The organism is Leptolyngbya sp. NIES-2104 (assembly GCF_001485215.1).
In the GTDB taxonomy this organism is placed as follows: Bacteria; Cyanobacteriota; Cyanobacteriia; order Leptolyngbyales; family Leptolyngbyaceae; genus Leptolyngbya.
On record NZ_BBWW01000002.1, the window covers coordinates 57,672 to 288,357 of the forward strand.

General features: G+C 47.0%; 215 protein-coding genes and 4 pseudogenes (2 of these 219 only partly in view). 94 read left to right on the forward strand and 125 right to left on the reverse strand.

All coding sequences use genetic code 11. From position 1 onward, the window contains the following. Nucleotides 1-201, forward strand: the end of a protein-coding gene (locus NIES2104_RS32520; protein ID WP_192843669.1) for a LuxR C-terminal-related transcriptional regulator. Its footprint begins 2,466 nt before the window's first position; the window shows 201 of its 2,667 coding nt (coding positions 2,467-2,667); the start codon falls outside the window, past its left edge; the stop codon is at nucleotides 199-201. A gap of 14 nt (nucleotides 202-215) precedes the next feature. On the opposite strand, the gene NIES2104_RS27605 is transcribed toward NIES2104_RS32520, so the two are convergent. Beyond that, nucleotides 216-833 (reverse strand): class I SAM-dependent methyltransferase, encoded by a 618-nt coding sequence (locus tag NIES2104_RS27605; protein WP_059002145.1) that lies wholly within the window; start codon nucleotides 831-833, stop codon nucleotides 216-218. Between the two features lie 158 nt (nucleotides 834-991). Between NIES2104_RS27605 and NIES2104_RS27610 the strand changes: the two genes are divergently transcribed. Both NIES2104_RS27610 and NIES2104_RS27615 read left to right on the forward strand, forming a co-directional pair. Continuing rightward, complete coding sequence (locus NIES2104_RS27610; protein ID WP_059002146.1) at nucleotides 992-1,501, forward strand: DUF1772 domain-containing protein; 510 nt, start codon at nucleotides 992-994, stop codon at nucleotides 1,499-1,501. 124 nt (nucleotides 1,502-1,625) lie between these two features. After that, nucleotides 1,626-2,309 carry a class I SAM-dependent methyltransferase gene (locus NIES2104_RS27615; RefSeq protein ID WP_059002147.1) on the forward strand — a complete coding sequence of 228 codons (684 nt, stop codon included), beginning with the start codon at nucleotides 1,626-1,628 and terminating at the stop codon, nucleotides 2,307-2,309. A 141-nt stretch (nucleotides 2,310-2,450) separates the two neighbouring features. On the opposite strand, the gene NIES2104_RS27620 is transcribed toward NIES2104_RS27615, so the two are convergent. Beyond that, nucleotides 2,451-3,131: a phosphatase PAP2 family protein gene (locus NIES2104_RS27620; protein WP_059002148.1), complete on the reverse strand. Its 681-nt coding sequence runs from the start codon at nucleotides 3,129-3,131 to the stop codon at nucleotides 2,451-2,453. Between the two features lie 358 nt (nucleotides 3,132-3,489). On the opposite strand from NIES2104_RS27620, the gene NIES2104_RS27625 reads away from it, so the two are divergent. After that, complete coding sequence (locus NIES2104_RS27625) at nucleotides 3,490-4,053, forward strand: PepSY domain-containing protein (protein WP_059002149.1); 564 nt, start codon at nucleotides 3,490-3,492, stop codon at nucleotides 4,051-4,053. A gap of 256 nt (nucleotides 4,054-4,309) precedes the next feature. Then, nucleotides 4,310-5,113, forward strand: a complete 804-nt coding sequence (locus NIES2104_RS27630) for a hypothetical protein (RefSeq protein ID WP_059002150.1) — start codon at nucleotides 4,310-4,312, stop codon at nucleotides 5,111-5,113. A gap of 245 nt (nucleotides 5,114-5,358) precedes the next feature. Here the strand turns inward: NIES2104_RS27630 and NIES2104_RS27635 are convergent, their stop codons facing one another. The 12 genes from NIES2104_RS27635 to NIES2104_RS27690 all read right to left on the reverse strand — a co-directional run bounded on the left by NIES2104_RS27635 (nucleotide 5,359) and on the right by NIES2104_RS27690 (nucleotide 18,697). Further along, on the reverse strand, nucleotides 5,359-6,768 hold the full coding sequence (locus NIES2104_RS27635; protein ID WP_059002151.1) for an aspartate aminotransferase family protein: 1,410 nt from the start codon (nucleotides 6,766-6,768) through the stop codon (nucleotides 5,359-5,361). 12 nt (nucleotides 6,769-6,780) lie between these two features. Next, a complete protein-coding gene (locus NIES2104_RS27640) occupies nucleotides 6,781-8,460 on the reverse strand; it encodes a GH3 auxin-responsive promoter family protein (protein WP_059002152.1) in 1,680 nt (559 codons plus the stop codon). A gap of 8 nt (nucleotides 8,461-8,468) precedes the next feature. Beyond that, nucleotides 8,469-9,047 (reverse strand): DedA family protein, encoded by a 579-nt coding sequence (locus tag NIES2104_RS27645; protein WP_059002153.1) that lies wholly within the window; start codon nucleotides 9,045-9,047, stop codon nucleotides 8,469-8,471. Between the two features lie 21 nt (nucleotides 9,048-9,068). Beyond that, complete coding sequence (locus NIES2104_RS27650; RefSeq protein WP_059002154.1) at nucleotides 9,069-10,334, reverse strand: cysteate synthase; 1,266 nt, start codon at nucleotides 10,332-10,334, stop codon at nucleotides 9,069-9,071. A gap of 65 nt (nucleotides 10,335-10,399) precedes the next feature. Then, nucleotides 10,400-11,176 carry a glycosyltransferase gene (locus NIES2104_RS27655; protein ID WP_082690155.1) on the reverse strand — a complete coding sequence of 259 codons (777 nt, stop codon included), beginning with the start codon at nucleotides 11,174-11,176 and terminating at the stop codon, nucleotides 10,400-10,402. Between the two features lie 8 nt (nucleotides 11,177-11,184). Continuing rightward, nucleotides 11,185-12,429 (reverse strand): bacteriohopanetetrol glucosamine biosynthesis glycosyltransferase HpnI, encoded by a 1,245-nt coding sequence (gene hpnI / locus NIES2104_RS27660; RefSeq protein ID WP_082690156.1) that lies wholly within the window; start codon nucleotides 12,427-12,429, stop codon nucleotides 11,185-11,187. Nucleotides 12,430-12,793: 364 nt separating this feature from the next. After that, on the reverse strand, nucleotides 12,794-13,165 hold the full coding sequence (locus NIES2104_RS27665; protein WP_059002156.1) for a peptidoglycan-binding protein: 372 nt from the start codon (nucleotides 13,163-13,165) through the stop codon (nucleotides 12,794-12,796). A gap of 88 nt (nucleotides 13,166-13,253) precedes the next feature. Beyond that, nucleotides 13,254-14,438 (reverse strand): LptF/LptG family permease, encoded by a 1,185-nt coding sequence (locus tag NIES2104_RS27670; protein ID WP_082690157.1) that lies wholly within the window; start codon nucleotides 14,436-14,438, stop codon nucleotides 13,254-13,256. A 369-nt stretch (nucleotides 14,439-14,807) separates the two neighbouring features. Then, nucleotides 14,808-15,614: an IS5 family transposase gene (locus NIES2104_RS27675; RefSeq protein WP_059002157.1), complete on the reverse strand. Its 807-nt coding sequence runs from the start codon at nucleotides 15,612-15,614 to the stop codon at nucleotides 14,808-14,810. Nucleotides 15,615-15,657: 43 nt separating this feature from the next. Continuing rightward, entirely contained in the window at nucleotides 15,658-16,836 is a 1,179-nt protein-coding gene (locus NIES2104_RS27680) for an NAD(P)/FAD-dependent oxidoreductase (RefSeq protein ID WP_072218258.1), read from the reverse strand. Beyond that, a complete protein-coding gene (locus NIES2104_RS27685; protein ID WP_225895332.1) occupies nucleotides 16,833-17,579 on the reverse strand; it encodes a methyltransferase domain-containing protein in 747 nt (248 codons plus the stop codon). The genes NIES2104_RS27680 and NIES2104_RS27685 overlap by 4 nt, the downstream gene beginning before the upstream one ends. Beyond that, nucleotides 17,576-18,697, reverse strand: a complete 1,122-nt coding sequence (locus NIES2104_RS27690; RefSeq protein ID WP_059002158.1) for a type III polyketide synthase — start codon at nucleotides 18,695-18,697, stop codon at nucleotides 17,576-17,578. Before NIES2104_RS27690 ends, NIES2104_RS27685 begins: the two co-directional genes overlap by 4 nt. Before the next feature lie 792 nt (nucleotides 18,698-19,489). Here NIES2104_RS27690 and NIES2104_RS27695 point away from each other — a divergent pair. Continuing rightward, complete coding sequence (locus NIES2104_RS27695; RefSeq protein ID WP_059002159.1) at nucleotides 19,490-20,623, forward strand: VIT1/CCC1 transporter family protein; 1,134 nt, start codon at nucleotides 19,490-19,492, stop codon at nucleotides 20,621-20,623. 57 nt (nucleotides 20,624-20,680) lie between these two features. Here NIES2104_RS27695 and NIES2104_RS27700 read toward each other — a convergent pair whose 3' ends face one another. Then, a complete protein-coding gene (locus NIES2104_RS27700) occupies nucleotides 20,681-21,574 on the reverse strand; it encodes an NAD(P)-dependent oxidoreductase (RefSeq protein WP_059002160.1) in 894 nt (297 codons plus the stop codon). Nucleotides 21,575-22,156: 582 nt separating this feature from the next. Between NIES2104_RS27700 and cax the strand changes: the two genes are divergently transcribed. Together cax and NIES2104_RS27710 are read left to right on the forward strand one after the other, a co-directional pair. Next, complete coding sequence (gene cax / locus NIES2104_RS27705; RefSeq protein ID WP_059002161.1) at nucleotides 22,157-23,290, forward strand: calcium/proton exchanger; 1,134 nt, start codon at nucleotides 22,157-22,159, stop codon at nucleotides 23,288-23,290. 603 nt (nucleotides 23,291-23,893) lie between these two features. Next, nucleotides 23,894-28,159: an NACHT domain-containing NTPase gene (locus NIES2104_RS27710; protein ID WP_156427119.1), complete on the forward strand. Its 4,266-nt coding sequence runs from the start codon at nucleotides 23,894-23,896 to the stop codon at nucleotides 28,157-28,159. A gap of 225 nt (nucleotides 28,160-28,384) precedes the next feature. On the opposite strand, the gene NIES2104_RS27715 is transcribed toward NIES2104_RS27710, so the two are convergent. The 4 genes from NIES2104_RS27715 to NIES2104_RS27730 all read right to left on the reverse strand — a co-directional run bounded on the left by NIES2104_RS27715 (nucleotide 28,385) and on the right by NIES2104_RS27730 (nucleotide 33,556). Continuing rightward, entirely contained in the window at nucleotides 28,385-31,855 is a 3,471-nt protein-coding gene (locus tag NIES2104_RS27715; protein WP_059002163.1) for a hypothetical protein, read from the reverse strand. Nucleotides 31,856-31,954: 99 nt separating this feature from the next. Beyond that, nucleotides 31,955-32,407, reverse strand: a complete 453-nt coding sequence (locus tag NIES2104_RS27720) for a hypothetical protein (RefSeq protein WP_059002164.1) — start codon at nucleotides 32,405-32,407, stop codon at nucleotides 31,955-31,957. A 248-nt stretch (nucleotides 32,408-32,655) separates the two neighbouring features. After that, nucleotides 32,656-33,000, reverse strand: a complete 345-nt coding sequence (locus tag NIES2104_RS27725; RefSeq protein ID WP_059002165.1) for a DUF6788 family protein — start codon at nucleotides 32,998-33,000, stop codon at nucleotides 32,656-32,658. Nucleotides 33,001-33,265: 265 nt separating this feature from the next. Then, on the reverse strand, nucleotides 33,266-33,556 hold the full coding sequence (locus NIES2104_RS27730; protein ID WP_059002166.1) for a hypothetical protein: 291 nt from the start codon (nucleotides 33,554-33,556) through the stop codon (nucleotides 33,266-33,268). Nucleotides 33,557-33,680: 124 nt separating this feature from the next. On the opposite strand from NIES2104_RS27730, the gene NIES2104_RS27735 reads away from it, so the two are divergent. After that, a complete protein-coding gene (locus NIES2104_RS27735) occupies nucleotides 33,681-34,385 on the forward strand; it encodes a hypothetical protein (RefSeq protein ID WP_059002167.1) in 705 nt (234 codons plus the stop codon). Between the two features lie 312 nt (nucleotides 34,386-34,697). On the opposite strand, the gene NIES2104_RS27740 is transcribed toward NIES2104_RS27735, so the two are convergent. Next, complete coding sequence (locus NIES2104_RS27740; protein ID WP_059002168.1) at nucleotides 34,698-35,762, reverse strand: YhcG family protein; 1,065 nt, start codon at nucleotides 35,760-35,762, stop codon at nucleotides 34,698-34,700. Nucleotides 35,763-36,020: 258 nt separating this feature from the next. Between NIES2104_RS27740 and NIES2104_RS27745 the strand changes: the two genes are divergently transcribed. Together NIES2104_RS27745 and NIES2104_RS27750 are read left to right on the forward strand one after the other, a co-directional pair. After that, entirely contained in the window at nucleotides 36,021-38,108 is a 2,088-nt protein-coding gene (locus NIES2104_RS27745) for a helix-turn-helix transcriptional regulator (protein ID WP_059002169.1), read from the forward strand. A 1,048-nt stretch (nucleotides 38,109-39,156) separates the two neighbouring features. Beyond that, nucleotides 39,157-40,863: a hypothetical protein gene (locus NIES2104_RS27750; protein WP_059002170.1), complete on the forward strand. Its 1,707-nt coding sequence runs from the start codon at nucleotides 39,157-39,159 to the stop codon at nucleotides 40,861-40,863. A 59-nt stretch (nucleotides 40,864-40,922) separates the two neighbouring features. On the opposite strand, the gene NIES2104_RS27755 is transcribed toward NIES2104_RS27750, so the two are convergent. From NIES2104_RS27755 to NIES2104_RS33630, 9 genes are all read right to left on the reverse strand, one after another. Next, a complete protein-coding gene (locus tag NIES2104_RS27755) occupies nucleotides 40,923-41,771 on the reverse strand; it encodes a catalase family protein (RefSeq protein ID WP_202815229.1) in 849 nt (282 codons plus the stop codon). Beyond that, on the reverse strand, nucleotides 41,771-41,932 hold the full coding sequence (locus NIES2104_RS33610) for a hypothetical protein (RefSeq protein WP_202815230.1): 162 nt from the start codon (nucleotides 41,930-41,932) through the stop codon (nucleotides 41,771-41,773). The genes NIES2104_RS27755 and NIES2104_RS33610 overlap by 1 nt, the downstream gene beginning before the upstream one ends. Before the next feature lie 189 nt (nucleotides 41,933-42,121). After that, nucleotides 42,122-42,385 carry a hypothetical protein gene (locus NIES2104_RS27760; RefSeq protein WP_059002171.1) on the reverse strand — a complete coding sequence of 88 codons (264 nt, stop codon included), beginning with the start codon at nucleotides 42,383-42,385 and terminating at the stop codon, nucleotides 42,122-42,124. A 358-nt stretch (nucleotides 42,386-42,743) separates the two neighbouring features. Continuing rightward, on the reverse strand, nucleotides 42,744-44,003 hold the full coding sequence (locus NIES2104_RS27765) for a hypothetical protein (protein WP_156427120.1): 1,260 nt from the start codon (nucleotides 44,001-44,003) through the stop codon (nucleotides 42,744-42,746). Nucleotides 44,004-44,015: 12 nt separating this feature from the next. Beyond that, complete coding sequence (locus NIES2104_RS27770; RefSeq protein ID WP_059002173.1) at nucleotides 44,016-44,861, reverse strand: ParA family protein; 846 nt, start codon at nucleotides 44,859-44,861, stop codon at nucleotides 44,016-44,018. Nucleotides 44,862-45,439: 578 nt separating this feature from the next. After that, nucleotides 45,440-45,598, reverse strand: coding sequence for a hypothetical protein (locus NIES2104_RS33615; RefSeq protein WP_263971066.1), 159 nt, complete (start codon nucleotides 45,596-45,598; stop codon nucleotides 45,440-45,442). 90 nt (nucleotides 45,599-45,688) lie between these two features. Beyond that, a complete protein-coding gene (locus tag NIES2104_RS33620; protein ID WP_263971067.1) occupies nucleotides 45,689-45,913 on the reverse strand; it encodes a Uma2 family endonuclease in 225 nt (74 codons plus the stop codon). 27 nt (nucleotides 45,914-45,940) lie between these two features. Then, nucleotides 45,941-46,135: a hypothetical protein gene (locus tag NIES2104_RS33625; RefSeq protein WP_263971068.1), complete on the reverse strand. Its 195-nt coding sequence runs from the start codon at nucleotides 46,133-46,135 to the stop codon at nucleotides 45,941-45,943. Beyond that, nucleotides 46,132-46,260 carry a hypothetical protein gene (locus NIES2104_RS33630; protein WP_263971069.1) on the reverse strand — a complete coding sequence of 43 codons (129 nt, stop codon included), beginning with the start codon at nucleotides 46,258-46,260 and terminating at the stop codon, nucleotides 46,132-46,134. The genes NIES2104_RS33625 and NIES2104_RS33630 overlap by 4 nt, the downstream gene beginning before the upstream one ends. Before the next feature lie 728 nt (nucleotides 46,261-46,988). Between NIES2104_RS33630 and NIES2104_RS27780 the strand changes: the two genes are divergently transcribed. The 5 genes from NIES2104_RS27780 to NIES2104_RS27800 all read left to right on the forward strand — a co-directional run bounded on the left by NIES2104_RS27780 (nucleotide 46,989) and on the right by NIES2104_RS27800 (nucleotide 51,551). Then, the gene (locus NIES2104_RS27780) at nucleotides 46,989-47,618 is read left to right on the forward strand and encodes a hypothetical protein (RefSeq protein WP_059002174.1); all 630 of its coding nucleotides are present in this window, start codon (nucleotides 46,989-46,991) and stop codon (nucleotides 47,616-47,618) included. Nucleotides 47,619-47,636: 18 nt separating this feature from the next. After that, the gene (locus NIES2104_RS27785; protein ID WP_059002175.1) at nucleotides 47,637-48,359 is read left to right on the forward strand and encodes a hypothetical protein; all 723 of its coding nucleotides are present in this window, start codon (nucleotides 47,637-47,639) and stop codon (nucleotides 48,357-48,359) included. 46 nt (nucleotides 48,360-48,405) lie between these two features. Then, nucleotides 48,406-49,650, forward strand: coding sequence for a tyrosine-type recombinase/integrase (locus tag NIES2104_RS27790; RefSeq protein ID WP_059002176.1), 1,245 nt, complete (start codon nucleotides 48,406-48,408; stop codon nucleotides 49,648-49,650). 275 nt (nucleotides 49,651-49,925) lie between these two features. Beyond that, the gene (locus tag NIES2104_RS27795; protein ID WP_059002177.1) at nucleotides 49,926-50,999 is read left to right on the forward strand and encodes a DUF362 domain-containing protein; all 1,074 of its coding nucleotides are present in this window, start codon (nucleotides 49,926-49,928) and stop codon (nucleotides 50,997-50,999) included. Between the two features lie 96 nt (nucleotides 51,000-51,095). Then, the gene (locus tag NIES2104_RS27800; RefSeq protein WP_192843670.1) at nucleotides 51,096-51,551 is read left to right on the forward strand and encodes a barstar family protein; all 456 of its coding nucleotides are present in this window, start codon (nucleotides 51,096-51,098) and stop codon (nucleotides 51,549-51,551) included. On the opposite strand, the gene NIES2104_RS27805 is transcribed toward NIES2104_RS27800, so the two are convergent. From NIES2104_RS27805 to NIES2104_RS27820, 4 genes are all read right to left on the reverse strand, one after another. Further along, nucleotides 51,548-52,045: a hypothetical protein gene (locus NIES2104_RS27805; protein WP_059002179.1), complete on the reverse strand. Its 498-nt coding sequence runs from the start codon at nucleotides 52,043-52,045 to the stop codon at nucleotides 51,548-51,550. The two genes, NIES2104_RS27800 and NIES2104_RS27805, sit on opposite strands and share 4 nt — an antisense overlap. A gap of 104 nt (nucleotides 52,046-52,149) precedes the next feature. Further along, a complete protein-coding gene (locus tag NIES2104_RS27810; RefSeq protein ID WP_082690159.1) occupies nucleotides 52,150-52,905 on the reverse strand; it encodes a Uma2 family endonuclease in 756 nt (251 codons plus the stop codon). Nucleotides 52,906-53,083: 178 nt separating this feature from the next. After that, entirely contained in the window at nucleotides 53,084-53,263 is a 180-nt protein-coding gene (locus tag NIES2104_RS27815; RefSeq protein ID WP_059002181.1) for a hypothetical protein, read from the reverse strand. A 170-nt stretch (nucleotides 53,264-53,433) separates the two neighbouring features. Continuing rightward, nucleotides 53,434-54,789, reverse strand: coding sequence for a hypothetical protein (locus NIES2104_RS27820; protein ID WP_059002182.1), 1,356 nt, complete (start codon nucleotides 54,787-54,789; stop codon nucleotides 53,434-53,436). 378 nt (nucleotides 54,790-55,167) lie between these two features. On the opposite strand from NIES2104_RS27820, the gene NIES2104_RS27825 reads away from it, so the two are divergent. The 3 genes from NIES2104_RS27825 to NIES2104_RS27835 all read left to right on the forward strand — a co-directional run bounded on the left by NIES2104_RS27825 (nucleotide 55,168) and on the right by NIES2104_RS27835 (nucleotide 59,086). Further along, on the forward strand, nucleotides 55,168-56,550 hold the full coding sequence (locus tag NIES2104_RS27825; protein ID WP_059002183.1) for an NB-ARC domain-containing protein: 1,383 nt from the start codon (nucleotides 55,168-55,170) through the stop codon (nucleotides 56,548-56,550). A 42-nt stretch (nucleotides 56,551-56,592) separates the two neighbouring features. After that, the gene (locus NIES2104_RS27830; RefSeq protein ID WP_059002184.1) at nucleotides 56,593-58,278 is read left to right on the forward strand and encodes a protein kinase; all 1,686 of its coding nucleotides are present in this window, start codon (nucleotides 56,593-56,595) and stop codon (nucleotides 58,276-58,278) included. Nucleotides 58,279-58,423: 145 nt separating this feature from the next. Continuing rightward, nucleotides 58,424-59,086 carry a fibronectin type III domain-containing protein gene (locus tag NIES2104_RS27835; RefSeq protein WP_059002185.1) on the forward strand — a complete coding sequence of 221 codons (663 nt, stop codon included), beginning with the start codon at nucleotides 58,424-58,426 and terminating at the stop codon, nucleotides 59,084-59,086. On the opposite strand, the gene NIES2104_RS27840 is transcribed toward NIES2104_RS27835, so the two are convergent. The 3 genes from NIES2104_RS27840 to NIES2104_RS27850 form a co-directional block, all read right to left on the reverse strand. Next, entirely contained in the window at nucleotides 59,047-61,551 is a 2,505-nt protein-coding gene (locus tag NIES2104_RS27840) for a CHAT domain-containing protein (protein ID WP_156427121.1), read from the reverse strand. The two genes, NIES2104_RS27835 and NIES2104_RS27840, sit on opposite strands and share 40 nt — an antisense overlap. 26 nt (nucleotides 61,552-61,577) lie before the next feature. Then, entirely contained in the window at nucleotides 61,578-63,245 is a 1,668-nt protein-coding gene (locus NIES2104_RS27845; RefSeq protein ID WP_059002187.1) for a ShlB/FhaC/HecB family hemolysin secretion/activation protein, read from the reverse strand. A 66-nt stretch (nucleotides 63,246-63,311) separates the two neighbouring features. Beyond that, nucleotides 63,312-65,891 carry a filamentous hemagglutinin N-terminal domain-containing protein gene (locus NIES2104_RS27850; protein WP_082690160.1) on the reverse strand — a complete coding sequence of 860 codons (2,580 nt, stop codon included), beginning with the start codon at nucleotides 65,889-65,891 and terminating at the stop codon, nucleotides 63,312-63,314. 42 nt (nucleotides 65,892-65,933) lie between these two features. Between NIES2104_RS27850 and NIES2104_RS27855 the strand changes: the two genes are divergently transcribed. Both NIES2104_RS27855 and NIES2104_RS27860 read left to right on the forward strand, forming a co-directional pair. After that, complete coding sequence (locus NIES2104_RS27855) at nucleotides 65,934-67,265, forward strand: cytochrome P450 (protein ID WP_059002189.1); 1,332 nt, start codon at nucleotides 65,934-65,936, stop codon at nucleotides 67,263-67,265. Between the two features lie 213 nt (nucleotides 67,266-67,478). Then, complete coding sequence (locus NIES2104_RS27860; RefSeq protein ID WP_059002190.1) at nucleotides 67,479-68,954, forward strand: PAS domain S-box protein; 1,476 nt, start codon at nucleotides 67,479-67,481, stop codon at nucleotides 68,952-68,954. Here the strand turns inward: NIES2104_RS27860 and NIES2104_RS31080 are convergent. The 5 genes from NIES2104_RS31080 to NIES2104_RS27880 all read right to left on the reverse strand — a co-directional run bounded on the left by NIES2104_RS31080 (nucleotide 68,855) and on the right by NIES2104_RS27880 (nucleotide 75,829). Further along, on the reverse strand, nucleotides 68,855-69,232 hold the full coding sequence (locus NIES2104_RS31080; protein WP_072218259.1) for a hypothetical protein: 378 nt from the start codon (nucleotides 69,230-69,232) through the stop codon (nucleotides 68,855-68,857). The two genes, NIES2104_RS27860 and NIES2104_RS31080, sit on opposite strands and share 100 nt — an antisense overlap. After that, nucleotides 69,229-69,792: a DUF6036 family nucleotidyltransferase gene (locus tag NIES2104_RS27865; RefSeq protein ID WP_263971070.1), complete on the reverse strand. Its 564-nt coding sequence runs from the start codon at nucleotides 69,790-69,792 to the stop codon at nucleotides 69,229-69,231. The genes NIES2104_RS31080 and NIES2104_RS27865 overlap by 4 nt, the downstream gene beginning before the upstream one ends. Before the next feature lie 60 nt (nucleotides 69,793-69,852). Then, nucleotides 69,853-71,535 (reverse strand): ATP-dependent endonuclease, encoded by a 1,683-nt coding sequence (locus NIES2104_RS27870; RefSeq protein ID WP_059002192.1) that lies wholly within the window; start codon nucleotides 71,533-71,535, stop codon nucleotides 69,853-69,855. 141 nt (nucleotides 71,536-71,676) lie between these two features. Next, complete coding sequence (locus NIES2104_RS27875) at nucleotides 71,677-73,008, reverse strand: hypothetical protein (protein ID WP_156427122.1); 1,332 nt, start codon at nucleotides 73,006-73,008, stop codon at nucleotides 71,677-71,679. Nucleotides 73,009-73,048: 40 nt separating this feature from the next. Continuing rightward, nucleotides 73,049-75,829: a hypothetical protein gene (locus NIES2104_RS27880; RefSeq protein WP_059002194.1), complete on the reverse strand. Its 2,781-nt coding sequence runs from the start codon at nucleotides 75,827-75,829 to the stop codon at nucleotides 73,049-73,051. 442 nt (nucleotides 75,830-76,271) lie between these two features. On the opposite strand from NIES2104_RS27880, the gene NIES2104_RS27885 reads away from it, so the two are divergent. The 5 genes from NIES2104_RS27885 to NIES2104_RS27905 all read left to right on the forward strand — a co-directional run bounded on the left by NIES2104_RS27885 (nucleotide 76,272) and on the right by NIES2104_RS27905 (nucleotide 83,083). After that, nucleotides 76,272-77,027, forward strand: a complete 756-nt coding sequence (locus NIES2104_RS27885; RefSeq protein WP_059002195.1) for a hypothetical protein — start codon at nucleotides 76,272-76,274, stop codon at nucleotides 77,025-77,027. A gap of 38 nt (nucleotides 77,028-77,065) precedes the next feature. Continuing rightward, the gene (locus NIES2104_RS27890) at nucleotides 77,066-77,920 is read left to right on the forward strand and encodes a CHRD domain-containing protein (protein ID WP_059002196.1); all 855 of its coding nucleotides are present in this window, start codon (nucleotides 77,066-77,068) and stop codon (nucleotides 77,918-77,920) included. A 63-nt stretch (nucleotides 77,921-77,983) separates the two neighbouring features. Then, nucleotides 77,984-79,825 carry a serine/threonine-protein kinase gene (locus tag NIES2104_RS27895; protein ID WP_059002197.1) on the forward strand — a complete coding sequence of 614 codons (1,842 nt, stop codon included), beginning with the start codon at nucleotides 77,984-77,986 and terminating at the stop codon, nucleotides 79,823-79,825. A gap of 2 nt (nucleotides 79,826-79,827) precedes the next feature. Continuing rightward, nucleotides 79,828-81,570, forward strand: a complete 1,743-nt coding sequence (locus tag NIES2104_RS27900; protein WP_059002198.1) for a hypothetical protein — start codon at nucleotides 79,828-79,830, stop codon at nucleotides 81,568-81,570. Between the two features lie 7 nt (nucleotides 81,571-81,577). Beyond that, on the forward strand, nucleotides 81,578-83,083 hold the full coding sequence (locus tag NIES2104_RS27905; protein ID WP_059002199.1) for an FHA domain-containing protein: 1,506 nt from the start codon (nucleotides 81,578-81,580) through the stop codon (nucleotides 83,081-83,083). Here the strand turns inward: NIES2104_RS27905 and NIES2104_RS27910 are convergent. From NIES2104_RS27910 to NIES2104_RS27930, 5 genes are all read right to left on the reverse strand, one after another. Beyond that, a complete protein-coding gene (locus tag NIES2104_RS27910; RefSeq protein WP_192843671.1) occupies nucleotides 83,080-83,622 on the reverse strand; it encodes a DUF1822 family protein in 543 nt (180 codons plus the stop codon). The genes NIES2104_RS27905 and NIES2104_RS27910 overlap by 4 nt on opposite strands. A 99-nt stretch (nucleotides 83,623-83,721) precedes the next feature. Next, nucleotides 83,722-85,140, reverse strand: a complete 1,419-nt coding sequence (locus NIES2104_RS27915; protein ID WP_059002201.1) for a calcium-binding protein — start codon at nucleotides 85,138-85,140, stop codon at nucleotides 83,722-83,724. Between the two features lie 235 nt (nucleotides 85,141-85,375). Beyond that, nucleotides 85,376-86,857: an HlyD family type I secretion periplasmic adaptor subunit gene (locus NIES2104_RS27920; protein ID WP_059002202.1), complete on the reverse strand. Its 1,482-nt coding sequence runs from the start codon at nucleotides 86,855-86,857 to the stop codon at nucleotides 85,376-85,378. Nucleotides 86,858-86,861: 4 nt separating this feature from the next. Beyond that, nucleotides 86,862-89,867, reverse strand: a complete 3,006-nt coding sequence (locus tag NIES2104_RS27925; RefSeq protein ID WP_059002203.1) for a peptidase domain-containing ABC transporter — start codon at nucleotides 89,865-89,867, stop codon at nucleotides 86,862-86,864. After that, the gene (locus NIES2104_RS27930; protein ID WP_059002204.1) at nucleotides 89,864-90,640 is read right to left on the reverse strand and encodes a peptidylprolyl isomerase; all 777 of its coding nucleotides are present in this window, start codon (nucleotides 90,638-90,640) and stop codon (nucleotides 89,864-89,866) included. The genes NIES2104_RS27925 and NIES2104_RS27930 overlap by 4 nt, the downstream gene beginning before the upstream one ends. A 479-nt stretch (nucleotides 90,641-91,119) precedes the next feature. On the opposite strand from NIES2104_RS27930, the gene NIES2104_RS27935 reads away from it, so the two are divergent. From NIES2104_RS27935 to NIES2104_RS27950, 4 genes are all read left to right on the forward strand, one after another. Next, a complete protein-coding gene (locus NIES2104_RS27935; RefSeq protein WP_059002205.1) occupies nucleotides 91,120-92,535 on the forward strand; it encodes a hypothetical protein in 1,416 nt (471 codons plus the stop codon). Then, nucleotides 92,516-93,157, forward strand: coding sequence for a hypothetical protein (locus NIES2104_RS27940; protein ID WP_059002206.1), 642 nt, complete (start codon nucleotides 92,516-92,518; stop codon nucleotides 93,155-93,157). The genes NIES2104_RS27935 and NIES2104_RS27940 overlap by 20 nt, the downstream gene beginning before the upstream one ends. 143 nt (nucleotides 93,158-93,300) lie before the next feature. Further along, nucleotides 93,301-93,744: an element excision factor XisH family protein gene (locus tag NIES2104_RS27945; RefSeq protein ID WP_225895333.1), complete on the forward strand. Its 444-nt coding sequence runs from the start codon at nucleotides 93,301-93,303 to the stop codon at nucleotides 93,742-93,744. Further along, complete coding sequence (locus NIES2104_RS27950; protein WP_059002207.1) at nucleotides 93,732-94,067, forward strand: XisI protein; 336 nt, start codon at nucleotides 93,732-93,734, stop codon at nucleotides 94,065-94,067. The genes NIES2104_RS27945 and NIES2104_RS27950 overlap by 13 nt, the downstream gene beginning before the upstream one ends. A 3-nt stretch (nucleotides 94,068-94,070) precedes the next feature. On the opposite strand, the gene NIES2104_RS31390 is transcribed toward NIES2104_RS27950, so the two are convergent. The 7 genes from NIES2104_RS31390 to NIES2104_RS27980 form a co-directional block, all read right to left on the reverse strand. Then, nucleotides 94,071-97,283, reverse strand: a complete 3,213-nt coding sequence (locus NIES2104_RS31390; RefSeq protein ID WP_059002208.1) for a hypothetical protein — start codon at nucleotides 97,281-97,283, stop codon at nucleotides 94,071-94,073. After that, nucleotides 97,280-97,402 carry a hypothetical protein gene (locus tag NIES2104_RS33635; protein WP_263971071.1) on the reverse strand — a complete coding sequence of 41 codons (123 nt, stop codon included), beginning with the start codon at nucleotides 97,400-97,402 and terminating at the stop codon, nucleotides 97,280-97,282. Before NIES2104_RS33635 ends, NIES2104_RS31390 begins: the two co-directional genes overlap by 4 nt. Before the next feature lie 439 nt (nucleotides 97,403-97,841). After that, the gene (locus NIES2104_RS27960) at nucleotides 97,842-98,429 is read right to left on the reverse strand and encodes a helix-turn-helix transcriptional regulator (protein WP_082690161.1); all 588 of its coding nucleotides are present in this window, start codon (nucleotides 98,427-98,429) and stop codon (nucleotides 97,842-97,844) included. 332 nt (nucleotides 98,430-98,761) lie between these two features. After that, nucleotides 98,762-100,129, reverse strand: coding sequence for a hypothetical protein (locus NIES2104_RS27965; protein WP_156427123.1), 1,368 nt, complete (start codon nucleotides 100,127-100,129; stop codon nucleotides 98,762-98,764). A 160-nt stretch (nucleotides 100,130-100,289) separates the two neighbouring features. Beyond that, on the reverse strand, nucleotides 100,290-101,030 hold the full coding sequence (locus tag NIES2104_RS27970) for a peptidase E (protein WP_225895334.1): 741 nt from the start codon (nucleotides 101,028-101,030) through the stop codon (nucleotides 100,290-100,292). 65 nt (nucleotides 101,031-101,095) lie between these two features. Continuing rightward, on the reverse strand, nucleotides 101,096-101,281 hold the full coding sequence (locus tag NIES2104_RS27975) for a hypothetical protein (RefSeq protein ID WP_059002212.1): 186 nt from the start codon (nucleotides 101,279-101,281) through the stop codon (nucleotides 101,096-101,098). 107 nt (nucleotides 101,282-101,388) lie between these two features. Further along, nucleotides 101,389-102,261 (reverse strand): hypothetical protein, encoded by an 873-nt coding sequence (locus NIES2104_RS27980; RefSeq protein ID WP_059002213.1) that lies wholly within the window; start codon nucleotides 102,259-102,261, stop codon nucleotides 101,389-101,391. A 382-nt stretch (nucleotides 102,262-102,643) separates the two neighbouring features. Here NIES2104_RS27980 and NIES2104_RS27985 point away from each other — a divergent pair, with 382 nt between their 5' ends. Genes NIES2104_RS27985 through NIES2104_RS28050 form a run of 14 tightly spaced genes read left to right on the forward strand, consistent with a single transcriptional unit; the run spans nucleotide 102,644 to nucleotide 118,988 of the window. After that, the gene (locus NIES2104_RS27985) at nucleotides 102,644-103,285 is read left to right on the forward strand and encodes a hypothetical protein (protein WP_059002214.1); all 642 of its coding nucleotides are present in this window, start codon (nucleotides 102,644-102,646) and stop codon (nucleotides 103,283-103,285) included. Next, nucleotides 103,286-106,399, forward strand: a complete 3,114-nt coding sequence (locus tag NIES2104_RS27990) for a hypothetical protein (protein ID WP_059002215.1) — start codon at nucleotides 103,286-103,288, stop codon at nucleotides 106,397-106,399. 13 nt (nucleotides 106,400-106,412) lie between these two features. Further along, nucleotides 106,413-107,276, forward strand: a complete 864-nt coding sequence (locus NIES2104_RS27995; RefSeq protein ID WP_059002216.1) for a hypothetical protein — start codon at nucleotides 106,413-106,415, stop codon at nucleotides 107,274-107,276. Further along, a complete protein-coding gene (locus NIES2104_RS28000) occupies nucleotides 107,260-108,522 on the forward strand; it encodes a hypothetical protein (RefSeq protein WP_156427125.1) in 1,263 nt (420 codons plus the stop codon). Before NIES2104_RS27995 ends, NIES2104_RS28000 begins: the two co-directional genes overlap by 17 nt. A 48-nt stretch (nucleotides 108,523-108,570) precedes the next feature. Continuing rightward, nucleotides 108,571-109,242: a hypothetical protein gene (locus NIES2104_RS28005; RefSeq protein WP_059002218.1), complete on the forward strand. Its 672-nt coding sequence runs from the start codon at nucleotides 108,571-108,573 to the stop codon at nucleotides 109,240-109,242. A 31-nt stretch (nucleotides 109,243-109,273) separates the two neighbouring features. Next, the gene (locus NIES2104_RS28010; RefSeq protein ID WP_059002219.1) at nucleotides 109,274-110,650 is read left to right on the forward strand and encodes a TrbI/VirB10 family protein; all 1,377 of its coding nucleotides are present in this window, start codon (nucleotides 109,274-109,276) and stop codon (nucleotides 110,648-110,650) included. A gap of 16 nt (nucleotides 110,651-110,666) precedes the next feature. Next, the gene (locus NIES2104_RS28015) at nucleotides 110,667-111,548 is read left to right on the forward strand and encodes a hypothetical protein (protein WP_059002220.1); all 882 of its coding nucleotides are present in this window, start codon (nucleotides 110,667-110,669) and stop codon (nucleotides 111,546-111,548) included. 56 nt (nucleotides 111,549-111,604) lie between these two features. Then, nucleotides 111,605-113,920: a glycoside hydrolase family 19 protein gene (locus NIES2104_RS28020; protein ID WP_059002221.1), complete on the forward strand. Its 2,316-nt coding sequence runs from the start codon at nucleotides 111,605-111,607 to the stop codon at nucleotides 113,918-113,920. Then, nucleotides 113,898-114,350, forward strand: coding sequence for a hypothetical protein (locus tag NIES2104_RS28025; protein ID WP_059002222.1), 453 nt, complete (start codon nucleotides 113,898-113,900; stop codon nucleotides 114,348-114,350). The genes NIES2104_RS28020 and NIES2104_RS28025 overlap by 23 nt, the downstream gene beginning before the upstream one ends. A gap of 12 nt (nucleotides 114,351-114,362) precedes the next feature. Continuing rightward, the gene (locus tag NIES2104_RS28030; RefSeq protein WP_059002223.1) at nucleotides 114,363-114,989 is read left to right on the forward strand and encodes a hypothetical protein; all 627 of its coding nucleotides are present in this window, start codon (nucleotides 114,363-114,365) and stop codon (nucleotides 114,987-114,989) included. A 4-nt stretch (nucleotides 114,990-114,993) separates the two neighbouring features. Continuing rightward, the gene (locus tag NIES2104_RS28035) at nucleotides 114,994-116,805 is read left to right on the forward strand and encodes a type IV secretory system conjugative DNA transfer family protein (protein WP_059002224.1); all 1,812 of its coding nucleotides are present in this window, start codon (nucleotides 114,994-114,996) and stop codon (nucleotides 116,803-116,805) included. Nucleotides 116,806-116,827: 22 nt separating this feature from the next. Further along, nucleotides 116,828-117,295 (forward strand): hypothetical protein, encoded by a 468-nt coding sequence (locus tag NIES2104_RS28040; protein ID WP_059002225.1) that lies wholly within the window; start codon nucleotides 116,828-116,830, stop codon nucleotides 117,293-117,295. 6 nt (nucleotides 117,296-117,301) lie between these two features. Next, the gene (locus NIES2104_RS28045; RefSeq protein ID WP_059002226.1) at nucleotides 117,302-117,715 is read left to right on the forward strand and encodes a hypothetical protein; all 414 of its coding nucleotides are present in this window, start codon (nucleotides 117,302-117,304) and stop codon (nucleotides 117,713-117,715) included. Further along, nucleotides 117,672-118,988 (forward strand): hypothetical protein, encoded by a 1,317-nt coding sequence (locus tag NIES2104_RS28050; RefSeq protein ID WP_156427126.1) that lies wholly within the window; start codon nucleotides 117,672-117,674, stop codon nucleotides 118,986-118,988. The genes NIES2104_RS28045 and NIES2104_RS28050 overlap by 44 nt, the downstream gene beginning before the upstream one ends. Before the next feature lie 21 nt (nucleotides 118,989-119,009). On the opposite strand, the gene NIES2104_RS28055 is transcribed toward NIES2104_RS28050, so the two are convergent. The 7 genes from NIES2104_RS28055 to NIES2104_RS28085 form a co-directional block, all read right to left on the reverse strand. Then, nucleotides 119,010-119,504 (reverse strand): DUF3368 domain-containing protein, encoded by a 495-nt coding sequence (locus NIES2104_RS28055; RefSeq protein ID WP_059002228.1) that lies wholly within the window; start codon nucleotides 119,502-119,504, stop codon nucleotides 119,010-119,012. After that, a complete protein-coding gene (locus tag NIES2104_RS28060) occupies nucleotides 119,501-119,740 on the reverse strand; it encodes a UPF0175 family protein (RefSeq protein ID WP_059002229.1) in 240 nt (79 codons plus the stop codon). The genes NIES2104_RS28055 and NIES2104_RS28060 overlap by 4 nt, the downstream gene beginning before the upstream one ends. Nucleotides 119,741-119,771: 31 nt before the next feature. Continuing rightward, complete coding sequence (locus tag NIES2104_RS28065) at nucleotides 119,772-120,374, reverse strand: toll/interleukin-1 receptor domain-containing protein (protein ID WP_059002230.1); 603 nt, start codon at nucleotides 120,372-120,374, stop codon at nucleotides 119,772-119,774. Between the two features lie 92 nt (nucleotides 120,375-120,466). Beyond that, nucleotides 120,467-120,718, reverse strand: coding sequence for a UPF0175 family protein (locus tag NIES2104_RS28070; protein ID WP_059002231.1), 252 nt, complete (start codon nucleotides 120,716-120,718; stop codon nucleotides 120,467-120,469). Nucleotides 120,719-120,798: 80 nt separating this feature from the next. After that, nucleotides 120,799-121,215 carry a type II toxin-antitoxin system VapC family toxin gene (locus NIES2104_RS28075; RefSeq protein WP_059002232.1) on the reverse strand — a complete coding sequence of 139 codons (417 nt, stop codon included), beginning with the start codon at nucleotides 121,213-121,215 and terminating at the stop codon, nucleotides 120,799-120,801. After that, entirely contained in the window at nucleotides 121,205-121,459 is a 255-nt protein-coding gene (locus NIES2104_RS28080; RefSeq protein WP_059002233.1) for a hypothetical protein, read from the reverse strand. Before NIES2104_RS28080 ends, NIES2104_RS28075 begins: the two co-directional genes overlap by 11 nt. 12 nt (nucleotides 121,460-121,471) lie before the next feature. After that, nucleotides 121,472-124,729 carry a HEAT repeat domain-containing protein gene (locus NIES2104_RS28085; RefSeq protein WP_059002234.1) on the reverse strand — a complete coding sequence of 1,086 codons (3,258 nt, stop codon included), beginning with the start codon at nucleotides 124,727-124,729 and terminating at the stop codon, nucleotides 121,472-121,474. Between the two features lie 241 nt (nucleotides 124,730-124,970). On the opposite strand from NIES2104_RS28085, the gene NIES2104_RS28090 reads away from it, so the two are divergent. Beyond that, nucleotides 124,971-125,405, forward strand: coding sequence for a XisH family protein (locus NIES2104_RS28090; RefSeq protein WP_059002235.1), 435 nt, complete (start codon nucleotides 124,971-124,973; stop codon nucleotides 125,403-125,405). Continuing rightward, a complete protein-coding gene (locus NIES2104_RS28095) occupies nucleotides 125,375-125,734 on the forward strand; it encodes a XisI protein (protein ID WP_059002236.1) in 360 nt (119 codons plus the stop codon). Before NIES2104_RS28090 ends, NIES2104_RS28095 begins: the two co-directional genes overlap by 31 nt. A gap of 35 nt (nucleotides 125,735-125,769) precedes the next feature. Here NIES2104_RS28095 and mobF read toward each other — a convergent pair whose 3' ends face one another. Then, nucleotides 125,770-130,068, reverse strand: coding sequence for a MobF family relaxase (mobF, locus tag NIES2104_RS28100; RefSeq protein ID WP_059002237.1), 4,299 nt, complete (start codon nucleotides 130,066-130,068; stop codon nucleotides 125,770-125,772). Nucleotides 130,069-130,639: 571 nt separating this feature from the next. Here mobF and NIES2104_RS28105 point away from each other — a divergent pair. The 3 genes from NIES2104_RS28105 to NIES2104_RS28115 are packed head-to-tail and all read left to right on the forward strand — an operon-like array spanning nucleotide 130,640 to nucleotide 132,590. Beyond that, a complete protein-coding gene (locus NIES2104_RS28105) occupies nucleotides 130,640-131,737 on the forward strand; it encodes a ParM/StbA family protein (protein ID WP_059002238.1) in 1,098 nt (365 codons plus the stop codon). Nucleotides 131,738-131,753: 16 nt separating this feature from the next. Next, nucleotides 131,754-132,194, forward strand: a complete 441-nt coding sequence (locus tag NIES2104_RS28110; RefSeq protein ID WP_059002239.1) for a hypothetical protein — start codon at nucleotides 131,754-131,756, stop codon at nucleotides 132,192-132,194. A gap of 27 nt (nucleotides 132,195-132,221) precedes the next feature. Further along, nucleotides 132,222-132,590, forward strand: a complete 369-nt coding sequence (locus NIES2104_RS28115; protein ID WP_059002240.1) for a hypothetical protein — start codon at nucleotides 132,222-132,224, stop codon at nucleotides 132,588-132,590. A gap of 38 nt (nucleotides 132,591-132,628) precedes the next feature. Here the strand turns inward: NIES2104_RS28115 and NIES2104_RS28120 are convergent, their stop codons facing one another. From NIES2104_RS28120 to NIES2104_RS28135, 4 genes are all read right to left on the reverse strand, one after another. Continuing rightward, nucleotides 132,629-133,345 carry an alpha/beta hydrolase gene (locus tag NIES2104_RS28120; RefSeq protein ID WP_202815231.1) on the reverse strand — a complete coding sequence of 239 codons (717 nt, stop codon included), beginning with the start codon at nucleotides 133,343-133,345 and terminating at the stop codon, nucleotides 132,629-132,631. Between the two features lie 87 nt (nucleotides 133,346-133,432). Continuing rightward, a complete protein-coding gene (clpP, locus tag NIES2104_RS28125) occupies nucleotides 133,433-134,065 on the reverse strand; it encodes an ATP-dependent Clp endopeptidase proteolytic subunit ClpP (protein ID WP_059002369.1) in 633 nt (210 codons plus the stop codon). A gap of 54 nt (nucleotides 134,066-134,119) precedes the next feature. After that, nucleotides 134,120-134,542, reverse strand: coding sequence for an SRPBCC domain-containing protein (locus NIES2104_RS28130; RefSeq protein WP_059002241.1), 423 nt, complete (start codon nucleotides 134,540-134,542; stop codon nucleotides 134,120-134,122). Beyond that, nucleotides 134,535-134,864: a helix-turn-helix transcriptional regulator gene (locus NIES2104_RS28135; protein ID WP_059002242.1), complete on the reverse strand. Its 330-nt coding sequence runs from the start codon at nucleotides 134,862-134,864 to the stop codon at nucleotides 134,535-134,537. Before NIES2104_RS28135 ends, NIES2104_RS28130 begins: the two co-directional genes overlap by 8 nt. A 205-nt stretch (nucleotides 134,865-135,069) precedes the next feature. Between NIES2104_RS28135 and NIES2104_RS28140 the strand changes: the two genes are divergently transcribed. Further along, complete coding sequence (locus NIES2104_RS28140; protein WP_059002243.1) at nucleotides 135,070-135,492, forward strand: antibiotic biosynthesis monooxygenase; 423 nt, start codon at nucleotides 135,070-135,072, stop codon at nucleotides 135,490-135,492. A gap of 30 nt (nucleotides 135,493-135,522) precedes the next feature. Beyond that, the gene (gene aac(6'), locus NIES2104_RS28145) at nucleotides 135,523-135,996 is read left to right on the forward strand and encodes an aminoglycoside 6'-N-acetyltransferase (protein WP_059002244.1); all 474 of its coding nucleotides are present in this window, start codon (nucleotides 135,523-135,525) and stop codon (nucleotides 135,994-135,996) included. A gap of 2 nt (nucleotides 135,997-135,998) precedes the next feature. Here the strand turns inward: aac(6') and NIES2104_RS28150 are convergent, their stop codons facing one another. The 3 genes from NIES2104_RS28150 to NIES2104_RS28160 all read right to left on the reverse strand — a co-directional run bounded on the left by NIES2104_RS28150 (nucleotide 135,999) and on the right by NIES2104_RS28160 (nucleotide 138,764). Then, nucleotides 135,999-136,691: a hypothetical protein gene (locus NIES2104_RS28150; RefSeq protein ID WP_059002245.1), complete on the reverse strand. Its 693-nt coding sequence runs from the start codon at nucleotides 136,689-136,691 to the stop codon at nucleotides 135,999-136,001. A 238-nt stretch (nucleotides 136,692-136,929) separates the two neighbouring features. Beyond that, a complete protein-coding gene (locus NIES2104_RS28155; protein WP_059002246.1) occupies nucleotides 136,930-137,412 on the reverse strand; it encodes a DUF1772 domain-containing protein in 483 nt (160 codons plus the stop codon). Nucleotides 137,413-137,414: 2 nt separating this feature from the next. Further along, nucleotides 137,415-138,764: an RNA polymerase sigma factor gene (locus NIES2104_RS28160; RefSeq protein WP_082690163.1), complete on the reverse strand. Its 1,350-nt coding sequence runs from the start codon at nucleotides 138,762-138,764 to the stop codon at nucleotides 137,415-137,417. Between the two features lie 165 nt (nucleotides 138,765-138,929). On the opposite strand from NIES2104_RS28160, the gene NIES2104_RS28165 reads away from it, so the two are divergent. The 4 genes from NIES2104_RS28165 (at nucleotide 138,930) to NIES2104_RS28180 (ending at nucleotide 140,898) form a co-directional block, all read left to right on the forward strand. Continuing rightward, nucleotides 138,930-139,283: a YciI family protein gene (locus tag NIES2104_RS28165; protein ID WP_059002247.1), complete on the forward strand. Its 354-nt coding sequence runs from the start codon at nucleotides 138,930-138,932 to the stop codon at nucleotides 139,281-139,283. 14 nt (nucleotides 139,284-139,297) lie between these two features. Next, nucleotides 139,298-139,795 carry a VOC family protein gene (locus NIES2104_RS28170; RefSeq protein WP_059002248.1) on the forward strand — a complete coding sequence of 166 codons (498 nt, stop codon included), beginning with the start codon at nucleotides 139,298-139,300 and terminating at the stop codon, nucleotides 139,793-139,795. A 55-nt stretch (nucleotides 139,796-139,850) separates the two neighbouring features. Beyond that, on the forward strand, nucleotides 139,851-140,321 hold the full coding sequence (locus NIES2104_RS33140; RefSeq protein ID WP_082690164.1) for a YciI family protein: 471 nt from the start codon (nucleotides 139,851-139,853) through the stop codon (nucleotides 140,319-140,321). A 61-nt stretch (nucleotides 140,322-140,382) separates the two neighbouring features. Beyond that, nucleotides 140,383-140,898, forward strand: a complete 516-nt coding sequence (locus NIES2104_RS28180) for a DUF1579 domain-containing protein (RefSeq protein ID WP_059002249.1) — start codon at nucleotides 140,383-140,385, stop codon at nucleotides 140,896-140,898. Nucleotides 140,899-141,025: 127 nt separating this feature from the next. Here the strand turns inward: NIES2104_RS28180 and NIES2104_RS28185 are convergent, their stop codons facing one another. Continuing rightward, a complete protein-coding gene (locus NIES2104_RS28185) occupies nucleotides 141,026-141,280 on the reverse strand; it encodes a hypothetical protein (RefSeq protein WP_156427127.1) in 255 nt (84 codons plus the stop codon). A 102-nt stretch (nucleotides 141,281-141,382) separates the two neighbouring features. Here NIES2104_RS28185 and NIES2104_RS28190 point away from each other — a divergent pair, with 102 nt between their 5' ends. After that, the gene (locus NIES2104_RS28190) at nucleotides 141,383-141,628 is read left to right on the forward strand and encodes a hypothetical protein (RefSeq protein WP_059002251.1); all 246 of its coding nucleotides are present in this window, start codon (nucleotides 141,383-141,385) and stop codon (nucleotides 141,626-141,628) included. Here NIES2104_RS28190 and NIES2104_RS28195 read toward each other — a convergent pair. The 3 genes from NIES2104_RS28195 to NIES2104_RS28205 all read right to left on the reverse strand — a co-directional run bounded on the left by NIES2104_RS28195 (nucleotide 141,623) and on the right by NIES2104_RS28205 (nucleotide 143,094). Beyond that, complete coding sequence (locus NIES2104_RS28195) at nucleotides 141,623-141,994, reverse strand: HEPN domain-containing protein (protein ID WP_059002252.1); 372 nt, start codon at nucleotides 141,992-141,994, stop codon at nucleotides 141,623-141,625. The two genes, NIES2104_RS28190 and NIES2104_RS28195, sit on opposite strands and share 6 nt — an antisense overlap. Further along, on the reverse strand, nucleotides 141,991-142,314 hold the full coding sequence (locus tag NIES2104_RS28200) for a nucleotidyltransferase domain-containing protein (protein ID WP_059002253.1): 324 nt from the start codon (nucleotides 142,312-142,314) through the stop codon (nucleotides 141,991-141,993). The genes NIES2104_RS28195 and NIES2104_RS28200 overlap by 4 nt, the downstream gene beginning before the upstream one ends. A gap of 90 nt (nucleotides 142,315-142,404) precedes the next feature. Continuing rightward, nucleotides 142,405-143,094: a hypothetical protein gene (locus tag NIES2104_RS28205; RefSeq protein WP_059002254.1), complete on the reverse strand. Its 690-nt coding sequence runs from the start codon at nucleotides 143,092-143,094 to the stop codon at nucleotides 142,405-142,407. 251 nt (nucleotides 143,095-143,345) lie between these two features. Here NIES2104_RS28205 and NIES2104_RS28210 point away from each other — a divergent pair, with 251 nt between their 5' ends. The 5 genes from NIES2104_RS28210 to NIES2104_RS28230 are packed head-to-tail and all read left to right on the forward strand — an operon-like array spanning nucleotide 143,346 to nucleotide 146,163. After that, entirely contained in the window at nucleotides 143,346-143,990 is a 645-nt protein-coding gene (locus NIES2104_RS28210) for a serine hydrolase (protein WP_059002255.1), read from the forward strand. A gap of 32 nt (nucleotides 143,991-144,022) precedes the next feature. Continuing rightward, nucleotides 144,023-144,814 (forward strand): IS5 family transposase, encoded by a 792-nt coding sequence (locus tag NIES2104_RS28215; protein ID WP_058997871.1) that lies wholly within the window; start codon nucleotides 144,023-144,025, stop codon nucleotides 144,812-144,814. A gap of 49 nt (nucleotides 144,815-144,863) precedes the next feature. Beyond that, nucleotides 144,864-145,319: a serine hydrolase gene (locus tag NIES2104_RS28220; protein WP_156427128.1), complete on the forward strand. Its 456-nt coding sequence runs from the start codon at nucleotides 144,864-144,866 to the stop codon at nucleotides 145,317-145,319. Beyond that, nucleotides 145,306-145,596: a hypothetical protein gene (locus NIES2104_RS28225; protein ID WP_059002257.1), complete on the forward strand. Its 291-nt coding sequence runs from the start codon at nucleotides 145,306-145,308 to the stop codon at nucleotides 145,594-145,596. Before NIES2104_RS28220 ends, NIES2104_RS28225 begins: the two co-directional genes overlap by 14 nt. A 15-nt stretch (nucleotides 145,597-145,611) precedes the next feature. Continuing rightward, nucleotides 145,612-146,163 (forward strand): hypothetical protein, encoded by a 552-nt coding sequence (locus tag NIES2104_RS28230; RefSeq protein ID WP_156427129.1) that lies wholly within the window; start codon nucleotides 145,612-145,614, stop codon nucleotides 146,161-146,163. A gap of 13 nt (nucleotides 146,164-146,176) precedes the next feature. Here the strand turns inward: NIES2104_RS28230 and NIES2104_RS28235 are convergent, their stop codons facing one another. From NIES2104_RS28235 to NIES2104_RS28245, 3 genes are read right to left on the reverse strand one after another with little or no spacing between them, the layout of a single operon-like run. Next, nucleotides 146,177-146,848: a pyridoxamine 5'-phosphate oxidase family protein gene (locus NIES2104_RS28235; protein WP_059002259.1), complete on the reverse strand. Its 672-nt coding sequence runs from the start codon at nucleotides 146,846-146,848 to the stop codon at nucleotides 146,177-146,179. Next, nucleotides 146,845-147,453, reverse strand: coding sequence for a transglutaminase family protein (locus NIES2104_RS28240; RefSeq protein WP_225895335.1), 609 nt, complete (start codon nucleotides 147,451-147,453; stop codon nucleotides 146,845-146,847). The genes NIES2104_RS28235 and NIES2104_RS28240 overlap by 4 nt, the downstream gene beginning before the upstream one ends. A gap of 5 nt (nucleotides 147,454-147,458) precedes the next feature. After that, complete coding sequence (locus NIES2104_RS28245) at nucleotides 147,459-147,863, reverse strand: GNAT family N-acetyltransferase (protein WP_082690165.1); 405 nt, start codon at nucleotides 147,861-147,863, stop codon at nucleotides 147,459-147,461. A 350-nt stretch (nucleotides 147,864-148,213) separates the two neighbouring features. On the opposite strand from NIES2104_RS28245, the gene NIES2104_RS28250 reads away from it, so the two are divergent. Further along, nucleotides 148,214-149,674 (forward strand): PLP-dependent aminotransferase family protein, encoded by a 1,461-nt coding sequence (locus NIES2104_RS28250; protein WP_059002261.1) that lies wholly within the window; start codon nucleotides 148,214-148,216, stop codon nucleotides 149,672-149,674. A 244-nt stretch (nucleotides 149,675-149,918) separates the two neighbouring features. Here NIES2104_RS28250 and NIES2104_RS28255 read toward each other — a convergent pair. The 6 genes and pseudogenes from NIES2104_RS28255 to NIES2104_RS28275 form a co-directional block, all read right to left on the reverse strand. Next, a pseudogene (locus NIES2104_RS28255) lies at nucleotides 149,919-150,761 on the reverse strand (aldo/keto reductase). Nucleotides 150,762-150,903: 142 nt separating this feature from the next. Beyond that, on the reverse strand, nucleotides 150,904-151,302 hold the full coding sequence (locus NIES2104_RS28260) for a hypothetical protein (RefSeq protein WP_059002262.1): 399 nt from the start codon (nucleotides 151,300-151,302) through the stop codon (nucleotides 150,904-150,906). Nucleotides 151,303-151,367: 65 nt separating this feature from the next. Next, nucleotides 151,368-151,952: a hypothetical protein gene (locus NIES2104_RS28265; RefSeq protein WP_192843672.1), complete on the reverse strand. Its 585-nt coding sequence runs from the start codon at nucleotides 151,950-151,952 to the stop codon at nucleotides 151,368-151,370. After that, a complete protein-coding gene (locus NIES2104_RS28270) occupies nucleotides 151,949-152,221 on the reverse strand; it encodes a hypothetical protein (protein WP_059002264.1) in 273 nt (90 codons plus the stop codon). Before NIES2104_RS28270 ends, NIES2104_RS28265 begins: the two co-directional genes overlap by 4 nt. A gap of 148 nt (nucleotides 152,222-152,369) precedes the next feature. Next, nucleotides 152,370-152,507 carry a hypothetical protein gene (locus NIES2104_RS32035; RefSeq protein WP_156427130.1) on the reverse strand — a complete coding sequence of 46 codons (138 nt, stop codon included), beginning with the start codon at nucleotides 152,505-152,507 and terminating at the stop codon, nucleotides 152,370-152,372. 35 nt (nucleotides 152,508-152,542) lie between these two features. Next, nucleotides 152,543-153,082, reverse strand: coding sequence for a hypothetical protein (locus NIES2104_RS28275; protein ID WP_059002265.1), 540 nt, complete (start codon nucleotides 153,080-153,082; stop codon nucleotides 152,543-152,545). A 307-nt stretch (nucleotides 153,083-153,389) separates the two neighbouring features. On the opposite strand from NIES2104_RS28275, the gene NIES2104_RS28280 reads away from it, so the two are divergent. After that, entirely contained in the window at nucleotides 153,390-153,773 is a 384-nt protein-coding gene (locus NIES2104_RS28280; protein WP_059002266.1) for a hypothetical protein, read from the forward strand. 62 nt (nucleotides 153,774-153,835) lie between these two features. On the opposite strand, the gene NIES2104_RS28285 is transcribed toward NIES2104_RS28280, so the two are convergent. From NIES2104_RS28285 to NIES2104_RS28310, 6 genes are all read right to left on the reverse strand, one after another. Beyond that, a complete protein-coding gene (locus NIES2104_RS28285) occupies nucleotides 153,836-154,585 on the reverse strand; it encodes a DUF4058 family protein (RefSeq protein ID WP_059002372.1) in 750 nt (249 codons plus the stop codon). A 95-nt stretch (nucleotides 154,586-154,680) separates the two neighbouring features. Next, complete coding sequence (locus NIES2104_RS28290) at nucleotides 154,681-155,913, reverse strand: hypothetical protein (protein ID WP_059002267.1); 1,233 nt, start codon at nucleotides 155,911-155,913, stop codon at nucleotides 154,681-154,683. A 12-nt stretch (nucleotides 155,914-155,925) separates the two neighbouring features. After that, entirely contained in the window at nucleotides 155,926-156,453 is a 528-nt protein-coding gene (locus NIES2104_RS28295) for a hypothetical protein (RefSeq protein ID WP_059002268.1), read from the reverse strand. Between the two features lie 9 nt (nucleotides 156,454-156,462). Further along, nucleotides 156,463-158,910 carry a dynamin family protein gene (locus NIES2104_RS28300; RefSeq protein ID WP_059002269.1) on the reverse strand — a complete coding sequence of 816 codons (2,448 nt, stop codon included), beginning with the start codon at nucleotides 158,908-158,910 and terminating at the stop codon, nucleotides 156,463-156,465. A gap of 193 nt (nucleotides 158,911-159,103) precedes the next feature. Continuing rightward, nucleotides 159,104-159,367 (reverse strand): hypothetical protein, encoded by a 264-nt coding sequence (locus NIES2104_RS28305; RefSeq protein WP_059002270.1) that lies wholly within the window; start codon nucleotides 159,365-159,367, stop codon nucleotides 159,104-159,106. A 127-nt stretch (nucleotides 159,368-159,494) separates the two neighbouring features. Next, complete coding sequence (locus NIES2104_RS28310; RefSeq protein ID WP_156427131.1) at nucleotides 159,495-159,761, reverse strand: hypothetical protein; 267 nt, start codon at nucleotides 159,759-159,761, stop codon at nucleotides 159,495-159,497. Nucleotides 159,762-160,073: 312 nt separating this feature from the next. Between NIES2104_RS28310 and NIES2104_RS28315 the strand changes: the two genes are divergently transcribed. From NIES2104_RS28315 to NIES2104_RS28330, 4 genes are all read left to right on the forward strand, one after another. Then, on the forward strand, nucleotides 160,074-160,295 hold the full coding sequence (locus NIES2104_RS28315; protein WP_192843673.1) for a hypothetical protein: 222 nt from the start codon (nucleotides 160,074-160,076) through the stop codon (nucleotides 160,293-160,295). 91 nt (nucleotides 160,296-160,386) lie between these two features. Beyond that, nucleotides 160,387-165,666, forward strand: coding sequence for a hypothetical protein (locus NIES2104_RS32525; protein WP_059002273.1), 5,280 nt, complete (start codon nucleotides 160,387-160,389; stop codon nucleotides 165,664-165,666). A 464-nt stretch (nucleotides 165,667-166,130) separates the two neighbouring features. Next, nucleotides 166,131-169,352 carry an ATP-binding protein gene (locus NIES2104_RS28325; protein ID WP_059002274.1) on the forward strand — a complete coding sequence of 1,074 codons (3,222 nt, stop codon included), beginning with the start codon at nucleotides 166,131-166,133 and terminating at the stop codon, nucleotides 169,350-169,352. Nucleotides 169,353-169,378: 26 nt separating this feature from the next. Further along, a complete protein-coding gene (locus tag NIES2104_RS28330) occupies nucleotides 169,379-169,807 on the forward strand; it encodes a hypothetical protein (protein ID WP_059002275.1) in 429 nt (142 codons plus the stop codon). Between the two features lie 236 nt (nucleotides 169,808-170,043). On the opposite strand, the gene NIES2104_RS28335 is transcribed toward NIES2104_RS28330, so the two are convergent. Then, a complete protein-coding gene (locus NIES2104_RS28335; RefSeq protein WP_202815232.1) occupies nucleotides 170,044-170,628 on the reverse strand; it encodes a hypothetical protein in 585 nt (194 codons plus the stop codon). A gap of 370 nt (nucleotides 170,629-170,998) precedes the next feature. After that, on the reverse strand, nucleotides 170,999-173,170 hold the full coding sequence (locus NIES2104_RS28340) for a S8 family peptidase (RefSeq protein WP_059002277.1): 2,172 nt from the start codon (nucleotides 173,168-173,170) through the stop codon (nucleotides 170,999-171,001). Here NIES2104_RS28340 and NIES2104_RS33145 point away from each other — a divergent pair. Beyond that, nucleotides 173,169-173,537 (forward strand): annotated as a pseudogene (locus tag NIES2104_RS33145) (transposase); the annotation flags it as partial. The gene NIES2104_RS28340 and the pseudogene NIES2104_RS33145 overlap by 2 nt on opposite strands. Next, the gene (locus NIES2104_RS30625) at nucleotides 173,512-174,189 is read left to right on the forward strand and encodes an IS630 family transposase (protein WP_225895336.1); all 678 of its coding nucleotides are present in this window, start codon (nucleotides 173,512-173,514) and stop codon (nucleotides 174,187-174,189) included. The pseudogene NIES2104_RS33145 and the gene NIES2104_RS30625, both read left to right, overlap by 26 nt. A 14-nt stretch (nucleotides 174,190-174,203) precedes the next feature. Here the strand turns inward: NIES2104_RS30625 and NIES2104_RS28355 are convergent, their stop codons facing one another. From NIES2104_RS28355 to NIES2104_RS28380, 6 genes are all read right to left on the reverse strand, one after another. Continuing rightward, nucleotides 174,204-174,605 carry a hypothetical protein gene (locus tag NIES2104_RS28355; protein WP_059002279.1) on the reverse strand — a complete coding sequence of 134 codons (402 nt, stop codon included), beginning with the start codon at nucleotides 174,603-174,605 and terminating at the stop codon, nucleotides 174,204-174,206. Nucleotides 174,606-174,610: 5 nt separating this feature from the next. Then, a complete protein-coding gene (locus NIES2104_RS28360; RefSeq protein WP_059002280.1) occupies nucleotides 174,611-175,642 on the reverse strand; it encodes an AAA family ATPase in 1,032 nt (343 codons plus the stop codon). Between the two features lie 275 nt (nucleotides 175,643-175,917). Continuing rightward, nucleotides 175,918-176,184 carry a DUF433 domain-containing protein gene (locus NIES2104_RS28365; protein WP_059002281.1) on the reverse strand — a complete coding sequence of 89 codons (267 nt, stop codon included), beginning with the start codon at nucleotides 176,182-176,184 and terminating at the stop codon, nucleotides 175,918-175,920. Beyond that, nucleotides 176,181-176,459, reverse strand: a complete 279-nt coding sequence (locus NIES2104_RS28370; protein WP_059002282.1) for a hypothetical protein — start codon at nucleotides 176,457-176,459, stop codon at nucleotides 176,181-176,183. The genes NIES2104_RS28365 and NIES2104_RS28370 overlap by 4 nt, the downstream gene beginning before the upstream one ends. A gap of 41 nt (nucleotides 176,460-176,500) precedes the next feature. Continuing rightward, nucleotides 176,501-176,842 (reverse strand): DUF5615 family PIN-like protein, encoded by a 342-nt coding sequence (locus NIES2104_RS28375; RefSeq protein WP_059002283.1) that lies wholly within the window; start codon nucleotides 176,840-176,842, stop codon nucleotides 176,501-176,503. 3 nt (nucleotides 176,843-176,845) lie between these two features. Continuing rightward, nucleotides 176,846-177,172 carry a DUF433 domain-containing protein gene (locus tag NIES2104_RS28380; RefSeq protein ID WP_059002284.1) on the reverse strand — a complete coding sequence of 109 codons (327 nt, stop codon included), beginning with the start codon at nucleotides 177,170-177,172 and terminating at the stop codon, nucleotides 176,846-176,848. Between the two features lie 93 nt (nucleotides 177,173-177,265). Between NIES2104_RS28380 and NIES2104_RS28385 the strand changes: the two genes are divergently transcribed. Genes NIES2104_RS28385 through NIES2104_RS28400 form a run of 4 tightly spaced genes read left to right on the forward strand, consistent with a single transcriptional unit; the run spans nucleotide 177,266 to nucleotide 183,892 of the window. Continuing rightward, on the forward strand, nucleotides 177,266-180,106 hold the full coding sequence (locus tag NIES2104_RS28385) for a DUF1156 domain-containing protein (RefSeq protein WP_059002285.1): 2,841 nt from the start codon (nucleotides 177,266-177,268) through the stop codon (nucleotides 180,104-180,106). 7 nt (nucleotides 180,107-180,113) lie between these two features. Next, complete coding sequence (locus NIES2104_RS28390; protein WP_263971072.1) at nucleotides 180,114-180,377, forward strand: hypothetical protein; 264 nt, start codon at nucleotides 180,114-180,116, stop codon at nucleotides 180,375-180,377. A 9-nt stretch (nucleotides 180,378-180,386) separates the two neighbouring features. Next, on the forward strand, nucleotides 180,387-180,782 hold the full coding sequence (locus tag NIES2104_RS28395) for a type II toxin-antitoxin system VapC family toxin (RefSeq protein WP_059002286.1): 396 nt from the start codon (nucleotides 180,387-180,389) through the stop codon (nucleotides 180,780-180,782). 2 nt (nucleotides 180,783-180,784) lie between these two features. Further along, nucleotides 180,785-183,892, forward strand: a complete 3,108-nt coding sequence (locus NIES2104_RS28400; RefSeq protein ID WP_059002287.1) for a helicase-related protein — start codon at nucleotides 180,785-180,787, stop codon at nucleotides 183,890-183,892. A 282-nt stretch (nucleotides 183,893-184,174) separates the two neighbouring features. Here NIES2104_RS28400 and NIES2104_RS28405 read toward each other — a convergent pair whose 3' ends face one another. Further along, on the reverse strand, nucleotides 184,175-184,468 hold the full coding sequence (locus NIES2104_RS28405) for a hypothetical protein (RefSeq protein WP_225895337.1): 294 nt from the start codon (nucleotides 184,466-184,468) through the stop codon (nucleotides 184,175-184,177). 128 nt (nucleotides 184,469-184,596) lie between these two features. On the opposite strand from NIES2104_RS28405, the gene NIES2104_RS28410 reads away from it, so the two are divergent. Next, complete coding sequence (locus NIES2104_RS28410; RefSeq protein ID WP_059002289.1) at nucleotides 184,597-185,178, forward strand: hypothetical protein; 582 nt, start codon at nucleotides 184,597-184,599, stop codon at nucleotides 185,176-185,178. A gap of 23 nt (nucleotides 185,179-185,201) precedes the next feature. Here the strand turns inward: NIES2104_RS28410 and NIES2104_RS28415 are convergent, their stop codons facing one another. Beyond that, on the reverse strand, nucleotides 185,202-185,414 hold the full coding sequence (locus tag NIES2104_RS28415) for a hypothetical protein (protein WP_059002290.1): 213 nt from the start codon (nucleotides 185,412-185,414) through the stop codon (nucleotides 185,202-185,204). Nucleotides 185,415-185,510: 96 nt separating this feature from the next. On the opposite strand from NIES2104_RS28415, the gene NIES2104_RS33640 reads away from it, so the two are divergent. From NIES2104_RS33640 to NIES2104_RS28435, 8 genes and pseudogenes are all read left to right on the forward strand, one after another. Continuing rightward, nucleotides 185,511-185,690: a class I SAM-dependent methyltransferase gene (locus NIES2104_RS33640; protein WP_263971073.1), complete on the forward strand. Its 180-nt coding sequence runs from the start codon at nucleotides 185,511-185,513 to the stop codon at nucleotides 185,688-185,690. Further along, nucleotides 185,665-185,880: a hypothetical protein gene (locus NIES2104_RS33645; RefSeq protein ID WP_263971074.1), complete on the forward strand. Its 216-nt coding sequence runs from the start codon at nucleotides 185,665-185,667 to the stop codon at nucleotides 185,878-185,880. The genes NIES2104_RS33640 and NIES2104_RS33645 overlap by 26 nt, the downstream gene beginning before the upstream one ends. Then, nucleotides 185,877-186,683: an SDR family oxidoreductase gene (locus NIES2104_RS28425; protein ID WP_192843674.1), complete on the forward strand. Its 807-nt coding sequence runs from the start codon at nucleotides 185,877-185,879 to the stop codon at nucleotides 186,681-186,683. The genes NIES2104_RS33645 and NIES2104_RS28425 overlap by 4 nt, the downstream gene beginning before the upstream one ends. Nucleotides 186,684-186,980: 297 nt before the next feature. Beyond that, nucleotides 186,981-187,028, forward strand: a pseudogene (locus NIES2104_RS33850) (hypothetical protein); the annotation flags it as partial. A gap of 64 nt (nucleotides 187,029-187,092) precedes the next feature. After that, nucleotides 187,093-187,380, forward strand: coding sequence for a DUF1016 N-terminal domain-containing protein (locus NIES2104_RS33855; protein ID WP_339375263.1), 288 nt, complete (start codon nucleotides 187,093-187,095; stop codon nucleotides 187,378-187,380). A 46-nt stretch (nucleotides 187,381-187,426) separates the two neighbouring features. Next, the gene (locus tag NIES2104_RS33860) at nucleotides 187,427-187,810 is read left to right on the forward strand and encodes a PDDEXK nuclease domain-containing protein (protein ID WP_339375264.1); all 384 of its coding nucleotides are present in this window, start codon (nucleotides 187,427-187,429) and stop codon (nucleotides 187,808-187,810) included. A gap of 39 nt (nucleotides 187,811-187,849) precedes the next feature. After that, on the forward strand, nucleotides 187,850-187,999 hold the full coding sequence (locus tag NIES2104_RS33865) for a hypothetical protein (RefSeq protein WP_339375265.1): 150 nt from the start codon (nucleotides 187,850-187,852) through the stop codon (nucleotides 187,997-187,999). A gap of 181 nt (nucleotides 188,000-188,180) precedes the next feature. Next, nucleotides 188,181-188,618, forward strand: coding sequence for a hypothetical protein (locus NIES2104_RS28435; RefSeq protein WP_156427133.1), 438 nt, complete (start codon nucleotides 188,181-188,183; stop codon nucleotides 188,616-188,618). Between the two features lie 122 nt (nucleotides 188,619-188,740). On the opposite strand, the gene NIES2104_RS28440 is transcribed toward NIES2104_RS28435, so the two are convergent. The 3 genes from NIES2104_RS28440 to NIES2104_RS28450 all read right to left on the reverse strand — a co-directional run bounded on the left by NIES2104_RS28440 (nucleotide 188,741) and on the right by NIES2104_RS28450 (nucleotide 192,251). Then, complete coding sequence (locus NIES2104_RS28440; RefSeq protein ID WP_072218261.1) at nucleotides 188,741-191,494, reverse strand: tetratricopeptide repeat protein; 2,754 nt, start codon at nucleotides 191,492-191,494, stop codon at nucleotides 188,741-188,743. 106 nt (nucleotides 191,495-191,600) lie between these two features. Further along, nucleotides 191,601-191,786, reverse strand: coding sequence for a hypothetical protein (locus tag NIES2104_RS32755; RefSeq protein WP_202815234.1), 186 nt, complete (start codon nucleotides 191,784-191,786; stop codon nucleotides 191,601-191,603). Nucleotides 191,787-192,014: 228 nt separating this feature from the next. Further along, nucleotides 192,015-192,251, reverse strand: coding sequence for a hypothetical protein (locus tag NIES2104_RS28450; protein ID WP_156427134.1), 237 nt, complete (start codon nucleotides 192,249-192,251; stop codon nucleotides 192,015-192,017). 164 nt (nucleotides 192,252-192,415) lie between these two features. On the opposite strand from NIES2104_RS28450, the gene NIES2104_RS32760 reads away from it, so the two are divergent. Next, nucleotides 192,416-193,801, forward strand: a complete 1,386-nt coding sequence (locus NIES2104_RS32760) for a TIR domain-containing protein (protein WP_059002295.1) — start codon at nucleotides 192,416-192,418, stop codon at nucleotides 193,799-193,801. A gap of 83 nt (nucleotides 193,802-193,884) precedes the next feature. Continuing rightward, on the forward strand, nucleotides 193,885-195,909 hold the full coding sequence (locus NIES2104_RS28460; RefSeq protein ID WP_059002296.1) for an NACHT domain-containing NTPase: 2,025 nt from the start codon (nucleotides 193,885-193,887) through the stop codon (nucleotides 195,907-195,909). Here NIES2104_RS28460 and NIES2104_RS32045 read toward each other — a convergent pair. Next, on the reverse strand, nucleotides 195,903-196,052 hold the full coding sequence (locus NIES2104_RS32045) for a hypothetical protein (RefSeq protein ID WP_202815235.1): 150 nt from the start codon (nucleotides 196,050-196,052) through the stop codon (nucleotides 195,903-195,905). The two genes, NIES2104_RS28460 and NIES2104_RS32045, sit on opposite strands and share 7 nt — an antisense overlap. 137 nt (nucleotides 196,053-196,189) lie before the next feature. Here NIES2104_RS32045 and NIES2104_RS28465 point away from each other — a divergent pair, with 137 nt between their 5' ends. Together NIES2104_RS28465 and NIES2104_RS28470 are read left to right on the forward strand one after the other, a co-directional pair. Then, complete coding sequence (locus NIES2104_RS28465; RefSeq protein ID WP_059002297.1) at nucleotides 196,190-196,552, forward strand: calcium-binding protein; 363 nt, start codon at nucleotides 196,190-196,192, stop codon at nucleotides 196,550-196,552. A 245-nt stretch (nucleotides 196,553-196,797) separates the two neighbouring features. Then, complete coding sequence (locus tag NIES2104_RS28470; protein WP_059002298.1) at nucleotides 196,798-197,082, forward strand: hypothetical protein; 285 nt, start codon at nucleotides 196,798-196,800, stop codon at nucleotides 197,080-197,082. Nucleotides 197,083-197,190: 108 nt separating this feature from the next. Here the strand turns inward: NIES2104_RS28470 and NIES2104_RS28475 are convergent. From NIES2104_RS28475 to NIES2104_RS28485, 3 genes and pseudogenes are all read right to left on the reverse strand, one after another. Then, nucleotides 197,191-197,688 (reverse strand): annotated as a pseudogene (locus tag NIES2104_RS28475) (PDDEXK nuclease domain-containing protein); the annotation flags it as partial. 96 nt (nucleotides 197,689-197,784) lie between these two features. After that, nucleotides 197,785-199,587, reverse strand: coding sequence for a reverse transcriptase/maturase family protein (locus tag NIES2104_RS28480; protein ID WP_059002300.1), 1,803 nt, complete (start codon nucleotides 199,585-199,587; stop codon nucleotides 197,785-197,787). 486 nt (nucleotides 199,588-200,073) lie between these two features. Further along, the gene (locus tag NIES2104_RS28485) at nucleotides 200,074-200,766 is read right to left on the reverse strand and encodes a DUF1016 N-terminal domain-containing protein (protein ID WP_059002301.1); all 693 of its coding nucleotides are present in this window, start codon (nucleotides 200,764-200,766) and stop codon (nucleotides 200,074-200,076) included. Between the two features lie 589 nt (nucleotides 200,767-201,355). Between NIES2104_RS28485 and NIES2104_RS31095 the strand changes: the two genes are divergently transcribed. Further along, nucleotides 201,356-201,574, forward strand: coding sequence for a helix-turn-helix transcriptional regulator (locus NIES2104_RS31095; protein ID WP_072218262.1), 219 nt, complete (start codon nucleotides 201,356-201,358; stop codon nucleotides 201,572-201,574). A 9-nt stretch (nucleotides 201,575-201,583) separates the two neighbouring features. Here the strand turns inward: NIES2104_RS31095 and NIES2104_RS28495 are convergent, their stop codons facing one another. Genes NIES2104_RS28495 through NIES2104_RS28520 form a run of 6 tightly spaced genes read right to left on the reverse strand, consistent with a single transcriptional unit; the run spans nucleotide 201,584 to nucleotide 206,270 of the window. Next, nucleotides 201,584-202,387: a WGR domain-containing protein gene (locus NIES2104_RS28495; RefSeq protein WP_059002303.1), complete on the reverse strand. Its 804-nt coding sequence runs from the start codon at nucleotides 202,385-202,387 to the stop codon at nucleotides 201,584-201,586. An 11-nt stretch (nucleotides 202,388-202,398) separates the two neighbouring features. Further along, entirely contained in the window at nucleotides 202,399-202,608 is a 210-nt protein-coding gene (locus NIES2104_RS28500) for a Ycf34 family protein (RefSeq protein WP_059002304.1), read from the reverse strand. Between the two features lie 9 nt (nucleotides 202,609-202,617). Continuing rightward, on the reverse strand, nucleotides 202,618-204,309 hold the full coding sequence (locus NIES2104_RS28505) for an AAA family ATPase (protein WP_059002305.1): 1,692 nt from the start codon (nucleotides 204,307-204,309) through the stop codon (nucleotides 202,618-202,620). A gap of 3 nt (nucleotides 204,310-204,312) precedes the next feature. Continuing rightward, nucleotides 204,313-204,504, reverse strand: a complete 192-nt coding sequence (locus NIES2104_RS32530; protein WP_059002306.1) for a DUF2997 domain-containing protein — start codon at nucleotides 204,502-204,504, stop codon at nucleotides 204,313-204,315. Nucleotides 204,505-204,523: 19 nt separating this feature from the next. After that, nucleotides 204,524-205,045: a DUF1257 domain-containing protein gene (locus NIES2104_RS28515; RefSeq protein WP_156427136.1), complete on the reverse strand. Its 522-nt coding sequence runs from the start codon at nucleotides 205,043-205,045 to the stop codon at nucleotides 204,524-204,526. A gap of 19 nt (nucleotides 205,046-205,064) precedes the next feature. Beyond that, entirely contained in the window at nucleotides 205,065-206,270 is a 1,206-nt protein-coding gene (locus NIES2104_RS28520; RefSeq protein WP_059002308.1) for a hypothetical protein, read from the reverse strand. Nucleotides 206,271-206,444: 174 nt separating this feature from the next. Between NIES2104_RS28520 and NIES2104_RS28525 the strand changes: the two genes are divergently transcribed. Together NIES2104_RS28525 and NIES2104_RS28530 are read left to right on the forward strand one after the other, a co-directional pair. Continuing rightward, nucleotides 206,445-206,984 carry an O-acetyl-ADP-ribose deacetylase gene (locus NIES2104_RS28525; protein ID WP_059002375.1) on the forward strand — a complete coding sequence of 180 codons (540 nt, stop codon included), beginning with the start codon at nucleotides 206,445-206,447 and terminating at the stop codon, nucleotides 206,982-206,984. Nucleotides 206,985-207,077: 93 nt separating this feature from the next. Continuing rightward, complete coding sequence (locus tag NIES2104_RS28530; protein WP_059002309.1) at nucleotides 207,078-208,313, forward strand: hypothetical protein; 1,236 nt, start codon at nucleotides 207,078-207,080, stop codon at nucleotides 208,311-208,313. Nucleotides 208,314-208,362: 49 nt separating this feature from the next. Here NIES2104_RS28530 and NIES2104_RS28535 read toward each other — a convergent pair whose 3' ends face one another. The 13 genes from NIES2104_RS28535 to NIES2104_RS28595 form a co-directional block, all read right to left on the reverse strand. Next, nucleotides 208,363-208,962, reverse strand: coding sequence for a hypothetical protein (locus NIES2104_RS28535; protein WP_059002310.1), 600 nt, complete (start codon nucleotides 208,960-208,962; stop codon nucleotides 208,363-208,365). Nucleotides 208,963-209,070: 108 nt separating this feature from the next. Next, nucleotides 209,071-210,045 (reverse strand): DNA polymerase III subunit delta, encoded by a 975-nt coding sequence (holA, locus tag NIES2104_RS28540; RefSeq protein WP_059002311.1) that lies wholly within the window; start codon nucleotides 210,043-210,045, stop codon nucleotides 209,071-209,073. A gap of 8 nt (nucleotides 210,046-210,053) precedes the next feature. After that, nucleotides 210,054-210,881: a ThiF family adenylyltransferase gene (locus NIES2104_RS28545; RefSeq protein ID WP_059002312.1), complete on the reverse strand. Its 828-nt coding sequence runs from the start codon at nucleotides 210,879-210,881 to the stop codon at nucleotides 210,054-210,056. Further along, complete coding sequence (locus NIES2104_RS28550) at nucleotides 210,868-211,476, reverse strand: hypothetical protein (protein ID WP_059002313.1); 609 nt, start codon at nucleotides 211,474-211,476, stop codon at nucleotides 210,868-210,870. The genes NIES2104_RS28545 and NIES2104_RS28550 overlap by 14 nt, the downstream gene beginning before the upstream one ends. A gap of 2 nt (nucleotides 211,477-211,478) precedes the next feature. Continuing rightward, complete coding sequence (locus tag NIES2104_RS28555) at nucleotides 211,479-212,216, reverse strand: hypothetical protein (RefSeq protein ID WP_059002314.1); 738 nt, start codon at nucleotides 212,214-212,216, stop codon at nucleotides 211,479-211,481. 17 nt (nucleotides 212,217-212,233) lie between these two features. Continuing rightward, nucleotides 212,234-213,088 (reverse strand): hypothetical protein, encoded by an 855-nt coding sequence (locus NIES2104_RS28560; RefSeq protein ID WP_059002315.1) that lies wholly within the window; start codon nucleotides 213,086-213,088, stop codon nucleotides 212,234-212,236. Between the two features lie 3 nt (nucleotides 213,089-213,091). Further along, a complete protein-coding gene (locus tag NIES2104_RS28565; protein ID WP_059002316.1) occupies nucleotides 213,092-213,559 on the reverse strand; it encodes a hypothetical protein in 468 nt (155 codons plus the stop codon). Nucleotides 213,560-213,576: 17 nt separating this feature from the next. Then, nucleotides 213,577-214,053 carry a hypothetical protein gene (locus NIES2104_RS28570; protein WP_059002317.1) on the reverse strand — a complete coding sequence of 159 codons (477 nt, stop codon included), beginning with the start codon at nucleotides 214,051-214,053 and terminating at the stop codon, nucleotides 213,577-213,579. A 15-nt stretch (nucleotides 214,054-214,068) separates the two neighbouring features. Beyond that, nucleotides 214,069-215,034 (reverse strand): sigma-70 family RNA polymerase sigma factor, encoded by a 966-nt coding sequence (locus tag NIES2104_RS28575; protein WP_059002318.1) that lies wholly within the window; start codon nucleotides 215,032-215,034, stop codon nucleotides 214,069-214,071. 20 nt (nucleotides 215,035-215,054) lie between these two features. Then, on the reverse strand, nucleotides 215,055-216,341 hold the full coding sequence (locus NIES2104_RS28580; RefSeq protein WP_059002319.1) for a hypothetical protein: 1,287 nt from the start codon (nucleotides 216,339-216,341) through the stop codon (nucleotides 215,055-215,057). Beyond that, nucleotides 216,338-217,435, reverse strand: coding sequence for a hypothetical protein (locus NIES2104_RS28585; protein WP_059002320.1), 1,098 nt, complete (start codon nucleotides 217,433-217,435; stop codon nucleotides 216,338-216,340). Before NIES2104_RS28585 ends, NIES2104_RS28580 begins: the two co-directional genes overlap by 4 nt. Nucleotides 217,436-217,450: 15 nt before the next feature. Then, nucleotides 217,451-222,373 (reverse strand): DEAD/DEAH box helicase, encoded by a 4,923-nt coding sequence (locus tag NIES2104_RS28590; protein WP_059002321.1) that lies wholly within the window; start codon nucleotides 222,371-222,373, stop codon nucleotides 217,451-217,453. A gap of 97 nt (nucleotides 222,374-222,470) precedes the next feature. Then, on the reverse strand, nucleotides 222,471-223,310 hold the full coding sequence (locus NIES2104_RS28595) for a hypothetical protein (RefSeq protein ID WP_059002322.1): 840 nt from the start codon (nucleotides 223,308-223,310) through the stop codon (nucleotides 222,471-222,473). 206 nt (nucleotides 223,311-223,516) lie between these two features. Here NIES2104_RS28595 and NIES2104_RS28600 point away from each other — a divergent pair, with 206 nt between their 5' ends. The 5 genes from NIES2104_RS28600 (at nucleotide 223,517) to NIES2104_RS28620 (ending at nucleotide 229,006) form a co-directional block, all read left to right on the forward strand. After that, nucleotides 223,517-225,343, forward strand: a complete 1,827-nt coding sequence (locus NIES2104_RS28600; RefSeq protein ID WP_059002323.1) for a hypothetical protein — start codon at nucleotides 223,517-223,519, stop codon at nucleotides 225,341-225,343. 1 nt (nucleotide 225,344) lies between these two features. After that, nucleotides 225,345-225,629 (forward strand): hypothetical protein, encoded by a 285-nt coding sequence (locus tag NIES2104_RS28605; protein WP_059002324.1) that lies wholly within the window; start codon nucleotides 225,345-225,347, stop codon nucleotides 225,627-225,629. 2 nt (nucleotides 225,630-225,631) lie between these two features. Further along, on the forward strand, nucleotides 225,632-226,807 hold the full coding sequence (locus NIES2104_RS28610) for a hypothetical protein (RefSeq protein WP_059002325.1): 1,176 nt from the start codon (nucleotides 225,632-225,634) through the stop codon (nucleotides 226,805-226,807). A gap of 58 nt (nucleotides 226,808-226,865) precedes the next feature. Beyond that, nucleotides 226,866-227,798: a DUF4351 domain-containing protein gene (locus tag NIES2104_RS28615; protein ID WP_059002326.1), complete on the forward strand. Its 933-nt coding sequence runs from the start codon at nucleotides 226,866-226,868 to the stop codon at nucleotides 227,796-227,798. A 584-nt stretch (nucleotides 227,799-228,382) separates the two neighbouring features. Beyond that, a complete protein-coding gene (locus tag NIES2104_RS28620; RefSeq protein WP_059002327.1) occupies nucleotides 228,383-229,006 on the forward strand; it encodes a hypothetical protein in 624 nt (207 codons plus the stop codon). Between the two features lie 443 nt (nucleotides 229,007-229,449). On the opposite strand, the gene NIES2104_RS28625 is transcribed toward NIES2104_RS28620, so the two are convergent. Both NIES2104_RS28625 and NIES2104_RS32535 read right to left on the reverse strand, forming a co-directional pair. Then, on the reverse strand, nucleotides 229,450-230,544 hold the full coding sequence (locus NIES2104_RS28625; protein WP_072218263.1) for a DNA sulfur modification protein DndB: 1,095 nt from the start codon (nucleotides 230,542-230,544) through the stop codon (nucleotides 229,450-229,452). Further along, a protein-coding gene (locus NIES2104_RS32535; RefSeq protein WP_059002329.1) for a hypothetical protein crosses the window boundary here: on the reverse strand, nucleotides 230,477-230,686 show its end. It continues 1,476 nt past the right edge of the window; the window shows 210 of its 1,686 coding nt (coding positions 1,477-1,686); the start codon falls outside the window, past its right edge; its stop codon occupies nucleotides 230,477-230,479. Before NIES2104_RS32535 ends, NIES2104_RS28625 begins: the two co-directional genes overlap by 68 nt.

A 230,686-nucleotide genomic window follows, 5' to 3' on the forward strand; every position in this document is an offset into this window, starting at 1 on the left:
CTGATTGAGCCACTGAGCGATCGTGAACTTGAAGTTTTGAGTTATCTCGCGCAAGGGTTATCCGATCAAGCGATCGCGGATCGGCTCTACCTCAGTTTAGCGGCGGTGAAATGGCACGATCGTAATCTCTACGGCAAGCTGAATGTGAATAATCGAACTCAAGCGGTCGCGAGAGCCAGAGATCTAGGAATTCTGAAATAGCGAAGTGCAACGAATTAACCAACTTTGGTTGCAATTCCTTTGTACAAGTATGCGGGAACCTTGGGTGAATTTTCTAAGTACGACTCCTCGATCATGACCTGTTCAAACTGGTTTTCGATCAATTGCCGAATGTTGCGATTGAAGTGGCAACCCCCCGCCACTCGTTTTTGAATCGGTGTAAGTCGATTTTGCCAAACCTGAACATTCGGTTCAGGACTTAACCCATGCTCAATGAAAAAGAAACGTCCGTCTGGCTTTAAGACTCTGTGGATTTCTGCCAGCGCTTGTTCCACATCAGGAATACTACAGAGCGTGAAAGTACTCACGACACTATCAAAAGAACAACTTGACATCGGCAGCTTTTCGCCGCTGAGGGTGCAATGGTTCACCGTAATGGGAGAAGCACCGATGCGTTTTTGGGCGATCGCAGAACTTCCAGGATTCGGATCAACGGTTGCAATCTGGTGAATTTGTTCCGGGTAGTACGGCAAATTCAAGCCCGTTCCGAATCCGATTTCTAAAACCTCTCCGGTCACTCCCGCCAGTATTTCTCGACGCAGTTTTGCAATATTGGAATTAGAAAGAGATAAATCAGTCAGGTAGGGCAGAATCTTTCTTTCGTAAAAGTTCATCTGTTCCTCCGGTTGCCGAACAACGCTTGCGTTGCTTGATTAAGTTTAGCGCGATCGCTTTTTTCAATCCAGCGCTGCTCAAAGCGAAAACTATTCTTTCGGATAGTGACTCCTCTCATTAAAAGCGTCAGATTGCAAGTAGAGAACTGGAAACAATTATGGTTTTGAAACTCGTTCGATTTGTTAACCTCATCTGTGCTGCCTTAATCGCTGGGATTGCCTTTTGCCATGCTTTAGAACTTCCCAACAAAATGACCTTACCCGCTGAAACCTGGTTAACGGTGCAGCAAATTTTATACCGAGGATTTGGGGCGAAAGCAGGACCGATTGAAGTGGGGGCTTTGGCTTCATCACTCATGTTACTTTTCTTAGTCCGCAAACGTCGTTCTGCTTTCGTTTGGTCGCTGGTTGCTTCAGTCTGTTTCGTTGCAGGTCTTGTACTTTGGTTTCAAGTGATCAATCCAATGAATCTTTTAATAGATTCTTGGACACTGACAACGCTACCTGCGAATTGGACAGAGGCACGAGATCAATGGGAATATGGTCACGTCGCCCATGCTACTCTCTTTATTCTCGGACTCATTGCTTCAATGATTGCTGTACTAGCTGACACGACGAGCAGCGATCGAAGAGAAAAACTATCAACAAGCGGCATCAGTGAAAGCTAACATTCCTGAGCGGTTTGACATTGAACGATCACGATGCTTCCTACTATCCTTCTGAACAGTGATCAATCGCCAAGATAGCGCGATCGTGAAATGAGTCGCGCATCACAGGTAGGAACGTGAATCAATGGAATGGAACGTCGGATACTGGCAAATTTCAATCCAACGGGTTTATCCAACTTCAGCACAACTCAGCCAAATGTATAATACAGCCGCCCCTGCTTGGAATCGTCTTGTGCATTATTTAGGAATAAATCGTGCTTATGTTGAGTTATTCCGATCGCTTCAGAAAGATCACCTTCTTGACAACGTTAAAGACGATTCAACAGTATGCGATTGTGGAATTGGTACAGCCGCGTTTAGTCTAGCTTTGGTTAAAGCAATCAATCCAAGAATAAACATTGTTGGTGCAGACATTTCTCAAGAGATGCTAAATCAAGCACAACAATCTCTGAATCAAGCGAATATATCACAGCAACTTTATCAAGCGGATGTCAACGATTTACCATTCGACGACAACACGTTTGATTTGAGCATCAGTGCCCATATGCTAGAGCATCTACCACACCCAATTCAAGGGCTGCAAGAGATGATGAGGGTACTACGACCAGGCGCACCCCTGATCTTGGCTGTTACCCGTCCAGGCTTGCTCGGTTGGTGGATTCAGTGGCACTGGGGAAACGATTGCTTGAGTGAGGCTGAGGTGACAGCGATGATGACCAAAATAGAGTTACGTCAGATTCGGAGCTACCCACTGACAACTGGACTCTCTCGCTGGGCAAGTACAGCCTATGTCGGATTCAAACCGTGATTTCCGCTCAAAACTTCTCTCGACCTAAGCGCTTCAAATCAAAGCCTTACCATCTTTTTCCAAACATCTTAACCTTTCAACTCAACCAGTGAATTTCAAACTACTGCCCCAACCTGAAGTTCGGTTGGCATGACAACGAACTCAAGCACGTCGCATTTGTAGCTTTAGCATCGTGATGCAGACAATCAACCAGAGTAGCCCCACTGCATAGCCCGCAGCAATATCGGTAAACCAGTGAACACCCAAGTACAAGCGACTGATACCGATCGCGCTTACTAAAGCAAACGTGAGACTATAGATCCAGCGAGAGCGCTTTGGATATTGAATCGCTAAGAGATAAGCAAGAAATCCATATAGTACGAGTGCCCCCAACGCATGACCACTTGGAAAGCTAAACGATTTCTCAACAATTAATGGTGTCCAAAGTGCTGGGCGAGGCTTGGCAAAAAAGAGCTTTAAGCCCTGATTGAGAATCAGTGCCCCTAAACAAGCGATCGCAAAGATTCTCGCTTCTGTTCGTTGCCGTCGCCATAATAGCAGCCCTAAAGTTACAACAACGATAACAACGACAAATTCGGGATCACCAAGACGGGTCAAGCTCAACATGATTTGATCTAGTACTGGATTCGCCCATTGATGAATGCTCAGTAAAACAGTTGTGTCAAATCCGAATGCTTCTTTCTCTAAAACCTCCTGAAAGAGCCAACTCAAACCTAGTAAAATCACTAAGCAAATGAATAACCCGATCGTGCCAACAGCAGCAATCAGTGTTGCAAGGTGCGGACTAATTCGGTGAACCCAAAAGCGAATCAAACTCTGCATCTTTTGAAAGAAAAACTGAAGAATGCCCGTAATTTACCGAACAAACGTCAAGAAGTTGAAAAGAAACTGGAAGTTCAAATCATCTTTCCTACTTCTTGACTTTTTCGCTGTACATTGCATGTAAGAGACAGTTTTTCACACCTTGAATTTGAGTGCTAATCATTCATTGCACTCAAATTACAGCATCTCAAGGTGCGATCGCTCCTCTCACCTGAACGATTCCTAGCTAAGGCTAGAAATTTTTTGTATCCAAGGTCTATTCACGCCCTACTTCTCAGCTTTTTTCTAATCTTTTCAAGTTCTTGACTTTCAGTTCCTACAGTGAAATGACAAACCAACATTAGGTGGATTTGATTCAATGAAAACTTCAACGAAACTCTTGCTGACGGCTGCCGCGATCGGAACATTAGGGCTGGGAGGTCTCGCTAAGCTGGTGAATGCTGCTCAGACTCAATCGCCAGTTGCAGTCTTACCTGCTGCTCAAATCACTGAAAAGAGTGATGGAGATGGTGAAGCGAACCCTGCGACCGAAGCACCAGAAAACACTTCCAATGCTCAACTTCAAGCTAATAACCAGAAGGGTGAAGCCAATGATGGCGAAACCAATGACGGCGCGAGTGAGCAGCAAGAGTCTCAGAAACTGCAATCGCTAGCTAAAATTACCCCTCAGCAGGCACAGCAAGCCGCTGAAGCTTCTGTAAAAGGTACGGCGAGCCGCGTGACGCTAGAGAATGAGAACGGCAACTTGGTTTATGCGGTTGCGATCGCTCAGAACGAAGTGATCGTGGATGCAGGCAATGGGAAGATTCTCGGTACGAATACGCCAAACAACGAGAGCAGCGAGAAGACTCAAGTTCGCAGCAGCATTCAGGTCGCTCAACCCGGTGGTGATGGCGATGGTGAAACCAATGATGATGGTTGATTAACTTAAACTCACAGTGTCTCTACTACGTTCTGACTTGGAGAGACTGTGTAGCGAGTCGTCCCCTCAATTTCCTGATCAAAGATTGAGGGGACTTTTTACAGCTACGACTGTAATTCGTCCGTCTTTCCGAGTTCTTGACTTTTTCTTTCTAGGATAAAGCCGTAAGTTCAGTCAGTACGCGATCGCAATTAGAAGCAAATCTGCTGTTGCACAGACGATCAAAATTTTCCAACATTAAGCTAGGGAGATCACGATGACAGCATTTAGACCAGCAAGCGAGGATCGCCGAGCTAACTTGATCAGCAAGGTTCCTCAAGTCACGCTTGCGTTTTGGGTCATTAAGATTTTTGCAACGACATTAGGTGAAACGGGCGGCGATGCAGTAACGATGACGTTGCAACTTGGCTATGCTGTGGGCAGCCTAATTTTTCTTGCATTCTTTGCCGTTACACTGGCGGCTCAAGTTGCATCCAAGCGCTATCATCCGTTTACTTATTGGGCAGTCGTTGTCGCGACTACAACGGTTGGCACAACGATGTCTGATTATTTCGATCGTACCCTTGGATTGGGGTATGTGAAGTCCTCGATCGTTCTATTTTGCGGCGTTCTCGCGATTCTTGTGATGTGGTATCGCACTGCGGGACGAATTGAATTCGAGCATATTTCTAGCCGGAGAGACGAAGTTTTTTACTGGATGACAATTTTGGTATCAAACACGCTGGGTACAGCGTTGGGAGATTTCGTTGCGACCGATGCAGGTCTCGGATTTGAAGGCGGTGCGCTTGTATTTAGTGGACTAATTGCGCTGGTAGCAGTGGCACACTTTTACACGAACATTTCGTCTAGCCTTCTGTTTTGGGCGGCGTACATTCTGACACGACCTCTCGGAGCAACACTCGGCGACACGCTTACGAAATCGCAAGCTGAGGGTGGCTTTAATTTAAGCCGGATCACTGCTTCGCTTGTTATTGCAGTACTAATGGTTGTTGGAATTACCCTGACCTCTAGAAGGGCGAAGCAAATTTCTTCGTCCTCAAACGAATCTAGACATCGTTAGAACTGACAGGATTGACAGATGCCATACTGCTCAATGTCGTGTTTGTAGGGACTGTCATGTTTAGCTGTTGTTGATCGAAGCTTTCCCTCTTTGTGGTGTAGAATTAAGCGATTCTTCAAAAACAAGCTCGTCCAATGCTTCAACAGCAGTTTCAATGTCAAGCATCAATTAAACAGTGCTTGCTGAAAATCAAGCGATTTCACGATGCGGATGAGGTGTAGATCACTAAGCGATTCCCCAGCAGTCTAAGTGAAGCTTTTGGGTTCTCGTCCGACCTCTAGAATGTTCTCAAAGAATTGATCTAGGTCTGTTGGAGCAATTTCAGGGTTTGCCAGAATCAGCCGGAGCGCAATTTTGCCATTGATCAAGGCATAGTTCACCAGGCTTTTGCCGCTCTTAACTAATCGATCGCGCAACTCAAGATTGAATTGGTCGAGATCTGGCGCATCGGTTGAAACATATCGAAAACAAACGTTCAGAAACTGAACTGGAGCAACTAACTCTAGTTCTAAGCATTCATCGACTTTCTTAGTTGCATATCGCGTCATCTCCAACAGATGATTGATTCTCTGTTCATAGCCGCGCTTCCCGTAGTATTGCCAAGCTAACCAAAGCTTCAGCGCATCGGCTTTTCTGCCGCACTGCAAAGACATAATGCCTAGATCATACGCAGCATCCGCGTGGTCGTGAAATAGGTAGTCTGTATCTGCATTCGAGACGGTTTGAGTCAGCATTCCAGGCTGTCTCAGCAGAAGTGCAGAACAGACGAAAGGGACTCCCATCAGTTTGTGAGCATCCCAAGTAAAAGAGTCGGCGAGTTCGCTTCCGGATAACAGATGCCGAACACGATCGCTTAAAATCGCGGCTCCACCCCAAGCTCCATCGATATGAAACCAAAGATTGTATTTTTGGGCGATTTGAGCCATTTCGATCAAGGGATCAAAAGCGCCTAGCACTGTGGTTCCAGCCGTCGCAGCGACAAAGAAGGGAATTTCGCCCGATGCGTAGCTTTTCGCGATCGCATTCTCAAGCGCCTGCGGAATAATTCTGCCTTGATCATCCGTTTCGACTTTGATGACGCGGTTCAACCCAATCCCCAAAACATTTGCGGCTTTGAGAAATGAGTAATGGGCTTGATCCGAAACGAATACGGTGAGTGGATTGGACTGAATGCCCTGGTGTTTTGCTTCGGGAAGCATCTTGTTTCTGGCACACATCATCGCGACGAGATTCGCATTGCTTCCTCCGGTGACAAAGGTGCCTTCGCCTTGAGTAAAACCGATAAGCGAATTGAGTGTGTGAATCAGTTCTTGCTCGATCAGCGTTGCGATCGGAGCAATTTCATACGTTGCTATTGATGTATTTGTTAAGCTGATCAACAGTTCGCCGATCAGTCCGGGTAGATTGAAGCCAGCAAATAGCTGATTGAAGAATTGTTTGTGTCCAGTTCTAACGCTATAGGTTAAGTAGGTTTCAATCAGCGCGAGAAAGCGATCGACTGTCACTCCCTGTTCAGGAATCGATAAATCAATCTTTGCTTTCAACGCTTCGGGCGGGTGACACTGAACGACTCGTGTGTTTGAATCAGAATTTTCTACGAGATACCGATTCACCCTCTCTAGCACTTTGGATAACAGTTCATGCGGTTCTGACATTTTGCTTCTCGATTAAGTCGTTTCCTCAAGCTGAATTTTTTGCAGTATCGTTAAACCTGCCAAGAAGTTTCTATCTTCGCTTAAATGCGGGAACTTGAGTTGAGAATCGGGAATGCCTTTTTGGAGTTGACGCTGGCGCAGAATGGCAAAGCTGCCGGGTGCGAGAATTTGCAGTCTTGGGGGTGGAATTTGATTGTGACGATTCACCGCATAGGCGTTATTCGACTTCCGAAGCCGTCGTTCAAAGCTCGACAACAAGGCTTGAGGATTGTCGATCGTACTTCCTGGAGCCAGTTCAATGTTTACGAGGTAATGGGCTGGAAACTCATGTTCAGATAAGGTAATACAGAAATCTTCTAAAGCAATGTCAAACTCTTGCTGTAATCCCTGCATCACTTGCGTTGCATGAAATTCTGTCGTTTTCTCGAACGTTGAGGACAGCAATCCACCTGCGCGATAGCGAAAGACAATCAGCGGGGCTTGCTCATAAAAGCCCACCACTTCCACAACATCGCCAATGTCATAGCGGTAGAATCCGCTGTAGTTGGTCATGAGAATTCGGTAGTATTCTCCAGCTTTTACTTCAGTTGCTAGCAATGGTTTTGGATGCTCAGTTTCCCATTGATCTTGCGGTACAAACTCAAAGAAGCCGCTCTCGATCGCTAAAACACTGCCATCCATGTCTACATCTGGATAAACCCCAATATTGCCTTCTGCTGAAGCGTAAGCGGCTCCGAATCCTGGAATCGTTCCAAAATAATCCGAAAATCGTTCAAAGTAGAAATCCGAAGTGCCACCACGGGCTGTGACGATCGCAGATAAATTTCGCCAAGCGTGTTGAGGGGTGAGGCGATTGTGCGATCGCAGGACTGCATTTAGTTCATTCGCTCGATTTGAATTCGCAGACCATTGTTTTTCTAAGCTGGCTCGGATCTCTGGTTCTAGGTCTAACCAGGGCGCGATCGTCCCTGTCTTAATGTCATGAATAAAATTCTCAGCATACTGCTCAAGATACATACAAATCCGTAGAATCAGCATCGGATAGTTTGCAGCAATCGATCGAGTCGCTGGATCATTCAGTGCAAATAGCAAACAGATATAATGCCGAGCTAAACTATCTGCGATCAGCGGAGTTTGAGACGGATGAGCAAAAATCTGACTGTATAGCAATCGACTCATGCGAAAGACACCCGCTGCCGCCGGACCGTAATCAATTCCGCCAGTCGTCTGACCGAGCAGTAGAGCCGTATTCGTAATTAATGTTTTACCAAATTGGCGCTTTCTCGATTGCAACGCATCGTTCAAAAAGCCAATGCTGGCTAAGTTTGATCGACGCAGTGAGTTTTGAAATCGATACGTCACCGGAATCATTTTCTTAGTTCCCGTTGAACCACTGGTTAAGCTGAAATACACGACTGGATCAGCAGTGAGAACATTCTTTTCACCGTTTGCAATACGATCAATATAAGGTTCATAGCTACTGTAAGGAAGCACTGGAATCTGTGCTTGAAATCGCTCGATCGTTCTAATCTCGCTTAAGCCATAGTTTCGACCGTATTCGGTGTGTTGATGCGTTGTGAGCAGCGATCGTAAGAATCGCTCTTGTGTCGCTAAAGTGTGACGAGTTTTACGCACAAAATTAACTTTCGTCGCTCTTGCAATCGTGACCAGCAGGGGCAATAAGTTTGCCATAAATCAATCTAACCTCTACGCTTCACAAACCAAACGATCGCGAACCCAATCAGCACCAACACCCCGACCCGAATAGAATTCGCATACTGATTGACTTGTCCATATTGACCACCGAGCAGATACCCCGCATACGCTAACAATCCTTGCCATATGATCGCGCTCACAATCAAACACAGCAAGAACAATCCCAAATTCATGCGGCTGATTCCCGCAGGAACCGCGATCAAGGTTCGCACGATCGGAATAAATTGACTCAACAAGATGGCTCTGCTGCCAGACGCATCAAACCATTTCTGCGCTTTCCGGACATCGCGAATCGATAGCTTGATCCAACGGCGATCGCGCTCTGCCCATCGCAGCAGTCGCGCTTCTCCAAAATAGCGTCCTGCCCAGTACCAAGGCAGCGCCCCAACCGTACTGCCGACGACTCCAGCAGCGACTGCACCGATAAAATTGAGTTTACCTTGGGCGGCTAGAAATCCAGCTAATGGTAAAACAATCTCTTGCGGGGCTGGAAGTAAAAAGATCAGCAAAAAGATTCCCAAATAGCTCAAAGAGCTTACAATATCCGTCGGATGTGCCAGCATTCTGTTCTAATATGAATGGATCTAGGACAGTCCCGCCAGCTTTTCTAAAACGGTTTCTGTCGAGAATCCAGGGTTAACAAGCTGAAGTGTCGGTTCTATTGTATAGCGTGAGCGACGATCGTATTCTCGACATCGACCCCCAGTAATATGTAGTAGCACGATCGCGTCAGGATCAATTTGATCATCTTTGACTGCCTTGATCAAACTCGCAAACGCAACACCTGCTGCTGGCTCGATTTCGACCCCTTCCACCGCTTGAAACAGTTGCATCGCTTCAGCAGTCTCTGAATTGTCAGAAAATAGCATATCGCCTTGACTCTCAACTAAGGCATCATAAACTCCACCTTTAACCACATAAGGCGGACGCTGATTTGAAAGTACCGTTGCTAAAATCTGCTTCACTTGCTCTTTTCCCTCCGGTTGCGGAAACTGTCGAGTGTGAGACTTCCAGGCGTGATAAATCGGCATAAACGGAGAATTCTGGCTTAACATCAATTGCGGGAGCTTCCGCCCAAACTGCCCTTGATCGACTAATCGCTTTGCGGCTTCATGCACGGCAATCGCGCCTGCTCCACTGCCGATCGCCTGGAAATAATAGTCGGGCAACTGTCCGATTGTCTCGATCGCATTTAATAAAGTTGTCCCAATGCCATCCCGCCGCCCGATGTTTCTCACACCGCCTTCGAGAAAAAATGATTCGTGTTGAGCCAGGTTCTGTGCAAGCTGAATGGCATCATCATAGTCCGCATCCACCAAGGAAATGACGCGAACACACGGATTCAGCGGAGCCGCCAACTTAAGCTTCGCGAGTGCTTGACTGGGCACAATGAGCAAACAGGAAACTTGATTCTGTGAGCAAACATGAGCGAAGGCAGCAGCAGTATTGCCCGCAGAGGAAACAACTAGAGTTCCTTGATGCTGCTGGGGTAAACGCGATAACACCGTATAAGCTTCAAGCTCTTTAAATGTGGTCGTTTCTAGCATTGCTTCTTTGTCTAGCCAATACCCGTTAAAGGCAATCCACAGATTTGGCAAGCTTAGGCGATCGCACAGTTTCTGGCTCTGATAAGTTACAGTCTTGCTCGATTGACGCAGCGAGTGACAAATTGGCAGCCATTTATGATATCGGAAGATTCCTTCACGACTTGATTCTGGCTCAAATCTTCGAGCCGAGTAGTGAGTGAGTAAAAGCGCTGCTTCGTGCTTGACTGGACATTCCAGAATGAAACCATCATCTTCTAGAACTGCGCCGCAGAGTTGGCATTTGACGGTGTAGTGCTGAGGCATCTGTGATCGATTCCAGGTAAAACGTCTTCAGTTTGCTGCGAATGTTTCAAGTTTGCATCAGGCTATCAGTCGTATTTTCCACGTCGATCGTTGAATCGAATTGTTAGAAGGTCGAACAGCATCGCCAAGGAATCTGACAACAAATTCACCTGAGAGCGTTTTCGCTGATGCTCATTCGATACGATCGCAGGAATCTCTGTGATCGAGTAGCCAAATTTTCTTGCAATGTAAATAAGTTCAACATCGAACGAAAACCCGTTCATGGTCTGCTTTAAGAACAGTGCCTTCGCTGAGTGTCGCCGAAATCCTTTGAGTCCAGCTTGCATATCTCGATAAGGCAAATCGAGCAATCCTCTCGATAGTAGATTGAAAACTCTTCCTGCAATCCTACGACTAAAGCTGAGTCTCTTCTCGCCAACCCTACGACGACAGCCGATGACGATATCAAACTGTTGTAACTCTACAATCAGTAATTCTAAGTGATCAAGCGAATAGGCTAAATCACTATCGACATAGCAAACATAATCCCCATAAGTGTGTACGAGTCCGCGCTTGATCGCATACCCTTTTCCAGCATGGAAGTCATAAGAGAGCAGTTGAATTTCTTTCCTCCCGGCTGCGTTGATCTTTGACTGCAAAAATGGCTTTGTCCAATCACTTGAACCATCATTCACAAACAGAAAATGATAGGTGGGATGCGATCGCGAATATTCTAAAACTGCATCAAATGTCTTTTCAATGCAAGTCTGCTCATTGTAGACGGGCAGAATTACTGAAACTTCGGTGATCACACGACTTGCTTCGGTTGAAGCTTGATCGATCATACTCAGATTGCTTTTCATTCAATGTTTCAATAGTTGGAAGATTCAAATGTAGAGACTGAAAGCGCGGAATCCCTAGAGGTGAGTGAAATGAGTTTGCCATCTTCTATCAGCTTGAAGCGATGACCACGCCACTCAACAGTATTACTGGTGAAGCTATAACACCAAAGCAGAAAACTGAGAATGTCACGCAGCGGAACAAGCCATATTAGTTTTTTAGCGATCGGATCAGCAAAATACTTGACTCCGACGCACCACGCCATAATGAATCGAGTTGTCCATACAAGGCTTACTACAATCCATCCAAGTTTTGAGAATTCAGTTAAATACAAGAATAAGCAACTGCTGACAGTGCCATAGGTGAAAATCAGACCCATGTAGCTCCAAGGTCGAGAGAAACGAATGCCCCGCATCCAACGAGTTTGACGGTGAAGTACATCTGATAAAGTATTTGACGTAACGACATGACTCACGATATGGCTTGAAAGCACTACTTTGTAGCTCAACTGAGCAGGCAGATATCCCAGTTGAAAATCGTCTGCAAGGTAATCAGCGATCGCATAAAATCCTCCGATTGCTTCAAGAACATGCCGTCGAATCAGAATGGTTGAACCCATTGCAAATTGCATCCCTTCTAGCTGATTGCTGGTTAGGACTCCAGGCTGAAACTCTGTTGCAATATTCAAGGTTTCAAGCTTTGCAATCCAGCCTTGAGCAATCGAGCGGTAAGGACAAGTCACAACCCCAACAGAAGTATCCTTGAAGGGTTGAACAACATGACGTAAATAGCTTGATTCAACTCGAATATCACTATCAGCCAGCAGTAGAATGTTATGTTTCGCCTGAGTTACTGCATTTGCTAAATTATTCACTTTGAGATTTGTACCGGTACTGCGATCACTAACCACAATTTCAATGTCAACTTCAGGAAAGTCTTGCACAAGTTGTTGAACAATCCTAAGACTTGGATCAGTACTATCTCTTATACCAAAGATAATTTGATACTCTGGATAGTCTTGCTGGCAAAATGATGCCAAATTTTGGTAGGTTGCGTGATCACAGCCGCAGATTGGTTTAAGAATACTAATTGCTGGATGAAACGTTTTGTCGATCGTCGTTGGTTTGAAAAACAACTTTACTGCTGCATAAGTGGCATAGCAATAAAACCAAACTGCTGCAATACACAAAATGAAGAGGAACGAGAGCAACCAAAACTCAATGCTAGACCAGAGAAGATGACTTGGAGCGATCAAGGATCGAGATAGATCAGTCATATCAATGTTGGTAAAAGAACTGATTCGCTAAATCTCGATCATCAAATACTGCAACTGATGAAGCTTCTAATGAAAGAGACGGAAATACTGTAAGTAAAGAAAGTTAAGAACTCGGAAAGATTACTCTGTTTTTGCTCAGGGTAGAGCAGTAAGAACAATTGCAGTAAAAGCTAAAGCTGCGCTGATCCATCGGATTATCGAAGTCTGTCCGCTCGGAAAATAGCGACTTCCCCACAAGCCGAGTAGAAACCAAAGTCATCGCCGTTGATCACGATAAATCGCTGATAAACTGAATGACTTGGTTTCTTTAAAGATATCTTGGAAGACTTGCTAAAAGGAATGAGAGCGGTTTCAAGCAGCTAATTTAGATTGATAAAGCCGATCGAGTTTGTGTACCCACGACTCCATCCACCGCCAGCTTTCTAGATTGCTGAAATTTGACGACAGCAGCTTGAGTTTGACGACCAAAAATGCCATCGATCGCACCCGAATAAAAACCATCCTTTTTAAGTGCGGTCTGAAGCTTGTCCACAGCCGTTCCTCTGCTGCCGATTCTGAGAGGCTGATTCTGGCTTGGAATCTGCTGCGATGCGGCTGTAGGAGATGCCTTAGAAATGGCGTTCGATTTTGCCATTGACGCTTGAGCCGCACTGGTCAATATCATTGAAGTAGACACTACAGTTGCTGCAAGACCAAGCACTAGGAAATTGGCTTTCGCTTTGTTTGAAATGATCATGGCTTAAAATTCCTTTGCTATCTTTGTTTGGATTAGCGCTTCTACATTAGATCAGAAAAGTCAAGAACTCGGAAAGAACCTGTCTGAATTACTTTCCTGACCGCCATAGTAAAAATGTTCCTGCTAGTAATCCAGCGATCGTTGGCAACCAAGCACCACTAATTGGAGATAGAATCTCAAGCTGTCCAAACGAATCACACACAAAAGACAGTAAATAATAAACAAAAATAATCACAATACTAATCGCAAAACTCGTACCTTTGCCGCCGCGTCGGGGACGAGTTCCCAGTGTTGCGCCTGTTAGCCCAAATACTAAGCAGATAAAGGGAAACGCTATTTTTTGCTGAATCCGCAGTCGTAACTTTGTCGCAAGCTTCTCGTCTCCGCTTTGCAGAACCAGTTTGAGATAGTCTTGAATCTGTTGAATATTCATCTCACCCTCATCGGGTTGACGGCTTGCCAGATCCAAAGGCGTTCGAGAAAGCTGAATTTGTTGCTGCTCGAACTTGAGGATATTGCGGTAAGAGCCATCGGCTGCAACAACGTAAATTGTGCCATTGAAGAAGTCCCAAGCGTTGGAATTTGCGTTCCATGTGGCGCGATTCGCAGTCACAATCTGATTGACTCCATCTTGAGAGAAATCTAAGACCGTCAAGTTTCTCATTTGTTTGCCATCGAATTGTTTAGCATAGAAAATCCGTTCTAGTGCTTGTGTTCTAGAACCGTCAGATTGCTTTGCATCTCGATACTGTTGATAAACGATATTGTTCTGCTGAAACGTAGGCTTATCCTGTTTCAGGGCACTATCAAGTGTAAGAGAGGCTTGATATTTAGCCGCAGGAACGATCGATTCGTTAAAACCAAATGTTAGTGCCGATACAAACAAGCTCAGCACGATCGCAGGCGCAATTAATCGGTAAACGCTGATTCCTGCACTTCGTAGCGCAATGAGTTCGCTGTCTGTCGAAAGGCGGCTGTATACCATCAGCGTAGAAAGTAAAGTTGCCATTGGAAATGACAGACTGATGAACTCTGGGACTTGAAAGAAAAAAACTTTGAATGCAATCGATAACGGCAGTCCCGCATCGGTCATCTTACGAATCAAGTCAAAGAGTGCGCCAACTGATACCAAGATTGAGGAAAATGCGGCAACACCAAACAGAAAGGGACTTGCTAACTGAGATGCAATATAGCGATCGAGTACCGATAAATGAAACGGCAATCTGGACTTGAGCCGAAATGAGGGTTGAGAAAAATTGAACCCAGAAGGCATAGAAATTAAGAATAAAGTAATTTGGTGAAGCTTTCCATGATTAATCGACAGACAAGCGCACCCACCATACCTGGAAAAAGTCAAGAACTCGGAAAGATTAGGTAGAATCGGCTAACTGCTTTCTCCTAACCTATAAAGCAGTTAGATCAACACTAAGACTTTTGAATTTCAGACCATCTTTCCGAGTTCTTGACTTTTATCATCTAGATTGCTGTTGCGACTTTCTAATTCGCCCCAACGCATCAAACAGTTTGCATATCGCAAATAGGTGAAGGAAAAGGATGGAGAAATACAATTGGTTCAAACTAGGGATACAAGTGACAATAATTAGCCTAGCAACACTATTTTTCGCAGCCATGCTAGAGGGTGTTATGCACTTTGAAACCGGATTTCAACAAAGCGTTTGACCATCAATGCTGCAAAGGCAATCAGGTGAAAGCCTGCTAACGTCTCTGGTAAGCGCTCGTAATCTCGCGCCAATCGACGAAAGCGCGACATCCAGCCAAAACTGCGCTCTACCACCCAGCGACGCGGCAGAAGAACAAATCCTCTGCGAGCTTCGGGCAGTTTGACGACTTCCAATCGAATGCCCTGAGCTTGAGCATCCTCGGCAGGTTGTTCTCCGGTGTAGCCTTGGTCTACAAACGCCACTTCGACCGATTCCCCAGTCACTTCCTGTACCTGTTGTGCCAAGGCTTCGACCTGGTGGCGGTCTTGTTCATTGGCAGGAGTGACGACCAAGGTGAGCAGATAGCCCAAGGTATCGACTGCCAAATGCACTTTGCTGCCTTTTTTACGCTTGCCGCCGTCGTAACCCGCTCGCTCTCCGCTTTCCACGGTCGATTGCAAGGTGCGACTGTCGAGAATCATGGCGCTCGGTTGAGCATTGCGCCCACTCAACAATCGCAGCAACTCACGTAAGTCATGGACAATCTCCTCAAACACCCCAGCTTTAATCCAGCGCTGGGTTTGCTGATAGACCGTGTGCCACGGTGGTAAGTCGTGCGGCATCAGTCGCCAACTACTTCCCGCTCGAACCATCCAGCGCAGTCCATTGAACACTTCTCTCAAGCTATGGTCGCGTTGCGGTGCATCCTCGATCATCAGGGTCAAATACGGCGCGACAAATGCCCACTCATCGTCGCTAACATCGGTTGGATATGCTTTTCTCGTCATGCTCTCAGTCTAGCAAAAGTGCATAACACCCTCTAGGGGTGAATCAGTTGAAGGTTCCACCAAACGTCGTTTCCATCATCACGGGTAAGTTAGGAGCCGTCAATCGATTGGGCAACTCACCGCGAGTTGCTTGGATAAATTTCTTGCCTAGAGCAGGAAAAGTACGACATAGATTTACACTCAAGCTTGCCAAGCTGGGATGAATAAAACTCTCGTGCAGCAAGCGACCCAGCCGTAGGCGGGTATAGAATTCTTGATTCCAGGTTGCTTCGTACTGGCGCTTGAAATCGATTTCACTGAGATTCTGTTGCAGAAATTTGATGACTAAAGGGATAGCAAGCTCTGCCGATCGCAGCGCCATTGCCATTCCATCTCCACACAGCGGCGTGATCATTCCGGCTGAATCCCCAACCATGCAAACATCTCCATCAAACTTTCCCTTCAAATCAAAAGAAATCTGGCTTAGTCGATGCTGCGATCGCCTGACACATTGCATTGACTCAAACCGTTCTGCAAGGACAGAGTTCTGTAAGAGAGCATCAGGAACAGTCCGATTTTTTGAGCTTAGAATCCGCTCGTGAGCAATCCAGCAGACATTAATTTCTCCCGTTTCAATCTGCGAAAGTCCGCAGTAGCCACCTGGAAAGGCATGAAGTTCAATTACACCAGGGAGTTCCAGTCCTGTGTAATGTGCTTTGAAGGCAACAAAAGGGCTATGTTTCTGAGTGAAAGGGCGACTTCGATCGAGGGCTGAACGCTTTCCATAACATCCCAGTACCAAAGAGCTTGTAAAACTGCCCTGATTTGTATTGACGACAAACCCCTGCTGCAAATCGCCAGAAACTGATCGCACTACTGTACCATCTAGACAATGTGCGCCTAATTCCTGCGATCGCTGAAATAGCATCAAGTCGAGTTGATAACGGCTCAATCCAAGTGCGACTCCAGGTAGTTCACTCTCGAAGCTTGCTCCAGTAGAAGTGGTTAGATAGGTTCGTCGAATCGGATGCGCTCCAGCTTGGCGAACTGCTTCAAGGATGCCAAGCCGCTCGAATGCTGCAATCACTTCGATCGATAAAAACTCGCCACATAGCTTATGCACTGGATATCGCTGCTGTTCCAACAATAGGACTCGATACCCGTGTTCTGCGAGTTGGATTGCTGAACTACATCCTGCTAGTCCTGCACCGATTACGATGATGTCGTAATGTCCGTTGTTCATGCTGTCACCGTGGTCAATAGCCAGCGAAAAGGAAAGTAACTGCGTAGCGAGAAATTCTGCAATCCAGCGGCTTCTGCGATCGCGGTTAGTTCCGACTTTTGAAAACCGCGCAGCACCGATAAGGGTCCATCGTTCTGCATCATCGGTGATGCAGGTAAAAGATGAGTCAGTGCATAGATTCCATAGTAAGCAAGCGGATGACGATGAAGATCGTTGATCACGATGCCATGACAAGATACGCGCTGCATTGCCTGTACAATTGCGATCGCGTTTACCTCAGCAAAGTGATGCAGAAACATCGCACCCATTGCAATATCAAATGAATCATCTGCATAGGGAAGCGCTAGAGCATCTGCAACTTCGACCTGGATCTTTGCAGCCGCAGCTTCGGGAAGTCGCTGTTTTAAAGCAGTACGGGCATAGTCTACGGTGACGGGGTTTGCATCCACAGCAACAATTTCTACATCCAGTGTTGGGAACTGCGCTCCTGCCCACTGCACAATGTACTCTGGAAAGTCTGCGATCCCCGTGCCTAAGTCTAAAATCCGGGTGGTTTGTCCAACGCGCGATCGCAAGAAAGGCGCGATCGCCGCCATCGTCGTGCTGTATCCACCCAGCCATCGATTGACCAGTCTCAGTTGCTCTAAAGCGCTCGTTAATCGAGTATCCGTAATGGAAAAATCATCCATTAACTCATCTTCGTTCGTGCGAATCTGAAAGGAAGGCATGGGTGGATAGTTCATGATGAGGATTCTAAAACTTGTTGAAAAAGACAGCCTTCGATCGACAATCCCGGACCAAATGCCAGCGCGATCCCATTCTGGTAGCCTAATCCAGCCTGATGCTTCTCTAGCAACCGTTTGAGGATAAACAAAATCGTGGCAGAACTCATATTGCCGTACTGCCGCAACACCTCGTAAGAATCGCAGACTAAGCCACTGCTTAACCCCAGCCCCGACTGAATCTGATCCACGATTTGTCGCCCGCCAGGATGGATTGCCCAAAAATCTAGCGTTTCTTGATCTAAGTTGTGTCGATCGAGCAAGGCTTTGAGATAGCTAGGTAGATGCTTGGCAATGACTTTCGGCACGTCGGATGAGAGTCCCATCAAAAAACCTGTATTCCCGATCGTCCAACTCATCAAATCGAGCGTATCTTCGACCAAAACACTACTTCCATCCACGTAAGCAAGCTGACCTTGCGCTTCTTGAAGAGAACGAGCAGAGAAAATTGCAGCACCAGCACCATCAGCGAATAGGGCATTAATTACCATGCTTTCGATCGAGTCTTCGATCTGAAAGTGCAGAGTACAGAGTTCTACACAAATGATTAGGACTCGCGCTTGGGGATGACTCTGACAAATAGAATGCGCCATCTTGAACCCGTTGAAAGCTGCATTGCAGCCCATAAAACCAATCAGAGTTCTATTAATCTCAGGCGACAATCTGAGATGCTTGATCAAATGAATATCGAGTCCCGGTGCGGAAAAGCCTGTGCAGCTTACAACAATTAAGTGAGTCAGGTCTGCGGCTTGAAGTTTGGATTGTGCGATCGCATCTTGAGCCGCACGTTCTGCAATTTCCAGAGCAGCGTGCCGATAGTACTGATTGCGCTTAGCGGTTGTCGGAGTCGGCTGAAGCGACCAATTCTGAGGATAAAACTGAAATTGTCCAGGTTCACTTTCATAGTCCGAGAGGCAACTATGCCGATAGTCAATCCCCGACCGAGCATAAATTCCCGCCATTCGACTGCGAACGGCGGGAGATACGCCTTCTACCCGCCTCATAAAGTGCGATAAGTCAGATTGAGAAACTTTGAAGGGCGGGTTGGCAGTGCCAATCGATTCTAAAACTGTGTACATAAAGTCAAAAATTAAAGGGCTATTAATGCAGTGAAAACCCGCAATGGAGTGAGCCGATAGCCATTCTCACAACTAGCACAAGATACGCCCTTAGCGTGTGAAGAATGCTCCCACGCACATCATCACAAATGCCTCAAACACTGGGCTAGAAGGAAGCGTCGTCGCCCAAATTGGTTAGTGTATCGATCGTTGGGTAATGTGTTTGAAAAATTCGTATTTAGTCATCGTTTCACGGGTAAACTCCTTTGAGTAGGCTCCGATTTGGAAAGTAATGAGTTCACCGCGATCATCGAACTACACTTATAAATAGGGATAACACACAGAAGTAAAGAAGTCGGAAAGAGCTAATTGTGGCGTAATCATTGAGCCGCATTGCTGATTGCCGAGTTTGAGCGTTCCACGATCTTCAAAGTGGCGGGATGAGTCTAAGACTGTTGGAGTCGGGAGCAGTTTTCAAATTTGGCTCCTTGATCGCAGAATTTAGTTTTGAGAAAATTAGCTTCTTTCCGAATTCTTTACTTACATCTACTAGGATAAAGTAGCTTATTTGCATCATCTTCTAAAGCGTTTAGCCTATGACGATCGAATATGACTGCTATCGAGCTTTTCAAGCCTTTTCTCCCAATCTCCATTATTGTTCGCTGTTCGCAAAATTAGCAGCATCAAAACTCGCTGACCTGCTTTGATCTAATGAGTGCAACTTATCTTCCAGAAGAAGGAGATCAACTCATGAGCATCTCAGCCATATTTGATGATCTATAACCTCTAAGGCAACCTTTAATTGATTCAACAATGACAACTCCACCCCAAATTCGGCGATATCTCGAAAACTGGCAAGACGAGATCGAAAGTGCTTACCTTTATCGCGCGCTTGCTAAAGCGGAACCTCAACCATCCCTCGCAGAAGTTTACCGTCGCTTGGCGCAAACCGAGGAAGATCATGCTCGCGTTTGGGAAGACCGATTGATTGAAGCTGGGCAGCGTGTTCCGCGTCGAGAGATTGGCTGGCGCACTCGACTTCTAGCGCTCTTTGCGAAACAGTTCGGTGCTCAATTTGTTTTGCCGACCGTAAATGCGATGGAGCAGGTCGATAGCCATACCTACGATCAACAGCCCGAAGCACGGAATACACCTTTGGCGCGTGAAGAGCGATCGCACGCACGACTATTACAAACGATTACCAGTAGTTCAACCACCGGACTAGAAGGCAGCGTTGTTGCCCAAATGGAAGGACGACATCGCAGTAGTACAGGAGGAAATACATTACGTGCAGCAGTTTTAGGTGCAAACGATGGACTACTCTCGAATCTCAGCTTGATTATGGGAGTTGCTGGAGCAAATATCTCTGAGCGCTCAATTCTGCTCACAGGCTTCGCGGGATTGTTAGCGGGAGCTTGTTCGATGGCGTTGGGAGAATGGTTATCGGTGCAGAGTGCGCGAGAATTATATGAACGCCAAATTAGGATCGAGCGGCAAGAACTCGAAGATGCCCCCGAAGCCGAAGCTGAGGAGTTGGCGCTAATCTACGAATCAAAGGGATTGTCTGCTGAGCAAGCAAGAACCCTTGCAGACCGCATCATTCGCAATCCCAAAACTGCCCTTGATACCCTAGCGCGAGAAGAATTAGGGATCGATCCAGAAGAGTTAGGTGGCTCAGCTTGGATGGCTGCGATTACATCATTCTGCTTATTTGCGATCGGAGCAATTATCCCCGTGATTCCGTTTCTATTTTTACGCGGGTGGAATGCTGTGGTTGGAAGCTTGTGCTTTAGCGCGATCGCGCTCTTCATCATTGGGGCAGGTATCACACTGCTTACCGGACGGAGCGTCTTGTATTCTGGGACTCGACAGATTCTATTTGGATTTGGAGCCGCAGCAATTACTTATGGAGTGGGACGGTTGATCGGAGTCTCGATCGCTGGCTAAAAGGTTTTCGGAACCCAGCGAGATCATTAACCCAGGCTCATGAACCGCATCACAACACTAAGGCGAAGGTGCGATCGTTATACCTGCTTCAAGTTCTAACATCTTGATAAAAGCAGACGCATTTTCTTCGCCCCAACCTTGATTCACAGCGGCTTTGATCGTTTCTCGCACCGCGACCGCCGCTGGAGTTGGAGCATTCAAGTCTTGGGCGAATTTTGCGATCAAGTTAGCATCCTTGAGCATGTGCTTGAGGGCAAAGCTTGGTGTAAAGTCGAGATCGATCAACGTCTTGCCCATACCATCAAAAATTGGAGAGCGAAAATCAACAACGTGCAGTACATCTAAAACATCTTTCGGATTGAGTCCTGCTTTGGAGGCAAGAACTAATGCTTCTCCGAGTGCTTCGATTTGAGTTGCAACAATCGAATTTTCGATCAGCTTCATCGATGTACCCTTGCCAGTTTCTCCCATGTAGTGAAGCGTTTCACTCATTGATTTTAGAACTGGCTGTACGCGCTCGAACACCTCACGCTTCCCTCCCACAACAATCCACAAACCACCCGCAGCCGACTCGTTCTTGCTCCCAAACACAGGCGCGTCTAGAAACTCGACTTGTTTCTCAGCATAAGCAGCAGCTTGGCGCTGGGAAGTGTGGGGATGAACCGTGCTTTGATCGATCGCAATTTGTCTCGATCGCGCATTTGACAGAATCCCATCTTGTCCAAACACGACCTCTTCAACAACTTGATCATTCGCTAAACAATACAAAATGATTTCTGCATCTTGTACCGCTTGAGCAGGTGTTTCTGCTTGAATTGCCCCTTGCTCTACTAGTGATTTTCCAGCTTCGGGACTACGGTTCCAAACGGTGAGCGGATGACCTGATTTGAGCAAGTTGGCAGCCATGCCACTGCCCATGATGCCAAGTCCTAGATAAGCGATACGTTCCATAGCAATATTTTGAATTGAATAATGAAGTAGATTGCAGCGCTATTTTGATTGAATCTACCACCGCTTATAGTTGTCTATAAGTTGTACTGAGTGGATCGCGTCGAGTCATTGATCTTCAGCTATATCAAGCACACCCCACTCCTGCAAGCGATCGCAACTCAATGCTAAGTGCAGCCTTTGCGCCAGTCCAAGAAGCAATTGGCGAATACTCTAGACCAAAGTAATACATGGTGAACGGCACTTTTCAGTTTAGATTGAAAAAATTTAGGTATCCTACCGCTTCTGATAGATCTATTTTTCTACGCTAGCAGTATATGAAGCTGCCACAACGCTATTAGTATCATTAGGAGGATTTAAGCCCAATCTTCATACGGTGTTCACGATCATGACAGGGGTTTCGATTGTCGCGATCGTGGGAGGACTCTTAAGACGGCTACGCGCTCATCATCTACTGCCGTGAATTGAGATCGCTCTTTAGAGAAACCTCCTCAAAATCACTCTCCTGCTAGGGATTTATGAATATCCAATCAATTAGGATCTAAACCTTTCAACCACAAACTCAGTGTTGAGTGATCCTATCCAATGTTGACAAAAGAAACCGTTTTCACCGCCCTGTTAGTTTTTGTGCCGCTCTCGATCGCGGCTCATTTTCTCGGCTGGGGTGCGCTCACAATCTTTATCACTTCAGGAATTGCGATCATTCCGCTGGCAGCTTGGATGGGAACAGCGACCGAGGAACTATCGGCAAGTCTTGGATCAGCGATCGGGGGACTTCTGAACGCGACCTTTGGCAATGCGACAGAACTGATCATTGCGCTGATTGCGCTGAGAGCCGGATTAGTTGATGTGGTGCAAGCGACGATTACTGGCTCGATTATTGGAAATTTACTGCTCGTGCTAGGGTTTTCGATGCTGCTGGGGGGACTGCGCTATCCTGAGCAATCGTTTCAGCAAACGGCGGCGCGGGTGAATGCGTCATCGCTCAATCTCGCAGTGATCGCCATTTTGCTGCCGACTGCGGCAAGTCTGCTGTCTGGGGGCATCCCCGAACCGACGATGCAGCGATTGTCGAGTGCGGTCGCGATCGTTCTAATTCTGGTCTACGGGCTGATGCTCTTGTTTTCGATGCGAACGCATACCCATTTGTATAACTTGGAGTTGGCGGCGATTAACGCAACGCTTTACGACGAGGGAAATGAGCCGATCGATACGATCGATACGATCGAGGCGACTCCAGCCGCTCCTCATGAGTCACGAGGACGATGGTTTTGGGTGGGGTTACTGCTTGGAATTACGCTGCTTGTGGCGATCGAATCGGAGTTGCTCGTTGGTGCACTCGAAACAGCGACGGCTCAGCTAAGGTTAACTCCGCTCTTTACTGGAGTCGTTCTGCTGCCGATTATTGGCAATGCAGCAGAACACGCTACGGCAGTCACCGTCGCGATGAAGAATAAAATGGAGCTATCAATGGCAGTAGCAGTGGGATCAAGTTTGCAAATTGCCTTGTTTGTCGCTCCGGTTTTGGTGCTGGCAGGACTAGTGTTGGGTCAACCGATGGATTTGAGCTTCAACCCATTTGAATTGGTGGCAGTCGGAGTTGCGGTGCTGCTCAGTAATTCCACGATTTCAGATGGAAAATCGAACTGGCTAGAAGGCGCGTTGCTCTTGGCAACTTATCTCGTTTTGGCAATTACGTTTTACTTTTATCCAGTTTAATTGAATCGCTCAGCGGCAGTAGACGATCAATGAGAAACAGAGATACTTGAATGTATCTCTCATTGGGTACGATTTGCCTGTCCATCTGAGCGGCTGAGATAGTGCATTTCTGAAGTGGTAATTTGCACCCTGCGGATTGATCTGGGACACAATTTAATGTAGTTGTTGCTCGAATTGCTTAATTTGCTCTTGCGCTTTCTGAGTAGCTTTGCCGTGAATCGCTGCAACCGCATCGACTTTACGCGCTGCGATCACAAACGACGATCGCAGTTAATTAAACTCATCCTGGAATCACAGCATTACTGTCATAGAAGCCGCCTAATTGATTGAGATTAAACCTACTGAACCCAACTTAACCAAACAGCGACGAATGTGCGTTCGACTCCTTCATAATTCAGAACGATCCAGTCTTCCTTTAGCTTCTTAGTTCGTTGTCGCCTCGTCGCAGGCTTCGCTAAAAGTCTCCATGTTAAATAGATGGGACTGATTCTGTTTAAAGTACTAGCATTGGCATAAATTTGTTTCTATACAAACGATGTCGTCACAATGCTCGAAGGCGTTATCCTACAGAAGGAGTTAGGCGATTCAAGAAATTTTGATTTTATGGTAGGGCAAATCTACGGCTGGAAACGGTTTTGGTGCTCGCGTTCAAGTCAGTTCGATCTGAGCGATCGCGGGTATCTCACCGATCCCGACTCTGACTGGGGTAGGTACTGTAATTCAACGCTGATCAGTCTTGACGCGATGGCTGAGATGCGCTGCTTGGTTTTACTCGGTGAACCTGGAATGGGTAAATCGAAGGAATTAGAAAACCTGAGAACTCACACTCGATCAATTGCGAATCCATGCGACCAGCTTTTACCGATCGATCTTCGAGCCTACAGCAGCGAAGATCGACTAATCCGAGGTCTATTTGAATCAAGGGTCTTTCTAGAATGGTTAAACGGCACACATCAACTGCATCTCTTTCTCGATAGCCTTGATGAAGGTTTATTGAAAATTGAGGCGCTCTCAATTCTGTTAATCGAAGAACTCAGTCGAGAAGAGTATTGTAAGCATCTCGATCGTCTCCATTTTCGGATTGCTTGCCGCACTGCTGTTTTTCCAAAGGGCTTAGAAGAAGGGCTAGAGCGACTCTGGGAAAAAGATGTGCAAGTTTATGAGTTAGTTCCGCTTCGGCGAATCGATGTCGGAGTAGCCGCCGCCGCTCGTAACCTAGATAGCAGCAGTTTTTTAGCAGCAGTCGAGCAAAAGGGAGTTGTCCCATTTGCGATTAAGCCAGTAACACTAGCATTTTTGATTCGCATTTTCCAGAAAAACAATGAACAATTTCCCCAAGAATTAACCGATCTCTACCTTCAGGGTTGCAGAATTCTGTGTGAAGAGCAAAGAGATCAAGACTATCATCCAGGGACAAGAACAAATCGTACTGATGTTGAGTCACGATTGATCGTAGCGGCTCGTATTGCTGCTGTAACTGTCTTCGCTAGAAAATCCAGTATCTGGACCGGGAATTTGAGCGAGGCTGATGATGAAGATATTTTGCTAGAGCAGTTGTGTTTAGGAAGCGAGACAGTCAACCAGAAGACGATCGCGGTTACAAATCTCATTGTTCGTGAAGTGCTTGATACTGGGCTGTTTTCTTCTCGCGGTGAGAGCCGAATCGGATGGGCACATCAGTCTTATGCTGAATTTTTAGCGGCGTGGTATTTAGCTCAACATGGTTTATCTCTCGATCAGATGCTGAGTCTGATGACTCTCTCAGATAAAAGAGTCATTCCCCAACTGCATGAGACATCGGGTTGGCTTGCTAGTTTAGATCCACAAGTCTTTCAAAGCTTGATTGAAACTGATCCTGATGTTTTAGTGCAAAGCGAAATCACTGTAGAAAATCCATCCACGAAACGGGACGTTCTTGAGTCTCTGCTAACTCTGTACAATCGAGATAAGCTGGCGTATCGTCCCTATTTGCCTAAGTTTTCACCCTACAAACGATGGAACTACGCTGGCTTAGCTTTGCTGCTGAGAGCCTATATCGAAGATTCAAGCAAAAGTGAACTATCGCGAGTTGTTGCAATTGAAATCGCAGAAGCGTGCGAGGTGCAAGCAGTTCAAGATTGCCTTGCAAATGTTGCCCTTGATTCTCAACAATCTTATCGAGTCAGAACAGAAGCTCTACAGGCACTGGAATCATTAGCTGACGATTCGACGAAAGCGCGACTGATTCCACTTGCGATCGCTCGATCGCCTGATGACCTTGACGATGAATTGAAAGGACGATCGCTACGGATGGTTTACCCAAATCATTTAACCGCGATCGGAGTTTTAGAGAGTCTAACCCAACCTCAGTCAAACATTATTGGCGGAGTCTATCAAGACTTCTTAGCGAAAGAGTTTGCAGAATCCCTCCAAACAACCGATTTACTAGCTGCACTAACCTGGTTAGGAGAGCAACCTGCTTTATGCGATGCGAAATATCCATTCAATCGATTGTCAGATCGAATCTTGTTTAACGCTTGGCAACGTCTTGAAGATCAAGCCATTCTAGAGGGCTTCGCCAAAATCGTCTTACTGCGGATTCAAGAATACAAACAGGTTATCGATAATATCACTGGAATTGAATTCATCGAATTATTAGCAGCAGATGATACGAAGCGCCGTCGTTTGCTCGAAGCAATTATTGCTCTGATTCCTAATTCAGAGGAACCTCCAAGATTCCTAGCTGGAACGAGCATTTATAGTCGTGTGACTCCTCTGAAACAGGATTTCGACTGGTTAATTGAGAAGATCCAAAATTCAGAGCTTGAACGGGTACAAAAAATCTACGCATGGTTAGTGCGCTTAAAGCTAGACTGGAGCAATACAGCGCAAATCAGCGAAGTGATCCGTGCAAGTGAAACCCTTCCTGCTTTGAGGGCAGAGTTCTCATTCTTTCTGGCGGCAGTGGAACTTAACTCATTAGAGGCTGAGGCTGCAAAGGCAGAATATTTGCGTGAGCAAAGTGCAACTTGTGCTGAAAAATCCGCAATATTTACACTGGAGCCATCACCTCAAGAGCGGGTTTTGATTCAATTAGCAGAATTTGAACGTGGTCAGATAGAGGCATGGTGGCGCTTGTGTCGCGAAATGACTCTCACACCTACAAGCCAACATTATGGCAATGAATGGGCATCGGATATTACGTCACTTCCAGGTTGGAAAGAAGCAGACGACTCAACTCAACAAAGAATCGTCGCGGCAGCAAAACAGTATATTATTGGTGTAGACCCTGAAACTGATACTTGGTTTGGCACAAATTCCTTCCAATCCTTAGTGCTTGCTGGATACAAGGCATTACGCCTAATTCTCGAAAAAGAGCCTGACCATATTCAACACATTTCTGCTGAAGTTTGGAGAAAATGGACAGGAATCATTCTTGACTATCCCAATGCTAGCGATAGTAGAAATAAGGAACACCGGGAGCCTTTACTATCTTTCGCCTACCAAAATGCACCAGATGAATTTATTAATCGCCTCCTAATACTGTTGGATCAGGAGAATGTGCAGCACGGTGACATCTATATCGTTAATCAAGTAGCGTATATTCGGGATGATCAACTCCAAAGTGTTCTGGTTCACAAGCTACAAGACGATCGACTTACCGCTAAGAGTGTCAAGACACTCCTGAAACTGCTTTTAGCTAAAAAAGTTGAAGCAGCGAAAGCTTTTGCAAAAGCGCAAATTTCTACTCCACCTCCAACAGTGGGAAAAGCGCGAGAAATAGCGATCGTTGCAGCCGCAGTATTGATGCTGTATGGCAATAATGAAAGCTGGTCACTTGTATGGCAAGCAATTCAAAGTGATACTGAATATGCCAAAGCCGTTTTGGAATCAGTGACGTTCGCGAACGCATTTCAAGGCAACATTGAGAGTCGACTCCGCGAGGATTATATTGCTGACTTATATCTCTACTTAGTTGAGCATTATCCAGATCCTCAACCGCAAGCAACTACTGAAGATACAGAACTTGAAGGACTAGAAGCCTACTCGATCGAAGCTGAAGACAGCATCAGAATGTGGAAAAATTATATTCCTGCGCGACTGCAACAACGGGGAACGCCCGAAGCGTGTGAAGCCCTCCGCAGAATCATGCGTGAACTTCCAGCGCAGAAAGATCTGCTTAAATGGCGCTTACTTGAAGCTGAAATTACTGCTCGTCGTAAGAGTTGGAATCCGCCTCAACCAGAAGAGATTCTTCAGCTCGTTGCAGATCACGATCGCCGCCTTGTCCAGAATGGTCAGCAATTGCTCAAGGTCTTGATTGAGTCACTCCAGCGTCTTGAATTGGAACTCCAAGGTGAAACGCCTGCGGCTAGAGATTTATGGGACAAAACTCAAGCTCGTGCCCAAGTTTTCAAGCCGATTGATGAAAATGCGTTCTCGGATTACGTAAAACGGTTTTTTGACCGCGATTTGAAATCAAGAGGTATTATTGTCAACCGAGAGGTAGAACTCAGACGAAATTACGGAAGCAATATTGGAGAGAGAACGGATATTCACGTCGATGCTGTTCTCAAACGACCCAATGGCGAGATCTATGACTCAATCACAGTAATCATTGAAGTCAAAGGATGCTGGCATCGCGACATTCAAACTGCAATGCAGAATCAGCTCGCCGAACGATATCTTGCGGATAATGCTTGCTCGCATGGTCTGTATCTAATAGGTTGGTTTAGCTGCAAACAATGGGACGATCGAGACACGCGGAAAAAGCACGCTCCTAAGATCTCCTTGGAGATTGCAAAGGAACAGTTCAAAGCTCAAGCTGAGAACTTATCTTCATCAAACAAATCAGTCTGTGCTTACGTTCTGAATACAGCATTACGATGAGATAATGAAATTGCAAGCCTTGAATGTAGTCTTGTTTCTAATTAACGATCGTATCCCTTCAACCTTCGATGACTAGCACACTATTTGAGTCAAGCCTTTGCATAAACAGAAATAGCTTAAAAATCTAATTTGACAAGCAGCAGAGACAGTTCTCTATAATCTATAACTTCCATACCCCTTATGCCTCAGTCTTCTCAAAATACGAATCTGCCTCAAACCTTGTTCTCATCGCCAGAAGTCTTGAGTTAGCTCTGCCTGTCGATCTTCACGAGCAGCATCCTGAGTATACCCTTCCGCAATGCCTCGAAGCACGGTCGCTGTGCGTGGATATTGATCGACAACTTGTTTTGCATAATTCTGATATTTTTCCACGAGTATACGTTCTTGCTCACCACCCGCCGTCGTCTGTCGCACTGTTTCTGAACTTTCTAGTTCTTCAATTAGCTCACGCACAGATTGATGAGGCCAAGCTCCATCAGGATCAATCGGAGAAAAAGCAAGTGCATGTCCAATGTACAGGTCTGCCACTTTGCCTCGATTGCACTGATTAGCTAAATTCCTTGCCTGCATGACCCAATCTCGGAGCGCTTCGGCATCTACTGAGCTATCTGCTTGAACTCCCGGCATTTGTTGCCATGACTCCAAAAACTCCCAAGCTAAATTGGCAAGAGCTTTGGCATTATCAGAGAGTTCAGTTGGCAGATCGTTCTCCGCGCGAAAGATATACTGAATTGCTTCAATGAAAAGAGCCGGACTGCTAGACAATTCTGCGTACAGCGTATTCGGGCGACGATAATGCTCATGAACGCGGAGGTACAACCACTCTAGTTGAACGAGACGATCGTGCGGTAGATCTGTTTTTTCAAGATAGTTCAACAGTTCAGCAGAATCGTAAGCGAAAGCAGAAGGATCGAAAGTCGAATCCGGAGGGGTCTGAATCGCTAGTTCAAGAACTTCAGCAATCCGCTCTGGTGAGACGGCTTCAGGTGACTGCTCAACAGTCCATTCAATGGCGCGAACTGCGAAATGAGGTCTTTCAAATTTGAGAAGCTGCGTCAGCATCCGCTCGAATTGAATTGGATCGAGCAGACAGACAACTTGTGTACGACACCAAAAATAGCGTTGAACCACTTCATCTGAATCATCAAGCTGATCCATTACAGCAACGTTAAAGGGTAAATAAAGTAGAAACTCTCCGCATTGTTCAGATGTCCAAGATTTTCGTCCAGTCTCTACACAATTTTCAATCCATTGCGGTTTATATTTGTAAGCACTAATTGCGACAAAACTTCGCACCATCTGGCTACGCCATGAGTCAATCGAAAGATTCTGCTTGAGAAACAGGTGTAGGTCGATTGGCAGTAAATCAAATTTTGCTAGGACTTCACCAATGAAGGATGGTTCTTGCGCTTGCTCTGATAATCGTAAAACTCCATCCCATCCTTGTCCCTCAAGAATTTCTTGTACTGCTTCCACTCGCAAGTTCAAGATTGCTGCTTCTCGCTTTTCCCAAGAAGTATCAAGCATTCTGGGTATTTCTACGCCCCGTTTGAATCGCCAAAGATGGAGATCGATTAAATCAACAGGTTCAAACCGAGCGTAAATATTTTCTAATTGTTCAACCCGATCAGGCGCGATCGACCAGTCAGCATCAGGAAAATTTCGATGTCGAATTGCTTCATGCCGCAGACAATCACACAACTCAGCCCGTGCTTCCGGGGAGAATTGTTGAGGTTCAAGTAATTCCAGGTGGCGTAGCAAAGACATCTGCTGTTCGTCAGTCATTGTCGCGATCGCGTTGATTAAGCAGCACCAGCGAGTACTATCAGTTCCAGCATCAGAAAGCAGGCAATCCAGCACTGCATTCGTTGCCGCAATATACTCTTGATCTGAAACGCGCGATCGTTTGTCAGGAACCCAATCACGCCAGAGTGTTCCATGAGTCGGAGAGGCTGAGTCGTGCCGCTTGGGTAGAAGTTTAACTAAAAGGCTCCAAGCGACATCTGGTTCTCGTCTCCGAATAGTATCAAGCACACGAATGCGACTTTCGAGGGATGCAGTCGTGTGAGGACTCCAGCAGATAAAAATTTCTCGAAGGCTTTGAGCAGGTCGATTCGCAAGCCGACCCCCCGGATCTAGCCTCACTAAACGCGCCAGATTCAATGCTGCTGAGCTAAGATACTCAGGATGCCAAGCGAGCGTCTCCAGTGCCCAGAGTAACCCTGTATGGGGTGAAGAAGTCATCCAGGCAGCATCTGAGGCTTTGTCTTGAAATAGCTCAACCAAAGCTGAAGTTTTGATTGTTAAATCGGCATCAATCGCTTTTGAGAAAATACCAGGGGCTGCTTCTGCTAAAAGCGGAAGTTGATGCGCGATCGATGCCCACAGTCTTCCATTTCCTTTTGCTCTTTCCGTTAATTGCCAAACAACAGTTCGTGCGACCTCCTCACCCAACCTACTTGCAGTGAAAGAGATCTCAGGACTGAGAGATGCCATCAGCGCGAGTGTTCCTGTAATACTTTCTCGAAGATGTCCAGAGTGGGTATGAACTTTGCCATAGATACTTGCCGCATAGCGTTGTTCAGGTGGAAGTTCATATGCGGGATCAAGTTCGCTTAAAATCTCGATCACAACCGTCTCGAAACGCTGTAAATCGTCATTGGTTAGATACCGGGCAATCAGCCGCCAAGCATCCTCTTGAGCAGCAATCATCCAAATCTCTCCGACCCGTCGAACAGGTGGATCAGGTTCGTTTGACCAATGAACAAGAATTGATTGAAGTTGCTCATACGGCATTCCCGATAGCTGTGACAGCGCTTGACGATCGCCCTCCTTTGCCTCACTCCATGCCCCTGCCAGTAATGGTGCAAGCAATTCACATGCAGTGTTTCCTCGTGCCCATGCTGGCTGCTGAATATTTTGAGTGATCGCTAATTTACGGCGAAGTGCTGACAAGCTTCTTCGAGCTAGCGTTGCGAGATTAATGGCTCGATCTCGGCTCAAACCCATTTCTCGCAACGCTAGCTCTGCTGCATCGCGTACAATTCTTGGTAGCGAATTGCCATTCGAGCCAAACTGCCCTAACGGAACAAAGACATGGTGACCGTTCTGGATAGCGTGTCCAATCCCTTCTGGCTGCTCTAGATGTGCGATCAAGATTAGAGGTTCAGTTGCAGTAATCAGTTGTTGCCAGGAGGCTGTTCCGCTCACAACAATTCCACGCGACAAGGCTTCTGCCCGTTCTGCGCTGTCTAAGCTTTGAATCACAGCAGTTAAGAACGCGATCGCTTCTTCTGGAGTATCTCCATGCAATGTTTGTGCTGCTGGCTGTCCTCTTAACCATTCGATAAGTTGAGTGCGGGGTCGCTCACGTCCGCCGATAATCAAGCTTGAGCTAAATGGCGGGTCTGTCTCTTGCGACCAGTTTGCCCAGAAAGCTTCGAGTGTCAGAGTCTCTTGAGGCGGCGCGTGAAAATTTTGGACAAGTCGATCAATGTGAGCGATCGCAATCCCACCTGACATTCGTGCAATCATTTGATTGTGTTGACCGTGTGTGGTCTGCTGAATCTGTGTTTGAGTGCGGGGTTGCTTCTGCTGCTGTCCACTTTTTCGCAACCAACGCTTTAATCGGTAAAGTCGTCTTACAAACCAGGATTTCAGTCGTCGTAGCCAGGAACTCGATCGTCTTCTCGTCATATTTTAGCTAACAACAGGGGCGACAGATTTTCATAGAGCAATTGTGTAGTCGTCTTTTAGCTTCAATCGAAGCACAAGCAATTTAGCGCTCGACGAATTCTACAGATTCACGTCGCCCGTGACGTTTCCAAGCAACTTACCACCCGTCATCTGTCCAATCATCTGATTCTGGTTGCCAACGACAGTTTGAACAATTTGTACTCCAGATGTACCATCAGGAGCCTTCTCTTCCAGAATTTGAAAGACTACTTCTGCCAACGCTGCATCAGCCTCTAAAATCTTCTTGAGCTGCACTCGCAGTACACTCTGAAAATCAGGATCATCAGGATTATTTGCTACATCTTGCACTGCTTCTTGAGCAGATGCCTTTACCGCCACTTTGGGAAATAACTTCTCCCAAAGTGCTTTGGCTTTGTTGAAAGCATTCTCAGTTAGTTTTGTGCCTGCTGTTTCTCCAACCTTTGTAGCTGCACCTGCTGCTGTTTTAGTCCCTAGATCTAGCAGTTGTGGCAGAAAAGGGCTAAGGAATGCAGTTAGCGTCGCGAAATCCATACACTCACTCCTAGATAATTACAGAGATCGAGAAGGTCAAAAGCGAAACATGAAGGCTCGGTAAACCTGAAGTTTAACGCAAATATCGACAGCACCAAGCTCAAACAGCAGAATTCAGAATTTCTTAATGCTCAATGTAGTTCTGGACTGACAGAATCTCTGCTAGGCAAAAGATTTATTTTCTTCACCTGAATTTCTTATGTACAGATAAAAGATGTCTGCGTACATAAGAAACTGAGAAGTCGAACTTAACTGGACGTACTAGGAAGTTTCTTACCGACATAACGACTCTTAAGCTTTCCATCTTCGCGCCAGTAAGCATACCAGTAGGGTCCGTGTAGTTCTCCCTCCACGCCTGCACACTTGCACTTTGCTTTTCCACAACGCACTTGTTCTAGCTGGTAAAGGCGATCGTCTATCCGCTGCACCTCAATAACTTCTCGCCCCTTGCGAGGATCTGGCGCGATTGTCTCTGGTTGCTCCTCTAATTCCTGGATCACCTTCTCTAATTCACGGCGTAATTCTTTTGCCTGCTTCAAGGTAAGCTTGCGGAAAGCTGCACGAATCTGAGAAAGGGATGGCTGTTTCGACATGATTCTTATGTACAGAAGCCGACTTCTTATGTATAGATAACACCGCCTTTCGATTCGTTTTACATAAGAATCTCAAGAACGTACATAAGAAACTTTTGCTTATTGTAGGACGATTGCAGTCCCCAATTGCACCCAATCGATTAAATCTTATCTTATGTATAAACCGTAGTATCAGCTTTGTACATAAGAAATTTGCAGAAATTGAATCTGCGTCATCTCCAGGGAGCTAAATTCTTATAGCTTCAAACAAAGTCAGGCGACGCAATCAGTTCTGATCAGCCGCTTCGATCGATTCTTTCCAGAAGAACGCATTCGTACTCTCGTAGTCGTCGGTATAGCCGCGTCTGCGAAACCAATCGAAGGCTTTCATTCGTTCGTCTGATCCACCATTGCGCCATGAACAGCACAAATCGCCGATGAAAGCTTCAATCAGGTCTGCTGGAGAAATGTCAGCTTGCTGCTCGATAAAGCGCAACATCTCCATTTCTCTAAGCGTGACGTGAATCAGAACGGCTTGATCCGCTTCCTCTTGCTGGTACATCTCTGGTCGAAACATGCTCTGATCTCCATTAATCCTTTAGAACCAAAATACTATCAAAATCATTGATATTGGGCAAAGTTCTAGCAGAATTAATTAATGTATATGCTAGAACTATTGAGAGCAATTTGAGCGATCGCTTATGCCAAAGAAAGTTTGCGGTTTCGGGTTCAACTGCGCTTCGATGCTGCTCCAGCCAGGTTTGGAGCCAGGAGACTGTCCTAACTACGCCACTTGCGGTCGAGCCACTCGCCTTACACCTGATGAGGAAATCGAATTAGTTCGCGTTCGGCAAATCGAACAAGAGAGGGCACAACGGCGATCGCAGCGACTCCAGCAAGAGCAAGCGCGTCAACGTGAGATTTGGCGGACGACTCGGCGGCAGATTGCACTCGAAATGTTGATGCAGCGTGGTTGTCCTCAAACCCCTGCAAACTATATTCCTGATGCCACGTTCGAGCAATTGACTGACGCGATCGCGCAACTTCAAACCCAGATCGCTCAATTTGAAGGAACATACATTCCTCCAGAAGGGACGTTTGCTCACCGCTACTGGGTGCATCGTGGGTATGGAAGCTACCCGTACAACAAGCTAATGGCGGAGCGTGCTATGTTCGCTCCTGCTCAGGAAGACCACGAGGTGCGAATGATTCACCTGAGTCGCGATGATGACCCACGTAATCATGAAGCTCGAAAAGGCATCGCGCGAATGAATCGTTTGATTGCCATTCGGGAGCAGCTACAGCTTGCACAAGCAGCATTAGCTGAGGCGCTTTCTCTGGCAAGCGCAGATATTGAGACATTTGGGCTAGAAGTCCATAACAACTCAATGAGTTCTAGCGAGTAAATTACACAATTTTGCTAGAACTTTTCGGCAGAGCTTTCTTTCTTATGTACGCAAGTTTATTACAGATAGCGTTTCACTTTGTCTACTTAGATGCAGCACACTCCACATCCGGAGGGGTGATCAACATTTTCCAGATGCTGTTTGGAAAATTCCTTCCGCCTTGGTTTCATATGCGATCGAAACACGAGACGGAGGCGAGCTAGTCTGCCCATCGGCTTATGAGCCAGAAGTTTCTTATGTACAGTTTGAGAAATGGAGTTGTACATAAGAAAAAATTTGAGTTCCAGCTTCACTCAAATCCAAGAACCGCATCTACTTTAGGTCAAGCTCGGTTTGCTGGGCACTCTCTTGAATATCTGAAATCAGCGCCTCTAGCTTCATTTCTAGCTGTTCAACTGAAGGTAAGCTTTCTTGTAGCTGTTGTGGCAGTCGATGGGTCGAAACCGCGATCGGGGTATTGAGATTACGCAGCGCATACTCTGCTTTGGTTTTGCTCTTAGATTTACATAAGATAATGCCAATCGTCGGCTGATCATGAGTGTGGCGTAGTAGATCATCAACCGCAGATACATAGAAGTTCATCTTGCCCGAAAACTCCGGCTGAAACTCGACCATCTTCAAGTCAATGACGATAAAGCAGCGAAGTTTCAAATGGTAAAAAAGCAAGTCAAGGTAATAATCATCCCCGTCTACTTCCAGGTGATATTGGCTGCCGACAAACGAAAATCCAACTCCTAGTTCTAGTAAAAAGTCCCGAATATGCGTCACCAAACCTTGCTCTAGTTCGCGTTCTTGGGGGTTTTCGCCTAGTGATAAAAAATTTAAGTGGTAAGGGTCTTTGATTAACTGCTGTGCAAAATCAGACTGTGGTTTCGGTAAAGTTCGTTCAAAATTCGTGATTGCACCGCCTTGTCGCTCGAACAGTTTGCTTTCGATCTGATAAACCAAAACATCGCGACTCCAACCATTCTCGATCGCCTTTTCACCGTACCAAAGGCGCATATCCAGCGATTTCAGCTTCTCCAACAGGGCGATGTTGTGTCGCCACGGTAATTGTCCAACGCAGCGTTGGACGATTTCCTCACCCTCATATGCCTCGGCAAATGCCCGCATGTACATCAGATTCGATCGAGAGAAGCCCTTGATTTCAGGAAACTCCTGCTGTAGGTCTTTAGAGATTTTCTCAATGACTTTGGCTCCCCATCCATCCCGCTGCTGACGCTCTCGAATCTGTTGACCAATCTGCCAATAAAGTAAGACTAGCTCACGATTGACCGCCAGCGCTGCTCTGACTTGGGCAGATCGAATCCGCTCTTTCAAATTGTGCAAGAAGTCGTCATAACCGTTTGGCAATAAAGAAGAGCGTTGTTTAGGCACGAGTATTAAGTAAGTAAATGTTTATTTTATTGACGTAGCCAATATTATCGAGAAGATGATCGTAATTCACAGCTTTTTTTTGAGAAAAGACTTCACTCAATTGTAAATCTATCAGGTCTGGTATTTTCTTATGTACAATATCACTGTACATAAGAAAAATTAGCGATCGCAGTGCGCCAAGCAACAAAAGCCAACGGGAAATACCATCTATTCGGATCGGTAGTATGATGACGGAAAAATATCTGCGATCGCTGATCTATGACAAAATCATCCGGTTCAGACATTCCTAGCATTTACGATTTTGACCCTGGACGCTTGCCGGATCAGGGTGAGCGCTACATTACTCTAGAAGCTAATGGTTCCGAAGAATCTGTAATTTCCTCCACACAAGAGGTTGAGCCTGCCGTTTCTCAGATTCTTAACCAGGCAAATCAAGGATGCGATTGGGGTTCATTAGCTAGTGAGATTTTGACAGCCGACTATCTCGCTAGACTGATCGCAGCTCTGCGTGATAATTCTGCGCTGCCAGAATTGGTGACGACGCTCCTCTTTCAACATTTAGTCAAAGTTTATCGATACAAAGTTGAAACGACGCTGCAAAGTGATGGGATAGATGCGATCGACACAACCCTACCTCACTTCAAATTGAATCGGAGTCGCAAGCAACAGACCAAAAAGCTAGAGCTTGCTTTCGACGATGAGCGAATCAAGGCTTACCTGAAAAACTCGTTGTCAGAATTCTTTAACCACGTTGGTTTTTGGGAAGAGTTTGCCAAAGCGATCGGGGCTAACTTGGTGGTCTGGGCGATTGAACATTTGGAAGAGAAACTGAGTTCAAAAACTCTGAATGCATTCTCTCAAAATCAACTGATCGAAGAAATCAGCCAGTTATTGACTGCTCTCGATTCCAAGGTACTGCAAGAAAAAATTGGCTTTTTCGGGCAGGTTTATTCCCAAGATATTGCTAAGAAAATCGTTCAAGAATTCAACCTGCCAAACTGTTCGCTACAAGAAATGGATAAACTGCTCGGACTGAGGCAGCGTCCTCCTTTTAGCAGTAGCCGCTCTCTGGAATTCGATCCAATTACAGTGATTCCAACCTCGATTCCGATCGCTAGCAGCATTCGTGCCCAGCTTCGTCCGGATCTCTGGCAGCAAAGCTCTGATGATTTAGCTGTTTTTCAGTATCGTAGCCGCTCGAATCCCAATAACTACATCGAACACTTCATCACAAACCCTGGCGATATCGAGATGATGCCCTGGGAAGCGGCTGAACAAATCATCAATAAATTCGGTTTTGATACCGTCAAGCTACAGCTTATTTTTGCAGCACGAACCATGCAAGAAGATGAGCCGTGGAACAGCACATTTACGCTGAAAGCAACAGATATTGTTCAACTACTGGGCTGGGATCGAAATCACAATACAACCCTAGCCGAGAAACGCAATGCAGTTGCCAGTACCGCTTATGCTTTGTCTTGTATGCTTGTAAAATCAGTCTGGGTCGAAGGTAGAGGCAAGAAGAAGGTAGATGCAAGCACCCCAATCGGTAGAATGTGGGATGTGCTGCTCGACATTCATGGACAGATGGATTGGATGAGTAGCAAGATCGAGAAGCCGGAGGAGGTTTACATTACGGTTAGTCCTGGTCTATGGACAAAGCATTTCCTCAACCGCGCTGGAAGCCGTGCTAAAGAAGCATTGCATCAATTTGGATATCTCGCTCAAGATATCCTGAGAATTGACCCGTACCACAATGAAATGGCGCTTCGATTAGCGATTCAACTAACGCTTGATTCTCGCATTCGAGTGAGAAACCAGAATCCTTATGATTATCAGGTGGTTGGCTTACTAGAAGAAGTGCTACCTCAACCTGAAATTGAGAAAGCCTTACAAGACAAGCACAAGGCGCGGGATCTGAAGAATCGCTGGAACAAAGCGTTAGAACTGCTATTAAGTTTAGGGTGGCAAATCGAGTTTGACCCTAAAACTTATCCAGATTGGTTACAACCGGGCAGTACTGCCCCCAAGCCCAATGATTGGCGAAAGGTTCGGGTCATCGATCGCTTACTGCAAGCCAAGCTCACTATCAAGCCGCCGCATCCCATTCCTCATCTCCTGGCTGGAATCAAAGATGCGAAGAAGCCAAAAGCAATCATCCCTACCCCAGCGCAAGAACTGACTGGAGAAGAGATCCGCAAAGCGCGTGAGGAACAGAAATGGAGCCGCAAAGAGTTAGGCGGATTCTTGGATCTCAGTGCAGACTATGTTGGCAAATTAGAGCGAGGCGATCGCGTGGTTACACCAGAGCTTGAAGCAAGACTCCGAAAACTATTACGTCTCTAACCTATCGAATTAACGTGAGACAAATGATTGTCTTGCTCTAAGTTCTTCGTCTGCTCAAATCACCTATGTTTCAAGGATTCCAGCGCTTTTGTCTTGAGACAAGCATCTCCGTATGCTCTCACCTAGCTTACAAAGCACATTTCATTTAGCACAATAGTACATTAGCTCTTGCACAACGATCACGATCGACATGAGACAAGGATTCCCGCAGCTTATCACTCGATTCTGAAGCAAGACCGTTTTACTCTGTCTCATTCTGTATCAAGATTCCTTAAATAACGGGACTTTGAAAGCACATTAGATAAGACAAGCCGCTCCGCATCGACTCACTTTACCCACTAGGTTGCACTAAATTTTGCTGTATGAGTTTGAGACAGACTGCTCCGTATTCACTCACCTACTTTTTTGAGGAAGTTCCGTTTGTGAAACGCTTGATTTAAGACCAGTTCGCTCCGTATCTCATCACCACAGGAAGCTTAGGAACTCCCATAACTCCCATCGTGCAGGCTTTTAAGCAAAATCTGAACTGAGACAACATCATTTGACTCGATCAACTAGGTGAGACAAGTTTCTCCATATCGTATCACTGGCAGTTCACTCGATTTTGAAGAGATTACAGCAATTTGAGAAGCTGAAATGATTACTAGACAAGGCTTTAATGATCCTGCTGTTTTGGAACGATCGAGACAAATTAAGCGATCGCTCCCTGGAATTTACTCTTGTCTCACCTAAAGTTTCTGCGAAAAATTATCCTAAACCAAGACAAGACGGGCATTTCGCAGTGAGACAAATTCTTCCGCATTCGGTCACTAAGATCACCCGATCACATCACTAACCGCTCCGTGTTGTATCACTAACTGTTTTGAGAAGGCTTACTACGTAATGCTTTGAGCAACTTGAGACAAGCAATCAGTCTGATCAGACTGATCCTCCAGCCAAGGCAAAAAATCAAAATCTGGCAAGATCAGCGCGATCGATTTCAGCCAAAGCGATTTTGGGCAGGAGGTGTCATATCGTTATCTCAATTTCAGCCAAATCATTTAGCTCTGTGAATGAGTGGGATAATCAATTCCTGTCTCTATTTCCGCATCGCTACGACTACATTTGGGCAGAGCATCCTCACTCCGGCGCAAAGGTGAATTGGCAAACTGAGACTCGCCATCCTTTGAGCGATCGCTTAATTCAACAAGGTGCATATCTCTATGGCGTTCGCTTCGGCGCAGAAACTCAGTACTGTTTGCTTGATATTGACGTTAGAAGCCCCTATCACCCCAATCGTGACCCATTTGCTATCAAACGCATTGCAGAGGCATTAGAGCCATTGGGACTGGTCGAATACATCATTTGTACCTCCAGCTACAGCGGCGGGCTGCATCTCTATTTTCCATTCTCGAAGGCGCAGAGTAGTTGGCAGTTCGCGATCGCAGTTGCAACCCTGCTCGAAAACTCCGGCTTCAAACTCATTCCTGGACAACTTGAGACGTTCCCTAACCCAAAACCTTACATTGCAGGCGGAACTCCTAGCTTATTTAATTCTCATCGTCTGCCGATGCAAACGGGGTCTTACCTTCTCAATCAAGAGTTTCAACCGATTTGGAGTACTCAGCAGACGTTTATTCAGCGATGGCAGTTCGCTCAAAACCGCAATGACTTAGATACCAAAACGCTGAAGCAAATTCTCAAGCAAGCAAAACGGCGAGTGTTTCAGGTATCTGGGAAAGCAGAAAAGTTTATCAATGATTTGAATGCAGAAATCGAACTCGGTTGGACAGGCTACGGGCAAACCAATCGTTTGTTAGGGCGCATTGCGATGCGATCGTACATCTTTCATCACGTCCTATCTGGTGGGCAACCGTTGGAAGGAGAAGCACTGATTAAAGCGATCGTCGAAACCGCAAAAGCTCTTCCTGGCTATCAGGAATGGTGTCGGCATCAGCATGAGATTGAACATCGTGCAGAAGAGTGGGCAAATTGTATTCAATCCAGCCACTACTTTCACTATGGAGAGCCGCAAGGCAAATTCAAAGCAAAATCAGAAGTGTTAGAAAGTGCGAACACTGCGTGGCGCGAAGCGTGCGATCAAGCTCCTTCTTGGAATCAACAACAGTTGGAATCAGCGCGCGATCGGATTAGAAGTGCGATCGTGGATCTGCTCGAAAAAGGAACTCTACCAATAAATGCAACTGCAAGATTCAAAGTATTAGTTCAATACAAAATTGGTGGCGGTTCACTTTATCGTCATCGAGATTTGTGGCATCCAAGCTTTCTCACAGATGCTTCATTCGGCTTCTCTGAGCTAGATCTTGATCAAAAACAACAATACAATCAGAACTCAAACCCTACTTTGGAGGTCGAGAATACTGCAAGCTTATTACCTAGCAATGGCGGTAATAGTAATCCTAGCAATGCTCCTAACGCTCTAATTCTCCATCATTCTGATTCTATCGGTCGTAATACGTTGTGGAATCAGCCTTGCAAGGAGATCGCTCAAGACTCTCAGAATCTATCGATTGAGCCGCAAACTGTACCAGAACAACAAGCATGGCAAGAAGCGCATCAAGCAGCAATGCAAATCGCTCAACAGCAGCACTCGACTGAGCGAGAACCATCAGAGAGTCAATTGGTGCAAATGCAACAGTATTTTGATTCCGGCGATCCGATTTTGCAAGCAGAAGCTTTGGCATGGTCGCGATTCCATCCAGGATGGTTAAGACTTGATTCGCTGCACTGCGATCGTGAATCTATCTCCGATTAGATGAAATTCGCGATTGCAAAGCTCAAAGGATCGAGTGTGCCCAGTTTTGAGAAGACTTCCTAATCAGGCATTTCTTCAATACTGAGTGGCTCTCTCTTTGGCTGTTGGTTCATCTCGTGGCGGTAATGACTAGAAGCTTCATAGACCTCCCGGCGAAGACGCTGAATTGCACCAAGCGGTTGATGCGCTGCGAGCGTATGCCACGGGCTGAAAGACAGCACCTCATCCACGTAAACCTGACGGGCTGGACTATATGCCTCCTGAATCCCAATTGAGATTTTAGCGATCGCTTGATAAGGACTCTCTTGCTCTGACCAACGAACCGAAGCATCTTCGATCGGCATGGTTTCCAGATTGGTGCAGAGTTGGACACGCAATTCATACTCAGCCGACTGCTCTCGAAAGAACTCCACAATCAAATCACGCAGAGTGGAAGAATTTTGTATTTCAATTCTCTTACCAATTAGCGGTTGAAAACTTGCAGAGAGGGGAACTGCGCTGAACTTCGCAACGTAGTCTCCATAACGCAGGGCAGCAGAGCTATAGTAAGTTTCTCCTAAAATATGAGTTTCAGGTTGCGTAATGCCCAATGAAGTCGGATAAAGGTCAATACCCACTTTTTGAGTCAGAGCATTCACCGTGCGGGCAGTGAGTCCTAACAGTTGTTGTGCTTCCTCTGGGGCGCTAACGACCACCTTTTCTTGAAGTAATTGTTCAGGCAGAAAGCGAGCGAGATTCCCCGATGGAAACACTGGACTGTTAATCATTAGAAAATCTTGAGTTACAGCATCAGGTTTGGTAACTAGCAGTTTCGGTCCTGCTACGCCAATCACTTTAATTCCGATGCCACGAAAGGTCGAGAGACTATCGGGCAAAATGTCACCCGGAACACTGGAGAAGCGGATCATTACAGGGTATGTTCGGGGTTCGCGAAATAATCCTTGAGCCAGATGAGCCGGTGGTTGTCGTAAATTTGCAGCTCACCCTTCAGTCCGCCATGACCTTTGGCATGAGCGCCGCGCATGGCATGACGATGTTTGTCAAACACCTTTTGTCCTTGCCGAGCCACGGAGTCTAGAATTTCGCGGATCAGTCAATCTTCATTCGGTTGCTTGGCTTCTACATCTTGAGAATAGCGGATGTACTGATTTGAGTTAAGCATTCAGTGTATAGCCTGGGGGTAAGTTCAAAGGATCGTGGGTTAATCATTCAGAACTGAGTTCGCCTTCTTGATCCCCCTTGCGCCAGAAGTCTATATCTAGCGAACGACCAGCCACCCGTAAGTCAAAACGCCTAATCCCAAAACGCCCACGATCGCCTCTCGCTGCTCCTCCCATAAACGACGAACCCCACTGAAGAAATCGCTGAAGGCTGCGCGTCGTGATCGCCCCAACTCTGCCATCAATGCTTCGACTCTGGCATCGACTTCTTCAAGTGTGACTTCTCCGCGTTGGTAAGCGGCTTCGAGTTCATTCAATTTATGCCAGTACTCATGTGTTGCTTCTAGCAAGTTCGGATTCATAGAATAGGGAACATTAAGATAAATTTTTGTAAAGCTTAACGTATCTGATTCAGCAGCTTGGTCTGTAGTTGGGCAGAACTGTTGTTATCGATCGATAGAGTTGAGTTTGAAGATCGTTAACGGTTCTAGTCTTTCAGCAAGATGGGGCGAATACAGACACGCTTCAGGCAACATGCCTGTGGGAAGCTTCTACAATTTGAGAACTAGAGAGGTTGTTGTCATTTGTTTTGACATTTGATCAACGATCGTTTTGCGTTAATGAATTTGAGAGCGCTTAAATCGAGAAGCAAACTCGAATGCCTTTCTTCATTAATCTTCGCAAAGGCATACCCGCATGACTCTTGAGCAGCAACGATTCTTAATTGAGTAATTGTTTAACCTCTTTTAGCCTGCGGTTGAGGATCTGCTGACACTCTCGAAGTTGAGCAGAAGATAGCGCAGAAAAATCTGTGTTTTCCAATGCCGTAATTTCTCTCGGTAATTTAGGTTGCTCTGCTTCAGCGGCTGGATTGTGTTGAGCCAGAAGGGTCTTCACTTGCTCGTTGATGGTTTGGGTACTCCAGTTGTTTGCGATCGCATTTTGAGTTACACCTATCCGAACTTCTTTCGCTGCTGCGTCATCCAAATCCAGTGCTTCTGCGTTCAATTGATTCAGAATCCGAAGTTTTGCAGGTTCCAGTCCTTCGTCCCAGACTGCCTGTTTCAGATCATCTGGCAACTTCAATAGTGGAAGGACGTAACGAGAAATTGTAGATGGATTCTGCTGATAGCTCAGAATGATATCCAAAATCGCTTGGGCGACTTCCTCTAGCCCTGAGTTCTCGATCCACTCTTTCTGAACCGCGCGATCGGCAGCTAAGATGTCCGCTAAATCGGCAGATTGATCCCCTCGTCTGAGTCTCCGTTTTAACTGCGTCAGTGCAGTGTTGAGTGCGCGAGGAAGCTCGATGTCTAATGGTTCTGTAAGTACATCTTTTAGGTATGGGTAGCGATGGTTGCACTGGCAAATGAGAACTTGCGCCAACTCCAAATCGTGCAGTTTCTTCTGATGAATGGTGGTCGAAACGGCTTTGGACTGAATTTCTAAAAGGTCGATCGCACCTTTAGCAGGCAGAATGACCGAGTTGAGATTGGATAATCCGGCGAGCCGACCTGAGCGTAATCTTCGTTCCCCATCAAACATCAGGAATGGAAGATTGATGTCGTATAGCGGCTGAGCGGCGATAAAGAGTCCCTGCTGTTCATACTCGATTAACTGCGATCGCACTTCTTCGCTCATCTCGATTAGCAGCACCGGAGCCAGTTGACCCTCTTCTTTTAAGACATGAGCAAAGGCTTGCTGTTGGGCATGGGTAAAAATAATCCGTGGTTGCAGTGGGTTGCGGCTGATGTCTTTGAAGTCAATTTGTTTGACTCCTTGCGTTTGGGACAGTTCTTCTACCAAAAATTGAATTTTGGACTCAAGCTCGATCTTCTCATTCGAGCTAACTCCACTTGACTTCAATTCGGCAATTTCTGCTTCTAGTTCTTCGACCTGACCTTTGAGTCGGGAGATCTGTTGGCTTTGGTTAGCATCGGCAAACATTACGGAGGGTTTAATCGCTTGGGGTTTTGGCATCAGAGTGTCCTTTTATTTTGTTTTCAGGATTTTGACAATTTCTTTGATGATTGGATCGAAAGACTTCGTGATTTTGTCATCGGGGCGGTAGAGATGAACTGGAAGTCCTGTCCCGCTGGCACTGAGGAAAAAACCAGATTCTTTGATATGTGGGAAGCAAGGGATTTCTAGCTGTTCTAGCTGATAGGGGATCGTATCAACGGGATCAATTTTTTCATTCACACTGCCATCTGCTTTAAGTCCCAACAGGTTACGATGAACCGCTTTCTGGAGATCAACACGCGATGGAACAAACCCTAAAATCTTGGGACGAGGACGTAGACGCAACGAATCTACTTTCTCGTAAAACCAGTTCAGCATATCGCTTGAACTCCAAGAGTCTTTGAACTCTGGCTTAATAGCAGCAATGAAGTGAGTTGCTGCTGCCAATGCAATCAGTCCCATTGGCTCAACCGACGCTGGCGTATCGATAATGATGACATCGGCATCGATCGGGTAGTCTTCCAGTCGATCTTTGAGTACCTCGTAAGGTCGTTCATGCAGATGCAATCCTCGAATCGCAGTATGTAGAGGAGAGCCACCTCGAATCACCTGAACCAATTTCGTGCTGGACTCCCAAACCGGAACGAGCGGATAATTGCCTTTAAATTGACGCTCAAAAATGCACGCGATCGAATCTTCTACTTCATCGGGTCGTAACTTCGGTAATCCGGTAAATAAGGCGAGTGAACCGTTGGGATCAAGCTCGATTAAAACGACTCGTAGTTTCTTACTTGCCAGTGCATAAGCAAGATGGCTGGCTAATGTCGTTTTTCCAGAACCGCCTGTATTGCTTTCGATCGTAAGTCTAACCTGCATAAATTCAGTGTCCGTATTCTACTGCTGGGTCACAATCAACCGATGAAAATGCCTTAATTTTTGCTAAGTTCTGGATGGTTGAATCTTTTGAATCGGCTGCTCTACGTCATATTCACACGATATAAATGCAATTTTTAGAGGTGTACTGCAACGCTGCGGTACAAATTCTTCGATCAACCTCTGAACGTTGATTTCATATAGTACTAGATTTATCTGAATTTCTAACAAAATTCTGCAACCTGTTTCTGAGCTTACAGGTGTGATCTCATGTGAGAGTTTGGGGCTAATCGTGTTGAAATGGGCACAGTTGCACTCAACCATTTTCAATTCTCATGTTTGGGTTTGTACTGCAACGTTGCGGTACAAACCCATTGAATTAGAGCTTGAAATCATTACGAGTCTTTATGTAGCCCCTGTAAGAAACCGCACGATTACGCTCAACCATCAAGCAGTTCCCAGCTTGTAACCCATACATAGAGTGGATTTTCGCCATTCTAAAAACGCCGAATTTTTTATACTATTGTCATAAAATATTAGTGCTGACGAGTAAAGACGAAGAATCGAGAAATTGTGTAGGTCTAATTTTCCGACAATTCTTCTGGTTTAATCCCTCTAGCTCGAAGCTGCTCGATTAGCCTTGCATTTTCTTGTTCTGCTCGATCAGCTCTCGCTCGTTCTGCCTCTTTCTCGGTTCTCTCCACCTCTTTCTGAATTCGTTCTGCTTCGTCTGGCAGCAAAATGAGATTTCCATCGGAGCTATAAAATCGTAGCCAATCACAGGTTCCATTGGCAGGTTCACGATCGATTACCCCTTGCCAAGTTCCTAACTAAAGTTCTAACGCTTCACACCACAGCCAGTTTTGTGCATTCGGTTGCAGCGGTTGGTAGCCGCGCCGCCCAGTTTGTAAGTGCCAACCTTGCAAGGACGTGGGGTCGAATGGGTCGAAAATAAAATAATCTTGAGTTTTGAAGATTCGTTCGTACAGTTGCTTCTTGTCCTCGCGGGCGCGGAGCGTGCCGGAGGCTGCGACTTTTTCGGTACTCGGTGACAAGAACTCCACAATTACATCTGGGAAACGTCACTCTTCTTCCCAAGTCACCCACACTTTCCGTTCTCGGCTACTATCAACATCCAGCGTGACAAAGAAATCCGGTCCGCGAAAATCTTGATTCATCGCTTGAGTGCGGCTGTAATAGACAAACATATTGCCGCCTGCGAAGAAATCAGACCGATCGTGGAGCGCAGACTGCACAGAGCGAATTAAAAGATTCATCGCAATGCGTGGCGAGGACTTTCCAAGGGTTCTCCATCGTCAAAAACTAAATCAGTCGGGGGCATCGGAATGTCTTGGATTTGGACTTCCGCATCGGTTGAGGTCTGTTCGGTGGGCATTTCCATAAACCCCTCGACCTAGAATCGGTCGGTCAGCGCAATTGCCTCCTTATTCTACGTTTACCCAGCAGTGCTGTCACTGTAATCATAATGTGAGCCATTCTGAAAGCATAATGTGAGCCAAAAAACTCCTAAACTGCTGATTCTGCTGTTCCTTCTTCTAATTTTTCTTCACTGCTTTGAAACCGTAATTTGAGCAGAAGTTCAAGGCTGAAATCATAATCTGAGCGATCGCCCAACGCTAAGACTGGTACGTAGTAGGGATACTGCTAGAATTGCACTCCAAATCTAGTCGAGCGGAAACCGCATTGGCACATTGAACTGCCACAATTACTAGACAACTTCCTCAGAATTGAAAATTTATTCCCTTGTCTGTAAAAGTACAGGTTTGGATCGCAGCGCAATGTTTAGAAAGCAAAGCTGGCGAGGGTTATGGGACGTATATAGTAGGTGTTCTGTCCTAAATTCATGTCTTAAATCGCGATCGCTCCTCAGTTTTGAAAGCATAAGTTGAGAAACTGGCTCACATTATGCTTTCAGTCACAAGTGCGGATCAGCTTAGATTTTTGATATAAGATAATAATCAATTATCTTGACTCTAGCGAAACTCTAACGATGTTCGATATAAGTACAAATTTACTAATTAAATTTACGTAATTTTGTACTAGCAAATTTGCATGAACTCTTAATGAAAAGCAGATTTGGGCGACTAAGGGTTAATAAAAGGAGAAGCCGTGCCACAGAATCCTGATCCAAAATGCAAAATTTGTTCTGCCCTCAGTGATGTCGAGGCAAAACAGCTTCATGATGCTGCCCAAGGTGGGGATGGCTGTTGGGCAGGAGATCCTTGTCATAAGCTTCGTTATTATTATGCCAACCAAGAAACAATTAATGCTCAACGTCGAGAAAAATACAAACGCAAAAAACTTGCCAAACAGCAAGCTGCGAGCAGGCAAGCCTGTGCTGGAGGCATCGAACATTTAAAAGTGCAGAGCAGCGATATCTCGACTTCGGATTTGCTTAGAACTTGGACACCCCAAGCGGCTCCTGTCCTGCCTCCAGAGCGTGTCTATGTTCAATTGCTGTGGTATCGTGAAACGCCAAAGGATCGATTACACGCGATCGGGGCTTTGCTGCTTTTAGGAGATCAGACGATCGCATTTTCTGGACCTTATCACTGCCGAGGACTCGCACCAAAAGACGTAACAGAGCAACTGATTCCCAGTATGGTGAGGGCACTCAACCAAGTTCTAAACGAAAACTTTCCGGAATACGAGACCTACCGCATCGGGCGATTGCATGATGAAGGTGACGAACGACATCCGGCACTTTGTCCGCTCTGTACTGGTCGCTCAATCCGATGAACTGATTAGAAAGTATTTATGGATAGTCAGCAACTCGAACTTGATTTATGGCGATCGCTAGAAATAGCGACCGAATTTCTTGACGAGAAAGATGTGCTGGCGACTGTATTGCAAACCTATGACCAGTGGGTTGCAACGATCGCGACTCAATCTGCTTCTGCACAGCTTGAATTGGCTGGGGAGATTTTGCAACGCATGGCAGAACTTGTCTGCTTAAGATCCGATATCTTGATCGAGGAGTGGAAGCAGCGGCACAATCCGGTTGAGCCGATTGTCGATATTTCCGGTCGGGTTGATTTGGTAATGCAGACGCAGGAGTTTGATTTATCGTGGTTGATCGAACATGACCTTCCAGCGCCCTACCCAGAGTACCGCAAATCCCCAACTAAAATAGAACCCATCGAATCTGCGGCAGGGCTGGTAGATACTGCCCAACTGGTCACCGTGATGGGTGATCAGTTACAACAACAAGCGAAATTGACGGATGCTGAAGCCGCTGAAGCATTTAAAGCCGCAATGGAGACTGCCCATGATGAAGATGTCGCTCAGTGGACACAAACGATCATTACTTTTTGGGAGACGGCTCAGATTGGTGCAATTTCATTTGTGGAGCTATGTCAGCAGCTAAACCGACCGTGGATCGAAGTTTGGCTGGCGTTATTATTAGGAGGATTCTTGCTGGAACTGCGGGGTGATTGGTACGAAGGTGAAATCTGGATTGTTGGATATACTCAACGCTGAAATTTTTTAAGTCTTGTCATTTCTAGATTGCTGGTGAATTAAAAGTATGGTTGCTCGATCATTCCCACAAGTTGAAGCCCATTTGATGCCGCTACCTCTCGACGATCGCACCGTGGCTCCGAGGCGAAGAGGGAAGACAGCGACAATCCAGCTACCCCTGACTGATATTCGCAGTGTGAAAGTGCGAGAGTTTCTAAATGCAAGCGGCTTTGAACGGAATACTCGTAGAAACTACGAACGTGAACTCTACCGATTCTTGTCTTGGTCGGAGTTGCTGTGGAGTGAGATCAAACCGCATCATCTCAATGCTCACTATCTGTGGTACTTGACTGAGGAGGTGCGAACTAGCCAAGGGAACCTGCTTTCAACTAGCAGTCGAAATCTAGCAGTGATGGCGTTGCGGAGCTTTTTTGCTTGGCTGCACAAAACGTATCCTGATTTAGTCTTCACAAATCCAGCGATCGGGCTAAAAGGAAAGGCAATTCCCCTGCCTGAAGCGCAGAGTTTAACCGAGGAACAGCAGGCATCAGTTTGGAACGCGGTTGCCCAACGGGGAGAAACGCAATTACGCGATCGCGCTCTCGTTCACATTCTCAGCCACGGCTTACGAGCAGGTGAGGTGGTTGATTTGAATATGGGGGCGATTGGCAATCATACGACCGATGGGGTCAGCGGCAAAGTTCTTTTCATCGCAAATACAAAGACCGATCGCCCCCGAATTGTTCCACTTGACCCCGCTTCTTGGGCAGAAATTGAATCCTATCTGAACTGGCGTAGAAGTCAGGGAGAGGAACTCAGTTGCGATCGCCCATTGCTACTCTCGCATCATGTGACTCGTCGTGGGGAGCGACTGACGTATCATGGAATTTACTTTGCGATTGAAAAAATTGGAGAATTAGCTGAAATCCAACATCTGCACCCTCACTTATTTCGACATACCTACCTGACAGAATTGTTATTAGATGACATTGATCCAGCTCATGCCCGTCGATTAGGGGGAATTGAGAGCGAGTCTGTATTTCGTCGTTATACCCTTCGCGCTGAACAAGAAGCTGCCATTAATGCTTTCTTTAGAAACTGTCAGAAACGTCTGCGAAGTCTAGGCACATCCGGCTCAAACAATGCTCTTTCCTTTCCGCCATCTCAACTAGAGAATCAAGTACAGACAGAGAGGCTAGAAATTGCCCGTAAGCTCCTGAGAGAAGGAGTTACATTGGAAGTTGTTGCGCGATCGCTTGATCTGTCATTTCAAATTCTTCAAGACCTGCAACACGCTGAAGATCTCGTATAACTTTCAGAATTGAGCCTAGAAATATAAAAAACCTTCTGTACTGCAACGTTGCAGTACAGAAAATCGAGCGTTTTCTAAACTTGAATCGAGGCGAGTGGGCGCTAGAAGATCAAAATGCCCGAAAGTCGGAATCAATTTCCAAGCAGAACTTTTCGTAAGCGGCGACCATGCCGCTATTGCAGCACGACGAGACGTTTGATCAAGAATATTTTTATCGCCAAACCGCCTCCAGATTTGCTACACCGAAATGGTAGGCATCTTGTAGGAAAGCAATCATGGCAGCATCAGATGAATCCGCATTGCATATCACTCGACGCAAAATTCTTCAATTTGCTGGATTAGCAGCAGGAGCCGCTACGTTTCCCACCGCTTGTAAAGCAATGACGACTTCGACTGAAATTGATCATGCTGCTGAAGCAGCAAATTCTACCAGCGTCTCTAAGGGGCAAATGAGTCGGGTTGTCCTGATCAAAACTGAGGATCGAGTCACAGGCACTCGTAAAGCGATCGATCTTCTACAACCGGATGCGATCGCAGGCAAAACCGTCTTTCTCAAGCCGAACTACAATACCGCTGACCCCGCCCCTGCCGCCACAGACACTCGGTTACTTGAAGCCTTAATCCAAGAATTACAGAATGCTAAAGCTGGACAAATTACGATCGGCGATCGCAGTGGTATGGCGAACACCCGCGAGGCAATGACGAGCAAGGGCGTGTTTCAACTTGCCGATCGATTTGGCGTGAATGCGATCGTCCTCGACGAATTGAAGGCGGACGATTGGCAACTCTTTCCCGCTCAAGGGACACATTGGAGTCGGGGGTTTGCTTTTGCTCGTCCAATTTTGAACGCAGGCGCGATCGTCAATACCTGCTGTCTGAAAACGCATCGCTTTGGTGGGCACTTCACACTCTCACTTAAAAATAGTGTCGGCATGGTGGCGAAATATGTTCCAGGCAACGATTACAACTACATGAGCGAATTGCATTCCTCGCCGCACCAACGATTAATGGTTGCAGAAATTAATAAAGCCTACCAGCCTGCACTCGTGTTACTGGATGGCGTAGAAGCACTGGTCAATGGAGGACCGGAAGCTGGAAAGCAAGTGAAATCAAATGTCATCTTGGCAGGAACGGATCGTGTGGCGGTTGATGTCGTTGCGATTGGGATTCTGCGATCGCTTGGCACAACCGAAGCAGTCTCCCGTGGCTCGATTTGGCAACTCGAACAAATTCGCCGTGCTGTAGAGTTAGGGCTAGGAGCGACCCAAGCAGAGCAGATAGAAATTATCACAGCAGATAAAGCAAGCCGAGCGATGGCAGATCAAATTCGTAAATTGCTCATCGTTTGAACTCCCAATCGTGAGGTCTAAATATGGAGCTGCATGTTTAACGGTATGGCAGGAGCGACCGCGTTCAGATCTACTGTTTTGGAGAGGAGGGTGAGGGTGAGAAATGTTTCGATTGAAAAGGCTTCATTCTGCATTGCTAGGAATTTTGTGAAACCCGAATACATCCTGGATGGTCGTCGTACCACAACTCTGAAAGCGTTTTATGCCGAGATTGGTCAGGTTTTATTAGCAGGACAACCGTGGGGTGAGAGCCTCGAAGCGCTTGACCAAGTTTTACGAGGAGACTATGGACTCTTGCCTGAAACGTTTCGACTAATTTGGATGAATGCAGCGATCGCTCGATCCGCATTGAGCTATCCCGAAACTGTAGAGCAACTGCTGCAACAATTGCGAGAGTGCCACCCCACTGTTTTGATTAAGACTGCTTGGGCATTACGAGCAGCCCTGCGAGAACAGGGTCCGACGGTATTCGATTGGCTAGTGGAACGAATGGATCATCATTCGAGTGTAGAACTCGTTCTGGTCGAGATTGAAGGTGTAGATGATGCTTAATGAGTATTCGGGTATTCATCCAACTTCTGAGCTAAGAGTGCGACAGCCGCTTCGTAATCTTTGCCCACGAGGTAGGAAAAATGATAGTAGCTAGCAAGATAGAAATCGCAGCCAAACTTCTGGTAGCGATCGGCGATCGCCAAAAATCCATAACGAGCATCAGTAGGCTCTGTGAACCAATCGCGATGGTAAGCATCTTGAAGAAATAATGTGACTGTCTGTTGATCGGCGCTGGAAATTAATCGAATGGGAGTAATACTGGCGTGATGAGATCGTGGGACAGGCAGCAACAGCGGATACCCTTCAAGGGTGAGAAACTCTGCCAAACTATCTTCGCTGCGGGGGAAGTAAGATTCCTCTGGTAACTTAAGAAAATGATGCCACGCCATCCAAAATTCGTGTTTGCTGTCAAATCCTGGATCGATATCTAAGCGCCATTGTTGGTCTTGGCACAGATCATCGAGAACAGCTTGAGGTAAATCCACGAGTTTCATGACTGCTTTGCCTACAATTCTTTTGTGCAGATAGTACAAATTATTCTAAATAAGAAGTGTTTAGCTTTTTGAGCGGCTTGATCTTTGCCATTCTACGAATAGCGCTATTGATCGAGTAATTCATCGACATCAATTCCTCTCGCTCGAAGCTGCTCAATCAGGCGTGCATTCTCTTGTTCCGCTTGTTCCGCTCTGGCTCGTTCTGCTTCTTCAGATAGCGGGACTAGCCGCCCATCAGCATCATAAAATCGCAACCATTGACAAGTTCCAGTAGCAGGCTCCCGATCGATCACGCCGTCCCAGGTTCCTACCCATAGCTGCAAACTTTCACACCAGAGCCAGCCTTGTGCATTTGGCTGTAATGGTTGGTAGCCCTGACCCAACTGAAGCCGCCAGCCTTGCAAGGAAGCAGGATCAAAGGGGTTGAAAATGAAATAATCGGGAGTCTTAAATACTCGCTCGTAGAGGCGCTTTTTATCCTCACGATCGACTCGTTCTGTACTCGGAGATAAAAGCTCGACAATGACATCTGGATAGCGCCCATCTTCTTCCCATAGAATCCACGATTTTCGCTCTCGGCTGCCATCGACATCAAGTGACACAAAGAAATCGGGTCCACGAAAATCCCGATTCATCGCTTGATTACGGCTGTAATAGACGAACATATTGCCGCCTGCAAAGAAATCAGTCCGGTCTTTAAGGGCAGATTGAACAGAGCGGATTAGGAGATTCATCGCGATGCGATGGCGGGCGCTTTCCAAGGGGACTCCATCATCGAAAGGTAAGTCAGTCGGCGGGGTCGGCATTTCCCATTCAGGAGAAACCGGACTGGTCGAAGATTGAGCGATCGACATTTCCATAGACACCGCATTGGAATGGGAATAGCTCTCATTCTACCGCGATCGCTGAATTCGCTGTTTTGCCAGTCGTGTCACTCACTTCACAGATGATTAATTTCTTATGTAAGAGTGCTAATCTCGATCTGTACATAAGAAAAATTTGAAATTCAGCCAGATCCTCATGACTCAACTTCGTTCTTTAAGGATCTGGCAGGGCGATCGCGCTATCTGTCGGCTTGCGTGGATCGTGAGCAGCTTGACGAGTAGATGGATCAAACCCGACAGATTCCGCCGCTCCCCAAGCTCCAAAGGGAACGACATAAGATCTCATCTGCCAAAACTGCTGGACAACGGCATCAGCCAGCGCAAAGGTTTCCATTAACACAACATTCGGTTGCTCTGAAGTGAGAGGAACCGCAACTGCTATTTGTGAAAATTATTTATATTCGAGCAGATTCAGAATAAGGTAGCAGTCATCAGGTAATGTTCCAGACCTATGTATTTCATGCGAAAACTAAGCAATGGGATCTATGCCTTTATTTAATCCAATTAAGAGCTTTGCTGCTTACGACGAGCGATCGCAGCCGCGATTTGCTCAAGTTGCTCCTCTAGGACTTGCAGCGTCTCATCTGGAAGTGCTTCGATCTGCTGAAGCCAATAGTCCAGTTCAAGCTGAATGGGTATTGCTGCTGAATCTTGCTTCTCGCTAAAATCAGAACTTTGAGTTCGTGAGTCTGATCGCAAACCGGGTGGGATTACAGCCACCTTCGTACAAGGGCGCTGTGGAATAGGGAGAGTTGAAGTTTCAACCGGAAGTTCTACGCGGGCAGGTGGAAGGGGATCAGCATTGCTTTCGTGTCGATATTGATTACAACGCAGAGGCATCTCCTGAATGCGATCAAGACTTAGTGTATCTTTGTAAAATCCACACCAGACCCCGTACTGATTCCCTTCATGTTCAGGATCATGCCAACGACAATCTCGACAAGCTGCTTTTTCGAGATCTAATTTAGTCAGCAATTCTGTGGAGGTTGCTGCGATCGTTCGAGGATTATTTGCAAGAAGTCGCTGTGTTTTTACTCTGCCTTCTTGATCCCACCACCGCATCAAGGACGCTGGAGAAGCGATCGTAAACTGCTTGTTCACCCCCGGAATTTGACTCTCAACGACGACCCGTTCTGGCTGTTTTCGGGCTGGAGCAAGCTTAATTGACCAATATGGCGTGAGTAACTCGACCGCTTGATCAAATTGTGATTTAAGTCGTTGAGCTTTCCACTGTGCATATTGCTTACTGATGTCGCTGTAGTTCCGAAACCAGTGCGCTACGCCATCACGATCAACTAAGAAAAATGGATACTCCTCTTCTGGATCTTCTAATCGTTTCAACTCACCCCAGGGCTCAATCAAATTTCGTTGAGCTATAAATTTTTCATCCGCTTCATCCGCGATCGCTCTTCGATGTTTTACGATGATTTCGCTGACTGCTTCTTGGGCGAGTGTTTCCCCATTAAGAACTCGCATGACAAATTCTTCACGAGCAGGTTTTGGTGTGTGAGTCGAGGAGATCTGATTAAGGATACGAACATCAATTGTTTCAAAAAAAATCTTTGAGTCTGTGGTTTCAAATGGCTGAAATGCTTTTGCAGTGGCAACTGCTGCATACAGTGTTGTTCTTTTTAGCCCTGTCTCATTTACTGCCCACTCAATGCAGTCTTTCGTATTACCACGTCCGCCAAAAATTTCACGCGCCGCAATCAGTTCTTTTCCAGTCTCGTAAATGTCGATTAGCATTCGCCCAACACGATGACGAATCCTGACCGCAATTTCAGCAAGCTGTTTCTGTTCAGGTGTCGCCAGAGCATCAGGCGTAGAAGGCTCTAGAAGTGTCGTGATTCCATCTGACATAAGTTTTATGCTTGACTGCTTAGAGTTTGGTTAGCAGTCGAATAACTCAATTTCAAGTCCGGAGGGTAGAAGATTGATCAGCCTTATTTGAAAAGTCAGGTGACTTTTTAGTAATCATACCAAGTTCAGGAAATTTGGAAATCTGAATTTGAATAAAATGTAGAACTTTACAGAGATCGTCGCTAGAATGAGCGCTAGGAGCAAAACATCTCCTAGCAAATTTATTAAAAAGTCCAACCTGTTGGATTTTTTAATAAATGCCTCTGAATAGGGTCATCCTAATTTTTTACTTCTGCTGTTTTTGCAAGAGTCTATGATTGGCTTGAATTACTGAGTGGAGCGGTTCACCCCAAATCAGCGTAGAGGTAAGCGATCACAATGGTGCATCAGCAGGTCAGCATAAATCGATACACTGAACAAGACATTAAGTTCTTGATAGCAGTGATAGAAGTCGCATTGGCACGGAAGTTTGAAGATGCTGAATTTGCTCTGATTGATGCACTGTTACATGATTTTAGTATAAGATACGAGGAGATTTCTCAGACTCGTGGTTACAGTAAAAACTACTTGCGGGGGCAGGTTGGTCCTCGGCTGTGGCAAGACTTATCGAGCGTTTTTCAAAATATCTTTCGTCAACCTATCAATAAATCTAGCTTTGAGCGGTTTGTGAAGCATCTCGCTGAACAATTCAATCTATCTGATGACATTGATGCGAATCAGATTAGATCGCAGCTTAACCTTGAACTATCGAATGAGATTGCAGTTCAGCACACAGACACTCTCGCACAGCTTTATGGACGCAATATCGAACTTTCAGAGTTATCAGATTTACTTTCAAATTACCAATGTGTCTCTCTAGTTGGAGCGATTGGAGTCGGAAAAACGTCTCTTGCGTCCCATTGGGTGCAATCATTTGGACAAAATCAGTTTGATGTAGTGATTTGGCGATCGCTTATCCACGCACCAACCCCAGAGTTACTTGTAGATGATCTCATTCGTGCATTTCGCCAAACTTCACCAAAATCGTTCACTTTATTTTCTGAAAAGCTGAACTTCTTGATGACGTTACTTCAGCAACAGCGATGCTTAATCGTGCTAGATAGCGCTGAATCTATTATTCAAACGACCGCAATCTCAGCCCTTAATACTTACGGTGATTTGCGAGATTACAATCAATTGATTCGCTACATGACTGAGCAAAAGCATCAGAGTTCTTTACTATTGCTTAGTCGGCAACGATTTAACCAGATCGTTCGATTGCATCACTCTAAGCGATCTGCACAAGAGATGATGCTCTCAGGACTGGCTCTTGAAGCGGCTCAAAAGATTCTAGCGACTCATCAACTAAAAGATCAGTCAAGCTGGAATGCATTGATTGAAATGTATCAGGGCAATCCTGGACTACTAATGCAAATTAGTCGATACATTGAGACCTGTTTTGGAGGGCGGGTTCGTCATTTCTTACGATGTGGGACGATCGTTGTCCCAGATGAAGCATCTAAATTGTATTTGGAGCAGATCCATCAGTTGAGTGAAAGCGATCGCATTGTATTGCTTGATCTCGCAACTCAAAATGCGCCTGTTCAACTCTCGGAACTATACGGTGTTGTGAAGTCACGATCAACCCTAATTAAATCTCTCACTCGTCTAGTCGAACTGTGTTTAGTGGAACGACGAGTGATTGAATCTGATAGTGAACCTGAGCTTGTTTTTGATTTGGCTCCAGTTGTTAAAAAGATTATCTTGGCGCATCCACCCTAAATCAGCTAGTATCACATCAGCGATTCTATTGCCTTATTTTGTGTGTACTGTATCAACCCTGCTTGTCCGGAGCGCCAACAGTCTGGAGCGATCAGAGATTACTGTCCAGCCTGTGGAACATTACTAATTCTCGAATCAAAATACGAAGTCATTCAACAAATTGCCCAAACATCTCAAACTGAAGTATTTGAAGTCAATGTACTTGATCAAGATGAGCGAAAAATTCTAAAAGTTCTTGAATCAGCAGACGCAAAACGGCTAGAACTTTTTGAACGAGAATATGCTGTCCTTTCTTGGCTAGATCATCCAAATATTCCTAAAGTGGGCATCAATGATTACTTTGTCGTCAATACACCTGTTGGGAGATCTCTGTATTGCCTAGTGCTAGAAAAGATAGAGGGTGAAACACTAGAGCAGTGGCTTGCCCAAAATGGAAAGACTTCTGAAGCGGTTGCACTGAGATGGATGCAGCAGTTATGCGCTCCTGAAAATTCGCAAAATCTTTCAGGCATCTTGACCTACTTACATTCCCACAACCTGATTCACCGTGATATTAAGCCTTCAAACCTGATCCTACAGCCCAATGGTGATTTAGCTTTGATCGATTTTGGTGGAGTGCGAGAACTTGGGCAGACAGATGCAATCATATCCAATTATCCGACTATCATCACTTCGCTAGGTTATTCGCCTCCAGAGCAGGTGAATGGACAAGCAACGGTGACTTCCGACTTTTATGCTTTGGGGCGAAGTTGGGTAAGTTTACTCACGGGTCGAAATCCTATCGATCTGATCGATTCACAGACAAACCAATTGCGCTGGCGACATCATGCTCCTCAAGTTTCAAAACCTTTTGCTGCTTGGTTAAACACACTAATGTCAGCATCACCCTACCAACGACCACAGACGACAATTGAAATCTATACTCACCTCACTGAGAAGTTACCTCAACAGATTCGAGCGAGTCAGAGGGTTAATTCTTGGTGGTTCAAAGTGTCGATCGCTAGTATTTCCGCCTCGCTGATCTTAGGAATCGGTTGGGGAGTCAGCCTTTGGGTATCGAATGACTATCTCCGCAAAGGAGCCGAAAATCTCCGAATAGAACAGTATCAATCTGCTCGCACTGATTTTGAAACTGCGCTGAAATGGAACGATCGTTCAGCAATCGCCCACAATAATTTGGCATTGTCTTGCTATTACTTGGGAGATGATGACTGCGCGATTGCACATTACACTCGTGCGATCGCGCTATCCCCGGACTATTGGGAGGCTTACTACAATTTGGGGGCAATTTACGATCGACAAGAACGTTACGATTTAGCATCAGTCCAATACTTGAAAGCCGCAAACGGTTCACCAGAAACTAAAGCTCAGGCAATCAACAACCTCGCAAGATTAAAGAATCGACAACAGCAATATACAGAAGCAGCTTCGCTCGTGCAATCTGTTGTTCAACTGACCCAAGCAGAACCAACTTTAGCCTCCCTGCACAAAAATCTAGGCTGGGCATTATTTGGCTTAGATCGTTTTGAAGAAGCACAGATAGCGCTAGAGCGTGCTTTATCGCTGGATGGTTCACGAATTGATACTTATTGTTTACTGGCATTCGTCAAACAAGCTAGAAAGCTTGAGTCAGATGCTGAACTCAAAACATGCCTGTTTTCAGCCACAAAATCCCCGCTTCCGGAAGTTAAAGAGTGGCGAATTCAGCTTGCGAAACGAGGGTTCTAACTTTGTGCGGTGATATCTTTATTCATTTTTACGCTTCAGAATCAGGAGTATTGATTACTATAGGTTTAATCATGTTCGTATTGCGGTACGGTTCTCGAAAGCATCTGCCACTACTCAGGTTGAAGTCGTTGAATGAAAAAATATCGTGATTCGTTTTGTCAATCTAAAGATTCTGCTGGCAGGTTACTTGGTCAGTAACGCGATCTCTGGTTTCTTCTCTGCTGCCTATTCTGCGCCTCGGCAATGTATTCCGATCGCTTATGTCCTCACAGAGAGCGATAAACGTTTCAAGCCAGGTGACATTCTCTGCGTGGGAGACAAGATCGAACTGCGAGAGGCGCGATCGTTTCGCGTTTTCTGCCTTGCAACAGGGAAAGTTGTAGAGCTATCGAATGGGCAAATTGCGCCAACTGGGTGTGGCATTTCTCAAGAAGACAAACCTCAAGCTTGTGGAAACAATTTAACGTTCTGTGTTCGCTCGCGTGGAAGCATTGCGGCTCGATTAAAAATTACTGAACCTGATGGCAGCAATATTGTTAATCTTCGTCCTCAATTGAGTTGGCAGGAGATTCCAGGAGCAACGAGTTACCGAGTCCGGATACTTGGGAACATCGCGTGGGGTAAAGCAACAACACAGCCGCGACTGAGCTACCCGGCAAATCAGCCATCGCTCAAACCTGGTAGCGCCTATCGCGTAATTGTTAGTGCCTATCGAGGGAATCAAATGATTCTGAGCGGGGAGCAAACCTTGAACGTGATTTCTTCTGATCAGATTGCTCCAATTAGTACAAAAGCTGACCAGAAATAAGGATTTGAGTAGGCTGAAATTTGACGGAGTTTCATCTGAGCTTGCTGAAGTGCGACTTTGGCAGTTTGTCCTGCTTTCAGATTTTCATAAAAATGTTGAATGAGTATCGCGGTTGCCGTGTCATCGATCAGCCAGAGACTTGCAAGCGTCGTTTTCGCTCCTGATTGGGCTGCAATTCCAGCCAATCCCAAGGGAGAGCGTTTATCTCCCTGCGCGGTTTGACAAGCACTGAGAACCAGAAGATCAAAACCTGCATTCGGCTGAAACCTCGATTTGAGCAAACTACTAAATTGTGGGGCAGTGATTAACTGATCCCATGCTATTAGAAATGTTTCATCAGGAGATGAGCTAAACTGCCCGTGAGTCGCGATGTGAACGATATTGTAGGACGATCTGCTGAGATCGGACTGAAATTTCGCTAAAGTAAAACGCTCGTTTAATAGCTTTGTTACTGGCAACACAGCTTGGATTGCTTGCACTTCGGATTCAATATCAGACAGAGGCAGTTTTAGCGATCGCACTCGCGGATCTTGAAAACTAGGGCTAGATTGACTGAGTGCAGCAACCAAGGCAGTCAACTTGTTTTCTTTCTGAGGTGTAGCTCGAAGTTGAGAGCCGATCGACAAAGACATCGGATGATGGGCAATCAGATAATCAGTTCCATCATGCAGTAATCCGAGCGGAATCCCTTGAAAAGTAGCGTCCATGATAAAAACTAGCGAAGTCTCCTCATTGATCAATTTTGCTTGTTGAGCAGGTGCAATTAATTGACGATAGAGAGGCTCACTGTAGCTTCTGAGAACTGATTCACTGGGCAGTTTGAGTTCAGTATCTTGTACCGCATTTTGTAGATTGAAGATCAGTCCATCTACGCTATTTCTAACGGTTTCCGCGTTTGCGGTATAGTACTTCGTCTGATTCTCAGTTTGAACAATCACACCAACGGTTTGATCGAGATCGAGAATATAAAACAACGTTGATTTTGATGTTGGAGATTTTTGAGAAAGCGGCGTAAGTTCAAGTCTGCCACACTGTAAGAAATTTTCAAGTTCTGCTAACTTCAAGCGCTCATAGGTTTGAATGACGCGCCGTAGGTTTGGATTGGGTTGGCTAACCAACAACGCCATGAAATCACGATAAATCGGTTCCACCTGATCTTGAAAGGAAAATTGTAGATCTGGAGTAATCGATAGTAAATTTCCCCAGACTTGATCTAGGCTGTTGATCGCAGCACCATAGTATTGCAGTGCAGATTGAATATTGCCTTGCTGCTTGGCAATTAGAGCCAACTCTCTCTGCCATTGATAGGCTGCATCCCAGGCTGAAATTGATTGCGCGATCGTCATTGCTTCTGTCAGTTGAGCTTGTGCAGTACTGAGTTTTTGAGTCTGAGCTGATATCCGTCCTAAAGCACCAAGGCTAAAAGATTTTGCGCGTTGATTTTGTAGGCGTTCGGACGATTGAAGGGCTGCGGTAGCTTCGCTCCACATCGTGTTCGCAAGGGGTTGTGCAGTTTTCTCCTCTGAAAGTTCAAGCAAGCTATTGACCAAATTTAGTTGAGCATAAATACGATCGATGTCCGAAAGCTGTGCGAAGTTAGATTGTAATACGATCGACAAAAGTACCTTACGCCGCTCTGTAACTGTTTGAGCAAGTTTCTGCAATTCTGGTAAATCGTTGCTTTGTTGAGTTTGAAGCCATTTTGTTAGGTTGGCAAGAAAGCTTAATTCGTTCAGTTGCGCCATCTCGCGAGTTGAACTAGAACGAACAGCCAGTTGGTAGTACTGAAGCGCTTTTTCTGCATGATTGCAAAGTTGAATTACGATCGTGTCGAATTCATTAGAGACGGCAGAGCGACCTAATTTATCGCGAAGTTGAAGAAAAGAAGCACGTTCAAGATTTCCAAAGCTAAGATTGATTTCTTGAATCGATGGTTGCTCTGAAGGTCGTCGGAGTAAAGCTTCCAGCGCGATCTTTGCATTGGGTAAGTCACCGATGAGTCGGAGCATTTCACTCAGATGATAAAGTGCTAACCGACTGATTGGAGGTAGCTGGAGTTGCGTAATTGCGGTGGTAAATTCTTGTGCTGAGGTATTGGAGCGATAAAGTTGCTTGAAGCAGAGCGAATCAGACAATTTCAGCACATCTCTTGCGAGAACTTGACAGGCTTGTGGAAACTGACCAAGCGATCTCATTGCCAAACTCTGATTCACCAAGCTTCCAAGCTGCCCCTCTTGAGAACCTCGCTGACGATACAGTTCGGCGGCTCGCTTCCAGGTTTTCAATGCCGTAGTAGCATCTCCAGCATTGAATTGAGCAAATCCTTCATTTGTCAGCACAGATAGATCAATCGGTTGAATGGCTTGAGCGCGACCAAGACTACCAATCTGAGGCAACAGTGGAAGCGCAACGACTAAGCATAGCCCCATGAGAAGAGAAATCAGAATACGATAAATCCGGCTCACAGTGAAGAACTCCTGAAATAGTAGCGTTAGAAAGAGAAATTGTATTGAACTGAGAAATCAAATTGATTCGCTTGAGAGTTTTGATTGTCGAGAGTCGTTAATGGAAAGGCGTAGTTTGCTCGAACTTGTAGACCGTTCTGAATCCACTGCAATCCCAACCCTAGAGATGCAAGCGTATTGGGATCATTTCCATTACTGTTCCATGCTCTACCCGCATCAACAAAAGGAATCAGTAGCAGGCTTGTCGAATCGTTGAGAAGTAATCCGATTCTAAATTCAGCTGATCCGAAGATTCCGTTATCATTTAGAGCCGCATTCTGAGCATAACCCCGCACAGTAGATGAACCACCTAAGCTAAATTGCTCTGTGGGAACTAAGACACGATCGCTAAATTGCAACTGCGATCGCAATAAAATATCAAGTCGAGAATTAACCCGTTGTAGCCACAAAGCCTGTCCTCGCCAACTAAGAAATTGGCTATCTGGCGCATCACGATTAATCGTTGAGTTCAAGGCATTAATTCCGAAACTGAACTGCGATCGCGCGGCTAATACAGAGCGATCGCTGCGTTGTGTCCACTCCTGAAAAAGCCGAATTGCTGAGATCCGAGTCCGTCCCTGATCGTCTGCACCCGGAGATAATGGAAAGGAAACGCCTAAGATTGAGGAACGGCTTTCACTATGAGAAGCTGTAATGCCAAGCGCAAGTTCTTGGATTGATTCTTCTGTCGCTCGTTGAACAATTGGCTGCCGGAATGTTAGATCGTAAAATGCCGAGCTTGAACGGATATCTGACTCATCAAACGGTTCTTCAATAATTCGACTATTCAGCCACGTTGCACTGAGTTGCACCGTGCCGTTCTGAACATTAACAGGAATCGTATAGGTTGTGCCCACTGTATTGCTTCCATCAGTGTTGGCGTAGAAGAGGCTGAGATCATCGCCAAATTCTAGTAAATTGGCTTGTTTTAGGTCGATTCGTCTTTCTAATCTTCCAACAAGCTGCGATCGCTGATTATTCAACTCTACAGAGCCGTTGAATGTCTGATTCGTTGCAATTTGCACTTCTAAAACTCGTGTATTGGGTTCAGTACCAGGATTGAGAACGGCTGAAATTGTTCGGATGCGTGGGTCAGCCTGTAGAAGTCGAAGTGCTTCAATTAAACGCTGCTCCTGCAAAATTGGGCGGGTTGCTCGTTCGAGGCGGGAGCGAACATATCTAGCGAAGCGATCATCACCAGTGACTCTGATTTGCTCAACCGTACCTTCGACAACTTGAATCGTTACGATCGCAGCCTGCGGAGCAAGTGCCTCGTTTGCTGCCTCTGGAATGAATGCGCCTACAACAAGATAGCCACGGTCTGTATAGAATCTCCGGATTGCAGCACTCGTTTGAAGTAGTTCGGCAATGCTGATGTCACGCCCAATAAAATTAGCAACAACTTCACCCAGTTGTTGTTGCGTGAAAACCGTATTCCCCTGAAACCTAAACTCTTTGACTCGGATTGACCGGGGGGAAGAAGTTTGCGACTCCGGCTGAGAACTAGGAGAATTGATAATCTCAGGAGGGCTGACGCGGGGCAAAAGTGGGGGTGGAGTCGCTGGAGTCGCTGGAGGTAGATTTAAGTTAGGAATCGGTTGGGGTGGAAGAGATTGAGCTTCTATCACAATTAGCAACACAGTATCTTCAAACAATTAGAAGTGATCTTGAAGTGGTGATGCCCCAGTTCTAGCTTAAGTCCGTAGTTCAGGATGTGCAAGTTAGCAAGGCGAAGTGCTTGCTGCATGTGGAGTGCCGCGTCCTACAACCACTAGCCTTACTGTTTTTCGATCGGGATTAAGTACCCAATCTTGAATTTCAGTTGGAGGATTCGACCGAGGAGGTGATTGCGATCGTGTTGTAGAAGCTGGCGCTTTTGGCAGCCATCCTCGGCGGCTACTGAGTGAATCAGTTGGATTGCTTGGAATCCCACCCGTTCCGTTATCAATCAGAGTACTAGCACGAGGATCAGCCTGTGATGGGCAAATTGTCACAATTTTAGAACCTTCGGGCGTAGGTAAAACTCTCAAGCTCGATCGCTGAAGTTGGGACTCAAGCGCATTAATCTGAACCGTTCCATCGAATTCAGGTCCACGATCAGAGGTTGCGCTAATTAAGCTGCTGCGGTCAGTAAACACGCCTTGAGCGGTGATTTGAACATTTCCACCTCGCCCGCGCTCTGCATTAGCACTAATACGACTATTGTTTAATACAGCTAAAACCCCCGAAGTTAGCCCAATACTGCCTCCGTTGCCGCCTGCACCTGCATTCGTCGTAATCTCACTTTCATCTCTTATCCATAACTGATCTGCATTCACGACAATGTTTCCGCCATTCCCACTGAAAGTAGAAGCTGCGATCGCGCCTCCTCGATTGAGTTGAATTTGATTCGCATTTAGCGTCAGTTCACCAGCATCCCCGATTCCTGCATTTTGAACAGTGATTCGAGCATCATCGACCCGAACTTTGGGACTATTAATCGTTACACTTCCAGCCCGACTAATTGGGGTTAGAAAAAAATTAGTAACTTGCTCAGTAAATAAATTTCTTAGCCCACCACCTGAGCCAATAATGCTTGGAACAGGGCGATCGACTGTAACACTAGAGGGATCAATTTGAAGTTGAAGCAGTCCTTGTCGCGCTTCAGGTGTCAAGCGTTGATCTAAATCGAACTGAGTAGGACGAGCAGTACCCGCTACAGTCACAGATTCAGAAGCATTAATGGTTACTGTCCCTGCTTGTCCAGAGACTAATGATACAGTGCCAAATTGAGCGCCATTCGTAACCCTAAGTTGTTGAGTCTGGACGAAGACATTCCCACTATTGGCTGAACTGACTGAATTCGATCCTAAATTTGTGGGGATGAACGTTAATGCAGTTCCTAGAGATGAACTCGCGCCAAAAGCAATGCGTAAGTTGCCACCGTCTAGTAATAAATTTTGAGAGTTGATGGAAATATTACCCGCTTTACCCAAGTTATAGGTCGTTGTGTAAATCAATCCACTTCTAGAAACTTCAATCTGACCCGCATTAATATCAATGCTGCCGCCCCGCCCAATGCCGTAGGTTGAAGTTGTAATGTTACTTGCGATCGCTGCCGCTTCAGTCTCCGCAATTCCCTGAATATCAAGGCGATTTGCCTGAACTTGAATGTTGCCAGCGTTGCCATTTCCTAATGTAAGCGCAGAAATGTAAGCAGAATCAGTTAAGCGGATATTAGGGCTGCTTAGTAAAATATTTGCGCCAGTGCCAGAAGTTGTGAGGCTGGTAATTGATCGAGAAATCTTCTGGATGAGTGGCAATTGATCTTGGCGATTGAAGGGAGTTAACCCAATGAAATTAATTTGCTGATCGGCTTGTAGCTCAATGTTGCCAACCGTTCCACTCCCAGTATTCTCGATGACGAGCAATGAAGCATCGTTGAGATTGATTGTGTTGCCTCGAAGCCGGATATTGCTGAATCGATCGCCTGTAGTGTCGATCGCGGATTGTTTCAACAAAGAAATATCCCCAAGTTGAGCGCTCTGAGGATAGTCAAACCTGAATCCAGAGGCAGTGCTACTCAGTCCAACAATTCCAGTTTTCACACTTCCAATTTCAACTTGCCCCGCAGGTGCAGTCAATAGACCGCCATTTAGCACTATATCTCCACCAATTAGCGCAAGCGTTTGATTGGGTTGAACTCTCAGCCCAGATGTTGCCTGTCCTTGCCCGGTGAAAGCAAGACGACTCGCAAAGCCACCTTGTAAGGAAGTGACAAGCTGCCGATGTCCTGCGCCATCGACCTGGATTGGAGCAGGGTTCGTAAAGCTTAAGCCAACAGGAGCGCGGTTTGAAAAGAGAGGTGTCGGAGATTTGGCGCTGAATTGAGTACGATCGTCAAACTGTAATGCATCTGCTGTCGTTGCAAGAAAGGAGCCTCCGATATTCAACTGAGCGTTCGCTCCAAACTGAATCCCATTGGGATTAATCAAAAATAGATTGGCAGTTCCATTGGCTCTCAAAATGCCATTAATGACTGAAGGCTGGTTGCCAGTGACACGAGAGAAAATATTCTGAACATCTAGCCCGTTATTGAATAGAACTTGTCCGCCCGTTGGAATTGAGAATTCTTGGAAACTATGAAATAGATTGCTACCTTGCTGAAGACCCCCATTGATAATGCAGTTTGTACAACTTGGAGTAACTTCAGAGGGTGTTGGAAGAGTTTTGTCCGGAGTAACTTGGCTGATTCCAGCATTTGCTGAACCTAGCCCCATTACGAAGCTTAAAATGAAGGCAGAACTGAGATTCCGCAGCATAATTGTTGAAAGATTATTTGTTCAGGAACAAGGAGATGGTTGATGCCTGATTTACCGATCGGACCCGAAGTGCCTACCCTGTTTTGGCAGCTTCAAGGCATCCTCGATCCTCTCTCAATGCTTCGAGAAGCTCACGATCGCTATGGTGATGTATTTCGGTTGCCTTACAAAGAATTTACTGCAATTTGTGTCAGCAGTCCAACGGGATTGCAATCAATCTTCTCAGCATCTTCAGAAGTTTTGTCCTCTCATCAACGCGGCGGAATTTTCGATCTAATTTTGGGACAAAATGCTTTGGTATTCCTTGAAGGGCGTGAACATCAGCGTCATCGTCGATTGATTGTGCCGCCTTTTCATGGTGAAGCACTGAATCAGTGGGGGCGAGACATCTGTACAACAACAAAGTATGTATTAGATCAACCTCAGTATCGGACAGTACTACCGCTTCGGCAACCTTTGAAAGAAATTGCTCTGCGCTTGATTTTACAGGTCTTGTTTGGAGGGCTAAGAACTCCACTCCTTCGAGAGCTACATCATCTTTTGTATCGTTTCTTTCAAGATGTAGAATCGCCCCTGAGTGCTGTCGGAATGTTATTTCCAGCACTTCGAGTTGATCTAGGAAGTTGGAGTCCTTGGGGACGATTTCTTCAACAAAAGCACCAGATCAATCAATTGATTCAACAACAGATCGATCGTCAAAGAGCTTCGACTTTGCTAGCAACACATCCAAGCGTGTTAGAAATGTTGCTCCAAGTTCGAGATGAATTCGATCAGCCGCTTAGCGATGATGAGATTCGAGATGAGCTATTGATGCTCGTTTTAGCAGGGTATGAAACGACAACTTCCGCGATCGCTTGGGCGTTGTACTGGATACATCATGATTTAACCGTGCAAGAGAAGCTAAGGCAGGAACTAGAGGGGATTGATGATCCAATGGAAATTGCTCGATTGCCTTATTTGAGCGCGGTTTGTCATGAAGCTCTGAGAATCTATCCGGTTGCGATCGGATGTTTTGCACGTCAGGTCTTGCAGCCTTTCTCGATCGATGGCTACGAACTACCAGTCGGGACAGTGATTTCTCCCTCGATCTATCTTGCTCATCATCGTGAAGCAGTCTATCCAGATTCCGACACATTTTGCCCAGAACGCTTTCTATCTCAACAGTTCTCGGCTTACGAGTACTTACCTTTTGGTGGAGGATCAAGACGATGTGTAGGTGGAGAATTTACTAGATTTGAGATCAAATTGATCGTGGCAACCGCATTGAAGCAGATGCGACTTCAGGTATTTGATTCAAAACCTGTCCTTCCTGTCCGATACGGCATTACAATGGCTCCCCCAGTCGATCTGAAACTTAAAGTTCTGCCCCGTTAACTCATTGAATCAATGTGGCAGAACATAGGTGAAAAATTTTGATTGCAGAAGTAGACTACTTTCGTTAGAATCCCGATTAAAGTCAGGTGACTTTATCGCGCTACTAGAATTACTTTGATAAATCAGGCAAATCTACCTTCTACCCCAAAGCGTACAACCTGAGTTTTGGTGTTGAGAACGCAACGACAAAGAACAAGTTTTGTAAGATTTTCAATGATTATCAGTATTGTTGAGGCAAGCGATGGCACGTTTGTCTATGTTCAGGCTGAATTTACTTGTTTGTTTGGATTCTCGCTAGATAGCATTAATGAGCTAGGTGGATTTGAAGCACTGTTTTGCAATTCAACAGTTGCGGAGGAAATTCGATTGATTGTGATGAATGGATATCCGTGGACGGGGGTTGCTGATCTACAGGCAGCGGATGGAGCCTCGATCGAGGCTTCGTTGCAGCTTACACCGATTACTGAAGAAGTCAGTGACCAAGTGGTTGGATTTGTTCTATTCTGTATGCCTTCAATGGCAGGAAAGACCTTCAGCAGTGATCGAACCCTATCGATCGAACACGAAATCATTCAAGTGCTACAAGCTTCACAAATGAGTTTATGGCGGCTCAATGTGCAAAATCAGACAAGTTGGGCGATCAATCTTGAGTCAGTTTTAGGTGAAGCGCAGTTGCCGAAGTATTCTGAATTTCTCAATTCTGTTCATCCAGACGATCGCGCTCAGTTCAAGGAGATTTTAGCGCGATCTCAAATGATGACCTCCTACGAATTCACGTTTCGCTATTTTCGCCGGAGTGGTCAACTGGTATGGCTTCAAAGTCGAGGAGAAGTCGTATTTGACGAAGATGGGCAGCCGCTTTATTTATCAGGAACGCTCACCGATATCACTTGGCGCAAACATGCTCAACAGCTTCGACAGATCAATCATCGAAGAACGAATGCGCTATTGAAGTCGTTGCCAGAGCATATCGTTTGTGTGGGCAGGGATGGAATCTATCGCCGGATTATTTCGAGCAATCCTGAATTCGCGATCGTATTTCCCAAGGAGCAAGTCGGGGTCAATATCTACGACGTTTTAAGGTCAGAACTTGCTGATCGACGCATGGTTTATCTTCAGCGATCGTTTGTCTTACATCGACCTCAAACCTATGAATATCAGACCGTGAGCGCGGATGGACAACTTTACTACCTTGAAGAAAGCGTGGTCGCAATTGACGCAAAGCCGAATGGAGCCGCGACAGCAGAAGATGAGGCGCTGATTCTGGTGCGGGACATTACTCAGCACAAGCAATTAGAAGCGGCGCTTTTGGTGAGTCAGCTTCAGGAAAAATGGGATGTCGATCGCTCACCCAAGAACATCGACTCAGAGTTTCGATACGCAACGTTTCTCAAGCGAATTGAAGGGGATTACATTAGCTGTAATCAGGCGTTTGCTCGATTGGTAGGGCGGTCAATTCAAGAAATCTGTGGCAAATCTGACTTCGATCTTTTCTCGCCTAAAATTGCTGAAATACTAATGCAGCATGATTTAGCGGTTTTGAATTCGGGGAAGATGCTTGATTTTGATGAAGTCTTTGAACGGGATGGTCAGCCTCGCTGGTGCTTGGTCAATCGCGCTCCTTTATATGACGAAGCGGGGCAATTGTTTGGAATTTGTGGAACGGCGGTTGAGATGCGATCGTTCTGATAATAAAGTTCGATTGCATTGCAAAAGCTATTGAGGCGATGCAGCAAAGCATTGTAGTAGAGGTAGGCATCCTCTCGTTCATCTTGAAGATGGGCATACAGCGTGAGTTCTGGCTCTATGGCTAGACGATCTTTCGGAATATCCAAGCCCGCTTCGGCGAGGCGAGTTGCAGCGATCGCGACGAGTAATGAGCCAACAGTATTGGGCTTCCCATTCTGCAAATCATCCAGTCCAGGTAAAATTAGCTCCGCGCCTGGTAACTCATTCAAACTGATCATTGTTCCTCCGCTGGGTTTCCTTCAAACCGCTCGATAAAGTTCTCAACTCTGCTTCTCAGCACATCAGGATTTAGAGCGGGGAATCGGATTAATTCGGGTGCAATTGCTTCAAAGCTAGCACGTAGTTCTTCTAAGGAAAATAATTTCTGTTCATACATGGCTTGAACATCGTTCAGGTCACGGTCGAATCCTCTAGAGAGTTTGGAGAGTGCTTGAGCAGTGAAGTCGTAGTGATAAAACGAGATTTGACCGTGTTTGCCGATGAAGATGCTACGATCGCGCCAGCCTGGAAGCGGGGGTAAGAAGTCCTGCGGAGAAGCCAGTTCGATATTGATGTTTAATTCTTGCTTGATTTTGGCAATCGCTTGAAAGATGCCTGGGGGTTCAGGATCGAGACGGATATCGATATCAACTGTGGAACTGCGCCAGCCGATCAGCAAAGCACTCGCACCGCCCGTAAAATAAATGCAGCCTGACCCCTGAGCTTCTCTGCCCAAGACTTGCATCAGTCGTTCTATCTTCTGAGGGTCAACATTCGGACGCATATTCTGCACAAGCATTCCCTAGGAATCAAAAGGTTAAAGAAGACCCAAGCGTAAAAGATTAATTACTGCTAAGACCTAGAAAGATTTTCGCGCGAATAATTGAAGTAGTTCTATTGACAGATACTCGGAACTCTTTGTGTCAATAAGATTGCATTTATATTTTTCTCGGAAGATGGCTCTAAGCCCTCGTAGCATTATCTTGCCGTGATAAAGCTGCGAGCCATTCTTTGCAATTTCTGCTGGAGCTTTCGCAGCAAGCCTGCCATAATCAATCTGTCTTCCGTTTCCTTGCTGACGCTCAATCTCAATGCGCCCATTTACATAGGCGCTAATAAGCTCTTCATGATGTGTTTGTGCTACCTCATTAATCATTAACTTAAAGTCTTCTTCAGATACGTTACTGTTGAGATGTTTGAGATGGTTCACGTTTATTAAGCAAGATTCAACATTTGTTCCAGATGTTAAAAACGGTTCTACTTGTAGCTGTCTTACCTGTTGCTGCCAGCTTGCACTCTCAGAGTCACTGAGATAATCTCTATCTCGATGAAGCAGGATTTTAGCTCCTTCATTTGATGATCTAACGATATTAACAAGTGGTCTCAAATTCTTTATTGCTGTAACGCCGTAGTAAGGAAGGATAAGAGTGTAATTCATATCAAAGCCGGAAGATTCAAGAATGGCTTCAAGAATGCGTATGTTTTCATCTTCAGTCAACACCACAGCTTTTGCATTTCTATCATGTGAGATTCTTTCTCGAATATCCAACGCACCAATATCTAGAAGAACACCAAGCTCATCGTCTTGAGCAGCCGTCTCAACAGTTGCATTACGCACCCAGAGGAATTGCACTGATGAACCAAGAGCGTCTACAACATGACGTGAATGTGTTGTAAGAAGAACTTGTGTGTCCCTTTCTTCGGCAATCGTCCGAAGTAGCTTACATAAGAGTCGCTGATTATTTGGATGAAGATGTGAGTCAGGTTCGTCAAGAACAATTAGACGAGGAGAAAATCTGTGAATGTAGGAAAGAATCTGAGCCGCTTGCAGAACTCCCGTTCCTGCAAGTTCAATAGGAACTTCTCCCGATTCGGTTGAAAGCATAACTTGAATGTGCTCATCCGTCTCTGGAAGAAAATTAACCTTTATGCTGGTTCCGGGGAAAACTTCATGCAAGTCTTGTATGAAATTATTCCACTCAGGTTTATCTGCAAGTCTAAGCAAGATGTTTCTCAGGACAAGATTTGCATCACCTCGCGCCAACGTTCTAAGTAAAACACCGTCAGATACATAAGTTTCACTCTTGGCAATACCAGCTAAACCTGGTGAGAAGATACTGAATGGAGTTTTAAGATCGGAAATTTTCCTTGCTGTTTCTACAGAATCAACAGCTACAGAGATATTCCTATTTTTTCCCTTCCGAATCTTGACTTCGCAAGATTCGCCGTTTGTAAGTCTGAAGTTAACAGCAATTGCCTGTGCTTCATCTGTCCGTAATTCTCCTCCATTTCCTAAACAATAGACGGACTCCGATGGCGAGTATATAAGCTGTGTAGGACTCAGCGTTGACGCATCTCTTTTAATGTCACCATTCACTAGCTTGAGAGATTGAAGAACACCAATAGCGAAATGCAAGCCTTGAATAATACTGCTTTTGCCAGAATTATTAGCACCAACAAGGACATTAATGCCATTAAGGTCAAAGAGTGCGTCGTTAATTTTCTTAAATCTTTGTACTCTAACTGATTGAAGTGAACTCATGCAGTACTTTGACCGGAAGCGAGTATTTGACCTATTTATGGTAATCTTTGCAACCTAAATAAGTCATTCGACACCGTAAAATTTCCTGAATGAAATGCAATATTTTGTCATGACAGTTAGATTTTAATGTAAAAACCTCATTTACGGAGTTTTAGAACCTCTCTGCTTACAGTATCGAACTGCCTCTTCAAGTTGCAAGAGTTGAGCAGATGTTAAGTGACGAACATTACTAAGCATGGTGACAAACTCTCGATCGCTGATCCCCATTTCTCCAACCTCATCAACCTGCGCCGCGATCGTAACCCCCTCTCGCTTCTGCTCAAGCGCAACTGATTGAGCGCTTGCCTTCCCATTGTGTAGGCGGGGAATGCGCTGAAACGGATAAGCATCAGCGTCAGCCGCATACCATTTTCGACACTGATCGGGCAAAATCTCGGCTTTGTCCCGACTCACTGGATCTCGATAAAAGCCGCACCAAAGCTCATGCGGCTGCAATTCGTGATAATTCGGGTCATTCCATCCACAGGTCAGGCAGCTTACCGATCCGATCGACTCCACGATCCCCACTTCTTGAGCAATTTCGGCAGTCTGAATCGATGAATTCGGTCGATCGATCCCCGCTGCTTGTCGCTGCAAAAATCGATCGGTCACAGTTTGCCCCTGTTTGTGCCACCAGTCATACGTCGATCGCGGATTCTTCGCTGTCAACAACTGATGCGTATTGGGGATCAAGCACTCTAGCTCCAGGCGATACGGCTCTTTTTGGCTCGGACGATGCCGCACTTTCCAATGAGGAGTCATCAGGTTTTTCAGGTCATTCAGCGAAGCCTCAAACGCCTCAGCCTGCCAAGTCTTGAACGATTTTTTCAGATCTCGATAATTCTGAAAGGTGTAGTTCGTTCCATGTTGGTCAATCAACTGAAGTGGCGCATCCTCGCTTGGCGGCAAGAGCGTTCCCCAAGCCTGCACCAGCGCTTGATGCTCCTGAAATCGATCGGGCTGATATTTCTCGATCAGTTCTTTCGCCAACGTATAGCTGATCGAATTTCCTTGCTGAATCAGCGCGATCGCGTCGGTTCGAGCTGCCTCCGGCACACTTGCCGCCGCCAGCATAATCAACGCACTCGAATCAATTTGTACCGATTCCGAACAGGCTTGCAGCACCTCCCCAAACACCTTGAACGCATTCAAATACCCATACACTGCCGATTTTTCCAGCCCCGTTTCCTGCTTCGCCCAATCCAAAAACGCCTGATTTTGCCCACGCGGAAACATCTCCTTGGCTTCCATCAGACAAGTCCCAATCCGATAAATGTCCTCAGCAAACTTGTGCAGCCGTCGTCGAATCTCGATCGCAAGCTCACCCAATCGAGTTTCTGCCCCAGGCTGAAGCGACGAGTTTAAGGGTTCCAACGCAACTGGGTCAGAATGTGAGTTGGGCAGCAGTGGTTGCTCAGATACCGTCAATGTCACGGTAACGACTCCAAAGATTTGCAAAAGTTTGATTCAAAACTCAGTTCAGCCGCGCCGCGTGTTGCCAGATTTGCGGGTATCGAACGCTAGACGGTTCTAATTCAACCCAAGCAGTTTCCGGCAGCAGGGGATGTAGATTCACCTGAAATACGGTTCCGGTATGAAGCCGACGTAATGTTTTCAGAACACCAACCGAGCGATGGCAAAGTAACCCGATCGTTTCCCCATCAATTTTGGCGTACCAAAGCAATTTAGACGGATTCTGCTCAGACGGTTGCGACACAATCTCCAGCGAAATCAAAGATTCAGGCTTAGGAAATTGGGCAGCATGAGAGCGAATGCGGAGAGGAATGCCATCCGTCGTGGTTGCGACTGCGATCGAGTTTGGTAATGGATGAATCGTTGCGATCGCAGTTGTCCCAATCGGCAATCGTGGAGATTGAGCGGTCAATCGTCCGAGCAATTCATTCTCAACCAGAATGACAGGTTTGCCGAAGTCTGGACTGTTCGCGATGCTGTTTCGGCTGAGTGCGATCGCAACCGATTGCGATCCCCAGTTTCGACCCAAATGCTTATTCGTAAAGTACTGTAGTCCAGTCACTTTCAATCGAGTGAATTGCAGCGCCTTTAGTTGATTCAGAATGTGTTGCGGAAAGCTCAGGAAAATCAGTTTTGCTAATTCCATCTCTTCCGCATCAAGTTGTAAAGTCAGATCGGAGCGTTTTCGCCTGTGGAACCACTGCCAGAGGTGCGCTGCCATCAATGATGGTTCTGACCATAGCTCCGAAAGCGTTTCCACCGCAATCCCTAATTCAGTTTGATAAGCTTCGATCGCAGGGTTTGTCAGCGAAGCACTCCGAAGATCATACAGCGCTCTCGCAATTTGCTCATAGTTAGAGAAATGCGTTGAGAGTGTAGAATCTCCCGAAGGCTCAGGCAGAAATAGCGGATTAAATTGGATGAGGGGACGCATTCGTAAAGGTGGAGCGGTTGCCCAAATTCCATTAGTTTGCTGGATTAAAGCATCGATAGCACCCAAATCTCCGCTCGGCATTGGACGACTCAAATAGAGATCTGTTGGTAAAATATCCAGCCAAGCAACGGGCTTATAGCTGCTTACAGCACAGCAAAAATCAATCTCAGACTGACTTAGACCCATTTCTCCTTTCTCTACAACACGCAAGAATGAAGCAAGGTAACCGATCACAACTTTTAGAATTTGCCTCAACTGATTGAAAAGCGGCTGCATCAAAGCTGGCTGTAAAGTTACGTCTGTTACATCAAGCAGATCGAATTCGGAACACAGCGATCGCACTTGAGTTTGAATCGCAACGATCTCAGGATCAAGCGGTTCAAGCGGTTGATCAAGCTGCTGAAAGTAACCAATCACATCCTGAAGGTAAGAAAATCGCTGTTCGGGTGTTAGCCGTTGCATTTCTGTTAATAGCGCGATCGCGTACTGCACTTGTCGGCGCACCGTCTCGATTAACGTTGGCTGATAGGCTGAAACAAACTGCTCAAAACGATTCACAGTTCTACTTTGATCAAATGCAGGATAACGGTTGTGGGGATATTGAAGATCAGCGATTTCAGCCGCAAAAGTCGGATGCTCGATCGCTGGAAGAAAAGCTAACCGCTCCCCACCAAAACCGATTTGAAGAGCAGCAGCCGTATCGGGATGAAGGTAGACGCAATTTCTGATGGTTCGCCCTGGTAACTGATGATTTCGCATGACCCAAGCATCATTGGACGTGATAAAGGGCAGCTTCAGAACAATGACCTCTGCACCATCGGGCAGTTCTGAAACTGAGACTTGATCAGGCTGGAGATTAAGATCAGGTTGCACGATCGCGGTTTGAGCTTTGAGCGTTTTACCCGTTGAGATCGCACTCCAATACAACTGACTAAACTCAATCAATCGAGCCGCAATATACGGATGCTCAAGCAATTGAAAATGATGGTCAAGATCGGTTTGCAGGAACTGATCGAACCAGTTGGATTCTTCGATCGTCAAAGACGGCAAGCAACCCTCAGCGCTTAATTGGCGCTGATATAGATACTGTTGAGCAAAATGCCGAGGATCATGCTGAAGCTGAGCCAGCTTCTCTGCCTGCACCCGAAGCCTTGGCAAAAACTCGGTTTCAACGGTGATCGGGTAGTTCACTAAAACAGTTGTGCCCAGCGAATAATCTTGCACTACCGCGAGTTCAAAGACCCCGAAGCCGATCGTCAACTCGTAATCGCCCACTGCTAGAGCTTCACCTCGAAAGCAGGAGCGCGGCAAAATTAGATCATAGGGAGCAATATCGGAATTTGGTGTCACGGTTGCGATCGCAAATCGATATTCAGCATGACCGTTCTGTGGCTTAACGCCAAAACCGACTTGAAAAGCAATCGAACTAGACCGAGTAAGAGCTTGAGCGAGTGAGGCACTGATTTTACCGCAGGATACTCCAATGAATATAGAATGGTCAGCCATCTGAACTGCTCCCTCCTCCACAACTTTCAGTCGAACCGTGTGTTCTTGAACGACAGTTTGACAGGAGCGAAACAAGGAGTTTGAGGCTAGGAAATCTGCTCCTGTATTCAAGTGGAGCCGCTCTCGAATGGGTTCATCCGAATAATAACCGCGATCGCCGTCTAAGCACTGTAAATTCATCGACTGAATTGGTGAGGAATCATAGCTAAGAGATGGATCAAACCAGCCGATCGCAAAACGAGCATCGGGGAAAAGATACTCGACGAGTGTGTTCTCTAGAGAAAAACGGTAAGGCAAAGGCTGTTTCAAGGGAACAACAAACTGCTCTAGCAGCAGAGTCATAATTCAAAAGCAAAAATTTAGGTTGGAGAAAAGTGAGCTTTCGGCTTTCACCAAAGTTATAGCGAATCTGAGAAAGATATTCAATTTATGGTGAAAATTAAATTTAAGTTTTTCACCAAAGTTAGAAAACGCGCACAAAAGGGCTTGAAAAAACCAATTAGAATCGCTAGAACAGAAACATCGAGCAAGGATAACTCAGCGCAAGATCTGATTGCTGTGATCTAGATCCTCCTTTAGGATGGATGTTCACTGCTTTAGAGTCGAATACGCTGGTAGTAGACCAAATTCTTTCTTGTACCTACTTCAACCCCTGCACGTCATGTCGAAGCCTTTAGTAAACGGCTAGACGGTGCGATGCGTCGAGTAAAGTTACTCGATCGTAGTTTCTTGTTCGATCAAAATTTAGCTAAATCCTACTGATAGAGCTTTCTTGAGGAACACAATGGACGCTTCTGAACATTCCATCAGCAAAGACCAAAACTCCCATCACAACGATGATTCCGGTGCAGCAATTAACCTAACTACCCAGTCAAACCATACAACTTCAGGTTCACAAGGAACTTCAATTGAGAGCGATCGCATTGAAGCTTCTCTCAATCAGGCAGTATCCACAAACGATTCGAGTTCACACAGCACTTCTAGCAGTCACTCTTCAGACAGCGAGACATTCAACCATATCTCTCCTGACCAGTTGAAGGACACTAAAACAGTCAACTCAAGCGGAACTGAAACAGCAAAAAGCTTGAGTGAGCGATTGGGGCGAAACGGCGATTTTCTCGATCCAGGTGGCGGAACGAACACAGTGATTGCGAGCCAGGGCAATGACATCATTCTCGGCAATGGAGGTGGCTTCAATACGATCACAACAGGCAATGGACAGGATTTGATTGTGTTAGGTCGAGAGACGACAAATCGGGTTTTTGATTTTAACCCCGATCGAGATCAATTTGGAGTCGCTGATGCACTGAGGCAAGACCTTCTCATTGGTCAAGGACAGAACCCGACTAAAGGAGGGATCGATCAGCCTTTAGATAGTGAAAACAATGCTGTGATTGTCGATCGCTCAACCGAGCACATTCTGGCATCCCTTACTTTTACTGATGCAGGAGACATTAGCGATCGCAACTTTGTTCGCGTGGAAGACGAAGTTCTACAAACCTTCCAAAACAACTCCACCTCATCCAGCAAAACTGCTTAATTTTAAGCCCTGAAGCAAATCGTTAAGGAACAGTATCTATGGCAACTGACGCAACGCACTCACTCGATCATCATTCTGAGCAGCACTCTAGCGGAGCCGCAATTTCAGTCACATCCACCTCGAACACTTCCTCGAATTCAGGCTCGACCGGATCATCGATTCAGAACGACGATATCAATCAAGCCTTGAATCAAGTTACTGGCACGACCGATGATCACAACCATGCTAGACCTACTAGCGCACCCAATTTACAGCAGACTGATAACGGTGATTTTGAGCAGCACGATGGAACCGAGGGAAGCGAGCGCATCACAGGCAGCGATCGCAATGACTTCTTGATGGCAGGTAACTCGTTGATTCAGGGAGCAGCCAGCGGAGATGGACCCAGTGAATTTCCGTTTCCAAACGATAGTCCAGCCATCACGAATGTGAATTTTGAGCTAGAAAACGGTCGCCTCAGAATTGATGGGGTTGCTAATAATCTCGACGGTGCGCCTCTTTTCTCTCAGGGCGAAACGGAGATCGATCCAACTGCCACTATTCTGAATGGCTCAGATCCACAGGCACTAATCGATGGATTTCTCGAAGTGCCGGAAGACAGTGAAGGAAATACCTTGACTGGAACTCATCTCCATTTCAGCCCGACTGGAGATTCACGCGGCAACTTTGCGGATGCTACCGTGATCAGATACGTCGAGGACACACCAACGAGCGATAAGTCAGCAAAACTGACGGGCGAATTTAATCTCAATCCAGAGGAACAAGCTGCTTTTGCGGCTGGAAATTTGTATCTCAACCTCCATACCAACGTTGATGTAGATCAAGACGGTAGAGCCGGATTTCCAACCGGGGAAAACCGTGTGAACTTCAATCAGAACGTGGTGCAACCCTAGCCTGCACATTCCAGTAATTGGATTCCATCGCCTTGAGCAAGATCGCAATGCTGTTGATTCACCATGATTGGAAAACTTTTAATTGGGCGCTATCTAGTGCTTGAGCAGTTAGATGCTGGAAGCTTCAGCAAAACTTTTCTAACGCTCGACAAATATCTTCCTCAATCGCCGCTCTGTGTCGTCAAAGCCTCTGAAATTGAGGAGGGACAAGATGCTGAACAGGTGCGATCGCTGTTTGGACGAGAAGCTCTTGTCCTTCAGCAACTAGAGCGCAAGAGCGATCAGTTTCCGCGACTGTTAGCCTATGTTGAAGAAGAAGCACAGGTCTATCTCGTTGAAGACTTCATCGACGGAATCGCGATCGATCAACAACTGATTGAGAAGCAAACGTTTTCGACTCGCGAAGTGATTGCCTTTCTGTACGAAGTGTTAGAAATTTTTCAGGTCATTCACGCTCAAGGGTTAATTTATCAAGATCTCAAACTCAACCACTTGATTCGCCGTGCAGACGGCAAACTTGCCCTCGTTGATTTCGGCACTGCGATTCGAGCAGAAGATCCTGATCGCGAAAATCTCGCGTTTGGCACTCCAGGCTATAGCCCGATCGAGCAACAAACCGGACAGCCAACATTTAGTAGTGATTTATATGCTCTAGGAGTTTGTGCAATCCAATTACTCACGGGAATTCCACCTGATCACTTACAGTCTGACTCTGGAGCGATCCTATGGCATTCTCATTTAGATTCGATTGATGCAGATTTTGCTGCAATCATCGATCGATTCGTCGCCCGTGAAGTGCGCGATCGCTACCAGTCCACAACCGAAGCGCTAGCAGCATTGCGGCATATCAAAACTGGAATCGCTTGGAGAAATCTCAGAGGCAGTGCGCGTCGATTTTCGCCTTCAAAACTCGCCAGCTTTCAAAAAGTGCTACGTCCTAGCTGGGGAGTTGCTGCTCTGCTTGTGCTGGGAATCGGTTTCTTAGGAAGACAGTGGCTAATCGAGTCACGATCGACAGGGGAAGCGATCGCGGCTCAACTGACCGCGCTTAAACAGGGTAATTTACTCATTCCTGTGTTAGAGCGATCGCTACCGACTCCAATACAGCAACTTGCGATGACTGCCAATCAAACGGTTTTGGTCGGAGCGCGATCGCTGGATTTGTGGGACACTCATTCTGGAAAAATTGTTCAATCTTTTCAATCTTCCAATCCAGTGACATCCTTTGTCATGGAGGACGGCGGGAAGTGGTTGGTGGGTCGAGACAACGAGCAGGTGTGGATCTGGAGTGCTGCAACTGGGCAATTGGCTCAAACGCTGACCATCCGCCCTTCAATCTCAAAAATGATCTTGAGTTCTGATGGAAAGATTCTCATTACTGCCACTGCGAATCAAATTCAGAGGTGGAATTTATCTACCGGAAAGCGAGTCCAGACAATTGACACAGCAGAGGCAAAAACGCCGCTACTACAAACCAATGCCAATGATCTGATTTGTGAAACGTCGCAGCATCGTCTACAGGTAATTGACGTTCAAACAGGCGAGATCAAGCGAGTCCTGGCAGGGCATACAGGTTCCATTCAGCAAATTTTATTCAGTCCAGATCAACGGCTTTTGTACAGTTTCGGCAGCGATCGCACCTTGGTCTGGAACTACACAACCGGAGAACTGGTAAAAGCATTCCCGGTGCAGTCTGCCCAAGCCATTGATGCTGCGATTCGTGGAGATCGACTGGTGACGTTACATTCAAATGGAACACTACGAATTTGGGATCGCGCATCAGGGAAACTTCAGCAGACGACTCAATCTCTCGATGGTCAAACTGCCCTTAGCTCGGATGGGCAGTATGTTGTGAATCACGGGCGAGATCAGCAGCTTAGAGTCATGCAAATTGCACTTGATTAATTATGTTCAATCACATTTCAGAAAAGACGTTCCACCGAATTCGCTGGATGCTGACGATCGGCTGGTTAGTGTTAATCGCATCATTGTTTTATGACCCGATCACGATTCAGTGGACACAACCCCAGTCATCGCCCTCACAGGGAATTGCGAGCCCATTCCGGCTCAATCCAGCACAATATTTAAACCCGCAGTCTTGCGTCAAAATCCGCTCGACCTGCATTCCAGAGCAGCCGTTTGCCCTTGGAACACTGATTTGGTGGTCGATGATTGTGCCAAGTTCGATTTTCGTTTTGCTAGTATTTGGACACGAATTTTGGAGGCGGATTTGCCCGCTATCATTTATGTCGCAGTTGCCTCGCGCATTGGGTATTCAGCGGCAGCGTACTGTAGTTGATCCAACAAGTGGTGCTTCTCGCCAGGAAGTGGTCAGAATCGACGAGGACTCTTGGCTAGGACGAAATCATCTTTATGTACAATTTGGCTTATTTGTTTTGGGGTTAGCAGCGCGTCTGTTACTGGTGAACGGCGATCGCATTGCATTGGGCATTTTTCTACTGGCGACGATCGCTTGCGCCATCCTCGTCGGCTACCTATACAGCGGGAAGAGCTGGTGTCACTACTTCTGTCCCATGAGTCCTGTTCAAACAGTTTATACGGGACCGCGATCGCTGCTTGGCTCTCAGGCGCATCAATCGCGACCGGGTGAACTGACTCAATCCACCTGCCGCACCATCGATTCCCAAACTCAACAAGAGCAGAGTGCCTGTGTTGCCTGTAAAAGTCCGTGTTTTGACATTGATGCAGAAAACACCTACTGGAAAGAACTGAAGAAACCAGGGCGACGGCTTGCCCACTATGGCTATTTGGGAATGGTGATCGCTTTTTACCTTTATTTCTTTCTCTATTCAGGCAATTGGGATTATTACTTCACTGGAGCCTGGGCACATGAGGAGGATGTTCTCTACAAAGTTGCTGACATCGGTTTTTACCTGTTCGATACTGCAATTCCAATTCCTAAATGGATTGCCGTATTTTTGACGTTCGCCGTGTTTATTTCTACTTTTGTTTTTCTCGGCTCTTGGCTAGAGAAACAATATCGATCGTACCAAACGCGACGCGGGCAAAAAGTCTCAGCAGAGCAAGCGCAACATATCATTTTTACTGTTTTTACGCTCGCATCCTTTTGGATCTTTTTCTCCTACGGGGCACGTCCATCGTTGAATCGATTACCATCGTTCCTAGTGCTTGCCATTAATGCCTTGATTGTTTTAGTCGGAACGCTTTGGGTGGTTCGCACGCTGCGGCGCTCAAAGGTGCGGTATGAACGTGAGAAAGTGTCGCTCAGTTTACGCCAGCAGTTGCAGCAAGTTGAAATTCCAAGCGAGGTTTTGGCAGGACGAGCGTTGGATAACCTGAGCGTGGACGAGGTTTACACATTAGCGAAAACATTACCAAACTGGTCGCAGGAGTCGCGCCTCAAGGCTTACACAGACATTCTTGCGGATATCACCGCACACCATGAGGTCAGAATTGAGGAGAGTTGTGATTTTCTCAGTCCGCTCAGACAAACCCTGCAACTCACAGACTCGGATCACTTTGATGCAATCCAATTTCTAGCTGAGCATCAGTCAGGTCCATTCGATCCTGATACTCGCAGTGCGAACGATCGCCACGTCGCGCCCACGATCGCGTTCTCTCGCCGTACTGCTAGAACAATGCCCTACCGCTCCAACCCTCCTCGATAATCGCCTCATGATTAAACTGCAAACCGTTAATCTCAATCAGCAAGAACATGGACAACATACCCTTGCTCAAAATGACCCCGATCAAACCGAATGGCTGATTGGGAGAGCAAAGCTCTGCGATTTAGTGCTGGAGGAGCAGGATATTAGTCGCGTTCACGCCAAAATCAAATTCTCAGATGGCATTTACTATTTCCTGGATGCTGGCAGTTTGATTGGTTCCTTTGTGAATGGCGAAAAGATTGCTCAACCCCATCGCTTGCAGGTGGGCGATCGCATTCAGCTTGGCGAAACTTTTTTGTACGTTGAAGAGTTGATGTCTCAATCCCCAATCGCGCAGATCAATGCGAACACGGATGCTGCACGATACTGGACGAGTGAAGATCTAACCGTTTTTTGCTTTCGCATTGTTGACGAAACACTGGATACAAAAACCTTTTGGTTTACCAGCAATCCAGCTGAATCGACTGTGCTGTTCTACTATCAGCCAGGACAGTTTGTACTCATCGAGGTCGAAATCGAGGGTCAACCCGTTTTGCGTCCCTACTCCATTTCCTCAACACCCTCTCGCCCCTATGCGATCGCGCTCACGGTGAAGCGAGTCCCCAGTCCACCCAACTCGTCTGATTTGCCCCCTGGAACCGTTTCAAACTGGCTACACGACCATCTGAGCGTGGGTGACTCGATCAAGCTGCACGGTGGGGCGCAAGGGCAATTTACCTTCCTTCCCAATTTGCCGCCTAAACTGCTGCTGATTTCTGCGGGCAGTGGGATTACGCCCATGATGTCAATGAGTCGTTGGCTATACGATACGGCATCTGATGCTGATGTGGTGTTCTTGCATTCGGCTCGTACACCGACTGAAATTATCTTCTGCCATGAACTCGCGCTCATGGCGACGCAGATGTCAAATTTTCATCTCAAGATAACGGTGACTCAACAAGTGTCAGGCGTTGCGTGGATGGGACTCACAGGGCGCATTTCTCGATCGATGCTGGAGCTTCCCGATCTATGCGATCGCACCGTCTTTGTCTGCGGTGCGGATGGCTTTAGGCAGAGCGTTCGGACTCTACTTGAAGAATTGCAGTTTCCAATGGAGCAGTTTCACGAAGAGAGCTTTGGTCAACGTTCAGACGCGAGTCCGAAAGAACCAGTAAGTTCTAAACCTGTCGAAGATGCGAGTGAAACGAATGGTGCTTCAGAAACAGCGTTGCCCAAAACTAGCAAGCAATCAGACTCAAACGGCTCCTCACCTACGATCCATTTTTCACAATCGCAGCAAGATGCGATCGCTGCCCCTAATACAACGGTTTTAGAAGTCGCTCAACAAGCAGGCGTAACTACTATCAACTCCTCTTGTCGAGCCGGGGTTTGCGGCGCTTGTAAAGTCAAAGTGGCAGCAGGAGAAGTGAATTATCAGCATTCTCCAAGTGCGTTAACTGATGAAGAACAAACAACTGGGTATATTCTGGCGTGCGTAGCCTGTCCTGTCACTCGCGTCACGGTTGAGGCTTAATTTGTTTCTACAAACCGGGTTGGCTCATTTGGGCACAAGCGTTGCACGACCTGAAAAACGGTGCTATCTAAAATCAAGGCTTCTGACGGCAAGCAGTAACAGCGATCGCAGGCATCATACTCTCCGATCGCTTTAAGCTGATGATGAGTGGCGTATCCCCAAATCTGTATCCAGGCATCATCAGGATCAACTTGAATCGCAAAATAATAATCGCCAGCATGGTTCTCATCGTCGATCCAAAATTGCGGCACTCGAATTTCGCTTCGATCGATGCTGAGATCAGGAACCAGAATCAGTTGCTTTTGACCCAGTGAGATGGCGCTACCATTGATGTGTTCCCAATCTTGAAACGATAAGGCTGCTTGAGAATTGATTTCCGTTTGTAGCCAGGGAAGCACGCTCTGTAGGCAAATTCGATTGATGTAACCGTTCCACTGCGCCCATTGAGTCGAATGAGTTCGGCTACAAGTCCAGGCTTGCTCTTGAAGTTGAGGCGCGATCGCAAACGAAGGCTGTTGAATCGAAAAGTGTGCAAGCATTTTTACTAGACCTTTGACAACATCGAGCGCGTTCATGTTTAACCTGGTGAATCGAGAAAATCTCCCAATCCACCAGGAACATTCGGTACATCGAGAACCCTATGCCTGTGTCACAAAATCATTTGAAGATAGCTGTGGATTCCCGATCAAAGTCGCAAACTGATTCCCGTCACCGAAGCCACCTTCTGCGCCATTTGGGTTATAAAACAACTTTCCAGAGCTTCCACTGTAAACAATGAATGCGTCACTCTGAGCCGCAGCCGCATCATCGTTCACCGTTGCAAAAATTTCAGGACTCACGCCACTCGCTGAAGGATTTGCCAACGCAGTAAAAGTAGTTGAGTCCAGCACGATTTTATCGGTTCCTGGCTTGAAGCCGATTAGTGTGTCCGCGCCAAGACTCTCAGTGCTAAAGGGCTGCTCGGATTCAAACACAAACTGATTATTGCCAACGCCCGCAACTAGGCGATCGTCTCCGGTTCCACCATTAAACCGATTCTCGCCACTGCCCCCAATCAAGAAATCATTCCCTTGATCGCCATTCGCTTGTAAAGCGTGATCCGTCCCGGAGCCGATCAGAATATCGTCGCCTTCACCACCGGAGAACTTGAGCAGTTCCACATCGGTTTCTGATAAGTCGCTCAGAGCGAGAATATCATTCCCAGCGGCTCCGTTGAGTTCAACGCCTTCAGTCGAAGTAATATTCATCTCAAATGGCGTTTGGCTGAGCCGCTCTAGAATCGCTGAGCTTCCGTTTTGAGTCAGCGTAAGAATCTCAGCATCCTGACTGCCATTGATGATCGAGGTATCTGTCCCAGCATTGCCTCGAATTACATCTGTCCCATCGCCTGGATTCCAAGTAAATCGATCGTCTCCGAGTCCACCGATCAAAGTATCTTTACCTGCACCACCCACGATCGCATCATTGCCCAATCCGCCCGCTACCGTATCATCACTCTTACCCGTCGTGAGTTGATCGTCTCCCTCATCACCTCTAGCAAGAATGGGAATCGCAACTTGGCTAGCATCAAGCACATCATTTCCCGTACCTGCTAGAAATGAGGCTCGTTCAAGAGAGGTTCCTGATAAATCGGCAATGCTTAAGCGATCGTCGCCTGCTGCCCCATTGATTTGAAATTGATTCGTTGTGCTAATTGGTTGAGTTGCTGGATTAGGATCAACTCGGCTAAAGACTGCTTGAGTTCCTTCCGGTGCGATCGTGAACGTTTCCGAATCGCTACCTCCTTGGAAAGTAGAATTGTTAATCGCTGCATTTTGTTCTGATACAAGGGCATCAAGATTTCTAGCAATGCCCGGATCAAGGCTCAAACTATCGATTATGTCTTCAATCGAAGTGGAGCTAAATTCGCTGCCAACTTGATCGCCAGAAATAAGCAGGTCATCGCCACTGTCCCCGATTAAGCGATCGCTGCCGTCGTTACCGATGATAATGTTGTCACTGTTTGAGCCTCGAAGAATATCGTTACCAACAGTGCCGACTTGCACTTGAGTCGTCATGATTTAATCCTCTAGTAGGTAATGATTGATTGTCAGACCAGATGTACCCTACCGTTTTGGCAAAATAAGGTGATTGTTCAACAAACGAAGAATCTAACTCTGTGATGAGATCTTACTAAACAAGCTTTTATAGCAAGTAATGCCTTGGCGAACAGATCCCATTCACTGCGTTTATTCTAATGAAGAACTATCAACAGTACAATACTCAATTTTGTACTGTTGAGTTTTCAATCTTTCATCGTACCGATCGCATCGCGTCAAAGGCTTTGATGATCGGTTCAGCAACATAGCTAATGGGAGCGCGAGACTGCGTTTTCATGTTTACTGATAGAGTCATTCCAGGCGAAATGGTAAGTCGTTTTCCTTGCCGCTCTAAAAAAGGCTGATCGAGTCGAATTTCAACCGGAAAGACCGTTTGACCATTGCGCTGATTCGGATCAGCAGGAACCGCTTCACTGCTGATTTTCGTAACCACGCCAGAAATTGAGCCATTTTCAGTAAACGGATAAGCATCCAGACGAACTTCAACCGGAATGCCAACGCTGAGACTCGCTGCATCAGCATTCGCAACCTGTACCCGTGCGATTAGGGCTTCGTTCGGAGACACTTTGACTAGCACTTGTCCAGGCTGTGCAAACAGTCCAGGAATTCTCGTGGCTAGGTCAAATACAACACCGTTCGTTGGGGCTTTGACTTCTTGAGCTTGCAAATCGAGTTTGAGTTGTTTGAGTTGGGCATCGAATTGAGTCAGTTGGCTTTGGTTCGTTTGCAGCGTGTTATCGATCTGAGCATCGAGTTGACTGAGTTCAGCTTGAACCGTTCTTAGCTGATCTGCGATCGTTTTCTGTCCATCGATTTGAGTCTGGACTCGGTTCACATCCAGTAAACGGCGCTGGACTTGATTCTGATTAAATTGATTTTGTAGGGTGTTTAGCTCGGTTACTCGTCGCAGATAATCAGTACGTGAAATGCCGCCGGATTGTCGCAGTGCGGTGAGTTCAGCGAGTTGCTGTTGCTCTGAACGCAGTCTTGCTTGATTTTCTACGAGTTGGGCATCTGCTCCGGTTGCCTGAGTTTCGAGCGCACTGGCTTGAAGTTGACTGAGCGATCGAATATCGTTCAATCCCTGCACAAATAAGTTGTACTGCTGCAATTGTTCAGCAGTAAGATTTTGTGAATTTCCAGTCAGTTTCGCAAGTAGAAGGTTTCGGCGCTGAACCTGGCTCAGTAATTCTTGTGGAATCTTTAGATCAGGAGCTGCTGCGTTTATAGTTCGTCCTTGTCGAGCTAGCCTAAGTAGCGTGACTTGTTTTGCGATCGGTTCACGCTGTCGTAGCAAAGCTTCCAATCGATTCAGCAGTTCAGCTTTGTCTAGCTGCATCAAAATCTGACCTTGCTTTACCGTCTGTCCATCTTGCACCAGTACCGCAGTCACGACTCCACCCGCACGAGATTGAACAGACTGAGAAGAAGATAAAGGTTCAAGCTTGCCACGAGCGGTGACAACCACATCAATTCGGGCAAAAATTGACCAGCCTAGAACACCGACTCCCAGCCCTAGAATGACTAGCTGCGATCGGCGCACCCAGACTTCAGCACGAGGCAGATCGAATTCAGAATGATCAAGCTGCACATCAACTTTGTCTACTGCCCTTTGCATTTGTTGACGTAGGTTATGAGCAACTCGAAAAAGTAAATGAGGTTTTTGTGGAGTCATGGCATTAAACCGATTCTTGAACTTGTCGTCTGTAAAGGCAGTAATATCGCTGCCGTTGTGCCATTAATTCAGCATGAGTGCCTTGCTCGATCAACACGCCCGATTGAAGGTACAGAATGAGATCTGCATTGCGTAAATTAGCAAGGCGATGCGTGATAAATAGAACTGTTGTGTTGCGAAATCGAGTCATCAAATTCTCAACCACGCGCCGTTCTGTTTCATAGTCAAGGGCACTGGTCGCTTCATCGAGAATCACTAATCGGGGATTATTCAGAACCATTCGTGCGATCGTTATACGCTGTCGCTGTCCACCAGAAAGAGATGCCCCACGTTCTTCAACTCGCGTATTGTAGCCATCTGGCAGTTCCATAATGAAATCATGCGCTTCTGCCACCTTTGCCGCTTCGACAATGGCGCGATCGTCAGCATCCGCAAACAGCGTAATATTGTCGCGAATCGTGCCTTCAAACAATCCTGGCTCTTGCGGAACGGTTCCAATCTGTCGCCGCAGCGAAGCAAGACTCACTTTACTAATATCGATTCCATCAATGTAAATTGAGCCTTGAGACGGAGAATAGAGACGCGGCAACAGTTTTACTAGGGTACTTTTGCCCGATCCACTCTGCCCAACAATGCCAACAAATGAACCCGGCACGATATCGAAATTGATGTTGATTAATTGCTGTTGCTGACGATTGAAGCCAAAATTTACGGCTTGATACTGCACTCGTCCAATCATTTCAGGCAGTGCCACTTTCGCAGTATCTTCAGCCGAAAACTCCATCGGCGTATTTTTGATATCAGACAATAGCTCGATCGATAAATTCGCTTCTTGAATTCGTTGCCCCAGATGCGATAGCCGGATTAAAGGACCTGTGACATACCCGCTGATAATCCGAAAAGCAATCAGTCCCCCCAGCGTCAACTCCCCATTCAGAACCAAGTTTCCCCCGACCCACAGCACGACCAAACTGCTGAGATTGTTGATAAATGTATTCATCGCTTGGAATATTGATCCCGCGATCGTGGTTCGCAAGCTGCTACCCAAATATTGAAGATAGCGATCGCGCCAGTTCGCCTGCGCTATTGCCTCCATGTGTTGTGCTTTCACGGTAAAAATACTATTGAGAACTTCGATCAAATACGACTGCATTCGAGCGTGTTGATCCGATCGCTTCCGAATCAGCTTGTCGAGAATCGGAGAGGCAAATAAAGTAAGTACGGCAATCAGTGGGACAAACCCTAGAACGCAGAGCGTGAGAAAAGGGCTGTAGAGCCACATGACTCCTACATATAGCAGCGAAAATACGACATCTAACGCAACGGTGATGGAAGTCCCTGCAAGGAATTGCCGAATCGTTTCCAGTTCTGAAATCCGTGCGGCTAATTCTCCAACCGGGCGTTTCTGAAAAAATGGCAGTGGCAAATTCAGCAGATGTCGAACAATTTCTGTGCCAACCACTAAATCCACTCGATTTGTCGTGCTGTTGAGTAAATATGTCCGAAACACAGTTAAGACTGATTCTGCTGCGGTTACGACAACGAGCAATCCGCCAAATACAGGCAATGCTCCAGCATTCGCATTAATGATCACCTTATCAATAATCTGCTGAGTCATCAGTGGATTGGCAAGTCCTAGAAGCTGCACGACCATCGAAGCAAATAAAACTTGAAGCAGGATACCTTGATGTGGCTTGAAGTACGGCAAAAACCAGCGCCAGCCGAATTGCTGCGTCGGGCTATCGGCATGACGACGAACAATCAACGCATGACTCAGTTGAACACCAGAGCTAACTTCTGCGATCGCGAGTTGTTCAGCTACTTTCTCTGGCTCTAAATGCAGCAAACCATCGATCGGAGATGCGATCGTAATTGTCGTCGGAGTTGCTTCATACAAGACGCATGGAATTCCGTGCAATACAAGTACTGCTGGTGTTTGCAGCCGTAGCAGCCCTTTCGGCGTAGGAGAAAACCGAGTAATCTGGGCTTGCAGTCCAAATGCCTCAGCGATGCGAATATAGCGCAGCATCCGTTGATCACTGAGCTTTTCGAGTCGGGCATACCAACGCCTGAGAATATCGGGTCGATAAGGAATTTGCAGGCAGTCGCAGAGATTCCAGAAGGTCATGACCCAGTATTCAGACAGTTCTGGAGACTGCGATCGATGAGCAGGATAAGATTTGCGCTCTACAAGACGCGGGATCGAGATTTGCTCAGGAGGATTGAGGAGCCGTTCTAGACGATCCACGACTGCTTCTGAAGTAGCTAAGGCTTGGTTTGGTATGGGCAGAAAATCTGTTTCTAAAATTGAATTGAAAAAGGCGCGATTAATTCCAACTAAGCGCACCGGAGATGAAGCTTTTTGAGCAAGGACAGAACCTTCGATCGACTGAACCAGCGTTCCGATCGGTTGTGAAGCTCCACTGCTAATGAACCATAGGCAATCTGAGAAGGCAAGATTCTGGTTTGAGAACACGTTTCCGTGTAATGAAGCGATCGCAAGATTTTGCTCAATGATTGTTTGAATGATGTGGTTCAAATCAAGGCGCTCAACTTGAATCGGCAGTGAGGTAAAGAAGCGCGACAAAATGTCGTAAAGCTCGGTGGCGCTGACGCACTCACTGATGATTGGTAAAAGTTCTGTACTCAGAAGTTGCTCGAACTCATCCGCAGGAACCGATAGCGTCAGTGTTTCATCCAGCCCCGCCGATCGCACTGAACCAACGCTAACTCGTCGCAGTAGCCCTTCCCATCCAAACGTCTGCCCTGGTTCTAGTCGAGCAATGGTCAACGGCTGGGGCTGAGATGAAGTAACGATGCGAACGTGCCCTTGGACAATGCAATGCACCGCGATCGGAAGCTCCCCTTCTGCAAAGATAATCTGTCCGGGTTGAAAATCATTGAGCGTGACCTTCGAGGCAATGTGCCGACAAGCTTGAGCCGATAATCGATTGAACGGAAACGTGCTGAAGAAAATGGGTAGAAACGATCGTACTTCTAAATTTGTCATACGATCGCCTCCGCAACTTCTTCTGATTGGCTGTTTACAATCTGGATCTGTCCAGGTTCACTGAGCTTAGATTGCAGCGTAGAGCGCAGCCAACAGCTTAGTTGCTGATTACGGAGGTCAGCACGTACCCATTCGGTTAATCGAGCCTCAAAGAACTGTTCAATCCGAATAATCCAGGCTTGATCATTGAGAAAAACAGGCCCGTAAACCTGCCCAACTTTTCCTTGATAAACCAGTTGAATTACGGGTGGAGGCAGATTAGACAGACGCACCAAACCTAACCACCCCTGAGTATGGCGTTCTGCCCCTTCCGAGTACTGTGCAGCGAGTGAACCAAACGACACCTGATCATCACGAAGCTGAAATAATAGTTCTTCGGCAAGCTGTTGATTTGAGGTTCGGATCAGCGATAACACGACTTGATCAAACTCTGGTTTGCGTTTTAGGAACTCCGCATCAATTTGTCGATCGAAGTGTGCCTGTTTGAGTTTCTGGATGCGTAACTGTCGAACTGCCTTTTCGAGATCCGTTCGCGATCGCTGCCGTTGACTTGCCCAGTCTTCGAGAAATGCCTTAAAGTTATCGGGCTTTAAGCTGCAATCTTGTCCTGTCAAATGCTCAAACACATCATCTTCACTGATCGAAACCGAGGTGAGTATCGAATCTAGCAAAATCTGCTCTAGAAGCGATTCTAGAAGTTGATAGCGAACTAAAGCAGCTACCACTTGTTCGCCAGTTAGCTTTAAATTTCCAAACTTTAAACAAATTGTCATTTGCTCGTGAGTTGAACAATCATCTCAAATCAAAGTGGGCTGAACTCGTCGATCGCGAATTCAACCTAGTAGAGGGTTCAGCGAAGTAAATTCCTCACAGTCAGCAACCGCAACAGTACCAAGCATTAAGATGGTTGGCTCACTCAAACGGTTTCGGTGTTGCAAGGTAGATCAATCAGAGTAACGCAGCGAATCCTGCTACGACTACACAAGAGTTATCATGCGCTGAACTGTAATACCTATTCCCATAGAGAGATTTGGCAACACAAGAATTAGCTGATTGGACACTCTCTCGATCGAGAGAGGACAGCAGAATTTAGGGCGCGATAGCATTGCGGCAATATCTACCTGATATGTACAAAAGCTTTTCACACGGGTTCATCACCAAACCACACGGTTTACTCTAAGCTATGCTGAACGATTGGAGTAAACCATCTTGCCTTGAAACATCTAAACCCTAAATTTGAGGAAAAACTGCTATGAGTCGTTGGCTCTTAGGTGGCGGACTCTCTGTGTCTGTCGTATCGCTTGCAGTCTACGCGATGACTGTGGGAATGCCAGTTCAGAAAAGTGAAATTCCGAGCGAAATGGAAACTATCTACGCCAGTATGCTCAAGCAAGCAGAGTCGCTAGCAGCCCGCGATCGCTTTGCTCAAGCGCTTCAGGAAGTTCAAGGCATTCCTCGTAACAGTCGCAGTTTTCAGCAAGCCCAGGAGTTCCAGGAAAGCTGGTCAAAAGAGGTTTTACAACAAGCTTTGGAGCAGTACCGTCAAGGCAACCTCGATCAAGCATTAGTCGCACTCAGACCGATTCCATTTGGTGTAAGTGTGCGATCGCAAGCTCAAGCATTCCAGAAAGCTTGGACACAAGAAGCTAAATTTCTCAATCAGGCTCTATCTGCTGCGACAAATCGAGACTGGTCAAGTACGCTGCGATCGCTCGAAGCCCTGCGCGGAACTGGAACTTACACCACTCCGCGAGTTCAAACGCTGCTCGAACAAGCGATCGCAAATGCCTTTGATCCATCAATTACAACGATTCGCCTTGCAACTGCGCCGCCAGTTCAATCGAGTCCATTCACCCAGCCGATTGCGCCTCTCACTCAATTCACTCCACCCAGATTAACGCCATTAGCAGTCGATACTGAAAGCGCGATCGCGCAATCTGAACCTCGAACAGCAGAAACAACCGTTGCCTCGAATCCGCCTGCTCCATCCACTCGATCGGCTCCTGTTCCAGTCACGCCTATTCTTCCCGTGCCCTCTCTTCCCCCAGCTCCGATAGCTTCCTCAGAGTTGCCTTCTGCACCAGTCGCACGCACTGAATCAACTCAAACTCCGCCAGCCACAACTCTACAAGAAAACAGAACTCCTCAAACGATCGAGACTTCACCCCAAACTCAGCCATCCTCTACCGCATTACCGTCGCCAGCAACAAGCAGCGATCGCAACTCTGAAGAAATCGCTCAAAGTGAAGCAGGACAGAGAGAGCAGACCGTAGCACCTCAAGCAGTTCAGCCATCCAGTAAACTCACAGCACCTTCTCAACCACAACCAATCCCCTCATCAACAGAAAATACTTCATCTACGACAGCTCGCGACGAAGTTCAACCTTCTCAGCAACTTCCTCAAGCAGAGGTCACTCCACCCTTACCCGTCCCAGCAAAAGTGCCCTCTCCATCAACAATTGATAATCAGCCATCACAAATCGAAGCTCTTCCTTCTGAACCCTCGAATCCAGATTTAATTGCCGAACTTCCTCCAGCCGAACGAGCATTAATGCTGAAGCCACTTGACACTCAAACCCTGCAAAAAGTAACCAATGTTTTGCAAGCCAATACAGGCACAGATCAATCTTCTCAGCCAGCACAAAGTAATGCTGTTTCGGCTAGATAACTTAAACTGTGCGATCGCGAATCTTGGCGCAAGCGTCGCATCATCCAACTTTGAATCAAGAGCAAAATTCGTGAGTGAGTGCTTTCAAGCCCGTTATGTTCAGCCGATTCTAGCTGTTCTAGCTTGTTTTGGAATATTGAATTGCGCGATCGCAAGTTTCACATATAGAGCAGAGGCTCATCCAGTCAGTAGAACACAAGTTCAGCCGATTTCTTATCCCAACCCTGCTACCCACTCTGTGCCCAGTGTTCAGCCAATTCAATACGGCAGTGTGATTCCTGGAGTGTTAGCACCAGGCGGATTTCAGTTTCAGGGGCGATTCTTTGATGCTTACCGATTTCGCGGACTTCAAGGCGATTACATTCGATTGAGTGTCGTTGGATCAGATTCTCGCTCAATGAATTCGCTCAAACTCAAACCTGCTTTTGTCCTACTGGATGCAAATAACAATGTGATTGGTGAAGGGAAACAATCGCCAGAAGCCATTAATATTCGACTTCAAACCAAGTTGTCAGCGACTGGGATTTATACGATCGTAGTCACAAGCCGTCAATCTGGGGATTTAGGACGCTATAGCTTGGCACTTCAGCGAGTTTATAAGAATACCTACCAACGAAAATAGCCTAAATACTAAGACGTTATTTTGGTGAAATACAAATTGCAAGGTTTCACCAAAGTTTTGAATAGATTCGCTGATTCTCCAGATGTGAAATTAGATTTTTCGACTAACAAAACGAAAAGGCTAGAATATACTTGTTAAACAAGTTGAACCTGCTGACTGGCAGAACATTAGTGAGTGCGAAAGATTTATTTCATGAGGCTGTTAAGCAGGCTCTTATTCGAGATGGGTGGAGCATTACAGACAACCCTTTAGTCGTGCGCTACGGTCCAACGAACCTCAAAGTAGACTTGGGCGCAGAGCGCATGATTGCTGCACAGCGAGACGCTGAAACAATCGCAGTAGAAATTAAGAGCTTTCTCGATCCGAGTGCCGTCAATGATTTTCATACGGCTGTAGGGCAATATCTTCATTACCAGCTTGCATTTAGGTATAACCAGTGGAGTCGCAAGCTGTATTTAGCCGTCCCAAAAGAAATCTATGAGACTCAATTTGAGAAGCCGCTTTTTCAAGATAGCATTCAGACATATGGAACTAAAATCTTAGTGTATGGCGCTGAAAATCAGGAGATTGTGGCATGGATCGAGTAGAGCAATATCGAAATATTGTTAGGCAAGTTCTCCAACATTACTACACTCTGTATCAGCGAATGCAAGATGCAGATACAGCAATGTTGTGCGATCGCACCTCGGATCAGTATCAAGTCATCCAAACCGGATGGGATGCTCAACAGCGAAGAATTTACACCACCCTGCACCTATCCATCAAGAACGGAAGAGTTTACATCCACAGTGATCCGACTGAAGAAGGTGTAGCAAATTCGCTCATTGAAGCAGGAATTCCGAAGACCGATATCGTTTTGGAGTACCAGGCTCCAACACTTAGAAAGTATTCAGAGTTTGCTCAGGCTTGAAGCTCATCCAGACGCGATCGTAAAACTCAGTTCCTCTGAGGGCAGCATGAGCAGCAGGGCAGAAAGCGCTTTGATTTGAACTAAGGGCGCGAGTTGCTGCCACGCAATTGCCCAATTCTCATCTTGCAGCCAATCAAGGAACACTTCGTGCAGCGTTACGAGAACTTGGACGGGGGTTCGACTTTCAGCCAAAGCTTGCTCTACGACTGGAACTAGCAAATCTAACGGCGCTTCGTCATCGGTTGAATCTGTATGATGAGTGCGATCGATCGGATCTAATAGCGTTTGTAATAATTCGCGGAATTGCCGACTGATATAGCTTTGACTGACACCGACCTGCTGGGCGATCGCGGCTTGAGTCGGTTGCTGGTCGGTTGATTGCAGGTATTCAATAGCTTGCTTGATCGCTATGGTGAGCCGTTCGGTTCCAGTCGCCGCTTCTAGTGTGACTTCCGAAGCTTTCAGGGGTTCAACCGTGAGATCAATTGGAAAATCTGTGATCAGAATGACCTGCAATTGTTCGGTTGGTCGTCGTTGCGATCGCAGTCGCCCAATTTCTTGGATCAATTCAGCCTGAATGATTTGGTGTAGCCAGGTTTGGAATTCAGGACTCGTTTCTACCGCAACCTTGCCCGTCAAAACAGAATACTCTGCCAGCATTTCAGTCAAATTCGGGCATGGTGCGCCAACAATGATCAACGTTTTGGTTTCCAAGAAGGTATTGACTCCACGACTGTCCCGCCAGTGAGCACCATCCGCAGCAAATTTCTTGAAGTCAATTACTTTTGTCGTGGGATCAATCGATCGATAGTGATTGATCAACGCATTTAAACGACGTTCCTGCTGTTTGCCGCGCTGCATTCCCATTCGTCCTAGATCACTGATGTGAAATAATTTCAAATTATTGGAAATTTTTGCTTTTTCACAACAGACGAAAATCTTCTCTACCGAGCAGTTCAGCTTGCGGGCAAGTTCATTGGGTGTGAGCGTGGCATCGAGAAACAGCGTTGCTTTTGCAGTTGTCACGATCGAGCGATGACGGAGATCAGGAAGTGTCATCGTTAGAGTCTGACGATGAAAGGAAAAACAGCCGCCGGGGGTTTTATCTTGCAAAATTAGCAGGAATTCTTCAAACCATTGTTTCAAAATGTGCTGTTGAGCTTGTTCAGCTTTAGTGCGATCGCTCTCCAAAAATTGCTTGCGTAAATTTCTGGGCAGATCCTGTAAGTCCACTCCATACTCAGCCGTCGTATTGAGAAAACCGAGCGTGGGCTGAAGGACTTGACCGAGCGTGATCGGATCAAGCTCTGGTAGTCGGGGTAACTGAGAAATAACTTCTTCGTGCTTCAATCCAAATTTACGATGTGATTTGCTAGAGAACAACTCCAACAGCGCAATGAGGATCGGAGATAAAACTGCCAGAAGCTGGGAATAATTTTTGAGCAAATGTCCGAGCAGAGCTTCAACATCGCTGATTGTGACCTGAATCTTTTGTGAAACTCTAAAGCTCTGCCCAGGTTCGTCCCAAATGAGAAGAATGTTGCTGTAGTCGTAATCGATCGCGGGTGCAAGACTATCTGGATGCGATCGCACTTTTGGAGATGCCAAAGCAGTGCGGCGCTGATTGAGAAATCCATAGCCAGTCCCTTGAGCATGAGTGCAGCTTTCTTTTAGGGGGCAAGTTCCACAAATCAAGGCGGCTGTGTCTGCGCCGTGAACATTCTTCGATCTCAGTACATTGATCAATTGAGTGCGGTTACAGTTGGGCGCGATCGTGTAAGCAGTTCCAGGAGAAGCACGTTGCAGCCGTTCACTTCCATCCGGTTGTGGCTTCGAGATAAGTCCTCCATGCCGCGCTTCTAGGTCAATCCAACCATTCTCAGATTGAAGCGTTTCAGTTGTAGGATTGCGATGATCATTCGATACATAGAAAAGCTGCCGCACCCCGAAGGTTTCGGGCGTGAGTTGTCCTGCGGTGTAGGATTTCCCACTTCCTGTTCCGCTCTGGTCAAGAATATATTGATAGCCTTGATCAATTGCTCGCTGCCAAACTTGTTGGCGATCGCACGAATCATACTCCACGATCATAGATGGTTGTGGGATTGGCGTTCTCTGAAAACCACGAGCAGGATTTGGTTTTCGAGACAGGCGACGGAGCAGATGCCGAAGTTCTTGAACGAGGAGATTTTCCTGTTGAGCCGCGATCGCTTCAAAGGCTTCAATGCTAATTAACTGTGCTGTACTAAATGCCGTGAAATCAAGTTCATCGATATCGCAAGCAGCTTTCGTAATCTGCTTCCACCAACGAACCTGAACCGAGTAGCCCCAGCTTTGAATCAAGTTCCAAGTTTCCCGGTACTCACGCAGGACATCACGATTTTGAACTGCGCCTGCGTCTGCATTTAGCACTACTTTTTGAGTCTTGAGTTCAACAGCAGCTTGATCAAGAAACTGCCTGAGCAACTGAGGGCTTCTCGCCCACTGTCCACCCGTTGCACCAATCATTAATAATCCAAACCGCTGTGATGCAATCAAGGGCTTGAGAAATCCTTCTGCCAAGTTAATTTCAGTAGTTTGAATCGTTTCTTGGGGTCGGTAAACGCCGATCGGCACTTCTCCAGTCGGCAAATGAATGCCTGCCCCTTCAATTGTTTCTGAACTGACCCAGAAATATTTGCCATTGTCGGGCTTGATTTGTGCGCCGAGAATTTTGCCGTTGATGTCGGGAACTGCGATCGCGAATCCTCGATATCCCCGCAAATACCCACGAGGAGTTACACCCGGTAAATCAGCCGTGACTCCTGGAATTTGAGCGTGAGCCGCCCAACTCCACAACAATCCTTGATCATGTGCCCATTCAATTTGATTTGAAGTCAAGCCTCGATCAATTAAGCTCTGTCGATGTCGAGTCGCAGGGTATCCAGTCGATCGACAAATCCTGCGAAACTGGCGATCGCGTTCTTCAACACTCAGCGTTTGCCTCGGCTGTGATGGCTCAATCCTGTGTGGTATGAGATCAATTGGTGTAGAACTCTGAGAATCCGCAATCCACATCGAAAAGCCGATCGCATCTTCTCCAAGAAATCGGAATCCAACCGGAGTAGCATTGAGATCTCGACAGTGAATGATTTGTGATGCTGTATTCTCACGGCAATCTTTGCGATCGCCCTGGCAGATTGGGCAATCACCTTTGAGAGAACGAAACGATCGACTCATGGCATCCGCCCTCCTGTGAAGGTTGAACACCATTGCTCGATCGACAAAACTGCGATCGACAGCTTGCCTGCGAAAAGCTTACTCGGTCGATTAACCGAGGTCATAGAATTAAATTGCATCAGTTGCCTCTACTTTGTAGGCGCAAAGTAGGGAGTCAGCAGTGGCAACTTGCCCGCAAACTTGATACGATAATCGCAAATGGCGGATTTACAGCATCTCGCCATCCAGTTCGGGGTAAGGCGTGGGACACAGACGAGATAGACCTAGCGACCAAACTTGACCTATCTAGAAGTGTTGCTCCTCTACTCCGGCGCTATGAACACACACGAACCCAAAGCTAAATTGAATGCCTCGTCATTGCAGGCATTCAGTCGTGCAAACTGCTTGTGCCTAAGCTTGGCACAACAGAACCTGCTGGTGAGCGTTAGCTTCGCTTACAGGTACACGATCGCAGTTTAGATTTTGGAAACCGCAATCATAGAACGGATCAGTCAGAAACATTGCTTGTGAGGTAATTCTTTGCAGAGGATTGCCCCGCTTGATTTTTGCAGTCAATCGTTAGGCAGTTTTGAGAGCGTTGGTTTGCATTAGGGAATTAGGGCGCTTCTCCTCTGGATGAAAGCGCGACCAAATTGTTTTCGCTTTGCGGCGACCGCGTGTAGGAACTACCTTTAGGGTTAGTAGGCGATCGATAGTCGGCAAGTTGAGTGATCGACAGATTTTCTCGATCGAACTGAGTTCAAATCGATTCATCGAATCAAAGTCATTGACCCAACTTGAAATGGTGTTCGCGTGCATTCGCGTGTCCATCTCTAATCGATACTGACTTCTACCTTGCTGCTTTAGAATTTCTGGTAGATGACCCATGAGAAACACCGAATCCGGTTGCATCTCTAAGAATTCATCTGGAGCTTCTGGAGCAGTATCCAAGTCAATCAGTTGACTGACTCGCTTGATTCCGAACAGGCGACAGCAATCGAGAAGCGTTTCTCGGCTCAGTCGTTTCGTATGTCCATAGTACAGTTTGATGAGTTGATCTCGATTTAACGAGGACTCTGATAGGTCTTGCTTAATCATGCTATGGAGAACATCAGGATTGTTGAGTCCGTAATGCTCCATGATTTTTGGTAGCTTACTGACTAGCATTTTGGTGTGCTTTGACAGATAGTTTGACTTTAAGGCTACAACTCGAACATAGTACTGTCAATGCCTAGATGCTTTGATTTCGGTGGTTTGTAGGGATTTTTGTAAAAAGAAGCTAGAGGCGAGCTATTGCTTATCTAGGGATCATCTGCTTGATCGGTTATAGCTATAGCTGGCAGGGAAATAGAGGGCTGAAGAGTAGTGAGATTGACACATCGACTCAACAATCTGAAATTTTCCAAAATTTGGAAAGTACGAAAACTCACTCTCTTTGAATTTTCCAAAGTTTGGAAAATTCAACACATTTGATCAACAACTCAGCGTCTCAAAGCCGTCTATTCCGATCGCAAGCTTCTCCCTTCCACATGAGATCGATCGTCAAACGCGATCCTACGTCGCTTGCTCGGTGTTCCCAGCAAATAATTAAGGAGTTCATCAGGCTTCTGATGCTTCGCGCCTTGCAATCGGACTTTCAAACGAGTTGCCATCTGTTTTTGCTCGTCTGTTGCAGCAGAGTGCCGAAAGGTTGTTTTGACAAACCTTTCGAGTAGCTGAAGGAATTCAATGCTGGTATATGAAGACTGCAACTGTTGAGTCGTTGGGTCAAAGATGACGATCGCCTGGTTCTGTGAATCAGACAAAGTGACTCGCGTAGGTGTTTCGACCAGTTGAAGCGGCGTTTCGGTAAGCTGGCTGATTAGGGTTAGACCTCTCAGCGTTGGGGTAGGATCGATCGTTTTAGCAGCACGGGATGAATTCGATTCAGCAGACGCAGCACTCGTCGATTGTTGCTTTGAAGAGTTAGAAGCTGCTGCTGATTTTGATGGCTTCGGATGTCGATCGCTGTCTACCGATTTTGCAGCAGTGTTTTGAGGAGAGGACTTCGATCGAGAACGATCGGCGTGATTCGGGGGAGCTGGTGTGGCAGCTTCAATGTTTTCTGTTTCCTGCTCTGGTTGAGTCGAGGAATTTAGAAGAGATTGCGCTTGTTCTGTCTTAATTGCCAAAACTTCGGATTCCGATAAAGTCTCCATCTGCCACTCATCTTCGGAGAGTTCAGCTTGAAAACAATGCGGATAGCTGAAGATAAAAGATTGCAGTGTGGGAAGTAACTGCTTGAGACGAAGCTCGATTCCTAGCTCTGGAACTTCTGAAGCGTACTCTGGTAGAGGCTGTTTGTTCTTTCTGGCTTCATTGCGCGATCGACGTTTTTGAGCTTCCTCTTGTCGATATTGTTTAATGGCAGGAACCAGTTCAAACAAAGAGCGATCGGTGTACAACCCCTCGCATAGAACAACCCGAACTTTCCCAGTCGTGCGGTGGGTCAGGCGAATCGTTTGATCACGCTTAAACGGAATCGTCCCAATATACTGCCGATGTAGTTTTTCTCGATCCCACCAGTAGAGCTTGACCGAGTAATTCGGACTGTTTGCGTAAGGTGTGCCGTACTCAAAGCAATCGTTGCGAAATCGGCTTCCGTCTTGAGGATTATCTTCAAACTCAGCATTAAAATTATGCTCAGTGAAGGCACGAATGACTCGCTTGCGTCCTTCTACACCAAGTCGCTCAGATAATCTAAGGATACTTTTTACCAAGGTATCGAGCGAGAGTTGCCGACCTAGCTCTACGAACTGCCGTTCTTCTGATCCCAGCAGGGTAAGCAGATCATCTGGTGTAGAATTACTCGGTCGCTTCAACGCCATAGTTTTAACGGTATAAATAAGACTTCTGAACTGTTCAACAGTAGCGCAATGCTCAATCGGATTCATCGCTCTAAGGGAATTTCGACGATCGCAAAGCTAATTGAGTCCAGCACCCTACCGCACCACCATTCAGAAGATAAGCTCAATTTTTCTCATGCTATCAGAAATTCCGATTTCCGCGATCGCCAAGATAAGTTGGTTCTAGAAGCGTTTCCTTTGCGCGATCTCCTTCTCGTTCTAACCGATAGGCTTTTGCAGTCGATCGAGAACTAACAATATTGGCCAAGGTTCCGTTCACAAAATGCAATCCAACGCCATCATCCGCAGCATATCCGTCTGCTAATTCTCCTGACGCGATCATCTGATGATAGACAGGTCTACGATCTCGCTCCCCATCGTAGTGTGGGCAATGACTGCCCTTCAAGAAGCCAAGGCACTTCAGCGACTTGTAAACTCCATTCCCTGTGTAATCGCTCAAGCCTTCCTCAAACCAGCACATTGATCCTGCGCTCAAGCCACAGAGAATAATTCCCTGTTCCCAAGCTTCTTTCAAAATCTGATCAATTCCCCAATCGCGCCAAAGTGCGACTAAGTTCTTCGTATTGCCTCCACCAACATAGATAATGTCTTGCTCTAGCAGAAAGCTGCGGAGTTCCAATGTGGGAGGATTGAACAATGAAAGATGGCAAGGCTGGCAAGAGAACTTTAGAAAGGCTGAATAAAATCGAACAATGTAGCGATCGCTATCTCCACTGGCGGTCGGGAGAAAACAGATTTTGGGCTGGGGCTGAGGGCTGAGTCCCAAAATGTACTGGTCGAGTAAGGGATTCTCTGGCTCCATCGAGAAACCACCTCCACCGATCGCGATGATATGCGTATCTGAAGTAGAACGAATGCTCACTTTTAAGTGCTGATTTGTAATTTGTGCTGATAGTCTGTGATTGTGAAATGCTGATGGTCAGCGCCCTACTCGTTCGGCAAATTGGCGCGGAGTTGTTCTACTTCTACGATCGGCAACTCAGACACTCGCGCAATCACCTCGATTGGAACACCCTCACGCAGTAACTTAAGCGCCATCTCTTGTCTAGCTTCCTGTCTTCCTGCTTGTTTTGACTCTTCGATTCGCTTCAAATAAGCCTCAGACAACTTCATAATCAGTTTCTCCTCTTCAGGTGTGAGATTGCCACGAGTCCCCAAAATCGTGCAATAGTCCGCTAATAAATCTCCAATGTGATCGTGAAATGCTGATGGTCAGCGTCCTACTCGTTCGATAGATTAGCGCGGAGTTGCTCTACTTCTGCGATCGACAGCTTGGTCACCCGTACAACCACCTCCGGTGTAATGCCTTCTTGCAACATATTGAGTGCCATCTCAGAGACTGTCTCTTGTCTGCCTTCCTGTCTGCCTTCTTGTCTACCTTCTTGTTTGCCCTCGCGCTTCCACTCTTCTACTCGTTTAAGATAAGCCGCAGATAGCTTCATGATTAATTCCTCCTCTTCAGATGTGAGCTTGCCACCAGTCTCTAAAATGGTACGATAATCAGCTAATAAATCTCCGATACTATTATATAGCGGAAGTTCGGCAGGTATCTGGGCGAACTCCTCAATCGCTCGTTCTTGCTCATTTTCGCGACCGAGTAACCGCAACCATAATGTCTCCTCAGTCTTCTCTAGCTGATGCACCACGATCAATTTGATCCGCTGTAGACTCGGAAACTCATACACCCCTGCTGCCTCAGTCTCCACAACTGAAAATCCCTGGCGAATCTCAGCCGAAGCCGTAGGCATTAGTAACCACAGATACGGTAATTCCGTCTCAGTGAGACGCTGATTCCGACGTTTTGCCTTTCGGAGTGATTCTCCTTCGGCAGAAATCAACTTTCCTTGGCAGGCGCGGATCTCGATCGCGGTTGCCGCATTCCGAAACACCTCGATTAGCCCATTGCGAGTGAGCAATCGTCCTAGTAATCCCAACTGCGATCGCTGTGCTTCCAATCGAGGATTGAGTTCAAACCACAAATCAGCCGCGCGACTCTCAGCTTTGAGGGGACGATTGGGTACTGCTTTGCCGATCGTGTTTAGTAACTCGGCTAGATAAGCTTTTGCAAAATCATCATGCGGGAATTTAGACATTTGCCGGATTTCGAGCAGAATTCGTTCAATTGTACTATTGAATAACGCTTTTCAGAAATTGAATTCAGGCGATTTCTCTCTTAGCTCAAATCAATCAAGCTTTTTAACGTTTCAGCGTTTTCGATTTTAGTTTTGAGGAACTTAGAGTATTGTTATTCATACAGATAGATGTCGATCGCGATTACAAGAGCCGTGACTGCCTTGAGTGATCGATGAGCTAAGTCGCAAGAGCCGTGATTGCCTTGCCAGCAAATTGAGTTTTTGAATCTCGGTTAATTCAAGCACAGCATTGATAACGAAATGCTACGTGATTTGAGTTCCGTGATTCTGAGCATTTGATCATTTGCGCTGTGGGGAAAGCCTCACATTTGGAGTTTTAGCAATGACTCGTATCGTGCAGTCAAAGCCCCGATTGGGCTTGAAACATCGATTTGTGCAATTTTTTCGGTTTGATGAGCGATCGTTTATTCGGGAACATTGGGATCTCTTTTTACCAGTTGGTTTAGGACTAACGTTGTTTCTAGAAGACCGAATTCTAAAAGATTCAACGGTGACAGCATTTCTGATTCTGTTTGGATTGACCTTTCTATTTTCATTGATTCCGCAACTCACAAGCCGAATGCAGCGCGTTTCTAAACCGATGCAGTATGCGTTAGCAGGTGTTTGTGTGAGTGGAGTTGTTGTAATCGCGGCTCCATTAGTTCTAGCTCAAGCCGCCCCGACTGCTGCTCAATGTGGAGGTGGATTGTTTGGACCACTCGCACAGTTCTTCAGCACTGCTCTGGGTGCGGCTGGTGGGGGCGGAGGTGATATCTGTACACTGTTCGGGTTGATTCAAGCGGCGCTGGTCGTTGTGTTTGTGATTGCAATTGGTGTTGCGGTTTACCAAGTTGGTCAAGGAGCCGAGTTTCGGACGGCATTTACTCCGATTGCTCTGGCATTGGTCGTCGTCGTGGCAGCAGGTATCATCATCCGATTGTTTATGGGTACTGGAACAACAGCGGCTCCAACCACAGGGACTTAAATGATGCAATCCCCTAAACCTCGCGCTGTGAATCGATTGGTGGGGAAACAGCCGAGCATTGGATACCTACCCGCAAATCAATTGCCATTCTGGGTTGGCTTCATCCTCGTGGCAACCTTACTATGGCAACTATTCAACCTAACCCTGGCGCAATTCTTACTGCTTGCTTTTTTGCCTTGCATTGTGTTCTGGTCGTTGACTGGACAGAAAGAATGGAAATTCTTAGAGAAGTTTCACGCGCCCAGGCAGTGGGGAATTGCAAAAGTGCGCTGTCAGTGGCGACAACATTCCCCTTTGCCACAGCGTCCGAAGCTTGGAAAACGTCGAGTGAAGCATTCTGGCAAAACACAGTTGTTTCATCCGCTCGAAGATGCACTGCATCTAGTTTGCTATGGGCAAATGAATGTACAAAATCTTCAAGTTGGATTCGAGCTATTAGAGCAGCGCAAAGGCAAGCAAGGCAGCCGTCAAGAGTTGCGATTTGTGTTTGGCTTTCGGACAACGGGCATTCACGCAACGCTCTCTGAAGCACAAGCAGAAGCAATTCTACAGCGCCTCGAAGCTGCGCTTAAAGAATTGCCGCCTGGTGAACGGTTAACGTTTGAATACTGTTCATTTGCTGAAGATCGCGATCGCCAAATCGAGCTTGACTCTCTGCTAAATACCCAGAGCAATCATTTAGCTGAACTATTAGTCTTTAGTCAGAAAGTGCGATCGCGTGAGCTATATCAACGAGGTCTACGTCAAATTAAGCGCATTCGCATTCTGGGAACCTACACCGTGAAAACCACTCAGCAGGCTCAGAGCGATCGCGATCTAACCACCAAACTGCTGAGATCATTCGCTAACTTCACCGAATGGTTTGCAGGCGAAAAAGAGCAAGCAGACGCAGCCCGACTGCAAAAAATGGTGCATCTCGCATTCACAGAAGGATTCTTGCGCTTAGAGTCGATTCTGACAACCCTGATGGGACTCACTGTGGAGCCTCTAACGGCTGCGGAACTCTGGACAGCCGATTACGCTGAGTTACATACTCAAACGGCTCCTCCAATTCCACAACTGCTGATTCTGGATGAAAAAGGCTTGCGATGTGAGGTCACGAGCGAAGTTCATGCGACCAGCATCCTGTTAAGAGGAGAAAAGGGAGAAAGTGCGGTTCCAATCGCTGCACGAGAATGGATTTACATTCCCCGTAAGCGCAAGTACGCGGGATTCATGCAACTCGGCAAACCATCTGCTTTTCCGTCTGCGCGGGGACAGGTACGCTATCTTTGGGAGCCGATCGCCCGCAATCGACTGCGCGATCTCAAAGTTGTCACTGAACTCTCAACCTCGAATCGCGGACTGCAAAAGTTTAATTTGGAGCGATTAACACGCAACTCCAAAGAACTCTCGATGCGAGCGCTGGGAGGCAAAACAGTCGATGTGGCTTCTGATATGAAAGTGAATGAAGCGATTTCCGCACGACAGGCACTAGAACGCGGCTCAACTGTTGTTACAGTTGCTTCAGGCATTTGGCTTTATCGCAATAATCCAGCCGCTCTAGAGCAGGATTTTAGCTATCTCACTGACTGTTTATCGACCTCCGATTCCGAACGAGCTTACGAAATCACGGAAAATCTCTGGCTACAATCGTTGCCGTATGTTTGGGATGCCTTGCTCACGAAGCCTTACGATCGTCAAGACTACTATCTCAGTCACGAAGCTTCTGGGTTATTGCCTTTAGTTGCGCCGCAGATTGGTGATCCGGGTGGGCTTGAGTTTCTGACGCTTGAAGGCGGAACTCCCGTTCACATTGATCCATTCACGATGCTGATGCACCTCGCGTTTTACGCCACCACTCGCGGTGGAAAAAGCATACTGCTTGCTGAATTGATGATGGGATTCTATTTACGCGGCATCCCAGTGGTTGGATTTGATTTTCCACGTCCAACCGACGGAACCAGTTCATTTTCTGACTTGACCGCAGTTTTGCAGCAATTAGGAGCTAGAGTCGCCTACAACGATACGGGAACCTGTGCCAATAATTTGATTGAAATGCCCGACTTGCGGGAGGTGCCAAATGCGAAAGAGCGTCGAGACGCGATCGTAGATTTTCAAATCGATGCGATCGTCATCATCGTCATGGGTGACACCGATGATTCTTTTATGGAAAAGTCTGTGAGAACCTTGGTCGCTCAATCACTGCAAGATTTCCATACCATTCCTGAAATCAAAACGCGGTACGATAACGCGATCGCAGCAGGGTTCGGAACCACCGCTTGGAAAGAAACCCCTACACTCTGGGACTATCTCGACTTCGCTAACGATTGGCTCAAAGCTCATTTACAGCAGAATGAATTGACTGTTTCTACTGTGATTCGAGAAGCGGCAGGGCAAATTCTAGAGCAGTTACGTGGCTGTTTGAAAAGCGGCTTAGGTCGAGCGATCGCCCGTCCAAGTTCTTTTCGCTCTGATGTTTCGCTACTCATTTTCGCACTTCGAGGTTTACGCAGTCGGCAAGATGCAGCAGTGTTGGCATTGTCTGGATATTCTGCTTTGCTCAGACGCGCTCTCGAAAGTCCAGCTTCAGCGTTCATCATTGATGAGAGTCCGATTCTGTTTGAGTTTCCTGCGATCGCTCGAATCGTCGGACAACTCTGCGCCAATGGTTTGAAGTGGGGTGTTCGCACGATTATTTCTGCTCAAACCGTTTCAACGATCTACCAGTCGGCAGCAGGGAAGCAGATTGTTGAAACGATTACGACAACGTTAATTGGTTACATCAAACCCAGTGCTGTCGATTCGTTCGTGGACTTGTTGGGCTATGACCGTGAGGTAATTGCTCAGTGCGCGACTTCCAGCTTTGAACCCTCATCGCGAGAACTGCGATCGCACTGGATTATCTGCAAAGACGGTATGTATACCGAAGTTGGCTTCTACCCCAGCGCGGTATTGCTTGCACTGACCGCAAACAACATGGAAGAGCAAGAAGCGCGATCGCGGGTGATGGAATCTTACAGTGACCTCTGTGATGGCGTTGCAGCATTCTCGCAACTTTACACGGCAGCAAGACGCAAAGGCTTACCCATGAGCGAAATTCAGCCGCAATTACTTTTAACTGGAACCGATTAACAGGAGTACTTTGATGATTCAACTAAGACAATCTCAACAGCGTCCGATGCGGGCATGGAAGCGATTCCGCCGAGTCTTAATGATTGGCGTAGGAGGAAGTTTAGGAATTACCATCGTCGCGGGATCAGTGATCGCACTCGATTTGAGAGGCATCCAGAACACCGTGAATCAAGTCGGCGGAACCTTGGGAACAGCAGGCGTTCCAGTGCAAGGAACCGTCAATCAAATCAATGGAACACTGTCAGAAATCAATCAGTATCTTCAGCAGCTACAGAGTTTGTACAGTTTGATTGCTTCTGGTAACTTGCGAGGATTGCTCGGAAGTCTAGATGGTGTTATCGGAGAATTGGGTCTACCTGATCCGGAAGCAACCCAAGACGCTGTTTGGTCTGAGCAGATTGGTAACACGCCGAATGATGCGGCTTCCAGAGGTAGTGCAACTTCAGCAGGCTCGATTCTCAACCGCAGCAACATTAACCAATCTGTGAATCGAGGAATTGCTCAAGGAATTACGGCATCGGTTTTGAGCAAAGCTGGACAGGAGAAGCTGATGAATCAGCAAACTGCGATCGCGCAATACATTCAGCGCAGTGGGCAAGTGGCAACCGAGGCGCAAAGCAAAACTGTGACTCAAGATGTTCTCAAAAATGTCTCACAGCAGCAAGCCATCACCGCTCAAATTCAGGGGCATCTCTCGACTCAACTGACTCAGCTTGAAATCGGTCAGGCTGCAACGAATTTACAACTTAGCAGCATTGATTCAGGCGTTGGGCAACTGAATCAAACTCAGCAAAGTGAGCAAACTAGACAGGCAGCAGTGCTAGGTCAAGCTGGCTCAATGATTTACATTCCCGGACTTTATGCAACCACTCCGTAGTATGGCATTCAGTTGGACAATCTCAGTTCCTTACCTTGCGGCTCAAGGCGGCGTTGACAAGCTTCAGGGCAGCCTCAATCAGCTTCAGAACACGGCTCAGTACTGGCAGACCGTTTGGCAGAGTACATTTTCTCAAACAAATCCGACAAGCTCGTATTACCAAATTAGCTACATTGCAACAATTATTGCTGTGATTGCTTCAGTATTTTGGCTCACGCGATGGGCGCACGAAATGTCTGGAAGTGGAACTGCGTTAGGAGCCTTGCCAAAATTTCTGTGGCTGATTGCTGTACTGATTTTCTTGAGCAATCACGGTCAGCGATTAGCTGAGTTCAGTCTGGGCATTCATCATCTGCTGCATTCTTGGGAAAGCGGCATTATGCAGGTTCAAATTGCTGGAGTACAAGCGCAAACAGTACTCAACGATCGTTTAGCAACCGATCAAGCCAAAGATGAGGTAAAAGCACTCCTCGCTCAGTGCGATAATCTACCCGCTCCCGATGTCGCAATTCCTTCGATTGATCCCCCGGCAGATCTCAGTCAACTCTCACAAGATCAAAAGCAAGTCTATGCCAAGCTGAATTGTTACCGAACCGTTCAACAACAACTCCCTGCGATTCAACAAAAGTATGAATCTGCTTACTGTGGTGGTAGCTGTGCAGGACTCGCAAGGCTATTTTCAACGGCTGGAGGAGCCTTTGAACGAGCATTTAATAGTCTTGGCAAAGAAGTTAATCAAAACGGCATCAATGCAGACTTTACTTCGTTCATCAATAATCTGGTTGACTTCGGGGTAGGAACGGTTGTCAATGATAACCTCAAATACATTCTCTATGCGATGCAGTGGGTGTTCAGCAATCTGATGGAAGCTGGAGAATGGCTGAATGCCCTGGTCGGTCCAATTATGTTATCGACCTCGGTTCTACCGATCGAGCGTCTTAAACCGATCTGGGTTTGGCTGATCACGTTTTTCTCGATCGGGCTAATGAAAATCTACTATGCCCTCCTCTTAGGCGTAATGGCAGCCGTGATTGCAGGGGCGCAACTAACCAGTTTCAGTGATTTGAGTTTTGCTTTCCTGCTGGGATTTTTTGCACCTGTGATCGCATTTTCACTGGCAACAGGTGGAGCATTAGCCGCAATTCGGGGAATGTCCAGCACTGGCGCACAACTCGCACAGGCAGGCATTCAAATTGGAAGCTCGATCGCGTCGTCGTTTGTGAGTTTAATCGGTCGTTTTTTATAAGCTATGCAGTTACCTTTTCACAAAGCTAGATTTCATTCCTCAGCGATCATGCCCTTGTTCGTATTAGTGACACTGGGGCTGCATCTGCTGTTAACGTTGCTGGTGTTCTACGGCGGATTTCAGGTGGCTCGGCTTGCCAATCGTCCAATCCCTACGGCTGTTCAGCTTGACGGGGGACGGATGATTCAGCAAACAGCAATGCCGCATGATTTTCGCAGTGCAGATGTAATCGAAACAGTCGTCAAAAGTTGGGCGATCGCAACTTTGAGTTGGCGATCGAAATCAGAACAAGGTGCGCTTGATGCTGGCAGGGATATTGGCAATGGGCGAAAAGTTCCATCGATTACTTGGAAATCATCGTTCTTACTCTCAGAGCAGGACAATTTCCGACTGAAATTCCTGCAAATGCTATCTCAACTGATTCCTTTCTCAGTGCTAAACGGGCAAGCAACTACAACGGCTGAAATTATCAATTTATCCAAACCACAATCGGCTGGAACAGGTCGCTGGGCTGTGGATTTAGTCAGCAACGTTCTGCTTTTCGAGAGTCCAACTGCTCCGGGGCGATTGCTGTTTACTTTCAACAAGCGAGTTTTCATTAAAGCAGTTCCACCCGCAATTAATCCACTGCCTGAGCAAGCAACGGATGTGCAAAAGATGATTTTCGATCTGCGCCTTGCGGGGTTGGAGATTGATGAAATGCAGGATTTACCAAGCTAACTGAAGCGATCGCGCTTAGAGGATTTGAACTATGGATCGTCAGGAAATTGCAAAAGCAGCAGGTTGGGAGTCAGATCCCGTAGAAACACAAGTGATTGCATCGGAAGTGACTTCAAAGCATGATGGCGGATTACTCGACGCAGAGGATCACATTGCGCCTCAATTTGTAGAGCAAGATCGCCCGTTTTGGTCGCGTCCGTTGCCTCGGATTGTAGCAGTGTCGATTCCTGCAACATTAGGGCTTTGGGGTTTAGTTAGCATGGTTGGAGGCAACCGTCCACAGCCGATCGCACAAAACCCAACTCCGTCTCCCTCGATCACACCCACTCCGGCTGCTCCAACCGAGGATACTGGGAACTTGCGGACTCGTCTAGCACTTCAGTCTCAAGCGAATCAGGTTCGTCAGCAGCAAGCGAAGAAACCTGCTCAACCCAATCCCACGCCGCAGGTTGCGCCCGTTGTCCGTGCTGCTCCGCCCGTGGTTGCTCAACCCGTCGTTCGTGCTGCTGCAACTGCTCCGCAAGCATCCACAGCAATCCCGCCTCGTTCAACTCCTACACCGCAGGTCGTCCGTGTTGCTTCACCGAAGGCAGCCTCAACGCGAGATCCAGTACAGGCATGGTTAAGCGCCGCAGGAATCGGAAATTATGGTTCAGTGGCGATAAAGAGCAGCACCCCAAACGCTGATGTTGCCAGCGTCAATGATGTTTCTGGAGGAATAGGAGTCCCGCCACCTAATTCGACACCACCCATCACAGCGACCTTTGAACCAACTCCAACCGCACAAGTCGCGATCGGAACCCGCGCACAGGGAATTCTCGAAACGCCGATCGCGTGGACAGAAGCAATCAATAATCCTGTTCAAAATTTTTTAGTGCGATTGCAAGAGCCGCTTAAGTCATCTGATGGAACGATCGTGCTGCCGAGCGGGGCTGCATTAGTGGTAAAGGTGACAAACGCCACGAATTCGGGGCTGGCACAACTCGAAGCCACTTCAGCTCTTGTCTCTGAAAACGGGCGCAATGTTGAACGATCGCTTCCCGAACACGCTGTTTTAATTTTGGGCAGTGGAGGAAAGCCGTTACAGGCAGCGCGCGATCGCCCTAGTCGTCTGGGATCAGATTTAGGAGCAGCATTGCTTTCGGGTGCATCACGAGCGGCGGGGCTGATTAATCAACCTCAAAGTCAAATTTTGACAAGCGGGACGAGTGGGATTCAGTCCACCACAACTAATAACAGACCAAATTTAGCGGCTGGAGTCCTTGAAGGTATTACTCAGTCATTGCTGCAAAGTCAATTGAATCGCGCTCAACAGTCTCAACAAGCAGCAAACAATCAACCTTCAATTTTTGTTCTGGGTCAAGGAACCTCGGTTCAAGTGTTTGTAAATCAGTCAATCAGTCTTTAAGCAGTGAGAGGATAGTATGCAACCCATTCAAAAGACGTTGAGCAACGCATTCTCACTTTGCGTTCCCACTCTATTCTTAGTTCAAATTGCGAATGCAACTGTTGTTCGGAATGTCTCAAGCGATCAAGCGCAAGGGATTACTGGAGAAGCAATTAGCGTTGATGTTGCGCCCGGAGTTGGACTCAACATTAGTTTTATTCAGACAGGCGAATTCGTGAAAAAAGCCTGGATTGATGATCCTTCTCGCATTACCTTGAGCTTTGACGGAACGCTGTGCCAAACGATTTCTCAAGGACAAGAATGCAGCAGTGATCAAGGCGCAACCGTTGTTCACCTGCGACAGATTCGCCCGATCGATTTTCCCGATTTACCTCGTAGCAGCACCAATGGCACACTGCTCACACTGATTACAGAAGGGACTGAGGGACGAAAACTTTACCAGTTTCGAGTGCGCCCAGTCGCACGAGAACCCAAGTACACCACGATCGCAGTAAGTCCGATTGTGAATCGATCGACTACAATGGCAATCAGCCCAGAACCTCAACTCGCTCAGTTACCTGAAGCTTCTGTAGCGACTGCTGTGGGTGTTGAGCCTATGATAAAAGCTCCAGTTCCGGTAATAGTAGCTCCTCCTCAAATGTCATCCGTAAAAACTCAATCTTCTGAGTTAGCGACAAATCAAGAGCTACCTCAATTCAATTCTTCGCAATCAGAGCTTCCTGATTTAGCAATCCCACAAGCCACTTGGCGCAATCGCATCGTGCCTGTCATCATTTCACCTCCAGCTAACCAATCTCTAGAAGCATTAACGACATCGGCACCAGAGCAATCATCAACGATGCAGGAATGGGCACAGAACCTTTCCTCAAGCAATTATTTCCAGCAGCTACAGCAATAAAGCTGAGATTTTCGCTGATATCTGAATTCACTGCGCTTATTGATGCGTCTAGAGTCATGGCACTGCGTACACTCTACCGATTTTTAGTTGCTTTACTATTTATCATCAGTTTCGTACTGATAACGCTGAGTTCGATTCCGTGGGCATCACGTAAATCTGTGCAAGCGTTTGAAACTTCTCCGCCAGTGTCTACCCTGTCCTACACAATGGGAACTCAGACCGCACAGACACCGGATTGGAATCGCATTCAGTTTAAGACACTGCCTGCGATTCAAGAACCAGGGTGGATTAAACTTCCTGCCAATCTAATCAAGCAGTTAGGCTATGATCCATCACGTACTTGGGCAGCAGGTCAAACTCCAGATCAGTTTGTCATGTTGGGAGATGTTCAGGATGCGTTTCATCTTGAGCAATTCAATTTACAGCAGATTTCTCAACTGAGTCGGAGCGCGATCGACACGCTAAACCTGAACGATTTTGGCATGAGCCAATGGCAAACTCCAAAGTCACTTGTTGAAGCGATTCCTGCGATCGCGGATCTTCCACTCAACCAGGTCAAACCATTACAAGATCTGTGGGCAAAACAAGGAGGAGGAACATTCGGAGGAAATACTTTAGCACAACTGGTCGAGCGCGTCCCTACCTTTGCTGCAATGCCATTAGGTAAAAATCTTGATCTTGCTCAGTACTCGATCAATTCAATTCCAAAGCTCGCGCTCACGCCGTTATCACAGTTCAAAGGTTGGCAGCGTAGCTTTGTCGAACAAGTACCGGGGCTAAATCAAGTTCCGTTTAGTCAGTTTCCTCAATCGCCTGCGAACGGCGTTGGAATTGCAGCGATCGCAGATGTCGTTTGGAGTGCTGCCGAGCATGGTGATCCGAAAGTCAAAGCAGATTCATTCGTTACTGGAAGTGCCTTAAAGACTGGGGCAACGGCTCCGGTCGCCTGTGAAGCGGGGAAGCCTTGCTCCTACATGGAATTGAGTGATTTAACCGGACAAGCTGGCGCGATGCACGGAAAACGCTGGGCATCGGGGGCAACTCAGCGCGTCAAAGGTGGCTATGGATTTTTAGCAAAAGTGAATGGAGGATGGGAACCGACTGGGCGACTTGTGTACGGTCCCGCTTTCAAAGTGGTGATGACCAAGGCAAATGAAGCGAAAGGGCAAGCAGATTTTGGCTTGTATTTGCGGGCTTGTGTGCATGGAATCGTAGATTTAGGCTGTACGCCTTACTTTATTGGTCCAGTTCCCTGGATTCCAGTACGGGAAAAGGGATTAGTAATTGTTGCTGGCAAGAATGCCCCACCTGTCAAAGTTCCATCAGAGTTTCAGAATCAGATTAGCGCGATCGAGGGGCAGTACAACGCGATCGCGAATCCAGGCGGCGCAATCGATGATTGTGGAGGTGGTACAGTCAGTGGCGAAGCGGTAAATCGGGCGATCGCAGCAGCTCCATCGGGCGATCGTCCCTACGCTCAAAAAGTGATTCCATTAGTGCTTGCAGATGCCAAACGCTACGGCGTAACTGACCCAGCGCAAGTCGCTTATATTTTGGCGACTGCACAAGCAGAAGTAAACTTCAATCCGCGCGATGAAGATGACGATTACTCTCGCTCTGGAGCCTGCGGAAACTATTGTGGACGTGGACTGGTGCAACTCACTCATATTGAGAACTATGAGCGTGCTGGAAAAGCGATCGGAGTAGATTTAGTGAATCAGCCTCAACTTGCCAACCGTCCTGATATTGCCTCGAAAATTATGGTGATGGGAATGCGCGATGGCTGGTTTACAGGCGCTGGATTAGGTAGCTATATTCGCGGTGGTTCGGCAAACTTTGGTGGAGCGCGGCAGATTGTCAATGATGGCGATCGCTCTGGTGAAATTGCTCAATATGCTCAACGCTACTACGAGGCAATTCGTGGGACTAACATTTCAACATTGTCAGAGAAACCGGGTCAGGAGTGTTCAATCAAAGCGAAAGGTGCGACCGCTCAGAAGATCGCTCAGGCTGTAAGTCGATCGGTTGGAGAAAGTACAGCCGCTGGACCTGGCGGCGGCAATGTCGCCTGTGCGTGGGAAGTCAATCGCGTTTTGGCAAAAGCGGGAATTCCCTCGATCGATGGGGACTCTGTGCCCAATATGGTCGCAGTTTTAGAGTCTGGACGAGGGCAACGAATTAATCCGGCACAAGCAGGTCCCGGTGACATTGTGATTGCTCACGACATGGAGCATGTTGGGATTTGCATCGATCAAGGCTGTAATCGAGTCATGTCGAATTCAAGTAGTCGAAAACAGTTTAGCTGGCAGTCCGATCGCGATTTTGATGGATTTTATGGAGGAGCGAGTCATGGCATTTATCGAGTCAAATAGACTGCGATTTTACACACAGATCAAAGCCTTATTGCTTTCAAGCAGCAGCCTCTTTTTGATCGGTCTCATTGGCTGGAACAGCCTCGTTACGCCTGTCTTTGCTCAACCTGTGATCTCACCAACGGTACAAGCAGTTCAGCAAGCCTTACAGAAGGATATGGACTATCCGAGTAAAGCTCGATCTCAATTTGGAGTCGGGCAGGTGACAAAAGTAGCGGTGCTTCCACCTCATGCGATGGCGACTTGGACTTGGGGACCGACAGGCGGTTGGGCAATTTTGATTCAGCGGAATAACAAATGGCAAGTCATTACGCGCCGCGACGACTGGATCGGATTACGATCTGTCGTCAAGTTAGGAATTCCACAGCCCGTTGCAATTCAATTACTCGATCAGATTATTCCAGATTGGCGATCGCTACCGTCTGAGTAGGAAAACATAACGATGAGAACTATCTACTGTTATCAACGAATCAAAAATCAGATTTGGAAATGGGGATGCTGTGCGATCGTCATGTTTCTCCTATGGGCAGCAACACCTCCGATCGCTGGAGCAACTCTGCTTCAAGTTCCAGTTGAGATCGCGCAACTACAATCTACTACATCTATTTTTGAGTCGATTCTAGAACCCTTGCGTCGAACCAAAATCCCACTGCGCTTACCTACTCAAATTTCGCTCAAACTTCCAATTCACGCAGTTCTATGGAATGCCTCTAGTCAGAGCTATCAAATTGCACTCACGACCCGTCCTGATTGTCGATCGAACTATTGTCGCAATGGATTGATCAGCGCCGAAAAACTGCTGTCGAATACGCCTTCCATCAAGTCAGAATACGCATTCTTGAACGATCCAGCCTTTCGTCCAATTGAGCGATCGCCTGATCCTTTTGGATCGATCTCATTAGCAAGCGGAATTCAAGGCTTTTTTGTCCCTTGGGTGCTGGGTGCAAATTACAGCGATGCCAAAGTAATTTGGGAGCAATCCGGCTACCGCTACACGGTTAGTCTCAAAAAGGGCGATCGCCAAACTTTGATCGACATGGCGAACTCTGCCATCAACTCATCACCTTGACCTTATGCCGACTCAGCCAAGCCCCAAAATCAATCATTCAATGCCTTCACAAGCCACTACAGTACAGCCGCGATCGCTGTCTCAAGATGCTTTAAGCGGACTAGCTCCCCTGCTTCGCTGGGACAGTGGAGGATTGTTGTTGGGATGCCTTGTTTTGGCGCTTCTGATGGCGATCGGCGGGCGGAAAAAGCACCTTGTCTTTGGACGCAAAGCAGGGGTGTGGGAAAAACTATCTGCTACACGCCGCGCAGAACAACAAATGCGGAAGCGCCAGCACAATCGCGTCACGCTCTACGTTGGCACGCCCCGCAATCGTGGACTTACAGCACAACTGACAACCCTAATGGGGCAACCTCCCACGCTGTATGTTCCCAATGCGAATGAAGGGATTACCGTTTGCGGTGGACCCGGAAAAGGAAAAAGTTATGCGTCGATCGATCCCTTGATCCGATCATCCTTGGATCAAGGCTTTCCCACGATGATCTATGACTACAAAGGTGAGCAGCTCCGACGGCACGTTGCTTATGCTGTGAGCAAAGGCTATGAAGTCGCAGTCTTCGCCCCTGGATTTGACTATAGCTCGGTTTGCAACCCGCTCGATTTTCTCGAAGATGAAGCAGATTCTACGATGGCAAAACAGTTCGCGATCACGATGAATCGCAACTCAAAAGCGGGGGAAGCTTCTGGCAAGCAGGATGAATATTTTAAGCAGGCTGGAGACTTATTGGTGCAAGCAGTATTAATGCTGGCAAAAGGAACGCCCTATCAAGACTTGACAATGGTCTGGGCAATTCTAAGCTGTCCAGATTTAGCTCGACGAATGTTAGATGCTCAGGCTCATGGCGAACTGGATGTCTGGGCATCAATTAGCGCAACTGCATTAACTTCGGTCGCTCATGCGGAACAAACAGGCGGAGGCATTATTAGTACAGCCGTCGCGACTTTTGCACCGCTGATTGATAAAAAATTTCTCACCTGTCTTTGTGGTAAAACTACGCTACCGATCGATTTAGTCGGTAAGCGCCTGGTTGTCTTCCAGTTAGATCAGCGGACTCGTGATGTCGTTGCTCCGATCGTCGCAACCATCCTCAATCTGCTAGTCGTTCGCAATCTCTCTGAACGCCGCAAAGAGCCACTGGTTCTTGCAATGGATGAATTTCCGACTTTGTATCTGCAAGCGATCGTGCAATGGGCAAATGAATACCGCGAAAATGGACTAGCTTTAATCTTGGGCTATCAGAACTACGCACAGCTAGAAAATAAATACGGCAAAGAAATGACTCAAAGCATTCTTGCTGCTTGTGCAACTCAATTTATCTTTAATCCGCAGCATGAGGAAAGCGCTCAACGCTACTCGAAATACTTTGGTGAGGAAGAGGTAATTATTCGTGCTAGAAGTCGCAATCACGGTAAAAGCTCAGGAACCTCTCAATCCGAGCAGTATCACAAACGTCCTTTGTTCGATGCAAGGTTTTTACTAACTTTGCCACGCGGAAAATGTGTGTTCGTTAATCCAGCTTATCAAGGTTCCGGTGAAGCCGCGATTCCTTTTTGTCTTGAAGTCAAGATTCCCCAATTCGACGATGCGGCTCAACAGTGGAGTGAAGAAAAATGGGATACGAAAGTACGGAGGCGCCTTGTCGATCGCGCCATTCGTACCCAAACAAATTGGACACCTGATGCAATGAAATCACAATTGAAAGAGCGGTTTGAGTTTGTCGATCAAATCTTACTTCCAATGTTAGAAAGTAGTTCATCGATCGATTCCGTTGAAAAGTACGAAAGCACGACGTTTGAAGAGCTTGCAAATTGGTAAATGCTTTTGGAGAGGTTAAATTATGCCGCTATCATCCGATGATTTATCTTCAGTTCATAGTGACGCTCAAGGCGTTGGCGTAGAAATGGCACAAGCAGGAACGCAGCTTTTACGCGATGGAGTCGAAGCATATGCACGATTGCGAAACCAACCCCACTCGCTGAAAGTAGAGACGATTCCGCCCGATCACACTGTTGCCCTACCGTATGAGTACTATCAACGCGGACTCCAAGGCTCTCGTCTGCAAATCGATTTAGGCACTTCACAACGCGCTTTGAATCATCACCCGCCCGCACTCGTTGGGCAAATGCTCACCAACTCTCCGCAAGTTCAAGCGATCGCAAAAAACCAAGGTTCAGCAGCGGCTCAAACCTATATATCGCTTGTGATTCAACGGGCTGAGGCAAATCATCACCGTCAGGCTTCAGGACTGTCACCTGCTGAACGATCAATGCAGCGGCAGCCCTCTCAAAGACCCCCACAGAGATAGACAATTATGGTTCACTCCCTGACTCCAGCTCAACACCAATTTATCGAGCAAACGCTGCCACCAGAAATTGCGTCACTTCGCGATCTCTATCCCAACACTATCTACGAAGTTGCTTCAGTTTGGCACTATCCTGCATTTCCGGTGGGGTATCAACCCAATCTTATCGAAGTGTACTACACCGATAATGACGGCACAGACTCACCGGATCTGGTCATCGAGCAAGGTTATCTCAGTGGAATGCGGCTACAAATCGAAGAGTCTCCCTGCAACGTGATTCAGCTTGAAATCGATGGGCAGTGGGCATTTATTCAAATTGGCTCTCAAATTGTTCTCGATCGCATATCGGGACGAATGATTTTGCCAGAGGTGCTAGTCGATGCGGCACAGTTGGCAGCTTCTTTTATTCACGCGATCGCATAGTTCTGGAAAAATCATCATGTCTGGAAACTCAAATTCTGCCACGCCGACTACAGTTCTTGAACATCCAGTTCAACCCATTCCCACAACCGAAGTTGCCCGCCTTACGCCTGACCAGCAGACAAATTTCACCCAACTATTGCAACGAATTCGACAACAGGCAGTGCTTGCTGGCTATCTTGATACTTACGCCCCGATCGTCATTCGACATGGGAACCAGCGTCTTTTTGAGGCAGTAGCCGGAGAAGCACCTCGCGTCGATCGCATGGAGCCAGAACACCTCGCGCTCTTGCAGGCAGCATTAGAACGTCCAGAGAGCATTCGAGGAACCGTCAAGATTTTAATTGGCGATCGCGAAGTGTACCGCGTTCAAGAGGGGGAAGTAAAAACAGACTTGTTGGGATTAGCAGCCCAAGCACAATCCGCTCCGCTCAATCCTCATGCTGCTTCCCCTTCAGCAGAGCCTCAACAATCGTCCAATTCATTGCCAAATTCACAAACACAGCAGTCAAATGGGCACCATTCTGGGTCGTCCTCAGAAAATTCTGAGCTAACTCAGCAAAGCTTGATGAACGGAAAAAGTCAGGCTCAGCAAAGCACGAAAGAGATCGAACCGTCTGCCAATTCTGCTCCTGATCTTGAACGATTGAGATCGCAAATCGAGCAGCTAGAAAACCGTATTCAACAGTTGAACCATCAATTGCAGTCGGTTCAATCGGCCCCGGCGCGATGGGTTGCCACAACAGAACAGAACTTGCAGTCCTGGGCGCGATCGGTGAAACGAGCGATCGCAGAACCGATGGTTCGATCGATGGAAGTTGGGTTACGTCAGATGGTGAAGCTGTTCGGCGAGACGCGAGCAGATGGCTCAATTTCTTATGACTCAAAGCGAGATCAACGTTACGTGATCGATGGAAATCACATTGCTGTGTCAGGTCGGGAAACTGGGCAGAATTCAACTCAAACGGCGGCTGTCAATCAAACTCCTGCGGATCTTTGGAATCAATACACGCAAGGAAGTCAGGGATCGCCCAGTCAAGTTACGATGCAGGTGGCGCGGCAGGCATTGAGCGATCGCATTTCAGCAAAGGACGTGATGCAAATGTTGCGCTCTGACCCTCAGTACCAAAAGATTGAATCACAGCAGGGATCTCAAGCAGCACACCGATACGTGGAACTGGTGGTTGGTCGCGCAAGTTATCAAGTTCTTCAGAATCTTGCAAAAGAAAATTCACAAACCTCACAGCAACCTCGATCAATTCCTCGGCAACTGTAACTCTTTATGTCCCTGCTGCTTTCAGGGTTGAGCTTCCCTTGCTTGCAGTAGGATTTGTGTGTAGAGTGCTGAACTGACTCTAAAGGCGGCTTGCTGCATCAGAGCATCCAAGATGGGTTGAACTTGTGGAATCAGTTGGCGTTGCTTTGCAACCAGTAGAACGCCGAGAATTCCGATAATTGGGATGCCTAGTTTTGCCGCTTCTTGTCTGCCTCTGCGCTCATCAATTAGAAGTTCATCGGCTTGTTGTTCTAATGCCAGCACGATTGCATGGGATTCGCCTGGATCAAGTTTTTGATCTTGCTGTAGGGTGTTTGCCATTGCGAGATTGACGATCGCTTTTGTTTCAATCCAATCGAGTGACAAAACTGCTTGAATTTCAGGACGTGAGGCATTGCTGAGTTCTTGTGCAACGACATCGGGAATCAGAACTTTGCCATAAATGCTCTGAAGTAGCCAAAGATGATTGACGATCGCTAAGTTGCCAATTGCGGAGGTGTCACTGACGATGATCATAGCCAGCCGCGTTCTTGTAGGTGTTGCACGTCCTGTTGAAATTCTTCGACATCGTAATGAATACAGATGCCGCGATCGCTAATCAGCTTTTGGAAGTCCATGACGTGCATTGCTGCGATTTTGCTGGCACTGCCAAGAGTAACGCGATCTTGCTGGAAAAGCGCGATCGCGAGTTCGGTGCGAAGGTCGGCTTCGGTGAATTGAAGAGAGTCGGGAAGGTCGATCGTGATTTGCATGGGTCGAATAGTGAGAAGGGATGATTTGATTTTAGCTTGAGGCTCTCTTTGGGCGTATTTCTGTTGCCGCTTTGCGGATGCCTGTAGCGATTGCACTAAATGCCTCATCCTGATTGCTCCAAGTCGTAACCGCTTTTGCGCCTTCGCCATGCGCGATCGGAAGCGCCTGAAGCTTGCCAAAGGGGGCAGATGTCCAGTCGCAGGGGCGTAGAATAATAGGAATGATGAGAGCTTCTTGCCTGTTGTGACGCTCGATCGCTCGGTTCATCTCTTTTTCGTAGCAATAGTCAGAAGCGAGGAAGTCGGCGCTAATCAAGAGTAGGATGATGTCGGCGGTGTTGAGGTGGGTATAGATCGCTTCTGCCCACTCGGTTCCGGCTGTGATATTGCGATCGTACCAAGAATCGATGATGCCTTGGCGCTGAAGCAGGGTGAGGTGGGTGTTGAGTTGGTCGCGGAGGATTTCGTCTTTGTGAGAATAGGAGTAGAAGAGGGTGAGCGGGGAGTTTTGAAAGCTAGTCGCCGTTTTATTTTCGGAGGTTGGGGAGTGGTTGTTTTCGATGTATGTACCGACTTGCTCGAAAATTTGGACTTTCTGAGCATTTGGGAAATTGTATTTGGAAGTTTCACTCATCGTCTCTTCTCTCGTCAATCATTTTTTCTTAGAGGGCTTCGTCTACATCCTGCAAGAAATGCTGTTAATGGGATAGGTGTAGCTAATGAGGATTACCGCCAGTGATTGCTGCGTAGGCTTTCAATATCTGCTCGATAGTCATCAATGTTGTAATGAGAATTGATGCCGCGATCGTAGAGTAATCCTTGAAACTCTAGCTGTTGCATTCCGGCGATGTGGCTGGCAGTGCCAAGGGTGACAAGTTCTTGGCGAAACAGTGCGATCGCGACCTCTCGTAGCCAGTCTGCTTGAGAGAGAGTCTTGTTTTGAGCAATTTCATCAGGGATGTCGATCGTAATTTGCATAATTCAGGCTCCTTAGTCGGGGTTTCACTCAGTTTGTCGAGGTAGGTAATCGCTGCTTTTGACCAGATGCTTTCTTCAGATTATTTCAAAAGTCGAGTGAAGCCTGCTTGTTCAAAATGGTGGTCGGTAGTGAGGGCTGATTGGATGTTGTGTTGTTGCATGATAATGAAGGAACTACAATCGACGAGCGACCAGGGCTTACCGGGGCGATTTTGGCAGAGTTCCCAGGCAGCTTGATCGACCGTGGGATCAATGTGGATACGGGTAATATAGGAATTTTGGCGAACGATATTGATGTGGTTGAAGATGCGATCTCGTGGGAGTCGATGCGGACTGTTGAGTAGTGCGACAAGTTCGGTGATGACGTAGTTGGTGATGATTTCAGTGCGGTTAGCGATCGCGGTGCGGAAATGCTCGGCAGCGATCGAGTAATGGGTTTCGGTGGGGACGAAAATGCTTGCCCAGCCAGAGGTATCGATGAAGAGATTATTCGGCATTGCGGAGTTCTTGAAAGAGGGCTTCACCAATGTATTGGTCGTGGTTTTCGGCGAGGTCGGTGGTGCCGAGATCTAGAGTGCCGATCAGGGAAAGCAGTTGATCGGTCGCGTTGGTTGAGGTTGCGGGTTGGAGGTACTGGTTGAGAGCTTGGATGATCAGTTGTTCAGGAGTAGTTTGGGTTTGAGCAGCTTGATGGATCAGGGTTTGCTGAAGGGCTTCGGGAAGGTCGATCGTGATTTTCATGATTCAGGCTCCTTAGTCGGGGGTTTCGCTCATTTTATCGAGATAGGTGATGGCTGCTTTTGACCAGACGCTTTCTTCGAGGTAGTGTTTAGCAACTTCTGCGAGGGTGGCTTTGATGGCTTGAAGATGGCGCTCTGGACTAAGCAGTTGTTGTCGGAGGGTGACAAATGGATGAGTTGTAAATTGTTGAATTTCTGTAAATTCGGCATCGAGAACGGTGAGGGCTTGGGATTCGGTCGTGACTTGGGGGTATTGCGTTTGAAGTTGAGAGAGTAAAAGTGTGAGGTCAGCGATCGCGGTTTTGACTTCAGGATCTGTGGGATGGTTGTTTTCGATGTAGGTAGTTACTTGCTCAAAGATTTGAACTTTTTGAGCATTGGGGAAGTTGTATTTAGATGAGTTGCTCATGATAGTTTGTTTTACTTCAATGACATTGGGATAGTTTTGGATGATTGTGGGAGAGAGATCGTTGTTTTGGGGAGTTTGTCGATCGTTCTTCTGTGCTTCCAAGTGAACTTGATAAATTTTATAGTCATAGTATTTGAGTCGCTTTTGAATCGATCCAATCACCCGCAGAAAACTTAAAGAAGAAGATGAATGTTGCCAGAATTTAGGTAGCTGTTGAGGGCTTGCTAACTTACTGAGAGCTTCAATTGCTTCTGCAACAGAATCACTAAAATTACTTTCTAAGATTACTTGAATTAACCTAGGGGTAGCTGCTTCAGACAATTCTTGTAGAGTAGATGCCGTGATAGGATAATCTGCAAATCTCCCTAGTACATATATTACTTTCCAGCAGATGTCTGGCTCTTCACAATCGATTGCTGAAAGCAACATTGGGATGGCGCGTACTTCGCCAAGATAACCTAGTGAAATAGCAGTTTGGCATCGATCATAGTAGCTATAGTCAGATCGCATTTTCTCAAGCAATTCAGGAAGCACCAAGTTTTCCTTTCCTGCTGCTTTCAAGGCATCAGCCACTACCCAAGACTTATCAAAACTCTGGTCTTGAAGTGCCTCAAGTAATCCTTCAATTGCGCCATCAGATTCTATTTTTACAAGTGCCTTAGCAGTGCGTATACAGATGTCAGTATCTGAATCTTCCTTCTCTAAAATCTTCAATAGTCCAGGCAGTGCGACTTCATCAGCCAGGTGTATAAGAATTTCTGCTGCTATTTCATAAATGTCTTCATCTTCTAGTGCTTGAATAACGCCATCAATCGCGCCAGGTGTTCCTATTTTTGACAATCCTAGAACAGCCGATTCACGAATAAATTCTTCATCTGATTTTAAGGCAGTAATCAATTGAGGTAAGACTTCTTCATATCCCAGAAGTCCGAGTATGAGAAATGTTATTTCATATAGATCGTCATCTTCATTCAAAGTGGAAAGCAAGATAGCAATAGCTTCTTTAGTATTTACTTTTTCCAACATCTTCACAAAGCTTTCTAAGTCATGAGTGCCTTGATTTTGAATTAATTTGTGGATCGAAGGATGGATATCTTGCTGAGCCGATAAAAGTAAGTCCCTCTTAGACATACTTGAACTCAATTCCATCGCTCTACGACGACTTGTAATGTTTTGAGAAAGAGGCTTGTCTGTGGATCTAACTCCTAGTTTCTCTAAGGCGCGTTCTACTTTATCTTTAATTTTACTATTTGCATTTGAAGCAATTTCCTGTAATCCCTTGATTGCAACTTCGCTCCTAACTTCTTCTAAAATTCGGACTGCTAAAGATTGAACGGAAGAAGGCTTACCATTAACTGCTTGAGGAATTTCACAGATAGCTTGATCACTGCCGATTCGTTCTAATGCTCGGAGGGCAAGAAGTAGAGTTTCTTCATCCTTTAGTGCTGCATGTAAATCTTGAATTGCGTACCGAGAGCGCATTTCACCTAAGAGTCTTATCTTCAAAACTTTTGAGACTTCTAACACAGTTACTAGGTTCAATGTTTTGGCTTGATAGTCTTCTTTTACATAACCTGCCAACCGTGCCCCTAACATTGAATCGACATCCAACGCTAGTCCTACCGCTCGAACTGCTTGCGCCTCATCCACTAGCGCTAGCATCAACGCCACAGGCTCCGTCCATTTCAGAAAATTCAAATACTCCCGCTTCAGTCGCTTATCATCCAACTTCGGCAACTGCTCTAATAACGCCTCTGCCGCATAATATTCCTGAATCAGTTGATGCCGAAACTCTAGCTCCTCTAGATCTGCACCCACCTGAATCAAATGATGCTTCTGCAAATCTCGTAAACACTTCCGTGCAAAATCCTCCGCATACGGGACTTTTCCTTCTAAGAATTGCCCGATCGCTCTAACCGCCTCTTCTTCCCGAATCGCTACCCGAAACTCCGTCGGCTTCTCCCCCTGCATCATCACCCAAGCCAACTGCTGAAGCACAGGTTTCCACCAAGCTCGATCGCTCTCAATCCGCACATCCTCTTTCAAAAACCGCTCATACCCCTGCGTAAACTCCCGAAACACTAACCCCAAATTCTCTGGAATCGTCCCGGTTTGCTGAAACAAGCCACACAGCATCCATAGCAGCAACGGCGTTTGCCCTAACTCGCGCAATCGATCCTTTAATTGCCGCAGCATTTGCTCCGCTTGCTCTGGTACATACGATCGAATAAATGCTTGCATTTGAGCTTCGGTGAGCGGCTGCATTTCTAATTTCTTTTCAATTCCCAAATCTCCGCCCAAGCTCAAATCGCGGGTGGTGAAGATCATCGGCAGTTTGGGATGGTTGCGGCGGAAAGCGGAAAGCTGCGATCGCGCCTCCTCAGACGGCAACTCATTCACCCCATCGAAGAGAATCAGCGATCGCTTCAAAGCCTCGTCAAGCAATTCCGCAGGGAGATCGTGCCGAGTGAACGAATCGCGGATCAATTGCTCGATCGACCCTTGCCAATAGCGCAATTCTACCAACACTGGAATCCTAGCTTGGGCTGTCGTTGCCTCTTCCAGCATCAATCGCGCCAACGCCGTAGATTTCCCCGATCCGGGTCGTCCCACTAACAACACATGCTGCTGTGCGTACTTGCGAATCCCGTCCAGCACTGAGAAGCGCTCGATCTTTTCCTCCTCTCGGCGATCGTCTTTCTTCACCGTTTGCACTATCAGCCCAAAGTCAAACGGAGGCGATCCTTGCTGCGCCTGCCGTTGCTTTCCAGCAGCATCCGTCAGCGTGTAAAGCTGCCACCACTTGGCATAAGCGGCACGAATCGACTCAAGATAGGGCTGGAACTCGCTCAGGTCACTCATGCGAAAACAGGGGTAGGCTCTGTTGTCTATGCTACCTCACCATTTTTTGCAATCAGGAAATTGTTTAAGATTTCTGAATGAAACAGTCTAGAGGATTCACCATGCTAGGGAGTTCTAAGAAAATCAAGTGAGCAAAAGAAATTCGAGAGGACAGAATTGAAGCGATCATAAGCATCAACTCCCATGAGGTGTCTCAAACGTATGTACTATATTATGGCTAGGAAATTTTCTGCCTGATTGTATGCCAGTCAAAGATCGCTACCACGAGAACGTAAAAAATGCCCTCATTAAGGACGGGTGGAGAATTACTGATGATCCCTTGCATCTAAAATGGGGCGACAAGGATATGTATGTCGATTTGGCGGCAGAACGGCTGATCGTGGCTGAACGGGGACAAGAACGAATTGCTGTGGAAATCAAGACATTTGGCGGTGCTTCTGATGTTGTGAGTTTGGAGCAAGCAATCGGGCAATACTGCGTTTATCGAGCCGTAATGGAAGAGACTCAACGAAATTACCTTCTGTATCTTGCTGTTCATGCTGAAGCGTTTTTTGATGTCTTGGACGAACCGCTTGGTAGACTGTTATTGAGAAAGTATGAGATTCCTGTCATCGTTTTTGATCCTGAGCGGGAGGTTATTCTGGAATGGATACACTGGAACACTACAGACACCTAGTTCAAACGATTCTGACTGAGCATACTCGCGTTCCCTTCAAAGAGAGCGATGTCAAATTTGAAACGGTTTTTGATACGAAGCAGGATCGCTATCTCGTCATGATGTTAGGGCGTGAACCTGTTTATGACCGTCCCTACATAGCGACGCGGCGAGTTCATAGCTGTCTAATTCACGTTGATTTTATTGGCGGCAAGATTTGGATTCAGCGGGACGGAACTGAGGAAGGAATTGCCTCAGAATTAGTTAAGGCAGGTATTCCCAGAGATCAAATTGTTCTGGGCTTTCGATCTGAGGAGTTGAGGAAGGATACAGAATTTGCAGTGCAATAGCCGTCAAGGTTCTACATCTGCGATTAGAGCAAAGCTTAACTCCGAAGGAACCGCTGACTTTCAACTCTCTGAATGAATTGAGTCGCTGAACGTTGCCTTTCCGAAACACTCTTACAAGCGCGATCGACAATTGCCTGAACATATTGCTCTGCCTGTTGAGGTTGCATCGTTTCAACCCGTTCAGCCGTCATCAGCATCGATTGCACCAACTCTACAGGTTGACCTAACCGTAATGCTCGTTTTGCCGATTCTAAAAGAATTGCAGTTGGTTCGCCCGTAAGTCCTTGGCTGTAGTGGCGCGAAAGTTGAGCAGGATTTTGATGTCCCATTTGAAGTAACTTTTGCCAAGTAAAACCATCGGGAACAGGTAAGGATTGCGATCGCCCAATCTCCTTCTGAACCAGTCGAATAAAGTCTTGATCACCCGCAGCGATCGTAGTTCTTCCTGGCATTGCCGCCCATTCCTGAAGCGCTTTTGGTACAGAGTCAGTCATGGCTAGGTAGAGCGATCGTCCAGAATGTTCGAGCCGAGCGATATCGAGTTGAGAAAGTGCAGACACTTCGTGAAGCGCAGCTACCGCGTCTTGTGGAGTTTCGACTAACACCACACGATTTAGCGATCCTCGTCCTGTTACCCAGCCAATCCCTGAAAAATCGCTAGACTGGACAGAGACAGGCATTGAGGTTGAATTTTCCAGACTTTGGAAAATTGGATGCGTTGATTCTAAAAAAGATTTTTCCAAACTTTGGAAAATTATTGGTTCGGAGGAGAGTCGTTGACGTTCTTCCACTGCTCGATCGAGTGTGTCAGCGAGGTGATCGATTGCGTATGGGTATTCAATTGTTCGTGCAAGTTCTCCAAGGTATTCGTGAGCATTTGTAAGGACTGCTGTAAGTTGGGATCGGGCGTTTGCAAGATAGTCTGTAACTGATGCGTTTGATCGGTGAATGCCTGCTGCAAGATCTGTAATGCTTGCTGCAAAGTGGGATCGGGTTGCTGTAATTGCTGCAATAGTTCCAGATAAGCCTGAGTGTTGGCTTGCACCATCCGCCGTAAATTGTTGAGCGATTCCTGTAAGCTCTGCGCGGGTCGCTTCGGTCGTTTCGTCCGCGTGAAGCGCCTCAACTCGACGAGGAAACTGCGCGAATAAGTCACGCACTGATTCATGCCATCGTGTAAGGTCGCGAGCGATGGGGGTAATGGGTTGAGTTGGGTAGTCAATTGATTTAGGTGTTGTTCGATTGCTGTGTTGCTTTGAATGGTTTGATTCTCTAGGGTTACTAGACGATCGCTGAGACTCTGAACCGATTGATTGAAGCTGTCTTGCTGATTGCACAAAGCGGTGAGCAAGGTCGCGATCGCGTCTTGCCGCTCGTTCAGCGCGGTGAGCAAGGTCAGTAAAGCGGTCTGTGAGGCTGAGTCGAGGGGGCAGTCGGTCATGATCGATGGGATGAGAATTTTTGAGGAGGGATTGAACAGCGATCGTAAGATTGTGGCTATGAGATAGGCTTTGAGCGATTCCTACGATAAATTGCTGTTGATGAATTAGGAAACTAGACAGAGCAGATTGGTTTTGAGCCATTGGAATCGCAGCAGCATTCACACAGTGACTCAGGCGATTCAGAGTGGGGTTAAGCACGATCGAAGCCGTCGAGATTGCCTCAGTTTCTTGCCATCTCTGAAGCTGGGATAGAAGTTGTGTTAAATGAGCGGCGATTGACGTTGAATTTGCTGAAGCCGCTCTTGAAGGCGTTTCTCCTGCTGTTGAAGAAGCAGTTTCACGGTTTTGGCGGATGGGAGTTGCGAAGTCGAACTCATCGACTTTTGTTGAATCAGATCCCGAAGTTGCGCGAACTCTCGCTGATTCGTTTGAGTTAGAGAATTGAGGCTCTGCTGAAGCTGCTGAAGTTGATGTTCTAGATGAGAAAGATTTGAAGTCATAGGACGCGATCGCATTTACTGAGGAGGTGGGTTGAGTTGCGTGGATAACTGTTGCTGCAAGCTGTTCAGTTGTTCTAATTGCTTGCCCAACGAGGTTTGTGAGATTAGCAGTGTCTCGAACTGCTGACTCAAGTGCTGCTGTCCTTCGGTGTTGATTTCCAGATATTCGGTAAGTCTCGTCAAGCTTTGCTGCAAGGCTTGTAATTGCTCGACTAAGGGGTTGGGTGACGAATTCGATGACTTGCTGCTCAGAATATCGCTTAATTCCTTCAAGAAGGTTTCGAGCGTATTCTTCAACTCGGTTTGGTCGGCTCGAAGTTGTTGCAGGGCAATCAGATTGGTTTCCTGCCAGGTGTAGATGCTCTGAGTCAAGTTCTGAAATTCGGTTTGCTGCTGACTGAGAATCTGTGGCAAATTCACCGAGCTTGGCAGATCGGAGGGTAGGGGTTGAGTCATAAAAGTGAGCCTTTGCTGAAGCATTCCGCAAATCAGCAAATAAAGCTGAAATGCGATCGCTATATATGATGAGATTGTCTGGAAGAGCAGGTAGACTCTGAATCCATCGCGTGAGAGAAATCGCAACTGGATCAACCACAAAAAGCTGCTTGAGATCCGGCGGTGGGGTATCGCTCGGAGTCAAAATTCGAGCATCTTGGAAAAAATAGCTTTGATTGGGGTCAAGCTGTCCAATTTGTCCACCTGAATATCGAATTGCCGCAGTCGTGTCAGTGATTGCTGCGATCGTAAAGTGAGAACCGTACTGATGCGGCGTTGTCCACTGCAATCGATCGCCTAAGCCAATGGCCATTGGGGACGGTCGGTAAAGATGCTTGCGAAATTGTCGAGGTGCGATCGTCAACTCAGCTTCGGAAGAATCTCGTAGCGTAAAGGTTTTAGCATGAAGCGCAACGACAGTGTAAAATTCTCCTTTGCTCAGTCCCAAAGCTGGATAATGATACCGAGGCACAACAACATCATTGACCTGAAATGACTGGAGCCGAAGTGCTTGAGGAACAGTAAGGGGTTTCGGCTGAAGTTGCCAAAGCGTGATAGCTGATTTGTGGGCTTGTTGAGCTTTAGCAAGATCTTGTTGGATTTGATTGCGTTCCACTTCGTCGGCAATAAACAAGACAGATTGCGCGCGATCGCTAGGCTTCAAACCAAGATAAGCATCGATTGCTGCTTGGGATGAATTACTAGATTCAATCACGCGATCGCATTCCAAAAGTTGAGCAAATCCGTTCAGAACATTACCTTTTGCGATCGCCTGAATCGCTGGAGCAACATCAATGACTTCAGAAGACTGCCGATCTGGGATTGCCCAATACTGATTCCCCAGTGCAGTGAGTTTTCCGGTCTGCTGCCATTGTTGAAGTGTTTCCAGAAAATCTTCATAGCTAAAAGGCTGAACTCGATCAAAGATTTGATGTTCTAATTCTGTCTGTGAAAAGAGCGATCGCGTTTGCGTACAAGTCGCGATCGCATTCATCACGATTGCATCGATCGGACTACTAATTGTAGATTGCTCGGTTGGAGCAGGATGGCGAATCTCTAGCTGAAGTGCCGCGTTTTGAGCTTGCCACCATTCATTCAGCTCAGCAAAATCAATGTTCAAAGTCTTATAGGGACGAGTTGCAAGACACGCCCATTGCTTCATGGCAGGCGTTGCCGATTCTCCCACAAGCTGCAAAATCTGCTGACGACGCTTACTAAAATGCTGAAGTTGCTCTGGTTCATATCCAACAAGCTCAAAATGCGAATCAGGACGTAGAACAATTTCATAACCAAGTTGACGAACCTGATCAGCAAGCGCATTCGTGTACATCGCACTGAGCAAACTGCGATCGCGGTAAATCCCTGTATTGTCGATCGTTCGCCATTCTCCATTCGCAATCTGAGTAAGATTCGCCACGACACAATGCGTATGCAGGTGAGGATCGTGAGCGCGAGATGTGGTGTGTGGAAAAGTCGCAATGACTAAATTTTGAGTGGGTACGAGTTGCCGCTGTCCCTGCTCACAGAGTCGAGTGTAGGCGTATCGTTGTTCGATGATTTGTAGAGTTTGTGCGATCGCTTGAGCATGAGCAGCAATTAGCGCGTCTTGTTGATCCATCAATGCTGCTAAACTGATCGATTTTGGAGCGTTGAATGTTAAATCAATTCCGGCTTGATGGTGAGCATGAATCTGTCGTCCTGGAAGAGATTCACCTGTGGGAGCAAGTCCAGAGAGAACATTTGAAAACGCGATCGCATCAACCGTTCCAGTGCATCCAAGCGCGATCGCGCCTTGTCCACACCACTGGCTCAGTTCTGCGATACCAGATCCAGACTGATTATCCTGTGTGAAATAGTGAACGCTACGCTGAGGATGAGCGCGACCTAGAGAAAGCATAAAGTCATTGGAATGCTAGGAGCCAAAGAACCGCACTTGGACTGAAGCGGCACAAAGGTAGAGAACATTGCTCAAAGATTTTGATCTGAGCAAATGATTCGTGACTGAAGAGCTGAATGATATTTGATCGTATGCTTGAAAGGTATATCTAGCAATAGTTTAGCTGTGCTTTTCTAAAATTTTGTGCATTAGGTGTGCAAGCGATCGAGTAGTGATTCGGAGCGAGTTGCTCTAAAGTGCGTTAAAGTGCGCCGATACTAGAGTGAAACATGCCTTCAATGAAAGAGATTGACGCTAAAGTGCTTCAAAGTGCGCGATTTCTCGTTTTTATGTAGAGTCGTAACAATGCCGACTTTCTAGCATCTGATGTTGGCAAAATGAGGAAGCAAGTAGCAATTGATGATAGCTCTGCTTCAAAGGACAATCGCTCAAGCTTGTAGACGCAGATTTTGAGTTACTAGCTTGACCGTCAACTCATTTCTTCATCAGCATTGACCCATGTTTCACTCTGGCGAAACTTTCATAGTGCATTGTGTCAGTGCTGAACTGTTGTTTAACGAATAACAAACCGATGATTCAAACCCTGATTGATCTGGGGCAGTCTTTGACCAAGGTTGTATTTAGCGATCGCGGTCGATTGGACTACCTCCTAATGAGTCCTGAAGTCACCAGTTCCTTGACTAAAGAACATTTACAGTTACTCCAGATGCACACTGCAACCGCTGCGCCTGAAAATGCAGCTTGGCTAGAAGTGGGCGATGAACTACGAGTGGTTGGTAGCGCGGCTGAGAATTTTGGCGGCGATACCGGAGCGGATGAACGAAAAGAGCGACGAGCCGTGTTGAAAACGCTGGCAGTGTTGGGCGCAATTCGAGAGAGATCGCAGCTACCCAGTCAGCTAACCGTTCAAGTTGGATTATTGCTTCCAATGACAGAATTTACGGACGCTTTAAAGGTTTGCACAAAGATTCAAGAAACTGCCGCAGATTTTTCTTTTCGGGGGCAAACTCTGAATTTATCGATGCCGCTTTGTAAACCTTATCCAGAGGGATTTGGATTGTTTCTAGGGCGACGCAGTGAACTGAGTTTGAGAAATATTGCTCCAGACTCGCGCACGTTTTTAGTCTTAATGTTGGGACATCGAAACGCCTCGATTTTGGTATTTCAGAATGGGCAACCTCAGCCAGGGAAATCTACCAGCAATGGACCTGGATTCAAAGAAGCGATCGAGAGTGGGGCTGCTGTGCAAGGCATCCTGGCAAGAGACTATGGAAAACTACTTAATGCTTTTGTGAGCCAAAATCCCAAGGTTGTCTTTGCTGGAGAAAGTCAAGTGCGAGATGTGAGTGAAGCTTTGAGAGTCGGACGGGCGACCTACTGGGGGCAACTCGAAAGCTTTCTGATCAATAACTTTGTTCGACATATTGATTCAACTTGCGAAGTCATTATCGGTGGCGGTGCATCAGCCTTAGTCAAATCTGAGTTAATCCAATTTCTGACTCAGCTTGGAGTTGAGGAAGCTCGTCGGAGTTTTGGTGAAGGAGTACGGCGCGGAATTGCTGATCGCTTTGGACACGATAAGTTCGCCCTAGAAAACCCTTTAAGCATTCGGATGGTCGATGCCTTTGCTGCATTCCAACATTTCCAACGTCAGCAAGTTCCTGTCTAATCTGAAACTCAGCAAAATGACAACAGCACCCAAGGTTAGTAAAAGAAAAACAGTCTTGCGGCTCTCGGCGGTCGAAGACTCAGAGTGGGAATTGCTGTACCACTACATTCTCACCAGTTCTAAGTTGGGATCGCGGGAGCTAGTGAATCGATCGCTCCGATCGTTTTGGCTCCCCTTCGCTTACCGAGAGACAGAAAATTTTTCTGAAGCCGATCTCAAAGAAGTAGCACTCGACTGTTTAGCCCAGCTATATGCCCAGATGTTGCTCATCAGTGAGCGGTTTGAAGTTACGCCTCAATTTATGAATCAATCTCCTCACGCAGGAAGTGTGACAGCAACCGCGATTTCAAATCTTCCTGATAGTCAAGACGTACCGGAACCAGAAGCCCCGATTTTGAATTCACCTGAATTTTTTGACTATGATGACAGTGCGTTTATGAATATGTTGCGCTCATAATTGCGATCTCCTATTGGAGATAAAAACATGGCTGAATCGCGCTCTTCAATTGATGCAAGCGTGTACCGACTCGCTTATTTAGGTCTTGCTCGACAAGTGACAGGTCGAGCAGCACTTACAACTGAAGAATTGCATCACGAATATGGTGGTAAGCCAGATGCCCAAAAGCTCGATCAATCGATCGCACAGTTAGCCTTTCAACAAGGATTGACTAAACAACAGGTGTTTGATTTGTTGGCAGTTAGCCCACAGGTACAATATCGGGTTAAACAAGGACAACCGATCGATTTAATCAAACGTTACGCAGCAAATGTAGTTGAGCAAACTCAGCCAAGAGCGACGCAAGGTGAACTCGCTCAACAACCAACATCTACCAAATTTCAGAATCGAGGTTGAAGGCTTTGTTCACTCTCAGGAAATAAGGAATAGTCGGGTCAGATGGTGCGGAGGATCTCGGAGATGTGTTCAGTCACGAGATCGGGGCGGGACAGAAACGGGTGATGACTGGTCGGCAGGTCGATCGTTCTAGTAGCGCGGGCGGCGTGGAAGCGCTGCAAATCAACCGATGTGCTGCGATCGTCCATGCAGACGAGGTAGGTTGAGGGGCGACCTCGCCACGCTGCACGAGTCGTTGGTGTGCCAAATGCGCTGACCGATTGCGAGGTCACCCGTTCCCAAGCACCGTTCCGGATCGTCTCATCGGTGAGATCCTGCCAGAAGCGATCGCCGCACGATGCGGCAGTGTAGCCGAAGAGACTAATCGTGCCATCGTCGTTCGGAGCTATCGCAACGGGGTCGTGTTCGCCGCTCATGATCTCGACCTGTGACTGTCCGATGTCAGGAAGGTAGGAGGTGATGTACAACAGATGGCGGACAGCCGGATGATCAGCACCCTCGGCGATGACAGTGCCGCCATAAGAGTGACCGACGACGATGGCGGCATTAGTCTGGTCGAGTGCCTCTGCCAACGCTTGAGCATCCTCGATCAGTCCTGCGAAACCGGGAACGGAGCCAGTTCCTTCCCCACATGACGGCAACTCGATCGCTCGACTCCTTACGCCGATGCGGTCATGCACCTGCTGGGCGACCTGCTGCCACCACCACCCGCCATCGCGCACTAGCGCACCGTGTACGAACAGAATCTCCACCATATCGAATCCTCCTCAGTTTTTATTCAATCAACTTCTCCAGTGAGTGGAGCGTTTGTTGTTCTTGGACGTTAAATTGCAATTGCCATACTATGCCACCATCAGTTCAGACTGAGCTTGCAGCGTTGAGCGATGTGCTTGACGAAGCTCCCAAGAATCAATCACCTGATCAATCAAACCGTACTCCACGGCTTCTTGTGCTGACATATAAAAATCTCGCTCAGTATCTTCCTCAATCCGCAAGAGCGATTGCCCAGTGTAGTTCGCCATGCGCTGATTGATCTGCTGCTTGATGTAGAGAATTTCTTTCGCCTGAATCTCAATATCCACAGCTTGTCCCTGTGCCCCGCCCGACGGTTGGTGGATCATAATTCGGGAACTGGGCAAACTGCTCCGCTTGCCTTTCGCACCCGCACCGAGCAGAAACGCACCCATACTTGCAGCAAAACCATAGCAAATCGTGCAGACATCAGGACGAATGTGATTCATCGTGTCATAGATGCCTAATCCATCATATATAGAACCACCCGGAGAATTGATGTAGAGATAGATATCTTTGTCCGGGTCTTCGGCTTCGAGAAACAACAGTTGTGCGACAATGCGGTTTGCCATTTCGGGCATGACGGGTTCTGCCAAAAAAATAATTCGCTCTCGCAGTAACCGAGAGTAAAGGTCAAAGGCACGATCGCCTTGACCCGATGGTTCAATCACAGTCGGAATCATCATGTGAGTTCCCCTAAGATGAAGTGGATAGTTGAGGAAATTTGTTCTTGCCCTTCAAGCGATCCATGCGATCGCTGATTCGAGTTCCAGTAGGCGCTTGAGGTCAGACAGGCGCATTGTCCATCTGTCGCTGTTGCTGAGGTAGCTTTGGGCTTCCAGTCGATCGTGGATCACGGTCAGTTTCACCTGATATTCAGATGGCTCTAGTAAGAAGCGCACACGCGATGGCTGTGTGTGATCAAAAAACTGAAAGGTATAGGAAAGTTGATGCGGTGGTTCAGACTGCAAGACTTCACCAACAGTTTGCAATTCACCTGCTAAGTTGACTTTCTCTACAGGCGAACCGACTTGCCAATCTGACTGTAGTTGTCCTTCTTCCCAATAGTGTTGAACGAAGGATTCGCTCGTGATGGCTTCCCAGAGTTGTTCGATCGTCGTGGCAATGTAGGTTACGTAAACAAAGGTCGGTTTACTCATGGTCAGTCTCCTGAGAGGTTCCTTCGAGGGTGCGCTTGAGTTGACTCAAAGCATCGAGTTGATGACGATCGTACTTGCTGAGCCAGCGATCGTAGATCTCTTGAATCGGGACGGGATTGAGGTAATGTAACTTTTCCCGCCCCTGCCAGACGGTGACAACAAGATGGGCAGTCTCTAGCACCGCAAGATGTTTACTGACCGCTTGCCGCGTCATGGCAAGATGTTCGCAAAGTTCTCCTAACGTTTGTCCATTGTGGCTATACAACTGGTCGAGCAATTCTCTCCGACTGGGATCGGAGAGGGCTTTAAACACGGCATCCATATCTCTCTATTATGCAACTATTTGGTTGCGTGTCAAGCGATCGCTTCTATGAGCGCATGGGCTTTATCGAGCCTCGAAGATTCGGCGACTGTTTTGTGTATCGTCTGAACCGAGAAGGTTGGCACTTTAACAAATGATGAATCTCGATCAGATTTGGCGATCGCTAGTGTTCTAATCAACATAAACGAAGGCAAAAGGAGTTCTGATGTCGAAATCATTCCGTTCTATTACTTTAATTGCCGTTGCGATATTAACAGTTTTCATTGCTGCAACATTGACTCCAGCATTGACTGCTCCATCTGCTCAAATGGCTCCTGCGGGTTCAGTGGCTCGGATGTGGCATGGTCGCCTTCCAGTCGCAAAAGCTGAGGAGTACACAACCTACATCACGGAAGCTGGATTGAATAAAATTCGTAAGATCAATGGCAATCTCGGTCTGCAAATGTTTCGGCGCACCGAGAACGATATTGCAGAGTTTTATGTCATCTCTTACTGGAAATCTCGCGATGCGATTCGCAACTTTGCCGGGAATGACATTGAGAAAGCAAGCTTTCTGCCAAGGGATCGTGAGTATTTAATCGATCCTGAACTGCGCGTCAAGCACTTTGATGTCGTTGTAGATAAATAGCGATTGAACGAATTGGAAGAAGACAACGGTATGAACATTGTCAAAGTCACTCAAATTGAGTTTGAGGAATGGCTTCGCTTAGCCTTAGAACTTTGGACAGACTACTCTGCTGAAGAAATGCGGACGAGTCTAACTGAAATTCTCCACTCTCCCCGTCAGTTCGGTTGTCTAGTCAAAACTGAGACAGGAAACGCCATTGCATTCATGAATCTTTCGCTGCGGTCTGACTATGTTCCCGGTGCGACTCAAAGCCCTGTTGCGTTTGTCGAAGGAATTTATGTTCAACCTCAGTATCAGCAGCAAGGAATTGGTAAAGCGCTGATTCAGTACGCAGAACAATGGGCACGATCTCAGGGTTGTACCGAGTTAGCTTCCGATGCTTTACTAGAGAACACAGCGAGTCATGCGTTTCACCGTCAGATCGGCTTTCAAGAAGTGGAACGCCTGGTTGCCTTTATCAAACCCATTGCATCTATGAATGAAGCTGAATATGCGCCTAATTAGCCTTAGTCAGCGACACCAATCGTTTTAAGCTCACCGTTTGAGAAGTAGAATATCTCTGAGCCGTAGCCCACTGCTTGATTAAACCACTTGATCGCTGACAACTTGGAAGCCGTGCGCGCTTTGTACTCATTGGGCGATCGCCAAACTTCGATCGCAGGTTGAGCAATAAACGCCTCTCGCTCTGGAGTGTTCCGCTTCAAAGGGAAATACTCACGATTCGCTGGACCTTGCTCACCACTCCGTTTCAGCAGCATTGCAACGTACACGGGTTGGCGAATACCCGCAGGCGGTCTGGGATAATCTCGCACGATCGCGCTCTTAAAGGTTTGATTGCCTTGATTGATCGCTAGACGGAACTGTGACGTTTGTGTTTGAGGATTGACCAATAGCACAGCATAATCCTGCTGCTGGTCTTGATTGAAGTCGGTGGAAAAGATGCTACAGGTATAGCTAATTTTAGGACGATTCGGTTGCCTCGATTGCTGCTCAAGTTTTTGAATAACTGGAATAAAGTCGTTGGGTTGGGCTAAGCGCAAATCACCAAAGGTCTTTTGCAGTGCGGCAGGCACTTCACCTCGACACTGAATATCAGGGAGACTGGCTGAGGGAGAATTTGAGGATTGAGTGGGCGTTCGACTCAAGGCAGAACAGGCTGATAGTAAAATGAAAGCGGCTGGCGCGATCCGGCGTAACATGGAACACCTCTCAAAGGCTAAAGTCAGATTCACTATTTAGCAACGACTTAGAGAATTCAACTCGGTTGTAAAAGGTTCGGACGTAAACAGATTGCTGAAGTTTCTTTCTGTATATCCACATTGGCTAAGATTCGCAATTGCTGCCGCTTACTCAGTAAAATCAATGCCCATACTAAAAAGAAAGCGATCGCATGAACATCTTGGCAATTTGGAATTGAGGACTAATCTTCTACTAACGCTATTTACCGAGCGCGATCGTAAACAATAAAGTTGCAATCAGTGAAGCGATCGTTCGCACATGGTTCCAGAGCGTCCAGTTCGTTAGATATTTAGACCATAGCGTTGCACCTTCAGGACTACCTGGTTTGACACTTGCCAACGCATCGTTCAACGGTACATTGAATGCGATCGTGACTCCAATCACACCAATTAGATAGAACAAACTGCCGATGAGCAAATAAGCAGAATGAGGCTGACCCCACTTTAACGCTGTCAAGATTGCTAGAAAAAAACAAACCACAGCCGTTCCAAACAGTGCCAGCATAAACAACGGATTAATCGCTGTGATATTAATCGATTGCATGGCAGCAATCCCCTGCACAGGTTCGATTCGCGCCAGTGCAGGCATCACCAAAGTCGAGAAGGCAAAGAAAACGCCAGCGACTAGCCCACTACCGATCGCGGCGATTAACGTTAGGGTTACGAGATTGTTATTAAACATGATTAATCTCCCCATACTTCGTTGTGATGGTCTGGTGTGCGAATCGCTGTGAGGCTAGCATCTGTACTAATCATAGTTCCTCGAACTTCACGCAGCCGACGCTCTAGGAAGCGGCGTTCACTCTCATTTGTCACGAGCGCCAGCGCACGGGTATAACTCTGGGCGGCAGCTTCAAAGTTTCCGATTCGTCGCGACAGATCGGCGCGGGCAGCATGGAACAGGTGATAGCTGTCGAGTTCGGGGGCAAGTCGATCCAGGAGAGTGTTCGCGACTTCAGATCCCTCAACCATCGCGGGAGCTTCGCTGTTGCTGAAGGCAATCGCAACTGCTCGATTCAAAGATACGATCGGAGATGGATGTAAGCGTTCCATCATCGTGTAAAGCTGAACAATTTGCGCCCAGTCGGTGTCTTCTGATCGTGCGACTTGGCAATGCAGGGCAGCGATCGCAGCCTGTAAAGCAAAAGCTCCCGTTCCACCCCGCAATGCTTCTTCAACCAACGGCAATGCCTCAGCAATTTGTGCCTGATTCCATCGGCGACGATCCTGATTTTCAAGCAATACCAAATCGCCCTGCTCATCAAGACGGGCATTGCGTCGCGAGTCGTGCAATAACATCAGTGCCAAGAGTGCGGTCACTTCTGACGGCGGTTGCGGGGACAGTAATGTTCTCACTAATCGACTGAGCCGGATCGCTTCTGCACACAAATCGGCTCTGATCAGTATCTCGCCATGGGTTGCCGCATAGCCCTCGTTAAAAATCAAATAAATCACCGTTAGCACCGCATCAATCCGGGCTTGCAAATCGCTCATCTCTGGCACTTTGTAGGGAATGCCTGCATCCCGAATCTTGCGCTTAGCCCGCACGAGTCGTTGCGCCATCGTCGGCGGGGGTACGAGAAAGGCACGGGCAATTTCGTCGGTTTCAAGTCCGCCCAGCATTCGGAGTGTGAGAGCCACCTGAGTCTCGATCGCTAGTGCCGGGTGACAGCAAGTGAACATCAGCCGTAAGCGATCGTCTGGAATTTCATCGTCATCATACTTTGGCTCCTCACTCGCCGGAATTAATCCTGATGCGGCATACCATTCCAGTTTTTCGCTTAGCCGTGATCGTCGTCTGAGGCGATCGATCGCTTTATATCTCGCAGTCCGAATCATCCAGGCACGGGGAAGCGTTGGAATCCCTTCGGACTGCCATTGATTTACCGCTGCCGCAAACGCTTCCTGGGCTGCCTCTTCCGCAATGTCAAAATCTCCGACCAGCCGAATCAGGATTGCAACAATTCGCCCCCATTCAGATCGATAAACGGCTGAGATCGCCTGACTGACCTCTGATTGTGGAGTTAGAGCCATACCAAACCTCAGAAATTTTGAGCAATATGTCGATTTGAGTCATTCCCATTCGACTGACTTACAACCATGAGAGGGCATCACGATCGTACTCAATCCAAAAATTTTTGAGCAACCTGTCGATCTGAGCCACTGCCGTTCGACTCACTGATAAAAGGAGGCAAGCGAATGAAATATGTGCTGCTGATTTACCTGGAAGAAAATGCCCTCAATGACACCGAGCGAGAACAATGCTATGCCGACTCCGCCCAACTCGCACAGCAACTGAACTCGAACGGGCAGTATCTCGCCACTGCTCCACTTCATCCTGTCGCAACGGCAACCAGTGTCCGGGTGCGTGAAGGGAAATCCTTCGTGACCGATGGACCATTTGCAGAAACCCGCGAACAATTGGGTGGATTTTTCTTGATCGAGGCTGCGGATTTGGATGAAGCGATTGCGATCGCCGCTCAAATCCCAGGCGCAAAAGTCGGCACGGTCGAAATCCGTCCTGTCATTGAAGTTGTGGGACTACCCGCATAGTAAGGAGAACGCTCATGCTAAACAATTACAACATCACGCCTTGTTTATGGTTCGACGATCAAGCCGAAGAAGCCGCTCAGTTTTATACCTCGATCTTTCGCAATTCCAAGATTGTTCACATCAGCCGATATGGAGAAGCTGGACAGGAAATTCATGGCAAACCCGCCGGAACAGTTATGACCGTAAGCTTTGAACTCGATGGGCAGCCATTCACAGCGTTGAACGGAGGTCCGACCTTCAAATTTAACGAGGCAATTTCCTTCCAAGTCTTTTGCGAAACCCAGGAAGAAGTAGACGATTACTGGCAAAAACTCTCTGCGGGTGGCGATGAAACTGCCCAGCAATGCGGCTGGCTCAAAGACCAATATGGAGTCTCATGGCAAATTATTCCTCACATTTTGATCGAGTTGCTGAATCATCCGAATGCGGCGATCGCTCAAAACGTCACCACTGCCATGCTGCAAATGAAGAAGATCGAGATTGACGAACTCAAGCGGGTCGCTGCTGGTTAATGATCAGCGCACCCCCAGTAATCCAACTCAAAACCAATCAACAGGAGATTCCACAATGAAAGTCATGGTTTTTGTCAAAGCAACCCAGGACTCCGAAGCTGGGACTATGCCAAGCGAACAGCTTTTGACCAAAATGGGGCAGTACAACGAAGCATTAGCTAAAGCAGGGATCTTGCTTGCGGGTGAGGGACTTCATCCTAGCTCAAAAGGGGTGCGAGTTCACTTCTCCGGAAGCGATCGCATTCCTCCAGAATGGCAGGACAAAATCATGCACGTTTGCCTCGATTTGGGAGAGCGACTCTTGATGGGATCAGACTGTCCGCCAGGATATTTTGAAGCTCCCCAGGGCTTCTACGCGCAGATCAGCATCGAAGACCCTACTGAGGCAGAACGAATTTTTCAGGCTTTAGCCGAAAACGGAACGGTCAAGATGCCCTTTGAGCAAACCTTCTGGGCATTTCGATTCGGAATGCTAGTCGATCAATTTGGCACACCCTGGATGGTCAACTGCGAGAAAGCGACTTGATGCTTTAGTTTACGAGCCTTCAAGCGAATCACAATTCACAACGATTAAAGGAGCAAAAACAATGGAAACCACGCAAAAACAACCGGAATCAACCCCGCATTCTGAACCCCAAAGAGAACATCAGTGGCTGCAAAAACTTGTTGGAGAGTGGAGCTATGAAACTGAAGTCACAATGGGAGCCGACCAACCGCCCGAAAAATCAACGGGAACCGAAACTGTGCGTTCTCTGAGCGGACTTTGGATACTCGCTGAAGGTCAGGGCGAGATGCCGGGTTGTGGTCTCGCAACGACGCTCATGACGATCGGCTATGACCCGCAGCAGCAGAAGTATGTGGGAACCTGGGTTGGGTCGATGATGACCTATCTCTGGCGATATGAGGGGGAACTGGATGCGGGGGAAACGACGCTCACGCTCTATTCTGATGGACCTGCCATGACGGGCGATGGGAAGCTAGCAAAATACAAAGACGCGATCGAGTTCAAAAATGACAATCACCGGGTCATGATCTCACATGTGTTAGGGGATGACGGGCAGTGGCAGCACTTCATGACTGCGAACTATCGGCGAAAGCAATAAGCTAGACTTGCCAGGGTAGAACTGAAGCATAGTTGCAAATCCCGGAAACGATAATCGCTAGTAGCAATTCTGGTGAAGCTCAAATCTTTGGACTTCACCAGAATGATTTGATAGTAAAAGCTTAACCCTAAACAGCAAAGTAGTCCCTATCCAGTTGCATGACTGTCCGAAGTGCCTGAAAACTATCTTGCATCGAAACTGTTTCTGGGATTAAATCCACAGGCAGATGAGTTTTTTCAATCAGCCAATTGACGACAACTCCTTTTGCCACTCGACGAGAGGCATCATCAAGTTGAGTCTGAGTTGTTTGTTCGGCATGAGCAATCAGCCGATTCACAGTTTGCCAAGCGGTAATGCGATACTGAATATAGAGTGCAGCCATGATCAACGGCATCCTCGAAAACATCATCGTTTTCGTGCTAACGAGCCTTCAAGATTGAGCGCAGATCTGGCACAATGAGGCTGAGTTGGGGGGATCAGAACCATGCCAGAAATTAGAGATTTTGGAGTCAGCATCGAGGAATATTTGGAAGGATTGGAAGCAGGGATCGATGTTTTGGAACTCAAGCGATTAGAAGCATCCGGGATTCCGACATCGATGGCACTTGAAGTCATGACCATTGCCGATCGCGTTCAAGCTGGAACTGCCACGCCGGAAGAGATTGTCAGAGGACTTCAAATTTTGACTCCTTCGATGCGGCGACAACTCATTGAGGAAGAGAATTTATAGATCGCTTTCAGCCAGCCTGATAAATGCTCCAGCACGATCAATTTGTGTGGTCGCTTCAACGATCGTTACTTGAACACTCGCATCATAGTCAGCGCGAGTTCGAGACTGTTGAGCTTGAATCAGGTAGCGATGAAACTCAGCTGGAATTCGTCCTGTACTCGCAAAAATTTCACCAAACTTGCTGATCACGACTGAGTGTTTCGAGAAGTTCAAATTTTCGCCCATAAGAAAGGCTTCGGCAACATAGAACATGGTGTAGTAAGCACGAGAAACTGCAACCGAGTAAATTGCCGCTTCCGATAGAATCCGAGCAGCAAGCAGACTTTCGCGAGCTTTAGCAAGCAATTGCTCTTGTTCTAAATTCAAACTTGTACCCCCTCATGCTCAATATTCCGCAGAAGAGCTGTGTCTGAAGTGCAGAATTGCTGATCGGAAATAAAAACAGGTGTGATCACAACAGAATGTTCGAGACAGAGCGTTGCGATCGCTTCCGCTGTCCGCTGATTTTCTGCCCAAGCATCGACCGGGGACTGCAATATAACGAGAACATCGATATCAGAATCCGGTTGCGCGTCTTGTCGGGCTTGAGAACCAAAAAGAATCAGCATTTGTAAGCGATCGCCGTAGATCTGGGTCAGCGATCGTCGCAATTGTTGAAGAATTGTATCAAGATGAGGGTGCGTCATCGTTCTCTCGCCTAAGATTCACGGGATTCAGAAATCGCATCAGGTCAAATGCGCCATCGAACCACTCCAACCCTAACTTATGTCCAGGATTTACAAGTTCCTGTCCAAATCTTGATTTCCCTCAGCTTCCAGCTGTTCAAAGTTCGGATACGCCAAGATCGGTGCTTCGAGCGTAGCGCTGGACGGGTCGATCGTGTCTTTAATTGCGCCCATCGTCGTTGCCATGAAAATATTCTCAGCACTCAGGGCAGCCATTAAGGTAGCAATATTTCGAGTCTTCCAGTAGTTGCCTTCATCGTCTACCTCGCAGCAAACCCCCAGTTTTTGCGCTTCGTCCAGGATTTTAACAATGGCTAAATGACAGCGCAGAAAATTCTCTTGCCCGCCGTACTGAGGGTTACTCGCATACTGCGTCTTGCAAAATCCAGTCCAGATCCAATCGTTGGTTTCCCCAATCTCGCTGTGTGTTGCTAACCCAAATGCAGCCGTTTCAGAGCCTTGTCCTGGCAGTGTATCGAAGGCAATCAGGTAAGTCGAACTTCGCCAAGACATTCCATTCATCGCAATCTCAACGGGCTTAATACCGCGCAGTTTCAAGAATACATACGGGTCATCGAGATCTTCCATATCAAAATGGCAAGCTTCCCCTTGCAGTTCGACCCATTCATCGACCTGAGCAAAGGAGAGATCGAGTGCCAAATCTCGCAATGCTGTGACGATCGCACGAGCCTGCTCAACGGTTGCCGTGATGCTAAATTCGTAAGAAATGTTAAGCCCCATCTTCAGATATCAATTCTTTTTATTCAGATTATCCACTAAACCCTAGCTCAGTACATGAGTTACGACATGATTAATCGTTGACCGATACACTCATCAGCGATCGACCACATTGTAGATAAACTGAGGGAATTGCTGGTTCATAGTTTCCTCCCGATAAAGTACCTTGCGTACAGTTCAAGTTGTTGCACCTACATTACAGTGAGCCTTGAATCATTTGACTATAGTAAAAAGAATTAGTAAGCCTTGAGATCATGAATCAAACGCTTCACAACCGGCTGAAAGCTGCTCTTGAAACTTCTCTCGATCAAACTTTTGGAGCTGTGGTTGCTGTGCGGATCAATGGTAAACGACTAATTGAGACAGGCATAGGCTACCAAGACCTGAACCGTGAGATCTCAATGCCCACTGACGCAACCTTTTACATCTACAGCGTCACCAAGAGTCTTTTAGCGACTGCAATACTTCACCTCGTTCGCAAGGAAATTCTCAATCTTGATGCTCCCGCGCAGTATTACCTGCCTGAGCTTTCGTTAGATCCGACAATCACGATCCGCCATCTACTCAGTCATACAAGTGGACTCTCAGACTATGGTGAAATGCCCTCTTACTTTAATGCTGTCAAAACAATGCCTTCAATTCCGTGGTCGAGAGAAACATTCCTTGACATTACTCTCGCTCAACGCCTGCGCTTCACGCCAGGAACAGACTGGGCGTATTCCAATCCTGGTTATCTCGTCCTTAGATATATTCTCGAACGAGTAACTCACCTCTCTCTCCAACAACTTTTACATCAAGTGATTTTCGCTCCCCTTGCTCTACAAAAAACTTTTGTGCCTAAGAGGGTGTTTGAAAAGACAATCAAGGGGGTAAAAAAGCTCTCCGGTTATACGCTGTAGATACATAAAACACACAGCACCGAGAGAGCAACATGAGTAAATCATATCCGAGTAATTTGAGCCATGCTCAATATGAACTGTTGCGAGATTTGCTGCCCGAAGCAAAACCGGGCGGACGACCGCGAGAAGTGGATTTGTGGGAAGTCCTGAATGCGATCTTCTACATTCTGGTTGAAGGGGTGCGTTGGAGATCGTTGCCTGGAGACTTTCCGGCATGGCAAACCGTCTATACCTACTTTCGCAACTGGCGCAAAGATGGAACCTGGATCAACGTTCATGATTGTCTGTATCGTTGCAGTCGGATTGAACAGGGACGGATGCCCAGTCCATCGGAAGCCGTGTTGGATAGTCAGTCGGTGAAAAGCGCTGCGGGTGTCCATGAAGCCGTGGGCTTCGATGCCGGAAAGATCATTAAAGGACGCAAGCGATTTATCACCGTCGATACGCTGGGACTGGTTTTGCGCGTGTTTGTGACTGCTGCTAGCACCCCAGAACGCGAGGGCGGCAAAACGGCGCTGCAACGAGTCCGAAAACAAGGCAAAGCCGTATCTCGATTGCACACGATCTGGGTCGATGGCGGATTTGATGGCGCACCGTTCATGCAGTGGGTCATCAGTATCTGCTATTGGCTTGTCCAGGTCGTCTTACGTCCTGAGCAAACCAAAGGTTTCGTCTTGCTCAAAAAGCGCTGGGTGGTGGAGCGGACAAACGGTTGGATCATGCACTGTCGTCGCTTAGTGCGAGACTATGAGCTACTGCCGGAAACTTCGGAGACTTTTATTTATCTGGCGATGATTCGCATCATGGTGAGGCGTTTGGCATAAAATTTGACCCGATTCAACTTTTAAAACACCCTCTAACACACTTGATGATGTGACTAACCTAACACCGGGATTTACACAATTTTTTAGCGGAACTGAGTTGCAAAATATGGCTTCTCTTTATCATCCAGGTTGGGTTTCGCATGGTGTTGTCGTTTCAACTGCGCCAGAACTCGCGATCGTAATTGAAGCTCTGTTTCTCAACAAGATCCTGAGTCCTGCACTGATCGAGCAAATGCTGTCCCCCGCTCATGTGCTTGGGAAATATCCGGTGTTTGATAAGTTAGCCTACGGTTTAGGACTATTCATCGATTTAGACTCCTGCTATGGAAAGGTTAGTGGTCATACGGGTGAGGGACCTGGCTATTCAGTAGCAGCTTTTCATTTTCCGAATCTAGTTGGTTCTCGGATTACAATTGCAACGATCGCAAATCAAGACAAACCCGATCGCGGATTGATGATAGCCTACAGAACAGTACAATTTCTCGTTGATTATGGCTGTCTCTGACTATTCTGAACCTGTGGCTCACCTGCTAGCACAAGGCGAATGCACGACGCATGATGTCCGCTCTTGGCTCGACTATCAGAGCTTGGGGATTCGTCATTCCGACATTCCTAGCTTGATCCAAATGGCAACAGATCATGATCTCTACGAATTAGATGCAGAAGCCCCGGCAGGTTGGGCACCTGTCCATGCGTGGCGAGCCTTGGGACAGTTACAAGCAGATACAGCCGTTGAGCCATTGTTACAACACGCGATCGAGTACTACGACCACGAGGGCTAGTGGGAGTGGATGGCAATGGAATTTCCCAGAGTGTTTGCCCACATTGGAGACACAATTCTGCCAACTTTAGCCACTTGGGTCAGTGACAAGACGCAGGCTGAATGGATGCGATCGTTGCCCATAGAAGCATTAGAGAGACTCGCAAGGCAGACCCGCGATTCGACAGGTTCTACTCGTCAGCAATGCGTCGAGATTCTTCTAGAGAACTTAACTCAATTTGCAGACAATCACCCGATTGTGAATGCCTCTCTCATTGGGACGTTAGCCAAACTGGAAGTGATGGAAGCAGTTCCACTGATGGAGCAAGCCTTTACTGCTGAATCTGTGGATGAGAAGCTATTTGGCGATTGGGACGAAATCCAAGTCATATTAGGCTTAAAGTCTCGTGCTGAAGTCCCTCGCAAACCGATTGATCCACAGTTTCTTCGGTACCTCAAAGCATTAGAGCGGCAAACATTCGCCCCAACTGGATTTGGCAAGCCTGCCCTTGAGTCCTCGCAATCCAATCGCAAAACTAAGCTGAAGCAGCAATCTGAGTCCAGACGCAAAAATCGCAAGAAAAAATAGAGCGGAAATCGTCTCAAGTACAACTTCTGCTGTAGTTTTGAACATAATCTGGAAGCGGAATATCTGAGGATAATTGCGGATCTGCGATCGCATTTCCTGCAACCAGCTTCAACGGTAATTCTCCTGCCCAGACAGGTAGAGCATAATCCGCTTCATCATCTTTCGGCGCTCCGGTTCGCACTTTCGCTGAAGCTTCCTGAATCGGCAAAGATAACACTAAAGTTCCTGCTAGTTCTTGAGGAGTGGGCGGGCGCACCTCAGACCAGCGATCGCGAATGATATGTTCTGTAAATGCTTCCAATGCAAGTAGCTTTCCTTCAGCAGTCTCGACCAAAGTTGCAGTTCCAAAAATAACCACAGAGCGATAGTTCATCGAATGGTGAAAGGCAGAACGGGCTAGAACGAGTCCATCAAGTAGCGTTACAGTGACGCAGACCTCAATGCCTTTCTGTAGCGTTCGGAGCATTCGACTGGCAGGAGAGCCGTGAATGTAAAGGCGATCGTCAATTCGACCATAAGCGGTCGGAATCACAAATGGCTGACCTTCTGACACAAATCCAACCTGACAAATCAAGCCTTCATCTAGAATTTGGTAGACCGTTTCGCGATCGTAGTCTCCCCGCTGTGGAAGCCGTTTGATTTGAGTTCGAGATGTTGTCTCAAAGGATACTTCTGGGTTGTTCATAGTTCGTCTGGAAGGTGTTGAATTAATTGCGCGATCGTTTCACTGTTTCTCAAGGCTGTAATGACGTTCACATTTGGACGACTGTAAACGATCGCAAAGTCTGTTTCATGCAGTTCTGCTCGAATCGGAAACGCCAACATTTCCTTTTCCAAGCAAAGTTCAGCCTGTACGCCCGGTTTGTTTCCTCTAGCATCGACTCGAATCCAGCGACCAACACTAGCAAGATAAATCGCATTCAAACCATGTAGCGTGAATTCAGGTGCATTTTCTTGCTCGAAAAGCAATCGCTGATAGCAGAACCCAGTTGGAATGCCGACACATCGAAGGATTGCAGCCAGTAGATGAGATTTTGCGAAACAAATTCCTTGTCGATGCTGCAATACTTCAGAAGCCTGACACGTCACGATGTCACCTTGAATGTCAAAGGTGTGAGAAACCCGATCGCGCACAAATTCATAGATTCGTTTTGCTCTGGCAACATCTGTTGTTTCAGCTCGAATCAACTGCGCTGCAATTTCGCGAATGATAGGCTGCTCAAAATCAATGACATCCGATGCTTCTAGATAAGCATCTAAATTCGAGGTTTCCAATTCTAAATGCATCATTTACCCTACTCCAACAGCGAAAAGCGCATCAAGTTACTGGCTGTAAATCCCAATTGTTCGTACAACGCTTTACCAAAGGGCGAAGCATTCAGAACAGCATGAGTACATTGAATCGATCGCAGATATCGGATTGCTTGATCAGTGAGTTGTTTACCAACGCCGCGATGTCGATAATCAGGTTCTACATAGACTCCCCAGATGTAACCATCGCATCGATCGGTAGGATTGAAGACAATGGGGTATAGCCCTGCAAACCGTTGGCATCCAACTGACCCAACAATTTGATCTCCTGCTAAAGCGACAAAGGCTTGATAGTCCAGTGATCGTCTTGCAGTCTCAAGGAATTGAAGCACTCGATCGCGCCAGTCGGGGGCAAAGCTATCGGGCGAAACTTTGTTATCTCGCCACATTTGATAGAAGTGGTCAGCAATTTGGGCGTTGCTGAATCTATGTATGAAATGCTGAAGCCGCCCTCACCCTAGCCCTCTCCCCAGGGAGAGGGAATAAGACTTCTGGCTCCCTTCTCCCTGGGGAGAAGGGTTGGGGATGAGGGTCTTCATATCTTCATTCAGCAATGCCGCAATTTGCTCATCTGCTTGAGATGAGGCTGCTTTGATTTCAATTGATCCCTTCATGCTGCATCCTTCGCCTTCCAATTCGATTGCGTTGCGATTAGATATCAGCGTAATCCTACTAAGTGGACTCTAACAAGAGCCAATTTTATGTTTTAATATAAATCCACTTTGCGCTTTGCATTCTGATGGAACTCACGCTTCACCTGAATTACGACTCCGCAATTCCATTGCATCAGCAGGTTTATGCAGGAATTCGAGTCGCGATTCTTGCATGTCGATTGTTACCCGGTCAGCGAGTTCCTTCGACGCGATCGCTCTCTCGATCGCTCAATATTTCTCGCACCACGATCACTCAAAGCTACGAGCAACTGTTGACGGAAGGCTATCTTGAAGCAAAGCACGGGTCAGGAACATTCGTCTGTCGCCAACTCCCCGACGAGCTACTCCATGCTGAGACGATTGTACCCAACGCTAATCCGACAAGCTCCTCGATCAAGCTGTCTTGTTATGCTAATTATCTTGCTGAAACTCCCTTTGCGTTACAGCCTGAACCTACTGTTGAGATTAGCTTTCGTTACGGTCGCCCTGCTTTGAAGCAGTTCCCGATCGCACTTTGGCGGAAGCTCCTTTCTCAACGCTGTCAATCCGATTTTCAGTGGCTCGATTATGCGCTTGATCCGCAAGGTTACTATCCCTTGAGAGCAGCGATCGCTCAGTACCTTTCGCGTGCCCGTGCAGTGCAATGTCAGCCAGAACAGATTGTGATCACGAATGGGACTCAGCAAGCTTTAGATTTAATCTTGCGCGTACTGCTTGAACCCGGAGACGCGATCGCGCTGGAAGATCCTGGCTATCTGAGTGCCCGCAAGGTCTTTCTCAGCCATCGCGCGAAACTGCTGCCGATTCCAGTTGATCAATCTGGATTGCTCGTCGAGAAGTTAGCACATCTAGCAACAGATCAGGTGCGCTTGGTCTATGTCACTCCATCGCATCAGTTTCCGACAGGTGCAACGCTTTCTTTAGCACGAAGATTAGAGCTGCTAAGTTGGGCGAATCAAGCGAGAGTCCTGATTCTAGAAGACGATTACGATAGTGAATATCGTTATGGTGATCGCCCAATTCCAGCTTTACAAGGGTTAGATAATAGTGGCTCAGTGTTGTACATTGGAACCTTCTCGAAAGTTCTATTTCCGTCCTTGCGAATTGGCTATCTTGTACTTCCGCCGCAATTGGTTCCTCTGATTGCTCATGCGAAATGGCTCAGCGATCGACAGATCCCCACTCTCGAACAACAAGTTCTGACCGACTTCATCGAAGAAGGACATCTAGAAAGCCACATTCGTAAGATGAGGGCGCACTATGATCGCGCTCGTCAAATTCTTGTACAGGCGTTGCGATCGCACTTTGGAGAACAGATCGAAATCTTGGGAGAGAAAGCTGGAATTCATGTGATGGTGCGCTTTTCTCTATCCATCAGCGACACCGAGATTCTGCACCGAGCCGAAGCCGTTAGTGTTGGAATCATGCCTGCGGCTCCTCATTATCTAGTGAATGGAGGGGAAGGTGAATTTATTCTAGGATATGGAGAATTAGATGAAACTGCGATCGCTGAAGGCATTCATCGGTTAGCTTCTGTTCTGAAATGAATCAGCTTTGTGCTTCTTGTTCAATCGATGAGCTTCTTTTTGTCTAACGCTGAATAGAGATCGCGCGATTGGAGTTACGATCGCAGAGTTCCCTATCTCCAAGATCAACAATGGCAATTTCTGATTATTTCGAACCCGTCTCGCAATTACTAATTCAAGGCGAGTGTTCAAGTCACGGAGTAACGTCGTGGATGGATTATCAGAGCCTGGGGCTGAGTGAAATCAACATTCCTGATCGTTCTCACTACAACATCTGGAGTGGAACTGGCTGAGTGGGTGATGGAAAAGCAGCGTCTAATATTGCAAGTTCCTCATCACTAAGTTTCAAGTCTAAAGCGGCACGATTTTGCTCGATATGATTGATCTGGCTCGACTTCGGAATCACAATTACATTCTCTTGATGCAGTAGCCATGCGATCGCAACTTGCGCGATCGTTGCTCCGCGTTCCTGAGCGATCGCTTGGAGGCTGCGGTGATTCACTAATCGTCCTTGCTCGATCGGGGAATAAGCCATGATTGGAATCTGATGTCGCCGACACTAAGGGAGCAGATCCCACTCAATTCCGCGCCGCGTCAGGTTGTAAAGCACTTGGTTCGTCACAATCTCGTTTCCACCCTTGAGTCGAGCCGATTCCTCCATATCCTCCACATCAAAATTACTTACCCCATAGCTGCGAATTTTGCCCGCTTGCTGCAAAGTTTGAAATGCTTCTAACGTTTCTGCTAACGGCACAGAACCTCGCCAATGAAGTAGATAGAGATCGAGATAATCGGTGTTGAGCCGTTTGAGAGTGCGCTCACAAGCCGCGATTGCACCTCGCTTTGAAGCGTTATGTGGATACACTTTACTCACGAGAAACACTTCTGCACGACGATTCGCGATGGCTTGAGCAACAACCTTCTCGGCTCCCCCTTCACCATACATTTCGGCAGTATCAATCAGCGACAGCCCCAAATCTAGCCCGTGGCGCAAGGCAGCAACCTCGGTTGCAAAATCGTGACTTCTTTCACCCATCTGCCAAGTACCCATGCCAAGAACGGGAATGGTTTGTCCAGAGAGCAATTTCAGGGTTCGCATGATTGTCATATCTGTTTGAGCATCGGAACTAACTCTAGCAAAGTCCGTAAAGAGCAGAGTAACTCCGAAGTGAGAAATTTAAGAATGGAGGTCAAAAGAAACTCTACGCTGCGGAGAATTCTCACAGCGTAGAGTCAGGGAGTCAGGTTGCTTAGAAATCGATTTCTTCAAGCCATTGAATCAGAACGGGAGGTTGCCCTTTCAGGTGCAATAGACCATTCCAAAGTTCAGCGAGTTTAGTGCGATCGCAGTAACACGTCGGTTCAGTCGCATCCCAAACCATCTTAATCAAAAGCGTTCCACCCGTAGCAGAAACAGCGCGATACCGTTGACCAGGAGTTTCCAAATCTTCTTCGAGTCCACCTGTACATTCAGCATCTTCAACGATCGATTCCATTGAGCCATCCGGAAAGGTTGTGATCGTGTAGTCATGCTCATTCATAGCAACACCACAAGAGACATAGCCAATCTCAGAGCAATACTGTTTGAATTCATGCCAAATGCGATTCAGTAGGTCGCGCTCAGTAATTGTTAGTGTTTCAACAGTCATTCACGTTTCTCCATTAACATAGGATTTCACTGATTCCGTGCTAACGGTCGCGATCGCAGTTCTAGCTACAAGCTGTTCAAAGTAGTTGCTAAAGATTGCCATGCTCGTCGAAAGGCTGGCTCCTGCAAGAGGGTTCGAGTGATGCGATCAGTTAAATCAACAATTGGGCGAAGTTGACGAACTTTCAGTTGCTCCAGCCCAGCTACATCCGTCCAGATAAAGTCAGGAACTGGATCACGATTCCAAGGAATGCCAAACTCTCGCGCACGAGTTTCGAGATGACGGGCACTGAAATCAATCACTTCGGAATAAATGCGTTGGGCTGGATCGGGGTGAGCAATCCAACAATGAAATTCTTGATCAGGAATCAACGGTTGATGAGCATCAAAGCACAGGGCGTACCAAACGCCTGCTTCGGTTGGATCAGGGCTAGTACAAATCTCAAATGTGCCTGCATAAAAGCTGTAGCAAGATTTCGGGGATAAACGTCTTAGCAGCAGCGTTCCGAGTAGGGCATACCAGGCACAAGCACGGTCAGGCATAGGATGGTAGTGGCAGACCGTTGCATGGATGACTTGATCAATCCTAGAACAATCAAACCGAGTATCTGAAGAGGCAGAGTGAGTTGAAGACATTAGAAAATGAGTCATGCAATATCTCCAAAGTGAGCAGTGAAATAGCGGTGGCATAGATGAGAAATCGCTTGAAGCGCCTGAATGCTGTCTTGCACCGGAACCGTTTCGGGAATCAAGTCCACAGGCAGTTGAGTCTGTTCAATCAACCAGTTGATCACCACGGCTTTCGCAACGCGGCGAGTCGCACCATCGAGTTGAATTTGAGCCGTTTGTTCGGCATCAGCAATCATCTGATTCACAGTTTGCCAAGCTGTGATGCGGTACTGAATGTAAAGGGTAGCCATCGCGATCGTTAGAAAACATCATGGCTTTCGTGCTAACGAGACAAGATTATTGGATCGGCAGCAAAAAATAAGGAGGCAGTTTGATTTGCCTCCTTGATCGCAAGTTTTTTCACATTCCTCACAAAATTGGCTCACTCAGATGTAATATCTAGTAGCCGTAGCGTCCCAGTCGGTCTTCTAGATAGCTTTCGTACTGTCGATCGCAGTCCTGGATCTCTTGCTCCAACAGTTCTTCATCCTTCACAGTTTCAACCATTTCGACACCTTCATCATTCAAAAACGACAAAGATCACCTCAAGGAGAGGCAATCTTTGTTGCGCGTTACCAGTCTCGATCTGGGGTAGATGGAGTTTGAGCAGATTTACTCGACAGCACATCCAACACAGCACCATTTTGGGCGCGGAAGTTACCCGACCAAGCCTTGATTTGTGCAGGTGTAATGTTGATTGCTTTGACGTTTGGATCGTATCCAGCCGTTTGCATCAACTGCACTGCAATCAGATCGCGCTGCTGCTTGAATTCTGGGGTTCCTGGTAGAATCCGACCTTCAAGTTGATGCGCCGCAACGCGATAAGCAGAAGCCCGCAGGCTGAGTCCGAGATTGTAACGAGTGGCATGATAGTGAATGTCACTGCTATACAACGGTCTGCCAAACGTCTTTTGAAACTCATCGCGAATGATGCCGAAGAATGCTTCCATGAACTGAGATTCAGCAGTGCGATCGACCGTCGGAACTTGAGCAGGAGCTTCTGTCACTGGGGTTGCGATTGTATCAACCGTAGGCGTGGTTTCCTCAATCACCTGAGCCGCCTCTCTTTCAAGGGTTGCTGCTGTATTACTGGTACTCTTCTTACTAGCCATTGTGATCTCCTAGAATGGATGAATGAGTCAGAATCTAAACTCATCGTTTTGCCGCTAGGCAGTTGTTTGTTGAGTTTGAAATCCTGATTGTCTCTACAGTTTTGCCGCTAGGCGCGGTTCATGGTTTGAGTTGAAATGATTTGCCTCGCTGTGTGCAATCTGCCTAAACAGTTTGTGCCAACCTGTTATCCAATCAGTTGATGGGTGAGTCGATCGCGTCACGCAGTTAATTCACCAAATTTTCAGAATTCTGAGGCTCATCCTGTCGTACAGTAACGATCGATCTCCCACTTCCTGCGGTAAAGCCATGATTCAGCTTGATTCATCTGCCCTACAAGCTCGCAATCGATTGCTCGTGATGTTTGCACTGCTTTGCATTCTAGATACTACCCTAGTGATCCTGGCACGAGACCGATGGGCATTTGGTCGCATCATATTCACTGTGATCGTGATGTATTTTGTTTTGCAAGGGCGCACCTGGGCAAAGTGGCTACTCGTTGGAATTTGTAGTTTGCTGGTTGTGTTGCTTATTGCAATGGTTGTGGCGCTGAAGGCAAAACTCTCTATGGTTTTGACGCTTGGAAGTTTGCTGCTGTCTGTTATTAGTGCAGTGATTGTGATCTATCTGCTCAGGGACCAAGATTTAAGTCGCTACTTCGCTTATAAAAAGCAGTCTCATCGCTTGGATTAGTTTGACAGCTTGCGATTCCTGCTAAGTAACCGTATCTTTGCAGGTTAATCTTACGAGAAACCCTAGTGAATTAGCGTATTCAGCCATTGCCGATCGCTGTCAGAAAGCGCAGGCGGAGGGGGTTGTCGATCGTAATCTAGCGTTAAATCGTAATCTGCTTCCTCATACACCTGCTGAATTGCTTGAGATAAATTCAGAGGCACGTCTGGGTCAGGTGGCAATAAAGGAATCGGAATGGTGGGCAGCGGGTCTTGCATCTGAAACGTCCACACGTCTACACGATCGTTGGCGCGAGTCACGGTCACTCGGTAATGCGATGCAGGAATTTGAGCGTCTGAGATCGGACGAGTGCCGCGCCGAATCAAATCAATTTCAACCAAATGCACCCCGGTCTGAATCAAGCGACTACGCTTCTGAAGGTACTGATCCAATCCAGGCTGACGCTTGTTGGCATAAGACAGAATTTCAATACAGGTGACTAAGCGATTGCGAGTGACATCTCGGATCTCAACCGTTGGAATTCGCACCCGCACCGGTGGTGGTAGAGTCAAGGTAGCCGGGGTCAAAGCGGTGACGGACGGAGCATTAATTGGATCAATCGCAGAGGCTGTCACGACTTCTACATCTGGGTAAACGATACCTAAGTCTTCGCTTAAACTTGTGTCTTGGACTGCCGAGACTTCCAATCGTGCAGCGTAGCGGGGACGCAGTAGGGGCGTGAGAATTGCACGAATTCGGCTTGCGAGAGCGCTGTGCAAGTCTTGAAAAAGATAGCCTTCAAGGTAGGGATTCATGCCCGGAAAGTACGGCATCGCAGTCTCCACAAATCACTGACAGTCAACAAGCCGAGAAACGTTATTCCCATTATAAATTGAGTCTTGAAGATATCCTGCTGAGATTTCGAGGCTCAGTTCAGCATCAGAAGTGGCTGCGAGCCAATGATATAAAAACCAGCATCCATATCGGTGCTTGGAAGAACATCGCAGCTACTTTGGACACCATTACGATCGCAAAATTCAGCAAAAGCTTTTACCCCTTCCAGTCGCGCAGAGAGTTCACTCAGCATATCGAGATATTCAGCCGCCGCAAGTTGACGATGGAGCCACTGTTGATCTAATGATTTGCCTTGCGACATCTCGAACTCTAGTTCTGCATCTTTTCGTTTTCGCCGAGCTTGCTCAAACGACAGCGAGGCATCTTGAGTTGAAATCGACACAATTCTTTCGACGCGATCGCCGCTAACGTATGAGCTAAACTGCGGCGTTGCAAATCGATAAGCAGTGGCAAGCTGTGGCGGTTCAGCAGAAATAATCGCATCTGCCCAATTTTGGGCAAGGTGGCGAAACCGAGGCACTTCCCGTTCAAGCAACTTGCAAGCATCTAACGTTCTTCCGGTTTCTAGCAACAGATGTGCTTCTACCGCAGTTGCCACTGCCCATCCTTGAATTGCCACATCTGCGACAAGCATTGTTTCTGCATTCAGCTTCGGTAGAGCCTGGACTGCTTGATTGGACAGAACCAGTCGAACTCGTGAGGCAACTTTTAGAGCATCTCGCACTGAAGCATCGGGGTAGCGATCGCGATCAATGAGTTCTGCTTGAAGCGCGGCAATTTCCTGGATCAAGGTCAGTTGATGCAGTTCGGTTACTTTTCTACTGAGTCGCTGCTGCTCTTGCCGACTGTCTTCAACTAATAAATGCAGGTAGGCTAGTTGCTCCGAAAGGTGATCGAGCCGTTCATCAATGCGATTAAATCCTGCTTGCATCGACTGATGTAGGGTATCGATCGCTTTTTGAAGTTTGTGCAGCTTATAGCCCATGTAGGCGAATCCAGCGATGCTAACTCCCAGATTCAAAACGCTGGCTCCGGCGGCGATCTGACTGACTTGTAGAACTGAGGACAAGGTATTTTGCATCGATTGAAACTGTCCCATCGTTGCGAAGGGTCTCATTCCATCTAAAAAACCTCTACCCCCATCGAGCATGAATTCTTTTGTGAGGTCAGGAGACTCAGCAAGGTGGCGCACAATTCGACCTGTTGCAGTTTCTCGAATGACTCCGCCAAATCGTTTGTAGGTTCCATCCAACAATCCTTGCACAATCGTAGGATCGTCTACTAGTAGCGTTGTGTCGATGAGCATAAAAATTAGCGATTACTTGTACACTCCAGTTTGACGATAGGCACGGCTGGGCAGCCTGGGAGACACAGAAACTCGCTTTGAAATTTCTGGAAGTCTCTCAAACGCATCGAGTCGATCGATTTGACTCACGCCTGCTTCAAATCCGGATTCAGCTTGGTTTAGTTCAATGCTGACAAAATGCACGTCATATTCGGAGGAATGAAACTGCGAGTTTGCAAATTCTTCAATTTTTCTTTCATTTAACGAAGATTGCTTGAATTCAGCTAGATTTCCTATCCATAAGAACTGAGTCGCATGGTAGAGCGCGTCCCAGTGTTCCGGCAGAATCGTTCGCTGCTCCCTTATCTCTTCTAAAAGCTCTTGGTGACGAACGTTCACCACTAGCACTAGAAACCAGGAATCGGATACGATAGGAGCGGCTTTCCTGGGCGGAGCGATCGCACTCCCATGTGAGTTCTCCTCAAACGGAGATTGCCTTTCGCAAGGGAGAAAGTTCTGAAGTAGCTTGAGAAGGGCTTCTATAAGAAGAATGGGATTCATTGATAGATCTCATTGATGTGAAGAGCGAGTTTGAACCTCTAAGGTTTTACGAATAGCAGCGGTTGAAGCAATACTGGCATTAATTTCATCCCATTTTTTCAGTTCAGCTTCTAAGGTTTGCTCGATGATGGCAAGTTGCTCCGCCAGAGCGCGTTCAGCTAAATCGAGAACGTCGTTTGCAGCGGTGCCAAAGTTACCTTTTGCATCATCCAGATGGCGAACAAACCATTTCCGTAAAATATCCCAAAGCATTGATTTTTTCTTCGCAACGCCTTCTCCCCATTGACGCGCCATTGTTTTCTCGTGGGGTAATAGTAGTTCTTTGTACTTAACATCACCCATGACATTTTGATATTCAGTTCTGGTTCGTTCTCTTCGGTTAAAACAACTCCCCTCGGTGTATGTTGTGGTTACTGCCCTACGATCGACAACCTCACGTTGAGATGTGTCTCGCTGATTAATTTTTGGAAGAAACTCGAAAAACTGTTCGGACAGCTTGGGTAGGTTTTGCGCGACCGCTTTGTGATAAGTAGCTGCGATCGCGTCATCTAAACCAAAAGCCGGCAATTCTCGACGACAGACTTCGCACAAGCGATTACCTTGGGCTTCAATGACCGATCGCAATGCTTTGTCTAACTTTTGAGCTTGGGCTTGAATCATGTATTCAGCACGAGCAGATGCCGCATCTCGAACGGTTTGATAGAGCTTACGCATTGCCCGTTCGTCCTGCTCCAAATCTCGCACTGCCTTAGTATCTGTCTCATGAACGCGCTTAATGTAATAGTCTGATTCGCGGGTAAAATTACCCAGTTTACGACTGACGAGATCATAAGCTCTGGCAACTTCGTGCGCGTGAATTGAGCCTACTACGTCTCTCAGTTTTTCTTCTAATTCATAGCTTCCTTGGTTAGTCTGAAAAGCAGTTTGTACGGGTTTAAGCAGTACCGAAGTCAAATCTTTCTCTACGGTGTCGATCGCTTCAAACAGCAATTGAAATCCATCTAATTTCTCTTCACGGCAGATTTCGCTTAGTTGGCTGCGAGAGTCCGGGTCATCTTTTTTGAGATAGTCGATTATCTGCTCTGTCAAAGCTTGAAAGCGTTTATGCACAGCTTTGATCTCACTTTGCAGACGTTTTCGACTATCGCTCAATTTCTGCTGCTGTTGTTCAACCTCATCTTTGCACTGAATTCTTCGGATTTCAGATAGCGAATTCAAAGCCGTTGCCAGTGCATCAAAGTTATCGAACACTTCAACTAAGCTGGGCAGCAAAACCAGTTCAGGAAATGAGTGTTGCACCCGCAGTCGAAGACGCTCCCACAATTCCTGTCCACCGCTCCACAAACGGGCGTAGTGTAGAATTTGACGCATCGTATCATCGTCAATCGTTGCTCCATCCGCAACTTGATCCTCCACATCTCGAAACCAATTGCGTAAATTGCGATCGCTTCTAGTGTACTGACCAATCATGCCTGCACAGTCTTGAAACAGCGCGTTAAGCAGCTTTAGTCGAGTTTCGGGCGCGACCCTTGATTCAGCGTCTAATGGCTCTGTTCCCCAGGCACATTGAGCGTAGTACAGAATACGGGCGCTAAATGGTAAGACCTCAGGCAGGTCTTTGAGTTCAAGGACTTGCTGAATTTCTGAGCGTAGCAGATCAATCCGCTCGTTCATTGGGAGATCATCGGCTCCCTGTTGGTCTACTCGATTTAGGACAAAGATCATCGAGTCGGTGCGCCCCTGAAGGTGTTTGACCACTCGCTTTAGTTCTTCGAGTAGGCGCTTACGCTGCTCATCATCGACCTGCATATAGTCGAGGGCAACCAAACTAAACGCCTTATTGACGCGAGATTGGATTACGGCAAGATTGGCAGCATCTTGGACTGACTTTAAGCCAGGTAGGTCAATTATCTCCAAATTCACGCCTGTTGGGAGCTGAAGTAATGACTGATCCGAGGCTGGAAGCAGTGCTGTATGAACAGTGACCTGCGGCGCAATTAAATCTTGTGTTTTTCGAGCTTGATGATACGGCAACATAACCTGATTACGAACGCGATCGTAGATCTGTTCATCACTCAAATCAGTCCAAGTTCCAGTTTCCCAGATCGCTCCCTTAGTTTCCTGCACAACCAGTTTCGGTTCGGCTGCTTGTGTTAATGTCAACACCCCTCCACTCATTTCTCCCGCTTCAATCGGGGCAATCCGCCGCCCAACCAGGGCATTTACGATCGTCGATTTCCCCGACGAAGTGGTTCCAATCATTGCGATATAAAACGTGGGGACTTGCAGCCGAGCGATCGCATCCTGCTGCGCTGCTCGGAACGCTGCCAACTTTGCCTGAAGATTAGCATCTTCAAAGACCTCGGAATGGGCTTGAACCAAATTCTCAAGTTCAGTCCCAAGTTGACTCAGATGAGTTCGAGTATTTTGTAGAAGTGCATCAACATCAATTGACATATTACGTCTCGCAAGTGCAGAGGAACTTCATTTACCGCCCTCACCTGTGCCCGATCAGCGAAGACAAGGACGGTAAATTCTCTGCTTTAGTATGCCCATTCTGTAAAGAAAACTTCTCTACTCAAGTAGACCGCTCAAGTCATCACATAGCACATCTGGTCATGGCTACCATGAGCCTGAAGTGGGGTTATATTCAACGAGAGCGATCACAACTGCACCAAATTTGAATCAATCCTCCACCGAGAAATGCCATTAGTAACAGCGGTGGAATTGAACGCCCACCGAGAATTTCTGCACCAACAATGACACCGATCGCTGAGCTGAGCAGTGCGATCGCCTTGTCACTAATTGATGAGCAAATACCGAACTGCTCGTAGATGGTTAGCAAAGCAAATGCAAGTAGAGCAACAAATACAATCCCTACAACAAGAAAGGCGAATTGGACGAAAGACAACATACTTCCTCTTTCTAAAACAGTCCTGCAAATTTTCCAAACTCTGGAAAATTTGCAGGACTGATTGATTAAAATTTTCAAACTTTGGAAAAATTTCAGGTCTACTCGTAGGAGCAAACCTGCCGATTGACTACGCTGGGAAAATCGTCCACTGAAGCTGGTCGCGCTGGTCTGGCGCTTCTTGAATGACAAATCGAACTGGAGCTTCACGATCGTTCGTGTAGACTTCAATTTCGCTTTCTCTAATTCTAAGCAACGCACATACAGTCTCAAACCGTAGACCCATACGCTTCACTTCAAACGGTGATAATGGCGCAATCCGAGCCTGAAACAGCGCTAGATCAGGCTCATACCGAAAAGCGAGACGTTCTACAAACTCGACTCGCGAACGGTTCATCTCAGATTGAGGAAGTGGCAAATAGATTCCAAGCATTTTTCCAAAGAACTCAGCACTTTCTACGGGCTACCGCGTTCTCCTCAAAGACATCGCTGAGTGGTAAACCTCAATCTGAGCTAGTTTGCTTTTTGCAAGTAGATTTAGAAATATTAAATTTATGGGCAGTACGATCGCATCTTAGTTGCTTCTCTAACATAAACAACAAAAATGGAGTACGATCGCTAAAATCGTCGAGCTTCGCTTTTTTCTTCTACTTGGGGTTTTACGATGTCTCATAGCTCTTCAAACAATTCCAAACGAGACTTCTCAGGTTTGTCATCTTCTGTTAGCCGCGATGAAGTTGTCGATCAATTGTCATTTAGTGACAGCATTGATGATTTGCTGGCGAGTGGAGAACTTCAAATCGATGATCTCCCCATTGATGAACCGATCATCTCAGACGAGTCACGGGCAGTCTTTGAAGCCTACGCCATCGAGATGAATGAACGGATTGCGTCTGGAAAAATGAAGCTAATTGCCGCTGACGACTTTTAACTGATTAAGAAATTGTCGTTTCGCTTATCAATGGTGAGAGAAAGTCGATCGCGACTTTCCATATTGCTCTGTTTCCTCCCGTGAGGTTGCAATGGTTCTGAGCTTTGTTCAATACGATGCTAAATTGCTCCGTCCGCTTGAAATCGCAGCAAAGGAAGTCAATCATACGCTATTAGAGCATTTGATTGAAGTGGAGCAGCAACGAATGGGAAATTGGGAAGCTCGTTATGTCACCGCGCAAATTTATGAAGGCGTAACCGCAGATGATCTGCGTGCTTTTCGAGATTTAGAACTGCAACTAATTTTGGCAAATGGAAAGTGGGGATATTTTACCGATGCCCAGACCGCTGCTTTAGTTCAGCGTCAAGTGGCTCGATCGAGCGATGCGATCGCATACGGTAGCCTACTTCTCTCTCATGCCAATGCGTCTACAGTACGATCGCAAGGTAGAATTCTGGTTCTAGATGATACAGCATCGCTCGAAGCAGCAATCGCTCAACTTTCCAAAATCCGCCAAGCATTGGGAACCAACTTTAGTGAAGCAGATTTACGAGAGGTTCACCAAAAATTAGGAGATTGCTATAGCTTGGTGTCTTCTAATCTGGCTCATGCTGTTGCTTATTCATCTCATCAAAAACAGGTCAAAGATCCAGACCATTCTCCATTTCAGTTTCGAGCAGGATCACCAGAAATTCCAGGCGTGATTAAAGGAACCTGTCGAGTGAGTGGGTGGTGCGATCGCTTACAAGTCGCTGCGATTTTGTCTCTTTCATCATTCAAAGCAACCCAACAACTGAACGGAGAGAAACCGCTACTTCTGGGCGTACACACTGTTTCTAACTTCTTTTTCGCGAATAAAACCTATGCTGCAACCAGCCAACAAAAACGGGGACTACAGCCTGCTTTAGTAACCCCCGAAGCGACGCAGCAGGAAGTGTTGCCGGAGCTGGTAGAAAAAGCGATCACAACTGCTCAAGTTCAAGCGACCTCACAAGCAGCGATCGATTATTATCTGAGCGTCGCAGAACGAAAGCGCAATGTCTTAGATGAGATAGAAGACTCAGAGGACACTGTAGAAGAAACTTACATTGATCCGATCTACGAAATTCTCAAAGCTGACCCCTTTCAGCAAATGCAAGGACATCCCAAAGTTTTAGATGCGATCGCAAAAGTTCTGCATCATGAGTGGATGGATGCGGTAACTGTAGGCGTTTATTCTCCTTCTGCGATCGCTCAACCTCACGCTAATCTCAATCCTTGGGAATGTTGCTTTCGAGAACTACCGCATGGCGCGTTAGTTTCGCTGTATCGCTCTCCATTGGGAAATATTGCTGGAATCGGCACATTCATCAATAACACAGAGCAACTCAGAGAAACCGACTCAGAAGCCTTTCGACAGCAAGGTGTGATCTATCTCAATTCTTGGTCAGCGGCGAATGTTTTGATCACAGATTTTGATGGCGATCGAAACGCGATCGTTTTGGGTTATGTAGCAGTTTCGCCTGGAGCGACTGTTTACAGCTTACAAGAACAACTGAGAGAATTTTCTGATCCTCGAAGTGCTTATGAAGCAGCACAATCATTATTTCTTACTGCTGTTCAAGACCCAACGATTTTTACTCCAACTGAATCACCCGTTTTTGTGGCAGAAGTATTGGATAAAAATCGACCCGAAGTCCGTCCGATTTCAGTGAATAAAGAACCGAAGATCGAGCGGCAAGGGACGATCGAAGAATGCGCCGTTCATGCAGCGAACAATCCGACAGGCATTGTTGCGAACTTGAGCATGAAAATTGATTCGCTATATTGGGACATTGCTTATCTCACTCCAGAGCAGCGTCCTGCTTACCTTCAGCAGATTTGTTCGCACTATGCCAAAGTTTTAGAACGCACAGAAATTCCTCAGCATGAAGATTATGCCGCAGTGCTATCAAGCGGAGATTTACAGTTTCACGATCGCATCCGGCAGATTGTGAATGAGGGTGGTCAAATCTTTCAGCTTCCAGAACAGACTCGAATAGAAGCGGCTGGATTAGTTCTTCAAGAAGTTCAAACTCTGTTACGGGACGTTAAAGGAATCATTGCAATGAATTTGCAGCGGGCTGTAGATTCACCAAAAAGTGCAAGAGAGGTGGCTTGGCATCTCCAGAGTTTTGCAGCCGCGCTGGGAAAGTACAAACAGAACTTGTTGCTGAACCATCGCAAGGATACGGATCTATACCAGCCGCTAAAGCCGAAAGAAGCAGTCGAGTCAGCCCATGTCCTTCCTACTAGCACCGTCGATCCGGCAGCACAAATTGCAAAGCAGGTGAATCAGCATTACCAGGAAGTGATGTTGACACCTCGAAACCGCGATAGCTTCTTGCCTTTATTTCCAAATCGCGAGCAAGGCGGATTTAGTGAAATTCAGGCGAAAACAGCTAGATCGTGGATCGATGACTACAATACTGTCATTCAACGAGCTGCGATCGCACAAGAACGAGCAAAAACCGAAGTCGGTCCCAGTCTTTTGATTCAATCGATCAGCGGTCGCCAGCTTAGAGTCATCAATCTTACAGCCTGTGATCCTCAAGGAATTTCTCCCATTTGGCAAGCGGCTCGACAAAATACGTTTTTAGAAGTTCGAGTCGGACTCAATCCAGACTGGCAAACAAAAACACAGTTCCCTTATGCGCTCTTCCTCGACTCATCAAAATCCGTTGGCTTGATTAGCGCAGAATCAGTTCAAGCAAATCAAGCTTGGTTACAACAGGCAAACATCGAAAAAACATTAACTATTTCACCCGATCGGATTGAGCAATTTGTTTTTGAACCTCACATGACGATCGCGCAAGCTAAGGCAGAAATTACCGCAGCAGTGCAGAAAATTGCTCAACAAGCTGAATTATTAGTTCCTGCTGAACGCACTTCAATGGCAACCGCACTTTGGCATCAGGGTGGACAGCATTTAGTGATTCAAGCTTTTCATCCAGAGCTATGTCAGCAGATCCAGTCATTGCACCTTCAAACCATGATCGTTGTTGGACTGCAACATTCAACTAATTTGCATCGAGGACGAGCATTCTCAAGCGAACCATGCGCGATCGCAGTTGCTGTCGAAGCCAATTCAGAAAGCCCGATCGCAGGGCGAACCGTACTCCAAGTTGAAGGAAAAACGCTGGCTCCTTTCTCAACCGATAGTTATCAACCGCCGATTGGAACTCAGGGTGAAGCACGAATCGTGCCAGAAGTTCCGGCGATCGTCAAAGCAATTTTGCCGAATGGGACACCGATTAAAATCAATCAAGTTCAAGCACATTACTTTACAAATCAGCTTTGGAAGGATGAAGCAGTTGAACTCGGTATGAAACGACGAGAACGCGAAGGGAGCAAATGGTCTGATCTTGTTCTAACGATGAGGGACTCGGCTGGACAACTACAAGATTTAGGCATTGTTAGCACCGCAAAAGATAGACAGGCTGTAGAAGCTGCGTTTCGGCAAGTATCGCCTGTCTTAAAGCGAGAAACGACGATCGCGGTAACGCTTACCTCAGACATTGCTCGACTTGCCACTGTTCATCTCGTTCCCGAAAGCTTGCAGCTACCCAACGCAAACCCGCTTCAAAAACAGACTGAGCCAACAATGATGCAATCCAAGAATACTTCAGAGCAGTTGTATGCTCAAATTCTCAAGACCGAATATGTTTGGTCAGCAGAAGCACTGAGCCGATATCTGAAGCCTAATCGAAGCTATGATTACATTCAGTACGAGCGCATCGATCGCCCGAATGCTCCCATCACTCAACGTCTACCGATGTACTTTGATGGTGCAATGATGACGCGCATCACGGGCGTTGCCAATAGCTTATCGCCTCAAAGCTCATTCGATAATACGTTCGATGCGATCGCAGCAGGATGCCTCACCAGTACCCTAAGAAATCATGGACAAATTAGAGCTAACGTTGGAGACATTGTTGCGATCACTGGACAACCCGGACAATCACTTTGGGCAAGGATTACAGCAATTCAAACTCTGACTGTTCCATCCACTGGCATCAATTTTCAAGCGATTGAAACTCAATCTACTCAATCCAGTTTACGATCGTCACCCGATCGAATCGGATCGCTTGAGCCGCATCAAGTGTTTGTGTTTGGCTCAAATCGACAAGGGATTCATGGAGCAGGAGCCGCGAAGTTAGCAGGACAGTTTGGAGCAGAGTATGGCAACCCTCAAGGTATTCAAGGACAGGCTTATGCGATCGTCACTAAAGATCTCAATTTAGGAGCGCGGTCAATTCCACTTCCTGAAATCGAAGCTCAAATCAATCAGTTGATTAACTATGCGCGATCGCATCCAAATCAAGAATTTCTAGTCACCCGAATCGGCTGTGGACTTGGCGGCTATCGGGATAGCGAGATTGCTGCACTGTGGATCGCAAAGCCAATCCCCGAAAACGTGAGACTACCTCAGTCTTTTATCGAAGTCATTCAAACTGCGTCTAATCGAACAACAGAGGATTCAGTTAAGTTACCTCGATCGAATCCATTAGCAGATTTACCTGCGCTCAATGCTGCAACGGCTCGACAGATGCAGAAAGATATTGCGATGGCAGAAGTTGCAACTCAATTCATCGGAAAATCCGCCGCTCCAAGTCATACGCCCTCCAGTACTCGAAACTATGAGCTTGCTTGGGGCGGTCGTGCCAACACGGGCTGTTATGCTCCAACGGATATCATCATGGTGAGTGGAAGCGGTCCTTGGCGCGGAGTTTCTGACGTATCGATTCAACAAATCTTTCAGACGCACTATCAGCCACTGTTGGATCAAGCGATCGCGGCTCAGGCTCAGTTCGTCATTGGCAATGCAGCAGGAACCGATCAACTCGTGCAGCAGTATTTACGATTGCAGGGTTATCACTTAGAGTGGAATTCGATCAGCGCATCGAGTGGTTATCTTAAAGCAACTTCACCTGCTAACATTGCAACTCCGATCGCAGCAGAATTAGCTCAAGGTACTGATACTTTAGTAAAAAATCGTACAAGTTATTGCCCCAGTCGAGGAGATCTTTTTCAGTGGTATCAGGCTTATCAGATGCGTGCTACAACTCACACCAATGATCCGCAAAAACTTCAACAAGACTATGCAGGAATGGCATATGTTGAGGCGATTCGACTGCGACAGAAGACCGAGGGGCTGCAAATCAACCAATCTCCCCAAGCGACGATCCGCAATGCGAGAGGGCAAATCGTAGACCCATCACGCAATGAGTTCCGCAATCCAGCCGTAGTTCTGTCCTCCGAGGATTATCAACGAATGCAAAAGGCAATTCAGTACCTGCAACATCATCAAACGTCAATCAATCGTGCCGTAGGAGTCTCGCGATCGCCCTGATCGAGCAGATCTATTCAAAGGCGACTCACTACAGCAATCGCTTCACAATTCTGTCACTAATCTTGATCATCAACGTATCACTTTTGTTCTAGTTGGAGTGGCAATCCCTGCGAAACTCCTTCCTAATACATCTGTTACAACGCCTTTTAATATTGGTCATTCTATTGCCTTAGAAGGTTTGTCAATTGAGCGTGCAGGAGTTTTGTCTGAAGGATTTTTAAGTTATATAAGCTTCCCCTATGTAATGTTAATGTTCAAGCAGTTTTTGACTGGATAGGAGGACAACCATTTCTGACGCAATCGAGGTGAAGTTTATGAGAAGCTCTTTGAAATTTTTGCGATCGCTCTCTTCCCTAATTTTGCTGCTTAATCTCTAGACATACTGAGCCACTACTGTGGCAATTTTGACTAGAAGTGCCACAATAAAAGCGACTTGAGCGAATCTTGCCTTGGAGATACTGACTGTGCTGCCATCAATTTTTGAAACTTGTACCCCTAGAGACGAAATTCTCTCCGGCGAACTGTCGCTCGATTTGTTTGCTGCCAAGCTGAAATTAGTCGTCGATGGCAACGCACCCAGAGTCTATCAAGACCCAGAATCGTTTTTCGCCAACACCTTTCCGACGGAAGGACTGAAGACGCTGATTACAGAAGTATTTGGTCGCTTGGCAGGAACAGCGGTTGGCTCTCCCGTGATTCGGCTCGAAACCAGCTTCGGGGGTGGGAAAACTCATGACGAAATTGCACTTTGGCATATCGCTCGAAATGGTCGCAATATTCAAGGACTTAACCGTTTCAGCGAACGACTTGAACAAATTCCCGCGACTCCGGTTCAGGTTGCCGCGATCGCCTGTCAAGATCTCGATCCCACCAACGGCGACTTTCATGCTGAAACTGGCATCACGACCTATACTCTCTGGGGCGAAATCGCTTATCGCATCGGCGGTATTCAAGGCTACAGTCTGCTACGCGGATCAGACGAGAAGAAAGTAAGTCCAGGTACAGGAGTTTTACAGCAATTGATTCAAGATCGTCCGACGCTGATCGTCCTCGACGAGATTGCTCAATATTTGCGGAAATCGAAAGCGACGATCGTTGGCAATAGTGATCTTTCTAAACAGGTGGTTGCTTTTCTATTTGCGCTGATGGATCTAGCAGGCTCTTGTAGTAACCTGGTCTTCGTCTACTCATTGGCATCGTTTTCGGATACGTTTGCCGACGAGACAGCAGAACTTCAAGAAACGGTCAGAGCCTCAGCGCGACAAGAACGCATCCTTAGTCCGAGTACTGATGTCGAAATCTACAACATTGTCAAGCAGCGGTTGTTTAGTCGGGTCGATGAGAAAGCTGCTAAGAAAGCGGCTCAAGAATATCTCAACGCTTACCGATCGAGCCGCATCAATCTGCCCGATGGCTGCCAGGATGCCACGTATGCAAACACGATCGAGTCGAGCTATCCGATTCATCCAGAACTCTTCAACCTGCTAACCAAAAAGATCGCCTCGATCCCAAACTTCAATCGCACCCGTGGAGCCTTGAGACTGTTTGCGATCGCTACTCGCTACCTCTGGCGCGATTCAACGCACTGGATGCCGATGATTCACGCGCATCATTTACCGATCGGCGTTGATGAAGAAATGACCAACGAGCTAACCTCGCGACTCGAACGCCCGTTGATGCGATTGCCGATTCAGGCAGATATTTATAACTCCAGTGGTCGAGAGGCACACGCGCAACTGCAAGACCAAGATTGGATCGCTGCCGGAAAGCCCCCGTTTTCGACCTGGATCGGGCGCACGATCTTTTTGCATTCGATCAATCAAGGAGTCGTCGCAGGCATTCGGCGCACAGAACTGAATTTATCGCTGCTGATTCCAAGTATTGAAGCTGGGTTTGTCGAAACCGCGCTGGATCGACTGAGCGCAGTGGCTTGGTATTTGGACAATGATCCAATCACTTCGATCGCTCGCTTCAAAGAAGAGCCATCAATTAACAAAATCATTGCGGAAGAGAAAGCACAAGTCGGACGCAGTGAAGCGAAAGACGATTTGCGATCGCGGCGGGACACGATCTTTGCTAATCGCTACTTTACGCTGGTCGCTTCGCCGGAAAGTCCGAGCGATGTCGATGATGTGGCAGAGACGATCGCGCTGTGTGTGATTGACTTTAACGAAGCGATGGTGCAATCATCGAGCGATCCTGCTCCTCAGCTTGTCGAACAGATTTTCAGCAACACCGGGGATTCCGGGAAGTTTCGCCTCTTTCGCAATCGACTGTTGTTTTTGCTGGCAAATCAGCAGGAACTCGAACGAGCGATCGAGGTGGCACGAGAACTCAGAGCGATTCGCAATATTCTGAAGTCTCAAAATCGCTTAGAAGATTTGTCCGAAAGCCAACAAAAGCAACTGAAAGAAAAAGAGGGCGCATTAGATTTGAATGTGCGAGTTGCGCTGACGAATGCCTATCGGCACTTGTTCTATCCCGCAAATGATCCGATCAAAGCACCCAAAGGATTGATGCACTATCCGCTTCCAGCGCAGGATGCCAGCGATGTCAAAGGCAAGAACAATCAGCAAGAAGTGATTCTCAAAGCGCTGAAGGATTGCCAGAAGATTCGGGCTGATGATGCCCAGCCCTATGCGGTGGGTTTTGTTTTGCAAAAGGTTTGGGCAACCGGACTGGATTCAATCAGTACTAAGGGATTGAAAGAAGCATTTGCCAAAGATTTGGGGCTGAACCTCTTCTCAGATGCGGAGACTTCTAAACTCAGAACAACGATCGTGCAAGGTTTGACCTCAGGACAGTGGGATTTGAAAAGTGGCGAGCGCGTCTATATCAAAACGGATGCAGCTCCGCTCGTTCCGCCGGACATCATCGAATTCTCAGATCGAATGGTGCTGTATCGACGTGGCATTCTAGTTCCTCCGAAGCCCCGCGAAATCGAAATCAACGCGCAGGTCATGCCTAGTACTCAGCCGAGTAAACCCGTGCGAGTGCGATGGAAAGCGACGGGCGCACTTTCAGTCAGACTGTTTCAAGAAGGTGTCCTAATTGGAGGAAACTTCTTGCCTTCGGATGAATACGAAGGAAATATTACCCAAACGACCGTGTTTCGGATTGTGGCAGACTACGGTGAAGGCGATACAGCCGCCGCAGAATCGAAGGCGCGAGTGCAGTCGTATTCGACCCTCCCAGGCGGATCTCCTTCTGCCCGCGATGATGGTGCAGCGGATCTCTTTGGCATCAAGCTAGAGTTGTTTGATCTCGTGGGCAGTTTGAACAGCGTGTTTAATGATTTACGCGATCGCGTTCACGATGACAAAATTAGCGCGATCGAGCGACTAGAACTGAGCGTGTGCGAGGTGATGGATTATCGTAAATTCACCACTGCTCTACCGTTATTGATGCGGTATCCGATCCGAGTCGATCAATTCGTCACAATTCAGGGTGGCGACCAGTTTGTGCGATTAGAGTATCAGGGCAATATCAAAGGCTTTCAAAGCTATGCGAGTCCGACCAATACTCTATTGAGTACACCAGAAGTGCGAGCCGATGTGTCGCTGAAAATTACGATCGAGTTCACCACTCCAGTTCAACCGGAAGGCGTGGAAATGAAAGCGATCGAGCAGGCGCTTGGGAGAAATCCAGTGAATCGACTCAATTTAACGGTCAAGGTAATATACTGACAAAGCTGATCGCTCAGGAGCTTGAGATGCAGGAATTTCAACTCAAAGTCGTCCCGACTGATAACAACAACTTCGCGCTGGAGTTGTATCAGTGTGCGTACAAAAAGGCGGGTGAGAAGAAGCGATCGCCCTCGAAACGCATCGGTCGATTGAAGGGGCAAGCATTGATTCAGGCAAGACAGGCAGTGTATGACTGTCTCAAGGCGAATCAGTATGATCCGAAAACGTTGAAGTGCGATCGACAAACGCCGTATGTACTCGACGAGGAATCGGGTGTGAATTTGGCTTTACTGTTTCAGACGTTGCAGCCGTTGTCGAAGCCAGAACGGATTGCGAATATTGCGGCAGGAGTGCGATCGATGAGCAATGAAGAGTCGCACTACTGGTTTGCAAAGGTATCAAATGGTAAACGAAGTCAAGCGCTCAAAGCAATTCGAGTTTTGCTGGGAGATTAATTCCGTTGAATGATAAGCCGCTTTACAGGATGAGGATAAATTGGTTCAAGCGGGAATGTACACAACGTGAGGCATTCCCTGGCTCCGGTCAGGCGGGGATTAGCTAGATCCTGACTCATGCGCCTGCTTTCCCAGATCATATCCTCTTGTGATATGATGCGGCACACCTAGCCATTGCCCCTGGAGTTAAATGTAGTGTGCCCATCAATTCTGTAAGATCGCGAGGAATCGCTTAATTACGATTGCGTGATCACGGTTGAGTACGACGCTAATTTTTTGCAGCAGTAAGCATTACCTAGCGCTAATGAATAAAGAATCAGAGCGTCGTACATGACCAGATAGAATGCTCGCTTGACCTGATAGTTCTTGCTGCCTAATGCGGCGGCGACTCCCTTGTGAACATAAACGTTTCTGATGCCATAAGCTAGTGCAAAGATGTGTTTCGCTTGTAGTTCTCTTGATTCCTGAACGTGTGAAAGTGCATCAGCAATTAATCTTTGGGTCCCGCCTTGAGTGTCTCTAACCAGGTACTGGATAAAAGGATAGACCTCTCTGCGCCATACCGAACGGTGTAGCACTTGATTGTTCAACAGTTGATTGAAATTTAATGTGATTGGATCAAATTCGAGCATTTGCATTGTACTGCTGCTGTAGAAATTGACGTTACTATTTCGATCCTCGTCTTTGGGAATAATGTCCGCAGCAGTCTTTACCAGATGCTCAAAAGCAAACCATAAATCAGATATTTTAAGCATCAGGATATAGCAAGCACGGGTATCTTCTTTCGTAATTGATAATGAGTCGGTAAATTCAATCTCCATTCCCCAGGAGAGCTTGAATCGCTTGTTGAAAGAATCAAACGAACTGAGAGTTCTATCTTGGCGAATCAGAGGAATTAATTGTTTTGCATTTTCGCTGTAGCGCTCATAAAGACTTTCAAGAAGAATTTGACTCGCTTGGAAATGAACCTGCATTATATATCCATCCTGTTGATTATACTTAGATGCTGTGACAATTGAGACTCTAATATTGTTTCCTACTTGAGTTCCTTTTTGTCATTCATTTTTCGGTGATTGATAGCAGGAGTTTATGATTGTCAGCAATTTGTCGTAATGGATTGATTATGAAGTTGTCGCCTGCTATCTACAAAGACACGAAAGGAGCTAGGAGAACAAAGAAAACCGAACTATTCTATTGCCGTATCCTAATTTGCTGACTGAGTTGATTAAGTCTTTGCTCGATCGCAGTACGAAGGCGATTGTAAAGCTTTACGCCTGGGTCTGAATGCTCAACAGCAACAACTAACGCATAACGCTGTGAGGGAATGTCTTCTACTTTGACCCACTTTCGGTTACAAGTAACGACTAAATGCAGCGGTCCCTGATCATACTTTGTTGCGACTGATGAGATGTCTATGCTTCCTCGTTGTAAAGTGCCCTTCTTACGAAGAGTTGAATTGGGCGACAAGTCAACTTCGCATCCATAACCGAATTGTTTGCTAAGGATTTCCTTTGAGATTTCGGAATAGCTGTTCTTGTCACCTGCTTCTTTAGCCCTCTTCGCATTGATATAAGCATTCACGATGCTTGCTTGCTCAACGCCTTTGAATAGACTGAACTCCATTGTAATTCCAAGATAAGAATCGCCACGAGTCGGACGAGTTGGGGGATCGAAGGCTAGAGCGATTGAGAGTCGTCGAACTCCTCTAGTTCTCAGGTACTCAGGTGGTAAGGCAGGAATTTCAAAGATCTCAAAACTGCCCACTGCAATGTCAAGGTGATCCTCTAGTAGGACAGCGTAATTATCTGCCGAGTACATTGCTCTTTGCAGATCTGCTTGTCCATAGCCATAGATTGAAAGCCGCCGATTAAGTTGTTCGGATTTCTGACTTTGAGACAACTTTAAACCAACCTGAAGAGCGGGTGGAATTTCAACTGGTAATTCAGCAGAGATGCTGACTAATGCACGAATAAGATTAGATGATGCCTCTGGATACTTAGTAAATAGTTGAGCTGCCAGATTTGACACACGAGGAGCCGCAAAACTGGTTCCGATCGCCATCTGAAACAGTGAAGATGAATAATTTTGAGAGAAGGTCACAATCGAAACACCTGATTCATTATCAGATGCCTTACGATCGCCATCCAGAACAATATCGCCGCCCCAATCGACTAACTCTGGTTTGATCATGCCATCTACGCCAAACCCGACTCTAGTAAAAGGCGAAGGATATCCAGGGACTTTAGTAACTGTATTTCGTCGAGCGTCGTCTGGATAGGTCATACTGCCGCGACCTAGAGACAGAGAACCCACCGTTAGTGCGATCTCAGAAGTAGCCGGATCAATAATTCGTGATTCCGGGTCAAATAGATAGTTGGGATAGTCTGTCCGAAGTCGCTCTCTTTCATCCCTGTGAGGGTAGCGATATGAGTTTCCTGCTGAGACGACGAACACAAGATTCTTATGTTGATATCGATAAGCTAGCTCGTCGAGTTTAGCCGCAATTCTAAACTGTTTGCTTCCGTCTCGATATATCTGTTCAGCATTGCCTAAAGAGAGATTGATAACTTTACAGTTAGGATATTGATTGATGAAGTATAAGATGGCTTGTTCTAATTGATTCTCTAACAGTAGGTCTTCATCAAATTCATTGCGCTCATTCATCACACGAGCTGAATAAATCCAGGCAGAGGAATCAAAAGATTTCTTGCGGATGCAGGCTTCAACATCTCCATAAGCCGCGATCGCTGCGACACCTGTTCCATGATTCGCCTCATCCTCTGCACCTCCTTGAATGAATTGCCGCTTGGTATCAGGAAAGACTTCTGCTTCTCCAATGACAGGGGCAAGTAATGGATGACCGCGAGAAATACCTGTGTCAATTAATAAAATCCCGCAGTAATAAGGAGGTGGAGAATTGACAGTGGGGATTTCTGAAAGGGAAGGATTGAATTCAGAGCGCATTGCAAATGCAACTCTAGGACGACGATCGATTTCTTTAACGATTAATTCATTTAATAGCTGATTCAGAATGGTCTGATTAACTTTGATGCGGGCGATACAGAGATATTCTCCAATGTAGGAATCAGTCAGATCAAATTTTGCAGTTTCGGTTGAACATGATCGTAGATCTTGGCGAATTTGATCGATGTACTTTCGCATTTCTTGTCGATCGCCCGTATGCCAAAGCTCCAAATCGAGTGCTGCAATTTCACCAGCTTGTAAGGGTTCTAATTCAAGTAATCGACCTAGACGATCTTGAGGCTCTAGTGGAACTAATTCTTCTATAGCGTTCCGATTTGAGTTATGAACACGGGGACATTGGGAACACTGAAATGGACAATCACCATTTTCGTGTGCCATGCAGAGCGAACTCAAGAGCTTTATCGACAGCAATCCTGACCCCCGTGAATTGAAACGCGCCCTGGCAGTACAAATGGTGCAACAAGGCTATGCCTACCGGGATATTCAAGCGGTGCTACAAGTCTCCATCGGGTTCGTCACCAAATGGAAACAGAACTATGAAGCCGAGGGGGTAAAAAGCCTACGACTGGCATATCAGGGACGCAAGAGTTATCTCAGTGAATCGCAACGACAAACTGTGATTGAGTGGTTACAGCAAAAGCAGTATTGGCAATTGCTGGAGCTAGTGGAGTACGTGGATCAGCAGTATGGGGTGATCTTTGCCTCAAAACAAAGCTATTATGACCTGTTCCACGAGGCAGGCATCAGTTGGAAGAAAACTCAGAAATGTAACCCGAAGAAAGACCCAGACTTGGTTGAAAAAAAAACAGGAAATTACCGCTTGGCTCAAAGCGCATCAAGCGGAACTGGTCACGGGCAAGTTAGTGGTGTTCTTTGAAGATGAGTGTCATTTGCTGTGGGGCGATGTTACTGGGTACGTCTGGGGAAAGCGCAAAGACCGGATTGAAATTCCGGTTGTGAATCAACGCGACAAGCAGACCTACTATGGCGCACTCAACGTCGTGACCGGGAAATGTCTGGTTCAATCCTACAAAAAAGGGGATTCTGCCGCCACGATTGCCTTCTTGCAATATCTTTTGCAGCAATGCCCGGACGCTCGCATTGCTGTGCTCTGGGATGGAGCGAGCTATCATCGCTCTGGGGAAGTCAAAGCCTTTCTTGAAGAAATCAATCACGGACTTGACCCTGACCAGTGGCGCATCACTTGTCTGAGATTTGCTCCCAATGCACCTGAGCAGAACCCGATTGAAGATGTGTGGCTTCAGGCAAAACGCTTCATTCGCGAATACTATATGCTTTGCCGATCCTTCCCCATCGTCAAACGTCTGTTTGAGTTCGCAACTCAACATCAACGCTTTAGTTTTTCCAAATTGTCCCTGTATGGCTCTTTTTCATGAATCATTTAGGATGGCTATACTGCATCCAAGTAGTCATACTGAGGACCCGCTTTGATACCGCTATAGATTTCAATGCGCTTTCTAAATTCTGTCAACTCCTCATCTGAAGCAAAAACGACGACTGCTTTGCTAATTGCAGGCTCTCTTCCCAGTAGCGTTAAGCCAGATTTTGTTAGCTCATCATCTTGAAGCGAAAAGTCTTTGGCGACTTTGATTTTGAAGATCAGTTTTGGATCGAGGTGGAAGGAACTTCGCCGTTCTCTAGCCGATTCGGTCAGGGTGGAGATTTGAGCCATAATTTGCGTACCGCGTGTGCTGCGATCGCCACGTTTACCACCCCCTCCTCCACTCTTTGCTCGACGAGGTAGCTGAGTATTCACTCTGGGCAATTTTAGATGCTCGAATTGATTCGCCATTCTTGCTAAGGTGTAAACGCTTCTATTGAGTTCGATATTATACGCTCTCTAGCAAGATAACGTGCGATCGCAATTTCTAAGTCATCTGCTGAAAGCTCAACGTCTCCTCGGAGAAGAACAGCTTTTGTGGCATCAGAGCAGATTCGCTCGATGTCTGCGCCTGTTGCTGATTCGAGCAGTGTTGCAAAATAGGCAAGATCAACGCCTGGGTAACGAATTGCGGAAAGATAGCGAGTGAGGAGTGCAATGCGAAGATTGTTCGAGGGACGATCAAAAAGTAGCACTTCATCAAATCTGCGCCAGACTGCTGTATCTAAGAGATTTTCGTGATTTGTGGCGGCAATAAACAAGCTGCTGCTTTCTGTTGTATCAATTAGCTGAAGGAGACTATTAACAAGGCGTTTAACTTCACCATGCTCGTTTGGAGTATTGCGATCGCGGGCGATTGCGTCAAACTCATCGAACAGGACAACCCACTCTCCCTGTTGAATGTATGTAAAGATTTTTTGTAGATTCGTAGCAGTTTCACCCAAATAGGAAGAGAAGACAGCCGTGAGGTTCACATAAACAAGAGGAAGCCCCAAAACACTAGACAGAACTTTGGCTGTTTGAGTTTTTCCGCACCCTGGAGGACCACAAAAGAGAACTTTGTTCTTAGGTCGCAGTCCATGAGCAAGGAGAATATCCTGCTTACGATTTTCGAGAACAACTTCATTTAAGGGATCTAGAATGGTTTCGCTGAGAACAACATGATCCCATGTCAAATCAAGCTGCTTTACTTCAACCAGTGCTAGCCCTGTTTCTCGATCTTTAGGAGGTTCAGGAAACTGTTGCCAGGGAGCAAGGTTTGAGGAAACTGGTTTGAACCTACCATTCCCGTTTCCGTTGTGAAGAATTTTCTCTAGATCTCTAGCAAGAAGGGTATGATTTTTACTTTTCTCTTCTTCAATTAATTCTTGTGCGGCAGCTAAAAACTCTTCTCTCTCGTTGTGAGAGAAGCTTCTGAAGAGTTTTCTTAGGATTTCTCCCCGTGCCATATATTGAACCTACGTTTATTTCGATTATAGTTTATTTGTACTAAGATGAACTAGAAAAACAAATTCGGCTAGCTTACCACTAAATCTACCATTACTTTGATAAGTTCATTTGTTCTAAAGAATGTGTGGCTAGTAGAACACTTTTGTTGAAGTGATGAGGCACATAATCGCTGCAAGCTGGCAGTAGAACGTCGTGCCCAAGCTGGCGTAAGTGTTCGCTCGTCAGGAAAGGAAACTGTTCATCTGCATAAAGTCTTGCCAGAGATTAGGCTGCCTCATTTTCTGCGGTGGCTTTGCCTAGCCGTAGGCACCGCTTGCTCTATTTCTCTTAGATGCGCCTCTGCATAGCGCCATGCGTTACTGAGATCGATCGCGCTAATCGTGGGGTAATTGGCTAAAATTTGCGCTTCGGTGTTGCCAAGATTTCGAGCTTGAACCAGCACCCAAACCGGAATCCGGGTATTAGCAATCCGGGCATCTCCACCGCAGACCCCCAGCGTTTTCTCAATACCGTGGAAGAATTTCAGTGCAAAAGCGCTCATACAGAAGATTGATCTGCCAGTTTTTCAGCTACTTTTTCTTGGACTTGGACTTGAAACTGAGCCACGAGTTCTTGGACTTCTTGCTCAGATAAGACATTGCCGAATCGGGCTGTGACGACTTGAGCAACTGTATCGGCATCGCGGTTAAATAGGTCGAGACGGACTGCTTCGCCAAGACGATCGCCGAAGTCGAATCCTGCATTGGTCATGCCACCTGCCTCTGCCTCCAATTGGGCAAGTTCTCTCGCGGCGGCTTCTGTAAATCTTGCATCCATTAAATTCTCCTTATTACTTTCAGAAGTTCGTCAAACGGTCGTCATTCTGAAGGTCTGACAACCCGAATTAGTTTACCGTTAAGCGTTTCTTCTGCTTGAATTGCAGCATTGATCCGTTCTGCCAATCGAATTTTATTGCCATCGTCAGTGCAAGCAATCATCCCTGCATGATTGGAATCTTGATTGTGCAGTCGAATGAAGTCGCGGCGGTTCAGCGTTAAAATCGCCCGCGATTGCTCTGTGGCAAAAGCAAGAACTTGATCATCTGGAATACCTTGGTTTGCTTTGCCTGCTTCCTGAACAGTTAGAACGTCGTGCCCAAGCTGGCGGAGATGTTCGCTCGTCAGGAAAGGAAACTGTTCGTCTGCGTAAAGTCGTGCCACGGATTACGCTGCCTCATTTTCTGCGATCGCTTGCTCGATTTCTCCTAGATGCGCCTCTGCATAGCGCCAAGCGTTACTCAGATCCGTGGCTGTAATGGTGGGGTAATTGGTCAGAATTTGGGCATCTGTGTTGCCGAGTTGTTTAGCTCGAACCAGTACCCAAACGGGGATGCGAGTATTTGTAATTCGGGCATCTCCACCGCAGACACCCAGAGTTTTCTCGATGCCTGTCCAAGTGTCACTGAGGCTTTCGATTAAGAGTTGAATCGCTTGGGTTTTTTCAGCAGGACTGAGCGCGAGAAGTTGGGTCTGGAGATCTTGCAGTGACATGAAGCAGGTTCCAAAAATCACTCTAGTTTAAGGATAATCGGCGCAACCGCGATCGACCGTCTAAAATATCAACGGACGATCGCACTCAAGATTATGACAACCCGCAAGCCCGTGTTTATCGAAAAGATTATGCCTGTGAAGCTCCTGAATGAGCAGGTGTATTACGAGCATGGGGGGAATCCGTTTAAGGGGTTGCATCGGTGGTATTCGCGTAAACCGCTGTCGTTTAGTCGGGCTTCGGTGTTGGGGTCTTTGCTGCCTGCGGAGGTGTCGATCGAGGAGTTTGAGTATTTGCTGGGGCTGAATCGGCGGGTGGCGGGGATGCAGGATAAGACGACGAAGCTGTATAAGACTCCGCCATCAGCCGATCGCATTGCGAAGGTGCAGGCGTTGTGTGAGGCGCAGTGGGGGACGAAGACTCCGGTGGTGCTGGATGCGTTTGCGGGGGGCGGGAGTATTCCGTTTGAGGCGGCGCGGTATGGGTTGAAGGTGTTAGCTTCGGATCTTAATCCGGTGGCAGTGGTGACGATGAAGGCGGCGATCGAGTATCCGCTGAAGTTTGGGGCGGATTTGCAGCAGGATATCGATCGATGGGTGAAGTGGGTGGGTGATGAGGCAGAGAAGCGATTAGCGGAGTTTTTTCCATCGTTGCCGGGGGAGAAGGTACAGAACTATTTTTGGGCACACACTGTTACTTGTCCAAGCTGTCAATCAAAAATTCCATTGAGTGCTAGTTGGTGGTTAAGTCGCTCAAGCAATTATGCTGGTAAGAATCAGCCAAGAAAGATAACTAGCGATTGGTATGCGATTAAACCGATTCCTGATCCTGAAAACAAGCAAGTTAATTTTGAACTAATTCGAGGAAGGAAGGGGCAAGGAATCAGCATACAGACTGCTGATGGTGATTATGATCCAGACATTGCAGTGTCTATCAAAGGCGGCGATGGTAAATGCTTGAATTGCCAAACTCTTATTGATAGTTCATTTATTGATCAGCAGCTACTTGATGAGAATTTTAGCTATTCTCTATATGCTGTGTCTTACCGGAAAGGAAGCGGAGGTATTGAGTTCAGAGCGCCAGTGGATTTAGATTTCACAGGAGTAGAAAAGGCTGAGTTACTACTTCAAGAGTACAGAGCTTCAAGAGAAGACTTAATTCCTTCTGAAGAACTTCTCCAAGGTCAAGATACACGCTGTTTCAATCGCGGTGTAAGACGTTGGGAACAATTATTTAACTCTCGTCAGCTTCTTTCACTAATCACATTTGTAGATCTGATCGACAAAGCGAAAACTCTAATTCAAGAGAAATGCGAACTTGATAAAGCCGCCGCGATCTGTACCTATCTCACTCTAATCCTAAGTAATTGTGTAGATCGCAACTGCCGATTAGCTCACTTGAATGCTTCTAAAATATCTGTAGAACCTGCATTAGCTCAACACTCGCTTAATTTATTTTGGAACTATCCCGAAACTAATGCTATCGAGAAGTTGTGGGAATACGAGAGTCAATGTGTAATCTCTGATTATTCAGGAATTTGTAAATTTATTGAAAGTAGCTCTACTCTGTCTGACATTCCAGGACTACTAGATTCAACCATTAAGGATATTCAAATCAACGCTGCATCAGCCGATAATCTCTTTCACATTCCTGATAGCTCTGTTAGCGCGATCGTGACTGATCCCCCTTACTACGCAACGATTCAATACTCTGAACTATCTGATTTCTTCTACGTCTGGCAAAAGCGGACATTAGGCGACATCTTCCCCGATCTCTTCTGGTCAGACCTCACCGACAAAGACCGCGAAGCCGTCGCCAACCCCTCCCGCTTCCGCAACATGGGCATCAGTCCCGAACTCCTCGCCAACCAAGACTACGAAGCAAAAATGGCACTTGCCTTCGCCGAATACCACCGCGTCCTCCGCGACGATGGAGTCATGACCGTCCAATTCAACCACAAAGACTCAGGAGCCTGGGATGTCCTCGCCAAATCCCTGATCGATGCCGGATTCGAGATCACCGCCTCCTGGTCAGTCAGCACCGAAAACCCCCAAAACCTCCACCAAGCACAAAAAAACTCCGTCTCCAGCACCGTCCTCCTCGTCTGCCGCAAACGCAACCCGAACGCCGGACAAGCCTGGTGGGACGACATCCGCACCGAACTGGTCAACACCGTCTCCCAACGCGCCCCCCAACTCGAAGCCGACCTCCAAGACCCGCAAAACCCGATCGAAGGAGTTGGCATCGACCTCTACCTATCCGCCTTCGGTCCCGCCCTCAACGTCTTCTCCAAACACCACCCCATCCTCGACACCGCCGGAACCGAAGTCCGCCCCGAACAAGCCTTTTCTGAAGCCCGCAAAGCCGTCGCCAACTACCGCTTCCACAAACTCGCCCAAAGCGACACCCTCGGCTTCGACCCCCTCACCACCTGGTACATCCTCGCCTGGGATGCCTTCCGCGCCCGCGAATTCCCCTTCGATGAAGCCCGCCAACTCGCCCTCGCTGTCGGAGGCTTCAACGTCACCGACCTCGCCAAAACCCACAAACTCCTCGACTCGACGAGCGGGACTTGCAAACTCCTCACCCCCGATCAACGCTTCAAAAAACGCGCCTTCTCCACCAATCCCGAAGAGTTTACGCTGACCTCACTGATCGACGCGCTTCATGCGGTCATCGCCATCTACCTCGAAGAGCAATCGATCGATCCCGTTCGCCGCTTCCTTAAAACCACCGGACTTTTAAGCAATGATCTTTTTATGCGATCGTGGGAGGTCACTTTGCGAGTCATCCCACATATCAGCGACGATCGTAAACGTATTCTCGAAGAAAAAGCCCTCGCAGATTTGTGGCTCGCAATGGACGAAATCAAAGCCAAAGTCCGCTACGAGCAACCCGAACTAAACTTGAGCGATGGGCAACAAAGCTTATTTTAGGAGCGACATGATGAAAGTGAAAGGCATTTTACGCGGAAACACGATCGAGCTATTGGAGCAAGTGGAGAATCTTCCGAGTGGCTCTGAAATCACGATTGAGATTGTCGGTTCGCATCCACTCAGCCACCTGACTCCAGAAGAACGGCAAACGCTGATCAATGAAAAACTCGGCGGATGGAAAGACGACCCAAATCTTGACCAAATTTTTGCGGACATCGATCAAGAACGCCATTTATATCGAGGTCGCCAGACTGATTCATTCGACGATTAGAGTTCAGCCATGTATTCACTTGACACCAATATCTGCATTGCCCTGATCAAAGAAAACCCCATTCCCAAGCGAATCTTCGACACAAAAGCGATCGACTGCTACATTTCAACGATCGTTCTTGCAGAACTCTACAAAGGCGTTTACTGTTCGGAGCAGTTTGAGAAGAACTATGCGGGCTTACGAAACTTTCTCAGCTTAGTAGAAGTGGTCGAGTTTGATCGAGGGGCAGCGCTGGAGTTTGGCAGAATCCAAGCGGAACTCAAAGCAGCAGGTAAGCCGACCGGAGAACAAGATGCTTTAATTGCAGCAGTCACACGATTTCGCCAAGACATTTTGGTGACAAACAACACTCGTCATTTTGAAAATATTGCCAATTTACAGCTTGAGGATTGGCTGGAGCCGTAACGATGCCTCAATTACTACAGAATCACCGTTGGAAAATCAGCTATTCGAGCGACGAAAACAATCCGATCGCAGATTTCTACATTCCAGTATTAGAATGTGCAGTCCAATACGATCGCAAAGCCGGATTCTTCAATAGCTCGATTCTCAGCAAAGTCGCCCGTGGTCTCGGTGCAATGCTCGACAATAGCGGACAAATGCGACTAATCATGGGATGTCAATTCAGTCCGACCGACTTACAAGCGATTCAGCAAGGCTATGAACTGAAGAACGCATTAAGCGATCGCTTAAACCAATCCTTTCAGCCGCCCAGCAACTTTGCCCAACTCAAACACTTCGAGATCCTAAGCTGGCTGATTCAGAACAATATTCTCGATATTCGCATCGCCATTCCGCTCAAGTCAGACGGCACACCCGAAAACAGCGAAGAGCAGCTTGATCCGAATCGGCTATTTCACGAGAAAGTGGGCATCATCACCGACAATAACGGTGATCGCTTAGCCTTTAGCGGCTCGAATAATGAATCGATCGGCGGCTGGTACGCAAATGTAGAATCGTTTCATGTCTATCTTGCGTGGGAAGGCGGACGAGATTTGCAGCGGGTCGAATTAGAATGCGATCGCTTTGAGACACTCTGGAACAATCAAACCAAAAATGTTCGAGTGTTTGAAGTCCCCGAAGCTGTGAAGCGAAGACTGCTGCAATACGTGCCTAAAACGAAACCGATTTGGAGCCAAGAAATTGAGTTTGATCAACGTGCAATCGAAGTACAACCGATCATTGAACCTGAAATTTCGATCGAAGACTATCCGCACGAAATTCAGCAGTTTGAAACGCTGGCGAATCTCCATCAACATCCCGGCTGTCTCGATTTCACGCTCAAATCGATTCCGATTCAGCCCTGGATTCACCAAATCAAAATCCTGCGTCGCTATGCCGAAGAATTTCCCCGCAATGGTTTGATTGCCGATGAAGTTGGACTGGGAAAGACGATCGAGACGGGCTTAATTCTGCGCTACCTCATTCTCTCCAAAAAAGCTCAGCGCGTCTTGGTTCTGGCTCCCGCCAGTGTGCAACCCCAATGGCAAGATGAACTGCGCGAGAAATTCAATCTCCATTTTTGGAGTCTCGCCCAAGGTGAACTGCGTGATCCGTTCAAACAATCTATTCCGCTGGCTGACAATCCTTGGAACACTCAAAACTTAATTCTGGCTTCGAGTCATTTGGTACGCCGTAAAGAACGAATGCAGGAGCTTTTAGACTCAGAGCCGTGGGATTTGGTCGTACTCGATGAAGCTCATCACGCTCGTCGTAAATCCCCTCAGAACCGCAAAGAAACACCAAATCGACTTCTAGAGTTGATGCAGAAGCTCAAAGATCGAACCAAAGCTTTGCTGTTACTTTCAGCTACCCCGATGCAGATCGATCCGATCGAGGTTTTCGATCTGCTCAACCTGCTCGGACTCAAGGGACACTGGCGGTATGCCGATAACTTTTGCGACTACTTCAAACACCTCACAATCGAAGCAGATTCTCATACGTTAAGCTTCTGGCAGCAAATGTCTACCGATTACTTTGCTCAAGGCGGCAAGCCCTGTCCGCGACTCCAGCAGCATCTAATGAAGTGCGATCGCAGATTGGCGTACAAGCTCGAAGATGTCTGGCAACAGAAACGCACGACCGTAGATTCGCGTTTAGCCAAAGACGAAGCCTTTCTTACCGCATCGCGGCAATATTTAACCGTGAATACGCCGCTCAAGGATTTAATGTTCCGACATACTCGCGATACGCTCAGACAGTACTACAAACTGGGTGTGCTTGAAAAAGATGTTCCCATTCGAGAGGTTTGGGACAATGCGATCGTGCTAGAACCGACTCGCGAAGCTGAACTCTACCGCGCTGTCAGCGACTATGTGCGCCATTTTTACCGTTTAGCTCAGAAAGAAAACCGCAAAGCACTCGGCTTCTTGATGACGTTGTATCGCAAGCGGCTGACCAGTTCGTTTTATGCGATCGAGCGATCGCTAGAACGGCGATTAACCGATCTGCAAACCGGACAGCAAACGAGTCTCACAGCCGATGATCTGCTCGAACTCGACGATGTGGATGATGCCGTGATCGATGGACTAAAGACATTCTTTGAGCCAGTTCATCCGAAAGAAATCGAGTATTTACAAGACTTGTTGATTCAGTTTGAGAACACTGGAGAAGATACCAAATGCGCTCAGTTTTTAACGCTGTTACGCCAGGAATTAAACACACGAGATAGCGTGATCGTCTTCACTCAATATACCGACACGATGGACTATCTGCGTGAATTCTTGCGCTCTAGTTTCGGTAATCAGTTGGCTTGCTACTCTGGGCGAGGCGGCGAACTTTATCGCGACGATCATTGGGTCACGGTTCCCAAAGAAAGCATCAAGCAGCGGTTCCGTAACGGTGAGATCAAAATTCTGCTTTGTACTGAATCCGCGAGTGAGGGCTTGAATTTGCAAACCTGCGGCGTACTAATCAACTACGATATGCCGTGGAACCCGATGCGGGTAGAGCAGCGGATTGGACGCATCGATCGCATCGGTCAACGCTATCCTACGGTGCGAATTCATAACTTCTACTACGACGGCACAGTAGAGGCGAAAGTCTATCGGAAATTGCGCGATCGCATTGATGCCTTTTCGACGGTCGTGGGTAAATTGCAGCCGATTCTTGCTAAGGTTCCCACCTTTATCGAGCGGGCGCTGTTGAGCGCTGATCCTGAAGAAGAAGATGTGTTGCTATCTGAGTTTGAGACGGTTCTAGAAACACCGCCCTTGCGTCCTGCAATCGATGAGATGATTGAGATGGATGTGCAGTCTGATTTAGAGATCGTTCGTCAGTCGATGCCGCAGACTCCGATCACGATCGACGAAATCGAGACGCTGTTTACGACTTCCAAGCTTTTATTGTCACAGGGTACACGATTTGAACGAGTGCGCGAAGGAGTTTGGCAAATGACTCATCAGTATCAGCGATATCTAGTGACATTTTATCCCTTGAAGTATGATGAACAGCCTTCACTACGACTGCTTTTGCCTGGAGATCCCCTACTGGACAGCCTCCTCCAAACTCGCTGATTGAAGAAGCCATAGCTCGCTGAGAACAGTGAGTTTGAAGTCAAGAGAAACCAACACTAACACTACTAAAGAGGCACAAGAAGAGAAAAAGGAATAACAGCTTCTTCCCCTGCGTCTACTCTGGCTCATCGTCCTAGAGAAATGATCGGTTCTTCTTTTAGAGCGGTTGCAATCCGCTTCTTTAAAGTATCAGCATCGAGAACTAAGTCGGTGATTGAAGCGAAGAGGGACGTGACACTCTCTCTAAAGTTCGAGCCATTGGAGTTGCTTTATCTGTTGAGATCAAAGTCCATCGGGACGAGAAAGCGAATCAATCAACTCCTCGACCGATTCGACATCCAGGCAGTTCTGTAGCTCAGATTTAAACCAGTGCACTTCATCCGGCTCGGTATCAGGCAGTTGATAGACTAGCAGTACTCCAGCCACCCGTGCAAGCGTCAGCGGGTCGGGCAGGAGATGACTCATAAGACTCTGAGCATCTCCGTACAGTTGTTGGATGCTCGCAGCATCGTCAGGTTGTCCGAGTTGCTGCGCCACCTGCTGCAAGTTTTGTTGCACTGCCTGGATGGTATCCATATCGTCAAAGTGATTCATCGAGTGAGACATACAGAAGTCAGAATTGTGGATTCAGATCAAAACTTAGCTCAATTTGCCAATCCTGGTACTACAATCAAAAAAATCTACGAGTATTGGAAACAGAAGATATGTCCTACCTGGTGTTGAGTGATGAAACGAGAAAACATCTTGAACAAGAACGATCGCGCTTAACAAGCGATCGCGAAGAGATTGTATCGGAGATCGAATCTTCAGTGAGTGCGGAAGTCGATCGCACTCTCCAAACCTTAAACGCGCTGCTTGACGAATCACCGGAAGTGGAAGTCGTTCCCGCAGACGATATCGTTGAAGCCGTCACTGAACGACTCGATGACACTAAGCCCGAACTTTCTCGCTCGCGCAAAACAGGCACAAAGAAAGCAAAGCCTGAAGCCAAAGCGCCATCCACAACATCGACAGGGTTCGATGCGAAGCAACTGAAACGTAAGTTTAACGGTGCAGGTCTGAGTGATGCGATCGTTCAAGTATTGCAGCAAGACCCGACACAAGAATATGAAACTGACGCGCTGATTGCTGCACTATATAACCAATTTGATCAAGCTGAAATGCCCAAAGCGCGAAAAACGCTGGGTGCAACGCTGATGCACCAACGGCGCGCAGGTTTGGTTGAAAAGATTGGCGATAAATCCCCACGCTACAAGCTTGGTCAAGCTGCTGCGGTGTCAGCTTAACGGAGCGAGTTAATGCCGTTTTCTTACCGATTCTTGATAGGGGTCGCGCCGGCTTCTTGCGCTGCGGACGAGGTGATGTTGCCCTCGTATCGAAGATGCTTCCGTTCCTGAAAGAAGTATTGACGGACGTTGTACAGCCCCACGTTGAACATATTCTTGCTCAATCGACAAAGCTGTTTAGCAACTTCTGTTTCTGCTTGATTCAGTTTCAAACGATTGGTTTGAGTCAGAAGCATAGTCAAGTTCCCGCTAGGAATACATCTACGCTAGTGGAACCTCTTAGAGATTGCCAACCGAGTTGGCGCTTCTACCCCCTACCCAAGCCTTCGGCTATGGGCGGAGTACCCCGGAGATTAGCCAATGCCGAAGCAACGGAGCTACCCGATGGCTCCTTTGATCTGGTCACGCTTCAGTTTGTCGTTCATGAATTGCCGCGCACAGCTACGATCGCAATCTTTCAAGAAGCATTCCGGCTACTCCGTCCAGGTGGGCACCGACGCGATCGTCGATAATAATCCAAAGTCTCCGGTGATCCAGAATTTGCCGCCCGTGTTGTTCACCCTCATGAAGAGCACAGAGCCTTGGTCAGATGATTACTACACCTTCAACGTCGAAACTGCAATGCAGTCGGTTGGCTTTGAACGACTCGTAACCGTTGCCAGTGATCCGCACCACCGAAAGATTTTAGGACGCAAATCATGACTTTTGAAAACAAAACGATCGTTGTTACAGGAGCATCAGCGGGCATTGGCAAAGGACTCGCGCTTGCTCTAGCTCAACAAGGTGCAAATTTAGTCTTGGCAGCCCGGAGTCAAGCTGCTCTGGAAGAAACGGCAGCATTGTGTGCCAAGCAAGGTGGAAGAGCAATTTCTGTTCTGACCGATGTGACTCAACCTGAAGCTTGTGAGCAGTTGATCGAGAAAGCAATTGCGGCATTCGGGCAGATTGATTGCCTGGTGAACAATGCTGGCATCACGATGCTCAGTCGATTTGACCAGGTAACAGATCTTGCTGTGTTTGAACAAGTGATGCAGGTGAATTATCTTGGTGCTGTCTACTGCACCCATTACGCGCTACCTTATCTCAAACGCAGCCGAGGTCTTTTGGTCGCGATCTCCTCGCTCTGCGGTAAAACAGCGGTTCCCACGCGGACGGGGTACGTTGCGAGTAAACACGCGATGCAAGGCTTTTTTGACACACTGCGGATTGAATTACAAGGAAGTGGAGTTGATGTTCTAGTGGTTTCTCCAGGATTTGTTGCCACTGACATTCGCGATCGCGCTTTAGCAGGGAATGGACAATCTCTAGGGCAAAGTCCTCGAAATGAGGATCAGGGCACAATGTCGATCGAGAACTGCGTGCGTCAAATTGTAACGGCAATGGAAACCCGCAAACGAGACCATATCATGACCTTAAAAGGTAAAGTTATTCCTTGGGCAAAGCTCATCGCACCAGGGTTAGTCGATCGATTGGCGGCTTACGCTACTCGCACAACTCAACACTGATGTAGGATTTGTCTTGGAACACCCTGGAATGTGAATTTTTTGCAGAACTGCGAGCTGGCGTTGCAGTCGCTCGATTTCTTTTGGTGACTTCCAACCCACAAATGCTTTAGCTTCCGAATCCCGAATGGGATCGATCATGCGGTTTCGTTCAACTTCACACGGCAACTTACTGCCATCTAGCCGTTATGCCTCAGCAAACTTCGCTCTTCCCGGACAATTACGATGATTTTTTCCGTGACCTCAAAGAACGGATTCGTTCGTCTCAGGTTAAAGCAGCGATAGCTTCGCTACACGGTAGTGCTCGCAGTCAACCGAGAATTAATCTTGCTCTACTGGCAAATTGGAAGAGAAATCCTTCAACGACAGCAAAAGGAGGGTTGGGGGACGAAAGTGGTCGGACACGCTTTGCGTGAGCCGAAGGCAACGTTTGGCACAAGACCTAAAGCTGGAATTCCCCGAAATGTCAGGATTCTCGCCTCGAAACCTAAAGTATATGCGCTCTTTTGCCGAAGCTTATCCTGATGAGGCAATTGTGCACCAAGCTGATGCACAAATTCCTTGGAAGCACAATTGCGCGATTATTGATAAAGTCAAAGACGCACAGCAGCGAACTTGGTACATCCAAAAGACGACAGCTTCGCTGCCCCGAAGGGAGCGAAAACAGTTGGAGCCGCACTGTTCTGATCCACCAACTTGATTCTGATCTTTATAGCCGTCAGGGGAGCGCATTAACGAATTTTGAAGTGGTACTGCCTGCACCTCAATCTGATCTTGCCCAGAGTCTTCTCAAATCAGAATACAATCTCGATTTTCTAAATCTGCACGAAAAATCCTTAGAGCGTGATTTAGAACGTGCCTTGATCGAACATATGCAGAAGTTTCTGCTTGAACTTGGAGTAGGCTTTGCTTTTGTCGGCAGTCAATATCGACTAGAGGTAGAAGGCGATGAATTTTTCGCGGACTTGTTGTTTTACCACTTGGGGTTAAGCTGCTTTGTCGTGATCGAACTGAAGACGACCGACTTCAAGCCGGAGTATTCCGGGCAGATTAACTTTTACGTGAATGTAATCGATGATAAATTGCGCCGTCCTCACGATAATCCAACGATCAGGATTATTCTTTGTTGATCGAAGAAGAAAGCGATCGTTGAATACTCACTACAGGGAATGTCTCAGCCAATCAGCGTTTCGACCTATCGAACAACTGCCACACTACCAGAAGAATTTAAAGAGAAGCTGCCTTCGATCGAGGAATTGCAACATCAGATCGAAGCAGTGGCATCTGTGGTGGAAGAGGGTGATCAAACTGTAGATTGAAAGTCGTTGTGATTTGCCACAAACTGATTTCTCTCTAACTTTGGGTCTGCCAACTTAGAACACATGAAGATGCCGTTTCAGTCAAATCTCAAGCGTTTTTCTACAGAATTTGTAAAAATTTACAGAAGTCGGCTGATCCCTGCGATACAACGGAGATCAGCACTGTTTCCGAATTGCCATTATGGAGCCTGTATCAACACTAACTGCTACTGCAATCGCCACCCTTGCCTTCCAGGAGTTCATCAAATCCGGTTCTGGGGAATTGGCAAAGAAGTTTACTACCGCAGCGATTGCAAAAATGGGTGAACTTCGGCAGAAACTTTGGGATCGATTGCGCGGGAAACATCTAGTGGCAGAAGATGCGCTTGCGAAAGCAGAGACTGGAGATGAAACTGCGATCGGGACGGTCGGAACACTGCTGGGTGTGGAGATGCTTGATCCTGCTTTCGCCGCAGAAGTTCAAGCGATCGCTCAAGAGATTCATGCAGGTCGGCTCGTAGACAATAGCAACATGACCCAAAATAATTACGACAACGCTAGAGGCTGGCAAACCAAGGTAGAGGGAGGTACGGCTTATATCGGTGAGATTCACCAGCATGGAACTTCCAAACCTGAATAGCAGTAATCTACAATCGCGATCGCTGAAAGTCGATTTGGAACGGAGCATCCCAGTACAGTTACCGTTCGGAGGAATTTGGAGAATTTGCGATCGCGCTATGACAACTAAAGTTAAAGTGATTCCTAAATTTTTGCATCAAGTTCGGGTTGAAGTTTTTGAAGGAGCGATGTCGTCATTGGATGAGTCGAGAGTTCCAAAGTAAGATTACTCTGAATCATCTGCTGCAAGAAAGCTATGAAGTTGCTCAAAAAAGTTTTTGTATTAACATGGTGTTCTCCTAGTCGCTCACAAGAAATCACAATCGCCTGAATGTATAGCAACTCTGCTTCACTATAGCGTTCCTGGGACTGATAGCATAGTGCAAGGTTGTTGAGGCTAGCTGCAACATCGGGATGATTAACTCCCAACTGCTGTCTCCGAATTGAGAGCGATTGCAAGTAGAATAGTTCTGCTTCACTATTGCGTCCTTGTGAGGAGTAGCATAGGGCTAGATTATTAAGGGTAGTTGCAATATAAGGATGATCAACATTTAACTGTTGATTCAGAATTTGCAGGGCTTGGAGGAATAGAGATTCAGCCTCGCTGTAGTACTCTTGAAGACGGTAGAGTTCTCCTAATCCATTAAGGCTAATTGCCAAATAGGTGTGATGACTTCCCAATCGATGCTGCCAAATTTGAAGACATTGTTTAAGCAGAGATTCAGCCTCACTGTAACGTCCTTGACTCGTATAGAGCGTTGCTAAATTATGAAGGGTTTGTGCGACATCAGGATGGCTGTCACCTAGCTGTTGTTGTCGAATTTGAAGGGCTTGAAGATATGATATCTCTGCCTCACTGTAGTCTCCTTGGTCAACGTGGAGTGAGGCTAGATTATTAAGTCCTTGTGCAACCTCTGGGTGATCGTCACCTAACTGTTGCCGCCAAATTTCAAGGCTTCTCTTAAACGATGTTTGAGCTTCACTATAGCGCCCTTGAAGACGATAGAGATTTGCTAGATTATTAAGCACTTGTGCAACATCGCAATGGTCTTCACCTAATTGCTGTCGTCGAGTTTCAAGAGCTTGAATGTAAAAAGATTCTGCCCTAACATATTGTCCTACTGATTCATAAAGGGCTGCTAGATTATTTAGGCTATTTGCAACATGAAGATGATTGCTTCCTAATTGCTGTTGTCGAATTTGAAGAGCTTGAAGATGAAGCTTTTCAGCTTCACTATAGCGCCCTTGAAAACGGTAGACTGCCCCTAAATTAGTGAGAGTAGCTGCAACATACACGTTGTTGTTGCCTAAACGTTTCTTTATAATAGCGCAACTCTGCTCATACCATTTCTCTGCTTCCTCGTAAGCTGCTTGTCCTTGATAAAACCAACCAATGTGGGTCAAAGCAATCATTAATTTCTTGTCTGTCAAACAACGTGACAATACCGTTGCCACCTCTTTAAGATGCGGCATTATAGGGATTAAATTCTCAATAGTACATACCGTCGTTGTTTGCGGAATTTGCCCTGCTATTGTCACCATTACTTGACAGAATGACTGCTGCAATTCTGTTCTATCTGCTCGTTGAGATCGCTTCGCCGCAAAAAACTCACGAATCAGTTGATGAAGCTGATACATCCCCTTTCCCGTTCGTTGGAGCAGATGCAACCCCAATAACTTTCGGTTCCGCAATCTCTCTAACTCTTCTACACTCAAATTTGGCAAACAAGATTGAACATGAACCCAGGGAATTTCTGCTAGAGCAAACAAGCTCAAGAGTGTCGCAAGTCGCTGTTCTGCCTCATCTAATTGCTGCCAACTCAACTCAAAGGCTGCTGCAACACCATCTGTTGCAGTCATGCCAGAGTATGTTTCCTTGAGCGCGATCGCATCTAACCGTGCCTTCTGTAGTCGCTGCCACAGCCCAGGACAGTTTTCATCTTCACTCGATAGCTCAATATCTTCGTCATGCTCCAAATATTGTCCCACTAGCTCCAAGCCCAACGGTAAATAGCCCAACCACTCACACAGCCGCTTTGCCGTCTCTAAATCTTGGTCAATGCGTCCATCTAACACGATCGCCCTCAACAGATTTAGAGCAGAGGCTTCATCCAGCACCTTGATTTCAAAATTCTGTACCGATTTTGCCACTTTCAGCAGGCGCGTCGTCATCAACACCTTGAAGCGCGGTTCCCCAGCAGGCGGCAAAAACGCTTCCACATCTGCGTATTGCTGTACATCATCAAACACAGCCAGCACTTCACCTGCCTGCCAATTGCGCCAACACCAGCGCACTTGCTCCAGCAATTCCAAATCCTCCGGTGGCTGCAAACCTAGCTGCGATCGCGCAAACGAGACAATCTGAGTTCCGACTTCTTCTCTCGATCGTAGCCAACACACGCCCCCAGGGTAGAGTTTTCCAGCGAAATGACGCAGCGCATACTGCAAGGCTAATTCCGTTTTACCAATGCCACCCATGCCATGAATCGAAGCAATCACCACCCGTTCTGATTGCTGTAATTGATCATGCAAGGCTGCCATATCTGCCTCGCGCCCCACAAAGGTTGCAGTTCCATTCGAGGGCAAATTCTGCGGAATTCCGACGGGCTGAAACGATCGCAGCACTTCCCGCACAATTTCAATCAGCTTCGCCTCATCTGCACCATGCAAATGAACCCCAATATTGGCAATCCCGCCACTGACCAGTGTTTGAAAAGCAGTGACATCGCCTTGATTGATCTGAATTAAGCGATCGTCAGATTGCAATGCTGCCTGCAATGCTTGATTCTGCTCGACTGCCCGTTTTAATCGATCGGCAAGCTGTTGGGTCGTTGCCTGTGGAGCCTCGTGTAGCTCTGTGGTTGCGATTTGGCACAAATATGTGATCAGGTCTGCCATACAATTCGAGGGGTGAATCCGACTGCTACCCGTATTTCTACCGCAGTGTTTGAAGTTTCTCCGTATATTCTTACAATTTCTACGGAGGATAGCTGAGAGATGAGCGTTAAATTACATTTTCATCTGCCCAATTTCCGGACTGTAATCCTGCGATGTTTTGAAAGTGACAAACATTAGCCGTGATTAGAAGAGAATCATGCTCGATCGCAGACCCAGCAATCAAAAGATCCATCGGTGCAACCAAAAATCCTCTCGTTCTTAAGTCCACATAGATATCGCTGGCGATGTCCATCGTGATCAAATTGAGCGGTAGAATCTCGCTTTCATTCGCCAATTACTCAATGCGAGCTAACAGATTGCAAGCATCTCTGTAACGCAATTCGCCCCTCATTTCATAGTAGGTGAGCAATGAGAAGGTCAGTTGATGATGAAACTGCTAGATACTGCCTTAGCTTCTTGACCACTGAAGAATTGCCTCGAAAAAAGTAAGACAGAATGTTCGTATCTAAGATAGCTTTTCTCACAGGTCAGGTTGTCGGTGCAAATCATGATCGCGGTTAATCTCAATCTCTCTTTCCAGATCTTTTAACAAAGCAGCTTCAGTTGCAGCAAGCCCTGCAAAGCGCATGAAGGAGGCTGCATCCGTTGTATGAGGGGGCGAAATCGGAGAAATGATGATCTCAACTTCTTGCCCTTGGAACTGAGATAAACCACTCAACTCCAGAGAATCGCTGACGACTGTCTTTCTGATTTTCAAGATGTCCACATAATAAGCTGAAAAGGCTGTCTCTATTGTGCATGGGTAACGGTCAAAGAATTGCTCGATGCAATCTTTTTAAGCAGAAGAGATAAATGCGCGTCCTTCAGTGGCAAAATTGCTCAAACCTTGTCACAATAAACACAACCCTCCGCCCAGAGCCTATGCCTTGCGCCGTCATTCTTACTGCTCTTTCTGCTGAGTATCTCGCCGTCCGCGCTCGCCTATCGAATCTGCGAGAAGACATTCATCCTCAACAGACTATTTACGAGCGAGGAGAATTCTTCGCTAACGAGCAAATGTGGGATGTAGGCATTGTTGAGATTGGGGCAGGCAATCCAAGCGCAGCACTGGAAGCAGAACGCGCGATCGCATATTTCAACCCTGATATTATTCTCTTCATTGGAGTGGCAGGCGGGATCAAAGATGTTCAGTTAGGGGATGTAGTCGCTGCCACTGAGGTCTATGGATACGAGTTTGGCAGAGCCGAGGCGAAATTCAAAGCGCGATCGAGAAGCCGTGATGCAGATTACGGTTTAGAACAACGAGCGAAGGCGGAAGCGAGAAAACCAGACTGGTTAAAACGATTAGCTTCTGTGCCGAGTCCTGCACCGAGAGTTTTTGTCGCTCCGATCGCAGCTGGAGAGAAAGTCATTGCAGACACGCGATCGCAGATCTATCAGCTTTTGCGATCGCAGTACGAAGCCGCGATCGCAGTGGAAATGGAGGGATTAGGCTTTCTTGAAGCAGTCCGAGCAAACAAGCAAGTGGAAGCGATCGTCATTCGCGGCATCTCAGATTTGATCGACCACAAGCAGGAATCAGACAAAGCTGGGTATCAGGACATTGCGGCTCATCATGCCAGCGCATTTGCTTTTGAGATGTTGGCAAAGCTGCAATCGAAGCCGAGAGTACCAAAATCTTCATCAGCCGCTACAAGCGGAATGCGACAGGACAACGCTGGCGGTGCCCAAGGATGGCAAACAGTTGTTCAGCAGGGCGGAACTGCATACATTGGCAACATCCACTTTCACAATGCGTCTGCTGAAAAGCCCTCACAGTCAGGAACGACGAAAATGAACACTGCTCCAAAGACTAGCGAGGTTGAGATTTTTTTCTCGTATGCTCATGAAGATGAGGTACTTCGAGATAAACTCGCAACGCATCTGACTACTCTCCAGCGGCAAGGTATCATCCGGCAATGGCACGATCGACAAATTGGAGCAGGCAAAGAGTGGGAGGGTGAAATTGATCGGCATCTCAACACCGCTCACGTCATCTTGCTCTTAGTGAGTGCCGATTTCATTGCGTCGGACTACTGTTTTGATAAAGAAGTTAAGCGGGCGATGGAACGCCATGCCGTAGGAGAAGCGCGGGTGATTCCGATCGTGCTGCGTCCAGTTGATTTAGATGGGATGCCTTTCAACAAACTTCAGACACTGCCCAAAGATCGTAAGCCTGTCACAACTTGGGCGAATCAGGATGAGGCATTTCTAGACATTGCAAAGGGTATTCGTACTGCGATCAAGGAGATGACGCAAAACCCTTAGCTGGCTCACTCTCGTCTCAAGGTCGCCCAGAGAGTGAGCCAATAACAAATGGCGATATTTCAGTTGATGCGTTAGTGCGGAGAGTGCGATCGCAGATTCACGATGACATTAAGAAGCTGCATGGCACAATGCCCTTGTGGGGTGTGGATCATTGGGTTCCTCTGGGAGAATTGTTCGTTGATGTCAATATTCTCGAACAAGTCAGTAGTAATCGACGATCGGAACTAGCAGATCTTTGGCAGGATTTTAGTAGGAATGGAAGTTATCGAGGGTTCGATCGCATTGGCTTAGGAAACTCAGAGAAGCGAGTACCAGGTCTAAGCATTCTCGATCACGATACCAATGTTATGGTGTTAGGTAAGCCCGGATCAGGAAAAACAACTTACTTACAGCGACTTGTGACGGAATGTAATCAGGGGAACCTACAGGCAGATTGTATTCCAGCATTGATTAGGCTGCGAGAGTTTGTTGATGATGGTCATTCATTTGAGTATTGTCTGGAGCGTTTCCTTTCTCATGGCTGGAATTTATCTGATGCAGAAATCGAAGCTATCTTCAGACAAGGTAAAGCCTTAATTTTGTTGGATGGGCTAGATGAGGTAACGGGTGAAGCTAGTCAGAGCATTACAAAGGAAATTAAGCGAATTGCTCGTGTCTATCCGCAAGTAAAAATTGTGGTGACTTGTCGAACTCAAAGCCAAGACTCACGATTTGAGCGATTTGATTATGTAGAAGTTGCTGATTTTGATGAATCACAGGTGCGATCGTTTGTTTTGCATTGGTTCAGCGCAGTTGCAGGAGGAGGAGGAAAAGAAAAATCACAAGCATTTCTAGAGAAGCTGTTTCTAGATGAAAACAAGCCCATTTGCGAGTTAGTCATCACACCGATCTTGTTAAGCCTATCCTGTGCTGTGTTTGAGCAGACTGGCAAGTTTTATTCAAAGCGATCGAGGTTGTATGAGGAAGGGCTGGAACTACTTTTAGAAAAGTGGGATCGATCGCGAGATGTGGAGCGAGGTGAGATTTATCAAGAGCTAACAGTGGAGCGAAAGCTGGAGCTACTAAGCTATCTTGCTGTGAAGAAATTTGAGCAAGCGCAGTATGTGCTGTTCGAGCAGGCGGAGCTTGAGGGTTATATCGCTGAGTTTCTAGGGATCGGGCAGCAGGATGCGCGATTTGTATTGCGGGCGATCGAGTCCCAGCATGGATTGTTGATTGAGCGATCGCAGAAAATTTGGTCGTTTTCACACCTGACCTTTCAAGAGTTTTTTGTAGCAAAGTGGTTCTGTGATCAAGCCAATTGGCAAAATCTGGTCAAGCATCTTATCAAGTCTCCGTGGAAAGAAGTGTTTCTACTAACAGCAGAAATGCTGCCAAATTCCAACAACTTCTTACATTTGATGAAGGTGGAAACAGATCGGATCGTGGGCTATAGCAGAGAGATCCAGCAGTTTCTGGAATGGGTGAATGAAAAGTCCCAATCTGTAGATGTGCCATATGAGTATCTCATTGCAAGAGCATTCTATTACGACATCACAATTGGTCTTGAACTTGCTCTCGAAGATGGTGCAAAACTTGCTTATAATACTGCTCTTGACTCAGATTTCTCTCTTACTCTTGCTCTATGTCCTGACTTATCTCTTGATTTTGATCTTGCCTATGAGTATAGTTTTACTTCTAATGATTTTGACTTTATCCATGACTATCTTCTTAGCTGTACCATTTGTCTCATAATTGACCGAACTATTGAAATTGTTGACGAAATTTGCAATTCTTCTCAAGCAGATAATGATCTGAAGCAAGGACTTCAAAAGCTATTGGATGAATTACCAGGGGAACAGGAAGAGTTCGATGAGTGGCTAGGGAACTGCGAACCAGAATGGTTTGATGAGTTACGAGATATCATAATCGAGCATCGCAATATTGGGCGTTACTGGCAATTCACCGAAGTACAGATTGAGCTACTGCAAAAGTACTATGACGCAAACAAACTGTTGATAGAGTGTTTGAGCCATTCAGAAATCAAGAAGGAAGTTGAAGAAACACTGCTACTCCCGATCGCTGAAATCGAAAGACGCAAGAAGCTGAAGTTGGATGGTTTTCAGTAGCCGATCGCTTGTCGTTGAGAGTAAATCTTGTCTAGCAAAAAATCGCGTAGCTCATCAGCAATGTCAGCCAGAGGATTGCCAGCAAGAGCGCGTCCAATCAGTCGTTTTGCTTCCCGAAACTCACCACAGTCGATTGACTGCAAGAACAAATGCACTTCGATGAAATATAGAACGAGTCAGTTCAATTGTTTTATAACTTAAAATACGTTCAGCTTCATGTCTCGGTCGATTGGGTTGTGTTCAGGCATGATAATAAGAACGAAGGATTCAGGAGTCAATTATGTCTCGTGACGAGGAACGAGAAACAAGAATCACGATGGAAATTGTTGTCGATGCCTATGGACCTGAAGAACAGGCAATGGGTTGGTATTACTATTTGCAAGATACAATGCAGTTTCCCTTCACAGCAACCTGTGTCAGCAAACGCCGCATCTCTCCGCTCAAAGAAGGCAAAACAGTAGAGGTGGTGGGGATGGCTCCGGAAGATGAATGTGAGCAAGAGATGTTCGTTGAAATCGAGTGGGAGGGCGATACATTGGCAGTTCCTTTGATTCAGCTAGAAGCGATCGATGCCGATGATGAAACACAGCAAGCCATCGCAGACTGGCATTACTGGGTGAATCAAGGCTACGAATTTGGTTAAGCAGGGCGATTGGGAGTGGAATCAGAATGAGGAAGGCATTGATTACCCTGAAGGAGAGTCGTGTCCTCACTGTTTGTTTTGGGCAAATCGCGAACACTACGTGGAGTGAAGCTACCGCTGGACAGGCGAAATCATTTCCTCAACCGATACTTAACCAATCGAGAATTGCTCGAAGGGTGATCGCCCTATGCGCCAACAACCTGCGCCATCGTACTATGTTGAGACTCCGTTCTCGTTGGATTGTCATGGCTCTAGTTCGCGGCACACTTGATCCGATTACGCTGAGGATTACAGACTTACCCGATGTGGTGGAAGTCGAAAATGGGTGGCAGGAATTTACGATCGACGCGGGCACAGCAATCATTACAATTACTGTGCGTCCGCGAATCTGGAAGAATTTCGTCGATGCGATCGCGCAGTACGAAAACTGGTTTGCAGTAATTACGGGACGTATGGGAGAACTGACCGATGTAGGATTTGTCTTAGAACAGCCTGGAATCCAAGTCTTTGAAGCTCAGGTTTCCGATTAGCATCAAACGACTTGGTTTTTCTTGCAGAAGCCGCTGTACATGAGGGCATTTAACGATAACGATTATTGAGCTTTTCCCTTATTCCAACTGGATGAAGCTGGAGCGTTCTCACACAGGATCGTGTTCATTGATCGAATTCGGATCGTCGCCAGACAATTTTCGCTGCTCCAGCGTTCTGCGAGTGCGTTCCAGTTCTGCCGCAAGCAATTTCTCATCAGGAAGCACCATTTGGTACTCGGCAGCCATCACCTTATTCGGAAGCCCTTCGAGAGCATAATGTGCGATCGCTTCATCTTTACGATTACAGAGGATCAAACCAACAGGCGGGTTTTCATTGGCATACATCCAATTCTCACGGGCATAGTTGAGATAGAGGTGCATTTGTCCAGCATCTGCATAGGAAAAATCGCCCAACTTTAATTCCACAATGACTAAGCAGCGTAACCGTCGATGGAAAAAGAGCAAGTCCACCCTGAACCACTGCTCCCCAATCCGTAATCGCTTTTGCCGTCCCAAGAAAGCAAAATCATTGCCGAGTTCGAGTAAGAAACTCTCAATATGTTGAATTAACGCTTCTTCTAGATCATTTTCTGAATATTCATCTTTAAGGGATAAAAAGTAGGGTAGGACGCTGACGAGGTGGCGTTTGCGGCTCCTTTTCCATCGTCCTCCCTCCGAACCGGACGTGCGGCTTTCACCGCATCACGGCTCTCCAGTCACTCGTTCCGTCTGACCTCGTAGCGGTCTACCCGCATGAAGGTCGTCGTGGCATTTTCGACATAACACTAAGGTCTTCCGTTGCCGCGCTGCCATCAGATGCACCCGATCGGGTTTCGATTTGCGCCCTGCCGAGTTCAGATCGGCAAGCTTGCGAATATGATGGACTTCGATGTTTTGCGTCGAGGCACAGATTTCGCAAGTATCTGCTAGTAGTCGTTGTAGCAGTTCAGTTCGACCGAGTGGGTGTCGAGCCAAAGCTTGGTCTCGGATCGTTGCCGTCAAATTGACCTTGAGCGGAATTCCACCGAAGCGAGCAATCAAGGGCGACTTGTCTGCTCGTGGAACGGTAATTTCCAAACACGTTCTCCATCCCTCAGCCGTTTTGAGTTTGGCACGATATCTGCGTGCCATCTTCGCAACTGACGATTTGTGCTTGTGTGCCAATGTCTTCAGTAGGGAGGTTCGCATCACCCAGTGAAGCTGATTGAGCCAAGCAATATTATCTGCCAATTGATAGTACTGGACATAGCCTCGGTACTCCGATTGATATTGACTGATAATGCTGTAGTCCGTGTTGTGCGTTCGTTCCATCCGATGAATAGGCTTTCCTCGTTTCATGTAAAACCGACAGCGGTCTTTCATGAAAGATATTGGCATTCTGAGCGCGATTCCGCCGTTCACTGAGCGACGGTTTGTTGTGATTTTAGAATCACAGTGCGTAATCGAAATGTCATATCCAAGGAAACGGGCAGGCTCGGTGTGGGCATGGGTAATTAGGGTCTTATCTTCGGACAATTCCAACTTGAGTTCCTCTTGTAGAAACGTCCTAAGCTGCTCCTTGATTGCTTCTGCCTCTTGCTTTGTTCCAGCAAAACCAAGTAGAAAATCATCAGCGTATCTCACGTATCGCAACCTTCGATAATTGGGATCATTCGGGTCATTAGCTGGGACGCTTCGACGAAGCTGTTCCAGTTCATGAGCGGCTTCGATTTGTCCCTGTTGTCTGAGGCAGCGAATGCGATAGGTGAGGTGGTTGTAAGCTGCATGATGTGCCCGTCGTTGCCCTTTTGTGTACGCTGGAATCAGCGTTTGCTCGACAAACTGATCTAATTTGTTGAGGTAGAGATTGGAAAGGATGGGACTCAGAATTGACCCTTGCGGTGTCCCACTTAGGGTTGGAGTATGTCGCCCATTTTCCATGTATCCTGTCCGCAGCAAATTTCGGATCAGCCGCAGGAAACGGTTGTCTGGAATATCCGTTTGCAGAATCTTCAGCAGGATCTCTGAATCGATGCTGTCGAAGCAGCTTTGGATATCGCCTTCGATGAACCATTTGGTGCCGTGCCACACTCGTTTGATAGTGCTCAATGCGGTGTGGCAGCCTCGTCCTGGGCGGAAGCCGTGAGACGAGTCGGAGAATTGAGGTTCATAGTAGGCTTCCAAGAGAGAACGGATCACCTCTTGTAGTAGTTTGTCAGACCAAGATGGCAGTCCTAATGGACGAGTTTTTCCATTCTTTTTCGGAATGTAGACTCGTCGAACCGGAGTCCAACGATACCGCTCATATCGAATTGCTTCGATGATGGCGTGAATCTTGTCCATTGACATACCATCAACCGTTTCCGCTGTGGTTCCCTTTGTCAGTGCGCCTTTGTTACGATAGATTCGCCCATAAGCGCGGAGGTAGAGTTGGGGATTGTACAGTTGTCGATAGAGGTCTTTTAACGGTGAACGATGATGTCCTCGCCCACGGATGATGTCTAAAACAGTTTCGGCTTCACGCATCTCGCGCACCTCTCTGTGTGGTTCATCGAGTGACCTGCCTCCCTTCGCCTTGTAAACGGCTTTCCCGTTCGCTGACTACTACGGAGGCTCCGTTGCCAGAGTGAAAGATTCACTCTCAGTTGAGGGAACTCACCCCTCAACCTGTTAGGACTCGCGTCCCGTAGGCAATCCCGCGCTTTTCTGAAATGACACGTCCGAGTGAAGGTTAGGTACTCCGTTCGTTCCCTTAATTCAGGTCATCCCTGAACACTCTGATTCTTGAGAGTTCCAAATGCCTTAGAATTATGCACCCGGATGAACCAGCGTCGGTATCAAATGCCGTTCCGACGAGACTACGTTTGGTCTAGTTGGGACTAGAGTTCAAGCAATCCAGCCTTTACCTTGCTTCACAAGCTTCGCGGTGCAGTGGTTTGGGCATTTTATCTCCGCTCACCGCTTTACCAATATGCTGCTTTCCCCTTTACCTTTCGGCTCCAGGTAGATTGGTCAGCTTAGACACCACCTCCCAAGTGTTCTCTTGGCTGTGCCAAGGATGTCATTCCAAATGTCACGGCGCACTTCCAAAACGAATGGATCTTTCAGTTCATCCTCTGGTCTAATGGCTTCTCCTTCACCAGACTGTGATGATTTTTCAAGCATGGCTGCTTTGTTCCGCGATAGCAGCGTCCGCTCGTAGAATTGGGTTGAGACTTGCCGATCTAATTGCCGCACCGACCAGCCACCTCTCAATGCTTCTGCCTCATAAAACGCTCTCGCTTCTGGATTTTTGACTGAGAGCAACTTTACATAATGAGACCAAGGCAGCGGGAATTTTCCAGACAGTGTTTGGAAAATGTTAGTCGCCTCTTCAGACAAGGGTTGTGCTGCATCTGGGTAGGTGAGGTAGAACGCTCTCATCTGAAACAAATTGCTCTTCTTGAAACCTCGTCCAAATTTTGGCGATAAATCCTGGGCGAGGCGATCAACAATCTGCTTGCCATATTCCGCTCGTTCAGCGCCCTGTTGCTCCAGTTCAACAATCCGCCGTCCCAGTTCCCAATAAGTGGCAGTCATGAGAGTGTTTACCGTTTTTGCAGCCTCACGACGCGCGGATTCAAGTAGGTCACTCACCTCCGCTAAAACTGTCTGGTACAGGTTAGGGGTTGAATCTGATGAATTGTTTTCAGGAGCTTCAGGCATATTTGATTACCAAGACTTGGAGTATTTTATGAAATTGTGATTCGCAACAGCAAGGAGAATGGAGAGCGAAGGCGATCGGACGGCTTGCCTAGAATTTCAAGATGTGAACGGCTTTTCGCGCCCAAATCTGCTGTATGTGATGGTTAGCAATTGGCATAGAGTGCCAAGACAAATTGCTAAGAAATCCATTGGAGCCTCTGTTTGCTTCTCTTGATGCAATGAGTTTAGATGAAGGTCGCCTTTCGTCTTGTAAGTCTCGCTTAAGTCTCTAAATAAGAATGTCAACGTTAAGCAGACTCATCGCGCCAGTATAATGTGCGGATGTTCCGTGGTGGAATGTCGTGATTAAATAATGGTTGGATAACCTGTTCTGATCCATCGCCACATTGTCACAGTAGATCTGATCAGCAGGTGGTGGATCACGCCCAAATTAGTTCGTGGGGTCAAGAAAAAGCGCAAAAAATTGGGCTTCAAAAATTTTCTTTAAGAGAGTGTTTGGCAGAAATTAGGAAAACGGTGGATAATCGTGAGATAGTCTCAGAACCCGGCATGAGTATTCTTGGCGGGGTTTTACAGATTCGAGTGGGTCATGATAACAACCGGGCACTTGATTAGACAGATGAGAGAAGACGCTGGATTGTCACAGGAACAGTTGGCAGTCAAGATTGGAATTTCATCGTCTACCGTTCGGAAATGGGAGAAAGACCTAGTGACTCCATCCCTTTCAATTCACCAGTGGGAAGCGTTTGCAGCAGCAGTCAAAGTCCCGTTTAGTGATCTACCAACAACGATCCCTAGGATTGCTTAAATTTTTTATTTAATCCCAAAGAACGCAGTCTGATCGCGTATCACTGAAATCGAAATCGATTTCAGATTCTTCTGTCTCACCCCAGTTCATCCAGAACGATCTCTCTATCTGTTCAAACGCTTGGGCGGAAAGTGCTGCTTGGATTTGTCCGCGAATCTCAGCAATGCGATCGAGTCCTGTTTTCAGCGTTTCTAGAACTTGCCGCTGAGTTTGAACCTGAGTCACGTTTCCGATTAATGCTGTGGGATTCAGCGACATACCAACAGGCAACGGGATCAAGCGTAAATAAGCCTCAACCGCCTGAGCTAAGTCTTGTCGGTTTCGTGATCCTTGAGCATACAAGACGCGATCGAGGGCGGTTTGAGCGTGAGCCACCGTTTGATGAGACACTGCACCTAATCCAGTTTGGTACTGCCCTTTCTCTGGATTGAATCGAACTGAGGTCTGTTCGTGAACGATCGCGGCATCGATTTCGAGTTGCTGAATTTGCGCTTTGATCAATTTGGCGCGGTTGCCGAGAATTTCAAAATTGAGGGATTGATCGGAAGTGCGATCGACTTCTGCCTCCATGTAGCCCTTCGCTTTTTTGTCACGCACAATTTGTTGTAATTTCGTTTGTGCCTTTACGACATTGGCGCAGGCGTAGGAGTGGGTTTGTCCCTTGTAGTTCACTCGTCCATATTTCGCGAAGACTGTGCCATCGGGTAAAACATAGCCTTGCCAGAATTTATTGTGATTGCTGCGGCTGTCTACGCAAATCAGATGAACTGAGGCGATTGCACTCGAAAGATCTGGAAACTGATCAGAAGTCATGACGAATTTCCTCAAACGTTTGAAAATTTTTCTTGTGCCTGGAAACTGCCGCAATTCACAACATCGAATTCCATCTGCTCAGTTTGGCGATGGACTCTGATTTGAGGCTGACGCGGCTGAAAATCGGGAGATTGATTTCGATGAACTTCTTGGTGACTGGTTTCGACTTGATGATAGGTAATGCAGCGATCGACAAGTTGGCAATTCACGCAAATACACATGATCGGCTCCTAATTTTCTTCCCAAACGACAGTGCGATCGCTTTCAATTTGCTCCTCAGTTTCTGGTGCGACACATAGCGCTTGTCCGTTTCGCGCCCAACGATCTAAGGCTGTGAGTTCTTCAGCATCACCGAGAGATCGCGGTGGCTTGCGATCAATTTGTGCGTGTAGGTTTTCGATCGTCACCTGTCCGGGTCGGCGTTGAGCGTATGCCTGAGCCGCACAAGCAAACACAATGTCATGAATTTCGCTTCCGGTATAGCGATCGGTGTGGCGAGCAAGCGGTTCGATTAAGGCTTGAACGGCTGGACTTTCGAGGTCGGCATCAAAGCTAAGAAGCTTATATCGCTGCATCTGAACCTGGAAAATCTCGCGCCGAGCCGCTAAATTTGGTAAGGGAACGTGGTAGACCTCAGAAAATCGGCGTAAGAGTTCAGGTTTGAAACACCCAGGACGGTTTGCAGTTGCCGCCACGAAGACCGCCGAAGTATGTTCTTGGAACCACTGCAAAAAGTAGCCAAACATCCGCTTGGTTGTACCGCCATCGGACTCACTCCCGCTGCCACCGTCGAACATTTTGTCCATTTCATCAATGAATAGAATTGAGGGAGCCATTGCTTCGGCTGCTGCGATCGTTTGTCTGAGATTTTCCTCAGATGCACCCAATTCCTTTTGCACCAACTTACTCGTATCGAGAATTAGAATCGGCAGTCCCCATTCTTTTGCAAGACATTTAATACCCAGTGTTTTACCCGTGCCACCATAGCCCACAAGTAGAACGCCTCGCGGAAAGGGTAAATTCCAGCTTTCTTGTGCTTCGGGTTCGAGTAATGCAGCTTGTGTAACTGCCCATGATTGCAGCACAGGCATTCCTTTAACTGGAACATCTGGTGCTTTCGCGTATTGAATTCCTCTTGCTGCGAACTGCTGCTTTTTGATTTCGAGAATGTCGTCGATCGACTGTGCTTCGAGTCGTTTACGCTTGATAGCAACCAGTTGAATCGCGTCATCCATGCCTTCAGGAGTCATGCCAAGCAATGCTCGAATTAATCGTTTGCGATCGTCCTCGGACAAATTGACCTCAAATGATTGAGATTGAGCCTTGGCACTACGCTGAAGAGCTTTAAGTCTATGTTCAAAGATTGCTTCGGCTTCGGTTGCTAATGGTAGTGGATTTTGCATATCGACCACCAAATCTTGAAAAATCGGCGGTGTTCGCGAACCGTCATGCAGAATGATCAAAGAGTTTTGCGATCGCTTGAGCAAATTAAACACGCGCACTGCTAACCGCACAAAAGCGGGATTCGAGTCACGAGCCGCAATGTAGCGATAGAGATCTCGCAGCACAAACAAGGTCGGGCGCGATTGTTGATCGGATTCACCTTTTGCCTGAGTTTGACAAGCAGATTCGATGTAGCGCAACACCGCTTCAACCATGTGCAGATTCGTCGCGATTTTCACGCCTGGGACGGCAACCACTCCAATAAGTTGTTTGCCTTTGTACTGCGGAGTCAGCGTTTCAAGTCCACTCACACCCAGCGACGCATCCCAGTGGAGTACCTGTAAGTTCTTCGGTACGGCATACTCCGTGACAAGCGATCGTAAAATCAAATCTGGCTCCGACGCAGTACGGGTATCGATCGCGATCGTAGACATTTTGGCGTTGAAATACAGCTTTAGTTGCGCGACATCGAATGCCATAATCTACAGACCTCCTAGAGAAATATCAGTTTGAATTTGGACAGGCTGTTCATGATATTCAGGCTTCAGTTCAACTTCGCTTGCACCCAATTGTGTGAGCGCTTTTGTAAGCTGAGTGCAGCTTTCCCCTTGATGCCCGACGACTTCAACTTTCATGGTCTGTCCCCGTTTGCGAACAATTTTGATCTGAGACATTGTTACCTCCATTGATTGCTTACCAGGCTGCACTGACCGTCGCATCTGAAATCGAAACAATTTGGGTGAGTGTCGTTTCGATCGAGCCATCATCGAGAACAACATCTTCGCGGTTCCAAAGATGCACCGGATAGTCGCGCTGAATCACTGCTTCATCGTGGTAGAACTGAACTTCCTCGTTGAAATGTTCGATCGGGGATAACGTTCGGTGCTGCCGCTGAGTTCGAGGGAAAGCAAAACCGAGTGCATTTTGATTGAAATCCCAAGCGTCTGCGACTAGCACAAAGCAGTTTTGGCGAACATCCCATCGAAAGCCAACGTCTAGCTGAGATTTGCGCTGGGGAGTATGAAGGTGATGACGACGAATGATAATTTCAGCTTCAGCTTGGCTGCGTCGATCGTAGTCACTGATCAACTTCACAGGCTGCTCGTGTACCTCCACCTCTGCGATAATGCCTCTCTCAATCAGCAAGGTTTTCAGCCCTTCGATCAGAGCTTCTCGATTGTTCAGTTGTGTCGTAATCGTTGCAAAGTGACTCATAGTTCCTCCAGTATTTTCATTACTCGAAAACCACCCAATCGGATCGATCAATGCCATCGGCTTCGAGTCGATCCAAGTCAGGAATTTGTAGCTGTTTTTCCAAATCAGCCAGTAGCGTTGAAGCCTGCGATCGCAAAGTTTCATGCTCAGACTGCTGGCTTGTAGCTGTCGATTGCACCTGATTCAAGTTGATGAGTACCTCCGCGAGTGATTGATCATGCTGAGATAGCACAGCCGCACTCTCTGCCAAACTTTGAAACTGCTGGTTCAAGCCTTTGGGCAATTTTCCTGGGCAGTAATCTTTGTTCAGCAGCTTTCGCAGGTTGTGAACTAATAGTTTGAGAATTTGCTCACGCAGTTCTACGATTTTTTGGTCGATCGCACTTCTGATTTGTTGCTGTTGATATTGATAAGCTTGCTGCAACGCAATCAATTCAGCGTGTGCTTGGGCTTGTGTCGCCTTGACTTCAGCTTCAGTTTTTTCTTGTTCTGCTTGTGCTTGTGTCAGCATTAGCTGTGTTTGTGAACGTTCAAGCTCTAATCGCTGAAGTTCTGAATCTCGTTGCAGTGCTTCTTGAAAGCTTTCGAGGCGAAATGGACCTTTGAGTTGAATGCCAAATCGCTGCTGAATCTTCTCAAGTTTGGGATAACGCCGTTCGTACACTTCGAGCCGACGCTGAGTGAGTTCACTCGAAAACTGTCCGGCTGCAATCATCGGTTGAATTTCGTCGCGCAACCATCGCTCTTTTGAGGTTCGATAGGCTGCTAGAACCTGATTGAGCTTTTCCGTACTCAAGGCTTGGAGTGCCTGATATCGCTCAATAAAATGCCCAAAGCAAGAACCAGGAATTGCACGGTATGGCAAGAGGTCGATCGTGCATTCGGTATAGATTTTGCGCCGTTCTTCGGTCAGTTCGTCGATCGCCTGCTTCAGTTCTTGAAAAACTTTGATCTGTGGCGGCTGAACTTTTCGCCCTAACGCTCTCCACGCTGCTAAGACTTCTTGCGGTGGCGCAAAATCTTCGACATCGATCACTGCCACCCGCGAGTCACCGCCACAAATTTTGATTTCTGCGTAATACATCCGCTCCTCAGAAAAGAGACGTAAATCTCGCTCGATCGTGCGAATCGTGAATCCAGTTGGTGCTTTGGAAGTCTTTGAAGTCGAAACAGACTGTGACTCTGCAACAAGTTGAGTTTGCGAGGGTTGATCGAGAATTAGCATGGCTAAATCCTGAAACACATCGCACTGCTGCTGTGCAGATTTTATTTTTGATTTTTCTATTTTTAAGAATACCTTTATCGTTCAGATAAATCAATACATTTGAACTATATACTTTTTCTATTCTCTCAATCTTGGTTATAACTGGGAGATGGATTGATAATGGTGGAAAGTAAGATGACTGTGCTTGACAGAATTGAAATTACGCTTGCAGATATTACGAAACTTCAAGTTGATGCGATCGTAAATGCGGCAAATACTTCTCTGTTGGGCGGAGGCGGTGTAGACGGAGCCATTCATCGCGCCGCAGGTTCAGAACTGGTCGAAGAATGTCGAATGCTCAAAGGATGTAAAACTGGACAAGCGAAAATCACGAAAGGTTATCGTCTGCCCGCTAAGTTCGTGATTCACACAGTCGGTCCTGTTTGGCAAGGTGGAAACAAGGGTGAACCAAAGCTACTCGCATCTTGCTACGCGGAGAGCCTGAAGTTAGCCGTTCAAAACTCCATCAAAACGATCGCGGTTCCGGCAATCAGTTGTGGAATTTATGCGTATCCGATTGGTCAAGCCTGTACGATCGCGCTGCGGGAAACGTTGAATTTTCTGAACGAGCAGGATGCGAATGCGGCGGGTGCAACGATCGAGAAAGTCATATTTGCGTGCTTCAGCAATGAGGTTTATACCGCGTATCAAACCGCCGTGAGCCAGCTTGATTAGAGGCACATTGATTTGTGGCTGTTTTCCGTTTTCATCCGAAAATCGCGGGTATCCACAGGCAGCTTTGCTTCTCACACTGCCTGATCCACCTGTATGCGAGCCTTTCTTTGTTTCACCTTAGTTCTGTTCACTCTATTGTTTCCATTTGCTTCTCGTGTTCAATCCGCGACACCCAACTTGGAGTCTTACCTGGTCAACGATCAGTTTCAAGCGGGTGAGGCAGCATTTCTCAGCAAACTGAATCAATCGCCTCAAGACGACCGCGCTCGTTTTAGTCTCGGTGTCTTACAACTGATGGACGGCACCGAACGATTGATGCAATCGCTCTATCGCTACGGATTACGCCAAAATACCTTCACTGGCTTGCTGCCGATTTTGCGGCTCCCTGTACCAAATAATCCAAAACCTCAGCCTGTTACTTATGAAGACACCCGCCAGATTTTGCAAACTTTGCTGACGGATTTGAGCAAAGTACGATCGACACTCGATCCGATTCAGGATCGCACCCTGAAAGTGCCGATTCGGATTGGACTCGTTCGGATGGATTTCAACGGCGACGGCAAACTCGATGCCACCGAATCGTTCTGGAATGTCTTTACTCGCATTAGCGGCATTCGTGCAACGGAACAAGCCGCAAAAGCATTCACAATCAATTTTGATGCAGGTGATGTCGCTTGGTTGCGCGGCTATTGTAATTTGATTAGCGCGATCGCAGAAACGGTGCTTGCCTACGATGAGCGGCAATTGTTCAACGCGACTGCACACCTGATGTTCACGAAGCCACAGACTCCTTATCCGTTCTTAGCAGAAGGGCGCAAAGTCTTTCAGCTTAGCGATAACCTCGATTTAGTGGACATTGTGGCGTTCATTCACTTGATTAACTTTCCAGTATCAGAACCACAACGGTTAACCAACGCACTGCAACATCTTCAATCTACGCTTGCTCTCAGTCGTGAATCTTGGAAGCTGATTCTGGCGGAAACGGATAACGATCGAGAATGGCTCCCCAACCCCAGACAGAAGAGTGTGATTCCGAATGCGATGGTGACGCAAGCGATGATCGATAGCTGGCTGAGTTCTGTTGGAGAATCGGAACAGCTTCTATCAGGTAAAAAACTCGTTCCATTTTGGCGTTCTCGCGAAGTTCGGGGAATTAACTTGAACAAAGTGTTCGTTCAGCCGCAACCGTTTGATTTGGTGCTATGGGTACAAGGAACTGCGCCTGCACCTTATCTGGAACTGGGTAAACAGACCGATGCCAACGTTTGGCAACAACTGCTGTCAGTCTTCGGCGGACGATTCTTTGGCTTCGCGGCTTGGTTCAACTAAGCTCAATGCTGATGATTGAGGTGCGTTATCTGGTAGCGCACCTTTGACTCTACGCTTTGAGTTGATAGCGAGAAGGATTCTCCCCCACTTTCTCATACACACCTTGGTGAGTTCCGCGCCCCAGGATCAGTGCGATCGTTTTGCGGGCGGTTGCCAAATTTGCCTCTTTCACCGACTGATAAAGCGTTTGAATTACATCGTCCGTTGTCAGCGGTTTGCCAGCCCCCATGACTTGTTTAACTGCCTCGGTTGGAGTCATCGATTTGAATTCTTGCTTGAGCGGTAAGGGTTGTGTAGGAGCCGCTGATTTAGAAGCTTTACTTTCAGGCTGTTTCTTTCCTTTTGCAGCGGTTTTAGACGTTGGTTCAGTCGGCTTCTCCTCGATCGCTGCTTGCTTTGTTGTCTTTCCTTTTTCGGATGCAGCGGGAGCCGCTTTTTTCAGAGGAGTCGGAGCCTTTGCAGGTTGACTTTCCGTTGTAGCAGGAGCAGAATCGCCCAACAACTGATTGAGCGTTTGTAGCGTCTGGTCAAACTCAACGGTTGCTTGTGTGACAGCGGCTTGAATGATTGTGTCCCGCTCATTGATCAAGCGCGATCTCTCCTCTTCGAGTTTCGCTCTGGTGTTGTCGGTTAAAATTGAAAGTGCCATTGATGAACTATCCTTACAGTACTTTTGCGGTGGTTGAACGTTATTGTACTGGTGATTCGCTTTTTAGCTCAGAACCATTTAAGGTTTTTACTATGTTAAGGCTGTTGATCAGCTACTCTTATCGATCTTGACGGTGTTTTCTGAACAAAGTTTGAGCACAAGCAGATTCAGGATGTCCTGTTGGCTACTAGAACTCGACTTGATTTCAAACTCTGCTTGTAAAATTGCACGCAAACCATCGCCCAAACGATCGCTTGTTGTATTTCTGAGTGTCTGCCGCAGAAAATAGACTTGGTTTGGATTCCGAATTTCAGCAATCCGAGCAATTTCACCCTGATCTTGCATTCCTGCTTCAAGAAGCGATCGCACACAAAGCCACAGTCGAAAGCGATTTGATAATGTCCGAAGAATTTTAAGCACAGGTTCATTCAGACTCATTAATTGAGCGAACAACCGCAAAGCTTTCTCCTGATTGCCTTCAATCAGAGCCTGAGCAAGGTCGAGGGCAGTCGCTGTCGTTGAAGTAATCAGATCCCCAACGACAGCCGGAGTTAGTTGAGATTCGTCTCCATTACTGTAGAGAACGAGCTTTTCGAGTGCATGATGTAAAGCGCGAGAATCGTTCCCGATCGCTTGCTGAAGAACTTGAATCGAATCTGAGCGAAGCCTTAAACCGTATTCATGGGCAGTGTTTTGAATCCATTGGTGGAGTTGGTCAGTTTTCCAGGGCGGGAGGCGATCGAATTTGCTGATTTGAGTACATCGTTTGAACAACTGAGTCGGAGGGGCAGGACTGCTAAAGACAAGATGGGTTGCGCTTAATGGTGCGGCTAGAACTGCTTCCAGTAGCGGGTAGAGAGAATGGTTAGTGGAAATAGCAAGAGGATTTTGTAGCCAAATGAAGCGATTACCTGAATCAAAAGGTACGGTTAAAGCTGATTCGAGGATTCGGTTCAACTCACTTTCTTTCGCATCCTGAACGGTGAAACTAATGAGAGAATTAAGCTTGAGCGACTGCTTCAGGGTATGAACGGCTTGCTCGATCGCAAACTCATCGTTGCCGTAGAAATAGTAACTTGGCATTGGTTTACCTATGGTTCTGCAAATTTTGCGATCGCTTGCGGCGACGTGTATCGCGTTTGAGTGGTTCCTGCTTCCAAATCAAAATAGGTTGCCCATTTCTTCAATTGACCAAATAACAGCCGATTGAGGTAGTCAGATGCGATCGCGGCACACATTCCGTTTACAGTTTGTGACTGGGCGTTCAGCATCGCAATTTCAGCGCAACTCATGGGCGCATTGACGAGCTGATCGGGTCTAGGCAGAAGAATCTCAGGATGCACCAGGGCGGGAGAGGGTAGGGTGAGACAATGTGAGGGGGTTTGAAATGCCCAGCTAAAATGCTTCGATGTTGGGGCACTGCCGAGTAAGACTTGTCCTGATTCCCGGTGATTGCCTAAATCTAGCCACCAGCGTTTCGGGAGTTGAGCGGGTGAGTTTTGTTCGAGAGATTGCGCGATCGCATTTCGAGCAGGTCCATCATCCACACAACCTATTATCAGAGTGAGCCAGTTATAGTGACTGTGGAGCAAATCAGGCTGAAAAACCTTTGGGTAAGCACAGATGTCTACTCCCCAAAGCAACGAGTAACGAGCCGCCAGCGACTGAGCTTTATTGAGTCCAATTTCGGCATCACTGAAGCGCTGTCTAGGAATGTTTTTGACTTCGACAGTCTGCGGATCAAAAAATAGAGCTTGAGCGCGTTTACCTTGCTGAATGAGTAATCGGCAAAACCGAGCGATCGTTTCTGCCATATATGATCCATTGCCACCACAACCGACCAAAACAAATAAAACTTGATCGAATTCACCGAGCCAGATCGGTTTAGCATCCAGGTAATCTGTGTTAACGGTTTGCATGATTGACCGTCTCAAACGAAGGAACATCGAAAACCCAATCGGTCGGAATTGACCAGAATATGCCATCAATTCCCACACGAGTGATGAGCTTAGGAGCCGTATCTAGATGGGTCAAAATGGCAAAAATCCGAAAGCCTGTAGCGATCTTGCTATCCTCGGCTGAGAACTCCGTCGCATTCGGAGGATGGCTGTGAACTTCGATCGTGGCGGTTTGATAGCAATTATTTGATGTTTGGGAGAGAATCGGTTGAACTGAGCTTTGAGTTTGTAATTGAGAAGGAACGATCAGTTGCCAATCTTCTTGCCATTGCAGATAAAATAGGGTTTCAACGAAGGGCTGGGGAGTTTGCGCGACGGCAATCATTTGAGTTACTAAATTTGCACCAACACGCGGACGACGCAGCGTCAGTCGAGGCGTAACTAATGCAAGACCCGGAAGCGAAAGTGACTGAACTGGAATGATCGCACTAAAGTCGGGTCGTTCAGCCCGAACGAAAATGCCGTTACTTCCAATCAAATAATCTCGAACAGTGCCGCATTGTTGAGGAAGGCTATCTTGATTGATAAAGTGATAGCCGATCAAAGGTTGTGTCATAGTTACCATGAATTGTAGGGAGAGGGATTGAGGATGGCACGACAAGCCTCTTCGCAAGTTTTCCAGCTACAGGGGCGCAAATCGCTCAATGGATAGCTGCGCTTTTTCGAGTTGGCAACCTTCCATAACTGCCAGCGAATGTCTTGTTCAAACCGCTTTGATTTACCGTTCGTCTGATGACTGTTAAATAATCCCTCCCACCAGGTTTGCCAAATGTGATCGATGGTCTGCGAACTTGCTAGAGGCTTTTCATTCTGCCCGAAGCAGAGCAGTCCACTGCTTGATACGTTAGGCAATGGCGGTTGGAAGAGTGCGATCGCTGGTTCAAAGGCTTGCTTGATCGCCCACATGAAAACTTGGGCATCGATCGCAAGCACAATAAATCCAGGTAGCGGGAGCGTCAGAGTGACGCGCTCTTGATCGATCGGATGGAAATGCGGGTTTGTGATTAAAGTGAGGGTGTAGCGTTGAGGCGGATGTACTTGAATAATCCACTGCTTGTCACCATTCTTTCCGAGCCTCACTGTGTTAGCGGGAAGCCAGCCGCTATCATCTTCTTGACGATCAAATGCAAGCTTAACTGATGCTGGACTGATAACTTTGTAGTGATGTTCGCCTTTCTGCCCGCGATGATGATAGAACAGTTGATCGTCAGCAAAAATGATTTCTGCTTGAGCATGAATCAGAGGACGAGGTGGATCGGTTAGCAATTCAGAAAGTAGAGTCGATGAGATAGTCATAATTAAGATGTTGAGCTTCAGTTGCGCCTTACCGCCCAGTTTTGACTAAGTTGGGACGAGTCGATAATTTTGATGCTAGGTTTTGATCGAGTTGGCTTTACCGAGCGATTCCAGAGTTCTATTACCTGAATGATTCGATGCGGGCTGTTGGTGAGCCAATCGACTAGAACCTGAACTTTTTGCTGAAGGTGAATTGCTTTCTGGTAATGCTGGGTCAATTCCTCGATCGCTTCTACACTCCAAGTCCAAAGATCCATGTATTGATAGTTGCGGTTGTCGATAAATGGATTGTGCGTTTCTCGATCGAATATTTGAACTGCAATATGAAAATAATTCAATGGAACGGGCATTGCCTCGCAGTTCTGCTCAAATAAGTGCCAGTCAATTCTGCTAGGTAAGATGGGTGTCGGAAGCGAAACTGTGAAGAATGCTTCTTCAACCCTTTCCCAATTTGCTTGCTCAGACAGCCCTAGTAAGAGTTTATCCAATACATCAAGCTCATCCCATTCATACTCTTCGTACCAAAAATCAGGAGTAATTGAATAAACAGGAATGCCAGCACAGAGACTCTCATCCCCGTCAATTGGCAGGTAAAAGAGTCGATCGTGGATTAGATCGAAAAACTCTAGTTCTTCTTCGCTATGTTGTTCCGCTTCCCAATGGCGACTTGCAGTGCTGAGATGAAACTCAAATGGAAATAAGTGCCGATAGAGATCGCGTAGTGTGAGGTGGAGTTCAATCGTTTCGAGGTAGCTGAGGGCAATGTTTGGATCAACAATCATGCCCTTCAGCCAGTCAAGTTCGCGCCCAGACAATGACGGAATCGGCAGGACAGGAAGAACAGTCTGGACTGCGGTCGGTGGATACGTCATGACTTAGAAGCACGCGAATGGTTTAGATAGAGGTAAAGAACCTCTCCGATCAAGCTGAGACAGAGCAGTTTGAATGCTTCGCTGCTCGATCTCGCCTTCCTGCATCGCTTGGCGAATCGGTTCTTGAATCATAATTAACGATTCAGGGGTGAGAGCATTCTGCCAGTCTTGGTAGCGCAATTGAAGGTAGAGCGCGATCGCTGGATTTTGATGAGCAGGTGCATCTTCTAAAATCTGTCGAATGGAAGTTAGTGATGCTCCATTTTGTCCAGCTTGCTTGATCAGAGTAATCGAGCCGTCATCGTTGCGCTGAACTTTTGCTGTTCGCGCACTAGCAATTCCGTAGGCGCTAAGTGTGCTTTTGAGGGCTTCGTCGTTGTCAGCGATCGCAACAGGAACCTGAATGGCAGGTCGATCGCCATCGTAGAACACTGCGATCGTTGCTTCTGTAGATTCGTTAGGTGTCGTCATAGATTAATGGGTAAAGTTCAAGAAGACAAATCGAACAAACTGCGTTGTGTACCTCTCACTTCTTTCGTTGTGGTTGGCTTTGACGTTGATTCGACATGAGCAGGGCGTTGATTCATGGAAGTTTTCGATTTGGCAGTTGTGTCGAGTTTGGGTTTTGCAGCTTCAGCTTTTGCTCGCTCGATTTGGCGTTGAGCTAGAACTTGCTCGTACTCGGTAATCCAATTGGGGAGACGCGATTGCACTTCACCCAACTGAGTTTCCCGAAACATCGGAAGCAAATGAGCAACTTCATCAGGACTGTGAATTCCAGGGAGAATCAGTCGTCCATCTGGATTTTGGTCATCGGGCAGGAGCGTGAAGGTGAGAAATAGCAGCAATGGCGGGACAAACTCGTTGGCAGTCGTATCTTCAGGCTCGGCTGAAGTTGTTGGTTCTCTCGAATCATTAGCATCTTGTTCAGTGGACAAGATCGAGTCATCTGTGGGAGAAGTCATAGATGTTGAAAGATCCTATTCATCAGGAATGTACTGTCGAAGATTTGGATTACGTTGGAGAATCTTCTTGGCTTTTGATTCAATTTGACGAATGCGTTCACGAGTTAAATTGAGAATTTGACCGATTTGTTCAAGTGTCATCGGATCACCCTCTAGCCCGAATCGTAGTCGCATTACAATTTGCTGCTTTTGGGTTAAGCCTCCAAGTGCTTGCTCGATTGTGTTGCGTAAAAGAGTTCGATCGACTAATTCTGCGGGTGTTTCACAGCCTAGTGTGTCTACTTGCTCATCAATGAAATTAATCAACGGATCATCCGAATCAGAGTTGATTGGACGATCGAGAGAATCAATCGATCGAAACGTTTCCTGTAGCTTGTGTAATTGCTCAACAGATATTTCGAGTTCAGTAGCGAATTCCTCTCGCGTTGGACTACGACTGAGGCGAATTGTTAACTGTCGATGAACTTTGTGCATCCGATACCATTTTTCATGGAGGTGAACTGGAATACGAACAGAACGCCCGTTATCCATCACCTCACGAGCAATGAACTGGCGAACCCACCAAGTTGCATAGGTTGAGAATTTATATCCCAGCTTCGGGTTAAACTTCTCTGCGGCGCGATCGAGTCCAATACTGCCAGCTTGCATCAAGTCCAAGAAATCCTCTGTGCTGTAATGTATGCGGCGTTTCTTGATAACCGATACCACAAGGCGTAAGTTGTGCTGAATCATTTTCGACTTAGCCCGATTGCCTCGTCGTAGAGTTGCTTGAATCTCAGCAGTAGAAATTTGCAGTGCCTGAGATAACTCATCCAGCGTTGGTTCGCGATCGAGCGATTGAGCGAGAGCTTGCTTTCGAGTGACGATCGCCATCATCTGCTGAATCTGAGTGCCGTATTCTTGCTCTTCGTCGCCTGTCAGTAGCGGATATTGACCAATTTGATTCAAGTAATCTCGAATTGTGCTGAAGTTAGGAGTCATAGGACATCCAAGGATAGTTGCTAGATTTCGACTGGCATCAGTAGAAATGACAAACTTGGCTGATGATCAGAGCTATCAGGTGCAGCAACCAGAAGCGGCGATTTTTCACCAACGATGTGAAGCTTGGCTTCGGTGTGATTGAGTCTTTGGATCACTCGCTGAAGGTTAGCTGCATTGAGGTGTGTGGTCAAAGAAGCTCCATTGATTTGCCCAGAGATCGATTCGCAGTGACCACCATTGGCAGATTTGCTTTCCGTATCGAGTCCGGTTGGAGTTGCCGTAAATTTAACCACTCGTGTGTTGATGCTTGTGACCATGACTAAATGGCGATCTAAACAACCGATCAGTTGATTTTGATCAACCGTGACCGTAGTTTGTACTTGCTGTCTCAGATTGCTCAAAATGTTTCGATAGTTTGAAAATTTTCCTTCGAGTACTCGAACGGTCATGCAGTGATGTGTCGCGTTCTCACCGTAGCGAAAGCGGATAATCGACGTGGGCGATTGTTCAGATTTTTCAAGCTCGATCGCAACCGTTTCGCTGACATTGAGATCTAAAAGCTCAGAGAGTTTTACCAGAGCATCGGCTCGAACAATGCAATCAAAATCTGGTGCTTCTTGTTCTGGTGTAGTCGTTTGATACAGACCCAGAACATGACCGTCCGCAGCGCACAAGCTGAAACAAGTTTGCTCGGATTGTTTCCATAGCTGGATTTGAACACCGTGATGGGGTGTTTGACTTTCATCTTTTGAAGCACACATCGCGATCGCTCGAATCGCTCGTTGTAGATCTCTCGCATTCAGTTCGTAAAGCTCGACTGTGCTATCGGGTTCAGGCAGCTTTGGATAATGAGTCGCAGGTTTAGCGGGAATTTCGCTTTGCGCGATCGCGCTGAGTAATCGAAGCTGAGATACTCCAGGCACAACTTCCAGAGTGATCGCTGTTTTTGGCATTTTCTCGATCAAGTTGGCAAACTGTAGTGGAGGAACGAGCAATTTGCCCGACTGCACGACGTTTGCAGGCAAACACACCCGCATTCCCATTTTGAGGTCAAATCCTTGCAAGAAGAGCTGCTGAGTGTCAGAGCAAGCTTCGATAACGAGGTATTTAAGTTCTGGATTCGTGCCCTGAGCCGGAACTGTTTTCACAACAAGCTGTGTTAGCTCTGAAAGGGTTGCTTGCTGTACCGTTGCAAGCCGTCCTTCGAGAGACGCTGATTGAGCTTCAACAAGAGGCGTTTCTGCTGCGACTGGTTTAGTTTTAGCAGTCGTTGATTTAGTTGATTTGCGCTTCGTCGATTGAGTCATGAGAATCTTCCTCGGTATAATGAATATGAGAAACGAACGGCTTGTTGAACTTGTCGATCGCAGCCTGCATCACCGAGATGTCGATGAATTGCAGGCATTGAATATCGAATCGAAACGTTGTGAGACTGGCTATTGAGAATGCGCTGAATCCGCGCTGCGTCTAGCCCTAATTGCTGCCCGACGGTTTGACAGAATATGTCAGCCGATGGAGCTAAACAGTAGGGGTAGTTTTGTAGCCAGTTCTCCCAGCCGAAAACTTCTCGTGCGATCGTGCAAAGCGTATCACTTCGCTGTCCAACTGGAATTTCGTTCAATTGTTGGAGTAAAAATCTTACTCGCTGACAGACTAGATGTTCGATCGCGATTGGACGATCGGTAGATGATACGGAGCTAGTTGAAGGTGCGATCGCCTTCAACAGCGAGGCTCCCGTTGGTTGAGTTCGAGCAAAGATGCTAATGCTGTCGAGTGATTCGATTTGAATCGGCATGACTCTCTGAATCGATTGATATTGCCCACTTTTTCCTTGAGTCGGTGCTAATACAATAATTTTTCCTTCACCGATTAGCTCACCTGCTTGAAAGCCTTCTGGTTGAAAAGCAAAGTTAGAGAAATCGGGCAATGGATTGCAGCGCACTCCAAGATGCCACCCTTGGCTTTGGCTGATTTCGATAAAGGTAGATTTGAGACAAGGTGCAAACTCCAGGTAAGCTTGCAGAATTGTCCAACAGTCTTCGATCGACTGAAATCGATGCACATCGAAATCAAGCCAAACCGTATTATTCCATCCTCCCATTGTGGCAATCCCGGTTCTCCAGTCGCAGAACCATCGTTTGATTTTGCTGGAACTCGGTAGGCGATGCTGAAAGTCCTGATGTTTGATGAGGCACGGCTGTCCATTGAAATTGAGATAGGAAGGATTTTTTCCAGTGAACCGGGGAAGTGGTTCAGTGTTTGGGATGATTGGCAGTTTTGGATACTGGTGCGGATCTTGGTAGGGTGCGATCGGGAGCGGCGGATAACCGTGATCGAGCAGCCATACAATCGTGTCGTTGATACTGAGGTTAGGACTATAGCGATCGCCAGAATAAGACATGAATTTGAATGTGAACTAAGCAGCCAGAGCAACTGCATCCATTTGAGCCTCGGTCATTAGTCCCAAAGCCTCATTCAGTTGCTCTTGTCGTTCGAGAGCTGCTTTGAGAGCATCAGTTTTCTCGAAGGACTGACCATACAACGGACGGATTTGTTCAAGTTCTGCGGTTAGCGTTTCTAAACTCTGACGGCAGTTTTGAATGAATTTTGCAATTTGATCCGGACAATGCTCCAAGGCGCTGAGTGTTCCTTTTGCGGTTTCTCGAACTTCGGTTTCATAGCTGCGTTCTCCTTGCAGGCGTAAGATAGTAGTCTGAAAGATAGGTTCATGCTCAATCCACAGTTCAAATCCTGCAAACGTCCCGCTCGCTTGTTTAGCAGCACGTCTACTGTGAACTAGATCGGTTGCAATATCTTGTAAGGCTTGAGCAGCTTCGCTCCGTTTAGTGTAGGGAATCTCGGAATGATTGAGCATCAGTTGAAAAGCTTCTCCTTGCGTTGGAATCAGTGCTTGTGCATCGTGTTGGTAAGCATTGAGGGCTTGTTGAACGCTCTCGATTTGGTGAGGTAATTGATCGAGTTGTTGAGCGATCGCAATTTGTGTTCCTTGCCAATCTTGCTCTTCGATCAATAATTTTTGAATTTGATTGTCCAACTCTACTTTTTCTAGCAATCGTCGATCTCCGGTTGCAGTTGCCATTAGCAAGCTAAAGTCGAGTGTCGTTTCGTCAATGTCCTCGATCGTTCTGATGGAATCATCAGTCTGATACAGTCCTTCCTCGATAAACCGAGCTTTACGAACATTGACTTCGTACAGATACGAATCCGGTGAGAGTCCTTGAATCTGTTTATTCTCCTCATTCTGGTACGGTTTACCTGTCGTGACGTAGGAAACGATTTCGACCTCTGAGTGCATATTGCCAGGTCGGAGAATGCGCCCGTCTCGCTGCCAACGCTCGGTCGGGCGAAGGGGGCAATCCAAATGCCGCAATACCTTGAGGCGATCAGGAATTTGGGTTCCGGCTCCGATCGTCGGTGTACTGCCGCAAAGAATTCTCACATCACCTTGTCGCACCCGTCGGAAGAGTTGAGCTTTCTGCTCGTCGGTTGTAGCATCCTGAGCAAAGGCAAGTTCGTGTTCTGGAATGCCACGATCGATTAAACGACGCTTCAGATACGGATGAATAAACCCGTGACCAATATCGACAAACAGCAATTGAGTACATCGCTCTGTCTGTGTTTCGACCCAGGTTTGATAAGTATCTTCAATGAATTGCTCCAACTTGCTGTGTTCGTTTGCCAAGGCTGCAATTTCAGCATCATCTAGAAATTGGCGTAACACTGAGCTTGGTAAACAGCGCAGATCAATGACACCTTGTTTGACGTGAGTGGTAATCAATGGGTAATTATCCGTTTTGGATCGCCGCCCTTGAAGTTTTTTCGCTCGTGCTGCAATGTAATCGAAAAACTTCAGTTGTGCTGCTGTTGCGGGAATTTCAGCCGTTTGATAATTGGGCTTCGGCTTTTCAATATCGAGTTGTGACTCAGTAACAATGTCTGCGACTAATAGCCAAAGTTCTCGAAACTCTGGCAGGTTTGACCAACTGGATAAGCGCGTCTTGATCTCAAGTGTTGTTGCTGCGGTAATCTCCGCAGAAACTTTTGGTTCAGCAAACGTTGAGATAAATGAGTCAAAGTGGCGAATCCCTCTAGCTTCAAGAACTTGAGGGCAGAGATAAACCAAGTTCACCCAACTTTGTCCGAGTGTGTTCTGAATTGGTGTTGCCGTTAGAAGAACTAGACCTTTATCGCGTCCGTGTAGTTGAGCTAAATACTGGGTTTTGTAGTAGAGATCTAAAGCGCGATCGGAGTTAGAAGATGAAATGCCTAACACGCCCTGCATCTGTGTTTCAGTTGCCAAGCCTAAATAGTCCTGGCTTTCATCGACGAGTAGCAGATCAATGCCTAAATCTTCCCAATAAACAGTATTGTCGCGTTGGACTGAATCGATGTGTTCTCGAATTTTCTCTTCTGTGCGATCGACCTTTTTCTCTAACTGTTTTGCTGCTCGTTTCCCACTACGCTTGCGTTTGTAATTCTCACTGCGAACACGATCAGTTTCATTCGCAATAATTGAATCGATTGTTTCGGTTCGCAGTTTCAACATTTTGAATGCCGTTTGCGACATCACAATAAAATCCCATTCTCCGGTTGCAGCACGAGAAACGAGTTCTTGACGCTTTTTAGCAGAATCAAGATCGCGGGTTGAGATGGTGAGAATTCGCAATCCTGGATAGATTTGTGCGGCTTCTGCTGCTTGTTGAAGAACGAGATGATCTTTAACCACTAAAGCAGGCTTACTGCATTGGTAGTGATGGCGCATTTCTTGGGCAGCAACGATCGCGATCGCAGTCTTCCCGGAGCCTGTCGGATACTGAATCAGCGTGTTTCCGCTACTAATAATTCGCCAAATCGCATTCAGTTGATAAGCCCGTTTCGGATTGTAGAGACGATCGAGCCAAGTTGCTGACACGCCTTGTAGCTTGCCTTTAAGATGAGTGCCGTCATATTGTCGCCGCCGCAAACAATTGAAGTCGCGATTGTAGATGTCAACGAGTCGTGTCGCTCGCTTCCAGTCTTGCCAAATCCAGCGCTTGAAGAGTTCTTTTAGTCGTTCTTGCTTTAACAATGCGCGTCGAGTTTCATCGCGATTTTTGACTCGCGTATCTTTGTCGATCGTGTCATACACCACAGGCAGTTTCTGATTCAGAGCAAGCTCAACCAAGCGAATCGCAGAAACACGGCTCGTTCCATACTGAGAAGAAATTAAGGTGCTGTCAGCGCCACGATATTCCACTTTCCAATGGGCACTGTGAATTGAATGAGTGACGTTCAGCAGCTTGGATAGACTTGATCCCTGAATTCCTAGAGTTTCGCGAATGAAGTCTTCGACTACATCGCCTGGAATCCACGGAGAACCAAGACGAGCGTAAATTTGTCCTGCTTTCAGAGGTTTTGGCTGTACCTGCTTAAGTGCCTCAACATTAATCAAGTAACCTGGAGATTGTTGTGCTGCCTTATCTGCTTGCTCCAATTTGAGACGAACGTTACCACTTAAATACTCTTCGGCAGTAATCCATCGATCAAGATCGAGATCACGGAAAATGAGCGGTGTCGTTCCCGACTGCTGAAGTTCTCCAACAATATCGGCTTCTGATTTACGATACAACTCACTCATGTACGCCAAATCAACGGCTCCGCGATCGGCAAGTGAGTGAACTAGAGCTTCGGTTGCCGTCTTCACTTCGTCGATCGCAGGCACTCGAACCAAGGTGCGCTTGAAGAATAAATCTGCTTTCTCGGTTTCTTCTGGACGATCTGGATTCCAGACTTCCAAAGCCAGCAATAGCGGATACTCTGGATCATTTCCGAACGCAAGTTCATTGCCCTGAGAATGTAGCCAGCCGTACTGCGTGATAAATTCGTCGTAGCGTTGGTTAAGAACCAGTTGGGCTTGTTCGAGTTCGCGGTCGTCATCCGACTCCCATTGAATATTTAGCACTTGTCTTACTGCGTCGCGAATTTGAATCAGCCACCACAGCCGCCTACGTTTCATCCCTTTCGCTTCAACACGATGAAGTTGCCCGTCACGACATTGATGAGGTTGATCTCGATACCAAATATACGCGAACGGTTTGACAGATGATTGCAGTTCTGGCGGAATCGGTAAGCAATCTCGCGCGTCTGAGCTAACTGAAACTTGGACAGGGCGCGATCGATAGATACTTTCTGGCAGATCCCGCAGGGCTTGACTTAAAACTTTTGGTAAATTCGAGTGAGTTGGTTGGAGTGAGAGTCGAGGGCTGGCGTAGAGTTTATCGATTGCGAGTTCACCCAGTAGATGGTGCGGGTGAGTTTGAAAATAGCGATTCAGTAAAAGCGGCTCTTGTGTTTCTGGATTGATGATGGGACTTTCGACTAAATCAACCCATTCTTCAGCGTTTCCGGCTTCTCCAGACTCTAAGATTTGGAAAAAGAGCAGATCAGCCGGTGCATCTGTATGGCTGAAACTGCGAAAGGCAGTCATCGGTAATTTAAAGGCTCCTAGCAGCCGCACCAAACTGCTAATTCGTTCACGAAACGCCTGTCCGCGTTTAGATTGCAGCGTTCCAACGGAGGTCAGAACGGCGATGATTCCACCAGGGCGAACAGCCTGAATCGATCGTGCCAAACAATAGTTGTGCAACCCATCGAGTGACCAATTCACAAACTGTGGATCGTAGGGCGTAACTTCTGAGTAAGGAACGTTGCCGATACATCCATCGAAATGATTAACGGCGAGTCGAGTGCGCTCTAATGCTTGAAGGTAAACATTTGTTTCTGGATAAAGCATCTGGCAAATGCTGCCACTGATCGAATCAATTTCAACCCCTGTCCAACGACACGACCAATCGACGGGTGTAAGTCCAATGAACAAACCTGTGCCAACAGTCGGTTCTAGCCACTCTCCACCATCACAGCCGAGCCGCGTTAGTCCTTCATAAATGCACTGAGCGATCGCAGGTGGCGTATAGTAAGCGGTCGTCATCGTTCCTCGCATTCGATCGAACTCTTCGGGAGACAGTAGCTCTCTTAACTCAGCCGCCAGCTTCGCCCATTCTGATTTCGGTGGGTCAACAAAGAGATCCGCACTCAGTCCAGCGCCTAGATGAAGACATAGACGCATTTGTTCGTCGATCGAAGCGGGGCGATTTTCGGCTTGCAGTTGCTTTAAGTGTTGAATCGCTTCGATGCTATCCTTAACTTTCTGGCGCTGAGAGCGAGTGGTTGAGAGTTCCCTTAGTAACCGATCCTGTGGAATGCAGGTAGCAGATTGCAGCGATCGCCCAGTTGGGCTACTAATGTCATTCGTTTGAATCCAAGTGAATAAGTCTGTCATAATTTGTAGGAGAATAACGAACAAAAGAAAAAAGACTGACCGAAGTCAGCCTTGAGTGAGTTGGAATTTCGTTAGCACTTGCTGTAATTGCGATTGATTACTCGATCGCAGCGGTCACCAACTCTGAAGAGCCGTTTTGCGCTAGAAGTTGATCGGCTTGTTGGCTCAGTTGAGCTTGCAATTTCTGCCGTACCACTTCTGGGTCAAACGAGGATTTCACCTTTGGTCGGTAGTCCGGCACATTCGGGAGTTGCCCGCGTCCGTGCAGCGTATCTGCATGATCAAGATGAACTTGATTGGCAGCACGTTCTTGATACTGGTCAAGCTGCTCTTGATTGATCGCCAGCAGGTAAGTTCGCATCAAATTACAGCGTTCTTGATCAGTCAGCTTGTGGGTCGTTGGAGGTTGTCCTGAACCGACTCGATAACTTGTCTTCGCTCGATCGATGACACAGGCAGCACCGAGCGATACTTCTTTATCGTGACGTGCGATCGCATCTTTGAGAATCTTCTGAATCCGCTTCTTCAGAACTTTGGGAGCATTCGCAGCTTGGCTTTCAAGGATATCTTCTCGACTTTCGAGTTGCGAGAGATACTGTTCCTCGAATACCTCAGACACGCCTTCCCAAGCTGGTGCGAAGATGTCTTCCCACAGCCGTTGTTGCTCATATTCTGGATAGAGAGACTTTCCAGTGTAGAGATCTTTGCGTCCGCGTGTGCCTGGAATTTCGTAGTCTACTAAATCTCCATTTTGTAGATGCAGCCAGAACAAGCGACGACGAGTGTAACGCCAGACGAGAGTTCGGAAGCCGTAGCAGAGCGATCGATACTCACCGTAAAGTGCGTTCAACTGATTGACGGCTTTGACCGACACACCATGAGTTGGATCAAGTGCAAGCTTTCTGGCAAGCTCTTTGGAATTGCAATAATACGACATTGAAGAAACTCCTTCTTTATGGTTCCTCTCTTCGTCGCTAGACCATTATTTATATTGATTAACGAGTTCATTTTTTGAATTACTCTTTGTTTTTTTATTTTGAGTAGCAAAGGTGAAGAAGTGAGAAGAGGATAAGAGAGGGGTTAAGTTTGAGCTAGAGTTTTGGGATAGGAGCGATTAATTGCAATGGAGTGACTGAAACTGCGATGGCAAGACAAAAGAAACCTACCAAAGCTCTCGATACTGGTCAGCAGATCCTAAGTGCATTGACGCAGCAGGAAATTGCTCAACTCCTGAATGTTCTACTTGAGGTCTTGCCGCCTGACTTACAGGCGCGATCGCTGGCTCAACTTTCCGAAGACACGCAGCAAACGATCCAGCGCATTCTAGCTCCGATTCCTGATGATCCGCCTCAAGCTGATGACAGCCAACCGACTTCGATCGCAAAACAGGCTCAAACTTGGGCAACCCTCTGGAAAGCTTGGAATAAAATCGTCAGTGAAGCTTCGCAAGAAGACGGAAAATATATTGTCCAAGAAGCACATTGGGAACCGCCCTACTTCGATGCAACAACTTTGATGGAAGATCTAGAAGGTATTGCTGTTCAAATGCAGCCGCTCCTCCGCACCGCATTTGAGCATGAGTTTGCACCAAGTGATGGATTTGTCTCAGCCCTGATGGAAGTGGAAGTAGAAGCCTCCTCTAGTCTGGAAGACTGGGTGGAAATCACAGATGGGCTGTTGTTGAAACATCATTTGACAAATGCCTTGTTGCAATGGGAGTGGCTCTCTGCTCATCAACAGAACTGGGATGCTTATCAGTTTGCTCAACACATTCGAGAATGCGAACTACAATTTGAGCAGATAGAACTGGAGCGGGATGCTATCTTTGATTTTTTCGCACAGCTATCTGAATCGGAACAGCGGTGTATTCTAACCGGGCTGCTGACTGATGTAGAGACAGATCAATGGCAGCAAGAATTAAATTCCACTTACTCTTCCTGGCAGCGTCTCTATCTGCATCTCATCGAGCGCTATGCTCCAGAACGCTATTTGGATAGTCTACGTCAGACGATTCCTCAACGCTGGGAAAATGGCTTGCTCATTCTCGAAGCTTTACTCGCAGAACAAAAATACAGCGAGAGTTTGATCATTGTTCAAGAAACCCTTCAGGCGCTGTTGAGTTTCAAACGAGTGGAGGTAGACTGGTCTCCCGAAGCAACACTCTTGATCGCGGCTGTGAACTTCCTTTATTCAGAAGAGCAGAAAAATGCAAGTCAGTTGTTAGGTTACTACCGACAGGTAGCGGCAGGATTAAATCAAACTGAGCGATCGAACGCCCTAGCCGTTCAGCAGATCGCGATCGCGCATTGGTCAGATTGGTCAGCAATGTTCCAAGCGTTCACTAATACTCCGCTTTCGGACTCCACATATCAAGGGCTGTTCCAATCCTGGCGCAACTATGTCGATCGTAGAACTAAACCCAGAATTTGGAGACTCTATGGCGTACCTAAAAGTCTTGATACTTGGTGGGTTCTCTGGTTAATCGACAGTATTGCAGATCCCCAAAAGGGCGCAACTTGGTTTCAGCAAACGATCACCGATTGGCTGTCTCAGCTTCCTGGCGATGAACGGCAATTAGGCGAGAACTACGATGTGCTGAAACTGTTGACCAAAGATTTGATTGAAATTCAGAACAAGGGAAAACATCAACATCCTTGGTTCTACGAAGTCGTGATTCGTCCGAATGAGTCTGCAATGGAGAGTAATTCATCCCGACAAGCCTATCTCAAACAGTATGCGCCTCCTGATTTACTCGATCAGGTGATGAACTATTGGAAGACTCATCTAAAAGCATTTGTGCCCCGACCAGAGGCTGCTAAAGGCTCTGAGTACGGAGCGCAAGCTCGCTGGATGGCAGCATTGAAGGAGCTTTCTCCTAGCAACTATGAAACGCTGCTCACCCAATGGCGGGAAGTGCATCGACGACGCAGCAATTTGTGGAAAGCGATGCAAGAATTAGGACTGAACTGATATGAATGTAGAAGTCACGATCGTGGTTTCAACTCCGCCGCGAGAAGAGGATTTTGATAGCCTGAGACTTGCAGCAGCTAGGCTCACAGATCATCCAAGCAGCATTACGGTGCAAATGGAGCAAACTAACGATCGCATTTCCCTGATTACGAATTTCACGATGCGAACCACCGCTCAGTACAAAGTGGTCGGCGATATCTCCAGCCAATTCAAGTTCCACACCTTTGATATTGAGGGATATGAGGACATAATTATCACATTTCCCAAGTCAGGTAGAGGGGATTGACCATGAGTGAGTACCAATATTACGAATTTCGCACGGTTGATCGCATTCTCACCGCGAAAGAGCAGGCAGAGATCAAAAAGCTCTCCAGTCGGGTTCAACTCACCTCAACGCAGGCAACCTTCGTTTACAACTATGGAGATTTTCGAGGTGATCCGGAAAAGGTCTTAACCGATTACTTTGACATCATGTTTTATGTTGCGAGTTGGAGTACTTGGAGGCTGATGTTTCGGTTCCCGAAAGCGATCGCTGATCCTAAATGGTTTCAGCCTTACGAATTACCAGATTCAATAACAATTTCAACCACTCCGAAATACACGGTGCTAGATGTTGAAATCAGTGATGAAGAGGGCTTGCGACCTTGGACGACAGGGGAAGGGTGGCTCTCGCGCTTGCTACCGCTCCGCGATGAACTGCTCCAGGGAGATTTGCGCTTGTTGTATCTCGCCTGGTTGCGAGTAGCTCCTAACTTGGCTGGCTATGTTTTAGAAGACGATCCCGTTGAGCCTGCTATTCCGCCTAATCTGGGACAGTTATCCGAGCCGTTGAAAGCGTTTATTGAATGGGTTGGACTCGATGCAGATTGGGTGACGGTGGCGGCTCAAGCAAGTGTGCGTCAGCGCTTAGCGCAAAGCGCAACTCCGAAGGAACCGAAAACAGAACAACCTTTAGAAAACTGGCTATCTGCACTATCTGAGGCTGAGAAGCAGGAATTTCTGCTCAAACTGGTGCGACGGGAATCACAGGTTGATTTGCAATTGATCACGCGATTGCAGGAATTGGCGGGGGTAGAGCGATCTCAGCCTGAATCGACACCCGGATATCGACGGCTTTCTGACTTGGGAACCGCTGCTCAACAACTCAGAACGCAGCGCCAGCGAAAAGAGCAGGATGCGGCGCAGGAAAAGCGAATTCGAGAGTTAGAAGCCCTAGCACCGAAGGAAGCCCAAATGTGGCAAAAAGTCACGGAACTGATCGATCGCAAGCAGCCAAAATACTATGATGAAGCGACTACTTTGCTCAAGGACTTGCGCGATTTGGCGAAACATCAGGGGCGATTGCCTTCGGCAACAGCGAAGCTTCCGGTGGAATTTACCGAACGCTTTGAAGGACTGCGGGCAGAATATCAAAGTCGTCGTGCTTTGATGACCCGATTTAGTAAAATTCAGCCTCAAGATTGACAACGGAATTTACGATCGCGATGCTTTATGATCGAGTCGGTTCTCTGTAGGGTTTGTCATGACGGGTAGTAATGATGCGATCGATCACGACCGTTTGTTCAAAGAACTCATCTCGACCTTTTTCCTGGAGTTTCTCGAACTCTTTTTGCCAGAGATGCGGGCAACCATTGACCCCGACTCCATTCGGTTCCTCCAGCAGGAATACTTTGCCGACCTCACCGCAGGGGAAGACAAGATTATCGATCTGCTCGTGGAAGTGAAACAACTGGGCGAAGATGCCGTTTTCATTTTCCATCTCGAAGCCCAAGCGTCCCCAGAATCCCACTTCACCCGACGGATTTTCTTTTACTTTGCACGATTGCACCAAAAGTTTCTTCTGCGAATTTATCCAATCGTCATCTTCTCCTTCGACCAGCCTTATCGCGAAGAACCGCACACCTACACCGTCGAGTTTCCCAATTGGAAAGTGTTGGAATTCAACTTCAAATCTATCCAATTGAATCGCCTGAACTGGCGAGATTTTCTGAATCAGCCGAACCCCGTGGCGGCCGCCTTGATGAGCAAGATGCGGATTGCGATCGCAGACCGTCCGAGGGTGAAAGTCGAGTGTCTACGATTATTGGCGACGTTGCAACTTGATCCAGCCCGGACGAGATTAATCTCAGGCTTTGTAGACACGTATCTGAAACTGAATGCGATCGAGACTCAGGCATTTCAGGCGGAAATTGCTAAAATTGAACCAGAACGGAGGGAGGGCGTGATGCAGATTGTCACCAGTTGGATGCAAGAGGGGATCGACCAAGGCATTGCACGAGAGCGATCGCTCGTTTTGCGTCTGCTCACCAAGCGAGTTGGAACCTTGTCGTCTGAAGTTCGTGATCGCATTGACCAACTTTCCATTGAGCAAGTAGAAGCACTAGGGGAAGCGCTATTAGAGTTTGGGAGTTTAACAGACTTGGAGGCTTGGCTTTCACAGTCATTGGACGATTAGAGCGGACGGCTTCTAGCAACCCGTTTCTTTTAAGGCAAAGCAAGATTGCGATCGCGACTCCTGTTCAGGATGGGTACAATTATCCCTTTGGGAACTGCGAAGTGATCGTGCGCTCCGATTCTGTTAGAAGCGATTTCTTTATTCCTTCTTCAGGTGTTAAAGGGCGGCTTTGCATTGACTTCCTTCGACCGTCCATCTTCTGAGTTGAGCTTTCGAGGTTCATGCGTCAGCTTCTGAGGTTCATGATTGAGCTTCCGAAGCTCATGAGGTGAGTGCTGGAAGCTCACAATTCAGCTTTGAAAGTTTAGGGATGAGCTTTAGAAGGTGTTATGTAGGGTAAGACTGAAACTTTTTCGATAGATTAGGAGAATTCGCTCAAGGCAGGAATTAATTATAGGGATTTGCTGAAGAAAAAGAATGACCTTCATAGTTAGGGCTATTATCGCTCTTAAATCTACCCATTTGATGGGCTAGATGGAATTGGTTCCCATCTGATTCAGCTATCTGAGAGAGATAGACGGAAGGGAAGTAAGCAAATTCTGTTCAACAGCTAAGTTGAGCAGTCAGCTCACGAAATAAATGAGATGAACGACGCAAAGCCAACGCAGTATCAAGTCAATCAGAAAGGCTTGCCGGATAATTTCCCCACCCACGCTCATGATTCTGCCTTTTGGGAAAGTCTGGGGCGTACCGTTGCCACATTCGGATTTCTAGAAGAAATATTAGGGAAGGCGATCTTTGCATTCACAGCAACGCGAACCTATGAAGATAACGAGATTGATCAGGCTTATAGCGAATGGTTGCCCAAGCTAGAACGTGCCCTTGTAGATCCTTTGGGAAATTTGATTGACACCTATGGAAAGGCAGTACGAGACAATTCGAGCGCTGTAATAGAGAATTTCGATAAGCTTCTAGAGGATCTGCGAAACGCATCACAACTCCGAAATATTCTGTGTCACGGATCATGGAGACCGCCGGATGCAAATGGTGCTTCGATTCCATTTTTTGTGAATCGCCAGAAACAGATTGTTGATACCGCAATGGATCGGCAATTCATTGATCAAGTGCAGCAAAACACTGTCAGTCTGATATGCGCGGTTATTGATACTGTTACCCAAATGGGTTGGCAGTTTCCTGGGTCGGTTGGTCCAGGCAAGATCATTTGGGAACCCACTGCTCAACGCACCAGAGCAGCGGACGATCGATAGCTGCGAGTACCATATTTTTCAGAGATCGCACTCCCCTCATCCATAATTCACGCTCACCCAAGACCCACTTCACAGCAAGGCAATTTGAATCATCGTAGACTAGACACAGTAAATTCACTCCGAAGCATTGACAGAACAGATTGCCGACATGTCGATCATGGATCAAATTCGTTAAACTCCTCCTAGGGTACGCATAACGGGATGCTTATGAACTTAGGCATCATCTTGGTTGTACAACTTTTTATTCGGGCGGGTCAGGAGACCGAATTTTAGCAGTTTGAGCAAGCAGCACAAGTCATGCGAAAGTACCAGGGTCGAATCGAAACGGTAATTCGACCCATACACCCTGAACTGCCTTACGAAGTCTATCTAGTTTGGTTTCCAGGCCTTGAGCAGTTTAAGGCATATCGAAAAGATGCAGATTTGATTGAACTTATGATTGGTCAAGAGGTAATTTGATTCAGAATGTAAGCCGCCATTGTATTGATTGTGCCTCTGTTCTTAACAATACGATTGTTCAGCTTGCAACTGTTCCAATCAGGGTTAGTCAACTGCCAATCAATTCGATGAAGGTTAGCAATGCAGCCAGACTGCTGCCGCTGCCTTAACTGCTGCCCTACGATCGCTAGCGCACACATTGTCAACGCATTAAACCCGATGCTTCGCTGACGGAGCGTTGGATCATTGCTGGTCTGAAGTAGCTTCCAATGCGGGTGATTCTCTGCCACACTCTGCCAAAAAGAGATCGCTTCCTGCTGCAAATCCCCTTCTGCATCTATCAGCAAGAGTTTGCAGGACTCCCGCAAGGAATTCATCGTGAAATAATCGCCACTTTTGGGATGAATGTTAGTGGCTTCCAGTGCAGTGCGATCGCGGAACACCTCCACAGTTGTCAAGACTGCCCGTGCGATCTCGCTGTACTGATCCCGATGATCAAAGAGCGAAATGATGGACTTGTTCGGCTTGATGCCAAACTGGTTCGCATCCAGAAAGATTTGCTGGCGCTTCTGTCCGCCCGCATCGGGAATGAGCATTACCCCGATCGTTTCATTCGCAACCAGCCCAGGTGCTTCAAGTTGTGCCTGAATGGAGCCAAAAGCTCGATGCTGCCCGTCTGGAATCCAAAAAGTAGCAGAGTTTGGAAGACTAAGTAAGCCTAAATCCTCGATACCGGGAATATCTAAATCAATTGCTTGAAAGTCGTAGCACTCCCACTCTGGAATATCAACTGTGATCACGATCGGTAAAAGAATGTAAAACGCTTCCAGCTTCGACAGACCATTGATGATGTACCGAGCAATTTTCTTCGATCGCTTAGCATCGAGAGTCCTTTGTGCTAAAGACAGAGGGGCAGATTCTTTCGGACGCGAAAAAAACGGCTGCATCAATGTCTCGATCTGGGCAAACGTAAACTTTGTCATCCAATAGTCGTTCCGGCATTGTACACCTCGCACACAGCAAAACAGAAATTCATTGGCTTCTAAGACTAGCTCTGATTCGGGAGACTCTAATGCGACGGTTTGAGATGAGTTGTTCATGGGTTGTATCAACTCCAAGGATATGTGGATGCGTACCTGTGATGCCGAGCCATTTGAGGTCATACTCTGCGGGTTCAATGCGCTGTTTCTGAATGACGACAGCGGGGCAAACAACGAGCATTTCTTCGACAAATGGACGCGG

Coding starts and splice junctions, on each gene's coding strand:
- NIES2104_RS27615 (WP_059002147.1), top strand. CDS start 1,626: ATGGAATGGAACGTCGGATACTGGCAAATTTCAATCCAACGGGTTTAT.
- NIES2104_RS28535 (WP_059002310.1), bottom strand. CDS start 208,962: ATGGCACTTTCAATTTTAACCGACAACACCAGAGCGAAACTCGAAGAG.
- NIES2104_RS27985 (WP_059002214.1), top strand. CDS start 102,644: ATGACTCGTATCGTGCAGTCAAAGCCCCGATTGGGCTTGAAACATCGA.
- NIES2104_RS27665 (WP_059002156.1), bottom strand. CDS start 13,165: ATGATCATTTCAAACAAAGCGAAAGCCAATTTCCTAGTGCTTGGTCTT.
- NIES2104_RS28285 (WP_059002372.1), bottom strand. CDS start 154,585: ATGCCGTACTTTCCGGGCATGAATCCCTACCTTGAAGGCTATCTTTTT.
- NIES2104_RS27680 (WP_072218258.1), bottom strand. CDS start 16,836: ATGAACAACGGACATTACGACATCATCGTAATCGGTGCAGGACTAGCA.
- NIES2104_RS27700 (WP_059002160.1), bottom strand. CDS start 21,574: ATGGAACGTATCGCTTATCTAGGACTTGGCATCATGGGCAGTGGCATG.
- NIES2104_RS27685 (WP_225895332.1), bottom strand. CDS start 17,579: ATGAACTATCCACCCATGCCTTCCTTTCAGATTCGCACGAACGAAGAT.
- NIES2104_RS28410 (WP_059002289.1), top strand. CDS start 184,597: ATGTCCTACCTGGTGTTGAGTGATGAAACGAGAAAACATCTTGAACAA.
- NIES2104_RS28160 (WP_082690163.1), bottom strand. CDS start 138,764: ATGGCTCTAACTCCACAATCAGAGGTCAGTCAGGCGATCTCAGCCGTT.
- NIES2104_RS28120 (WP_202815231.1), bottom strand. CDS start 133,345: ATGGTGGAGATTCTGTTCGTACACGGTGCGCTAGTGCGCGATGGCGGG.
- NIES2104_RS27855 (WP_059002189.1), top strand. CDS start 65,934: ATGCCTGATTTACCGATCGGACCCGAAGTGCCTACCCTGTTTTGGCAG.
- NIES2104_RS28205 (WP_059002254.1), bottom strand. CDS start 143,094: ATGGGGCTTAACATTTCTTACGAATTTAGCATCACGGCAACCGTTGAG.
- NIES2104_RS28170 (WP_059002248.1), top strand. CDS start 139,298: ATGCTAAACAATTACAACATCACGCCTTGTTTATGGTTCGACGATCAA.
- NIES2104_RS28215 (WP_058997871.1), top strand. CDS start 144,023: ATGAGTAAATCATATCCGAGTAATTTGAGCCATGCTCAATATGAACTG.
- NIES2104_RS28180 (WP_059002249.1), top strand. CDS start 140,383: ATGGAAACCACGCAAAAACAACCGGAATCAACCCCGCATTCTGAACCC.
- NIES2104_RS32530 (WP_059002306.1), bottom strand. CDS start 204,504: ATGTCTCAGATCAAAATTGTTCGCAAACGGGGACAGACCATGAAAGTT.
- NIES2104_RS27910 (WP_192843671.1), bottom strand. CDS start 83,622: ATGCTTGCACACTTTTCGATTCAACAGCCTTCGTTTGCGATCGCGCCT.
- NIES2104_RS28425 (WP_192843674.1), top strand. CDS start 185,877: ATGACTTTTGAAAACAAAACGATCGTTGTTACAGGAGCATCAGCGGGC.
- NIES2104_RS28290 (WP_059002267.1), bottom strand. CDS start 155,913: ATGCTCATCGACACAACGCTACTAGTAGACGATCCTACGATTGTGCAA.
- NIES2104_RS28080 (WP_059002233.1), bottom strand. CDS start 121,459: ATGAAAATCACGATCGACCTTCCCGAAGCCCTTCAGCAAACCCTGATC.
- NIES2104_RS28190 (WP_059002251.1), top strand. CDS start 141,383: ATGCCAGAAATTAGAGATTTTGGAGTCAGCATCGAGGAATATTTGGAA.
- cax (WP_059002161.1), top strand. CDS start 22,157: ATGTTGACAAAAGAAACCGTTTTCACCGCCCTGTTAGTTTTTGTGCCG.
- NIES2104_RS27675 (WP_059002157.1), bottom strand. CDS start 15,614: ATGACGAGAAAAGCATATCCAACCGATGTTAGCGACGATGAGTGGGCA.
- NIES2104_RS27865 (WP_263971070.1), bottom strand. CDS start 69,792: ATGCTTGTGCAGAATATGCGTCCGAATGTTGACCCTCAGAAGATAGAA.
- NIES2104_RS28225 (WP_059002257.1), top strand. CDS start 145,306: ATGGCTGTCTCTGACTATTCTGAACCTGTGGCTCACCTGCTAGCACAA.
- NIES2104_RS28595 (WP_059002322.1), bottom strand. CDS start 223,310: ATGTCGTATTATTGCAATTCCAAAGAGCTTGCCAGAAAGCTTGCACTT.
- NIES2104_RS33865 (WP_339375265.1), top strand. CDS start 187,850: ATGTCTCAGCCAATCAGCGTTTCGACCTATCGAACAACTGCCACACTA.
- NIES2104_RS28235 (WP_059002259.1), bottom strand. CDS start 146,848: ATGAACAACCCAGAAGTATCCTTTGAGACAACATCTCGAACTCAAATC.
- NIES2104_RS28245 (WP_082690165.1), bottom strand. CDS start 147,863: ATGTGGCGAGATAACAAAGTTTCGCCCGATAGCTTTGCCCCCGACTGG.
- NIES2104_RS28520 (WP_059002308.1), bottom strand. CDS start 206,270: ATGCTAATTCTCGATCAACCCTCGCAAACTCAACTTGTTGCAGAGTCA.
- NIES2104_RS28590 (WP_059002321.1), bottom strand. CDS start 222,373: ATGACAGACTTATTCACTTGGATTCAAACGAATGACATTAGTAGCCCA.
- NIES2104_RS28550 (WP_059002313.1), bottom strand. CDS start 211,476: ATGACACAACCTTTGATCGGCTATCACTTTATCAATCAAGATAGCCTT.
- clpP (WP_059002369.1), bottom strand. CDS start 134,065: ATGATTCCGACTGTGATTGAACCATCGGGTCAAGGCGATCGTGCCTTT.
- NIES2104_RS27630 (WP_059002150.1), top strand. CDS start 4,310: ATGACAGCATTTAGACCAGCAAGCGAGGATCGCCGAGCTAACTTGATC.
- NIES2104_RS28600 (WP_059002323.1), top strand. CDS start 223,517: ATGGCAAGACAAAAGAAACCTACCAAAGCTCTCGATACTGGTCAGCAG.
- NIES2104_RS28505 (WP_059002305.1), bottom strand. CDS start 204,309: ATGGCATTCGATGTCGCGCAACTAAAGCTGTATTTCAACGCCAAAATG.
- NIES2104_RS28335 (WP_202815232.1), bottom strand. CDS start 170,628: ATGGAGATTGAATTTACCGACTCATTATCAATTACGAAAGAAGATACC.
- NIES2104_RS28030 (WP_059002223.1), top strand. CDS start 114,363: ATGAGAACTATCTACTGTTATCAACGAATCAAAAATCAGATTTGGAAA.
- NIES2104_RS27815 (WP_059002181.1), bottom strand. CDS start 53,263: ATGGAAACCTTTGCGCTGGCTGATGCCGTTGTCCAGCAGTTTTGGCAG.
- NIES2104_RS28280 (WP_059002266.1), top strand. CDS start 153,390: ATGATTCAGCTTGATTCATCTGCCCTACAAGCTCGCAATCGATTGCTC.
- NIES2104_RS27690 (WP_059002158.1), bottom strand. CDS start 18,697: ATGTACACAGTTTTAGAATCGATTGGCACTGCCAACCCGCCCTTCAAA.
- NIES2104_RS27640 (WP_059002152.1), bottom strand. CDS start 8,460: ATGGCAAACTTATTGCCCCTGCTGGTCACGATTGCAAGAGCGACGAAA.
- NIES2104_RS28385 (WP_059002285.1), top strand. CDS start 177,266: ATGACAACCCGCAAGCCCGTGTTTATCGAAAAGATTATGCCTGTGAAG.
- NIES2104_RS28480 (WP_059002300.1), bottom strand. CDS start 199,587: ATGCGTGAAGCCGAAACTGTTTTAGACATCATCCGTGGGCGAGGACAT.
- NIES2104_RS28140 (WP_059002243.1), top strand. CDS start 135,070: ATGTCGAAATCATTCCGTTCTATTACTTTAATTGCCGTTGCGATATTA.
- NIES2104_RS27980 (WP_059002213.1), bottom strand. CDS start 102,261: ATGTCTAAATTCCCGCATGATGATTTTGCAAAAGCTTATCTAGCCGAG.
- NIES2104_RS28250 (WP_059002261.1), top strand. CDS start 148,214: ATGGAACTCACGCTTCACCTGAATTACGACTCCGCAATTCCATTGCAT.
- NIES2104_RS28265 (WP_192843672.1), bottom strand. CDS start 151,952: ATGACTCATTTTCTAATGTCTTCAACTCACTCTGCCTCTTCAGATACT.
- NIES2104_RS28365 (WP_059002281.1), bottom strand. CDS start 176,184: ATGAGCGCTTTTGCACTGAAATTCTTCCACGGTATTGAGAAAACGCTG.
- NIES2104_RS28485 (WP_059002301.1), bottom strand. CDS start 200,766: ATGCCTGAAGCTCCTGAAAACAATTCATCAGATTCAACCCCTAACCTG.
- NIES2104_RS28610 (WP_059002325.1), top strand. CDS start 225,632: ATGAGTGAGTACCAATATTACGAATTTCGCACGGTTGATCGCATTCTC.
- NIES2104_RS27925 (WP_059002203.1), bottom strand. CDS start 89,867: ATGACAAATTTAGAAGTACGATCGTTTCTACCCATTTTCTTCAGCACG.
- NIES2104_RS27730 (WP_059002166.1), bottom strand. CDS start 33,556: ATGTTTCGACCAGAGATGTACCAGCAAGAGGAAGCGGATCAAGCCGTT.
- NIES2104_RS27850 (WP_082690160.1), bottom strand. CDS start 65,891: ATGCTGCGGAATCTCAGTTCTGCCTTCATTTTAAGCTTCGTAATGGGG.
- NIES2104_RS27765 (WP_156427120.1), bottom strand. CDS start 44,003: ATGCCAAAACCCCAAGCGATTAAACCCTCCGTAATGTTTGCCGATGCT.
- NIES2104_RS28110 (WP_059002239.1), top strand. CDS start 131,754: ATGACAACAGCACCCAAGGTTAGTAAAAGAAAAACAGTCTTGCGGCTC.
- NIES2104_RS28070 (WP_059002231.1), bottom strand. CDS start 120,718: ATGCAAATTACGATCGACATCCCTGATGAAATTGCTCAAAACAAGACT.
- NIES2104_RS28230 (WP_156427129.1), top strand. CDS start 145,612: ATGGAATTTCCCAGAGTGTTTGCCCACATTGGAGACACAATTCTGCCA.
- hpnI (WP_082690156.1), bottom strand. CDS start 12,429: ATGACTGATCTATCTCGATCCTTGATCGCTCCAAGTCATCTTCTCTGG.
- NIES2104_RS27920 (WP_059002202.1), bottom strand. CDS start 86,857: ATGACTCCACAAAAACCTCATTTACTTTTTCGAGTTGCTCATAACCTA.
- NIES2104_RS28440 (WP_072218261.1), bottom strand. CDS start 191,494: ATGGCAGACCTGATCACATATTTGTGCCAAATCGCAACCACAGAGCTA.
- NIES2104_RS32525 (WP_059002273.1), top strand. CDS start 160,387: ATGGTTCTGAGCTTTGTTCAATACGATGCTAAATTGCTCCGTCCGCTT.
- NIES2104_RS27885 (WP_059002195.1), top strand. CDS start 76,272: ATGGACGCTTCTGAACATTCCATCAGCAAAGACCAAAACTCCCATCAC.
- NIES2104_RS27755 (WP_202815229.1), bottom strand. CDS start 41,771: ATGATCCGCTTCTCCAGTGTTCCGGGTGACATTTTGCCCGATAGTCTC.
- NIES2104_RS28130 (WP_059002241.1), bottom strand. CDS start 134,542: ATGAGTAAACCGACCTTTGTTTACGTAACCTACATTGCCACGACGATC.
- NIES2104_RS32755 (WP_202815234.1), bottom strand. CDS start 191,786: ATGGACATCGCCAGCGATATCTATGTGGACTTAAGAACGAGAGGATTT.
- NIES2104_RS27635 (WP_059002151.1), bottom strand. CDS start 6,768: ATGTCAGAACCGCATGAACTGTTATCCAAAGTGCTAGAGAGGGTGAAT.
- NIES2104_RS28065 (WP_059002230.1), bottom strand. CDS start 120,374: ATGAGTGAAACTTCCAAATACAATTTCCCAAATGCTCAGAAAGTCCAA.
- NIES2104_RS33625 (WP_263971068.1), bottom strand. CDS start 46,135: ATGAATCTTTTAATTCGCTCTGTGCAGTCTGCGCTCCACGATCGGTCT.
- NIES2104_RS27820 (WP_059002182.1), bottom strand. CDS start 54,789: ATGTCAGATGGAATCACGACACTTCTAGAGCCTTCTACGCCTGATGCT.
- NIES2104_RS28035 (WP_059002224.1), top strand. CDS start 114,994: ATGCCGACTCAGCCAAGCCCCAAAATCAATCATTCAATGCCTTCACAA.
- NIES2104_RS28415 (WP_059002290.1), bottom strand. CDS start 185,414: ATGCTTCTGACTCAAACCAATCGTTTGAAACTGAATCAAGCAGAAACA.
- NIES2104_RS27965 (WP_156427123.1), bottom strand. CDS start 100,129: ATGGCGTTGAAGCGACCGAGTAATTCTACACCAGATGATCTGCTTACC.
- NIES2104_RS27770 (WP_059002173.1), bottom strand. CDS start 44,861: ATGCAGGTTAGACTTACGATCGAAAGCAATACAGGCGGTTCTGGAAAA.
- NIES2104_RS28055 (WP_059002228.1), bottom strand. CDS start 119,504: ATGATCATCGTCAGTGACACCTCCGCAATTGGCAACTTAGCGATCGTC.
- NIES2104_RS27725 (WP_059002165.1), bottom strand. CDS start 33,000: ATGTCGAAACAGCCATCCCTTTCTCAGATTCGTGCAGCTTTCCGCAAG.
- NIES2104_RS27795 (WP_059002177.1), top strand. CDS start 49,926: ATGGCAGCATCAGATGAATCCGCATTGCATATCACTCGACGCAAAATT.
- NIES2104_RS27905 (WP_059002199.1), top strand. CDS start 81,578: ATGATTAAACTGCAAACCGTTAATCTCAATCAGCAAGAACATGGACAA.
- NIES2104_RS27940 (WP_059002206.1), top strand. CDS start 92,516: ATGCTGTTTCGGCTAGATAACTTAAACTGTGCGATCGCGAATCTTGGC.
- NIES2104_RS33640 (WP_263971073.1), top strand. CDS start 185,511: ATGGGCGGAGTACCCCGGAGATTAGCCAATGCCGAAGCAACGGAGCTA.
- NIES2104_RS31095 (WP_072218262.1), top strand. CDS start 201,356: ATGATAACAACCGGGCACTTGATTAGACAGATGAGAGAAGACGCTGGA.
- NIES2104_RS28045 (WP_059002226.1), top strand. CDS start 117,302: ATGGTTCACTCCCTGACTCCAGCTCAACACCAATTTATCGAGCAAACG.
- NIES2104_RS27860 (WP_059002190.1), top strand. CDS start 67,479: ATGATTATCAGTATTGTTGAGGCAAGCGATGGCACGTTTGTCTATGTT.
- NIES2104_RS28615 (WP_059002326.1), top strand. CDS start 226,866: ATGACGGGTAGTAATGATGCGATCGATCACGACCGTTTGTTCAAAGAA.
- NIES2104_RS28620 (WP_059002327.1), top strand. CDS start 228,383: ATGAACGACGCAAAGCCAACGCAGTATCAAGTCAATCAGAAAGGCTTG.
- NIES2104_RS28010 (WP_059002219.1), top strand. CDS start 109,274: ATGGATCGTCAGGAAATTGCAAAAGCAGCAGGTTGGGAGTCAGATCCC.
- NIES2104_RS27960 (WP_082690161.1), bottom strand. CDS start 98,429: ATGCTAGTCAGTAAGCTACCAAAAATCATGGAGCATTACGGACTCAAC.
- NIES2104_RS28330 (WP_059002275.1), top strand. CDS start 169,379: ATGCAGGAATTTCAACTCAAAGTCGTCCCGACTGATAACAACAACTTC.
- NIES2104_RS27895 (WP_059002197.1), top strand. CDS start 77,984: ATGATTGGAAAACTTTTAATTGGGCGCTATCTAGTGCTTGAGCAGTTA.
- NIES2104_RS27650 (WP_059002154.1), bottom strand. CDS start 10,334: ATGCCTCAGCACTACACCGTCAAATGCCAACTCTGCGGCGCAGTTCTA.
- NIES2104_RS28515 (WP_156427136.1), bottom strand. CDS start 205,045: ATGAGTCACTTTGCAACGATTACGACACAACTGAACAATCGAGAAGCT.
- NIES2104_RS28050 (WP_156427126.1), top strand. CDS start 117,672: ATGCGGCACAGTTGGCAGCTTCTTTTATTCACGCGATCGCATAGTTCT.
- NIES2104_RS28095 (WP_059002236.1), top strand. CDS start 125,375: ATGGATACACTGGAACACTACAGACACCTAGTTCAAACGATTCTGACT.
- holA (WP_059002311.1), bottom strand. CDS start 210,045: ATGCCAAGTTACTATTTCTACGGCAACGATGAGTTTGCGATCGAGCAA.
- NIES2104_RS33635 (WP_263971071.1), bottom strand. CDS start 97,402: ATGCAATTTAATTCTATGACCTCGGTTAATCGACCGAGTAAGCTTTTC.
- NIES2104_RS28005 (WP_059002218.1), top strand. CDS start 108,571: ATGCCCTTGTTCGTATTAGTGACACTGGGGCTGCATCTGCTGTTAACG.
- NIES2104_RS28150 (WP_059002245.1), bottom strand. CDS start 136,691: ATGTTACGCCGGATCGCGCCAGCCGCTTTCATTTTACTATCAGCCTGT.
- NIES2104_RS28545 (WP_059002312.1), bottom strand. CDS start 210,881: ATGCAAACCGTTAACACAGATTACCTGGATGCTAAACCGATCTGGCTC.
- NIES2104_RS28585 (WP_059002320.1), bottom strand. CDS start 217,435: ATGTCTTATTCTGGCGATCGCTATAGTCCTAACCTCAGTATCAACGAC.
- NIES2104_RS28060 (WP_059002229.1), bottom strand. CDS start 119,740: ATGCAAATCACGATCGACCTTCCCGACTCTCTTCAATTCACCGAAGCC.
- NIES2104_RS32760 (WP_059002295.1), top strand. CDS start 192,416: ATGCCTTGCGCCGTCATTCTTACTGCTCTTTCTGCTGAGTATCTCGCC.
- NIES2104_RS28525 (WP_059002375.1), top strand. CDS start 206,445: ATGACTGTGCTTGACAGAATTGAAATTACGCTTGCAGATATTACGAAA.
- NIES2104_RS28155 (WP_059002246.1), bottom strand. CDS start 137,412: ATGTTTAATAACAATCTCGTAACCCTAACGTTAATCGCCGCGATCGGT.
- NIES2104_RS28090 (WP_059002235.1), top strand. CDS start 124,971: ATGCCAGTCAAAGATCGCTACCACGAGAACGTAAAAAATGCCCTCATT.
- NIES2104_RS28165 (WP_059002247.1), top strand. CDS start 138,930: ATGAAATATGTGCTGCTGATTTACCTGGAAGAAAATGCCCTCAATGAC.
- NIES2104_RS28075 (WP_059002232.1), bottom strand. CDS start 121,215: ATGCCGAATAATCTCTTCATCGATACCTCTGGCTGGGCAAGCATTTTC.
- NIES2104_RS31080 (WP_072218259.1), bottom strand. CDS start 69,232: ATGATCAGTTTGAATGAGTTACCAGGCGCGGAGCTAATTTTACCTGGA.
- NIES2104_RS28400 (WP_059002287.1), top strand. CDS start 180,785: ATGCCTCAATTACTACAGAATCACCGTTGGAAAATCAGCTATTCGAGC.
- NIES2104_RS27785 (WP_059002175.1), top strand. CDS start 47,637: ATGGATAGTCAGCAACTCGAACTTGATTTATGGCGATCGCTAGAAATA.
- NIES2104_RS28570 (WP_059002317.1), bottom strand. CDS start 214,053: ATGACTTCTCCCACAGATGACTCGATCTTGTCCACTGAACAAGATGCT.
- NIES2104_RS28500 (WP_059002304.1), bottom strand. CDS start 202,608: ATGTGTATTTGCGTGAATTGCCAACTTGTCGATCGCTGCATTACCTAT.
- NIES2104_RS27645 (WP_059002153.1), bottom strand. CDS start 9,047: ATGCTGGCACATCCGACGGATATTGTAAGCTCTTTGAGCTATTTGGGA.
- NIES2104_RS28040 (WP_059002225.1), top strand. CDS start 116,828: ATGCCGCTATCATCCGATGATTTATCTTCAGTTCATAGTGACGCTCAA.
- NIES2104_RS27760 (WP_059002171.1), bottom strand. CDS start 42,385: ATGAATCCGAACTTGCTAGAAGCAACACATGAGTACTGGCATAAATTG.
- NIES2104_RS28370 (WP_059002282.1), bottom strand. CDS start 176,459: ATGGATGCAAGATTTACAGAAGCCGCCGCGAGAGAACTTGCCCAATTG.
- NIES2104_RS28185 (WP_156427127.1), bottom strand. CDS start 141,280: ATGGCTGCACTCTATATTCAGTATCGCATTACCGCTTGGCAAACTGTG.
- NIES2104_RS28270 (WP_059002264.1), bottom strand. CDS start 152,221: ATGGCTACCCTTTACATTCAGTACCGCATCACAGCTTGGCAAACTGTG.
- NIES2104_RS27870 (WP_059002192.1), bottom strand. CDS start 71,535: ATGAGTTCACTTCAATCAGTTAGAGTACAAAGATTTAAGAAAATTAAC.
- NIES2104_RS28390 (WP_263971072.1), top strand. CDS start 180,114: ATGATGAAAGTGAAAGGCATTTTACGCGGAAACACGATCGAGCTATTG.
- NIES2104_RS28000 (WP_156427125.1), top strand. CDS start 107,260: ATGCAACCACTCCGTAGTATGGCATTCAGTTGGACAATCTCAGTTCCT.
- NIES2104_RS28395 (WP_059002286.1), top strand. CDS start 180,387: ATGTATTCACTTGACACCAATATCTGCATTGCCCTGATCAAAGAAAAC.
- NIES2104_RS28560 (WP_059002315.1), bottom strand. CDS start 213,088: ATGACGTATCCACCGACCGCAGTCCAGACTGTTCTTCCTGTCCTGCCG.
- NIES2104_RS28555 (WP_059002314.1), bottom strand. CDS start 212,216: ATGACTATCTCATCGACTCTACTTTCTGAATTGCTAACCGATCCACCT.
- NIES2104_RS27825 (WP_059002183.1), top strand. CDS start 55,168: ATGGTGCATCAGCAGGTCAGCATAAATCGATACACTGAACAAGACATT.
- NIES2104_RS27810 (WP_082690159.1), bottom strand. CDS start 52,905: ATGGAAATGTCGATCGCTCAATCTTCGACCAGTCCGGTTTCTCCTGAA.
- NIES2104_RS31390 (WP_059002208.1), bottom strand. CDS start 97,283: ATGAGTCGATCGTTTCGTTCTCTCAAAGGTGATTGCCCAATCTGCCAG.
- NIES2104_RS28260 (WP_059002262.1), bottom strand. CDS start 151,302: ATGACTGTTGAAACACTAACAATTACTGAGCGCGACCTACTGAATCGC.
- NIES2104_RS27990 (WP_059002215.1), top strand. CDS start 103,286: ATGATGCAATCCCCTAAACCTCGCGCTGTGAATCGATTGGTGGGGAAA.
- NIES2104_RS28105 (WP_059002238.1), top strand. CDS start 130,640: ATGATTCAAACCCTGATTGATCTGGGGCAGTCTTTGACCAAGGTTGTA.
- NIES2104_RS28575 (WP_059002318.1), bottom strand. CDS start 215,034: ATGACTCCTAACTTCAGCACAATTCGAGATTACTTGAATCAAATTGGT.
- NIES2104_RS28305 (WP_059002270.1), bottom strand. CDS start 159,367: ATGTTGTCTTTCGTCCAATTCGCCTTTCTTGTTGTAGGGATTGTATTT.
- NIES2104_RS27625 (WP_059002149.1), top strand. CDS start 3,490: ATGAAAACTTCAACGAAACTCTTGCTGACGGCTGCCGCGATCGGAACA.
- NIES2104_RS27695 (WP_059002159.1), top strand. CDS start 19,490: ATGACAACTCCACCCCAAATTCGGCGATATCTCGAAAACTGGCAAGAC.
- NIES2104_RS27620 (WP_059002148.1), bottom strand. CDS start 3,131: ATGCAGAGTTTGATTCGCTTTTGGGTTCACCGAATTAGTCCGCACCTT.
- NIES2104_RS27930 (WP_059002204.1), bottom strand. CDS start 90,640: ATGACAATTTGTTTAAAGTTTGGAAATTTAAAGCTAACTGGCGAACAA.
- NIES2104_RS28580 (WP_059002319.1), bottom strand. CDS start 216,341: ATGACTCAATCGACGAAGCGCAAATCAACTAAATCAACGACTGCTAAA.
- NIES2104_RS27890 (WP_059002196.1), top strand. CDS start 77,066: ATGGCAACTGACGCAACGCACTCACTCGATCATCATTCTGAGCAGCAC.
- NIES2104_RS28340 (WP_059002277.1), bottom strand. CDS start 173,170: ATGGCACACGAAAATGGTGATTGTCCATTTCAGTGTTCCCAATGTCCC.
- NIES2104_RS27975 (WP_059002212.1), bottom strand. CDS start 101,281: ATGAAGTTGTCTGAGGCTTATTTGAAGCGAATCGAAGAGTCAAAACAA.
- NIES2104_RS27610 (WP_059002146.1), top strand. CDS start 992: ATGGTTTTGAAACTCGTTCGATTTGTTAACCTCATCTGTGCTGCCTTA.
- NIES2104_RS27805 (WP_059002179.1), bottom strand. CDS start 52,045: ATGAAACTCGTGGATTTACCTCAAGCTGTTCTCGATGATCTGTGCCAA.
- NIES2104_RS28085 (WP_059002234.1), bottom strand. CDS start 124,729: ATGAGTGACCTGAGCGAGTTCCAGCCCTATCTTGAGTCGATTCGTGCC.
- NIES2104_RS27670 (WP_082690157.1), bottom strand. CDS start 14,438: ATGCCTTCTGGGTTCAATTTTTCTCAACCCTCATTTCGGCTCAAGTCC.
- NIES2104_RS27790 (WP_059002176.1), top strand. CDS start 48,406: ATGGTTGCTCGATCATTCCCACAAGTTGAAGCCCATTTGATGCCGCTA.
- NIES2104_RS28360 (WP_059002280.1), bottom strand. CDS start 175,642: ATGGCACGGGGAGAAATCCTAAGAAAACTCTTCAGAAGCTTCTCTCAC.
- NIES2104_RS28015 (WP_059002220.1), top strand. CDS start 110,667: ATGCAACCCATTCAAAAGACGTTGAGCAACGCATTCTCACTTTGCGTT.
- NIES2104_RS27935 (WP_059002205.1), top strand. CDS start 91,120: ATGAGTCGTTGGCTCTTAGGTGGCGGACTCTCTGTGTCTGTCGTATCG.
- NIES2104_RS28355 (WP_059002279.1), bottom strand. CDS start 174,605: ATGGCGAATCAATTCGAGCATCTAAAATTGCCCAGAGTGAATACTCAG.
- NIES2104_RS27915 (WP_059002201.1), bottom strand. CDS start 85,140: ATGACGACTCAAGTGCAAGTCGGCACTGTTGGTAACGATATTCTTCGA.
- NIES2104_RS28465 (WP_059002297.1), top strand. CDS start 196,190: ATGTCTCGTGACGAGGAACGAGAAACAAGAATCACGATGGAAATTGTT.
- NIES2104_RS27605 (WP_059002145.1), bottom strand. CDS start 833: ATGAACTTTTACGAAAGAAAGATTCTGCCCTACCTGACTGATTTATCT.
- mobF (WP_059002237.1), bottom strand. CDS start 130,068: ATGCTTTCTCTAGGTCGCGCTCATCCTCAGCGTAGCGTTCACTATTTC.
- NIES2104_RS27880 (WP_059002194.1), bottom strand. CDS start 75,829: ATGACTCTGCTGCTAGAGCAGTTTGTTGTTCCCTTGAAACAGCCTTTG.
- NIES2104_RS27655 (WP_082690155.1), bottom strand. CDS start 11,176: ATGAAAAGCAATCTGAGTATGATCGATCAAGCTTCAACCGAAGCAAGT.
- NIES2104_RS28115 (WP_059002240.1), top strand. CDS start 132,222: ATGGCTGAATCGCGCTCTTCAATTGATGCAAGCGTGTACCGACTCGCT.
- NIES2104_RS27710 (WP_156427119.1), top strand. CDS start 23,894: ATGGTAGGGCAAATCTACGGCTGGAAACGGTTTTGGTGCTCGCGTTCA.
- NIES2104_RS27950 (WP_059002207.1), top strand. CDS start 93,732: ATGGATCGAGTAGAGCAATATCGAAATATTGTTAGGCAAGTTCTCCAA.
- NIES2104_RS27995 (WP_059002216.1), top strand. CDS start 106,413: ATGATTCAACTAAGACAATCTCAACAGCGTCCGATGCGGGCATGGAAG.
- NIES2104_RS28135 (WP_059002242.1), bottom strand. CDS start 134,864: ATGGATGCCGTGTTTAAAGCCCTCTCCGATCCCAGTCGGAGAGAATTG.
- NIES2104_RS28300 (WP_059002269.1), bottom strand. CDS start 158,910: ATGTCAATTGATGTTGATGCACTTCTACAAAATACTCGAACTCATCTG.
- NIES2104_RS28495 (WP_059002303.1), bottom strand. CDS start 202,387: ATGACTTCTGATCAGTTTCCAGATCTTTCGAGTGCAATCGCCTCAGTT.
- NIES2104_RS27745 (WP_059002169.1), top strand. CDS start 36,021: ATGACAAAATCATCCGGTTCAGACATTCCTAGCATTTACGATTTTGAC.
- NIES2104_RS28565 (WP_059002316.1), bottom strand. CDS start 213,559: ATGACGACACCTAACGAATCTACAGAAGCAACGATCGCAGTGTTCTAC.
- NIES2104_RS28240 (WP_225895335.1), bottom strand. CDS start 147,453: ATGATGCATTTAGAATTGGAAACCTCGAATTTAGATGCTTATCTAGAA.
- NIES2104_RS33630 (WP_263971069.1), bottom strand. CDS start 46,260: ATGGAAATGCCCACCGAACAGACCTCAACCGATGCGGAAGTCCAAATC.
- NIES2104_RS28530 (WP_059002309.1), top strand. CDS start 207,078: ATGCGAGCCTTTCTTTGTTTCACCTTAGTTCTGTTCACTCTATTGTTT.
- NIES2104_RS27720 (WP_059002164.1), bottom strand. CDS start 32,407: ATGGATTTCGCGACGCTAACTGCATTCCTTAGCCCTTTTCTGCCACAA.
- NIES2104_RS30625 (WP_225895336.1), top strand. CDS start 173,512: ATGACCTGTTCCACGAGGCAGGCATCAGTTGGAAGAAAACTCAGAAAT.
- NIES2104_RS28605 (WP_059002324.1), top strand. CDS start 225,345: ATGAATGTAGAAGTCACGATCGTGGTTTCAACTCCGCCGCGAGAAGAG.
- NIES2104_RS33140 (WP_082690164.1), top strand. CDS start 139,851: ATGAAAGTCATGGTTTTTGTCAAAGCAACCCAGGACTCCGAAGCTGGG.
- NIES2104_RS28310 (WP_156427131.1), bottom strand. CDS start 159,761: ATGAACCGTTCGCGAGTCGAGTTTGTAGAACGTCTCGCTTTTCGGTAT.
- NIES2104_RS28435 (WP_156427133.1), top strand. CDS start 188,181: ATGGAGCCTGTATCAACACTAACTGCTACTGCAATCGCCACCCTTGCC.
- NIES2104_RS27900 (WP_059002198.1), top strand. CDS start 79,828: ATGTTCAATCACATTTCAGAAAAGACGTTCCACCGAATTCGCTGGATG.
- NIES2104_RS27735 (WP_059002167.1), top strand. CDS start 33,681: ATGCCAAAGAAAGTTTGCGGTTTCGGGTTCAACTGCGCTTCGATGCTG.
- NIES2104_RS28625 (WP_072218263.1), bottom strand. CDS start 230,544: ATGAACAACTCATCTCAAACCGTCGCATTAGAGTCTCCCGAATCAGAG.
- NIES2104_RS28020 (WP_059002221.1), top strand. CDS start 111,605: ATGGCACTGCGTACACTCTACCGATTTTTAGTTGCTTTACTATTTATC.
- NIES2104_RS28200 (WP_059002253.1), bottom strand. CDS start 142,314: ATGACGCACCCTCATCTTGATACAATTCTTCAACAATTGCGACGATCG.
- NIES2104_RS28380 (WP_059002284.1), bottom strand. CDS start 177,172: ATGTCACTGCAAGATCTCCAGACCCAACTTCTCGCGCTCAGTCCTGCT.
- NIES2104_RS28025 (WP_059002222.1), top strand. CDS start 113,898: ATGGCATTTATCGAGTCAAATAGACTGCGATTTTACACACAGATCAAA.
- NIES2104_RS27715 (WP_059002163.1), bottom strand. CDS start 31,855: ATGACGAGAAGACGATCGAGTTCCTGGCTACGACGACTGAAATCCTGG.
- NIES2104_RS28295 (WP_059002268.1), bottom strand. CDS start 156,453: ATGAATCCCATTCTTCTTATAGAAGCCCTTCTCAAGCTACTTCAGAAC.
- NIES2104_RS28210 (WP_059002255.1), top strand. CDS start 143,346: ATGAATCAAACGCTTCACAACCGGCTGAAAGCTGCTCTTGAAACTTCT.
- NIES2104_RS28470 (WP_059002298.1), top strand. CDS start 196,798: ATGGCTCTAGTTCGCGGCACACTTGATCCGATTACGCTGAGGATTACA.
- NIES2104_RS28275 (WP_059002265.1), bottom strand. CDS start 153,082: ATGGCTAGTAAGAAGAGTACCAGTAATACAGCAGCAACCCTTGAAAGA.
- NIES2104_RS28405 (WP_225895337.1), bottom strand. CDS start 184,468: ATGGATACCATCCAGGCAGTGCAACAAAACTTGCAGCAGGTGGCGCAG.